203 protein-coding genes, 3 tRNA genes and 3 pseudogenes (1 of these 209 cut by a window edge) are annotated in these 230,686 nt (G+C 72.2%); 70 read left to right on the top strand and 139 right to left on the bottom strand.

Going from position 1 to position 230,686, the window contains the following annotated elements; genetic code table 11:
* The 17 genes from ACX27O_RS13530 to rimP form a co-directional block, all read right to left on the bottom strand.
* Nucleotides 1–163: the 5' portion of a GNAT family N-acetyltransferase gene (locus tag ACX27O_RS13530; protein WP_357633909.1), read on the bottom strand. Its footprint begins 308 nt before the window's first position; the window shows 163 of its 471 coding nt (coding positions 1–163); its start codon is at nt 161–163; its stop codon lies beyond the left edge, outside the window.
* Between the two features lie 81 nt (nt 164–244).
* Entirely contained in the window at nt 245–997 is a 753-nt protein-coding gene (dapB, locus tag ACX27O_RS13525) for a 4-hydroxy-tetrahydrodipicolinate reductase (RefSeq protein ID WP_279516985.1), read from the bottom strand.
* A gap of 95 nt (nt 998–1,092) precedes the next feature.
* Nucleotides 1,093–2,490 carry a M16 family metallopeptidase gene (locus ACX27O_RS13520; protein WP_030337592.1) on the bottom strand — a complete coding sequence of 466 codons (1,398 nt, stop codon included), beginning with the start codon at nt 2,488–2,490 and terminating at the stop codon, nt 1,093–1,095.
* 47 nt (nt 2,491–2,537) lie between these two features.
* Entirely contained in the window at nt 2,538–4,922 is a 2,385-nt protein-coding gene (locus ACX27O_RS13515; protein ID WP_030337593.1) for a polyribonucleotide nucleotidyltransferase, read from the bottom strand.
* A 226-nt stretch (nt 4,923–5,148) separates the two neighbouring features.
* Nucleotides 5,149–5,418 carry a 30S ribosomal protein S15 gene (rpsO, locus tag ACX27O_RS13510; protein WP_030337594.1) on the bottom strand — a complete coding sequence of 90 codons (270 nt, stop codon included), beginning with the start codon at nt 5,416–5,418 and terminating at the stop codon, nt 5,149–5,151.
* A gap of 199 nt (nt 5,419–5,617) precedes the next feature.
* Nucleotides 5,618–6,547: a bifunctional riboflavin kinase/FAD synthetase gene (locus tag ACX27O_RS13505; protein WP_030337595.1), complete on the bottom strand. Its 930-nt coding sequence runs from the start codon at nt 6,545–6,547 to the stop codon at nt 5,618–5,620.
* Between the two features lie 74 nt (nt 6,548–6,621).
* The gene (gene truB / locus ACX27O_RS13500; RefSeq protein ID WP_458939664.1) at nt 6,622–7,524 is read right to left on the bottom strand and encodes a tRNA pseudouridine(55) synthase TruB; all 903 of its coding nucleotides are present in this window, start codon (nt 7,522–7,524) and stop codon (nt 6,622–6,624) included.
* Between the two features lie 62 nt (nt 7,525–7,586).
* Nucleotides 7,587–8,912: an MATE family efflux transporter gene (locus tag ACX27O_RS13495; RefSeq protein ID WP_458939515.1), complete on the bottom strand. Its 1,326-nt coding sequence runs from the start codon at nt 8,910–8,912 to the stop codon at nt 7,587–7,589.
* A 730-nt stretch (nt 8,913–9,642) separates the two neighbouring features.
* Nucleotides 9,643–9,852, bottom strand: coding sequence for a DUF6186 family protein (locus ACX27O_RS13490; RefSeq protein WP_030337599.1), 210 nt, complete (start codon nt 9,850–9,852; stop codon nt 9,643–9,645).
* Nucleotides 9,852–10,259: a hypothetical protein gene (locus ACX27O_RS13485; RefSeq protein ID WP_030337600.1), complete on the bottom strand. Its 408-nt coding sequence runs from the start codon at nt 10,257–10,259 to the stop codon at nt 9,852–9,854. Before ACX27O_RS13485 ends, ACX27O_RS13490 begins: the two co-directional genes overlap by 1 nt.
* A gap of 99 nt (nt 10,260–10,358) precedes the next feature.
* Complete coding sequence (locus ACX27O_RS13480) at nt 10,359–11,408, bottom strand: DHH family phosphoesterase (RefSeq protein WP_030337601.1); 1,050 nt, start codon at nt 11,406–11,408, stop codon at nt 10,359–10,361.
* A complete protein-coding gene (gene rbfA, locus ACX27O_RS13475; protein ID WP_279516978.1) occupies nt 11,405–11,905 on the bottom strand; it encodes a 30S ribosome-binding factor RbfA in 501 nt (166 codons plus the stop codon). The genes ACX27O_RS13480 and rbfA overlap by 4 nt, the downstream gene beginning before the upstream one ends.
* Nucleotides 11,906–12,031: 126 nt before the next feature.
* Nucleotides 12,032–12,328 carry a DUF503 domain-containing protein gene (locus tag ACX27O_RS13470; RefSeq protein ID WP_030337604.1) on the bottom strand — a complete coding sequence of 99 codons (297 nt, stop codon included), beginning with the start codon at nt 12,326–12,328 and terminating at the stop codon, nt 12,032–12,034.
* 90 nt (nt 12,329–12,418) lie between these two features.
* Nucleotides 12,419–15,442 (bottom strand): translation initiation factor IF-2, encoded by a 3,024-nt coding sequence (infB, locus tag ACX27O_RS13465; RefSeq protein WP_030337605.1) that lies wholly within the window; start codon nt 15,440–15,442, stop codon nt 12,419–12,421.
* A gap of 93 nt (nt 15,443–15,535) precedes the next feature.
* Complete coding sequence (locus ACX27O_RS13460; RefSeq protein WP_081884157.1) at nt 15,536–15,868, bottom strand: YlxR family protein; 333 nt, start codon at nt 15,866–15,868, stop codon at nt 15,536–15,538.
* A gap of 16 nt (nt 15,869–15,884) precedes the next feature.
* Complete coding sequence (gene nusA / locus ACX27O_RS13455; protein ID WP_030337606.1) at nt 15,885–16,928, bottom strand: transcription termination factor NusA; 1,044 nt, start codon at nt 16,926–16,928, stop codon at nt 15,885–15,887.
* Nucleotides 16,925–17,614: a ribosome maturation factor RimP gene (gene rimP / locus ACX27O_RS13450; protein WP_458939514.1), complete on the bottom strand. Its 690-nt coding sequence runs from the start codon at nt 17,612–17,614 to the stop codon at nt 16,925–16,927. The genes nusA and rimP overlap by 4 nt, the downstream gene beginning before the upstream one ends.
* A gap of 154 nt (nt 17,615–17,768) precedes the next feature.
* Here rimP and ACX27O_RS13445 point away from each other — a divergent pair, with 154 nt between their 5' ends.
* The 7 genes from ACX27O_RS13445 to ACX27O_RS13415 all read left to right on the top strand — a co-directional run bounded on the left by ACX27O_RS13445 (nt 17,769) and on the right by ACX27O_RS13415 (nt 24,239).
* Nucleotides 17,769–18,296: a hypothetical protein gene (locus tag ACX27O_RS13445; RefSeq protein WP_458939513.1), complete on the top strand. Its 528-nt coding sequence runs from the start codon at nt 17,769–17,771 to the stop codon at nt 18,294–18,296.
* Nucleotides 18,293–18,730, top strand: a complete 438-nt coding sequence (locus tag ACX27O_RS13440; protein ID WP_030337610.1) for a ferritin-like domain-containing protein — start codon at nt 18,293–18,295, stop codon at nt 18,728–18,730. Before ACX27O_RS13445 ends, ACX27O_RS13440 begins: the two co-directional genes overlap by 4 nt.
* Before the next feature lie 52 nt (nt 18,731–18,782).
* A complete protein-coding gene (locus ACX27O_RS13435; protein WP_030337611.1) occupies nt 18,783–19,385 on the top strand; it encodes a PadR family transcriptional regulator in 603 nt (200 codons plus the stop codon).
* Nucleotides 19,386–19,398: 13 nt separating this feature from the next.
* Nucleotides 19,399–20,133, top strand: a complete 735-nt coding sequence (locus ACX27O_RS13430; RefSeq protein ID WP_030337612.1) for an ABC transporter ATP-binding protein — start codon at nt 19,399–19,401, stop codon at nt 20,131–20,133.
* Entirely contained in the window at nt 20,130–22,907 is a 2,778-nt protein-coding gene (locus ACX27O_RS13425; protein WP_458939512.1) for an FtsX-like permease family protein, read from the top strand. The genes ACX27O_RS13430 and ACX27O_RS13425 overlap by 4 nt, the downstream gene beginning before the upstream one ends.
* Nucleotides 22,908–22,980: 73 nt before the next feature.
* Entirely contained in the window at nt 22,981–23,481 is a 501-nt protein-coding gene (locus ACX27O_RS13420) for a nitroreductase/quinone reductase family protein (RefSeq protein WP_036412576.1), read from the top strand.
* Nucleotides 23,482–23,510: 29 nt separating this feature from the next.
* Nucleotides 23,511–24,239, top strand: coding sequence for a hypothetical protein (locus ACX27O_RS13415; protein ID WP_030337616.1), 729 nt, complete (start codon nt 23,511–23,513; stop codon nt 24,237–24,239).
* A 6-nt stretch (nt 24,240–24,245) separates the two neighbouring features.
* On the opposite strand, the gene ACX27O_RS13410 is transcribed toward ACX27O_RS13415, so the two are convergent.
* Together ACX27O_RS13410 and map are read right to left on the bottom strand one after the other, a co-directional pair.
* Nucleotides 24,246–24,959, bottom strand: a complete 714-nt coding sequence (locus ACX27O_RS13410; protein ID WP_030337617.1) for a VIT1/CCC1 transporter family protein — start codon at nt 24,957–24,959, stop codon at nt 24,246–24,248.
* A gap of 283 nt (nt 24,960–25,242) precedes the next feature.
* Complete coding sequence (gene map, locus ACX27O_RS13405; RefSeq protein WP_030337618.1) at nt 25,243–26,100, bottom strand: type I methionyl aminopeptidase; 858 nt, start codon at nt 26,098–26,100, stop codon at nt 25,243–25,245.
* Nucleotides 26,101–26,195: 95 nt separating this feature from the next.
* On the opposite strand from map, the gene ACX27O_RS13400 reads away from it, so the two are divergent.
* Nucleotides 26,196–26,510 (top strand): STAS domain-containing protein, encoded by a 315-nt coding sequence (locus ACX27O_RS13400; protein WP_030337619.1) that lies wholly within the window; start codon nt 26,196–26,198, stop codon nt 26,508–26,510.
* A 57-nt stretch (nt 26,511–26,567) separates the two neighbouring features.
* Here the strand turns inward: ACX27O_RS13400 and ACX27O_RS13395 are convergent, their stop codons facing one another.
* The 12 genes from ACX27O_RS13395 to pcaF all read right to left on the bottom strand — a co-directional run bounded on the left by ACX27O_RS13395 (nt 26,568) and on the right by pcaF (nt 42,494).
* The gene (locus ACX27O_RS13395) at nt 26,568–30,224 is read right to left on the bottom strand and encodes a SpoIIE family protein phosphatase (protein ID WP_458939511.1); all 3,657 of its coding nucleotides are present in this window, start codon (nt 30,222–30,224) and stop codon (nt 26,568–26,570) included.
* Between the two features lie 194 nt (nt 30,225–30,418).
* Nucleotides 30,419–30,970 (bottom strand): pyridoxamine 5'-phosphate oxidase family protein, encoded by a 552-nt coding sequence (locus ACX27O_RS13390; protein WP_030337621.1) that lies wholly within the window; start codon nt 30,968–30,970, stop codon nt 30,419–30,421.
* Between the two features lie 47 nt (nt 30,971–31,017).
* Nucleotides 31,018–31,398, bottom strand: coding sequence for a gamma-glutamyl-gamma-aminobutyrate hydrolase family protein (locus ACX27O_RS13385; protein WP_458939510.1), 381 nt, complete (start codon nt 31,396–31,398; stop codon nt 31,018–31,020).
* Between the two features lie 9 nt (nt 31,399–31,407).
* Complete coding sequence (locus tag ACX27O_RS13380; protein ID WP_458939509.1) at nt 31,408–32,175, bottom strand: 3-oxoacyl-ACP reductase; 768 nt, start codon at nt 32,173–32,175, stop codon at nt 31,408–31,410.
* 5 nt (nt 32,176–32,180) lie between these two features.
* On the bottom strand, nt 32,181–33,536 hold the full coding sequence (locus ACX27O_RS13375) for an aldehyde dehydrogenase family protein (protein WP_030337624.1): 1,356 nt from the start codon (nt 33,534–33,536) through the stop codon (nt 32,181–32,183).
* A gap of 110 nt (nt 33,537–33,646) precedes the next feature.
* Nucleotides 33,647–35,011 (bottom strand): glutamine synthetase family protein, encoded by a 1,365-nt coding sequence (locus ACX27O_RS13370; protein WP_030337625.1) that lies wholly within the window; start codon nt 35,009–35,011, stop codon nt 33,647–33,649.
* 223 nt (nt 35,012–35,234) lie between these two features.
* On the bottom strand, nt 35,235–35,648 hold the full coding sequence (locus ACX27O_RS13365) for a hypothetical protein (protein WP_030337626.1): 414 nt from the start codon (nt 35,646–35,648) through the stop codon (nt 35,235–35,237).
* A gap of 72 nt (nt 35,649–35,720) precedes the next feature.
* Nucleotides 35,721–37,274, bottom strand: coding sequence for an amino acid permease (locus tag ACX27O_RS13360; RefSeq protein WP_030337627.1), 1,554 nt, complete (start codon nt 37,272–37,274; stop codon nt 35,721–35,723).
* 293 nt (nt 37,275–37,567) lie between these two features.
* A complete protein-coding gene (locus ACX27O_RS13355; RefSeq protein WP_030337628.1) occupies nt 37,568–38,068 on the bottom strand; it encodes a DUF456 domain-containing protein in 501 nt (166 codons plus the stop codon).
* Nucleotides 38,069–38,114: 46 nt separating this feature from the next.
* A complete protein-coding gene (locus tag ACX27O_RS13350) occupies nt 38,115–40,229 on the bottom strand; it encodes a putative bifunctional diguanylate cyclase/phosphodiesterase (RefSeq protein ID WP_358130974.1) in 2,115 nt (704 codons plus the stop codon).
* A 136-nt stretch (nt 40,230–40,365) separates the two neighbouring features.
* Nucleotides 40,366–41,178 (bottom strand): SAM-dependent methyltransferase, encoded by an 813-nt coding sequence (locus ACX27O_RS13345; protein WP_030337630.1) that lies wholly within the window; start codon nt 41,176–41,178, stop codon nt 40,366–40,368.
* A 110-nt stretch (nt 41,179–41,288) separates the two neighbouring features.
* Nucleotides 41,289–42,494 (bottom strand): 3-oxoadipyl-CoA thiolase, encoded by a 1,206-nt coding sequence (pcaF, locus tag ACX27O_RS13340; RefSeq protein WP_210865783.1) that lies wholly within the window; start codon nt 42,492–42,494, stop codon nt 41,289–41,291.
* A gap of 106 nt (nt 42,495–42,600) precedes the next feature.
* Between pcaF and ACX27O_RS13335 the strand changes: the two genes are divergently transcribed.
* The 4 genes from ACX27O_RS13335 (at nt 42,601) to ACX27O_RS13320 (ending at nt 46,838) form a co-directional block, all read left to right on the top strand.
* Nucleotides 42,601–43,566 carry a glutathione S-transferase family protein gene (locus ACX27O_RS13335; RefSeq protein ID WP_458939508.1) on the top strand — a complete coding sequence of 322 codons (966 nt, stop codon included), beginning with the start codon at nt 42,601–42,603 and terminating at the stop codon, nt 43,564–43,566.
* Complete coding sequence (locus ACX27O_RS13330; RefSeq protein ID WP_051708861.1) at nt 43,559–44,242, top strand: DUF998 domain-containing protein; 684 nt, start codon at nt 43,559–43,561, stop codon at nt 44,240–44,242. Before ACX27O_RS13335 ends, ACX27O_RS13330 begins: the two co-directional genes overlap by 8 nt.
* Nucleotides 44,243–44,408: 166 nt before the next feature.
* Entirely contained in the window at nt 44,409–45,701 is a 1,293-nt protein-coding gene (locus ACX27O_RS13325) for a dicarboxylate/amino acid:cation symporter (RefSeq protein WP_030337634.1), read from the top strand.
* A gap of 69 nt (nt 45,702–45,770) precedes the next feature.
* A complete protein-coding gene (locus ACX27O_RS13320) occupies nt 45,771–46,838 on the top strand; it encodes an NADH:flavin oxidoreductase/NADH oxidase (protein ID WP_030337635.1) in 1,068 nt (355 codons plus the stop codon).
* 49 nt (nt 46,839–46,887) lie between these two features.
* Here the strand turns inward: ACX27O_RS13320 and ACX27O_RS13315 are convergent, their stop codons facing one another.
* Nucleotides 46,888–50,400: an ATP-binding cassette domain-containing protein gene (locus ACX27O_RS13315; RefSeq protein WP_210865781.1), complete on the bottom strand. Its 3,513-nt coding sequence runs from the start codon at nt 50,398–50,400 to the stop codon at nt 46,888–46,890.
* 925 nt (nt 50,401–51,325) lie between these two features.
* Here ACX27O_RS13315 and ACX27O_RS13310 point away from each other — a divergent pair.
* Nucleotides 51,326–51,889, top strand: coding sequence for a hypothetical protein (locus ACX27O_RS13310; protein WP_458939507.1), 564 nt, complete (start codon nt 51,326–51,328; stop codon nt 51,887–51,889).
* Nucleotides 51,890–52,386: 497 nt separating this feature from the next.
* On the opposite strand, the gene ACX27O_RS13305 is transcribed toward ACX27O_RS13310, so the two are convergent.
* Both ACX27O_RS13305 and ACX27O_RS13300 read right to left on the bottom strand, forming a co-directional pair.
* Nucleotides 52,387–53,226 (bottom strand): GNAT family N-acetyltransferase, encoded by an 840-nt coding sequence (locus ACX27O_RS13305; RefSeq protein WP_030335160.1) that lies wholly within the window; start codon nt 53,224–53,226, stop codon nt 52,387–52,389.
* Between the two features lie 5 nt (nt 53,227–53,231).
* Nucleotides 53,232–54,485 carry an MFS transporter gene (locus ACX27O_RS13300; RefSeq protein WP_030335161.1) on the bottom strand — a complete coding sequence of 418 codons (1,254 nt, stop codon included), beginning with the start codon at nt 54,483–54,485 and terminating at the stop codon, nt 53,232–53,234.
* Nucleotides 54,486–54,597: 112 nt separating this feature from the next.
* Between ACX27O_RS13300 and ACX27O_RS13295 the strand changes: the two genes are divergently transcribed.
* Entirely contained in the window at nt 54,598–55,194 is a 597-nt protein-coding gene (locus ACX27O_RS13295) for a PadR family transcriptional regulator (protein WP_030335162.1), read from the top strand.
* A 165-nt stretch (nt 55,195–55,359) separates the two neighbouring features.
* Here the strand turns inward: ACX27O_RS13295 and ispG are convergent, their stop codons facing one another.
* The 7 genes from ispG to ACX27O_RS13260 all read right to left on the bottom strand — a co-directional run bounded on the left by ispG (nt 55,360) and on the right by ACX27O_RS13260 (nt 65,141).
* Nucleotides 55,360–56,532 (bottom strand): flavodoxin-dependent (E)-4-hydroxy-3-methylbut-2-enyl-diphosphate synthase, encoded by a 1,173-nt coding sequence (ispG, locus tag ACX27O_RS13290; RefSeq protein ID WP_030335165.1) that lies wholly within the window; start codon nt 56,530–56,532, stop codon nt 55,360–55,362.
* A gap of 9 nt (nt 56,533–56,541) precedes the next feature.
* Nucleotides 56,542–57,792, bottom strand: coding sequence for a M50 family metallopeptidase (locus ACX27O_RS13285; RefSeq protein ID WP_458939506.1), 1,251 nt, complete (start codon nt 57,790–57,792; stop codon nt 56,542–56,544).
* On the bottom strand, nt 57,792–59,003 hold the full coding sequence (gene dxr / locus ACX27O_RS13280) for a 1-deoxy-D-xylulose-5-phosphate reductoisomerase (protein WP_030335169.1): 1,212 nt from the start codon (nt 59,001–59,003) through the stop codon (nt 57,792–57,794). The genes ACX27O_RS13285 and dxr overlap by 1 nt, the downstream gene beginning before the upstream one ends.
* A 43-nt stretch (nt 59,004–59,046) precedes the next feature.
* Nucleotides 59,047–59,694: a Uma2 family endonuclease gene (locus tag ACX27O_RS13275; RefSeq protein ID WP_051708722.1), complete on the bottom strand. Its 648-nt coding sequence runs from the start codon at nt 59,692–59,694 to the stop codon at nt 59,047–59,049.
* Between the two features lie 154 nt (nt 59,695–59,848).
* Nucleotides 59,849–60,307 carry a hypothetical protein gene (locus ACX27O_RS13270; protein ID WP_051708723.1) on the bottom strand — a complete coding sequence of 153 codons (459 nt, stop codon included), beginning with the start codon at nt 60,305–60,307 and terminating at the stop codon, nt 59,849–59,851.
* A 151-nt stretch (nt 60,308–60,458) separates the two neighbouring features.
* A complete protein-coding gene (locus ACX27O_RS13265; protein ID WP_458939505.1) occupies nt 60,459–64,142 on the bottom strand; it encodes a CARDB domain-containing protein in 3,684 nt (1,227 codons plus the stop codon).
* A gap of 447 nt (nt 64,143–64,589) precedes the next feature.
* On the bottom strand, nt 64,590–65,141 hold the full coding sequence (locus ACX27O_RS13260; protein ID WP_030335177.1) for a GNAT family N-acetyltransferase: 552 nt from the start codon (nt 65,139–65,141) through the stop codon (nt 64,590–64,592).
* A 51-nt stretch (nt 65,142–65,192) separates the two neighbouring features.
* On the opposite strand from ACX27O_RS13260, the gene ACX27O_RS13255 reads away from it, so the two are divergent.
* On the top strand, nt 65,193–66,023 hold the full coding sequence (locus ACX27O_RS13255) for a YhjD/YihY/BrkB family envelope integrity protein (RefSeq protein WP_030335179.1): 831 nt from the start codon (nt 65,193–65,195) through the stop codon (nt 66,021–66,023).
* Nucleotides 66,024–66,106: 83 nt separating this feature from the next.
* A complete protein-coding gene (locus tag ACX27O_RS13250; protein WP_458939504.1) occupies nt 66,107–67,702 on the top strand; it encodes a phytoene desaturase family protein in 1,596 nt (531 codons plus the stop codon).
* A gap of 106 nt (nt 67,703–67,808) precedes the next feature.
* Here the strand turns inward: ACX27O_RS13250 and ACX27O_RS13245 are convergent, their stop codons facing one another.
* Nucleotides 67,809–69,389, bottom strand: coding sequence for a Rieske 2Fe-2S domain-containing protein (locus ACX27O_RS13245; protein ID WP_210857591.1), 1,581 nt, complete (start codon nt 69,387–69,389; stop codon nt 67,809–67,811).
* Nucleotides 69,390–69,659: 270 nt separating this feature from the next.
* Here ACX27O_RS13245 and ACX27O_RS13240 point away from each other — a divergent pair, with 270 nt between their 5' ends.
* Complete coding sequence (locus tag ACX27O_RS13240) at nt 69,660–69,881, top strand: DUF2631 domain-containing protein (RefSeq protein WP_036412111.1); 222 nt, start codon at nt 69,660–69,662, stop codon at nt 69,879–69,881.
* Nucleotides 69,882–69,965: 84 nt separating this feature from the next.
* Here the strand turns inward: ACX27O_RS13240 and ACX27O_RS13235 are convergent, their stop codons facing one another.
* The 3 genes from ACX27O_RS13235 to ACX27O_RS13225 form a co-directional block, all read right to left on the bottom strand.
* Complete coding sequence (locus tag ACX27O_RS13235) at nt 69,966–71,114, bottom strand: DivIVA domain-containing protein (protein ID WP_458939503.1); 1,149 nt, start codon at nt 71,112–71,114, stop codon at nt 69,966–69,968.
* A gap of 31 nt (nt 71,115–71,145) precedes the next feature.
* Nucleotides 71,146–72,303: a dual-specificity RNA methyltransferase RlmN gene (rlmN, locus tag ACX27O_RS13230; protein ID WP_030335187.1), complete on the bottom strand. Its 1,158-nt coding sequence runs from the start codon at nt 72,301–72,303 to the stop codon at nt 71,146–71,148.
* A gap of 104 nt (nt 72,304–72,407) precedes the next feature.
* Nucleotides 72,408–73,778 (bottom strand): phosphatidate cytidylyltransferase, encoded by a 1,371-nt coding sequence (locus tag ACX27O_RS13225; RefSeq protein WP_458939502.1) that lies wholly within the window; start codon nt 73,776–73,778, stop codon nt 72,408–72,410.
* Between the two features lie 381 nt (nt 73,779–74,159).
* Here ACX27O_RS13225 and ACX27O_RS13220 point away from each other — a divergent pair, with 381 nt between their 5' ends.
* The gene (locus tag ACX27O_RS13220) at nt 74,160–74,603 is read left to right on the top strand and encodes a hypothetical protein (RefSeq protein ID WP_030335190.1); all 444 of its coding nucleotides are present in this window, start codon (nt 74,160–74,162) and stop codon (nt 74,601–74,603) included.
* 52 nt (nt 74,604–74,655) lie between these two features.
* On the opposite strand, the gene frr is transcribed toward ACX27O_RS13220, so the two are convergent.
* The 5 genes and pseudogenes from frr to ACX27O_RS13195 form a co-directional block, all read right to left on the bottom strand.
* Entirely contained in the window at nt 74,656–75,213 is a 558-nt protein-coding gene (gene frr / locus ACX27O_RS13215) for a ribosome recycling factor (protein ID WP_030335193.1), read from the bottom strand.
* Between the two features lie 79 nt (nt 75,214–75,292).
* Nucleotides 75,293–76,060 carry a UMP kinase gene (pyrH, locus tag ACX27O_RS13210; RefSeq protein WP_030335195.1) on the bottom strand — a complete coding sequence of 256 codons (768 nt, stop codon included), beginning with the start codon at nt 76,058–76,060 and terminating at the stop codon, nt 75,293–75,295.
* A 161-nt stretch (nt 76,061–76,221) separates the two neighbouring features.
* Nucleotides 76,222–77,049, bottom strand: coding sequence for a translation elongation factor Ts (gene tsf, locus ACX27O_RS13205; protein ID WP_030335198.1), 828 nt, complete (start codon nt 77,047–77,049; stop codon nt 76,222–76,224).
* A gap of 134 nt (nt 77,050–77,183) precedes the next feature.
* Nucleotides 77,184–78,086, bottom strand: a complete 903-nt coding sequence (gene rpsB / locus ACX27O_RS13200; protein ID WP_030335200.1) for a 30S ribosomal protein S2 — start codon at nt 78,084–78,086, stop codon at nt 77,184–77,186.
* Between the two features lie 407 nt (nt 78,087–78,493).
* A pseudogene (locus tag ACX27O_RS13195) lies at nt 78,494–79,592 on the bottom strand (hypothetical protein).
* Between the two features lie 194 nt (nt 79,593–79,786).
* Between ACX27O_RS13195 and ACX27O_RS13190 the strand changes: the two are divergent.
* The 6 genes and pseudogenes from ACX27O_RS13190 to ACX27O_RS13165 all read left to right on the top strand — a co-directional run bounded on the left by ACX27O_RS13190 (nt 79,787) and on the right by ACX27O_RS13165 (nt 85,588).
* Nucleotides 79,787–80,146 (top strand): YraN family protein, encoded by a 360-nt coding sequence (locus ACX27O_RS13190; RefSeq protein ID WP_030335202.1) that lies wholly within the window; start codon nt 79,787–79,789, stop codon nt 80,144–80,146.
* A gap of 30 nt (nt 80,147–80,176) precedes the next feature.
* Entirely contained in the window at nt 80,177–81,697 is a 1,521-nt protein-coding gene (locus ACX27O_RS13185) for a YifB family Mg chelatase-like AAA ATPase (RefSeq protein ID WP_030335204.1), read from the top strand.
* Nucleotides 81,607–82,908, top strand: coding sequence for a DNA-processing protein DprA (gene dprA / locus ACX27O_RS13180; RefSeq protein ID WP_374224299.1), 1,302 nt, complete (start codon nt 81,607–81,609; stop codon nt 82,906–82,908). Before ACX27O_RS13185 ends, dprA begins: the two co-directional genes overlap by 91 nt.
* Before the next feature lie 342 nt (nt 82,909–83,250).
* Nucleotides 83,251–83,722, top strand: a pseudogene (locus ACX27O_RS13175) (site-specific integrase); the annotation flags it as partial.
* 140 nt (nt 83,723–83,862) lie between these two features.
* A pseudogene (locus tag ACX27O_RS13170) lies at nt 83,863–84,363 on the top strand (tyrosine-type recombinase/integrase); the annotation flags it as partial.
* 43 nt (nt 84,364–84,406) lie between these two features.
* A complete protein-coding gene (locus ACX27O_RS13165) occupies nt 84,407–85,588 on the top strand; it encodes an aminotransferase class V-fold PLP-dependent enzyme (RefSeq protein WP_030335208.1) in 1,182 nt (393 codons plus the stop codon).
* On the opposite strand, the gene ACX27O_RS13160 is transcribed toward ACX27O_RS13165, so the two are convergent.
* Complete coding sequence (locus ACX27O_RS13160) at nt 85,509–86,183, bottom strand: murein hydrolase activator EnvC family protein (protein WP_030335210.1); 675 nt, start codon at nt 86,181–86,183, stop codon at nt 85,509–85,511. The genes ACX27O_RS13165 and ACX27O_RS13160 overlap by 80 nt on opposite strands.
* A 232-nt stretch (nt 86,184–86,415) precedes the next feature.
* On the opposite strand from ACX27O_RS13160, the gene ACX27O_RS13155 reads away from it, so the two are divergent.
* Nucleotides 86,416–87,558, top strand: coding sequence for a sulfite oxidase (locus ACX27O_RS13155; protein ID WP_051708728.1), 1,143 nt, complete (start codon nt 86,416–86,418; stop codon nt 87,556–87,558).
* A 60-nt stretch (nt 87,559–87,618) separates the two neighbouring features.
* Here ACX27O_RS13155 and ACX27O_RS13150 read toward each other — a convergent pair whose 3' ends face one another.
* The 12 genes from ACX27O_RS13150 to proS form a co-directional block, all read right to left on the bottom strand.
* Nucleotides 87,619–87,942, bottom strand: a complete 324-nt coding sequence (locus ACX27O_RS13150) for a DUF2469 domain-containing protein (RefSeq protein ID WP_007075222.1) — start codon at nt 87,940–87,942, stop codon at nt 87,619–87,621.
* Nucleotides 87,939–88,751, bottom strand: a complete 813-nt coding sequence (locus tag ACX27O_RS13145; protein WP_030335217.1) for a ribonuclease HII — start codon at nt 88,749–88,751, stop codon at nt 87,939–87,941. The genes ACX27O_RS13150 and ACX27O_RS13145 overlap by 4 nt, the downstream gene beginning before the upstream one ends.
* Nucleotides 88,745–89,287 (bottom strand): NUDIX hydrolase, encoded by a 543-nt coding sequence (locus tag ACX27O_RS13140; protein ID WP_280940612.1) that lies wholly within the window; start codon nt 89,285–89,287, stop codon nt 88,745–88,747. Before ACX27O_RS13140 ends, ACX27O_RS13145 begins: the two co-directional genes overlap by 7 nt.
* Nucleotides 89,288–89,334: 47 nt before the next feature.
* Nucleotides 89,335–89,970 (bottom strand): signal peptidase I, encoded by a 636-nt coding sequence (lepB, locus tag ACX27O_RS13135; protein WP_030335221.1) that lies wholly within the window; start codon nt 89,968–89,970, stop codon nt 89,335–89,337.
* 10 nt (nt 89,971–89,980) lie between these two features.
* Nucleotides 89,981–90,850 (bottom strand): signal peptidase I, encoded by an 870-nt coding sequence (lepB, locus tag ACX27O_RS13130; protein WP_030335222.1) that lies wholly within the window; start codon nt 90,848–90,850, stop codon nt 89,981–89,983.
* 181 nt (nt 90,851–91,031) lie between these two features.
* The gene (rplS, locus tag ACX27O_RS13125) at nt 91,032–91,388 is read right to left on the bottom strand and encodes a 50S ribosomal protein L19 (protein WP_030335223.1); all 357 of its coding nucleotides are present in this window, start codon (nt 91,386–91,388) and stop codon (nt 91,032–91,034) included.
* Nucleotides 91,389–91,531: 143 nt separating this feature from the next.
* Nucleotides 91,532–92,305: a tRNA (guanosine(37)-N1)-methyltransferase TrmD gene (gene trmD / locus ACX27O_RS13120; protein WP_030335224.1), complete on the bottom strand. Its 774-nt coding sequence runs from the start codon at nt 92,303–92,305 to the stop codon at nt 91,532–91,534.
* Between the two features lie 11 nt (nt 92,306–92,316).
* Nucleotides 92,317–92,871, bottom strand: a complete 555-nt coding sequence (rimM, locus tag ACX27O_RS13115; RefSeq protein ID WP_030335226.1) for a ribosome maturation factor RimM — start codon at nt 92,869–92,871, stop codon at nt 92,317–92,319.
* Nucleotides 92,871–93,131, bottom strand: coding sequence for an RNA-binding protein (locus ACX27O_RS13110; RefSeq protein WP_172862164.1), 261 nt, complete (start codon nt 93,129–93,131; stop codon nt 92,871–92,873). The genes rimM and ACX27O_RS13110 overlap by 1 nt, the downstream gene beginning before the upstream one ends.
* The gene (rpsP, locus tag ACX27O_RS13105; RefSeq protein WP_210859599.1) at nt 93,106–93,594 is read right to left on the bottom strand and encodes a 30S ribosomal protein S16; all 489 of its coding nucleotides are present in this window, start codon (nt 93,592–93,594) and stop codon (nt 93,106–93,108) included. The genes ACX27O_RS13110 and rpsP overlap by 26 nt, the downstream gene beginning before the upstream one ends.
* A gap of 230 nt (nt 93,595–93,824) precedes the next feature.
* Nucleotides 93,825–94,445, bottom strand: a complete 621-nt coding sequence (locus tag ACX27O_RS13100) for a DUF402 domain-containing protein (protein ID WP_458939663.1) — start codon at nt 94,443–94,445, stop codon at nt 93,825–93,827.
* Nucleotides 94,446–94,482: 37 nt separating this feature from the next.
* A complete protein-coding gene (gene proS, locus ACX27O_RS13095) occupies nt 94,483–95,889 on the bottom strand; it encodes a proline--tRNA ligase (RefSeq protein WP_030335232.1) in 1,407 nt (468 codons plus the stop codon).
* A 131-nt stretch (nt 95,890–96,020) separates the two neighbouring features.
* Between proS and ACX27O_RS13090 the strand changes: the two genes are divergently transcribed.
* The gene (locus ACX27O_RS13090) at nt 96,021–96,623 is read left to right on the top strand and encodes a TetR/AcrR family transcriptional regulator (RefSeq protein ID WP_030335234.1); all 603 of its coding nucleotides are present in this window, start codon (nt 96,021–96,023) and stop codon (nt 96,621–96,623) included.
* A gap of 57 nt (nt 96,624–96,680) precedes the next feature.
* Here the strand turns inward: ACX27O_RS13090 and ACX27O_RS13085 are convergent, their stop codons facing one another.
* The 10 genes from ACX27O_RS13085 to ftsY all read right to left on the bottom strand — a co-directional run bounded on the left by ACX27O_RS13085 (nt 96,681) and on the right by ftsY (nt 108,527).
* On the bottom strand, nt 96,681–97,760 hold the full coding sequence (locus tag ACX27O_RS13085; RefSeq protein ID WP_458939500.1) for an amidohydrolase family protein: 1,080 nt from the start codon (nt 97,758–97,760) through the stop codon (nt 96,681–96,683).
* A gap of 59 nt (nt 97,761–97,819) precedes the next feature.
* A complete protein-coding gene (locus ACX27O_RS13080; protein ID WP_458939499.1) occupies nt 97,820–98,356 on the bottom strand; it encodes a Uma2 family endonuclease in 537 nt (178 codons plus the stop codon).
* Nucleotides 98,357–98,424: 68 nt separating this feature from the next.
* Nucleotides 98,425–99,978 carry a signal recognition particle protein gene (gene ffh / locus ACX27O_RS13075; RefSeq protein WP_358133633.1) on the bottom strand — a complete coding sequence of 518 codons (1,554 nt, stop codon included), beginning with the start codon at nt 99,976–99,978 and terminating at the stop codon, nt 98,425–98,427.
* Between the two features lie 109 nt (nt 99,979–100,087).
* On the bottom strand, nt 100,088–100,744 hold the full coding sequence (locus ACX27O_RS13070) for a response regulator transcription factor (protein WP_030335241.1): 657 nt from the start codon (nt 100,742–100,744) through the stop codon (nt 100,088–100,090).
* The gene (locus tag ACX27O_RS13065; RefSeq protein ID WP_358129328.1) at nt 100,741–101,904 is read right to left on the bottom strand and encodes a sensor histidine kinase; all 1,164 of its coding nucleotides are present in this window, start codon (nt 101,902–101,904) and stop codon (nt 100,741–100,743) included. The genes ACX27O_RS13070 and ACX27O_RS13065 overlap by 4 nt, the downstream gene beginning before the upstream one ends.
* Nucleotides 101,905–102,128: 224 nt before the next feature.
* Nucleotides 102,129–104,405, bottom strand: coding sequence for a [protein-PII] uridylyltransferase (locus ACX27O_RS13060; protein ID WP_358129325.1), 2,277 nt, complete (start codon nt 104,403–104,405; stop codon nt 102,129–102,131).
* Between the two features lie 17 nt (nt 104,406–104,422).
* Complete coding sequence (locus ACX27O_RS13055) at nt 104,423–104,761, bottom strand: P-II family nitrogen regulator (RefSeq protein WP_172862163.1); 339 nt, start codon at nt 104,759–104,761, stop codon at nt 104,423–104,425.
* Nucleotides 104,762–104,786: 25 nt separating this feature from the next.
* Nucleotides 104,787–106,199 carry an ammonium transporter gene (locus tag ACX27O_RS13050; RefSeq protein ID WP_030335249.1) on the bottom strand — a complete coding sequence of 471 codons (1,413 nt, stop codon included), beginning with the start codon at nt 106,197–106,199 and terminating at the stop codon, nt 104,787–104,789.
* A 276-nt stretch (nt 106,200–106,475) separates the two neighbouring features.
* The gene (locus tag ACX27O_RS13045) at nt 106,476–107,339 is read right to left on the bottom strand and encodes a phosphotransferase (RefSeq protein ID WP_181539524.1); all 864 of its coding nucleotides are present in this window, start codon (nt 107,337–107,339) and stop codon (nt 106,476–106,478) included.
* 6 nt (nt 107,340–107,345) lie between these two features.
* On the bottom strand, nt 107,346–108,527 hold the full coding sequence (ftsY, locus tag ACX27O_RS13040) for a signal recognition particle-docking protein FtsY (RefSeq protein WP_458939498.1): 1,182 nt from the start codon (nt 108,525–108,527) through the stop codon (nt 107,346–107,348).
* Nucleotides 108,528–108,743: 216 nt separating this feature from the next.
* Between ftsY and ACX27O_RS13035 the strand changes: the two genes are divergently transcribed.
* The 5 genes from ACX27O_RS13035 (at nt 108,744) to ACX27O_RS13015 (ending at nt 113,756) form a co-directional block, all read left to right on the top strand.
* A complete protein-coding gene (locus ACX27O_RS13035; RefSeq protein ID WP_458939497.1) occupies nt 108,744–110,471 on the top strand; it encodes an alkaline phosphatase D family protein in 1,728 nt (575 codons plus the stop codon).
* Nucleotides 110,472–110,481: 10 nt separating this feature from the next.
* On the top strand, nt 110,482–110,922 hold the full coding sequence (locus ACX27O_RS13030; RefSeq protein ID WP_245233712.1) for a MarR family winged helix-turn-helix transcriptional regulator: 441 nt from the start codon (nt 110,482–110,484) through the stop codon (nt 110,920–110,922).
* Between the two features lie 187 nt (nt 110,923–111,109).
* A complete protein-coding gene (locus ACX27O_RS13025) occupies nt 111,110–112,687 on the top strand; it encodes an MDR family MFS transporter (RefSeq protein ID WP_458939662.1) in 1,578 nt (525 codons plus the stop codon).
* A gap of 9 nt (nt 112,688–112,696) precedes the next feature.
* Nucleotides 112,697–113,191, top strand: a complete 495-nt coding sequence (locus ACX27O_RS13020) for a universal stress protein (protein WP_030335260.1) — start codon at nt 112,697–112,699, stop codon at nt 113,189–113,191.
* Nucleotides 113,192–113,234: 43 nt separating this feature from the next.
* Nucleotides 113,235–113,756, top strand: coding sequence for a DinB family protein (locus ACX27O_RS13015; protein WP_030335262.1), 522 nt, complete (start codon nt 113,235–113,237; stop codon nt 113,754–113,756).
* An 11-nt stretch (nt 113,757–113,767) separates the two neighbouring features.
* On the opposite strand, the gene ACX27O_RS13010 is transcribed toward ACX27O_RS13015, so the two are convergent.
* Nucleotides 113,768–114,742 (bottom strand): ArsR/SmtB family transcription factor, encoded by a 975-nt coding sequence (locus ACX27O_RS13010; protein ID WP_210858525.1) that lies wholly within the window; start codon nt 114,740–114,742, stop codon nt 113,768–113,770.
* A gap of 76 nt (nt 114,743–114,818) precedes the next feature.
* Between ACX27O_RS13010 and ACX27O_RS13005 the strand changes: the two genes are divergently transcribed.
* Entirely contained in the window at nt 114,819–115,769 is a 951-nt protein-coding gene (locus ACX27O_RS13005) for an SMP-30/gluconolactonase/LRE family protein (RefSeq protein WP_387219092.1), read from the top strand.
* A 72-nt stretch (nt 115,770–115,841) separates the two neighbouring features.
* Here ACX27O_RS13005 and ACX27O_RS13000 read toward each other — a convergent pair whose 3' ends face one another.
* The 3 genes from ACX27O_RS13000 to ACX27O_RS12990 all read right to left on the bottom strand — a co-directional run bounded on the left by ACX27O_RS13000 (nt 115,842) and on the right by ACX27O_RS12990 (nt 120,616).
* Entirely contained in the window at nt 115,842–116,462 is a 621-nt protein-coding gene (locus ACX27O_RS13000) for an HAD family hydrolase (protein WP_030335267.1), read from the bottom strand.
* A complete protein-coding gene (smc, locus tag ACX27O_RS12995) occupies nt 116,462–120,076 on the bottom strand; it encodes a chromosome segregation protein SMC (RefSeq protein WP_458939496.1) in 3,615 nt (1,204 codons plus the stop codon). The genes ACX27O_RS13000 and smc overlap by 1 nt, the downstream gene beginning before the upstream one ends.
* 345 nt (nt 120,077–120,421) lie before the next feature.
* On the bottom strand, nt 120,422–120,616 hold the full coding sequence (locus tag ACX27O_RS12990) for a hypothetical protein (protein WP_007456482.1): 195 nt from the start codon (nt 120,614–120,616) through the stop codon (nt 120,422–120,424).
* 371 nt (nt 120,617–120,987) lie between these two features.
* On the opposite strand from ACX27O_RS12990, the gene ACX27O_RS12985 reads away from it, so the two are divergent.
* Together ACX27O_RS12985 and ACX27O_RS12980 are read left to right on the top strand one after the other, a co-directional pair.
* Nucleotides 120,988–122,148: a CAP domain-containing protein gene (locus ACX27O_RS12985; RefSeq protein ID WP_458939495.1), complete on the top strand. Its 1,161-nt coding sequence runs from the start codon at nt 120,988–120,990 to the stop codon at nt 122,146–122,148.
* A gap of 117 nt (nt 122,149–122,265) precedes the next feature.
* Nucleotides 122,266–123,108, top strand: a complete 843-nt coding sequence (locus tag ACX27O_RS12980) for an endo alpha-1,4 polygalactosaminidase (RefSeq protein WP_285793515.1) — start codon at nt 122,266–122,268, stop codon at nt 123,106–123,108.
* A gap of 143 nt (nt 123,109–123,251) precedes the next feature.
* Here the strand turns inward: ACX27O_RS12980 and ACX27O_RS12975 are convergent, their stop codons facing one another.
* From ACX27O_RS12975 to rsmD, 9 genes are all read right to left on the bottom strand, one after another.
* Nucleotides 123,252–125,471, bottom strand: coding sequence for an MMPL family transporter (locus ACX27O_RS12975; protein ID WP_458939494.1), 2,220 nt, complete (start codon nt 125,469–125,471; stop codon nt 123,252–123,254).
* A gap of 218 nt (nt 125,472–125,689) precedes the next feature.
* On the bottom strand, nt 125,690–126,547 hold the full coding sequence (gene mutM, locus ACX27O_RS12970) for a bifunctional DNA-formamidopyrimidine glycosylase/DNA-(apurinic or apyrimidinic site) lyase (RefSeq protein ID WP_357643705.1): 858 nt from the start codon (nt 126,545–126,547) through the stop codon (nt 125,690–125,692).
* Complete coding sequence (gene rnc / locus ACX27O_RS12965; protein ID WP_387219082.1) at nt 126,540–127,463, bottom strand: ribonuclease III; 924 nt, start codon at nt 127,461–127,463, stop codon at nt 126,540–126,542. The genes mutM and rnc overlap by 8 nt, the downstream gene beginning before the upstream one ends.
* Nucleotides 127,460–128,443, bottom strand: a complete 984-nt coding sequence (locus tag ACX27O_RS12960; protein WP_030335282.1) for a fatty acid synthesis plsX protein — start codon at nt 128,441–128,443, stop codon at nt 127,460–127,462. The genes rnc and ACX27O_RS12960 overlap by 4 nt, the downstream gene beginning before the upstream one ends.
* Before the next feature lie 114 nt (nt 128,444–128,557).
* Nucleotides 128,558–128,731 carry a 50S ribosomal protein L32 gene (rpmF, locus tag ACX27O_RS12955; RefSeq protein WP_030335284.1) on the bottom strand — a complete coding sequence of 58 codons (174 nt, stop codon included), beginning with the start codon at nt 128,729–128,731 and terminating at the stop codon, nt 128,558–128,560.
* Nucleotides 128,732–128,736: 5 nt separating this feature from the next.
* Nucleotides 128,737–129,300: a YceD family protein gene (locus tag ACX27O_RS12950; protein ID WP_030335285.1), complete on the bottom strand. Its 564-nt coding sequence runs from the start codon at nt 129,298–129,300 to the stop codon at nt 128,737–128,739.
* Between the two features lie 109 nt (nt 129,301–129,409).
* A complete protein-coding gene (locus ACX27O_RS12945) occupies nt 129,410–129,907 on the bottom strand; it encodes an SPFH domain-containing protein (RefSeq protein ID WP_030335287.1) in 498 nt (165 codons plus the stop codon).
* 275 nt (nt 129,908–130,182) lie between these two features.
* Nucleotides 130,183–130,665: a pantetheine-phosphate adenylyltransferase gene (gene coaD / locus ACX27O_RS12940; RefSeq protein ID WP_030335289.1), complete on the bottom strand. Its 483-nt coding sequence runs from the start codon at nt 130,663–130,665 to the stop codon at nt 130,183–130,185.
* Nucleotides 130,662–131,225 carry a 16S rRNA (guanine(966)-N(2))-methyltransferase RsmD gene (gene rsmD, locus ACX27O_RS12935; RefSeq protein ID WP_030335291.1) on the bottom strand — a complete coding sequence of 188 codons (564 nt, stop codon included), beginning with the start codon at nt 131,223–131,225 and terminating at the stop codon, nt 130,662–130,664. Before rsmD ends, coaD begins: the two co-directional genes overlap by 4 nt.
* Nucleotides 131,226–131,620: 395 nt before the next feature.
* Between rsmD and ACX27O_RS12930 the strand changes: the two genes are divergently transcribed.
* Nucleotides 131,621–132,586, top strand: coding sequence for an LPXTG cell wall anchor domain-containing protein (locus ACX27O_RS12930; RefSeq protein ID WP_030335292.1), 966 nt, complete (start codon nt 131,621–131,623; stop codon nt 132,584–132,586).
* Between the two features lie 163 nt (nt 132,587–132,749).
* Here ACX27O_RS12930 and recG read toward each other — a convergent pair whose 3' ends face one another.
* Both recG and ACX27O_RS12920 read right to left on the bottom strand, forming a co-directional pair.
* Nucleotides 132,750–134,948: an ATP-dependent DNA helicase RecG gene (recG, locus tag ACX27O_RS12925; RefSeq protein WP_358129298.1), complete on the bottom strand. Its 2,199-nt coding sequence runs from the start codon at nt 134,946–134,948 to the stop codon at nt 132,750–132,752.
* Nucleotides 134,945–136,558 (bottom strand): DAK2 domain-containing protein, encoded by a 1,614-nt coding sequence (locus ACX27O_RS12920; protein ID WP_458939493.1) that lies wholly within the window; start codon nt 136,556–136,558, stop codon nt 134,945–134,947. Before ACX27O_RS12920 ends, recG begins: the two co-directional genes overlap by 4 nt.
* A gap of 287 nt (nt 136,559–136,845) precedes the next feature.
* Here ACX27O_RS12920 and rpmB point away from each other — a divergent pair, with 287 nt between their 5' ends.
* Nucleotides 136,846–137,037: a 50S ribosomal protein L28 gene (gene rpmB, locus ACX27O_RS12915; RefSeq protein ID WP_007456456.1), complete on the top strand. Its 192-nt coding sequence runs from the start codon at nt 136,846–136,848 to the stop codon at nt 137,035–137,037.
* A 129-nt stretch (nt 137,038–137,166) separates the two neighbouring features.
* Here the strand turns inward: rpmB and ACX27O_RS12910 are convergent, their stop codons facing one another.
* On the bottom strand, nt 137,167–137,628 hold the full coding sequence (locus ACX27O_RS12910; protein WP_210862029.1) for a GNAT family N-acetyltransferase: 462 nt from the start codon (nt 137,626–137,628) through the stop codon (nt 137,167–137,169).
* 29 nt (nt 137,629–137,657) lie between these two features.
* Nucleotides 137,658–138,647 carry a thiamine-phosphate kinase gene (locus ACX27O_RS12905; RefSeq protein ID WP_458939491.1) on the bottom strand — a complete coding sequence of 330 codons (990 nt, stop codon included), beginning with the start codon at nt 138,645–138,647 and terminating at the stop codon, nt 137,658–137,660.
* A gap of 96 nt (nt 138,648–138,743) precedes the next feature.
* Between ACX27O_RS12905 and ACX27O_RS12900 the strand changes: the two genes are divergently transcribed.
* Together ACX27O_RS12900 and ACX27O_RS12895 are read left to right on the top strand one after the other, a co-directional pair.
* A complete protein-coding gene (locus ACX27O_RS12900; RefSeq protein WP_030335303.1) occupies nt 138,744–138,977 on the top strand; it encodes an Lrp/AsnC ligand binding domain-containing protein in 234 nt (77 codons plus the stop codon).
* A 30-nt stretch (nt 138,978–139,007) separates the two neighbouring features.
* Entirely contained in the window at nt 139,008–139,670 is a 663-nt protein-coding gene (locus ACX27O_RS12895; RefSeq protein ID WP_307857823.1) for a DUF3515 family protein, read from the top strand.
* Between the two features lie 54 nt (nt 139,671–139,724).
* Here the strand turns inward: ACX27O_RS12895 and ACX27O_RS12890 are convergent, their stop codons facing one another.
* Nucleotides 139,725–140,825 (bottom strand): D-alanine--D-alanine ligase family protein, encoded by a 1,101-nt coding sequence (locus ACX27O_RS12890; RefSeq protein WP_358129290.1) that lies wholly within the window; start codon nt 140,823–140,825, stop codon nt 139,725–139,727.
* 197 nt (nt 140,826–141,022) lie between these two features.
* Nucleotides 141,023–141,241: a hypothetical protein gene (locus tag ACX27O_RS12885; RefSeq protein WP_030335309.1), complete on the bottom strand. Its 219-nt coding sequence runs from the start codon at nt 141,239–141,241 to the stop codon at nt 141,023–141,025.
* A 278-nt stretch (nt 141,242–141,519) separates the two neighbouring features.
* Here ACX27O_RS12885 and ACX27O_RS12880 point away from each other — a divergent pair, with 278 nt between their 5' ends.
* A complete protein-coding gene (locus tag ACX27O_RS12880; RefSeq protein WP_030335311.1) occupies nt 141,520–142,365 on the top strand; it encodes a helix-turn-helix domain-containing protein in 846 nt (281 codons plus the stop codon).
* A 5-nt stretch (nt 142,366–142,370) separates the two neighbouring features.
* On the top strand, nt 142,371–142,571 hold the full coding sequence (locus ACX27O_RS12875; RefSeq protein ID WP_030335312.1) for a DUF397 domain-containing protein: 201 nt from the start codon (nt 142,371–142,373) through the stop codon (nt 142,569–142,571).
* A 44-nt stretch (nt 142,572–142,615) separates the two neighbouring features.
* On the opposite strand, the gene ACX27O_RS12870 is transcribed toward ACX27O_RS12875, so the two are convergent.
* The 5 genes from ACX27O_RS12870 to ACX27O_RS12850 all read right to left on the bottom strand — a co-directional run bounded on the left by ACX27O_RS12870 (nt 142,616) and on the right by ACX27O_RS12850 (nt 147,638).
* Nucleotides 142,616–143,665 carry an ROK family protein gene (locus ACX27O_RS12870; RefSeq protein ID WP_210865759.1) on the bottom strand — a complete coding sequence of 350 codons (1,050 nt, stop codon included), beginning with the start codon at nt 143,663–143,665 and terminating at the stop codon, nt 142,616–142,618.
* Between the two features lie 174 nt (nt 143,666–143,839).
* Nucleotides 143,840–144,625 carry a putative protein N(5)-glutamine methyltransferase gene (locus ACX27O_RS12865; protein WP_458939490.1) on the bottom strand — a complete coding sequence of 262 codons (786 nt, stop codon included), beginning with the start codon at nt 144,623–144,625 and terminating at the stop codon, nt 143,840–143,842.
* Between the two features lie 144 nt (nt 144,626–144,769).
* Complete coding sequence (locus ACX27O_RS12860) at nt 144,770–145,888, bottom strand: cystathionine gamma-lyase (protein ID WP_030335318.1); 1,119 nt, start codon at nt 145,886–145,888, stop codon at nt 144,770–144,772.
* A gap of 8 nt (nt 145,889–145,896) precedes the next feature.
* Complete coding sequence (locus ACX27O_RS12855) at nt 145,897–146,904, bottom strand: NAD(P)H-dependent glycerol-3-phosphate dehydrogenase (protein ID WP_458939489.1); 1,008 nt, start codon at nt 146,902–146,904, stop codon at nt 145,897–145,899.
* Nucleotides 146,901–147,638, bottom strand: a complete 738-nt coding sequence (locus tag ACX27O_RS12850) for a lysophospholipid acyltransferase family protein (protein ID WP_210860952.1) — start codon at nt 147,636–147,638, stop codon at nt 146,901–146,903. Before ACX27O_RS12850 ends, ACX27O_RS12855 begins: the two co-directional genes overlap by 4 nt.
* 128 nt (nt 147,639–147,766) lie before the next feature.
* On the opposite strand from ACX27O_RS12850, the gene cofC reads away from it, so the two are divergent.
* From cofC to ACX27O_RS12825, 5 genes are all read left to right on the top strand, one after another.
* Nucleotides 147,767–148,411 carry a 2-phospho-L-lactate guanylyltransferase gene (gene cofC / locus ACX27O_RS12845; RefSeq protein ID WP_358129281.1) on the top strand — a complete coding sequence of 215 codons (645 nt, stop codon included), beginning with the start codon at nt 147,767–147,769 and terminating at the stop codon, nt 148,409–148,411.
* Nucleotides 148,412–148,493: 82 nt separating this feature from the next.
* Nucleotides 148,494–148,691 carry a cold-shock protein gene (locus tag ACX27O_RS12840; RefSeq protein WP_030335323.1) on the top strand — a complete coding sequence of 66 codons (198 nt, stop codon included), beginning with the start codon at nt 148,494–148,496 and terminating at the stop codon, nt 148,689–148,691.
* A 54-nt stretch (nt 148,692–148,745) separates the two neighbouring features.
* Nucleotides 148,746–151,094, top strand: a complete 2,349-nt coding sequence (locus tag ACX27O_RS12835) for an RNA degradosome polyphosphate kinase (RefSeq protein WP_458939488.1) — start codon at nt 148,746–148,748, stop codon at nt 151,092–151,094.
* A 24-nt stretch (nt 151,095–151,118) separates the two neighbouring features.
* A complete protein-coding gene (locus ACX27O_RS12830; RefSeq protein WP_458939487.1) occupies nt 151,119–152,639 on the top strand; it encodes a CYTH and CHAD domain-containing protein in 1,521 nt (506 codons plus the stop codon).
* A complete protein-coding gene (locus ACX27O_RS12825) occupies nt 152,627–153,505 on the top strand; it encodes an NUDIX hydrolase (RefSeq protein ID WP_210865752.1) in 879 nt (292 codons plus the stop codon). Before ACX27O_RS12830 ends, ACX27O_RS12825 begins: the two co-directional genes overlap by 13 nt.
* Before the next feature lie 29 nt (nt 153,506–153,534).
* Here the strand turns inward: ACX27O_RS12825 and ACX27O_RS12820 are convergent, their stop codons facing one another.
* From ACX27O_RS12820 to leuC, 4 genes are all read right to left on the bottom strand, one after another.
* Nucleotides 153,535–155,478 (bottom strand): endonuclease/exonuclease/phosphatase family protein, encoded by a 1,944-nt coding sequence (locus ACX27O_RS12820; RefSeq protein ID WP_458939486.1) that lies wholly within the window; start codon nt 155,476–155,478, stop codon nt 153,535–153,537.
* 181 nt (nt 155,479–155,659) lie between these two features.
* Nucleotides 155,660–156,328 (bottom strand): HU family DNA-binding protein, encoded by a 669-nt coding sequence (locus ACX27O_RS12815; protein WP_347815103.1) that lies wholly within the window; start codon nt 156,326–156,328, stop codon nt 155,660–155,662.
* 172 nt (nt 156,329–156,500) lie between these two features.
* On the bottom strand, nt 156,501–157,088 hold the full coding sequence (gene leuD, locus ACX27O_RS12810) for a 3-isopropylmalate dehydratase small subunit (protein ID WP_030335334.1): 588 nt from the start codon (nt 157,086–157,088) through the stop codon (nt 156,501–156,503).
* A gap of 14 nt (nt 157,089–157,102) precedes the next feature.
* Nucleotides 157,103–158,548 carry a 3-isopropylmalate dehydratase large subunit gene (gene leuC / locus ACX27O_RS12805; RefSeq protein WP_030335336.1) on the bottom strand — a complete coding sequence of 482 codons (1,446 nt, stop codon included), beginning with the start codon at nt 158,546–158,548 and terminating at the stop codon, nt 157,103–157,105.
* 49 nt (nt 158,549–158,597) lie between these two features.
* On the opposite strand from leuC, the gene ACX27O_RS12800 reads away from it, so the two are divergent.
* The gene (locus ACX27O_RS12800; protein ID WP_007456408.1) at nt 158,598–159,284 is read left to right on the top strand and encodes an IclR family transcriptional regulator; all 687 of its coding nucleotides are present in this window, start codon (nt 158,598–158,600) and stop codon (nt 159,282–159,284) included.
* Nucleotides 159,285–159,509: 225 nt separating this feature from the next.
* Here the strand turns inward: ACX27O_RS12800 and ACX27O_RS12795 are convergent.
* The 4 genes from ACX27O_RS12795 to ACX27O_RS12780 form a co-directional block, all read right to left on the bottom strand.
* A tRNA-Glu gene (locus ACX27O_RS12795) sits at nt 159,510–159,582 on the bottom strand.
* A gap of 163 nt (nt 159,583–159,745) precedes the next feature.
* A tRNA-Glu gene (locus ACX27O_RS12790) sits at nt 159,746–159,818 on the bottom strand.
* Between the two features lie 134 nt (nt 159,819–159,952).
* Nucleotides 159,953–160,024 (bottom strand) — tRNA-Gln (locus ACX27O_RS12785).
* A gap of 108 nt (nt 160,025–160,132) precedes the next feature.
* Nucleotides 160,133–160,936: a fumarylacetoacetate hydrolase family protein gene (locus tag ACX27O_RS12780; protein ID WP_081883971.1), complete on the bottom strand. Its 804-nt coding sequence runs from the start codon at nt 160,934–160,936 to the stop codon at nt 160,133–160,135.
* Nucleotides 160,937–161,110: 174 nt separating this feature from the next.
* On the opposite strand from ACX27O_RS12780, the gene ACX27O_RS12775 reads away from it, so the two are divergent.
* Nucleotides 161,111–162,595: a hypothetical protein gene (locus tag ACX27O_RS12775; RefSeq protein ID WP_156057816.1), complete on the top strand. Its 1,485-nt coding sequence runs from the start codon at nt 161,111–161,113 to the stop codon at nt 162,593–162,595.
* Nucleotides 162,596–162,629: 34 nt separating this feature from the next.
* Nucleotides 162,630–163,496, top strand: a complete 867-nt coding sequence (locus ACX27O_RS12770) for a 3-methyladenine DNA glycosylase (protein WP_458939485.1) — start codon at nt 162,630–162,632, stop codon at nt 163,494–163,496.
* Nucleotides 163,497–163,512: 16 nt separating this feature from the next.
* Here ACX27O_RS12770 and ACX27O_RS12765 read toward each other — a convergent pair whose 3' ends face one another.
* The 9 genes from ACX27O_RS12765 to ACX27O_RS12725 all read right to left on the bottom strand — a co-directional run bounded on the left by ACX27O_RS12765 (nt 163,513) and on the right by ACX27O_RS12725 (nt 171,029).
* Nucleotides 163,513–164,109: a TetR family transcriptional regulator gene (locus ACX27O_RS12765; protein ID WP_030335344.1), complete on the bottom strand. Its 597-nt coding sequence runs from the start codon at nt 164,107–164,109 to the stop codon at nt 163,513–163,515.
* 73 nt (nt 164,110–164,182) lie between these two features.
* Nucleotides 164,183–165,181, bottom strand: coding sequence for an aldo/keto reductase (locus ACX27O_RS12760; RefSeq protein ID WP_030335346.1), 999 nt, complete (start codon nt 165,179–165,181; stop codon nt 164,183–164,185).
* A gap of 119 nt (nt 165,182–165,300) precedes the next feature.
* Nucleotides 165,301–165,726 (bottom strand): alternative ribosome rescue aminoacyl-tRNA hydrolase ArfB, encoded by a 426-nt coding sequence (gene arfB / locus ACX27O_RS12755; protein WP_030335348.1) that lies wholly within the window; start codon nt 165,724–165,726, stop codon nt 165,301–165,303.
* A gap of 34 nt (nt 165,727–165,760) precedes the next feature.
* On the bottom strand, nt 165,761–166,057 hold the full coding sequence (locus ACX27O_RS12750; RefSeq protein WP_030335350.1) for a hypothetical protein: 297 nt from the start codon (nt 166,055–166,057) through the stop codon (nt 165,761–165,763).
* A gap of 99 nt (nt 166,058–166,156) precedes the next feature.
* Complete coding sequence (locus ACX27O_RS12745) at nt 166,157–167,011, bottom strand: S1C family serine protease (protein WP_030335352.1); 855 nt, start codon at nt 167,009–167,011, stop codon at nt 166,157–166,159.
* A gap of 38 nt (nt 167,012–167,049) precedes the next feature.
* Nucleotides 167,050–168,009, bottom strand: a complete 960-nt coding sequence (locus ACX27O_RS12740) for a VWA domain-containing protein (protein ID WP_030335353.1) — start codon at nt 168,007–168,009, stop codon at nt 167,050–167,052.
* Nucleotides 168,006–169,019 carry a DUF58 domain-containing protein gene (locus tag ACX27O_RS12735; protein WP_458939484.1) on the bottom strand — a complete coding sequence of 338 codons (1,014 nt, stop codon included), beginning with the start codon at nt 169,017–169,019 and terminating at the stop codon, nt 168,006–168,008. The genes ACX27O_RS12740 and ACX27O_RS12735 overlap by 4 nt, the downstream gene beginning before the upstream one ends.
* Complete coding sequence (locus ACX27O_RS12730; protein ID WP_030335357.1) at nt 169,016–170,065, bottom strand: AAA family ATPase; 1,050 nt, start codon at nt 170,063–170,065, stop codon at nt 169,016–169,018. Before ACX27O_RS12730 ends, ACX27O_RS12735 begins: the two co-directional genes overlap by 4 nt.
* A 454-nt stretch (nt 170,066–170,519) precedes the next feature.
* Nucleotides 170,520–171,029 (bottom strand): hypothetical protein, encoded by a 510-nt coding sequence (locus ACX27O_RS12725; protein WP_030335359.1) that lies wholly within the window; start codon nt 171,027–171,029, stop codon nt 170,520–170,522.
* A gap of 385 nt (nt 171,030–171,414) precedes the next feature.
* Between ACX27O_RS12725 and ACX27O_RS12720 the strand changes: the two genes are divergently transcribed.
* Nucleotides 171,415–172,353, top strand: a complete 939-nt coding sequence (locus tag ACX27O_RS12720) for an endonuclease/exonuclease/phosphatase family protein (RefSeq protein ID WP_030335360.1) — start codon at nt 171,415–171,417, stop codon at nt 172,351–172,353.
* 151 nt (nt 172,354–172,504) lie between these two features.
* Here the strand turns inward: ACX27O_RS12720 and cimA are convergent, their stop codons facing one another.
* The gene (cimA, locus tag ACX27O_RS12715) at nt 172,505–174,088 is read right to left on the bottom strand and encodes a citramalate synthase (protein WP_030337249.1); all 1,584 of its coding nucleotides are present in this window, start codon (nt 174,086–174,088) and stop codon (nt 172,505–172,507) included.
* 304 nt (nt 174,089–174,392) lie between these two features.
* Between cimA and ACX27O_RS12710 the strand changes: the two genes are divergently transcribed.
* From ACX27O_RS12710 to ACX27O_RS12695, 4 genes are all read left to right on the top strand, one after another.
* Nucleotides 174,393–174,569: a hypothetical protein gene (locus ACX27O_RS12710; protein WP_458939483.1), complete on the top strand. Its 177-nt coding sequence runs from the start codon at nt 174,393–174,395 to the stop codon at nt 174,567–174,569.
* Nucleotides 174,570–174,571: 2 nt separating this feature from the next.
* Nucleotides 174,572–175,102 carry a carboxymuconolactone decarboxylase family protein gene (locus tag ACX27O_RS12705; protein ID WP_458939482.1) on the top strand — a complete coding sequence of 177 codons (531 nt, stop codon included), beginning with the start codon at nt 174,572–174,574 and terminating at the stop codon, nt 175,100–175,102.
* Nucleotides 175,103–175,186: 84 nt separating this feature from the next.
* Nucleotides 175,187–175,645 (top strand): hypothetical protein, encoded by a 459-nt coding sequence (locus ACX27O_RS12700; protein WP_030337245.1) that lies wholly within the window; start codon nt 175,187–175,189, stop codon nt 175,643–175,645.
* A gap of 55 nt (nt 175,646–175,700) precedes the next feature.
* Complete coding sequence (locus ACX27O_RS12695) at nt 175,701–176,495, top strand: tyrosine-protein phosphatase (protein ID WP_051708838.1); 795 nt, start codon at nt 175,701–175,703, stop codon at nt 176,493–176,495.
* A 46-nt stretch (nt 176,496–176,541) separates the two neighbouring features.
* On the opposite strand, the gene ACX27O_RS12690 is transcribed toward ACX27O_RS12695, so the two are convergent.
* Both ACX27O_RS12690 and ACX27O_RS12685 read right to left on the bottom strand, forming a co-directional pair.
* Nucleotides 176,542–177,639, bottom strand: coding sequence for a branched-chain amino acid aminotransferase (locus tag ACX27O_RS12690; RefSeq protein ID WP_458939481.1), 1,098 nt, complete (start codon nt 177,637–177,639; stop codon nt 176,542–176,544).
* A gap of 163 nt (nt 177,640–177,802) precedes the next feature.
* Nucleotides 177,803–178,834 (bottom strand): 3-isopropylmalate dehydrogenase, encoded by a 1,032-nt coding sequence (locus tag ACX27O_RS12685; protein WP_358138033.1) that lies wholly within the window; start codon nt 178,832–178,834, stop codon nt 177,803–177,805.
* Nucleotides 178,835–179,062: 228 nt separating this feature from the next.
* On the opposite strand from ACX27O_RS12685, the gene ACX27O_RS12680 reads away from it, so the two are divergent.
* Together ACX27O_RS12680 and ACX27O_RS12675 are read left to right on the top strand one after the other, a co-directional pair.
* Nucleotides 179,063–179,905, top strand: a complete 843-nt coding sequence (locus ACX27O_RS12680) for an FAD:protein FMN transferase (protein WP_030337239.1) — start codon at nt 179,063–179,065, stop codon at nt 179,903–179,905.
* Between the two features lie 309 nt (nt 179,906–180,214).
* Nucleotides 180,215–180,571, top strand: coding sequence for a hypothetical protein (locus ACX27O_RS12675; RefSeq protein WP_030337238.1), 357 nt, complete (start codon nt 180,215–180,217; stop codon nt 180,569–180,571).
* A gap of 76 nt (nt 180,572–180,647) precedes the next feature.
* Here ACX27O_RS12675 and serA read toward each other — a convergent pair whose 3' ends face one another.
* The 5 genes from serA to ACX27O_RS12650 form a co-directional block, all read right to left on the bottom strand.
* A complete protein-coding gene (gene serA / locus ACX27O_RS12670; RefSeq protein WP_030337236.1) occupies nt 180,648–182,246 on the bottom strand; it encodes a phosphoglycerate dehydrogenase in 1,599 nt (532 codons plus the stop codon).
* Between the two features lie 399 nt (nt 182,247–182,645).
* Nucleotides 182,646–183,659, bottom strand: a complete 1,014-nt coding sequence (gene ilvC / locus ACX27O_RS12665; protein WP_030337234.1) for a ketol-acid reductoisomerase — start codon at nt 183,657–183,659, stop codon at nt 182,646–182,648.
* Between the two features lie 94 nt (nt 183,660–183,753).
* Nucleotides 183,754–184,269: an acetolactate synthase small subunit gene (gene ilvN, locus ACX27O_RS12660; protein ID WP_030337232.1), complete on the bottom strand. Its 516-nt coding sequence runs from the start codon at nt 184,267–184,269 to the stop codon at nt 183,754–183,756.
* 2 nt (nt 184,270–184,271) lie between these two features.
* Entirely contained in the window at nt 184,272–186,152 is a 1,881-nt protein-coding gene (locus ACX27O_RS12655) for an acetolactate synthase large subunit (protein ID WP_210858358.1), read from the bottom strand.
* Nucleotides 186,153–186,340: 188 nt separating this feature from the next.
* Nucleotides 186,341–188,695, bottom strand: coding sequence for a putative bifunctional diguanylate cyclase/phosphodiesterase (locus ACX27O_RS12650; RefSeq protein WP_458939661.1), 2,355 nt, complete (start codon nt 188,693–188,695; stop codon nt 186,341–186,343).
* A gap of 129 nt (nt 188,696–188,824) precedes the next feature.
* On the opposite strand from ACX27O_RS12650, the gene ilvD reads away from it, so the two are divergent.
* Complete coding sequence (ilvD, locus tag ACX27O_RS12645) at nt 188,825–190,672, top strand: dihydroxy-acid dehydratase (protein WP_030337227.1); 1,848 nt, start codon at nt 188,825–188,827, stop codon at nt 190,670–190,672.
* Nucleotides 190,673–190,961: 289 nt separating this feature from the next.
* Entirely contained in the window at nt 190,962–191,795 is an 834-nt protein-coding gene (locus ACX27O_RS12640) for a LolA-like protein (protein WP_030337225.1), read from the top strand.
* Nucleotides 191,796–191,929: 134 nt separating this feature from the next.
* Here the strand turns inward: ACX27O_RS12640 and ACX27O_RS12635 are convergent, their stop codons facing one another.
* Nucleotides 191,930–192,745: a DUF3152 domain-containing protein gene (locus ACX27O_RS12635; RefSeq protein ID WP_156057945.1), complete on the bottom strand. Its 816-nt coding sequence runs from the start codon at nt 192,743–192,745 to the stop codon at nt 191,930–191,932.
* Between the two features lie 125 nt (nt 192,746–192,870).
* A complete protein-coding gene (locus tag ACX27O_RS12630; protein WP_210858355.1) occupies nt 192,871–194,076 on the bottom strand; it encodes an ROK family transcriptional regulator in 1,206 nt (401 codons plus the stop codon).
* 163 nt (nt 194,077–194,239) lie between these two features.
* Between ACX27O_RS12630 and ACX27O_RS12625 the strand changes: the two genes are divergently transcribed.
* The 6 genes from ACX27O_RS12625 to ACX27O_RS12600 are packed head-to-tail and all read left to right on the top strand — an operon-like array spanning nt 194,240 to nt 199,239.
* Nucleotides 194,240–194,968 carry an amino acid ABC transporter ATP-binding protein gene (locus ACX27O_RS12625; RefSeq protein WP_030337219.1) on the top strand — a complete coding sequence of 243 codons (729 nt, stop codon included), beginning with the start codon at nt 194,240–194,242 and terminating at the stop codon, nt 194,966–194,968.
* A gap of 19 nt (nt 194,969–194,987) precedes the next feature.
* Complete coding sequence (locus ACX27O_RS12620) at nt 194,988–195,956, top strand: glutamate ABC transporter substrate-binding protein (RefSeq protein ID WP_030337218.1); 969 nt, start codon at nt 194,988–194,990, stop codon at nt 195,954–195,956.
* 16 nt (nt 195,957–195,972) lie between these two features.
* Nucleotides 195,973–196,617 (top strand): amino acid ABC transporter permease, encoded by a 645-nt coding sequence (locus ACX27O_RS12615; RefSeq protein WP_030337216.1) that lies wholly within the window; start codon nt 195,973–195,975, stop codon nt 196,615–196,617.
* A complete protein-coding gene (locus tag ACX27O_RS12610; protein WP_458939480.1) occupies nt 196,614–197,483 on the top strand; it encodes an amino acid ABC transporter permease in 870 nt (289 codons plus the stop codon). The genes ACX27O_RS12615 and ACX27O_RS12610 overlap by 4 nt, the downstream gene beginning before the upstream one ends.
* On the top strand, nt 197,480–198,499 hold the full coding sequence (locus tag ACX27O_RS12605) for an asparaginase (protein WP_358125847.1): 1,020 nt from the start codon (nt 197,480–197,482) through the stop codon (nt 198,497–198,499). Before ACX27O_RS12610 ends, ACX27O_RS12605 begins: the two co-directional genes overlap by 4 nt.
* The gene (locus ACX27O_RS12600; protein ID WP_210860093.1) at nt 198,496–199,239 is read left to right on the top strand and encodes a copper homeostasis protein CutC; all 744 of its coding nucleotides are present in this window, start codon (nt 198,496–198,498) and stop codon (nt 199,237–199,239) included. The genes ACX27O_RS12605 and ACX27O_RS12600 overlap by 4 nt, the downstream gene beginning before the upstream one ends.
* 101 nt (nt 199,240–199,340) lie before the next feature.
* Here the strand turns inward: ACX27O_RS12600 and ACX27O_RS12595 are convergent, their stop codons facing one another.
* The 3 genes from ACX27O_RS12595 to ACX27O_RS12585 all read right to left on the bottom strand — a co-directional run bounded on the left by ACX27O_RS12595 (nt 199,341) and on the right by ACX27O_RS12585 (nt 201,692).
* Nucleotides 199,341–199,883 carry a hypothetical protein gene (locus tag ACX27O_RS12595; protein ID WP_210860092.1) on the bottom strand — a complete coding sequence of 181 codons (543 nt, stop codon included), beginning with the start codon at nt 199,881–199,883 and terminating at the stop codon, nt 199,341–199,343.
* Between the two features lie 131 nt (nt 199,884–200,014).
* Nucleotides 200,015–200,551, bottom strand: a complete 537-nt coding sequence (locus ACX27O_RS12590) for a hypothetical protein (RefSeq protein WP_030337206.1) — start codon at nt 200,549–200,551, stop codon at nt 200,015–200,017.
* A 202-nt stretch (nt 200,552–200,753) separates the two neighbouring features.
* Nucleotides 200,754–201,692: an AraC family transcriptional regulator gene (locus tag ACX27O_RS12585; RefSeq protein WP_030337204.1), complete on the bottom strand. Its 939-nt coding sequence runs from the start codon at nt 201,690–201,692 to the stop codon at nt 200,754–200,756.
* 72 nt (nt 201,693–201,764) lie between these two features.
* Between ACX27O_RS12585 and ACX27O_RS12580 the strand changes: the two genes are divergently transcribed.
* Nucleotides 201,765–202,604 (top strand): NAD(P)H-binding protein, encoded by an 840-nt coding sequence (locus ACX27O_RS12580; RefSeq protein WP_030337202.1) that lies wholly within the window; start codon nt 201,765–201,767, stop codon nt 202,602–202,604.
* Nucleotides 202,605–202,688: 84 nt separating this feature from the next.
* Here the strand turns inward: ACX27O_RS12580 and ACX27O_RS12575 are convergent, their stop codons facing one another.
* From ACX27O_RS12575 to ACX27O_RS12565, 3 genes are all read right to left on the bottom strand, one after another.
* Nucleotides 202,689–204,440 (bottom strand): SulP family inorganic anion transporter, encoded by a 1,752-nt coding sequence (locus ACX27O_RS12575; protein WP_081884120.1) that lies wholly within the window; start codon nt 204,438–204,440, stop codon nt 202,689–202,691.
* Nucleotides 204,437–204,775 carry an ArsR/SmtB family transcription factor gene (locus ACX27O_RS12570; protein WP_030337198.1) on the bottom strand — a complete coding sequence of 113 codons (339 nt, stop codon included), beginning with the start codon at nt 204,773–204,775 and terminating at the stop codon, nt 204,437–204,439. The genes ACX27O_RS12575 and ACX27O_RS12570 overlap by 4 nt, the downstream gene beginning before the upstream one ends.
* 95 nt (nt 204,776–204,870) lie before the next feature.
* Nucleotides 204,871–207,324: a glycoside hydrolase family 2 protein gene (locus ACX27O_RS12565; RefSeq protein WP_458939479.1), complete on the bottom strand. Its 2,454-nt coding sequence runs from the start codon at nt 207,322–207,324 to the stop codon at nt 204,871–204,873.
* A gap of 149 nt (nt 207,325–207,473) precedes the next feature.
* On the opposite strand from ACX27O_RS12565, the gene ACX27O_RS12560 reads away from it, so the two are divergent.
* Complete coding sequence (locus ACX27O_RS12560; RefSeq protein ID WP_030337195.1) at nt 207,474–208,493, top strand: LacI family DNA-binding transcriptional regulator; 1,020 nt, start codon at nt 207,474–207,476, stop codon at nt 208,491–208,493.
* A gap of 6 nt (nt 208,494–208,499) precedes the next feature.
* On the opposite strand, the gene ACX27O_RS12555 is transcribed toward ACX27O_RS12560, so the two are convergent.
* Complete coding sequence (locus ACX27O_RS12555; RefSeq protein ID WP_458939478.1) at nt 208,500–210,875, bottom strand: EAL domain-containing protein; 2,376 nt, start codon at nt 210,873–210,875, stop codon at nt 208,500–208,502.
* 217 nt (nt 210,876–211,092) lie between these two features.
* On the opposite strand from ACX27O_RS12555, the gene ACX27O_RS12550 reads away from it, so the two are divergent.
* Nucleotides 211,093–211,485 (top strand): PH domain-containing protein, encoded by a 393-nt coding sequence (locus ACX27O_RS12550; protein WP_030337191.1) that lies wholly within the window; start codon nt 211,093–211,095, stop codon nt 211,483–211,485.
* Here ACX27O_RS12550 and ACX27O_RS12545 read toward each other — a convergent pair.
* Entirely contained in the window at nt 211,479–212,405 is a 927-nt protein-coding gene (locus ACX27O_RS12545; RefSeq protein WP_030337189.1) for a 2-hydroxyacid dehydrogenase, read from the bottom strand. The two genes, ACX27O_RS12550 and ACX27O_RS12545, sit on opposite strands and share 7 nt — an antisense overlap.
* Nucleotides 212,406–212,588: 183 nt before the next feature.
* Between ACX27O_RS12545 and ACX27O_RS12540 the strand changes: the two genes are divergently transcribed.
* From ACX27O_RS12540 to ACX27O_RS12530, 3 genes are all read left to right on the top strand, one after another.
* On the top strand, nt 212,589–214,406 hold the full coding sequence (locus tag ACX27O_RS12540) for a SpoIIE family protein phosphatase (RefSeq protein WP_051708835.1): 1,818 nt from the start codon (nt 212,589–212,591) through the stop codon (nt 214,404–214,406).
* A gap of 81 nt (nt 214,407–214,487) precedes the next feature.
* Nucleotides 214,488–215,660: a PQQ-dependent sugar dehydrogenase gene (locus tag ACX27O_RS12535; protein WP_358125823.1), complete on the top strand. Its 1,173-nt coding sequence runs from the start codon at nt 214,488–214,490 to the stop codon at nt 215,658–215,660.
* Nucleotides 215,661–215,720: 60 nt separating this feature from the next.
* Nucleotides 215,721–217,334, top strand: a complete 1,614-nt coding sequence (locus ACX27O_RS12530; protein ID WP_210865197.1) for a metallophosphoesterase — start codon at nt 215,721–215,723, stop codon at nt 217,332–217,334.
* 25 nt (nt 217,335–217,359) lie between these two features.
* Here ACX27O_RS12530 and ACX27O_RS12525 read toward each other — a convergent pair whose 3' ends face one another.
* The 7 genes from ACX27O_RS12525 to ligA all read right to left on the bottom strand — a co-directional run bounded on the left by ACX27O_RS12525 (nt 217,360) and on the right by ligA (nt 229,712).
* On the bottom strand, nt 217,360–219,717 hold the full coding sequence (locus tag ACX27O_RS12525) for a transketolase-like TK C-terminal-containing protein (protein ID WP_458939477.1): 2,358 nt from the start codon (nt 219,715–219,717) through the stop codon (nt 217,360–217,362).
* A gap of 122 nt (nt 219,718–219,839) precedes the next feature.
* The gene (gene gatB, locus ACX27O_RS12520) at nt 219,840–221,339 is read right to left on the bottom strand and encodes an Asp-tRNA(Asn)/Glu-tRNA(Gln) amidotransferase subunit GatB (RefSeq protein WP_210865196.1); all 1,500 of its coding nucleotides are present in this window, start codon (nt 221,337–221,339) and stop codon (nt 219,840–219,842) included.
* A 73-nt stretch (nt 221,340–221,412) separates the two neighbouring features.
* Complete coding sequence (locus tag ACX27O_RS12515; RefSeq protein WP_030337179.1) at nt 221,413–222,549, bottom strand: Ig domain-containing protein; 1,137 nt, start codon at nt 222,547–222,549, stop codon at nt 221,413–221,415.
* A 231-nt stretch (nt 222,550–222,780) separates the two neighbouring features.
* Nucleotides 222,781–224,256, bottom strand: a complete 1,476-nt coding sequence (gene gatA / locus ACX27O_RS12510) for an Asp-tRNA(Asn)/Glu-tRNA(Gln) amidotransferase subunit GatA (RefSeq protein WP_030337177.1) — start codon at nt 224,254–224,256, stop codon at nt 222,781–222,783.
* A gap of 94 nt (nt 224,257–224,350) precedes the next feature.
* The gene (gene gatC, locus ACX27O_RS12505; RefSeq protein ID WP_030337175.1) at nt 224,351–224,656 is read right to left on the bottom strand and encodes an Asp-tRNA(Asn)/Glu-tRNA(Gln) amidotransferase subunit GatC; all 306 of its coding nucleotides are present in this window, start codon (nt 224,654–224,656) and stop codon (nt 224,351–224,353) included.
* Nucleotides 224,657–224,800: 144 nt separating this feature from the next.
* Entirely contained in the window at nt 224,801–227,419 is a 2,619-nt protein-coding gene (locus ACX27O_RS12500; RefSeq protein WP_358125812.1) for a putative bifunctional diguanylate cyclase/phosphodiesterase, read from the bottom strand.
* Between the two features lie 157 nt (nt 227,420–227,576).
* Complete coding sequence (gene ligA / locus ACX27O_RS12495) at nt 227,577–229,712, bottom strand: NAD-dependent DNA ligase LigA (protein ID WP_030337172.1); 2,136 nt, start codon at nt 229,710–229,712, stop codon at nt 227,577–227,579.
* Between the two features lie 283 nt (nt 229,713–229,995).
* Between ligA and ACX27O_RS12490 the strand changes: the two genes are divergently transcribed.
* Complete coding sequence (locus ACX27O_RS12490) at nt 229,996–230,532, top strand: type II toxin-antitoxin system PemK/MazF family toxin (RefSeq protein ID WP_210859963.1); 537 nt, start codon at nt 229,996–229,998, stop codon at nt 230,530–230,532.
* Nucleotides 230,533–230,686: the final 154 nt, after the last annotated feature.

Raw genomic sequence — 230,686 nt, 5'->3', positions numbered from 1 at the left:
CGGAGCGCATGCTGAGCAGCAGGTAGCGGGCACCCAGCGCGGCCACGAACCGGCGCTGGTCGTCGCGCGGGGCGACGTCGGCCACCGCCCGCCAGTTGTCGTCGTCGACCGGCCGGAGTGTGACCCGCCGACCGAGCCGATCCAGGTGTGCGTTATCGATCATCGGCGGATGCTACCCGGCCCGGACAGAGAGATCTTGGACAGTTTCCGTCACGGGAGAACGGAAACTGTCCAAGATCTGCGGTCAGTCGAGCAGGGCGTCCAGGCCGACGGTGAGGCCGGGGCGGTTACGCACCGCGCGGACGGCCAGCAGCACGCCCGGCATGAACGACACCCGGTCGTACGAGTCGTGTCGGATGGTCAGCGTCTCGCCGGTGCCGCCGAACAGCACCTCCTGGTGGGCGACCAGGCCGGTGGCGCGCACCGCGTGGACGCGTACCCCGTCGATCTCGGCGCCGCGCGCACCCGGCACCTCGTCCTTGGTGGCGTCCGGCACCGGGCCGAGGCCGGCCTCGGCGCGGGCCCGGGCGATCTGCCGGGCGGTGTGGGTGGCGGTGCCGCTCGGGGCGTCCAGCTTGCGCGGGTGGTGCTGCTCGATGATCTCGACGGACTCGAAGTGTCGGGCGGCGCGGGCGGCGAACTGCATCATCAGCACCGCGCCGATGCCGAAGTTCGGGGCGATGACCACACCCACCTCGGGCCGGTCGGCCAGCCAGCCGCGCACCTGCTCCAACCGCTGCTCGGTGAAGCCGGTCGTGCCGACCACCGCGCTGATGCCCTGCTCGACGCACCACCGGAGGTTGTCCATCACGACGTCCGGCGTGGTGAAGTCGACGACCACCTCGGCGGCGGAGACGGCCGAACGACTGTCGCCCTGGTCGATCGACGCCGTCAGGGTGAGGTCGTCGGCGGCGTCGACGGCCTTGCAGACCTCGATGCCCATCCGGCCGCGCGCGCCGAACACGCCGACCCGAATCTTCTCCTGCTCGTCAGTCACGGGGCACAACCTATCCCAATCGGGACGTGCCCCAGTCGTCGGATCCGGGCGGCTCCACCGACCGGGACGCGCCCCGGACCGGGCCGCGACAGCCCTCAGACCGCGAAGTCGCCGGCGCCGAACGGGCCCACCACTGCCAACGACATCGGGCGGCTGAGCAACTCGGCGGCGAGGACGTTGACGTCCTCCACGCTGACCTCGTCGACCCGGCGGAGCAGCTCGTCGACGGGCATCAGGTCGCCGTAGAGCAGCTCACCCTTCGCCAGCCGGCTCATCCGGGAACCGGTGTCCTCCAGGCCGAGCACGAACGAGCCCTTGCTCATCCCCTTGCCCCGGGCCACCTCGGCCTCGGTCAACCCGTCGGCGGCCACCCGGGCCAACTCGGCGCGGGTCAGGGCCAGCACCTCGTCCACCTTGCCCGGCGCGCAGCCGGCGTAGACGGCGAACAGGCCGCTGTCGGCGTACTGGCTGGCGTAGGAGTAGACCGAGTAGGCCAGGCCGCGCTGCTCGCGGATCTCCTGGAACAGGCGGCTCGACATGCCGCCACCGAGCACGTTGTTGAGCACCCCGAGGGCGAACCGGCGATCGTCGAGCCGGTCGATGCCGGGGCAGCCGAGGATGACGTGCGCCTGCTCGGTCTCCTTCGGCTCCACCACCGTGGTCACCGGCCTGGTGCGTACCGCCGGGGTCGCCGCGCGGTGCGGTGCCGGGCTGGCCGGGTCGCTGTCCAGCGGGGTGCCGCGCACCGCCTGACGGACCAGCTTGACCACCGCCGCGTGGTCGAGATTGCCGGCGGCGGCGATGACGATCTGCGGCGCTGTGTAACGCCCCCGGTAGAAGTTCTGGATCTGCCGGCGGGTCATCGGGGTGACGGTCTCCGCGGTGCCGGAGATGAGCCGGCCCAGCGGGTGGTCGCCGTAGACGGCCTGGACGAAGAGGTCGTGCACCTCGTCGCCCGGCTCGTCGTCGTGCATGGCGATCTCTTCCAGGATCACGCCGCGCTCGGTCTCGACGTCGGCCGGCTCCAACAACGAGTCGGCGACCAGGTCGCACATCACGTCGATCGCCAGCGGCAGGTCCTCGTCCAGCACCCGCGCGTAGTAGCAGGTGTATTCCTTCGTGGTGAAGGCGTTGGTCTCACCGCCCACCGCTTCGATCTGCGAGGAGATCTCCAGTGCGGTGCGCTTGTGGGTGCCCTTGAAGAGCAGGTGCTCCAGGAAGTGCGCGGCACCCGCCTGCGGGCCGGTCTCGTCGCGCGAGCCGACCGCCACCCAGATGCCGAACGAGACGCTGCGCATCGCCGGAATCGCCTCGGTGAGGACGCGCAGGCCGCTGGGCAGCACGGTACGTCGTACCGTGCCGCCCAGCGGGTCGTCGCTGAGCGTCCGGGTCACCGCGCGGGCGGTGCCGCCGGAACGGCCCGCCCCGGTGCCCCGAGACGCAGCCACCCCCCGTCGATCCGGTGGAAACGGCGCGCTGAAGGCCCGACTCACGTGGTGCTCCCGGTTCGACGAGGGGTGGGTGATGCGAGGTACGACGATCAGCTGTGCCGGGTCCGGCGGCGCGGACGCTCGCCGCCCTCGCCACCCTCGCCGCCGTTACCGCCCTCGCCGCCGCGCTCCGGGCCACGCCCGCCACGGTCGCCGCCGCGTTCACGGTCACCGCGGTCACGCGGAGCCCGGTCGCCGCGGTCCCGACCAGCCGGCCGGTCGCCAGCGGCGGCCTCACCGGCGGCCGGAGCCTCGGTGCCCTCCGGGCGGACCTTGTCCAGGTAGATCTTGCCGCGGGCGTCGATGTCCGCGATCTCGACCTCGACCCGGTCACCGACGTTGAGGAAGTCCTCGACCCGCTCGACCCGCTTGCCGTCGCCCACCTTGGAGATGTGCAGCAGGCCGTCGCGGCCCGGCAGGAGCGAGATGAACGCGCCGAACGCGGCGGTCTTGACCACCGTGCCGAGGAACCGCTCGCCCTGCTTCGGGAGCGTCGGGTTGGCGATGCCGTTGATCCGGTCGACGGCCGCCTGGGCCGACGGGCCGTTGGTGGCGCCGACGTAGATCGTGCCGTCGTCCTCGATGGAGATCTCGGCGCCGGTCTCGTCCTGGATCGCGTTGATGGTCTGCCCCTTCGGGCCGATCACCATGCCGATCTTGTCGACCGGGATCTTGACGGTGGTGACCCGCGGCGCGTAGTCAGACATCTCGGCCGGAGCCTCGATCGCCGCCTTCATGACCCCGAGGATGACCTGCCGGGCCTCGTTCGCCTGCTGAAGCGCGGCGGCGAGCACGTCCGACGGGATGCCGTTGAGCTTGGTGTCGAGCTGCAGCGCGGTGACGAACTCCGGGGTGCCGGCGACCTTGAAGTCCATGTCACCGAACGCGTCCTCGGCACCGAGGATGTCGGTCAGCGTCACGTACTGGGTCTTGCCGTCCACCTCGTCGGAGATGAGGCCCATCGCGATGCCGGCGACCGGCGCCTTCAACGGGACACCGGCGGAGAGCAGACCCAGCGTCGAGGCGCAGACCGAACCCATCGAGGTGGAGCCGTTGGAGCCGAGCGCCTCGGAGACCTGCCGGATGGCGTACGGGAACTCCTCGCGCGACGGCAGCACCGGGATCAGCGCCCGCTCGGCGAGGGCGCCGTGGCCGATCTCCCGACGCTTCGGCGAGCCGACCCGGCCGGTCTCACCGGTCGAGTACGGCGGGAAGTTGTAGTTGTGCATGTAGCGCTTGCGGTTCTCCGGGGAGAGCGTGTCCACCATCTGCTCCATCCGGAGCATGTTCAGCGTGGTGACACCCAGGATCTGGGTCTCGCCCCGCTCGAACAGCGCCGAACCGTGCACCCGGGGCAGCACCCCGACCTCGGCGGTCAGCGCCCGGATGTCGCGCGGGCCACGCCCGTCCATGCGGACCTGCTCGCGCAGCACGCGGTTGCGCACCTCGGACTTGGTCAGCGAGCGGAAGGCGGCGCTGAGCTCCTTCTCCCGACCCTCGAACCGAGCGCCCAGCTCCTCGGCGACGCGGGCCTTGACCCGGTCCAGGGCTTCCTCACGGTCGGCCTTGCCGGCGATGGTGATCGCCTCGGCCACGTCGGCGCGGGCCAGCTCGGCCACGGCGTCGTACACGTCGTCCTGGTAGTCCAGGAAGACCGGGAACTCGGTGACCGGCTTGGCGGCGACCTCGGCCAGCTCGCTCTGCGCGCGGCACAGCTCACGGATCGCCGGCTTGGCGGCCTCCAGGCCGCTGGCGACGATCTCCTCGGTCGGGGCGGTGGCACCGGCCGAGATGAGGGCGACGGCGTTCGGGGTGGCCTCGGCCTCGACCATCATGATCGCGACGTCGCCGTCGTCGAGCGTGCGGCCGGCCACGACCATGTCGAAGGTGGCGCGGGCCAGCTCCTCCAGGGTCGGGAAGGCGACCCACTGGCCGTCGATGTGGGCGACGCGGGTCGCCCCGATCGGGCCGGAGAACGGCAGGCCGGAGAGCTTGGTCGACATCGAGGCGGCGTTGATCGCCACGACGTCGTACGGGTGCTGCGGGTCGAGCGCGAGGACGGTCTCGACGACCTGGACCTCGTTGCGCAGGCCCTTGACGAAGGACGGGCGCAGCGGCCGGTCGATCAGCCGGCAGGTGAGGATGGCGTCCTCGCTGGGCCGACCCTCACGGCGGAAGAACGAGCCGGGGATGCGGCCCGCGGCGTACATCCGCTCCTCGACGTCGACGGTCAGCGGGAAGAAGTCGAACTGCTCCTTCGGGTGCTTACCGGCGGTCGTGGCGGAGAGAACCACCGTCTCGCCCAGCTGGGCGATGACGGAACCGGCGGCCTGGCGAGCCAGCCGACCGGTGGAGAAGGTGATCTCACGGGTGCCGAAGGACCCGTTGTCGATCACGGCGGTGCGGGATTCGGTGCCGAGTTTGGTCTCGGTCATGTGCTGTCGTGCTCCTTCGCGTCGTGGGCCCACGACATCGGGGAGCTGCTCAGCCGGCCGGTCTTCGATCGAAGCGCCCGGGTGGTCGGCATGATGCCGGGTTCCCGGGGGCCACTACCGGAGACCGGTACGCTGACCGGCTCCCTCTCGGGTGGTCGCGCGGCCCGTGTTTCTTCAGGTGGGACGCGGCACGGGGGAGCGGCCGTCCGGCCACTCCCCCGTCACGTCACCGGCGCAGACCGAGCCGCTCGATGAGCGACCGGTAGCGGGCAATGTCCTTCTTCTGGACGTAGTTGAGCAACCGACGGCGCCGGCCGACCAGCAGCAGCAGCCCACGGCGGCTGTGGTGGTCGTGCTTGTGCACCTTCAGGTGCTCGGTCAGCTCCGCGATCCGCTTGGTGAGGACCGCGACCTGAACCTCCGGCGAACCGGTGTCGCCCTCGGCGGTCGCGTACTCCGCGCGGATGCTGGCCTTGGCTTCCTGATCGAGCGCCATGTTCTCCCTGTTTCGATGGGTTGATCAAGTGGGTGTCCGTCGTCCCGATGGACCGGGAACGGACCGGTACCTCGCACCCGCGGCGTCGAGCAGGCACGCGAGGCCCCACGCCGGTCACCCGACGTCCCGGCAAGACTACCAGCACTCGCCGGTAACACCCGGCGAAGGGCCTCGGTGGCGGCCCGTCACGCCACGACGGTCAGGCCAACGCGCGCCTGGTGCGCTCGACGTCCTGGTTCATCTGGGCGATCAACGGCTCGATCGAGTCGTACCGGACCTGACCACGCAGGTGCGCCACGAAGTCCAGGGCCAGCCGCTCGCCGTACAGGTCGCCGGAGAAGTCCAGCGCGTACGCCTCCACCCGCCGCTCCCGGCCGGAGAAGGTGGGGTTGGTGCCCACCGAGACCGCCGCGAGCAGCGGTTCACGCTGACCGCGCCGGATCAGCCGGGCCGCGTACACCCCGTCGGCGGGCACCGCCGCGTACCGGTGGCAGAGCAGGTTGGCGGTGGGGAAGCCCAGCTCCCGGCCCCGCTGGTCGCCGCGGACCACGACCCCCTCCAGGCGGTGTGGGCGGCCCAGCGCGGCGGCCGCCGCGCCCACGTCGCCAGCGTCGACGCAGGACCGGATGTACGTGGAGGAGAAGACGGTGCCGTCCTCGGCGACCAGCGGGCCGCCCTCCACGCCGAAGCCGAACGTCCGACCCAACTGCTCCAGCAACGCGACGTCGCCGGCCGCCCGGTGCCCGAAGCGGAAGTTGCTGCCGACCACCACCAGCGCCGCGTGCAGGTGCTCGACCAGGACGTCGTGCACGAACTGTTCGGCCGGCACCCGGGAGAACTCCGGGGTGAACGGCACCACGCAGAGCACGTCCACGCCGAGCGCCTCGATCAGCTCGGCCTTGCGGGCCGGCTCGGTGAGCACCGCCGGGTGCGAACCGGGGCGGACCACCTCGGCCGGGTGCGGGTCGAAGGTGACCACCACCGACTGCACGCCCAGCTCGCGGGCCCGGGCCACGGTGTGCCCGATGGTCGCCTGGTGCCCCTTGTGCACGCCGTCGAAGACGCCGATGGTGACCACCGAGCGTCCCCACCCGCCGGGCGCCGCGTCGTAGCCCCGCCACCGCTGCATGCCGTTCCTCTCTGCTGTCCCGCCGCCGGCGGGTCGACACCGCCGGCTGCCGGCCGACGGACCTGCGCCCACGGTCAGGCCGGGGCGAGCACGATCTCCGCCCGAGCCCGGCCGTCCCGCTCGCTGACGATAGCGATCAAGCCGCCGGCCGGCCCGAACACGGCGTACGGCCCGGTGAGGCCGGCCGGGTCCAGTGGCCCACCGTGGGCGAGCACCCGGGCCTCGTCGGGCGTGGCCTCCCGGCGCGCGAAGAACCGGTCGGCCGCCGCGTCCAGGGGCAGGTTCACCACGTCCGGGGCGCGCTGCTCCAACTCGTCGAGGGTGGCCGCCTCGGCGAGGGTGAAGCCACCCACCGCGGTGCGCCGCAACGCCGTGAGGTGCCCACCGACGCCGAGCGTCAGGCCCGCGTCCCGGGCGATGGCCCGGATGTACGTGCCGGAGGAACAGGTCACGTCCACGTCCACGTCCACCACGTCCGACTCGGTGCGGCGGATCGCCAGCACCGCCAGCCGGGAGATGGTGACCCGCCGCGCCGGCAGCTCGACGCTCTCCCCGTCGCGGACCCGCTTGTACGCCCGCTGCCCGTCGATCTTGATGGCGCTGACCGCGCTCGGCACCTGGTCCACCTCACCGCTGAGCCCGGCCAGCGCCGAGCGGATCGCGTCGTCGGTGACGTGGCCGGCCGGCACGGTGGCGGTCACGTCGCCCTCGGCGTCGTCGGTGACGGTGGTCTGGCCGAGCCGGATGGTGCCGGTGTAGCTCTTGCCCGCGCCGATCACGTACGTCAGCAACCGGGTGGCCCGGCCGACACCGATCACCAGCACCCCGGTGGCCGTCGGGTCGAGGGTGCCGCCGTGCCCGACCCGTCGGGTCCTGGCCAGTCGGCGGATCCGCGCCACCACGTCGTGCGACGTCATGCCGCCGGGCTTGTCGACCACGATCAGACCATCGGTGCTCACGTCGGCCAAGCCTGCCAGATGACCGCTGTCGGAGAGTGCGTGGGCGGGCCCCCGGGTGACCCGGACGACCGGCGGGGTGCTCAGCGGACCGCGCCGGTCACCGCCCAGCCGCCGTTGCGCAGCCGCAGCAGCAGGGCGACCAGCCGGATCACCACGAACACCGTGAGCCCGGCCCAGATGCCGCCCAGCCCGAGATCGAGCGCGTACGCCAGCCAGATGGCCGGCAGGAAGCCGCCGAGCGCCGCCACGATGGTGAGATTGCGCAGGTAACGCACGTCGCCCGCGCCGATCAGCACGCCGTCGAGGGCGAACACCACCCCGGCCAGCGGCAGCATGACGACGAACCACGGCCAGGCGACGGCGGCCTGCTCGCGTACCCCCGGATCGGAGCTGAACCACGACGGCACGATGCCGGCGCCGGCGGCGATGAGCAGCGCGAAGCCCACGCCGCAGACGCCGCCGAGCAGCCCGATCCGGCGGGCGAGCGCCCGCGCCCCCGCGTCGTCGCCGGCGCCGAGCGCGGCGCCGACCAGGGACTGTGCGGCGATGGCGAGGGCGTCGAGCACCAGCGCGGTGAAGAACCAGAGTTGCAGGGCGATCTGGTGGGCGCCGACGGCGGCGGCGCCGAACCGGGCGGCGACGGCGGTCGCGGACAGGAAGCTGGCCTGGAACGCCAGCCCACGGATCAGCAGGTCGCGGCTGAGCACCAGCTGCTGGCGGATCACCCGGGGCCGGGGTCGCAGCGACACCCGCTCAGCGACCAGGGCGGCGGCGAAGAGCACCCCGCAGAGCGTCTGCGCGACGACGTTGGCCACCGCCGAGCCGACCAGGCCCAGCCCGCCGGGGTAGACCAGCAGCGGGCAGAGCAACGCGGAGAGCAGGTTGGGGCCGAGCACGAAGACCAACGGGCGGCGAGTGTCCTGCACGCCGCGCAGCCAGCCGTTGCCGGCGGCGGCGAGCAGCAGGCCGGGGGCGCCGAGGGCCGCGATCCGCAGCCACTGCGCGGCGGCGTCGGCCACCTCGCCACCACCACCGACGAGGGTACGCGCGAGCGCGCCACCGCCGAACTGCATGCCGACCGCGATCAGCAGACCGACACCGAACGCCAGCCAGGACGACTGGATGCCTTCGGAGACGGCGGCCGCCCGGTCACCCGCGCCGAACCGGCGGGCCGCGCGCCCGGTGGTGCCGTACGCGACCACGGTGCCGACCCAGGCGGTCAGCGTCATGACCGTGCCACCGACGGCGAGCGCGGCGAGCGGCACCCGGCCGAGGTGACCGACCACTGCCGTGTCGACCAGCACGTACAACGGCTCGGCGGCGAGCACCACGAGGGCCGGCAGGGCCAGCGCGGCGATCCGGCGCGGCGAGGCGGGTCGGTGGGCGGTGGGGGCGGTCTGACTCATCGCCGCCGATCCTGGCACGACGACAGTAAGGATCGCAATCCCGCCCAGGGCTTACCCGGTCGCCGGGCGGCCGGTTTGCGGTCGGGCCGGCCGGGTGCGGTCGGGCCGGCCGGGTGCGGTCGGGTGCGGTCGGGCCGGCCGGGGCGAGTAACTGGGGTCAGAGGCTTTGGAGCTGATGTCGCAGACGAATCACGTCGTGACGTCGCAGACAAAGCGGGTGGTCACGTCGCAGACAACTCAGGCCGTGACGTCGCAGACAGGGCAGGTCCTGCGATGTCGTAGACGATTCAGCTCCAAAGGCGCACCAAGAGGCGTCGGATCCTCCCCGGCCGTGTCGGCAGAGGGGATCACCACTGGTGCGGTCGACTCACTGACGGGTGTCCATCGACGTCTGCAGCGCGCGGCGGGCCTGCTCGCGGGCGTCGTCGGTGGTGGTCTCGGGCTTGGGCTTGTTCGGCATGGTGGCGCTCCTCTTCCAGGGCGGGAGCCGCCGGCACGCGGCGGTCCTCACGGGCGATCGTGCTGAGCGCCCCACGGCGGTCCGGGGTTACCGGAGCAGCCGGCTGGGCAACGTGAGCCCGGGTCGGTCGACCCTGGAGGGAGGCGGCACAGGGTGTGGCACCACCGCCCGTGACCTGCACCGCCAGGCGGCGCAGGCCCTCTCCCAAGTTATCGTTCAGGTCCACATACTGCTTACGGTTCCCGCCATCTGGACACCCGACAACCCAGCTCAGCGGGCCAGAAAGTGCCAGCCCAGCCACCACCAGAACCCGAACAGACCGATCCGGCCCACCGGCACCGAGCCGACCTCGTACCGCATCACGTACGCGCAGACCTCGCCCAACGTGGGGATGCGGGACCCCTCCCGGCGGGCCATCCACTCCACCACCGCGAAGAGGACCAGCGCGGTGAGGAACCCGCCGATCGCGATCGCCCGCATCATCGCCGCACCAGCCCCCAGAAGGCGGCCAACCAGGCGAACCAGGCTGCCGACCGGGTCAGATGATCTTCCAGGAGAGGGTCGGCCAGCCGGGAGAAGGTGGGAAAGTCATCGCCGGCAGCCATCACGAAGGTCACACCCTCGAAGACCCCGAAGACCACCACCGGCACCGCCCACCAGACGGCCCCCGCGCCCAGCTGGCGCGGTGCCGGCCGGCGCGGCACCCGGTTGCTCAGACCGAGCCAGATCAGCACCCCACCCGTGCCGAGGGTGAACAGATTCGCCTCGGTGGAGAAGGACGCGAACCGGCCACCGACGAGCGACAGGCAGACGAGAACGGGAACGGAGACGGCGGGCCGGTCCCAGGCGCGGGGGGCCTCCACGGTGAGGTCGTGCGGCTGCTCCATCCCGCAATTCTTCCCGGTCACATGGAGGGCGGGAAGACCGACACTCCCCGAGCTGACCCTGATCTTCCGGATCCGATCGACGACGGTCGAAGTTCGGCCTCAGCCGATCAGTGCCGCGTCCAGCTGAGCACGGATCGACTCGACCACCTGCTCGACGCTGCCCCGACCGGTGAACCCGGCCGCGAACGTGTGCCCACCACCGCCCAGGGCGACCGCGACCCGGCTGACGTCCACCGCGCCCTTGCTGCGCATCGACACCGCCCACTCGGCGGGCCGGGTCTGCTTCACCACGCAGCTCACATCCGCCTCGGCGGTGCACCGCACCGAGTCGATCAACGCCTCCAGCACGTACGGCCGCTGGTCGTGCCGGGCCAGGTCGTCCAGCGTGGCGAAGGTCCAGACCAACCCCCGGCCGGCAGCGGCGGCCGGCTCCAGCCGGGCCCGACCGAGCACCTCGCCGAAGAGGCGAACCGCGCCGAAGGGCCGGGTGTCGAAGACCCGGCGGGAGATGTCACCGGGCGAGATGCCGGTCGCCAGCAACCGGGCAGCCATCTGATGCACCGCCGGCGTGGTCGCCTCGAACCGGAACGAGCCGGTGTCAGTGGTCAGCGCCGTGTAGAGGCACTCGGCGATGGCCGGATCGACCACCACCCCGAGCCGGGCCAGCAGCTGCTCGGCCACGACCGACGTGGCCGCCGCACTCGGATCGACCAGGTTGACCGTGCCGAAACCGGGGTTCGAGGCATGGTGGTCGAGCACCAGCGCCGCACCCGCCGTCGACAACCGCCCGGCCAGGTCGCCGAGGCGCGACACGCTCGCCGCGTCGAAGCAGATCACCAGATCGGGCGCCGGGTCGGCGGCGTCCGCCGGGACCAGCAGATCCAGACCGGGCAGCCCACGGAACGGCTCCGGCACCTCCGGCGGCCCGGGGAAGGTCGCCTGGACGTCGCGTACGCCGAACTGCCGCAGGCCCAGACCGAAGCCGAGCATGCTGCCCAGCGCGTCGCCGTCCGGGTTGACGTGGCAGATCAGCAGCGTACGGCCGGTCGGCGGGAGAGCCCGCAGCAACGCCTCGGCCGCGGCCCAGTCCGCCTCGGCGGGGCCGAGCCCGGTAGCCCCGGCGAGCGGGGCGTCGGCGGTGCTGGTCACCGCGTTTCCCCACCCCGCGGGGAATCCTTGACGTCGGTGGCCTCGTCGGCCTCGTCCGTCTCGTCGGCCTCGTCCGTGTCGTCGTCCACCCGGTACGGCTGGGCTTCGCCCGCGTACTTCGCCTGGGCGGCGAGCCGCTGCACCTCGGCATCGGCGTTACGGGCGGCGGCGAGCAGGTCGTCGATGTGCTTGACCTGGTCCTGCACGTCGTCGAGGACGAAGGTGAGGGTCGGCGAGTGGCGCAGCCCGAGCGCCTTGCCGACAGTGCTGCGCAGCATCCCCTTGGCGCTCTCCAGCGCCGCGGCGGTGTCCGCCTGGGCCACCGAGTCACCGAGCACGGTGTAGAAGACCGTCGCGTCGCGCAGGTCAGCGGTAATCCGGGCGTCGGTGATGGTGATCATCCCGAGCCGCGGGTCCTTGATCTGGCTCCGCACCACCGACGCGACCAGCTCACGCACCCGTTCCGCGTGCCGGCGTACCTTGGCCGGATCAGACATCTCGCCACCTCCACGGCGTCCTGCTCCCGGTCGACCCGGCGGCCCGGAGGCCGCCGGCCGACCGGCCAACATCTCGAACACTACCTTCGCGGCCGCGCCGGTCGCCCGGCACAGCCGGCACCATGGTCAGTCGTCGTCCGCCCCGTAGAGCCGGCGACGGACCGACAGCAACTCGACCTCGGGGCGCGCGGCCACCAGGCGCTCACAGGAGTCCAGCACCTCACGGACGTGCGTCGTCTCGGCGGCCACCACGGCCACCGCGAGCTGCGCTCGACCATGCAGGTCCAGCGCGCCCACCTCGGCGGCCGACACCTCGAAACGGCGCAGCGCCGCCACGATCGGCCGTACATATGATCTCTTGGCTTTGAGCGACCTGGAGTCGCCTGGCAGCAGCAGGTCGAAGACCGCGGTTCCGGTGAACATCGCCCCGGACGATACCGCCAACCCGCCCCGCATGATCAAGGGGTTTACGCCGGTCGGCGTAAACCCCTTGATCAGCGTGTCACTGCCGGATCAGGCGCGAACCTTCTCCCGCATCTCGAAGGTCTCGATGACGTCGCCGACCTGGACGTTGTTGTAACCACCCAGGGTCAGACCGCACTCGAAGCCCTCGCGGACCTCGGTGGCGTCGTCCTTGAACCGCTTGAGCGAGGTGATCGTGAGGTTGTCCGCCACGACCGTCCCGTCCCGAAGCAGTCGAGCCTTCGCGTTGCGTCGGATGACGCCCGACCGGACGATGCAACCGGAGATATTGCCGATCTTGGACGAGCGGAAGACATCGCGGATCTCCGCGGTGCCCAGCTCGGCCTCCTCGTACTCCGGCTTGAGCAGGCCCTTGAGCGCTGCCTCGATCTCCTCGATGGCCTGGTAGATGACGGTGTAGTACCGGATCTCCACGCCCTCGCGGTCGGCCATCTCACGGACCTTGTTCGAGGCCCGCACGTTGAAGCCGATGATCGTGACTGGCTCGGACGAGGCGCTCGCGAGCATGACGTTGCTCTCGGTGATCGCGCCGACGCCCCGGTCGAGGACCTTGAGCTGGACCTCCTCGGGGATGTCGAGGTTGAACAGCGCGTCCTCCAGGGCCTCCACCGAACCGGAGACATCGCCCTTGAGGATGAGGTTGAGCGAGGTCTTCTCGCCCTCCTTGAGCTGCTCCATGAGCGTCTCGAGGGTGGCCCGACCACGGGAGTTGGCGAATGCCGCCGCCCGCCGCCGTGCCTGTCGCTGCTCGGCGATCTGCCGCACCGTGCGGTCGTCCGCTGCGGCGAGGAACGTGTCACCCGCACCGGGCGGCGCGGTCAGACCCAGCACCATGACCGGACGCGCCGGCCCAGCCTCGGAGAGCTGGTTGCCGTTCTCGTCGAGCATGGCCCGGACCCGGCCGTGCGCCCCACCGGCGACGATCGAGTCGCCCGCCCGCAGGGTGCCCTTCTGCACCAGCACCGTCGCCACCGCACCGCGGCCCTTGTCCAGGTGCGCCTCGATGGCCACACCCTGCGCCGGCCCGTCGATCGGAGCGGTCAGCTCCAGCGACGCGTCGGCGGTCAGCAGGACGGCCTCGAGCAGCTCCTCGATGCCGATGCCGGGCTTGGCGGCCACGTTGACGAACATGGTCTCGCCGCCGTACTCCTCGGCGACCAGGCCGTACTCGGTCAGCTGCTGGCGGACCTTGTCCGGGTTGGCCTCCGGCTTGTCGACCTTGTTGACCGCGACCACGATCGGCACGTCGGCCGCCTTGGCGTGGTTCAACGCCTCGATGGTCTGCGGCATCACGCCGTCGTCGGCCGCGACGACCAGGATCACGATGTCCGTCACCTGGGCACCACGGGCACGCATGGCGGTGAACGCCTCGTGACCCGGGGTGTCGATGAAGGTCACCGCGCGGTCCACACCATCGTGCGGAACGTGCACCTGGTAGGCACCGATGTGCTGGGTGATGCCACCCGCCTCACCGGCCACGACGTTCGCCTTGCGGATGGCGTCGAGCAGCTTGGTCTTACCGTGGTCGACGTGACCCATGACGGTCACCACCGGCGCACGGCTGACCAGACGCTCCTCGGCCACCTCCGCGTCGAGGTCGATGTTGAACTGCGCGAGCAGCTCGCGGTCCTCGTCCTCCGGGCTGACGATCTGGATGTCGAAGCCCAGGTGCTCACCCAGCAGCTGCAGGGTGTCGTCAGAACAGGACTGGGTCGCGGTGACCATCTCGCCCAGGTTGAACATCTCCTGGACCAGCGAACCCGGGTTGGCGTTGATCTTGTCGGCGAAGTCCGACAGCGAGGCGCCACGGGAGAGCCGGACGACCTGACCCTGACCCCGGGGAGCACCCGAGCTCATGGTCGGAGCCGACAGGTTGTCGAACTCCTGTCTGCGCTGCTTCTTGGACTTGCGACCGCGCGTCGGCCGGCCACCCGGACGCCCGAAGGCACCCGCGGCACCGCCGCCACGGCCACGACCACCGGCACCCGGACGACCGCCGCCGCCAGCCGGAGCACCCGGACGGAAACCGCCACCGGGAGCACCGCCGCCGCCACCGGGACCGCCACGGTAGCCACCGCCACCGCCGGCACCCGCGCCGCCACCAGGGCCGCCGCGGTAACCGCCACCGCCACCGGCGCCACCGCCGGGACCACCACGGAAGCCGCCGCCACCGCCACCGGGACGGCCTGCACCGCCGCCGGGACGACCAGCCCCACCGGGACCGGGGCGACCGGCAGCCGGACGCTGGCTCGGCATGGACGCCGGGCTGGGCCGCGGCGGCATGGAGTTCGGGCTCGGCCGCGGCGGCATGCCCGCCGGGCTGTTGGGCCGAGGGCCACCCGCACCGGCGGCCGGGGGCCGCTGCTGCTGGCCACCCTGGATGCCGAACGGGTTGTTACCGGCACCGCGCGCCGGCGGGCGACCGCCCGGCCGGGCACCCGGACCGGGAGCCGGCGCGCTCGGACGAGCTGCCGGCGAACCGGGACGGGGCGGCATCGCCGCGGGACCCGGCCGAGGGCCGGGACGGTTACCGCTGCCACCGTCCGCCGGGGGCTCCCGGCGAACCGGGTTCTCCCGCTGCTGCTGGCGGGCGGCCTGCGCGGCCTTGACCGCGGCCTCCTGCTCAGCCTTCAGCGCGGCGGCACGCGCCTCCGCGGCCGCCACCTCGATGTCGTGGGCACTCGCCGGCTTGGCGACCGGGGTCGCCGACTGCGGCGCACCGGGCACCGGACCCTTGGGCTTCGGACCGGGTGCCGGCGCGGCCGGCCGCCGAGGCGGCATCGGCTTGGCCGAGACCCGGGGCGCGCCCGGGGTCGGGGTTGGCGTCGGGGTCGGGGCTGAAGCCGGCGTCGACGCGGGCGCCGACGGGGCGGCCGGTGCCGGGGCACCGGCGGACGCGACGAATGCGTTACGCAGCCGCCGGGCGACGGGCGCCTCGACGGTGCTGGACGCGGACTTCACGAACTCGCCCATTTCCTTCAACTTGGCGAGAACGGTCTTACTCTCGACCCCGAGCTCTTTTGCAAGCTCGTGTACGCGGGCCTTGCCTGCCACTGCACTCCTCACTCCGAGGTCGTGCGGGCAGCACCCGCAGCGACCTCACTCGTGCACTTGAAGCCTGGTCATTTCAGGGACTTCATCGTGTGCTCATGTCGGTCGTCCTACCCTGCTAGCGACCCTCGCCCGGTCGGGCTGACCGGACGTAGTGGTTGGCGCATCGACGTGCTCTGCCAGCACACCGTGGTCAAGGACCTCGGTGCTGCGCAGCGCACGCCCGAAGGCGCGGCGCCGCACCGCCAGCGCGAAGCAGGCCGGATCCGGGTGCATGTTCGCTCCCCGACCCGGCAGCCTGCGGAGCGGATCAGGCCGGAGGCTGTGACCAGCCTCGTCCCTGACCGCGACGATCCGCAGCAATTCGCTGGCCGGCGCACGTTGCCGGCAACCCACACAGGTGCGCTCCGGCTGCGCGCGTCGTACCACTGGAGGAAGTCTACCCCTAGCTACCCGAGATCGCGCCGCCCGGCTCCCGCACGTGATCAGTTACCCCACGCGCGGCGGGCGGGGACTGCTCCGCATCGGAGCGGATGTCGATCCGCCAACCGGTCAATCGGGCCGCGAGTCGGGCATTCTGCCCCTCCCGACCGATCGCGAGCGAGAGCTGGAAGTCGGGAACTGTCACCCGGGCGGCCCGACCGGCCAGGTCGACCACCTCGACCCGCAACGCCTTGGCCGGCGACAGCGCGTTGCCGACGAAGGTGGCCGGGTCGTCCGACCAGTCGATAATGTCGATCTTTTCGCCGTGCAGCTCACTCATCACGGCCCGCACCCGCTGACCCATCGGGCCGATACAGGCGCCCTTGGCGTTCACGCCAGGGGTGGTGGAGCGGACGGCGATCTTCGTGCGATGGCCCGCCTCACGGGCGATCGCGCCGATCTCCACGGTGCCGTCGGCGATCTCCGGGACCTCCAGGGCGAACAGCTTCTTGACCAGCGCCGGGTGCGACCGGGACAAGGTGATCTGCGGCCCGCGCATGCCCTTGGCGACGTGCACCACGACGCAGCGGACCCGCTCGCCGTGCGCGTACCGCTCACCGGGCACCTGCTCGGACTGCGGCAGCACGCCCTCCAGCTTGCCGAGGTCGACGCTGACGATGCCCTTCTCGGTACGCGTCTCGTGCGCCTGCACCACGCCGGTCACCAGGTCACCCTCGCGGCCCACGTACTCACCGAAGTGCACCTCGTCGGTGGCCTCCCGCAACCGCTGCAGGATCACCTGCTTGGCGGTCATGGCGGCGATCCGGCCGAAGTCGTGCGGGGTGTCGTCCCACTCGCGTACCAGGCTGCCGTCGGAGTCCATCTCCTGCGCGTACACCAGGGCGGCGCCCGACTTGCGGTCGATCTCCACCCGGGCGTGCGGTTCGGCCCCGTCGGTGTGCCGGTAGGCGGTCAGCAACGCGGTCTCGATCGCCGCGAGAATCGTGTCGAACGGGATCTCCCGCTCGCGCTCGAGTGCGCGCAGCGCCGCGAGGTCGATGTTCACCTCTCCTCGTCCTCCACATCATCTTCGTCGTCGATGTCGTCTGAATCGTCGATCTCGTCGGAATCGTCCGCGTCGTCGATCTCGTCGTCCGGCTCGCCGAGTTCGGCGAGCCGGGTGAACTCGACCTGCACGCGGCCGGGGCCCAGCTGGGCGTACGCCCAGGCGGCACGGCCGCCGTCGGTCTCCAGGTACACGCCCTCGTCGTCGGCAGCGACCACCCGGCCGGTCAGCTGACGGTCACCGGCGGGCTGTTCGCCACGCTGGCCGGGCAGCGTGGCCGCGTCCCGGACGGTGACCTTGACCAGTCGGCCCACGTTGCGCCGCCAGTGGCGGGGCAGGGTGAGCGGCCGGTCCACACCGGGCGAGCTGACTTCCAGCTGGTACTCGCCGGAGACGATGTCGCCACCGGTCTCCTCGGCGGCGTCCAGCGCGGCCGAGACCGCGCGGGAGACGTCCGCGACGGCGTCCAGGTCGATCCCGCCGTCGGTGTCCACCAGCACCCGCACCACATGTCGGCGGCCGGCCCGGGAGACCGACAGGTCCTCAAGGTCGTAGCCGGCGTCGTTGACCACCGGTTCGATCACGGCCCGCAGTCGGGTCCGCCGCGCGGCGAGGTCACCGCCGCGGGGACCCGCGGTGTCGCGGGGTCGACCCGTCGGCCTGGTGGCACGGCCACGCTGCGTCATCTCCGCACCTCTCCCTGGTCGACGGGGACCGGAAGTCCCGCCATGCCGGCACGCCACCGGAGTGGACACGCCGGTGGTTGCGCAGAGCGTAACGCGCCCGCCCGGCGGCGGACCGGGCGGCGCACCGACGCCGGTGCCCCCTGGACGGGCACGCATGGTGTTGACTTGGCCGGTGGGGATCGGCAGAACGACACAGCGCGACCAAACATCCGGACATTCCCGGCGAAAGCTCCTGAGCGCCGGGGTGCTGCTGGTGCTCGGTGGCACCGTGACGCCGCTGACCGGCTGTGATCTTTTCGACCGTGACGATGAGCCGACGCCACCACCCGACCCGCTGCGGCCGATGGTGGACGAGTCACTCGCGCTGGCCGCCGCGTACCGGGCGAGCGCGACAGCGCATCCCGAGCTGGCCGACCGGCTCAACCCGATCGCCGAGACGCACACCGCGCACGCCACCGAGCTGGCCCGGGTGATCGGCGTGACGCTGCCGTCGGCGTCCTCCGCCGCCCCGAGCACCGCCCCGGCGGCCGACCCGAACGGCGCGCGGGCCGCCCTGCGGGCGCTGGAGAAGACCGCCCAGCAGTCCGCCACCGCGGCCTGCGCGGCGGCGCCCGCGGAACGGGCCGCACTGCTCGGGTCGATCGTCGCCGCCCGGGCCACCCACCAGGAGGCACTGAAGTGAGGCAGCCGTCCGCCGGGGAGGCGCTCGCCTCCGCGCTGTCCGCCGAGTACGCGGCCATCTACGCCTACGGACGGATCGGCGTCCGGCTCAGCGGAGCGGCGCGGGACGCGGCACGCCAGGCGGAGGCGGCGCACCGCCGCCGACGCGACGCGCTGGTAGTGCAGCTCACCACGGCCGGTGGCGTCGTCCCGCCGGACCGCGCCGGTTACGCGCTGCCGTTCCCCGTCACCGACCGGGCCAGCGCCCTGCGGCTCGCCGCCGAGGTGGAGGAGCGCACCGCCGCGCACTGGCGGGCCGCCCTGGCGTCCACCACCGGCGCCGATCGGGACCAGGCACTGGCCGCCCTGGTCGAGTACGCCGTGCGGGCCACCCGGTGGCGGAAGACGGCCGGGCTGACCCCGCTGACTGTCCCGTTTCCCGGACGACCGACCTGAACCGGTCCGCTCCGGTTGCAGTACGCATACCAGGTATGCATACTCCGTTGCCATGTCCATCCGTCACGGGTTGCTCGCCCTGCTCGAACGCGGCCAGATGTACGGCTACCAGCTGCGCGCCGCGTTCGAGGAGTCGACCGGCTCGACCTGGCCGCTGAACATCGGGCAGGTCTACACCACGCTGTCCCGGCTGGAGCGGGACGGTCTGGTACGCCCGCTGCCGGAGAGCGAGGCCGGGCAGCGCCCGTACGAGATCACCGACGCCGGCCGCGCGGACCTGGCGCTGTGGTTCGCCACCCCGATCAGCCGCACCGACCGACCCCGCGACGAGCTGGCGATCAAGCTGGCGTTGGCGCTGACCACGCCCGGGGTCGACGTCCGCTCGGTGGTGCAGGCCCAGCGCAGCGCGACGATGCGGGCCCTGCAGGAGTTGACCCGGTTGAAGTACGGCAGCAACCGGCCGGAGGACCTCCCCTGGCGCCTCGTACTGGACTCGATGGTGTTCCAGGCCGAGGCCGAGGTGCGCTGGCTGGACCACTGCGAGACCAGTCTGGTCCGGCACCAGCCCAGCGGCCCGGCGCCTCCCGCTCCCCCGCCCGGTGACGCCGACGCGCGGGACGCTGCTCGATGGGCCGGCGAGGAGGCACGACGGTGACCGGGGCACGACGGTGAGCGGGGCGGACGACGCGGTGCTGGAGCTACGCGCCGTCCACCGCACCCACGGCACCGGGCCGGCGGCGGTGCACGCGCTGCGCGGCGTCAGCCTTGTCGTTCGGCCCGGCGAGCTGGTCGCCGTGATGGGCCCCTCCGGCTCCGGCAAGTCGACCCTGCTGGCTCTCGCCGGTGGGTTGGACCGCCCGACCGGCGGCGAGGTCCGGGTGGAGGGGCAACCGCTGGGGGCACTGGACCGCCGCGGGCTGGCCCAGCTGCGTCGCCGCCGGATCGGCTACATCTTCCAGCAGCTCAACCTGCTGGGCAGCCTCAGCGCGCTGGAGAACGTGGCGCTCCCGCTGGAACTCGACGGAACCAGCGGGCGTCGGGCCCGCGCACTGGCCATGACTGCGCTCACCGAGGTGGGCCTGCCCGCGTTGGGCGACCGCTTCCCGGACCAACTCTCCGGCGGGCAGCAGCAGCGGGTGGCGATCGCCCGCGCGCTGGTGGGCGAACGCCGGCTGGTCCTCGCCGACGAGCCCACCGGGGCGTTGGACTCGCAGACCGGTGAGGCGGTGCTGCACCTGCTGCGCCGCCGGATCGACGCGGGTGCCGCCGGAGTGCTGGTCACCCACGAGGCGCGGCACGCCGGCTGGGCCGACCGGGTGGTGTTCCTCCGCGACGGCGTCCTCGTCGACACCACGGCGCCGCTGGGCAGCGTCGAGCAGTTGCTGTCCGGCAGCGAACGGTGACCATCCGCCGCCTGCCACGGGCCCCCGGTCGGGCCGACAGCGCGTCACGGCAGCCGGTCGCGCCGCCCGCCCCGGTCGGCCGACGGCGGTTCGCCGAGCTGACCGGCTCCTGGCGGGCGGCGCTGCGGATCGCCCGGCGGGAGTCACGCCGGTCCCGACGGCGGACCATCCTGGTGCTCGCGATGATCGCCATGCCGGTCGCGGCGCTGGCCTTCCTGGCCGCCAGTTACGACATGGCCGAGCTGACTCCACAGGAACGCGTCGACCGCCGCCTCGGCGTGGCCGACGCGCAGCTGCAGTGGATCGCCAACGCCCCGGTGGGGCAGGACGAGTGGGGTGAGGGCTGGTACACCCGCGACGGCGAGCTCCCCGCCAAGGTGACCGCGGCCCAGCTGACCGAGCTGCTCGGGCCGGGCAGCCGGGTCACCGAGGTTCGTCAGCGCGTTCCGCTGACACTGCGCGGCCCGCACCGCGACGAGGTCGTGAACGGTCGGGTGCTGGACCTCGCCGATCCGCTAGCCCGTGGGCTGGTGCGGTTCCGGGCCGGCCGGGCGCCGCAGCAGGCCGGTGAGGTCGCTGTCAGTCCGGTGGCGCTGCGCCGGCTGGACCTGCGCCTCGGCCGCGCCGTGGCCGCCGCCGACGGGAGCAGGGCGTACACAGTGGTGGGGGTGGTCGAGTTCCCCGACGACCTCGGGCCGGTGGTGGCGCTGCATCCGGGGGCCGTGCCGTCGACCGGTCCGGAGCCGGACGGTGTCTGGTTGGCGGACGTGCCGGGCACCGTCGACGCGGCGCTGGTGTCCCGGCTCAACGACCGTGGGGTGGTGGTCACCGCGCGACACTGGATCGCCCCGACGACCGGAGCGGACCGGACCTGGTTCGGGTCGATCGTGGGAAGCGACCCCAACGACCTGAGCACCGGCGTCCTGATCGCCGGCCTCGGGCTGCTGGAGGTCGTCCTGCTGGTCGGGCCGGCCTTCGCCGTCGGCGTCCGTCGCCGCCGGCGGGATCTGGCGCTGGTCGCGGTGGCGGGTGGGGACGCCGCCCAACTCCGCCGGGTCGTCCTGGCCGACGGTGTGGTGCTGGGCGTGCTGGGGGCCGCTGCCGGCCTGCTGGTCGGCGTCGGCGCGGCGTTCGCCGGTCGCCCGCTGATGGAGCAGTACGTCTTCAGCGCCCGTTTCGGTGGCTACCGCTGCTGGCCGAGCGCGCTGGTCCTGCTCGGTGGTGTCGCGGTGCTGGCCGGGGTGCTCGCCGCGCTGGCGCCGGCCTGGACCGCCGCCCGGCAGGACGTCAGCGCCGGGCTCGCCGGGCGACGCACCCCGGCGAAATCCCAGGGCCGGTGGTTGGTTCTCGGACTGACGCTGGTGGTCGGCGGGGCGGGGCTGGCGGCGTTCGGGGCCACCCAGACGTCCCCGGCGGTGGTTCTCACCGGGCTGATTCTCGGCGAGTTGGGCCTGGTCTGCTGCACGCCCACGCTGCTCGGGGCGCTCGCCCGCCTGGGCCGGGTGTTGCCGCTGGCACCACGGATCGCGCTGCGCGACGCCAGCCGCAACCGGGCCGCCGCGGCACCTGCCATCTGCGCCGTGATGGCCGCCGTCGCCAGCAGCGTCGCCCTCGGCGGATACCTCGCCAGCGACGTCGCCCGCGACGCGCGCGCCTACCGGCCGGCGCTGCCGACCGGCCACGTGATGGTCAACCCGATCGGATCGGCCGGGCAGCCCACGCTGGCCCAGATCACCGACGCGGCCCGCACCCAGTTCGGCGTCGGCGCGGTCGCCCAGGTGCAGACACCGGCCTGCGGGGCAGGGCCCACCGGCTACTGCGATGTCACACCAGTGCTTCCGCTGACCCGGGCCTGCCCCTGGCAGCCCGGCGTCCAACTCCCCGCGGCGCAGCGCCAGCAGGCCCGCGCCGACCCCCGCTGCCAGATCCGCGAGGCGGACTACTTCGGCGGCTACGTGGAAACCGGAGTCGACGACGGGACCGCGCTCCCCCTGCTCACCGGCGTGGACCCGGCGACGACCGCCGCCGCCACGGCCGTCCTGCGCGCCGGTGGCGTGGTGGTGACCGACCCGCGCTACCTGCACGACGGACTGGTGACCGTCCGGGTCGGCGACGTGGGGGGCGAGCCAAACCGTCCGATCACGGTCCGCGACCTTCCGGGGTACGCGCTGCCCCGGGCGACCGGCCAGCCCCGTCTGCTGCTCTCCGCCGCCGCCGCCCGGCAACTCGACCTGACCTGGTCTCCGACCGGCTGGGTGATCGGCACCACGACCCCGCCCGACGAGGAGCAACAGGCACGGTTCACCGCCGCCATACGGCCCTTCGGGACGTTCTCGCTGATGGTGGAGTACGGCGGCGCGCCACGCGACGTCTCACCGTTGCTTCTCCTGCTCGCGGCCGCGGCCGGGTTGATCACCGTGGGGGCGGCGGGGATCGCCACCGCGCTCGCCGCCGCCGAGGGGCGCGCCGAGCTGACCACCCTCGCGGCCGTCGGCGCGGCCCCGGCGGTACGCCGGCTGCTGGCGATCTGCCAGGCCGGGGTCATCGCCGGTCTCGGGTCGGTGCTCGGCATCGTGGCCGGCCTCGGCACCGCCGCTATCGTGCTGGTCTCGGTGAACCGGCAGTACGCCACCGACTGGCCGGTGTCCGACCCGTACCCCTTCCTGGTGCCGTGGCCCGCGCTCGGGATCCTGGTGCTGGTGCCGGTGGTGGCGATGCTCGGGGCGGGCCTGTTCACCAGGGCCCGACTGCCGATCGAGCGGCGGCTGGACTGACTGATCCGCCGGCGATCGAAAGGGGACCGCTCAGGGGTGCCGTCGGGGCCGGGCAGCCGGCAGACTGATCGGCGTGTCAGTGCTGGGAAGAGTCACCCGTCGGCTCGGTCATCATCGTTGGTTCGGCGCGGCCGCACGGCTGTTGGTCCCCGCCGATCGGGTGGTCGGTCGCCTCACCCGGGGCCGGGTGGTAGCGCTCGGCCTGATCCCGTCCCTGGTGATCACCACGACCGGCCGCCGCTCCGGCAAGCCGCGCAGCAATCCGCTCGTCTACGTGCCCGACGGCGACGCGTACGTCGTGATCGGCTCCAACTGGGGGCAGACGCACCACCCCGGTTGGGCGATGAACCTGCTCGCCGATCCCGCCGCCGAGGTGGACGTGAAGGGCCGGCGGGTCGCGGTGCGGGCCGAGCGGGCGACCGGCGCCGAACGGGACCGGTTGTGGCAGCTGCTGGTCACCGAGTGGCCCGCGTACCGGACGTACGTGCAGCGGGCCGGCGACCGGGAGATCCACATCTTCCGGCTGGCCCCGACCGGGCGCGGCGCGCCCGACGGTCCGCCGTCGGCTGGCTAGGCTGACGTTCGGTAGCGAAAGGCGGACCCGTGAGTGAACAGGCCAGTGTCGACCGGGGCCTCGACGACCGACGGTGGACGGTCGCGGAGCGGGTCGCCGAGGCCGTCCAGCGGCGGTTCCCGGCCGACGTGCTCGCGATCGCGGTGCACGGGCCACTGGCGCACGGTGACGACGACGGCGGTGGGGACCGCGAGGCGGGCATGCTGGTGGTCACCTACCGACCTGGGACCGGCCCGCCACCGGCGACCCGGCGGGTGGACGGGGTGCTCGTCGACCTGACCGTGGCCGCCGCCGACGACTACCTGGCCCAGGCCCGGGTGCTCACCCCGCTGTGGCCGCTGACCGCCGACCGGTACGTCACCACGCAGGCGTTGCACGATCCGACGGGTTGGTTGCGGACGCTGCGCGACGAACATCTGGGCCGGCTGGCCCGGGCCCGTCCGGCGGAGTTCAGCTCCGCGGCCCGGCAGGCGTGGTACCGGGGCAGCGCGGCGCACTCCCGGGCGGCCCGGCTCGCCGAGTGGTACGAGACCGATCAGGCTCTGCTGATGCTCGGTGAAGCCCGGTTGGCGGCGGCCACGGTGACCGGCCTGCTGAGTCGCACCTACTTCCGTGATCCGGGGGACGCGGTACGCCGCACCGGTCTGGCCGGCGCGGACATGACCGAGGTGGGTGTGGTGCTGGCCCGGCAGGCCGAGGAGCTGGCCGCCCGGGGCCGCGCCGTCGACGGCACCATCGACGAGCTGCTCAGCACCTGACGCGCGTCACAGCCCGCCCGACACACCGATCAGCGCGCCGATCAGATAGGTGGCGCCGGCCGCTGCGGCGCCCAGCAGCAGCTGACGCAGCCCACTGGTCCACCACGGACGGTTGGTGAAGCGGGCCACCACGGCACCGGCGACGAACAACCCCAGCCCGCCGACGGCGAGGGTCAGCCAGAGTTCGGTGGCGCCGAGCAGGTACGGCAACAGCGGAACCAGCGCGCCGATCGAGAAGAACAGGAACGACGAGATCGCCGCGGCCCACGGGCTGGGCTGGTCGTCGGGGTCGACGCCCAACTCCTCGCGGACGTGCACCCGCAGCGCCTCCTCCGGGTCGCGCCGCACCGCCTCGGCGACCTGGGTGGCGAGGTCCCGGGGCAGACCCCGGGCCACCCACGCGTCGGCCAGCTCCCGGGCCTCCGCCTCGGGGTGCCGTTCCAACTCCCGGCGCTCCTTCGCCACCTCGGCGGCGACCTGCTCGTTGGCGGAGCGCACGCTGGTGTACTCGCCGAGCCCCATCGAGATCGCGCCGGCCACCAGGCCGGCGGTGCCGGTGAGCACGATGCTGCGGGGCGACACCCCGCCGCCGCCGACGCCGGCGATCAGGGCGATGTTGGTGACCAGGCCGTCCATCGCGCCGAAGACGGCCGGGCGCAACCAGCCGCCGGAGACGTCCGCGTGGTGCGCCTCACGCAGCGCCGCCGGGGTGTCGGTCACGGCGCCTGCCCTTCGATCGCGACTGCGGGACTCCGCTGCGCTGCGTTCCTCGCGCTCACCGCGCTGGCCCTGTTCGCGACTGCGGGACTCCGCTGCGCTGCGTTCCTCGCGCTCACCGCGCTGGCCCTGTTCGCGACTGCGGGACTCCGCTGCGCTGCGTTCCTCGCGCTCACCGCGCTGGCCCTGTTCGCGACTGCGGGACTCCGCTGCGCTGCGTTCCTCGCGCTCACCGCGCTGGCCCTGTTCGCGACTGCGGGACTCCGCTGCGCTGCGTTCCTCGCGCTCACGGAAGCGTCAGGATCTCGTGGCCGTCGTCGGTCACCACGATGGTGTGCTCGAACTGTGCCGTCCACTTCCGGTCCTTGGTGACCACGGTCCATCCGTCGTCCCACATGTCGTACTGGTAGGTGCCCAGGGTGATCATCGGCTCGATGGTGAACGTCATGCCCGGCTCCATGATGTCCGTGGGACGCGGGCTGTCGTAGTGCGGCACATAGAGGCCGCTGTGGAATGCCTCGCCGATGCCGTGGCCGGTGAAGTCGCGGACCACGCCGTAGCCGAACCGCTTGGCGTACGACTCGATGACCCGGCCCACGACGTTGATCTGGCGGCCCGGGGCGACCGCGCGGATGCCGCGCATCATCGCCTCGTGGGTCCGCTCGACCAGCAGCCGGGCCTCTTCGCTGACCTCTCCGACGCAGAAGGTGGCGTCGGTGTCACCGTGCACCCCACCGATGTACGCGGTCACGTCGACGTTGATGATGTCGCCGTCCTGCAGGACCGTGGAGTCCGGAATGCCGTGGCAGATGACCTCGTTCAGGCTGGTGCAGCAGGACTTCGGGAAGCCCTTGTAGCCCAACGTCGACGGGTACGCGCCGTGGTCGCAGAGGAACTCGTGCACCACCTTGTCGATCTCGTCGGTGGTCACACCGGGCTTGCAGTGCTCGCCGGCGAGCTGGGTGGCCTGGGCGGCGAGCCGGCTGGCGACCCGCATCTTCTCGATGGTCTCCGGCGTCTGCACGTGCGAGCCACGCCACTGTTGCGGGCGCGTCTTGCCCACGTACTCCGGTCGGGCGATCTGGGACGGCACCGGTCGCATCGGGGAGAGCGTGCCTGGTGTCAGCGGCGGGCGGACGGTCATGTCGCAAGCCTATCGCCGGGACCGCCGGTGAGCCGCGCCACGGCCGCCCGGTGGGGGTTGTTGCCCTGTCTGGACGGCTGTGTCAAGGTGTCTGCGTGGATCAAGGGGAAGCACCGCCTGTCTTCTCCGCCAGCGCCGAACTCGACGATGGCCACCTCTACGTGGTGGTAGCCGGTGAGGTCGACATGGCGACCGCGGACACGATGCTCCAGACAGCCCTGCGCGAGCCCGCCGGGAAGATCACTCTCGACCTGAGCGCTGTCACCTTCTTCGACTCGGCCGCCATCCACGCCCTGGTCCGGCTCGCCCAGCAGGTTCCGGGCGCGCTCACCGTTCGTCCGTCCCGGCAGGTCCGTCGCGTGCTGGAGATCTCCGGCCTCGGCGAGCAGAGCTGGCTCGACCCGGCCTAGGGTCGGCGTCACAGTCTCCCGCCGGCCCACTGTGCCCGGCCGCCGCCGGGCGCGCGGTCAGTCCTGCAGCTGCCGGCGCAGCGTCACCTCGGTGCCCTCATCGGTACGCTGCACCGACAGGTCGCCGAGCGCTCTGATCAGGGCAAGGCCGCGGCCCCGGAAGCCGGAGCCGGTCGACTCCCGCCACTGCCCGCTGTCGCGCACCGTGGCCGTCACCGTCCGACCCTCGATGGCCACCTCCACACTGATCATGGCCTCGGCGGGGTGGATCGGGTGCTCGATGGCGTTGGCGGCGGCCTCGGACACGGCGACGGTCAGGTCGAACAGGTCGGTCTCGCCGACGGAGTGCGCGACCAGGAAGTCCTCCAACCGCTTGCGCAGCACGCTGAGCCGGGTCGGGTCCGCCGGCAGCCGCAGCGCGAAACGGTTCAGCTCCGCCGCCTCCAGGGCGAGGACGGCGACGTCGTCGCGGCGCGGCCGCCCGGTGACCCGCTCGACCACCGCGTCGATCAGGTCCACCACGTGCTCACTCGGGGCGGCCGCGTCGACGCGGAGCTGGGCCAGTGAGGCGTCGATGCCGATCTGACGGTCCTCGATCAGCCCGTCGGTGTAGAGCAGCAGCCGACTGCCGGCCGGCAACTCGGCCTCGACCGACTCGTACGTGGCACCGGGAAGGGCGCCGACCGGTGGACCGAGCGCCCGGTCGTGCAGGAACGCCACGTCGCCTCCGGTAATCAGCAGTGGGGACGGATGACCGGCGCTCGCGTACCGCAGTCGACCGGTGCGGGGGTTGAACATCAGACAGACCACCGTCGCGAAGGATCGGCCCTCGGTGGAGCCGACCAGCCGGTTGAGCCGGGTCAGCGACTCACCCGGATCGAAGCCCTCCAGCACGTACGCCCGCAGCGCGTTACGCAGCTGGCCCATCGCCGCGGCGGCCGGAACGCCCTTACCGACCACGTCCCCGATGACCAGCACCAGTTCGTCGCCGTTCAACGCGACAGCGTCGTACCAGTCGCCGCCGACCTCGACGTCGGCGCTGCCGGGCAGGTAGCGGCTGGCCACGACCGCGCCGGGCAGTTGGGGCAGCGATCGGGGCAGCAGGCTGTGCTGCAGGGTGGTGGCGATCCGGTGTTCGGCTTCGTAGAGCTGGGCGTTCTCCAGTCGCACCCCGACGAGCCGGGCCAGCTGGGTCAGCGCCGCGTCGTCGGCCTGCGCCTCATCGCCGTCCGCCCGCCAGACCTGCAGCTCACCGAGCCTCCTTCCGGCGGTGCCGGTCAGCTCGGCCACGAAGGACGGGTCGGCGGCGGTGATGCCGCCGCCGTCCGCCTCGAAACGGGCCTCGGCCGCGGTGACCACCACCCGGGCGGCCTCGGCGAGGCTCAACGCGTGCCGGGCGGCGACCTGGAGCACGTCGGCGGTGGATCGGGCGGTGTTCACCGCCACCGCCGCGTCGGCCAACGCCCGGAGCCGGCGGATGATCTGCCCGCGCAGCTGGCCCAGTTCCACGTTGGCCCGCACCCGGGCGATCAGCTCCTGGGCGGAGAACGGCTTGGTGAGGTAGTCGTCGGCGCCGACGGCGAGGCCGGCGACGGCCTCCGCGGAGCCGGCTCGGGCGGAGAGCAGCACGATCGGCACATACCGGGTACGCGGGTCCGCGCGCAGCGCGCTCACCAGCCCGAACCCGTCCAGCCGAGGCATCATCACGTCGGTGAGCACCAGGTCGAACCCGCCCTCGCGGGCCATCGGCAGGGCGTCGAGCCCGTCGTTGGCGGTGACCACCTCCCAGGTCGGGGAGAGCAGCCGGCTGACGTGCTCCTGAAGGTCGGCGTTGTCGTCGACGACCAGGATCCGGCCGGCCGGCAGGGCCGTCGCCGGCTGACGGTCGACCTCGGGTGCCGGCGCGACACCGGCCCACAGCGCGGTCTCCGCCACGAAGAGTCGGGCCTGCTCGGGCTCACCGACGGGCAGCGGGTCGAACGCCACCACCCGCTCCGCCGGCAGGTGCGCCGAGCCGAACGGAACGGTCACCGTGAAGGTGCTGCCCACGTCGACCTGACTGGTCAGTCCGACCTCACCGCCGTGCATCTCGACCAGCTCCCGGACCAGCGCGAGGCCGATGCCGGTGCCCTCGTGGGTGCGTGCCCACACCCCCGGCACCCGGTGGAACCGTTCGAAGACGTGCGGCAGCTCCTCCGGCACGATGCCGATGCCGGTGTCCGTCACCTCCAGCCGGGCCGCGCCCTGCACGGCCCGGATCCGCACCCGGATCTCGCCGTCGAAGGTGAACTTGACAGCGTTCGACACCAGGTTGAGGACGATCTTCTCCCACATGTCCCGGTCGACGAAGACCGCAGTGGGCAGCGGCGGACAGTCCACCACCAGTCGCAACCCGGCCCGGTCGGTGGCCGAGCGGAAGGTGCTGGCCAGCCTGGCGGTGTAACCGGCGAGATCGGTGGGCTGGTAGCGGGCGGCGAGCCGACCCGACTCCAGCCGGGAGAAGTCCAGCACGGTGTTGACCAGCTTGAGCAGGCGCAGCGCGTTGCGGTGCATCATGGTGAGCCGGTCGGTCTCGGCAGCGGGCAGCTCCGGGTCGGCCAGCATGTCCTCCAGCGGGCCGAGCACCAGGGTCAGTGGGGTGCGGAACTCATGGCTGACGTTGGCGAAGAAGTTGGTCTTCGCCCGGTCCAACGCGGCCAGCTCGGCTGCCCGGGCCCGCTCCTCCTCGTACGCCCGCTGGGTGCCGAGCGCCTTGGAGATCTGGGCGGCGACCAGGCCGAAGAAGTTGCGGTAGTCGTCGCTGAGCGGCAGCTGGCGGGCCACACCGACGATCAGCGCGCCGACCGTCTGGTTGGTCGCCGTGAGCGGCAGCACGAGGGCTTGGTCGGCGGCGTCGACCGGCGACGCGTCGAGCAGACCGGCCACCTCGACAGTGGCGGGCGAACCATCGGCGATCAACCGGGTCAGCACCTGGGTGACATCAGCGGCGGGCGGGGTGGTGCCGGTGCTGCCGGCCAGGATGACCTGGTCGCTCTCGTCAACCAGATAGATCAGGGCGAACGGCACGTCGGCCCGGTACCGGCCGAGCACCCCGGCGGCGGTCCGGCCCAGCTCCACGGCGCTGCCGATGTCGCTCAGCTCGGCACCCAGCTCGGAGAGCGCCCGCAGCCGGCGCTCACCGAGCACCCGCCCGGTGGTCTCGCTGACGATGCAGTAGACGCCGCTGACCGAACCGTCGTCACCCCGGATCGGGTCGTACGAGACGTTGAAGTACGTCTGCTCGACGAAGCCGTGCCGGTCCAGCAGAAAGGGATGGTCCTCGCCCCGGTAGGAGCGCCCGGTGCGCCGTACCCCGTCGAGCAGCGGACCGAGCACCGCCCACGTCTCCGACCAGTACGCGCGGGCCGGCTGGCCGATCACGTCCGGATGCTTGGCGCCGATGGTCGGCCGGTACGCGTCGTTGTAGAAGGCCAACTGCTCGTCGCCCCAGAACATCACGATCGGGGAACTGGAGGCGAGCATCATCCCGACCGCGGTGGTGAGCGCCGGGGGCCACTGACCGGGCTCACCCAGCGGGCCGGAGGACCAGTCGAAGCGGGCCAACCGGTCGCCCATCTCGCCACCGGCCGAGAAGGCGGCAGCCAGCATCGGGGAGATCTCGTGACCGGACACGCCGGGATGCCCGATGTCCGCGCCCCCCTGGGCCGAGCTCATGCAGCCTCCCGCTCCGGCCGTACCCCTCAGCCGTTGATCTTCACCCCGCCGTGCTCCGACTTGTACCCAAGCGAACCGGCAACGTAACGCATCACGGGCGCGCGACGCTGGTTAGCTACGCCTGAACCGTCGGGCACCGGACAGTACGGACGACCACGGCGTCGAACGGCGGTGATCCCCAGTGCGCTGACGGGTCAGAAGACGGGCAGGCCGTCGATGCTCGCCGCGTTCTTGGTGGCCCGGTAGACGACCAGGTCGTCGGTGCTGCGGCGGGAGTGTGAGGTGAGCAACAGATCACGTTCGGCCCGGAAGTCCATCAGTGGCACCGCGTACCCGCAGGAGTCACTGACCCGCTCCACCTCGACACTGATGACAGCCCGGACGGCGTGCACGTCCGGCGGTGCCGGAAACTCGGCGAGCCGATCGGCGAACCCGTCCTCGGTCACCGCGACGCTGCTGCCCCGACCGTGCAACCGGACGATCTTCGGCGGGCCGTCGAAGGCACAGAACATCAGCGTGATCCGGCCGTTGTCCCGCAGGTGGGCGATGGTCTCCGCGCCGCTGCCGTGATAGTCGAGGTAGGCCACCCGGTGCGGGCCGAGGATCACGAACGTGCCCCGCATGCCCTTCGGCGACACGTTGACGTGCCCCTCGGCACCCGACGGCGCGGTGGCCACGAAGAAGAGCGGCTGGGCCGCGATGAACTCACGCAGACGACCGTCGATCTCCGGGTAGACCTTGCCCATCCGTCGATCCTCCCATCCGCGCCATCGGCCGGCGGGGGCGATCTCAGTCACACCCGCTGGTCAGCCGCCCGCACCAACGCCGTGATCGGACGGGGATCCCGCTCGTTCTCCGGATGCCACTGCACCCCGAGCACGAACGGCCGGGCCGGATCCTCCACCGCCTCGACCACCCCGTCCCCCGCCCACCCGGTCACCGTGAGCCGGCCCGGATCGGCCACTGCCTGGTGGTGGTACGAGTTGACCTGGTCGACCCCCGCCAGCACCGACGCGGCCAGGCTCCCCGGCGCGATCCGCACCGGGTGCGCCCCGTACACGCCGGGCGCCGGACGGTGCGCCTCGTGACCCACCACGTCGGGCAGGTGCTGGTGCAGGGCGCCACAGCGGCCTCCGCTGAGTTGGCACCGTTCGCGACTGCGGGGCTCGCACACCCGCGCTCCTCACAGGGGGGTCACGTAGGCGCCGGTGATGCCACCGTCGACCACGAACTGCGCGGCGGTCATGAACGAGGCGTCGTCACTGGCCAGGAACGCCACCGCGGCGGAGATCTCCTCCGGTTGCCCGAAGCGGCCCATCGGCACGTGCACCAGCCGGCGGGCGGCCCGTTCCGGGTCGGCGGCGAAGAGCTCCAGCAGCAACGGGGTGGCGACCGGGCCGGGGCAGAGCGCGTTCACCCGGATGCCCTCCCGGGCGAACTGGACCCCCAGCTCCCGGGTCATCGCCAGCACCCCGCCCTTGCTGGCGGTGTACGCGATCTGCGACGTCGCCGCGCCCATCAACGCCACGAACGACGCGGTGTTGATGATCGAGCCCTTGCCCTGCCGCCGCATGTGCGGAATGGCGTACTTGCAGCACAGGTAGACGCTCGTGGTGTTGACCCGCAGCACCCGCTCCCAGGCGTCCAGGCCGGTGTCCAGGATGGAGTCGTCGTCCGGCGGTGAGATGCCGGCGTTGTTGAACGCGATGTCCACCCGGCCGTGCCGGTCGGCCACCCCGTCGAACAGGTCGCGTACCGCCGACTCGTCGGCCACGTCGGTGGCCACGAACTCGCCGCCGCACTCCTGCGCGGCCTTCGCGCCGGCGTCCGTATCGATGTCCACGCAGACCACCCGGGCCCCCTCGGCGGCGAACCGTCGCACGGTGGCCAACCCGATGCCGCTGCCCGCTCCGGTGACCACTGCCACCCGGTCCTGCAACCGACCCTGCACTGGCCTCACTCCTCTGTCGCGATGAAGACGTTCTTGACGTCGGTGAAGGAGTGCAGCGCGTCCGGGCCCAGCTCACGGCCGAGCCCGGACCGCTTCATCCCGCCGAACGGGGTCCAGTAGCGCACCGAGGAGTGCGAATTGACGCTGAGGTTGCCCGAGTCGACGGCACGGGCCAGGCGCAGGGCCCGACCGACGTCCCGGGTCCAGATCGAGCCGGAGAGGCCGTACTCGGTGTCGTTGGCGAGCCGGATCGCGTCCGCCTCGTCGTCGAACGGCAGCACCGAGACCACCGGGCCGAAGATCTCCTCCCGCCAGTGCCGGTCGGCTGGCGAGTCGGCCAGCAGCACCGTGGGCGCGTGCCAGAAACCGCCGCCGTCGGGGCAGGAGCCGGTGAAGGCGACTGTCGCACCGGTGAGGTAACCGGCGACCCGGTCCCGCTGGGCGGCGGAGATCAGCGGGCCCATCTCGGCGGTGTCGCGGGACGGGTCCTCGACGCGTACCGCGCGTACCGCTGGTTCGAGCAGTTCCAGGAACCGGTCGTACACCGGACGTTGGACCAGGATCCGCGACCGTGCGCAGCAGTCCTGGCCGGCGTTGTCGAAGACCGCGCCCGGCGCGGTGGCGGCGGCGCGTTCCAGGTCGGCGTCGGCGAACACGATGTTCGCGCTCTTGCCGCCCAACTCCAGGGTGAGTCGCTTCACCTGGGCGGCGCAGCCGGCCATGATCCGGGTGCCGACCTCGGTGGAGCCGGTGAAGCAGATCTTGCGGACCGCCGGGTGGCTGACGAACCGTTCCCCCACCACGTCACCGGCTCCCGGGATCACTGTGAAGACGTCGTCGGGCAGGCCCGCCTCACGGGCCAGCTCGGCCAGGCGCAGCGCGGTGAGCGGAGTCAACTCGGCGGGTTTGAGCACCACTGTGTTGCCGGCGGCGAGCGCCGGGGCGAACCCCCAGGCGGCGATCGGCATGGGGAAGTTCCAGGGCACGATCACGCCGACCACACCGAGTGGCTCGTGGAAGGTGACGTCCAGCCCACCGGGCACGGGGATCTGCCGGCCGGTCAGCCGCTCCGGGGCTCCGGCGTAGTAGTCGAGCACGTCACGGACGTTGCCGGCCTCCCAGCGGGCGTTGCCGATGGTGTGCCCGGAGTTGCGCACCTCCAGCCCGGCCAGCTCGTCCACGTGCGCGTCCACAACGGCGGCGAACCGCCGCAGCAACCGCGCCCGGTCCCCCGGCGCGACGCCCCGCCACGCCTCGAACGCGGCCGCCGCCCGCGAGATCGCGGCGTCGACGTCCCCCACCGTGGCCCCAGGAACCTCCCGAAACCCCTGCCCCGAGGCCGGGTCAACAACAACTGTCACGCCCCACCCACCCCTCCCCTACGCGATCTTGCAGTTTCTGCCCGGGCAAAAGCCTTATCTGTACGCAGACCGGCGACACAAAGTGCAAGATCGCGGCGGGTTTCGGGGGGTCAGAGGCGTTCGAAGCCACGGGTCAGCTCCCAGTCCGTCACCGCGGCGTCGAAGGCCGCCAGCTCGACCCTCGCCTGGTTGGCGTAGTGGGCCACGACCTCGTCGCCGAACGCCTCGCGGGCCACCGTCGAGCCCTCCCACAGGGCCAGGGCGTCGCGCAACGTGGTGGGGACACGCTCCGCCTCCGGGTCGTCGTACGCGTTGCCGGTGCACTCCTGCCCCAACTCCAACTCACCGTCGATGCCGTGCAACGCGCCGGCGACCAGCCCGGCGATCGCCAGGTACGGGTTGACGTCGGCGCCGGGCACCCGGTTCTCCACCCGCATGCCCTGCCCGTGCCCGACCACCCGCAACGCGCAGGTGCGGTTGTCGACGCCCCAGCGCAGCGCGGTCGGGGCGAACGAGCCCGGCTGATACCGCTTGTAGGAGTTGATGTTCGGGGCGAAGAGCAGGCTGAACTCCCGCATGGTGGCCAACAGCCCGGCGAGCACCCGCTGCCCGGTCGCCGACAGGTGCGCCGGCCCGTCGCCGAGCATCGCCGACGAACCCGACGAGTCCCGCAGCGAGAAGTGGATGTGGCAGGAGTTGCCCTCCCGCTCGTTCGGCTTGGCCATGAAGGTGATCGCCATGCCCTCCTGGGCGGCGATCTCCTTGGCCCCGTTCTTGTAGATGACGTGGTGGTCGGCGCAGGCCACCGCCTCGTCGTACCGGAAGGCGATCTCGTGCTGGCCCAGGTTGCACTCGCCCTTGGCGCTCTCCGGGGTGAGCCCGGCGCCGGCCATCTCGGTGCGGATGCGGCGCAGCAGCGGCTCCACCCGGGCGGTGCCGAGCAGGGAATAGTCCACGTTGTACTGGTTCGCCGGGGTCAGGTCGCGGTAGCCGCGCCGCCAGGCGTCCTCGTACGAGTCGCGGAACAGCACGAACTCCAGCTCGGTGCCGGCGTACGCGGTCAGCCCGTGCTCGGCCAGCCGGTCCAGTTGCCGGCGCAGGATCTGCCGGGGCGAGGCGACCACGTCACCCGAGCCGTCCAGCCAGGTCAGGTCGGCCAGCAGCAGGGCGGAGCCGGGCTGCCAGGGCATCCGGCGCAGGGTCGCGAAGTCGGGCACCATCGCGAAGTCGCCGTAGCCGCGGTCCCAGCTCGACATCGCGTACCCGTCGACGGTGTTCATGTCCACGTCGACGGCGAGCAGGTAGTTGCACCCCTCGCTGCCGTGCTCGGCGACCTGATCGAGGAAGAACGGCGCGTGAAACCGTTTCCCCTGGAGGCGACCCTGCATGTCGACGAGGGCCAGCACCACGGTGTCGATCTCACCCTCGGCGACGGCGACCCGCAGTTGTTCCAGCGTGAGCGGTGCTTTCCTCATTCGCGGGCCTCCATCACCAAGGTCTACTGGCAAACCGGATCACCGTCAATGCCCCGTGCCGCCTGGGAACGAAACCGCGAGTTCGTCCGCGTCGTCCGATCGTTCGTCGCCGCGCCCGGGCTTGGTGCGATGCACATCCGGGCAGACCGGGAGCCGTCGGTCGCCGCCGAGGTGACACGGCGAGGCCGGTGTCCGAACTCCGAACGCCGGCCCCACCCTCACGTCACTTCACAGTCCCCATCGACACCACGATGTCCTCCTTGCCGGTGTACGACCAGAACACCGGCTCGGCCGAGTAGCTCAGTTTCGCCTCGGCCCACAGAGGGCTCGACGAAACCACGAACCAGTCGTGGCTGCGGGACAGCAGATAGACGCCCCACCCGGGTTCGACCGCCAGTTCGTGCAGCCCCGTCAGACGGCGCGTCTGCTCGGGATGCGCCCTGCGCAGCGACAGGCCGCGCAGCACGAACGGCGTGCACAGGTACGTCACGTCCTGGAACAGCACCTCAAGCCGGTACTCGTGGGTGGAGCTGGCATCTGCCTGGAGCCACAGCTGGGTGTGCGTCCGACTGACGTGCGTGATCTGGAACAGCCGGTCCGGCGCCTCAAGCTCAGCGGTGATTTCGTTGCGGATCATGCGCTCACATCCCTTGAACTCTCGCCCGCCGGAAGTTGGACGAGTTCAGAGCCGCTCCTCGACGGTCACCGATCACTCACGACGTTCGTCGACAGTGCGGACCGGGCCGGTGAACCACTTGCGGGCCGAGGCGTACCACCAGACGGCAACGACCAGCAGCACCCCGCCCACGGCCAACGGCGCGTAGTTCACCGCCGACCAGGTGAACCCGTCGTTGCCGGGCACCCCGGCGGGCACGATCGGCAGCACGAAGTACACGGCGATGATCGCGATCTCGATCACCGCGATCCAGCCGAGCAGCTTGTACCTGCGGCCCAGCGTCCACGGCCCGGGGACGAACCGGTCGCCCATCCGCAGCCGCAGCGCGATCGGGATGAGGAACGACAGGTAGAGCCCGAGCACCGCGACGGAGACCACCGCGTAGAAGGCGATCGGGATGCCGGCGGAGCTCTCGTAGAGCGCCGGCAGGGTCAGCACCAGACCGGCCAGCGTGGCGCCGATGATGGCGTTGACCGGGGTGCCGTTGCGGTCGACGGTCGACCAGAGCCGCCATCCGGGCACCGCCCGGTCCCGACTGAACGCGTACGCCATGCGGCTCATCGAGGTCACGCAGCTCATGCCGCAGAAGAACTGGCCGATGGTGGAGATGATGATGACGATCTTGAAGAAGACCGGGGTCAACGCGGACTCGAAGATGGCGCCGGAGAAGCCGCCCGCGGCGTTGACCGCCTCGACGTCGGTGGCCGCGAAGAGGAACGCCAGCAGCAGGATCCAGCCACCGACCGCCGAGTAGAAGATCGACTGCCAGAGGCCACGGGCCGCGGCCTGCGAGGCGCCCCGGGTCTCCTCGGAGACGTGCGCGCAGGCGTCGAAGCCGGTGATCGTGTACTGGGTGAGCAGGAAACCCAGCGGCAGCACGTAGAACCAGAACGTCAGCCCGCCGATGTCGCCGTCACCGAAGCCGGAGTTGTTGAACCGCTCGGTGAACACGAACTGGAAGCTCTGGTGGTTGTCGGGAACGAAGACCAGGATGGCCACCACGACGGCCGCGCCGGCCACGTGCCACCAGACCGAGACGTTCTGGAGTACGTCGATGATCCGGTGCCCGAAGATGTTGATCAGCCCGTGCAGCACCAGGATGATCACGAAGAGCATGAACGCCTGCCGCAGCGTCCCGGCCCAGCCGTCGAAGAGCGCCGACAGGGTGAGGTTGAGAAACGTCGCGCAGCCGTAGTCGACCGAGGCGGTGACCGCCACCAGACCGATCAGGTTCAGCCAGCCGGTGAACCAGCCGTGCACGGGACGACCCATGGTGGCCGCCCACCAGTAGATCCCGCCCGCTGTCGGGTACGCCGACACCAGTTCCGCCATGCAGAAGCCGATGATCAGGATGAACAGCGAGATCAGCGGCCAGCCCCAGGAGATGGCGACCGGCCCGCCGTTGTTCCACGCCTGACCGAAGGTGGTGAAGCAACCGGCCAGGATCGAGATGATCGAGAAGGAGATGGCGAAGTTGGAGAAGCCACTCCACTTGCGGCGTAGTTCCTGTTTGTAGCCGAGTTCAGCGAGCCGTCGGGCGTCGTCGTCCATCGGTTGCTCGGCGGTCGGCACGGGCGTCGTGGCCACTGCACACCTCCCTGAGGTGGTTCCGCGTGCGAGTGGGCAAAGTGTCGACCCGGCCGATCAAGGCGGTCAATACGTAGTCGGTGGGAATCTCACTCCCGGTGGGCTAATTGCGTTGCCGTCCAGCCACCCCGGCCCGCATCCTGGACCAGTGACCAGGCCCGATCAGGGCCCCACCCCGGGCGCTCGGACCGCCCGACACCGGTGGCGCGGGGCACGCCTCTCTCTCACGCACGGGCACGCCGCCCGTACCCAAAAGTGCCCCGCGCCCCCCAACCTCCGGGTTGGGGGGCAGGTCAGGTCAGGAGGAGGCCGGCCACCCAGAGGGCGGCGATGAGCAGGCCGGCCAGGAACTCCACAAGGATCGACAGGCCGGCGGCCTTGAGGGCCTGCACGGTGGACGGCCAGGCGAGCTGGTTGCTGCCCAGCCGCAGCCGCTCCGCCGCCCACACCCCCGCCACGAAGCCGAGCACCAACCCGACGAACGGCACCACGAAGAACCCGATGATGCCGAGCACCCCGCCGGCGAGCAGCGTGGACGTCGGCACACCGGTGCGCTTCAGGTTCCGGCCAGGCCACGCGTACTTGATCACGGCGCCGGTCGCGGCGACGAGTGTGGCGGCGGCGAACACCGCCCAGCCACCCAGCCCGGCACCGCCGAACACGGCCCAGACCAGCACGCCACCCCAGCACAGCGGCAGCGCCGGCAGACCAGGCACCACCACGCCGGCCAACCCGGCCAGGATGGCCAGCCCGGCCACCACGGTCACCACCGTCTGCGAGTCCGTCAGGTCCACGCCGCCACCCTCCGTCGCCGCCGACCAGACCGCAACGGTCCCCCGCTCACGGCAGTGCTCCGTCGCCACGCAGCCGGGCGGTGATCGCGTCAGCCGGGGCCGGGGCACCGAAGAAGCGGCCCTGCCCGGTGTCGCAGCGCAGCGCCCGCAGCCGTTCCGCCTGCACGCCGGTCTCCACCGCCTCGGCCGTGACCCACAGCTCCAGGGCGTGCGCCAACCGGACCAACGCGTCGACGATCCGTTCGTCGCGGTGGTCGGCGGCCTCGTCGGTCCCGTCCGCGCGGATGCCCTCGACGAACGGGCCGGCGAGCTTCAGGCAGTGGATCGGCAACCGGCGCAGGTACGCCAGGTTGGAGTAACCGGTGCCGAAGTCGTCCACTGCCAGCCGGACACCGAGCGCGGCGAGCCGGTGCAGGCTGCGCAGCGGCTCTCCGGCGCTGCCCATCACGGCGCTCTCGGTCAACTCCAGCTGGAGCAGCTCGGCGGGCAGCCCACTGGTCCGCAACGCGTCGGCCACAGTGTCCACGATGGCGGGTTCGTCGGCCTGCCGCGCGGCGAGGTTGACGCTGACCACCAGCCGGGCGTCCGGGAACTCCCGCCACCACCGCTCGGCGTCCGCGCAGGCCCGCCGCAGCACCCACTCGCCGAGCCGGACGATCAGGCCGGTCTCCTCGGCCAGCCCGATGAACCGGTCCGGCCCGATCAGGCCCAGCTCCGGGTGCTCCCAACGGACCAGCGCCTCCACCGCGAGCATGCTGCCCTCCAGCAGCGACACGATCGGCTGGTAGTGCAACACGAACTCGCCCCGGTCGAGTGCGGCGGGCAACCCGGCGACCAGCGCCGACCGGGCGATGTCCCGGGCGCCGCGCTCGGGGTCGTAGACCGCCCACCGGCCCCGGCCCGCCGCCTTGGCCCAGTAGAGCGTGGTGTCCGCGGCCTTCATCAGCTCCGACGCGGTGGTTTCCGAGGCGGGGCACTGCACGATGCCCACACTGGCCGAGACGGCCAACTGGTGCTCACCGACGTGGACCGGGGCCGCGACGGCGGCCAGCGCGGCCTCGGCGACGGCGACCGGGTCGTCGGCGTCGTCGCCGCCCGCGACGAGGATCACGAACTCGTCGCCCCCCATCCGGGCAACCAGGTGACCGTGGTCGGCCACGCACGCGGCCAGCCTGCGACCGATCATCACCAGCAGCCGGTCACCGAGGTCGTGACCGAGGCTGTCGTTGATCGCCTTGAAGCCGTCCAGGTCGAGGAAGCACACCCCGACCCGCTGCCCGACACCCGCGGTGTCCAGCACCCGTCCCAACGTCTCGAAGAACAACGTCCGGTTGGGCAGCCCGGTCAGCGGGTCGTGCAGCGCCTGGAAACGCAGGCGCTGCTGGAGTTGGTACCGCTCGGTGATGTCCTCCATCATCGCGACGGTGAATCGTGGCCGTCCCTCGTGTCGGATCAGTGAGACGGCCAGATCCGTCCAGACCACGCTGCCGTCCTTGCGGTAGTAGCGCTTCTCCACCCGGACCGCGTCGTGCTTGCCCTCGATCAGTTCCTGGTAGAGCTCCCACATCCCGGCGGCGTCGTCGGCGTGGAACAGCCCCGCCACGTTGATCTCGCGCAACTCCTCGATCGAGTAGCCGAGCATGTCGGCGAACGCCTGGTTGACGTCGATGATCCGGCCGTCCACGCCGGCGATGCCGATCCCGATCGCGGCTCCGGTGAACACCGCCCGGAACCGCGCCTCACTGGCGCGCAGCGCCTGCTCCACCTCGTCACGCGCCTGCCACGCCGACCGGGCGATGCGCTCCTGCTGGCTGAAGGTGCGGTCGCGCAGCGCGCGGGCGAACCCGGCGGCCAGGCCGCCCTGCATCGCGGCGATCCGGTCGGCGAGGTCGGCCGGCCGGTCACCGTCGCTGAGAACTCGCCGCCCGAAGGTCGCGCCGAGCGCGTGCAGCGTCCACTCCAGCGCCTGCGGCTCGGTGAGGTGCGCCTCCACCAGGGCCCGCCCGACCTCCTCGGCGGGGCCGACGCTGAACGGCTCCGCCCGTATCGCCTGGGCCAGCCGGACCGTGTGCGCCAGCAGCAGCCGCTCGGTCTCGGCCAGGCTCAGTGGCACGAAACCGAGACGGCGCACCGCGCGGGCCCAGTCGGCGGCGTACCCCACGGCATCGGCCCAGCCGGCAACGACCCCGGCGGGGTCCCGGCCGGCGTCGACCCCGGCGGGGTCCCGGCCGGCGTCGACCCCGGCGGGGTCCCGGCCGGCGTCGACCCCGGCGGGGTCCGGGACGGCGGCCACGGGGTCAGCCGGCGGGCTGGTCGTACCGGGCGACGCCTCCGAAGGCGCCGAACCGCTCCGGGTGCTCGTCCACGTCGGACGGTGAGTCGGGACGCCAGAGCGGCATGTGCACGACACCCGGTTCCAGGACGGTCCAGTCGCCGAAGAAACCGGTGACCTGTGCGCGGGAGCGCAGGGTGATCTCGGTGGCGGTACGGGCGGAGAGCCGCTGGGCGTCCAGCATCTCCTGCGGCTGGTCCTCGAAGGTGGAGTGCGAGATGACCAGGAAGCTGCCCGGCGCGGCGGCCTCCCGCAGGGTGGCCAGGATCGCCTCGGGACGGTCGGCGTCCGGGATGAAGTGCACCACCCCGGCCAGCAGGATGCCCACCGGGCGACTGAAGTCGATCAGCCCGAGCTGTCGGGTCTCGGCGAGGATCCGCTCCGGCTCCCGCAGGTCGGCGTGGATCACCCCGGTCAGCTCGTTGCCGGCGAGCAGCTCCCGGCTGTGCGCGACGGCCACCGGGTCGATGTCGACGTACACCACGCGGGCCTTGGGGTTCACTCCCTGCGCCACCTCGTGCACGTTGCCCACGGTGGGGATCCCGGAGCCGATGTCGAGAAACTGGTCGATGCCGGCGTCGAGCAGCACCCGGACGGCCCGGCGGAGGAACTCCCGACCGGACCGCATGGTGGCGGCGAGATTCGGGGTCATGCTGGCGATCTGTTCGGCCAGCTGCCGGTCGATCTCGAAGTTGTGCGCCCCACCCAGAAAGTAGTCATACACCCGGGCCGCGCTCGGCCTGGTCAGATCGATCTCGGTCGGCAGTCCGTCCGGCATCAGTGTGCTCCCCAGTTCATCGCCGCGGCGCGGGACGGCACCGGCGGACGGGCGTGCCACGGGCACGCGCGAGCGCCGGCCGACCCGCGGGTCGTGTGGTGTGGACCACTCTAGGCGGCTGACTCCAGCAACAGCGAGATGCCTTGACCAACGCCGATGCACATGGTGGCCAGCGCCCGTCGGCCGCCGCGACGGCGCAGCTCCAGGGCGGCGGTCAGCGCCAGCCGTGCCCCGCTGGCACCGAGCGGGTGCCCCAGCGCGATGGCCCCACCGTTCGGGTTGACGTGGTCGGCGTCCACCGGCAGCCCCAGTTCACGCAGCACCGCCACGGACTGCGCGGCGAACGCCTCGTTCAGCTCCACCACGTCCACGGCGTCCAACCCGACGCCGACGCGGTCGAGCAGCTTGCGGGTGGCCGGCACCGGGCCGATCCCCATGATCCGCGGCGGCACACCGGCCACCGCGGCACCGACGATCCGGGCCAGCGGGGTCAGGCCGTACCGGGAAACCGCCGCCTCGCTGGCCACCAGCAGCGCGACCGCGCCGTCGTTGACGCCCGAGGAGTTGCCGGCGGTGACCGTGCCACCGTCGCGGAACGGGGTGGGCAGCGCGGCCAGCTTCGCGAGCGTGGTCTCCCGGGGGTGCTCGTCGACCTCGACAAGCCGGGTCTCCCGACGACCGGCCGGCACGGACACCGCCACGATCTCCTCGGCGAAGCGGCCGTCGGCCTGTGCCTTGGCCGCGCGCTGCTGCGAGCGGTACGCGAAGGCGTCCTGCTCGGCCCGGCTGACGCCGTACTCGGCGGCCACGTTCTCCGCCGTCTCCGGCATCGAGTCGACACCCCAGCCGTCACGCATCAACGGGTTCACCAACCGCCAGCCCAGCGTGGTGTCGTACACCTCCGCCGAGCGGGAGTACGCCGACGTCGCCTTCGGCATGACGAACGGCGCCCGGCTCATGCTCTCCACCCCGCCGGCGATCACCAGCTCCGCGTCCCCGGCGACGATGGATCGGGCGGCGGTGGCGAGCGCGTCCAGCCCCGAGCCGCAGAGCCGGTTGACGGTGCCGCCCGGCACCTCCTCGGGCAGGCCGGCCAGCAGCGCCGCCATCCGGGCCACGTTGCGGTTGTCCTCGCCGGCCTGGTTGGCGCAGCCGAGCACGACGTCGTCGACCCGCGCCCAGTCCACCGAGGGGTGGCGGGCGACCAGTTCACGGATCACGTGCGCGGCCAGGTCGTCGGGGCGGACGCCGGCCAGCGCGCCCGCGTACCGGCCGATCGGGGTACGGACACCGGCCACCAGGTATGCCACGGTCATCGCGAGTCCTTAGGGGGTGCAGACGGCGGGGGTGGGGCACGCCCACCGGGTCGCGAGGGCTGCCGGCCGCCAGGATATCCGCGCCGGCAGCGGATAGGTTGACGGCATGGCCCGGGCCCAGTTCAGCGCAGAGACCAGCGGCGGTGGCGCGTTCGTCCGCCAGCCGAACCGGTTCACCGGTCGGGTCACCGCCGACTCGACAGCCCCACCCGGCGGCGGCCCGGACGAGGAGGACCGTTGGCCACTGGAGGCCGGCCGTTACCGGCTGATCTGGTGCCGCGCCTGCCCCTGGGCACACCGGGCGAGGATCGTGCGCGGCCTGCTCGGGCTGGACGACGCGATCTCGCTGGGCACCGTCGACCCGATCCGGGACGAGCGGGGCTGGGCGTTCGCCCTCGACCCGGACGGCTTCGACCCGGTCCTCGGGGTGAGCTTCCTCTCCGAGGCGTACCTGGCCACCGACCCCGACTACACCGGCCGGGTGACGGTGCCGGCCCTGGTGGACACCCTGACCGGTCGGGTGGTCACCAACGACTACCCGCAGCTCACCCTCGACTTCTCCACCGAGTGGCGGCGGCTGCACCGGCCCGACGCACCGGATCTGTACCCGGTCGACCTGCGCCCCGAGATGGACGCGCTGATGGTCGAGATCCACGCCGACGTCAACAACGGCGTCTACCGGTGCGGGTTCGCCACCTCGCAGGAGGCGTACGACGAGGCGTTCCGGGCGCTCTTCGCCCGGCTGGATGCGCTCTCCGAGCGGCTGGCCGGGCAGCGTTACCTGATGGGCGACGCGATCACCGAGGCGGACGTGCGGCTGTTCACCACGCTGGTCCGCTTCGACGCGGCGTACCACGGGCACTTCAAGTGCAACCGCGACAAGCTGACCGAGATGCCGGTGCTCTGGGCGTACGCCCGGGACCTGTTCCAGACGCCGGGCTTCGGCGAGACGGTGGACTTCGACCACATCAAGCGGCACTACTACGGCACGCACCGGGAGATCAATCCCAGCGGCATCGTGCCACTCGGGCCGGACGAGTCGGGCTGGCGCACGCCGCACGGGCGTGGCTGAGCCGGGTCGGTCCGCCGCCCCGAGCGCGCCCACGACGGGCGGGGACATCGCCCGCCGGGCCGCCGGGTCCGCCGCGGCCGGCTGCACCCTGGCCGGCGCGGTGGCGGTGACGCTCGCCGTGGTCGCCGGTCCCGGTCCAGGGCTCACGGGGTACGTCAGCGAGGCGGGCATCGCCGGCAGCGCCCACGCCGCTACGTACCGGATCGGGATCCTGGCCCTCGCCGCCGCGTTGCTGCTGATCGGCGCGGCGCTGCCCCCGGGGGTGTGGGCGGCGGCTCCGGCGCTGCTCGCCACCGGGGCCGTGTTCACCGCCGTGTCCGGGGCGGTGACCTGCTCCGACGGATGCCCGCTGCCACCGTTCGAGCGGGCGACGACGGCGGACCTGGTGCACGGCGGCGCGAGCATCGCGGCGACCGCGGCGGTGGTCTTCGCCATGATCACGCTTGCCGTCTCCGGGTCGGTCGGCAGCATGGTGCGCCGACTGGCGGGCGGGGCCGCCGTGCTGGCCCTGCCGCTCTGCGCCACTGTGGGGTTGGCGATGCTCGTCATCGGCCGGGGCACACTGGTGGGGGTGCTGGAACGACTGATCCTCGCCCTCGCGGTGCTGTGGGGCCTGTGCACCGCCACCGCACTGGCCCTCTGTAAGGAGCCTCACCCCGACCGGTCCTTCCAATAAGCGGGAATCGGCGTAACGTCGGCGAGCGATGACCAATGTCTGGGGCCTCACTGTCCGCCTGTATGTCGATCTCCGACTGCAGGCCAGTGGCATCTGTCCGGGCTAGCCGTTTCTACGCCTGCCCCGATCGGACCGGACAATTGGATAGATCTTCATGCCCTTCAGCCTGCGCAAAATTCCCTTCTCCGTGCAGATCCTGCTCGGCCTCGTGCTCGGCGTGGCGCTGGGCTTCCTGGCCCGCACCAACGACCTGAGCTGGCTGACCAGCACCCTGCACACCGTCGGCAGCCTCTTCATCCAGCTGCTCAAGCTGGCCGTGCCGCCGCTGGTCTTCACCGCCATCGTGGTCAGCGTGGTCAGCCTGCGTGGCGTCGCCAACGCCGCCCGGCTCGCTCTCAAGACCCTGATGTGGTTCGGCATCACCGCGCTGATCGCGGTGAGCATCGGCATCGGCCTCGGCCTGCTCACCAACCCCGGCAAGGGGGTGACCCTCGACCTGGGTGGCGCCACGGCGCCGAAGAAGACCGGTTCGTGGACCGACTTCCTCACCGGCATCGTGCCCACCAACCCGGTCGGCGCGTTCGTCGAGGGCAACGTCCTGCAGATCGTCTTCCTGGCCGTCGTCATCGGTGCCGCGGCCCTGCTGGTCGGCGAGGCCGCCGAACCGTTCGTGGCGCTGAACCGCTCCCTGCTGGAGATCGTCCAGAAGGCGCTCTGGTGGGTCATCCGGCTCGCCCCGATCGGCACCCTCGGGCTGATCGGCAACGCCGTCGCCTCGTACGGCTGGGACCTGCTGGCGCCCCTCGCGAAGTTCACCACCGCCGTCTACGTCGGCTGCGCCATCGTGCTGTTCGTGGTCTACCCGCTGGTCCTGATCCTTGCCGGCCGGCTCAACCCGCTGCGCTTCTTCGCCGGTGCCTGGCCGGCGATCGAGCTGGCCTTCGTGTCCCGCTCCTCGGTCGGCACCATGCCGGTCACCCAGCGCTCCGTCGAGCGGCTCGGTGTGCCCCGCGAGTACGCCTCGTTCGCGGTGCCCTTCGGCGCCACCACGAAGATGGACGGCTGCGCCGCCATCTACCCGGCCCTCGCCGCGATCTTCGTGGCCCAGGTGTTCGGCGTGCAGCTCGGCATCGGCGACTACCTGCTGATCGCCTTCGTCTCGGTGGTCGGCTCGGCGGCCACCGCCGGTCTGACCGGCGCGATCGTGATGCTCACCCTCACCCTCAGCACGCTGGGCCTGCCGCTGGCCGGCGCCGGCCTGCTGCTGGCCATCGACCCGATCCTGGACATGATCCGCACCGCCACCAACGTCGCGGGGCAGGCACTGGTGCCGACGGTGGTCGCCGCCCGCGAGGGCACCCTCGACCGCACCGCGTACGAGTCCGCCGGCCGGCGTGACCTGACCGAGCCGGAGCCGGCAGCCGACACCCGACCCGAGCTCAGCCCCGTTCCTGCCTGATCGGTTCACCCAGACGACGACGGGCCCCTCTCCCCGGGGGCCCGTCGTCGTGTCGGAGAGGATGACCCCATGAGTTCCCTGTTCACTCCCCTGGCCCTGCGCGCTGTCACACTGCCCAACCGGATCGCCATGGCACCCATGTGCCAGTACTCCGCCGGCCCCGACGGTCTGCCCACCGACTGGCACCTGATCCACCTCGGCAGTCGTGCTGTCGGCGGCGCCGGCCTGGTCCTGACCGAGGCGACCGCCGTGCTTCCCGAGGGCCGGATCAGCCCGCAGGACACCGGCCTCTGGTCAGGTGCGCACGTCGACGCCTGGCGGCCGGTGACCGCGTTCGTCGCCGCCCACGGCGCGGTGCCGGCCGTACAGCTCGCCCACGCCGGCTTCAAGGCCTCCACCTACCGGCCGTGGGCGCCGGAGCGCGGCGGCGTGCCGGACGCCGAGGGCGGCTGGACGCCCGTCGCCCCCGGCTCGGAGCCGTTCACCGCCGGTTACCGGACGCCGACCAGCCTGGACGAGGCCGGCATCGCCGGTGTGGTCGAGGCGTTCGCGGCCGGAGCCGAACGCGCAGTGGACGCCGGCTTCGCCGCCGTGGAGATCCACGCCGCGCACGGCTACCTGCTCAACGAGTTCCTCTCGCCGTTGACCAACCACCGCACCGACGGCTACGGCGGCGACCGTGCCGCCCGGATGCGACTGACCCTGGAGGTGGCCCGCGCGGTGCGCGCCGCGGTCGGCGAGGACGTGCCGGTGCTGACCCGGATCTCCGCCACCGACTGGGTCGAGGGTGGCTGGACGATCGACGACAGCGTGGTGCTCGCCGGTGAGCTGGCCGGCGTCGGCGTCGACCTGGTCGACGCGTCCTCCGGCGGGGTGAGCGTGGACCAGCGCGTCCCGCTCGGCCCCGGCTACCAGGTGCCGCTGGCCGCCCAGATCCGCCGCGACGCCGGCGTGCCGACCGGCGCGGTGGGCCTGATCGTGGAGCCTGAGCACGCCGAGCAGATCGTCGCCGGCGGCGAGGCCGACCTGGTGCTGCTGGGCCGGGAGTTGCTGCGCGACCCCTACTGGCCGCGCCGGGCCGCCGCGAAGCTCGGCGTCGCCTACTCCGGGCCCGCCCAGTACGCCCGCGCCGCCTGAACCCCGACCGGTCGGGCGGCCGCCCACACGGCGGCCGCCCGACCGTCGGTCAACCGGCCAGGTGCGACCAGTCGCCCTCCAGGTCCTGCCAGGTGCCCTGGGCCGCCACCGTGCCGCCGAGCAGCACCACCACGTGGTCGGCCCGGACCAACGCGGCCCGCTTCGCCGTCGAACCGACAACCGTCACGCCATGGCCGCGCAACGCCTCCCACAGCGCCAGCTCGGTAGTGACGTCCAGCGCCGACGACACATCGTCGGCGACCAGCAGTTCGGTACGCGGGGCCAGCGCTCGGGCCAGCGCCAGCCGCTGCAACTGCCCCCCGGAGAGCCGGGTGCCCTTGTGCCCGATGAGCAGGCCCAGCCCTCCACCGGCGGCGGCCAGGTCATGGTCGAGCTGGGCGGTGCTGACCGCCCCAGCCGCGTCCACCTGGTGCCCGAGGGCGATGTTGTCGGCCACCGTGCCGGACAGCACCCGGGGCAACTGGGCGACGTAGCCGACCTGGTTGGGACGCAGGAACAGCTCCGGCTCGGTGACCGGGTCACCGTTCCAGGCCAGCTCGCCGGTGTGGTGCACGATCCCGGCCAGCCCGCGCAGCAACGACGACTTGCCCGACCCCACCGGCCCGACGACCAGCACCAACTGGCCCCGCTGCACGGTCAGGTCCACGTCGCGGACGGCCACCGTACCGTCGGAGTGCACCACCCCGAAGCCGCGCAACTCCAGCCGACGCAGCGGGTGGCGGGGCGGCATGGTCGGCGCGGGCGCCGTCCCGGCGGTCAGGTCGACCTCCGGCACCCCCGCCGAGTACGCGCTCACCCCGGTCATCGCCGCGGTTCGCCGGGTCCAGACCCGCGCCGAGGGCAGCTGCGAGATCAACGACGCCGTGGTCCAGGCGAACCAGCGGGCCGCACCCAGCGTGGAGACGGCCACCAGGACCGCCCCGGCGGAGAGCGAACCGTTCAGGTACAACGCCCAGGCGCCGATCGGCAGCAGCCCGCTGGCCATCGACGGGGTGGAACGCGCCCACACCTGCACCGCGATCTCCCGCCGCTGCCGGTCGCTGCGCAGCACGTCCAGGCCCGCCAGGTGACGCAGCACCGCAGTGGTCGCGCCGGCGAGCTTCACCGTCCGCGCCGCGGAGAGCGCGGAGACCAGCGCGGTGGCGAACGCGGCCCGCGCCGCCACCGTCGCCCGGGCCGCGCGCTCCAGTTTCGGCCCGAACAACGTCGCGGCCAGCCCGGAGACGACCATCGTGCCGAGGAAGAACAGCCCGGGTACGACACTGCCGGTGACCGCCGTCATGGCGACCACGAGCACCAGCGCGACGGTCTGGTCCAGCACGTTGTCGGCGAGCTGGACCACCCGCTCGGTGTCCCCACCCTGCGCCACCACCTCGGCCGGGGTGTGTGAGCTGACCCGACGCGGCCCGGTCTGGCCGTGCACCAGGCGAAGGCCGATGCGCAGCATCTGCCGCACCCACCATTGCGGGAACCAGACATGGGTGTAGAACGGCAGCGGCAGGGTGATCAACAACCCGGCGACGATCCCCACCGCCGGCAGGTACGGGCTGCCCGTCCCGTCGACCAGGTCCGCCCAGAGCCAGGGCAGCACCGGGCCGTCCAGCCCGAGCAGGCTGAGGCCGAGGAACAGCACGATCGCCGCCGCACCGTACCGGGGATCGTTGGTGCACAGCCGGAAGATCTCCCGCAGCGTCCTGGCCGGCGGCACGGGCGGCAGTGGCGGCGGATCGGCCCGGGTCGGCGCGACCGGCTCGGTCGGCCCGACCAGGGCGGGCACCGGCGCGACCGGCTCGCTGGGCCAGGCGTTGGCCGGGTCGGGGCCGACCAGCAGGTCGGTGCCGGCGCTGGTGCGACCCGACGGCGTCACCGTGGCGTACGCGGCGGCGTGGCTGGTCGCCAACAGTTCGGCGAAGCGGGTCGACGTCTCCAGCGGACCGGCCTCGACCACCGCGCCGTCGGCCAGGACGACCACCTCGTCACAGCGGCGTACCGAGGAGAGCCGGTGCGCGATGACGATGCCGATCCGGTCGCGCAGCAGCCGTTCGGTGGCGCGCTGCACCCGCGCCTCGGTGACCGGGTCCAGGCGCGCGGTGGCCTCGTCGAGGATCACCACGTGCGGCTCCCGCACCAGGATCCGGGCGAACGCCACCAACTGCTCCTGACCGGCGGAGAGCACATGCCCGCCCTCCCCCAGCCGGGTCGCCAACCCGTCCGGCAACTCGGCGATCCAACCGGCCAGGCCCAACTCGTCGAGCGCCCGGGCCGCCGCGTCGAGCAGCTCCGGGTCGAAGAGCGCGACGTTCTCGGCGAGCGTGCCGGCCAGGATCTCGGTACGCTGCGGCACCAGCGCCACCCAGCGGCGCAACTGCTCGACGTCGAGGTCACACAGGTCGGTGCCGCCGAGGAAGACAGTGCCCGGCGGCACGTCGACCGCCCGGGTGAGCACCTTCGCCAACGTCGACTTGCCCGAACCGGTCCGTCCGATCAGCGCGTACGACCGACCACGGGCGAAGGTGAGGCTGAGCCCGCGTAGCGCGGCCCCCCGGTCACTCTCCCCGTACCCGAATGTCAGGTCCCGAATGCGCAGGTCGCCCTCGCTCGGGCTGGCCCCGCCGACCGGTTCCTGCCGGGCCTTGTAGAGCAACTGCACCCGGGCCCACGCGCCGAGAGCCTCCTGGATCTCCGGCACCATCCGGCTGACATGTTCCGCGGTGGCCCCGAACGCCAGGGCGAGCAGCCAGATGGCGGTGAGCCGGGCGGCGTCGATCCGGTCGGTGGCCAACGCCCACGCACCGCCGAGCACCACCGCGCCGATGCCAGCCCGGATCGTCGCGGTGGCCACCGTCGCCACCCGGGCGGACAACACCCAGACCACACTGCCCCGCGACAGCACGGCAGCGGCCCGCCGGGCGTACAACCGCAGCACGTACGGCCGCGCCAAACTGGTGCGTACGTCATCCTGGCCGTGCACCGCCTCCTCCATCACGGCGGCCAGGTCGGACCACGCCTCCTCCTCGGCCATCCGGGCCGGGCCGATCCGTGCCGTGGGCCGACGCAGTCCGATTGCGAGCACCACCGTGAGCAGCAGCATCGCGATCCCCGCCGGCCACCAGACGACAAGCGCGACCACCATCGACAACAGACCGACGCAGAGGCCCTGGGCCAGCCGGGTGCCCTGGTTACGAACCGCCGACGCCACCTGATAGACATCCCCGTCGATGCGGTCCAGCAGCTCACCCACCGGGGTGGTCTCCAGGGTGGGCAGGTCCTGCCCGAGAGCGACGCGACAGAGCCGGCGACGCACGTCGGCGGACCAGTCGGCGGTCAGGCCGGCCATCAACAGGCTCACCGCGAGGTCGCTGAGGACCACAGCGACCAGAGCCCCGGCCAACACGGCGAAGAAGCCAGCAGAACGATGCACCAGCACCGCGCCGGCCAGCGCCGACGCGCCCGCCTGCCCAGCGGCGCCCACCACGATCAGAACGGCCACTATCGTCATACGGCGGGTCGAGGTGCCCCACAGATCACGGAGCAGGCGCATGGAAAGTCCTCCGGGACGTGGGTGGCGGAGACCTCAGCCTGCCGGCGCCAACCCGTCAACTCAACCGATTTTCCGGTCCTGAGCAGGGCCTCCGCCGGTTCAGCCAGGAGCAGCGGCGGACCGGCCCAGGCCCCGTCCGCCGTCACCCATCGGCCCCGTCCGCCGTCGACCGTCGGCCCCGTCCGCCATCGACCATCCGTCCCGGGCCCGCCCCTACCGCACGGCACGGCCCGGACGACCCGTACGCCCGGCCGAACACCCGACGGGGCGTCTTCGGGGTTCTTGATCGACTCGGGTTTCATGAAGTCGGGGTGGCCCGGCGTCCCGGATGCCCCGGTTTCCGTGAACCCGAGTGGATCACGGGCGTGCGGGCCGCTTCGGCGCCGTGGGGCCGTGGTCGTGTGGGTGGTGTGTCGGGTTGTGGGGTGTGTGTGGGTGGTGACCGGGCGCACCCGCAGGCGGGAATCGTGGCCGGGCCGGGGTCGTTACACACCCTGACGATCGCAGCAGCACCTCCCGCCGCCCGGTCTTCACGGGCGCGGGATCCGAGGTCCGGCAGGGTGGAATGCCCGCCGCCACCCGGTCGTTATGGTCCCCACGATCGACCGCAGGCACCGCCGTGATGGGGGTGCCGACAGGTTGGGCCACCGGGGAATGACCCCGGCCCCCCGGTCGTTATGGTCCCCACGATCGACCGCAGGCATCGCCTCCCCGTGGGTGCCGACGGGATGGGCCACCCCCGGAATGACCCCGGCCCCCCGGTCGTTACACCTGGACCCCGGCGCCACGAGCCCCCCGCTCGCAGGCCGCCGACCCCTCAGACTTTCCCGGTTTGTTTGTGCAGCGCCGGACGAGGTGCTCACACCCCGCCGCCGTTCCCCCCTTTGGCGGTTCGGGTGTTCCTACCCCCGAAGGAGCTACCCCCATGAACACGATCTTCCGTAAGAGCATGCTGTCCGTTGCTGGTCTCGCGTTCGCCGGTGGTGTCTTCGCCGGCCCGATCGCCGCCCACGCCAACCCGGCCGTGGACGCCAAGCCCACCGCCGCAGCGGTGGCCGTGCAGGCGCCGAAGCCGCAGGGCGAGCAGTCGCACATCACCCTCAACGACGAGCAGAGCGCCAACGTCAAGGCGATCATCGCCGCGACGAAGAAGGCCGGCCTGCCCGAGCGCGCCGCGGTCATCTCGATCGCGACGAGCCTGCAGGAGTCCAAGCTGGAAAACCTGGGCCACCTCGGCGACGCCAACGATCACGACTCGCTGGGCCTGTTCCAGCAGCGCCCGTCCAGTGGTTGGGGTACCCCGGAGCAGATCACCGATCCTGAGTACTCGACGACCGCGTTCCTCAAGGGCCTCAAGCAGGTCGACGGGTGGCAGGACATGCCGCTGACCGTGGCCGCGCAGACCGTGCAGGTCTCGGCCTACCCGGACGCCTACGCCCAGTGGGAGCAGCAGGCCACCGACCTCGTCGCCCAGCACTGGAACAGCTGACCACCAGCACACCCGCACCACCGCACGGTAAGACCCAAGACCACCGACCGCTGGCCGGCACCCGCAACCCGGGGTGCCGGCCAGCGGCGTTTGCATTGCCATCGACCGCCCGGCACCCGCACCATTGACCACCTGACGCCAGACGCCCGGCCACCGGAACACCGGACGCCGGAACGACAGACGCCGGACCCGGAACGCCAGACGCCAGACGCCGGACGCCGGAACGACAGACGCCGGACCCGGAACGCCAGACGCCAGACGCCAGACGCCGGACCCGGAACGCCAGACACCGGACCCCGCAATGCCAGACGCCGGGACGCCGGGACGCCGGGACGCCGGCCGTGATGGTGGGGGTGGGCCATGCAGGGGGTCACCGGGCGGCTCGGATGGCCTCATCAAGCAGCGTTCGTTTACAGATCTTGGACACTTTCCGTTCCGCCCTAACGGAAACTGTCCAAGATCTGCAGGGATACCCCACCGCGGCCCACCCGCAGCGGTCAGAAGAGGACGGTGGCCAGGGTGCCGATCGGCTGGAAGCCGCAGCGCTCGTAGACGCGGCGGGCCGGGAGGTTGAAGTCGTTGACGTACAGGCTGACGGTGGGGGCGACCCGCAGCAGCGCGTCGCGCACCACGGCTGCCATGGCGGCGGTGGCGATCCCCCGGCCCCGCCACTCCGGTGCCACCCAGACGCCCTGGATCTGCGCCGTCCGCTTGGTGACAACGGCGAGTTCGGCCTTGAACACCACTTTGCCGTCGATGATGCGGGCGTACGCGCGACCGGTCCGGACCAGGTCGTTGACCCGCCGGCGGTAGCTGCGTCCGCCGTCCTCGGCGAGTGGGGAGACGCCGACCTCTTCGGTGTACATGGCCACCGCCGCCGGGAAGAGCCGGTCGACCTCGCCGGAGCGGACCTGGCGTACCTCCGGGTCGGCCGGTACGGGTGGCAGCGTGTCGGTGACCAGCAGCGGCTGATTGGGGCGGACGTCTCGCGCTGGCCCCCAGGTGTCGGAGAGGCGGTCCCACAGCCCGAGGACGGCGTCGGCGCGGCCGACGATGGAGGAGCAGAGCCGTTCCTCGCCGGCGAGCAGGTCGGCGAAGGCGCCCACCGCGGCATCGCTGGCCAGCACCGGGGTCAGGTTGCCGCCGAGCCAGCAGAGTGATTCGAGGTTGCGGCGGGCTCCGTACCCCAGGATTCTGCCTTCGGCCCGCCACCAGGAGAGCCCGCGCGCGGCGATCCGCTCGGCGACCTGCGCGCCCGCGAACGGGTCATGGTCGAGCAGTCGCTCGACCGCGCGCCGCTCCGATTCCCCCAGTTGGCGTACCGGCACCGTCAGCACGACTATCAGCCTGCCAGATTGACCCCCCGCTCCGCCGGTCGAGTGACAAGGCCGGCACCGGCTTCACGGGGCGGCGTCCGCCCGGCCCATCGGACGACCGGGGGCACCAGGGCTCCGAGCAGGAGGAACAGGGCACCGAGCACAAGCCAGCCGGGTACGCCCCAGCCGAGCGCAAGGGAGGTCACCACCACCGGCGCGAGCATCTTGCCCAGTTCGTAGCCCATGCCGTACGCGCCCTGGTACTGCCCCTGGGCGTCCGCCGGTGCCAGCCCGAAGGAGATGCCCCAGCCGGCGGCGGAGTGCCACAGCTCACCGGTGACGTGGGCGACCGCCCCGAGGCCGAGCAGGCTCACCGCGCCGGCCGTGGGCAGCGCACCGCTGGCGGCGAAGAGTACGCAGGCCAGGGCGATGGCGACGCCGGCTCGACGGGCGGCGCGGGCGGCTCCGGGCACTGTGGCGGCGGTACGCGCGGCGCGGACCTGAAGGAGCACCACCAGCACGGTGTTGACAAGCGTCAACGCGGAGATCATCCAGGCGGGGGCCCGGGTGTGGCCGGCGATCCACAGCGGCAGGGCGATGGTGAGCAGGCTGAAGTGCATCGACATCAGCCCGTCGACCAGTGTGAAGGCGAGGAACGGGCGATCGCGTAGGGCGACCAGTCGAGGGCCGTGCGCCGGGGCGGCGACCGGGGCGACGGTCGGCAGTCGGAGGAAGATCACCGCCGCGGCCAGTGACGTCGCCGCCGAGGCCAGGATCAGCGCGACGTAAGCGGTGCGGGTGTCGGCGGCGATGGCGAAGCCGCCGAGGACGGCACCGACGGAGATCCCGACGTTGGTGGTGGCTCGCAGGTAGGCGCGGGTGCGGACCCGCTCGCCGGCCGGGATCGCTCCGGCGATCAGCGCGCCGCGGGCGCCGCGTTCGATCGCGTCGGCGAGCGCGGTGGCGGCTCCCACCAGTACGAGCGTGGGCAGCGACCGGACGGCGATCAGGCCGATGGTGAGGGTGCCGGCGGCGAACAGCGCACCGACCTGCACTCCACGTGGGCCGACGCGGTCGGCCAGGTAGCCGCTCGGGGTGCTGGCCAGCACCCCGACCAGAGCCGAGATGGTCAGCCCGATGCCCACCTGGGTTGCCGAGAGGCCGACCGACCGGGTGAGGAAGAGCGCGCTGGCGACGAGCCAGAGGCCCCGCCCGACGGTCTTGACCAGGGTGCCGAGGGTGAGGACCCGGGACGGACCCGGCGGGGGTAGCAGGCGCATGACCGAGACTTTAGCAAGACGTACGTACGGTTTGGGAACCCCTGCTTGCCGACGATGCATTGCCGATATATCGTTGATGCATCAGCGATAGTCCTCCGAAGGGAAGAGCCCGATGAGGTTCCACCGACAGCACCACCCGATGCACGAAGCCCGGATGCGGGGATTCGGCTTCCCGCCGGTCCCGCCCGGCCCGCACGGTCATGGCCACGAGCACGGACCCGGCGGCGGCCCCTGGGGCGGCCGGGGCCGTGGACGGGGTCGGGGCCGACGCCCCAACGTCCGCGCCTCCGTCCTGGCCCTGCTCACCGAGCGGCCGATGCACGGCTACGAGATGATCCAGGAGATCGACTCCCGCACCGGCGGTGCGTGGCGGCCGAGCCCGGGCTCGATCTACCCCACCCTCCAGCTACTGGAGGACGAGGGCGTGATCGTCGCCAGCACCGAGGAGTCCGGTGGTGGGCGGAAGCGGTTCACCGTCAGCGAGGCCGGTCAGGCCGAGGCCACCGAGGCCGCGCAGACCCCGCCGTGGGCGGACGTCGCCCAGGGCACGGTGAGCAGCTGGCACGACATCCGCGACTCCGGCGCACAGGCGATGAACGCCCTGCGTCAGGTGATGATGCACGGCACCGACGACCAGCGCGAGCGGGCCGCTCAGGTGCTCGACGAGACCCGACGCAAGCTGTACGCGATCCTCGCCGAATCCGAGTGACGCCAGCACCGCGCCACGACGCCCGAGCGCCACGACACACGAACGCACCAGGAGGCGCGAACATCATCACGAGCACGAGCGCCACAACCCACGAAAACCACAGCAGCACTGACGCGAAGCGGCCGTTCCCCGAATGGGGAACGGCCGCTTCGTCCAGATGGAAAATCAGTGCACGGTGACGGTCGGGCCGGTGACCAGCCCGCGCAGCTCCTCGGGGAGTTCGGCGCCCATCTCGTCGGCGATCCGCAGCGCCTCCTCGATCAGCGTCTCGACGATCTGCGCCTCAGGCACCGTCTTGACGACCTGCCCCTTCACGAAGATCTGGCCCTTGCCGTTGCCGGAGGCGACGCCGAGGTCGGCTTCCCGGGCCTCACCCGGACCGTTGACGACGCAGCCCATGACGGCGACCCGCAGCGGCACCGGCAGCCCTTCCAGACCGGCGGTGACCTCCTCGGCGAGCTTGTAGACATCCACCTGGGCCCGCCCACAGGACGGGCACGAGACGATCTCCAGGCCGCGCTCGCGCAGACCGAGGGACTCCAGGATCTGGTTGCCGACCTTGATCTCTTCCACCGGCGGGGCGGAGAGCGACACCCGGATCGTGTCGCCGATCCCCTCGGCCAGCAGCGCGCCGAAGGCGACCGCCGACTTGATGGTGCCCTGGAACGCCGGCCCGGCCTCGGTGACGCCGAGGTGCAGCGGGTAGTCGCACTGCTCGGCGAGCTGCCGGTACGCCCGGATCATCACGACCGGGTCGTTGTGCTTCACCGAGATCTTGATGTCGCGGAAGCCGTGCTCCTCGAAGAGCGAGCACTCCCACAGCGCCGACTCGACAAGCGCCTCGGCGGTGGCCTTGCCGTACTTGCTCAGCAGGCGCTTGTCCAGCGACCCGGCGTTGACGCCGATCCGGATCGGCACCCCCGCGTCCCCGGCGGCCCGGGCGATCTCCTTGACCTTGTCGTCGAACTGGCGGATGTTGCCCGGGTTGACCCGGACCGCCGCGCAGCCGGCGTCGATCGCGGCGAAGACGTACTTGGGCTGGAAGTGGATGTCGGCGATCACCGGGATCTGCGACTTCTTGGCGATCGCGGGCAGCGCCTCCACGTCGTCCTGGGACGGCACCGCCACCCGGACGATCTGGCAGCCGGACGCGGTCAGCTCGGCGATCTGCTGAAGGGTCGCGTTGACGTCGGAGGTGAGGGTCGTGGTCATCGACTGCACCGACACCGGCGCACCACCACCGACCGGAACCGAACCGACCATGATCTGGCGGCTGGCCCGGCGGGGTGCGAGCGACGGGGGCGGCACGGCGGGCATACCGAGACTGATAGCTGTCACTTCAGGCACTCACCTTGAAAAGAGCGTGATCGGGTTGACGACGTCCGCGGCGATGGTCAGCAGCGTGAACGCGCCACCGATCAGGATCACCACGTACGTGAAGGGCATCAGTTTGAGGTAGTCCACCCGGCCGGGGTCGGCCCGACCGATCCGCGCGTAGACCCAGGAGCGGGCCCGTTCGAACCAGGCGATGGCGATGTGGCCGCCGTCCACCGGGAGCAGCGGCAGCAGGTTGAACACGCCGATGAAGAAGTTCAGCGACACGAAGAGCATGAAGAAGACCAGCCAGGCGTTGTTCTCCACCGCCTCGCCGCCGAGCCGGCTGGCGCCGACCACGCTGATCGGGGTGTCGACGTCCCGTTCGCCGCCGGTGAGGGCGGTCCACAGGGCGGGGACCTTCTGCGGGAGGCGCTGGAGCGCCTGGGCGGTGCCGACGGCCAGGTCACCGGTGAAGTCGGCGGTGGCGCCGAAGGCGCCGACCGGGCCGTACGTCACGCGGGTGGGCGTGCTCGGAACGAGCCCGACGCCGAGCGCGGCCACCGGCGCGGCGGTGCCGTTGGGGTCGTCCAGCGGCGGGCGCTGGGTCTGCGCGAGCACCGTGCTGGTGGTGGCGGGCTGCCCGTCGCGGACGTACGCGATCTGCGCGGTTTCGCCCGGCTTGAGGCTGCGCAGCGTGGTGAGCAGGTCGCCGTAGTTGCCGATCGGGGTGCCGTTGATCGAGGTGATCCGGTCACCGTTCTTCAACTGCGCCTGGGCGGCCGGGCTGGCCGCGTCGGCGGGGGTGCACGCCCGCACCGCGTTCTCCGGGACCACGCAATCGCTGAGCTGGATGACGGCGGGCTCCTGGCGGGCCTGCGCGTCGGTGGTCGGGAAGTCGGGGTTGGGCAGGCCGGCGGAGACGGCGAGGATCCAGATGGTGACCAGGGCGAGCGCGAAGTGCGTGATCGACCCGGCGGCCATCACGATCGTCCGTTTCCAGACCGGGTAGCGCCACATCACCCGCGACTCGTCGCCCGGCTCGACGTCGTCGTCCTGCGGCGTCATCCCGACGATCTTGCAGAAGCCGCCGAGAGGGATGCCCTTGAGTCCGTACTCCGTCTCACCCCGGCGGAACGACCAGATGGTGGGGCCGAAACCCACGAAGTACTTGGTGACCTTCATCCCGAACGCCTTGGCGGTCAGCAGGTGACCGGCCTCGTGCAGGCTCACCGAGATGAGAATGGCCAGGGCGAAGAGGACCACCCCGAGCAGGTACGACATCAAGCTCCTTCCACCGAACCCGCGATGATCTCCTGCGCGTGCGCGCGCGCCCACGACTCGGCCGCGAGCACGTCCTCGACGGTACCTGGTTCGTCGAAGTCCGGAGCCTCCTCCAACACGCGTTCGAGTGTGTCGACGATGCCGAGGAACGGCAGCCGGCCCGCCACGAACGCGGCCACGCACTCCTCGTTCGCCGCGTTGTAGATCGCCGGGCGGCAGCGCCCGGCCTCCCCGGCGGCCTTGGCCAGGGCGACGGCCGGGAACGCCTCGTCGTCGAGCGGCGCGAACTCCCAGGTGTGCGCGGCCGTCCAGTCGACGGCGGTGGCGGCCTCGGGAACCCGGTCCGGCCAGCCCATGCCGAGCGCGATCGGCAGCCGCATGTCCGGTGGGCTGGCCTGGGCGATCGTCGAGCCGTCGACGAACTCGACCATCGAGTGGATCACCGACTGCGGGTGCACCATCACGGTGATGTCGGCGTAGGGCACGTCGAACAGCTCGTGCGCCTCGATCACCTCCAGCGCCTTGTTGACCATGGTCGCGGAGTTGATCGTGACGACCGGCCCCATGTTCCAGGTCGGGTGCGCGAGCGCCTGCTCCGGCGTGACCTGCGTCAACTCGTCGCGCCGCCGACCCCGGAACGGGCCGCCGCTGGCCGTGACGATCAGCCGCCGCACCTCACCGCGCGCCCCGGAGCGCAGGCACTGGGCCAGCGCCGAGTGCTCCGAGTCGACCGGCACGATCTGCCCCGGCCGCGTCACCGCGGCCTTGACCAGCGGGCCGCCGGCCACCAGCGACTCCTTGTTGGCAAGCGCGAGGGTACGACCACCGCGCAGCGCGGCCAGCGTAGGAGCGAGGCCCAGCGAGCCGACCACCCCGTTGAGCACGATGTCGCACGGCCACTGGGCCAGCTCGGTCATCGCGTCCGGGCCGGCCACGATCTTGGGAAGCTTGAAGTCGCCGGTGGCCCAGCCGCGCCGGCTCGCCTCGGCGTAGAACGCGAGTTGCAGGTCCTGCGCGGCGGACGCCTTGGCCACCCCGACCGCCTCGACGCCCAGTTCGAGGGCCTGCGTGGCGAGCAGTTCGACATTGCCGCCGCCGGCACCGACGGCGACGACCCGGAACCGGTCCGGGTTGCGCCGGACGATGTCGATGGCCTGAGTGCCGATCGAGCCGGTGGACCCGAGCAGAACGAGGTCGCGGGGGGAAGTCACGAAGCCATTCTTCCCCACCCGGGCTGCACGCCCGCTGGGAGCCTCAGGCCTCGCCGTCCGCCGACTCTTCCGGGGGCGCTTCCTCGCCGAGCAGGTCGTCCGGGTCGATGGTGAACTCGAACGGCTCGCGCATCACGAAGGGTGTCCCGGCCGCGGCGGCGGCCACCGGCCGGTACTCCCCCTCGGTCAGCTCGTACAGCGCGATGGTGGGCACCCGATTGCGCAGGTCGACCCGGAGGAAGAACGGCACACCGGCGGCGGCGTACTCGCGCGGACGGTCGATGATGTCCTTGCGCCGGTTTCCGGGCGAGACGATCTCCCCGAGAAGCACGGCGTGCCTGATGTCCATCGTCGTTCGGCCGCCGCCAGGAGCGTCGAGAATGACGATGTCCGGGATGAAGAGATCTTCGCCAGAGACGATGTTCGTCTCGAGATAGAGCCACAGCTTCGCCCGACGGGCCGCCTGCTTGAGGAGATAGGCGAGACCCAGCTCCGCGTCCTGATGGTCATACCCGGCATGTGGTGTCACGATCACGCTTCCGCTCAGGACCTCAACCTTGGGGCCGTTGGTCTCCGGCAACAGGTCGAGGGCGAGCTGCGCGGTCCACGGCTCGTCGTGCCACCGCAGCACGTCGAACGACGGCTCGGTGTGCTGCGGCGCCGGCTCCGGCGCGAACGCTGCCTGGGCCATCCGGGCTCACCCCCTCAGCGGACCATCCTGCTCAGGTCAGCCTAGTCACCGCAGCCCCAGAAGCGCGGCATCGCACACCCGGTCCGTTGATCCGAGATGACGACATCGAGGCACGCGGCCTCACGTGGCGCGTGCAGATCTTGGACACTTTCCGTCATCGCCGAACGGAAAGTGTCCAAGATCTGCGGGCCGGCACCCGATCGGCCTCGGTCCGGCGTCGTGCGACGGCCAGCCACACCGCTGCGCCGACGCAGAGGACGGCCAGCAGGGACAGCAGCACCAGGGCCGGATTGATCCAGGCGGGCACCAGGTCGTGGGTGGCGTTGCACCGATCGTGCAGCGGGAACCATCGCGACGACTCACGCCAGTGGGCGGCGCGGTAGGCACTGTCGTAGTTGACGCCGGCCTGTCGGCAGGACTCCGCCGAACTCATGGAGGAACCCGCGAACGCCCCGACGAACCAGGTGACAGCGGTGGCGACGATCGAGAGGCCGGCCGTCGCGACGAACCAGCCTGGAGTCTTCCACCGGCCGGTGAGCAGGGGTCGGCCCCAGAACCAGAGCAGGAACAGAGCGGGTACGGCGAGGCAGAGCCCGGTCGTGACGACACCCATCCCGTCTGTCCGCCTTCCCCCCAGCGAGCTGGTCTTGATCATTGCACGGGCTGGCTCGCCGCCGTGAGGCGTCCGCATCGTCACCCCCACAGCACGGAAGTCGGGGTGCCCGCGCGCTGCGGACACCCCGACGTCACCTAGCGCGTGCCGATCAGGGGGTGATGACGAACTGGGAGCCCGGCTGGATGACGATGTTGCCGTCGGCCGAGTTGGTGATTGTCACGTTGGTGAGGTTGGCGTTGCCGCGCGCGCCGCCCATCGCGAGGATGCCGGCACCGTTGTTCGACTTGTCGATCCGCACGTTGGTGATGGCGACGTTCGGCATGTTGCCGCCGCCATTCTTGAACTGGATGCCGTCGTACGTCGAGTCGATGATGTCGGTGTCGCGGATGGTGACCCCGACGATGTCCCGGGTGGCGGGGAACAGGGTGATCGCACCGAACTCCTGGTCCTCGTTCCAGAAGGCGCCGCCGGTGCGGTAGAGCCCGTTGTTGGCGATCAACGTCGTCCCGGAGAACGGCAGCGGGTCGTGGTCGGTCGCCAGCATGATGCCCGGGTAGTTGGCGGTGTCGTAGATCAGGTTGTTCTCGATCGAGTTGTCGTAGCCGCCGTAGATGGCGATGCCGTTGGCCCGCCAGGGCAACTGGATGGTGTTGTTGACGAAGTGGTTGTCGTGGGCGATGTCGACGTTGCGGTCCTTGACGTACGGGTTGGCCCAGACGGCCAGGGCGTCGTCGCCGGTGGTGCGGAACGACGAGTTGAACACCCGCGAGTTGCGCGTGCCGTTGCTGAAGTTGATGCCGTCGGCGTACGTGTTGCGGATCCGCATGCCGGTGAACTCCAGCCCGTCGGCCGGCCCCCACAGGTCGGGGATGTTGTCGTAGTCGCGACCCACCCAGACGCCCACGTTGGCGTGCTCGATCCAGACGTTGCTGATCCGGGTGCCGGTGCCGAAGCGACCGTTCAGGCCGACACCGCCCTCGGCGTTGCCGTCGCCGCCGCGGATCCGGCCGGAGCCGAAGATGGCGATGTCGGAGATCTGGGTGTTCTTGTCGATGTCGAAGCCGAAGTTGCCCTCGTGCGGGTGGTTGATGCCACCGGCGTTCTGCGGCTCGGTGAGCGTGTAGAGCTGCGAGTGCCACATGCCGGCGCCCCGAATGGTGACGTTGCTGATGCCGACCTGGTTGTGCGTACCCCGGTTCAGTGGGTCGTCGGTCAGGATCTTCTGCTCCTGCCGCCACTGCCCGGCGGGGATCCAGACGCAGCTGATGACGCCGTTCTGGTCGTCGGTCACCGCCCGCTGGATGGCGGCGGTGTCGTCGAGCCCGTCGTTCGGGACCGCGCCGTACTGGGTGATCGAGGTGCAGCCGGCCGGTTGGCTCGCCGCCGGCGCCACCTGCTCCAGGTCGATCATGTCGATGACGTAGAAGGCGGCGGTGTCACCCGAGTCGCGCTGCAACTTGAACCGGGTGCCGGCCGGGTACGACTGCGCCAGCAGCGCGTTCGACTCGTCGAAGAGCCGTCGGGCGTCGGCCTGCGGGGTGTTGGTGAGCGCCTCCGGCCCGTCGGTGTTGCCGTAGAGCCAGCTGTGCTTCGACGACAGGGTCAACTTCCGGGAGAAGACGTCGTTGACGTAGAGGCTGATGGTCGCCTCGATACCGCCACCACCGGGGGCGTCCGGGATGGAGTTGCGCACCACTATGGAGTTGGCCTGGTTGGTCGAGGTGAACTCGACGAACTGGCCGGTGCCGGTGAGCCGGACCGACTTGCGGCCCGAGGACTCGCTGGCGAAGTTGGTGTGCCCGAAGGTGCGCAGCGGGTCGGCCTCCAACAGCGTGCCCTGGTAACGACCGGCCTCCGCCTCGTACGAGACGTACGGGACGGCGGCCCCGCGCCCGACCACTATCGACTGGCTCAACGAGTTGTTCGTCTCGTTGGTCTCGGTGACCACGTTCGTGGCGTCGGCGGTGGCGGTGAGGGTGGCGCCGCCGCTGGTGGCGGTCCAACTACCGCTGACGGCCACGGTGGCCGTCGCGCCGGCCGCGATCGAGGCGGTGGTCGTGTTGAGCGTGGTGCCGCCCGCCACCAGCCGGGTGACGGTGGTGGTGCCGGTCGCCGCGGTGCCCCGGTTGCGCACCGCCACGGTGAAGGTGACGGACGCTCCGACGGCCGGGTTCGGCGGGTTCGAGGCGATGCTGAGCACCTGGAGGTCGGGGCCCGGGGCCTGCGTCACGACCAGCGGCGACGCGGCGGTGAGGCTGTTGTTGCCGTTGTTCTGCTCGACGATCGTGTTCGCCGGGTCGACCACCGCCGCGACGGCGTAGCTGCCCATCGGCCGGGTACCGGCGTTGAACGTCACGGTGGTCGAGGCGCCCGCGGCGAGGGTGCCCACCGAGGCGCTGCCGACGACGGCGCCGGCCAGGCTGAAGTTCACACTGGTCGCACCGGCGGACGCCGACCCGATGTTCTGCACCACGGCCGAGAGGGTGACCGGCGAGACCTCGCTGGGCGACGCCGGCGACCAGGTCACCGAGCTGACCACCAGGTCCGGGTTGGGCGCCGGGGTGCCGCACACCTCTAGTTCGGCGACCTGGCCGGACGGGGCACCGGTGTTGCCGGTGAACCGCAACTGCACGTCAGCGGTGGTGGCGGTGACCGGGATGGTCACCACGTTGGTGCCCTGGACGAACTGGTAGGCCGCCGCCGACACGAGGCTGGTGTACGCCGACGACGCCTGGTCGCGACCGAGGACCTGGATGGTCTGGGTACGGGTGCCCCAGGCCGGGTCGGGGTTGAGCTTCACAGTGACACCGGAGATGGCGTGGTTCGCGCCCAACGCCACTGTCAGGTTCTGCGGGTAACTCGCCGCACCCTCCCAGTAGGTGCCGAGCTGCCCGTCGTTCGCCTTGTCCGGGGTGAAGCTGAAGGTGGAGCCGCTCGCCGTCATGCTCTTGCCCTGCGCCACGTTGGTGCAGGGGGGCGGGTTGCTGCCGGTCCGGGTGACGGTGTTGCTGTTGCCGGAGAGGTTGCCGGCGGCGTCGCGGGCCCGGACGTAGTAGGACACCGTCGCCGTGGCCGGCTGGGTGTCCTGATAGGTCAGGACGGTGCCCAGCGTCGCGATCAGGCTGCCGCCCCGGTAGACGTTGTAGCCGGCCAGCCCGCTACCACCGGAGTCGGTGGAGGCACCCCAGTTCAGCGTGATCGTGCTGCCCGACGTGCTCTGCGACAGCGTGCCCGGGACGCTCGGCGCGGTGGTGTCCGGGCTGGTGCCGCCGCTGCCGTACACCTCCAGCTCGGAGAGCTGCCCGGCGGGCCAGCCGCTGTTGGCGGTGACGGTGATCCGGACGTAGCGGGTGGACGTCGAGCTGAAGTTGATCGTGACGGTGCTGCCGCTCGCCGGGTTGAAGGTGTACGTCTGCGACCCCACCAGGTCGGTGAAGGACGAGCCGTTGGCGCTGCCTCGCACGCTCAGCGTCTGCGTCCGGGTCCCCCAACCGGCGGTCGGCAGTTTCAGCACCACCTGGTTGACGCTCTGCGACGAGCCGAGATCGACCTGCACCCACTGCGGGAACGCGTTGTTGACGCTCTCCCAGTAGCTGCCCGCGTTGCCGTCGACGACCTTCGACGAGTCGTAGACGTCGGCGTGGCCGCTCTCCTGGGTGGGACGGCCCTGCGCGAGGTTGGTGGCCGCCGGGGCGAAGCTACTGGTCGCTGCTGCTGCGGTGTCGGCGGGACGGGCGGCGGCCGGGGTCGCGACGGCGGTCGCCCCGGCCGTGGCGATCAGCGCGGCGACGGCCGTGGCCGCCACCATCCTGAACAGATTCGTTCGTCTCATGACTGTCCTGTCGTCGGGGGCGGTTGCCGCGGTGGCGTGACCACGGGGGTGGGGGTGCGGCGGTGCAGCGCCGGCCGACGCGGGTGGGCCGGTGCCGAGAGAGACGGGATGGCACGGGCGGCGCGGGGGCGCCGCTCGTCCTGGGAACACCAGATGGGTACGACCATCAACGGGCCCCCGAGGAGGCCCGTTGAATCTTCCGAGGCTGTGCGCAGAACCGTGCATGTCTTTGTCGAAATCTTGCGCTACTTTGGCCCAAAGGTTACTGACGTGCTACGGGAGCGTCAACACTTCGACACCCGTGATTATTGACGGAGTTGTCTGCCCTGATGGCCGTCGTCCCTGCTGACCTGCCCACGATTTCGGGGAAGGTGCGACCTCCCGACGACTGGAGGCCACACCTTCCCCGAAGTTGCGCGGATCTTGCGTCAGGTCGTACGGGAACGATCAGTCATCTGGTGCCGTCAGGACGAACGTCTCCAACAGCTCTCCGCCGTACCAGTCGGTGCGCTGACCGACGTGCGCCATGCCCAGCCGCCGAGCCACCGCCATCGACGGCTCGTTGCCCGGCGACACCACCGCGTAGATCTCCCGGGTTCCGGCGGCGAACTCCCGCGCGACGAGCGCACGAGCGGCCTCGGTGGCGTACCCGTGACCCCACGAGTCCGGGTGCAGGTGCCAGCCCGTCTCGATGTCCTCGGTCAGCACCGCCTCGTCCCGTCCCGGCATCGGCTTGAGCAGCACCGTGCCCACCACCGTGCCGGTCTCGCGCACCTCGATCGCCCAGGTGCCGTACCGGCCCCCGTCCGCCGCGTGCCGGTGCTGCCAGATGCGCAGCCGCTCGACGGCCTGGGCCGGGTCGGTCATCGGCAGGCCCGGCGACACCGCCAACCAGCGGGTGATCTCCGGACGGGAGTAGATGTCGTAGATCCGGGCCAGATCGGCCGGATCGTCGGTCCAGTCACGCAGGATCAGGCGTTCGGTGGTGAGAACAGTCATGACCGGCGATCTTAAGGAGTGACGGCCCCAACGATGGGGAAGGAGGACCCGATGGGCAACGGATGGCAGCGCACGAAACGGATCACCAGTGCCGCGTTCCGTCCGGTGCGCGGACGGGACCTGTCGCTGCACGCCGCCGCGATCACCTTCTACGGGGCGATCGCCGTGGTGCCGGTCGCCCTGCTGGCGATCTGGCTCACCTCGCTGGTGGCCGGGGCCGACCGGGTACGCCGGCTCACCTCGTACGCCGTGGAGGCCCTGCCCACCGCGATCGGCGCGCCCCGGGCGGTGGACGCGCTCGTCAACGCCGGGGTGGAGCTGACCCCGCTGCTCGCGCTGGCCTCCCTGCTGCCCGCCTCGCTGTACGGCGAGGGTCTGCGCCGGGCGTTCGTTTCGGTGGCCGCGCCCCGCTCCGACGAGCACCTGGTCGGTTGGCGGGGCCGGCTCCTGCTGCTGCCACTGCTCGCGCCGGCCCCCGCACTGCTGCTGTCGATCCTGCTGGCGCTCCCGCTCACCACCCGCCTCGTACGCCAGGGCGGTTGGCTCGGTGTGCTGGGCGTGGTGCTGTCGTTCCTGGGGGTCTGGCTGGTGCTCACGCCGGTGCTGGTGTGGGTGTTCCGGGTCGTCGGGCCGGCCTCACCGGACTGGCTCTCCACCCTCGGGATCGGGTCGTTCACGGCGGCGAACCTCTCCGGCTTCATGCACGGCTTCGTCCTCTTCGCCTCGCTCCCGCTGGATCTGGGGGTGCCGTTCGGCGGCTTCGACGAGATCGGCGCGGGGGTGGCCGTACTCCTCTGGCTCTACCTGTTCCACGTGATCGTCCTGGCCGGCTACTCCGCCACCCTGGCCCTCTCCCACTGGCGCACCAAACCCACCCGCTGACCCCTCTTGATCACCCGCGCTGCTCCCCGCGCTGCCCCGGCTGCGAGGACGGGGGTGGGGGGTGCGGACTAGGGTGCGGTGGCATGAGCAGTGAGATTCCGGCTCGGGCCGACGTCGTGATCGTCGGTGCCGGGCACAACGGTCTGGTCTCCGCGGTCCTGCTGGCCCGTGCCGGCCTGGACGTCCTCGTGTTGGAGGCCGCCGACGTGATCGGCGGCGCGACCCGCACCGAGAACCCGTTCCCGAAGGTGCCGGGGCTGCGCCACTCCACCGGCTCGTACCTGCTCGGGCTGATGCCCCCGGAGCTGCTCGCCACGCTCGACGTGCGGATTCCGGTGCTGCGCCGCGACCCGCACTACTTCCTCCCCACCCCGGGCGGCCTCGGCTCGCCGTACCTGCTCTTCGGCACTGACACCGCCGCCACCCGGGCACAGCTCGCCGAGTTCTTCTCCCCCGCCGACGTGGCCGCCGACGACGCCATGCAGGCCGAGCTGGCCGCGCTGCGGGAGGACCTCGCGCCGGCCTGGCTGGCCGAGCCGCTGACCGTCGAGGAAACCGCCGAGAGGTACGTCCGCCCGGCGCTGCGCGCGGTCTTCGTCGATCTTGTGCGGGGCTCGGTCGCCGACTACCTGGCCCGGTTCGAGTTCCGCTCCGAGCTGCTGGTCAGCATGTACGCGGTCACCGACGGCCTGTCCGGGCTCAACGCCGGCCCGGACGACCCCGGCACCGGCCACAACTTCCTCGTGCACAACATGTGCCGGCTGCCCGGATCCGGCGGTACCTGGATGATCGCCGAAGGTGGGATGGGCACCGTCTCGCGGACGTTCGCCGAGGCCGCGCGCGCCGCCGGCGCGACGATCCGGACCGGTACGCCGGTACGCGCGGTCACCCTGGACGGCGGCGCGGCGAGCGGAGTGGTGCTGGCCGACGGTCGGGAGGTCGCCGCCCGGGTGGTGCTCGGCGCGTGTGACCCGTACCGGCTGATGGAGCTGTTGCCCGACGGCGCGCTCCCGGCGCGGCTCGGCGAACGGATGGCGGCGGTCCGCCGGCCCGGCACCACGCTCAAGCTCAACCTGGCGCTCACCGGGCTGCCCCGGTTCTCCTGCCTGCCGGACGGTACGCCGAGCCCGTTCGGTTCGACCATCCACCTGCTGCCCGGTTCGGCGTCACTGGTCGGCGGGGCGGACGCGTCGCCGATGACCGCGCTGCGCGCGATGTGGGCGGACGTGCAGGCCGGGCGGCTGCCGGCGGAGCCCACCATCGAGTGGTACCTGCACACCACAGTCGACCCGTCGCTCTCCGACGCGGCCGGGCACCACTCGTCGGCGCTCTTCGTCCAGTCGGTCCCGTACGAGCTGGCCGGCACCACCTGGGACGCGGCGCTGCCCGGTTACGTCGACCGGCTGATCGGGATCGTCGAGCGGTACGCCCCCGGCACCGCCGACCTGATCGCCGACGCGGTGCCGTTGCCGCCGCCCGGCATCGAGGAGCACTTCGGCATCACCGGCGGGCACATCCACCACGTCGACAACACGGTCTCGTTCACCGACCGGATGCCCTACGCCACCGGCATCGACGGCGTGTACGCCGGCAGCGCCGGCTGCCACCCGGCCGGCAGCGTCATCGGCGCAGCCGGCCACAACGCCGCCCGCCGCATCCTCAAAGACCTATCGACCTAGCTCCCCCAGCCCGTCGCGCCGTTGATCATGAAGTTACCGCCACCACACCCCGCCGTGGCAGGCAACAACTTCACGATCAACCAGGCCGTGGGGTGAGGGCCGGGGGTCAGATCACTGCTTCGCCGGCGGGGGCGGGGGTTTCGGCGTCCACGCGGTGGGCGCGCACCTTGTGGCCGACGCTCGTCAGGCAACGGCCGCTGGGCAGGTCGAAGCGCCAGCCGTGCAGCTGGCAGGTGAGCTGGTCACCCTCGACGATGCCGAAGCGGGTCAGGTCCGCCTTCAGGTGCGGGCAGCGGCGCTGCACCACCCAGTCGCCCAACGTGATGTCCTCGGCGTCGGTGGTGCGCTCGTGCTCGTCGTACCAGCCCTCGGCGTACTGCAGCCGCTCCTCGGAGAGGCACTTGAAGAACGCGTAGACGAACTCGTTGTACTGGCCGATGCGGGCCGCCGAGAACCGGCAGGACAGGAAGAGCGAGTTGACCCAGTCCACCTCGTCGATGAAGAGCAGGTGCTCGATCAGCGACCGGTCGGTACGGAACCGGTAGCGGACCTTCTCCTCGGCGTACGGCCGGACCTCCTTGCCCGGGAAGTCCACCACGATCGACTCGACGCTCTCGCCGTCGTAGCCGACCAGGTCGAAGCGGACCGGGCCGCCGACCCCCTTGGCCAGGTAGATCGACTCGTCCAGCAGCGGCTCGATCCGACGCTTCATCTCCCCGAGCACGTCCACCTCGGGGTGCCGCCAGGACGCCTTCTCCGCCTCGATGATCGGGCGCTTGCGCTCCCGCATCTCCTCCAGGTGGGCGACCTTGTTCGCGAAGAACTCCTGCACCGGCACCGGGTGGGTGGTGCTCGCACCCTCGGTGGTGACCTCGGCGATGCTGCCCGGCAGCAGCACGATCCCGTTGGTGCCGCCGACCTTGGCGTACTCCGACAGGAAGACGGACTGGTCGGGGAAGATGTTGCCCTCGTCGCCGTGGATGTCGTTGAACTGCCACAGGGCGTCGTCGAGGAAGCACGGCGGGCCGGCGATCGGGAAGACGTGCGACGCCTTCAGGTCGTCGATGTAGCGCCAGGTCCGGTCGAACTGCCGGTCCCGCTTCTGCTTGCCGAACGCGGTCTTCGCCGCCTGCGGCAGCTCGTAGACCATCGGGTACCAGATCGCGCCGGAGAACTGGAGCAGGTGCGCGTGCACGTGCCCCAACTCGGCGAAGACGCTCAGGTCGGTGGGACGGGCGTCGTTCTGGTTGAGCAGCCGCACCCCGTCGTACTCCACCCAGAGCGACGAGTCGCCGATCGGCCCGTCGGTCGGGCTGGTCAACGCCTGAATCATGATCTTCAGGCCGCCGGGCAGCTCCACCACCTGCTCGTTGGGCGCCTTCAGGAACTTGGTGAAGCCCAGCGCCCGGAACTCGTCCTCCATCTCCGAGGTGGGGAACTCGGGGAGCAGGACGGTGGCGTCCTTGGAGACGAAGTCCCGCAGGTGCTTCGCGTCGAAGTGGTCCCGGTGCAGGTGGGAGACGTACAGGTAGTCGACCTGACCCAGGCTCTCCCAGTCCAGCAGCGAGTTGTCCGGGAAAGGGAACCACGAGGCGAAGTAGGCCGGGTTGACCCACGGGTCGCACAGGATGCTGCCCGCAGCCGTGTCGATCCGCATGCTGGCGTGCCCGGTTCCGGTCACTCGCACCGCACAGTCCCCCTCAAACAGACAATCAGGTGTACGCCAAACGCTACCGGAGCGAGTCTGACCACCGCCCCGCGACGCCGGTAGTGCCGTTCGGCCCGCCCGCAACAGGCCGTCCGCCCCCTCGCCGCCCACGCCCCGTGGGCGGCCTTCGACAGCTCCCGGCTCTCCCCGCGAGTCATGCCGTTCCCTCAACTGGCCGGACCCTGCGCCGGGCCTGACGCAAGGCGTGCCAGACTAACGAAAGATCCGATCGCGAGGGAAGGACCGACAGTGGCAGGAAGCGAGCCGGTAACGTCGCCAGACCAGCACAAGCCTGGGCACCGCAAGGCCGGGCAGATCGGCGCCGTGCTGTCCGCACTGGCGCTGCTGGCGATGATCTGCGGCAACCACGAGGGCAGGGTCGAGGACATCTGGCTGATCGGCCTGGCCGCGCTGCTGCTGATCATCGTGATCGGCGACATCGTGCTGCGGCGCAGCGGTCTGCGCTCCTGACCCGACCCACCGCCGGACGCCGGCCGAGAACGCCGAGGGCCCGCCCCCACCCGGGGGACGGGCCCTCGTCCGTACGCGTCGGGGTCAGCGCCCGAAGAGGATGTCCTGCACGTCCTTGAGCGCGGCGTCGACCTCGGCCTCGAAGTAGCCACCCGGCACCAGGCCGAACCGGAGAGTGTCCAGGTCCTTCGGGTCGACCGGCATCGGGTTGCGCCGCTGCATGCCACCGAGCAGCGTCTCGAAGAACCGGTCCACCTGGTCGGGGTCGTACCCGCTGCCGAACCGGCGCACCTGGAAACTACGGCGGATCTGGTCGACCCGGTACAGGTCGCTGCCGGGCGGACCAGCCATCGGGGGGCCACCCATGGGCGGGCCACCCATCGGCGGACCGGCGACCGCTGGCGGGCCGGCCATCGGCGGGCCACCCATGCCCTGCTGCGGCAGCGGAGGCGGACCGGCCGGACCACGGCGCATGTCGCGCAGGTCCCGCTCCGGCATCCGGATCTCGGCGGTCATGTCGGCGCGACCGTGCCGCCCGGCCTCGAAGCCGTCGAAGCGCGGCTCCTCCGGCGGCGGCGGATAACCGCCGGGCGCGCGCTGGTCGTCGGGGCCGTACCCGCCACGCTGGTCGTCCGAGCCGTACCCACCGGGCCCACGCTGGTCGTCCGGGCCGTACCCACTGGGGCCGGCGGGCAGGCCGCGCTGCGGCATGCCGTGGCCGCCCATCGGACCGGGGCCCATCGGGCCACCAGGACCCATCGGAGGGCCGGCCGGGCCACGTGGCGCGTCGTAACCACCGCCGCGAGGGGCATCGTACCCACCGGCGAAGGCACCGGTCGGCTCGTCGTAGCGACCGTAGGGCGGGCCGGCCTGCGCGGGCATCGGCCGGGGCGGCATCGGCTGCGGAACCATGCCCCGGTCATCCCGCATCGGCGGCCCCATCCGGTCCGGTGGGCCCATCCGGGGGTCGGCACCGCGCCCGGCGCTGTTGCGCTCCTCCAGCTCGGCCAGCTGCCGCTCGACCCGATCCAGGTGCAGGTCGACCTGCCACTCGTCATAGCCGTTGAAGCGGACCCGGAAGACGACGTCGTGAACCTCCTGGGAGGCCACCGGGGCGCCGACCTGTCGGCCGTCGAGCGTCGCCTCGACCCGGTCGAGGAAGGCATCCACCTCGTCGACCTTGTATCCCCGGCGGAGCGCCTTGCGCCGGAAACGCTGACCCTGACTCGCCACTATGTCTCCTGGTCTCGTTCGCCACGCCCGGTCACGCCGGTGCCTCTCCGGCGCGGTCGGTGAAGGTGTCGTTGTCCTCGGCGGCGGCGAGCTGGCCACACGCGCCGTCGATCTCGCGGCCCCGGGTGTCCCGAACTGTGGTGGACACCCCGGCCTCGCGCAACCGCCGGACGAACTCCCGCTCGACCGGCTTCGGGCTCGCGTCCCAGCGGCTGCCCGGCGTCGGATTGAGCGGAATGAGGTTCACATGGGCCAACTTGCCGGCCAGCAGCCGACCGAGCAGGTCGGCTCGCCACGGCTGGTCGTTCACGTCCTTGATCATCGCGTACTCGATCGACACGCGGCGGCCCGTCCGGGCGGCGTAGTCCCACGCTGCGTCCAGCACCTCGGCTACCTTCCAGCGCTGGTTTACCGGCACGAGTTCGTCGCGCAGATCATCATCGGGCGCGTGCAACGACAACGCAAGGGTCACTGAGAGGTCTTCGCTGGCCAGTCGGCGGATGGCAGGAACCAGGCCGACCGTGGAAACGGTGATGTGCCGCTGGGACAGACCGAGCCCCTCCGGAGCCGGGCTGACCAGCCGACGGATCGCCGCGATCACCCGGTTGTAGTTGGCCAGCGGCTCGCCCATGCCCATGAAGACGACGCGCGACAGCCTCGGCGGGGAGCCGGCCACCACGCCGGAGGCGGCCACCCCGGCCATGTACACCGCCTGGTCGACGATCTCCGCCGTCGACAGGTTGCGGGTCAGCCCCGCCTGGCCGGTCGCGCAGAACGGACAGGCCATGCCACACCCCGCCTGGCTGGAGATGCAGACGGTCACCCGGTCCGGGTAGCCCATCAGCACGCTCTCCACCAGCGCACCGTCGTGCAGCCGCCAGAGTGCCTTGCGGGTGGCGCCGTCGTCGCAGGCCAACTCGCGCACCGGGGTGAGCAACGGCGGCAGCAACTGGTCGGCCAGCCGTTCCCGGGTCGCCGCGGGCAGATCGGTCATCGCCTGCGGGTCGCGGACCAGCCGCCCGAAGTAGTGGTTGGAGACCTGCTTGGCGCGGAAGGCCGGCTCCCCCAACCCGGTAACCAGCGCCTGGCGGCCGGCCAGGTCCAGGTCAGCGAGGTGCTGAGGGGGCATGGAGGCCCGGCGCGCGGCGGGGGCGACCGAGGTGGCGGGGATCAAAGGCAGGCTCGTCATGGCTGGTCCAGTGTGTCACGCCGTCGGCGGCGGGCGCCGGTCCGGAGGTGTCGAACGGGGCGCGACCACCGGAGCCGGAGGACCGGGTAGCCGTGATTCATACCTCAGCCCACCACCGGCACGAGGACCGCCAACAGCAGGTAGGCCGTCGGCACCGCGAACAGGATCGAGTCCAGTCGGTCCATCAGACCGCCGTGGCCGGGCAGCAGGTTGCTCATGTCCTTCACGCCGAGATCCCGCTTGATCATCGACTCGGCCAGGTCGCCGAGGACCGCCGCGCAGGACACGGCCACCCCGAACAGCGCACCCCACCAGGGGGCCACCTCGAACATCAGCCACAGCAGCAACGCGCTGCCCACCGCCGCCGCGGTGACCGAGCCGGCGAAGCCCTCCCAGGACTTCTTCGGGCTGATCGACGGGGCCATCGGGTGCTTGCCGAAGGAGACCCCGGCCGCGTACCCACCGGTGTCCGAGAGGACCACCCCGATCAGGGTGGCCAGGATGCGCAGCGGGCCATCGTCGGGGGCCGCCGCCAGCAACGCCGCGAACCCGGCCAGGAACGGCACGTAGACGGCGATCAGGGTGGCCGCAGTGAGATCCCGCTGGAAGCCGGCCGGCCCGTCACCCAACCGCCAGATCATGGTGCCCAGCACCGTGACCAGCAGCCCCAGGCTGAGCGCGTCCGGGCCGGCGAACCAGGCCAGCCCCACCGTCAACACGCCACCGGCGATCAACGGCACCAGCGGCGGGTGCGCGCCGCTGCGCCGGACCGCCCGGGCCATCTCCCAGATGCCGACCGCGACCGCGGCGGCGATCACCGGCAGGAACGCCAGCGGGTAGACGACCAGCGGCACCACGATCAGCGCGCCGAGGCCGAGCCCCACCCCGATCGCCGCGGGAAGGTTGCGCCCGGCCCGCCCGGTGCCCACCTGCTGGGTGGCCGGTCGGTCGAGGCTGGCCCGACGTCGCCCCTTCGGCCGCCGACCGGTCGTCGGCGCCTCGTCCGGCACCACCTCGGCCCGCACGGGCTCGAGCAGCTCGGTCGGGTACCCCGGGTCGTCGACAGCGGCGGGAGGGCCATCGACACGGCCCGGCTCGTCGAAGCGCCCACGGTCCGGGCCGTCGTACCGGGGCGGCCCGTCGCCAGCGGCGGGGAGACGATCGAGGTACCGGTCGCCACGACCCCGGTCGTCGTACCGGTCGGGCTGGTTCCGGTCGTCGAACCGAACATGCCGGTCGCGGTCGTCGAAGCGGTCGTCCGGACGGACCGGGCGGCCACGCTCGTCGTACGGGTCAGCGGGGCGCGGGTCGGCGTACGGCCGGGCGTGCGGCTCGGCGTACAGCTCGGGGCCGGCGGCCGGACGGCGGCTCCATTGGCCGGCCTCCAGCTCCTGGTCCGGCCACGGCAGCGCCACGGGGCGCTCCGGCCGGTCCCAGCCGCGAGGCTCACTGCCGTAGGGGTCGGGGTGGGACATCACGCACCGCGACGCGGCACGAGAACCACCACATGACGCAAGACCACAAGCATCCCCTACACGTGCGATGTTCCTCCGATTGACCGCCCCGACGGTCGGTCGATCCCCGGTGTTCACCACCCGGTGGCCGGGAATCCTGCCGAGCCTACTGCACACACCGGACCGGCACGGCGGACGAGGCACGCCGACCGACCCCATCCCTCGCCGCCGGGCCGTGCCCGGCGACGCACAGCCGTCCGGTACGACAGGCCACAGGCGATCCGCAGCCGTCGATCCGACTCGTCCGGTGCTCGATCGACTACTGAGCCGTCACCGCGGGCGTGGTCCGCTGGTGGGGCGCCGACACCCGTCGGCGCGTCCGCACGGGGGAAGGGCACTCACATGTACAAGTTCGGTCTCGCGGTGCTGACCGTGGCCGCCATGGTCCTGGCAGCGGCGTCACCGGCAGCCGCCAGCACGACACAGACCCGGATCACCATCGACCGCCACGCCAGCGAGCTGTTCCCGTTCGAGCCGCCCGCCGCCGAGCCGGGCGTGACGTACCCGGCAACGTCGGTCACCGCCACCGCCCGCAACTGCCCGGCCGGCTTCGTCCTCATGTCGGCGTCGCTGGTGCAGGACGGCCTGCCGACCCTCTGGGCCACCGGGGGACGCGGCGCCGGCGAGGTCGTCTGTGACGGCGGCACCGTCGAACTCTCGATGGCGTTCGCCCGCGTCACTCCGGCGCTGCACCCCGGCCGGGCAACCGCCCGCTTCTCGCTGCGGGACGCCGACACCGGCGAGCAGTTCGCCGAGCGCACCAGGACCGTCTGGATTCCCTGCTGACCGACAACACGAGGCCCGTTCCCGACGTCGGGAACGGGCCTCGAAGCATGCGTCACACCTCGAGCAGCTCGGTTTCCTTGTGCTTCACCAGGTCGTCGATGGTGGCCACGTAGCGCTGGGTCAGGTCGTCGAGTTCCTTCTCGGCGCGGCGGCCGTCGTCCTCGCCGGCCTCGCCGTCCTTGACGATCCGGTCCAGCTCCTCCTTGCCACGGCGGCGGACGTTGCGGATCGCCACCTTGGCCTCTTCGCCCTTGTGCCGAGCCACCTTGATCATGTCGCGGCGGCGTTCCTCGGTCATCTGCGGGAGCAGGATGCGCAGCTGGGTGCCCTCGTTGTTCGGGTTCACCCCGAGGTCCGAGTCGCGGATCGCCTTCTCCATCGCGTTGATCTGCGAGTTGTCGTACGGCTTGATGACGGCCATCCGCGGCTCGGGGACCGCGATGGACGCCATCTGCGTCAGCGGCGTGGGCGTGCCGTAGTAGTCGATGATGACCTTGGAGAACATGGCGGCGTTGGCGCGACCGGTACGGATGGCGCCGAACTCCTCCTTGGCGTGCTCAACCGCACGGTCCATCTTTTCCTCGGCCTCGAGGAGGGTGTCGTCGATCACCGGTCTCCTCGCCTCCTTCTGTGCTCGTCGTGGGCTCTGCTGAAAGTCGTCAGACCGCTGCCGTCGCCGTCTGCGGGACTCAGGCGGTGATCAGGGTGCCGATCTTGTCGCCACCCACCGCGCGGATGATGGTGTCGTCACCCTGCGCGCCGAAGACCAGCATCGGCAGGCCGTTCTCCATGCAGAGGCTGAACGCCGCCGCGTCGGCCACCCGCAGGTTGCGGCGCAGCACCTCGGAGAAGGTGATCGAGTCGAGCTTGCTGGCGGTGGGGTCGATCCGTGGGTCGGCGGTGTAGACGCCGTCCACGCCGTTCTTGCTCATCAGCACCACGTCGGCCCGGATCTCCAGCGCCCGCTGGGCGGCCACCGTGTCGGTGGAGAAGTACGGCATCCCGGCGCCGGCGCCGAAGATGACCACGCGGCCCTTCTCCAGGTGCCGGATGGCCCGCAGCGGGATGTACGGCTCGGCGACCTGGGCCATCGTGATGGCGCTCTGCACCCGGGTCTCGATGCCTTCCTTCTCCAGGAAGTCCTGGAGGGCCAGGCAGTTCATCACGGTGCCGAGCATGCCCATGTAGTCGGCGCGGGCCCGGTCCATCCCACGCTTCTGCAGCTCCGCGCCGCGGAAGAAGTTGCCCCCGCCGACCACCACGGAGACCTGCACGCCGCGGCGGACCACTGTGGCGATCTGCCGGGCGATGGCCTGGACGACGTCCGGGTCGACGCCGATCGCGCCGCCACCGAAGACCTCACCGGAGAGCTTCAGCACCACCCGGCGGGCACGCCCCGGCGGCGGTGCCGTCGGATCGTCCAGCTCCAGCGTCCGGTCACTCACAACCTGCGTCATCCGCCCCGCCCTTCCCCACGCGCACACCCCGTGCGGCGCGTACCGCGAACCTGCCGCTGCCGACCCTATGTGACGAGGAGGCCGCGGTGCCTGTCACGTACACCGGCGGCCTCCTCGTTGACGTCTTCTGCCCACGGGCGCGCGCGGCGCCCGGTGGCGGCTCAGGCCTGGCCGACCTCGAACCGCACGAAGCGGGTGACCTCGATGCCGGCCTCGGCCAGCAGCTGCTTCACCGACTTCTTGTTGTCGGCCACCGACGCCTGCTCGACCAGGACGAAGTCCTTGAAGAAGGAGTTCACCCGACCCTCGACGATCTTCGGCAGGGCCGCCTCGGGCTTGTTCTCCTCGCGGGCGGTCTGCTCGGCGATGCGCCGCTCGGACTCGACGACCTCCGCCGGAACCTCGTCCCGGGTGAGGTACTTCGGCCGCATCGCGGCGATCTGCATGGCCACACCACGGGCGTCGGCGTCGCCGGCCTCGTCGCTCTTGCCGGTGTACGACACCAGCACGCCGACGGCCGGCGGCAGGTCCTGGGCCTTGCGGTGCAGGTAGATGGCGATGGTGCCCTCGACCCGGGCGAACCGGTTGAGCACCAGCTTCTCGCCGATCTTGGCGGACTGCTCCTGGATCAGGTCCGCGACGACCTTGCCGTCGAGCTCGGTGGCGAGCAGCTCCTCGGCGGAGTTCACGCCGGAGCGGTCACCGTGCTCGACCAGCTGCTGGGCCAGCGCGATGAACGAGTCGGTCTTGGCGACGAAGTCGGTCTCGCAGTTGAGCTCGAGCAGCGACTTGCCGGAGTGGGCGACCAGGCCGTTCGCGGCCGTACGGCCGGCCCGCTTGCCGACGTCCTTGGCGCCCTTGACGCGCAGGATCTCGACGGCCTTGTCGAAGTCGCCCTCGGCCTCGGTCAGCGCCTTCTTGCTGTCCATCATGCCGGCGCCGGTGAGGTCGCGGAGCTTCTTGACGTCCGCGGCGGTGATTTGGGACATGGCTCTCTCTTCGGTGTTGAGACGGCGTGTGGATGGTCAGAGGTGCCGGTTACCCGGATCCGGGCGGATCGTGCCCGGCGTACCGTCGCTGCCCGCCGTCCGCGAAAACGGACGGCCGGGCAGCGACGGTGCGATCACTCCGCGGTGGCGGTCGCCGGCTGCTCGGTGGCGGCCTGCGCCGGCTGCTCCGGGGTGGCGGGCTGCTCGGCGGCGGCAGCGGCGGGCTGCTCGGCCGGAGCGGCCGACTCGTCGGCCTTCTTCGGCTCGAGCAGCTCGCGCTCCCACTCGGTCAGCGGCTCGTCGCTCGCGACGCCCTCGGGCTTCTCGTCGTTGCCCCGGCGACGGCCGGAACGCGCGATCAGACCATCCGCGACGGCGGCGGCGACGACCTTGGTCAGCAGCTCGGCCGAGCGGATCGCGTCGTCGTTACCCGGGATCGGGAAGTCGACCTCGTCCGGGTCGCAGTTGGTGTCCAGCACCGCGATGACCGGGATGCCCAGCTTGCGGGCCTCGTCGACGGCGATGTGCTCCTTCTTGGTGTCGACGATCCACACCGCGGCGGGAAGCTTCTGCATGTCCCGCAGGCCACCGAGGGTGCGGGTCAGCTTGATCTTCTCGCGGGAGAGCTGCAGGGTCTCCTTCTTGGTGTAACCGGCGGCGGTGCCGCTCAGGTCACCCAGACCCTCCAGCTCCTTCATCCGCTGCAGCCGCTTGTACACGGTCTGGAAGTTGGTCAGCATGCCACCGAGCCAGCGGTGGTTGACGTACGGCTGGCCGACCCGGGTCGCCTGCTCGGCGATCGCCTCCTGGGCCTGCTTCTTGGTGCCGACGAACAGGATGCTGCCACCCTCGGCGACGGTCCCACGCACGAACTCGTACGCCTTCTCGATGTACTCGAGGGTCTGGCGCAGGTCGATGATGTAGATGCCGTTGCGCTCGGTCATGATGAAGCGCTTCATCTTCGGGTTCCAGCGCCGGGTCTGGTGCCCGAAGTGGACACCGCTCTCCAGCAGCTGACGCATGGTCACGACGGCCATGGTTGGGGTACTCCTCAAGGTCCCTGGTTGTCACGCCCGACCGGTGGCCGGGCGTCCTGGCGCCTGGTCGCCGACCCATGGTGGGCCCGATCAAGATCGGGACCAGGGAGGCCGTCGCTCCACGACGATTCGTGAAGAGGGCGCGCGAGGTCGACCGCACGAGGCGGTCGCCAGTTGGCCAGTGTACGCCCTTCACCCGTTCAGCCGCCCCGGGGTGCGCGCGGGGCGCCGCCCCGGGCTCCCGCCCCATCGCCCGAGTTGCGGGAAGATCGCGCTGGTTCCTGGAAATAGTGGCCTCCGCGTCGCCAGAGGCCACTATTTCCAGGTTGTTGTGCGTCTCTGGCCGCACGCGAGCCGCCAGCCGGCGGCGAGCGCGGCCGGTCAGCCGGCGGCGAGGCAGGGCCGGGTCAGCCGGCGGCGAGCGCGGCGGCCACGAAGAGCACCAGACCGACGGTCAGGTAGGCCGTCGGCGGGCGGAGCCAGCCGCGACCGTTGTCGGAGAGCGCCAGACCTCCGGTTCGGAGCCCGTACAGCCCGGTCGCGAAGATCGGCAGGCCGGCGACCAGGGCGATGCCCACCACGACGTTCCCGGCGTCCACCGGGTCGCCGGTCACGCCCGCGAGCAGCACCCGCAGCGCGGGGACCTCGAAGATCAACACCAGCAGGGCGAAGAGTACGGCCAGCACCGGTCGGCGGGTCCGGTAGACGCCGTCGGCGGCCGGCGGGTACAGCGGCGGCTCGGCAGCGGGCAGGTCGGGTCGGGGGCCGATCCCCGGCATCGGGCCGGTCGGCATCTCCAGCGGGTGCGGCGGCTCGCCGCCACCCCGGGTCGGCTCGATGATCGGGTACGCAGTGAGCGGGGCGGGACGAGCCTGGTCAGCGAGCACGCTGGCCGGCGACGTGGTGTCGCGGGCGGTCTCCGACGTGACGTTCGCCAGCGGGGTCTCGACGGCGGCCGGTTCCCGGGCGGCCCGACGACCGGGCAGCTCACCCGAGACCTCCGAGGGGTCCCGGTCCGCCCTGCGCGAACGGGTCGCCCGGTATCCGTCGGCCTCGGGCCGGGCGTCACCGAGGGGGTCCACCGCACCGAAGCGTCCGGAGTCGTTCTCCACCGCCCCGAACCGCCCGGACTGGGCGTCGACCGCCGGGAAGCGGCCGGAGTCCCGCTCCGGGGTGGCGAAACGGCCCTGGTCCACGGCGCCCAGGCGACCCGGGTCCGGCTCCGGCGTACCGCCGAAACGGCTCGCGTCCACCGCGCCGAAACGCCCCGAGTCCGACTCTCGGCGGCGGCCGACACCGGTGTCCTCGACGGATCGGATGTCCTCCGCGCCACGCTGCTCGGGAATCTCGCCGTCCCGGTACCGCGGTTCGCCCGCGCCGCGCCACTCCGACTCGCCGTAACCGCGACCCCGCTCGTCGGGGTACCAGCGCGACTCCTGATCTTCCGGAAAACTCCGTCGTCCGTCCACGTCAGGCACCGTATGCGACCGGCCACGCCCGCGCCATTTCAGCCCAGCCGTCCGCGCCGCCGATCAGCCGTGCCCCGGGGTACGAATGGTGACCGGCTGGTGAAAACAGGTCGGCGACGCCGCTAGCACAGCGTGGGCATGATCGTTTGACTGTCCACAGCACACCCGTTGTCCACAGCGGGGCCGCCGCCGGGTCGCGGCGATCGTCCTCCGGCGGGCACCGTGCCGGCCATGACGAAGCGGAACCAGGCGGTTGGCGCGTACGGCGAGCGGTGCGCGGCTCGGCACCTGACCGAGGCGGGGTTGCGCCCGATCGCCCACAACTGGCGCTGCCCGGCCGGGGAGATCGACATCATCGCGTGGGACGGGCCGGTGCTCGCCTTCTGCGAGGTGAAGACCCGCCGGGGTGACGGCTTCGGCAGCCCGGCCGAGGCGGTCGTGCCGGCCAAGGCCCGCCGGCTGCGTGGGCTCGCCGCGCGGTGGCTGACCGAAACCGGTACGACCGCCGAGGAGGTGCGTTTCGACGTGCTGTCCGTGCTGCTGCCCGACGCCGGGCCGGCGCAGGTCGACCACCTCAAGGGCGCGTTCTGACATGCGCGCCCGGAGGATCGGTGACGCACCGTGAGCTACGCGAAGGTGCTCTGCGTGGGGCTGGTCGGGGTGACCGGCCACCTCGTCGAGGTGGAGGCCGACCTGGCCGCCGGCCTGCCGGCGGTGGTGATCTCGGGTCTGCCGGACACCGCCCTGCACGAGGCCCGTGACCGGGTCCGCGCCGCCGTGGTCAACTCCGGCCAGCGCTGGCCCAACCGGCGGATCACCCTCAACCTGCTCCCCGCCACGCTGCCCAAGTTCGGCTCGGCCTTCGATCTGGCCATCGCCGCCGCGCTGCTGGGCGGCTCGGGTGAGCTGCCGCTGCTTCCCCTGGAGGGGGTGGTGGTCCTCGGTGAGCTGGGGCTCGACGGGACGGTCCGGCCCGTACGCGGCGTCCTCCCGATGGTCGCCGCCGCGGCCCGGGCCGGCGTCACGCGGGTGATCGTCCCGGTCGGCAACGCGGCCGAGGCCGCCGTCATCCCCGGCGTACGGGTGCGCGCGGTGGACACCCTGCACCGGCTCGTCGCCTTCGTTCGCGACGGGACCCCACTGATCGAGCCACCGGCGGACATCCCCGCACCCGCGGCCGACGGACCGGATCTCGCCGAGGTCGCCGGGCAGCAGCTGGGTCGGCGGGCCCTGGAGGTCGCCGCTGCCGGCGGACACCACGTGGCGCTGCTCGGCCCGCCAGGCGCCGGCAAGACGATGCTCGCCGAACGGTTGCCGTCCATCCTGCCGGAGCTGGACGACGACGCGGCGCTGGAGGTCACCGCGTTGCACTCGGTCGCCGGGCTGCTGCCGCCCGGCGGTCGCCTGCTGCGGCGCCCGCCGTTCCAGGCGCCGCACCACACCGCGACCGTACCGTCGCTGGTCGGTGGCGGCTCGGGGCTGGCCCGGCCCGGCGCGGTGTCGCTGGCGCATCGCGGGGTGCTGTTCCTGGATGAGGCTCCCGAATTCAGCAAGGGCGCGCTGGAGGCGCTGCGCCAGCCGCTGGAGCACGGCCGGATCCAGTTGAGCCGCAGCGGGGGCGGCACCGTGTATCCGGCGCGCACCCAGTTGGTGCTGGCGGCCAACCCGTGTCCGTGCGCGAAGCCGGCCGGTGACGCGCACTGCGAGTGCTCGCCGCTGGTCCGCCGCCGCTACCTGGGTAAACTGTCCGGTCCGCTGCTCGACCGGATCGATGTCCAGGTGCGACTGATGCCGGTACGGGCGGCCGAGCTGATGGCGACCGACGGTGGCGTCGAGCCGTCGGCGACGGTCGCCACCCGGGTGGCGGCGGCCCGGCAGGCGGCGGCCGATCGCTGGGCCGACCTCGGCCGGCGGCTCAACGCCGAGGTGGACGGCCCGTACCTGCGCAGACCGCCGTGGCGACTGCCGGCCCGGGTCACCGTCGAGCTGCGTGGCCGGCTCGACTCCGGCTCGCTGTCGGCGCGCGGCTTCGACCGGGTGATCCGGATGGCCTGGACCATCGCCGATCTGGACGGCCGCGACCGACCGGACCAGGACGACGTCCGGGAAGCCCTGCAACTACGGACGGGGGAGGCGGCGTGAACGCCGAGGATGAACGCAGGTTGGCCCGGGTCGCCCTGACCTGGTTGGCGGAGCCGGGCACGCGCGCCGTGCACCGGCTGGTCGAACGCCACGGCCCGGTGGCGACCCTGGATCTGCTGCTCGACGGCGGCAGCCCGGACGGCTGGCTGCACACCACCGTCGCCGCACGCTCGGCGGCCGGCGACGCGCGGGCGGTGGCGGCCGAGGCTCTGGAACGGGCGGACCGACTGGGCGCCCGGCTGGTCACCCCGGACGACGAGGAGTGGCCGACCCCGGTCGCCGGCCTGACCACGTTGCGGCTGCCGGACGTCAGCCGCCGGGTGGACGCCGAGACCGCCCCGCCGCTGTGCTTCTGGGTACGCGGAAGCTGGCCACTCTCCGAAGCCCTGGACCGCTCGGTGGCGGTGGTGGGGGCCCGGGCCGCCACCGGCTACGGGCAGCACGTCGCGACCGAGCTGGGGTACGGGTTGGCGGAGCGGGACTGGACTGTCGTGTCCGGTGGCGCGTTCGGCATCGACGCCGCCGCCCACCGGGGCGCCCTCACCGCTGGCGGTCTGACCGTCGCGGTGCTCGCCTGCGGGCTCGACCGCCCGTACCCGATGGGCAACGCCGCGCTCTTCGACCGGATCGCCGAGACGGGTCTGCTGGTCAGCGAGTGGCCCCCGGGTGCCGAGCCGCTGCGACCCCGGTTCCTGATCCGCAACCGGGTGATCGCCGTCGGCACCCGGGGCACCGTCGTGGTGGAGGCCTCGGCGCGCAGCGGCGCGACGCAGACCGCGCGGCGAGCCCTCCACGCCAATCGGGTGACCATGGTGGTGCCGGGGCCGGTGACCTCGGCGATGTCCGTCGGCGCACACGAGTTCCTGCGCGAGTTCCCCGGCAAGGCCCGGCTGGTCGCCGGGGTGGCGCACGTGCTGGAGGAGGTGGGCCGGATCGGCGCGGACCTGGCCCCGTTGGCACGCGGGCCGCAGCGGGCCGCCGACACGCTCGACGACGACGCGCGTTCGCTACTGGAGGCGCTGCCCCGCCGGAGCGCGATGGGCGTGGACCGGCTCTCCGCCCGCGCCGGTGTCGACGTACGGACCGCGCTGCGCAAGCTGTCACTGCTGGAGGAGCTGTCCATGGTGGTCCGTCGCGAGGACGGCTACGCCCTCGCCCCGCCCGCGAAGTCCAAGCGGGCGGCGACATCGGAGACGTCAGGCCCGCCGTGAGGCTGAGCGGGTGCGACGCGGCTCGTCCGGTGCGGTGGTCGCCGGATGCCCGCACACCCTCCTGCTCGGGACCCCGGCCAGCTGCCATTGCCGGTACGGTGCCCGGTCATGGGTGCAATCAAGCCGTGGCACATCAGCGTGCTCTGCTGCCTCGCCACGACCGCCGTGCTGGTTGTCGGCGTGGTCGTCTTCCTGATCAAGAAGAACAACCGCCACCGGTAGGCGAAAGGCGGCACCGTCGGGTCCCGTGACGTGGGCGGACCGGCCGTAGGCTGTGGCGGTGTCAGCTGTCGGTGAGGGTGCCTGTCCCGGTGGACCGGCCGGCACCCTGGCGCGGCCCCGATGAGCCGCCCCGACCGGGGCACCCGGGCCATGCACCAGGCGCTGCCGCCGGCGCTGCGCGACGCTGTCGACGACTTCGCCGAGCACCTGTCCCGGGTCCGTAACCGGTCGGCGCACACCGTCCGCGCGTACGTCACCGATCTGGTGTCGCTGCTCGACCACGCCGTCCGGATGGGCTGCGTGGACCTGGCCGAGCTGGACCTGTCGGTGCTGCGCAGTTGGCTGGCGCGGCAGCGCACCACCGGCGCGGCCCGCACCTCGTTGGCCCGGCGGGCCGCGTCGGCGCGGGCGTTCAGCGGCTGGGCACACCGGGCCGGGCTGCTCCCCGCCGACGTGGGCGCCGCGCTGGCCAGCCCACGCGCGCACCGGGAGCTGCCCAGCGTGCTGCGCGCCGACCAGGCCGCCGCCCTGGTCGAGGCACCGTCCCGGCAGACCCCGCCCACCAACCCGCCGCCGACAAACCGAGCGCGCACGAACCCGGCCGGCCCGAACCAAGCCGGCCCGAACCAAGCCGGCCCGAACCAAGCGGGCACAGACCAGGAGCACACGAGCGTGGCCCGCGCGGACGCAGCGGCCGGATCGGCGCAGGGCGCAGCGGAGGAGGCCGAGGCGGTGTCGCTGCGCGACCGGGTGCTGCTGGAGCTGCTCTACGCCACCGGCGTACGGGTCAGCGAGGCGTGCGGGTTGGACGTCGGCGACGTCGATCACGGCCGGCGGGTGCTCCGGGTGTTCGGCAAGGGCGGAAAGGAACGCGCGGTGCCGTACGGGGTACCCGCCCAGCGGGCGTTGGACGACTGGCTGCGCCGGGGCCGCCCGGCGATGGTGGCCGCCCACTCCGGCGACGCGCTGCTGTTGGGTGCCCGGGGCGGTCGGCTCAACCCGACGACCGCGCGTCAGATCGTCGGTGCGTACGCCGAGACCGCCGGGCTGCCCCGGACCAGCCCGCACGGCCTCCGCCACTCCGCCGCCACCCACCTCCTGGAGGGCGGCGCCGACCTGCGCGCCGTGCAGGAGCTGCTCGGTCACTCGTCGCTGGCGAGCACCCAGATCTACACCCATGTCTCGGTCGAGCGGCTGCGTGCCGCGTACCGGCAGGCGCACCCGCGGGCCTGAGCAAGCGCCGGAGGGCGCCGAGCCCCGCGGTTACGATCATCGAGTGAGCGTCCCGCAGCCCCCTGAGCCGATCCCGGGCGCCCGCCTGCTCTTCTCCCTGGACCCGGCGGTCAGCCACCTCAACCACGGTTCGTTCGGCGCGGTGCCGATCGGCGTGCAGCGCGCCCAGCAGCGGCTGCGTGACGAGATGGAGGCGAACCCGCTGCGCTTCTTCACCCAGGGGCTGGTCGACCGGATCGCGCACACCCGTCGGCACCTCGCCAGCTTCCTGGGCGCCGACCCGGACGGCAGCGCCCTGGTCGGCAACACCACCACCGGCGTCGCCGTGGTGCTCCAGTCGGTGGGCCTGCAACCCGGCGACGAGGTGCTGAGCACCGACCACGGGTACGGGGCGGTGAGCCTGGCCATCCAGCGCGAGTGCCGGCGCACCGGCGCGGTCAGCCGGGTCCTGCCGATCCCGCTGTCGGCCACCGACGAGCAGATCGTGCAGACCATCCGGGCCGGCCTGCGCCCCGGGCGGACCCGGCTGCTCGTCGTCGACCAGCTCACCTCGGCCACCGCCAAACTCTTCCCGGTCACCGCCATCGCCCGGGTGGCCCGGGAACACGGCGTGCCAGTCCTGGTGGACGCCGCGCACGCCCCGGGCATGCTGTCCACCCCGGTGGCGAGCATCGGCGCGGACTTCTGGGTGGGCAACCTGCACAAGTGGGCGTACGCCCCGCGCGGGACCGCCCTGCTGACGGTGGCACCGCAGTGGCGGGACCGGATCGAGCCGCTGGTGGTGTCCTGGGAGCAGGAGTCGGACTTCCCGGCCCCGCTCGAGTGGCAGGCGACTCTCGACTACACGTCCTGGTTGGCCGCCCCGGCGGGCCTGTTCACGATGCGCAGTCTGGGTGTCGACCTGGTGCGCGCGCACAACGCCGCGCTCGCCGGGTACGGCCAGCGGGTGGTGGGAGACGCCCTGGGGGTGGCTCCGGCCGATCTGCCCAGCCCTGGCGGGCCGGAGGTGGCTCTGCGTCTCATCCCGCTGCCGCCCGGCACGGGCACCACGATCGACGCCGCGCGGGCGTTGCAGACCCGGATCGGTGAGCGGCTCGCCGCCGAGGTGGCGGTGATGAGCTGGAACGGCCGGGGGTGGCTGCGGCTCACCGGGCAGGTCTACAACGCCGCCGACGAATACGACCGGCTGGCCGCACGGCTGCCGGCACTGCTCGCCCAGCGCTGACCGGACCGACCGGGAGCAGCCGCACCGGTCCGAGGCCGAGCAGGGCCAGCGGGTCGAGATAGTCATCGCCCCGGCGCAGACCCCAGTGCAGGCACGCCTCGACCGGGCAACCCGGATGCCCGGGCAGCAGCTCGCCGAGCGGCGCGCCGGCACCAACCGGCTGGCCGGGGTGTACGGCGGGTTGGACCGGCTCGTAGGTGGTCCGCAGCCCGTCCGGGTGGCCCACGGTGACCACCGGTCGGCCGGCCACCGGGCCGGCGAAGAGCACCGTGCCCGCCCCGGCGCTGCGGATCACCGCTGCGGCCGGGGCGGCCAGGTCGACGCCACGATGGCCGGGCAGCCACGGGCGGGGCGGCGGGTCGAAGCGGCGCACCAGCCGTGGCGGCCCGTCGACCGGCCAGCGGAACCGCCCGGTGGGCGCCGGGTCGGCGACCGGCACCGTCAGGGCCGCGACCGGCACTGTCGGCGTCGGTGGTTGGCCGGGGACCGCCGCGCCCAGCACCGCCAGCCCGCAGAGCTGGACGGTCAGCGCGAGCGGGAGCGCGGCGCTGAGCAGCACGGTGCGTCGGATCGAACGGAGGGCTGGCGGTCGCATGACGGCAGCCTCCGACCCTGGCGGGGTCGTCCGCCAGCCCGGCCGGCGGGCCTGTGGACAACCGGCGGCGCTGTGGACGAGCACCCGACGGCTTCGATGATCTGTTATGCGCTGTCCCCCGGCCCGACGCGGGTGCGCCGCCGTACCTCCGGTGCCCGTTTTCGGACCGCCAGGAAGGGCCTAGGCTGTGCCGCGTACGGCGGGTGCCGCCGTCTGCACCGGGGAGGCCCACATGACCACTCACGCTGACCGGACGTCGCCGCTCACCGGGCCGACGGTGGCCGACGTGAGCGGCCCGTCGAGGCTCGCCGAGCCGGACGAGACGATCAGCGCGGAGGAGTTGCAGCTCGCGGCCCGCAACCACGGCATCCCGTTGGAGGCGCTGCGCTACGACGTCACCCCGGCCGGGCTGCACTACCTGCTGATCCACTACGACATTCCGGCGCTCGACCCGGCGACGCACACGCTGAGCATCGGCGGGGCGGTGGACCGGCCGTTGACGGTGACCCTCGCCGACCTGCGCGAGCGCCAGCGGGTCACCCAGCAGGTGACGTTGGAGTGCGCCGGCAACGGCCGGGCCCTGCTGCACCCCCGGCCGGTCAGCCAGCCGTGGCTGGTCGAGGCGGTCGGCAACGCCGAGTGGACCGGCACCCCCCTCGCTCCGCTGCTGCGGGAGGCGGGCATCGACCCGGAGGCGGTGGACGTGGTCTTCACCGGCGCCGATCACGGCGTGGAGCGCGGGGTCGAGCAGGACTACCAGCGGGCGCTTCCGGTCGCCGACGCGCTGCGTGAGGAGGTGCTGCTGGCGTACGAGATGAACGGCGCTCCCCTGCTGCCGCAGCACGGCGCGCCGCTGCGGCTGATCGTGCCGGGCTGGTACGGCATGGCGCACGTGAAGTGGGTCCACTCGATCGAGCTGCGGACCGAGCCGTTCGCGGGGTACCAGAACGCGGTGGCCTACCGGGTACGCCGCGACGCCGACGACCCGGGGGTGCCGGTCACCCGGATCGAGCCGCGTGCGCTGGTCCGCCCGCCCGGCTTCCCCGATTTCATGTCCCGCCGTCGGGTGCTGCGCCCCGGCCCGTGCACCCTGGATGGTCGGGCCTGGTCGGGGCACGCGCCGGTGGTGGCAGTGGAGGTGACCACCGACGGCGGGGAGAGCTGGGCGCCGGCCGAACTGGACCCGACGGACGCCGGAGATTTCGCGTGGCGGCGCTGGCGGCACGAGTGGGTCGCCACGCCCGGCCGGTACGTGCTCGGCGCGCGGGCGACCGACGCGTCCGGGCGGACCCAGCCGGTCGAGCAACAGTGGAACCGTGGCGGCTTCGCCAACAACATGGCGCAGCGGGTCGAGGTCGTGGTGCCCGCCGAGTGACCGGCTGGTGTCAGGCCACGGGTGGGGGGCCCGTGGCGCGGCACCGCGGCTGGGGTGCGCTCAGCCGCCGAAGCCGGAGTCGGCGGGCAGCGAGATGTCGGGCTTCTCCAGCTCCTCGACGTTGACGTCCTTGAAGGTCATCACCCGGACATTCTTCACGAAGCGGGCGGGACGGTACATGTCCCACACCCAGGCGTCGTGCATCTCGACCTCGAAGTAGACCTCGCCGTCGGAGTTGCGCACGTGCAGGTCGACCTGGTTCGCCAGGTAGAACCGCCGCTCCGTCTCCACCACATAGGAGAATTGGCGGACAATGTCGCGGTACTCCCGGTAGAGCTGCAGCTCCATCTCGGTCTCGTACTTCTCGAGATCTTCCGCGCTCATCGCACTCCGCCTTCCATGGCCACATCTTCCCCCACCGGCGCCGGAGGCCGAGGCTGCTCGCCCAACGCCACGCCGACGGTACCCCCTGACGCCCGTGAGCGCTCCATCGGCTCATCCGGACCCTGGCCGCCGGGCCGCCGGGCGCGCGGTGGCCGGCCGTCGCGGCCGGAGACCGCTGCCACATTGACGTACGAGAACCGGTGCTCCCGGCACGGTCCGTGCTCCCGCAGCGCCGCCGAGTGCTCCGGGGTGATGTACCCCTTGTGCTCGGCGAAGCCGTACGCCGGGAACACCCCGTCCAGCTCCACCATGAGCCGGTCCCGGGTGACCTTGGCGAGCACACTGGCCGCCGCCACGCACGCGGCCACCCGGTCGCCCTTCCACACCGCCAGCCCGGGCACGCCCAGGCCGTCCACGCCGAAGCCGTCGGTCAGCACGTACTCCGGGCGGGTCGTGAGCGAGGCGAGCGCCCGGCGCATCGCGGCCAGGTTGCACACGTGCAGACCCCGGGCGTCGACCTCCTCGGCCGGGATGACCACCACGGCGTACGCGAGGGCGCGGTCCACGACCTCCGCGTACACCCGTTCCCGGCTGGCCGGGGTGAGCAGCTTCGAGTCGGCCAGCCCCTCGATCTCGCCGCGCCGTCCCTCGGGCAACACCGCCGCGGCGGCGACCAGTGGACCGGCGCACGCCCCCCGACCAGCCTCGTCCGCACCGGCGACGTGCCGGAAGCCACGCCGCTGCAACGCCCGCTCCAGGGCGTACAGGCCGGCCTCACGGCGCACCACGGTACGCGGCGGGGTCAGCATGACGTCTCCTCTTCCTGGCCTGTGGTGGCGGGCTGCCCCAGCCGGGTCAGCAGGGCGGGCAGTTCCGGTGGGTAGAACCGGTCGCCGCTGGCCGCCAACTCGTCGGGAAGCCACCAGCGGTGGCCGGCGATGCTGCGCCGCTCGATGTCGTTGAAGCCGGTGGTGTCCACCCGCCAGGAGTCCACCCGGAAGAGGAAGAAATCCTGCTCCTGGCGGTACCAGACGCCGTCGAAGGAGAACTCGGTCGCGTCGGACCAGACCGGCTCGCCCAGCGCGGCCGGGTCGAGCAGCAGGCCGGTCTCCTCGGCCAACTCCCGGGCCGCGCCCGCCGCCGGGGACTCCAGCGGGTCGAGCCCGCCGCCGGGCGTGAACCAGTAGCGGTGCCCGGGTCGGGCCGGGTCGAAGCCCTCGAACAGCAGGACCCGGCCGGCCGCGTCGACGAGCAGCACGCGGGCCGCGCGTCGAGGGGTGTGGACACGGTCGTCGCTGTTCGCGACTGCGGGGCTCGGACGTTCACTCCTCGCGCTCACGGTCACCGCACCAGCCTGCCAGACCGACGACGGATCGCCCACGCCCCGTCGGCCTACGGCTTGGGAATGCCGTCGAACCCGTCGGGCACTGTCAGCCAGGTGGCCCGGCTGACCGGCCAGAAGACGGTGAACGCCCGCCCGACGACGTCGTTCTCCGGGATCGTGGCCTCGGTGATGTTCTGCCCGGACTGCTGCCAGTGCTCCAGTGAGTCGCCGGAGGCCGACCGGTGGTCGCCCATCACCCACAGCCGACCCTCCGGCACGGTGATGTCGAACTCCTGGTCGGCGGGCTTGTCGCGAACCCCGTCCATGGAGAAGATGTACGGCTCGTCCAGCGACTTGCCGTTGATCATCAACCGTTCCTGCGGGTCACAGCAGACCACGTGGTCGCCGGGGACGCCGATCACCCGCTTGATGAAGTCCTCACCGTCGGGGTTACCGCTCCACGAGGTCGGAGCCTTGAACACGATCACCTCGCCGCGGTGCGGTGATCGGAAGTCGTAGACCAGCTTGTTGACCAGCACCCGGTCATCGATCTTGAGGGTGTTCTCCATGGACGGGGAGGGGATGAAGAAGGTCTGCAGCACAAAGGCGCGGACCAGCACCGCGACCAGGATCGCCACACCCAGCAGGATCGGCAGCTCCTTCCAGAAGGAACTGCGCGGCTTGTCGGTCTGCTCGTCAATCACGCCAAGGAGCCTACGTTGCCCGGCTGGACGACACCGCCCGGAACGCGCGGGAACCACGCAGCGCGGCTGCCAACGGCAGCATCAGCAGCACACCGCCCTGCGGGGTCGGTCGCACCGGGGGCGTGCCGGGGGATGCCGTGGCGGGCCCGGTGACGTCCTCGAACGTCGACGGCACCGACAGCGCACTCCACCGCGACGAGGGCCAGACCACCATGAAGGCCCGGCCGACCACGTTGTCGATCGGCACCGGCCCCTGGCAACGCGCGTCCTGGGAGACCTCGCGGTGATCGCCCATCACGAAGAGCTGACCGGGTGGCACGACGACCTCGTCGAATCGCCGGGAGCGACACTCCGCCGGGTTGGGCGGCAGGTCCAGCGGTGAGTCCCGCAGGACGTACGTCTCGTTGAGCGGGGTGCCGTTGACGGTCACCCGCCCCTGACTGTCGCAGCACTGGACCCGGTCGCCGGGCAGACCGATCACCCGCTTGATGAAGTCCTTCTCACCGGGCCGGCTCACCCCGACCAGGTCGCCGACGGTGCGGGCGAGCCGGCCGGCGACGCCCGGCTTCGGCTGATCGTCGACCTGCGGCGCCCAGCGGTCGGTGCCCCGGAAGACCACCACCTCGCCGCGCAGCGGGTCCCGAACGTCGTAGACGACCTTGTTGACCAGCACCCGGTCACCGACGAGGAGGGTGTCCTCCATCGAGCCGGACGGGATGAAGAACGCCTGGAGCAGGAAGGTACGGATCAGCACCGCGAGGCAGAACGCGACCACCAGCAGCAGCGGCAGCTCCTGCCAGAGGGGCATCTGTCGGCGGGTGCGGCGGGCCCGTCGACGCCACGGATCGACGGTGCCGTCATCGTCAAGCGTCTGCACCACGCCACTCCCCGGTCCGCAGAAACACCACCGCCCGGGAGCCTCGTCGAGGCTCCACGGGCGGTAGTGGACAACTGCCCGCCGCGAGGGCGGGGTCGCCGCCTCGCTGCGCCCGTACGACCAGGGTAGTGCGCTCTGGTCGGTACGGCATACGCGCAGCTCGGGCGGCGTGGCGAGCGGGAAGTCAGCTGGGCTGCTTCTCCCGCTTCTCCTTGATCTTGGCCTTCTTGCCGCGCAGCTCGCGCAGGTAGTAGAGCTTGGCGCGACGCACGTCACCGCGGGTCACGACCTCGATCCGGTCGATGCCCGGGCCGTTGAGCGGGTAGGTCCGCTCGACGCCGACGCCGAAGCTGACCTTGCGGACCGAGAAGGTCTCGCGCAGACCGTCACCCTGGCGGCGGATCACGACGCCCTGGAAGATCTGGACACGGGACCGGTTGCCCTCGACGACGCGGGCGTGCACCTTGACGGTGTCACCGGCCCGGAAGTCGGGGAGGTCGGTCCGCTTCGACTGGGCGTCAAGGGCGTCCAGGATGTTCATCGCTGCGTCCTCGTAAGGCTCACGGCGCACCGTCACTCGGTGCGCGGGTGGGTGATTCTGATTCCCGGGTGGTGATCGGCGGACCGACCCCGGTCGGGGATCCTCGCAGCCGACCGCGGGCGCGGACGGATGCGGCAACCCCCCTACTTTGCCACATCCCCCGGCGGAGGTTGAAATCCGGCCTGGTCCAGGGCCGCGATGTCCCGTTTGTCGAGCCGGTCGGCGGGCAGCGCGGCCAGCAGGTCGGGACGGCGGGCAGCCGTCCGCAGCAGGCCCTCCTCGCGCCGCCAGCGGGCGATCTTGCCGTGGTCGCCGGAGCGGAGCACCTCCGGCACGTCGTGCCCACGCCAACTCGGCGGCTTGGTGTAGATCGGCGCCTCCAGCAGCCCGTGCGCGTGCGACTCCTCGTCGAGCGAACCCGCGTTGCCCAGCACCCCCGGCAGCAGCCGGGTGACCGCCTCCATCATCACCAGGACCGCGACCTCGCCACCGAAGAGCACGTAGTCACCGAGCGACACCTCGGTGACCGGCATCCGGGTGGCGGCGTGCGCGAGAACCCGTTGGTCGATCCCCTCGTAGCGACCGCAGGCGAAGAGCAGATGCGGCTCGGCGGCCAACTCGTACGCCATGGCCTGGGTGAACGGGGCGCCGGCCGGCGACGGCACCAGCAGCCGGGGCGGCGGGGCGTCCACCGGCGCGAGGGCGTCCAGCGCCTCGCCCCACGGCTCCGGGCGCATCACCATCCCCGGACCGCCGCCGTACGGGGTGTCGTCGACCGTGCGGTGCACGTCGTGGGTCCAGGTCCGCAGGTCGTGCACGGCGAGCTGGAGTACGCCGTTGGCCCGCGCCCGTCCGATCAGCGACAGGTCCAGCGGGGCGAAGTACTCCGGAAAGATCGACACGACGTCGACGCGCATGCGGGCTGGTCCTAAAGGTCGAGCAGTCCGGCTGGCGGGTCGACGATCACACGTCCGCCGGCCAGGTCGACCTCCGGGACGATCGCCCGGACGAACGGGATCAACGCGGTACGCCCCTCGGGGCGCCGCAGCACCAGCAGGTCGGACGAGGGTGCGTGGTCGATGCGGGCGACCTCACCGAGGCGTTCGCCGGCCGGGGTCACCACGGCCAACCCGACCAACTGATGGTCGTGGAACTCCTCCGGGTCGTCCGGTGGGGCCACGTCGGCGCTGTCCACCACGAGCAGCGTGCCGCGCAGCGCCTCGGCGGTGTTGCGGTCCAGGATGCCGTCGAACGCGATCAGCACCCGACCCTGGTGGAAGCGGGCTTCCTCGATGGTCAGCTCCGCCGGAATCCGGAACGGCACGCCGGGGCCGTCGGAGGACGGCGGGGGTGTCGCCCCCGGCTCAGTGCGCAGCACTGTGCCGGGGGCGAACCGTGCCTCGGGCTCGTCGGTCCGCACTTCCACGGTGACCTCACCGCGGACACCGTGCGGCTTGCCGATCCTGCCGACGACGAGCTGCATCAGTACGAGTCGACGATGTCGACGCGAACCCCGCGCCCGCCGATGGAGCCGATCACCTGGCGCAGCGCCTTGGCGGTCCGGCCGGACCGCCCGATCACAGTGCCGAGGTCCTCGGGGTGCACGCGGACTTCGAGCCGCTTGCCCCGACGGGAATCGACCATCCGCACCCGGACGTCATCCGGGTGGTCGACGATGCCCTTGACCAGGTGCTCCAACGCCGGACGCAGTGGCATGTCAGGCCTGCTCACCGGCGTCGGCAGCGGCCGGGGCCTCGGCCGGAGCCTCGGTCTTCGGAGCCTCGGCGGCCGGCGCCTCGGTCTTCGGAGCCTCAGCAGCCTTGGCTGCCTTCTTGGCCGGCTTGGCCGGGGTCTCCGGGGCGAGCCCGGCGGCGGCCTTCGACTCAGCCTCGTACGCCGCCTTGCGGTCGGCCTTCTCGGGGGCGACCAGGAGCGGCGGCGGGGCCGGCAGGCCCTTGTACTTCTGCCAGTCACCGGTCAGCTCCAGCAGCCGCTGCACCGCCTCGCTCGGCTGAGCGCCGACGGACAGCCAGTACTGGACCCGCTCCGACTTGACCTCGATGATCGAGGGGTCTTCCTTGGGCTGGTAAACCCCGACGAACTCGATCGCCCGGCCGTCGCGCTTGGTGCGCGAGTCGGCGACGACGATGCGGTACTGCGGGTTGCGGATCTTGCCCATCCGCAGGAGCCGGATCTTTACGGCCACAGTTGTTTCGCTCCTGTTGCGATCTCACCGGCCCAAGACGGGCGGTGTGCATGGGTGAGCGCCGACCGGCACAGTGGGGTTGGGCCGGAGACAACTCGGTGGACTGGCGACGTGCCCGGGTTAGAGGGCGCCGGACGCGCGCCGGATACCAGCGACCTATTCTGCCAGATCCCCTGCCGATCTTCCGCATCGGACCCGGACACCACGTCGCCGGTGACCTGGAACACCGCTCAGCGCACTGGCGGACGGTCCCACCCTGCCGGAAGTTTGTCCGGTACGCCCCATTCTGGCGGAGGTGCGAAGACGGTCCAGGTGCCGTCGAACGGGAACTCGCCCGCCTCGGCGAGCGCGATCACCCGCTCCCCTTCGGCACGGACCGCCTTCTCGTCGGTCACCCAGTAGTGCTCCGGAAAGGCGAGACGCTCGACGAACTCGTCCTCGTCCTTCCACTCCCAGCTCAGGTCCGGGCGTACCACCACGTCGAGATCCTGGTCCACCACGTCGACGCCGGCCACCGGGCCGTCGTCCCAGCGGACACCGGGCTCCTCGAGGTTGACGTACCAGTGCGAGAACCGGCCGTGCGCGTCCCGGAACCACCAGACGGAGTGCGCCGCGCCGGCGGGCAGGAACTTCAGCAGCGGCGGGCCATTCCAGCGGCCCTGCGCCAACCGGTACGTCGGGGTGACCCAGTCGGCGAACGGCACCGCGCGCATGGTCACGCCCGCCTGGTTCACCTCGTGGGCCACCGGCGAATCCTGGGCGATCCACACCAGCAGCCCGCGATCGTCGTCGCTGACCACGCGGGCCGGCCGGACCCATCCGATCCGGCCGTGCCGCACGTTCCGGTGCATGATCAGCCGACCCGGCTCGAACCGGTCGACGAGCACCTCAGTAGGCGCGGGCGAGGATGGCGACCAGATCCGGCTCGTCCTCCGAGTCGGGAACCGAACCGTCGGCGCGCAGCAGGCAGCGCACCGTGACGCCCTGACCGTTCGCCTCCGCCTCGCCGGCCACGCCGACCGCCGACCACGGCACCCGCGCCCAGCCGGTCGCGGCGGCCTCGATCGCCTCGGCCAGGGTCGCCACGTCCACCGTGCGCGCCTCGCGGTTGGCCAACGCCTGATCGTGCAGCACCTGCTGATCGGTCTCCAGCGCCGCCAGCACCGCGGCGACCACGTCCGCCACCGGCGTCGGGGTCTTCGAGCCGTCGGTCCGGCGCACCACTGTCGCGTTGCCCACGGCCAGGTCACGGGGGCCAACCTCGACGCGTACCGGATAGCCACGCAGCTCGGCGTCGACGGCCCGGCGGCCGAACGGGGTGTCGGTCCGGTCGTCGAGCGCGACCCGGACACCGGCGTCGCGCAGGCCGTCGCGCAGCTTGGCCGCCGCCTCGCCGACGCCGTCACCGTCCTTGACGATCATGACGTACGCCTGGATCGGCGCCAGCTTCGGCGGCACGCGCAGGCCGTTATCGTCGCCGTGCGCCATGATCAGGCCACCCAGCATCCGGGTGGACGTGCCCCAGGAGGTCGTCCAGGCGTGTTCCCGGCCCCCCTCCTTGGAGGAGTAGCTGATGTCGAACGCCTTGGCGAAGTTCTGACCCAACTCGTGGCTGGTGCCCAGCTGCAACGCCTTGCCGTCACCCATCATGCCTTCGCAGGTGTACGTGGCCGTCGCGCCGGCGAAGCGCTCGCGCGCCGTCTTCAGGCCGACCACCACCGGGATGCCGATCACGTTGACCATCAGGTCCTCGTACGCCTCGTGCAGGATCCGCCGCGCGTACGCGCGGGCGTCCTCGCGGGTGGCGTGCGCGGTGTGCCCCTCCTGCCAGAGGAACTCGCTGGTCCGCAGGAAGATCCGCGGACGCAGCTCCCACCGGACCACGTTCGCCCACTGGTTGAGCAGCAGCGGCAGGTCCCGGTACGAGTCGATCCACTTGGCCATGAACTCGCCGATGACCGTCTCACTGGTCGGACGCACCACCACCGGCTCGGCCAGCGGCTTGCCGCCACCGTGCGTGACGACCGCCAGCTCCGGCGAGAAGCCCTCGACGTGCTGCGCCTCACGCTTGAGGTAGCTCTCGGGGATGAACAACGGGAAGTACGCGTTCTCCGCACCCGCCGCCTTGATCCGAGCGTCCATCTCAGCCTGCATACGCTCCCAGATGGCGTAGCCGGCCGGTCGGATGACCATGGTGCCGCGAACCGGGCCGTTGTCGGCCAGCTTCGCCTTGGCGATCAGGTCCTGGTACCAGCGGGGGAAATCCTCCGCACGGGGAGTGAGCACGCGTGCCATGACCGCACATCCTATGCGCCGCGCGGGCGGACACCGCGTCCGGGAGTCGCCACGCCGCGCCGTCCCGCTGTGCTGACGGGCCGTGACGGCGCTGGGCCGGGCAGCGGGAGCGCCCGTAGAATTCGACCACCATGACTACCTCGACGGACTCCCCCCGCCAGCGGCTGCGGGACACGATCGTGGACGCCGCCCGCGCCCGGACCATCGCCGCCGGGTGGGACGCGGTCCGGATGGGCGGAGTGGCCACCACGGCCGGGGTGAGCCGGCAGACGGTCTACAACGAGTTCGGCAGCAAGGCGGGCCTCGCCGAGGCGCTCGCCCGCGCCGAGGTGGACCGGTTCGTTGGCGATGTGCGCGACGCGCTGCTCGCCCACGGCTCCGACGTGCGGGCCGGCGCGTACGCCGCCATCGCGCGCACCCTCTCCACGGCGGCGGACAACCCGCTGGTCAAGGCGATCCTGACCAGCGCCCGGGGCGGGTCGGACGAGCTGCTGCCGTACCTCACCACCCGGGCCGAGGTGGTGCTCACCGAGGCGTCCGGTGCGCTGATCGACTGGGCCGGCGACCATCTGCCCGGGGCGGACCAGGCCGCGCTGGCCTTCGCCGCCGACACGGTCGTCCGTCTGGTGGTCAGCCACATCGTGCTCCCCCGCGAACCGATCGAGGAGACCGCGACGGCCCTCGCCGACCTCGCCGTACGCCTCTTCAGCGCCGCCGCCCGCCCCACCCTCTAACCCCCACACCCGCCCCGCGACACGCGCCTCGCGCCGCACAGCGCGGCGCGGCGCGGGTCAGCGGATGACGTGGCCGCGGAGGATCGTGCGGGACGGGGCGCGGACGACGCGCAGGTCGGCACGGGGGTCTTCGGGGTAGACGGTCAGGTCGGCGAGCCCGCCCTCGACCAGGCCGGGGAAGCCGAGCCATTCGCGGGCGCCCCAGGAGGCGGCGGCGAGCACCTCGAGCGGGGCCATTCCGGCCCGTTCGTGCAGGAGCAGCATCTCCTCGGCGGCCAGCCCGTGGTCGATGCCGCCACCGGCGTCGGTGCCCACGTAGATCGGCACGCCCGCCTCGTGCGCGGCGCGCACCACGTCGGGGAAGCCGTCGCGCAGCGCGAGCATGTGCTCGGCGTACCCGGGGAACTTGCCCCGCGCCTGCTCGGCGATGCCACCGAAGGTGGCAATGTTGATCATTGTGGGGACCAGTGCGGTGCCCTGGCGGGCCATCTCGTCGATCAGGTCGAGGCTGAGCCCGGTGCCGTGCTCCACCGAGTCGACGCCGGCCCGCACCATGATCTCGACGGCCGACTCGGAGAAGGTGTGCACCGCGGCGCGTACCCCGGCGTCATGCGCGGCCCGCACGGCGGCGGTGAGGGTGTCCGCGTCCCAGGCCGGCGCCAGGTCACCGACGCCCCGGTCGATCCAGTCGCCGACCAGCTTCACCCAGCCGTTGCCGGCCCGCGCCTGCGCGGCCACCGTGGCGGCCACCTCGGTCGCGTCGACCTCCACGCCGATGTCGCGCAGGTAGCGCTTCGGCGGGGCGACATGCTGGCCCGCGCGGGCCAGTCGCGGCAGGCCCGGCTCGTCGTCGAGTTCGGGGTACGGGTACGGCGACCCGGCGTCCCGGATCGCCAGCACCCCGGCGTCCCGGTCGACGTGGGCCAGCGCGCGGGCCTGGTCGAGTGAGGTGATCGGGGCGCCACCTCGGGCGATGCCGATGTGGCAGTGCGCGTCGACAAGCCCTGGCAGCACGTAGCCGCCGTCGACGACGGTCTCCGCACCGGGCACCGGGGTGAAGGTCACCCGGTCGCCGATCAGCCAGAGATCCCGGACCTCGTCGTCGGGGAGCAGCACGCCGCGCACATGAAGAGCCATGCGCACAGTCCTACCCGATCAGCCCTCCTCGGGAGCGAGCAGGTCGTTCTTCCGCGCGGTCAGGGCCGGCAGGTCCACGGAGACCTTCCACGGCCGCTCCGTGACGAACAGATCCTCGGTGTGCGTGACCTGCTCGTACTCCCGGTTGGCCCGAGGGAGTACTCGGTGAGCGTGACACGTTCCTGGGTCGGGTCGAGCACCCAGTAGGACCGGATGCCGGCGTGCGCGTAGACCTTCGCCTTGTCGTACATGTCGCGGAAGGTGGAGGTCGGCGATACGACCTCCACCGCGAGCAGGGCGTCCTCGACCGGCACGGGCGACCGGCCGGCGTGCGTGCGGCGGATGACCACCACGTCGGAACGTGGCTCGTTGCGCCGGTCGACCCGCATCGACAGGTCGATGCTGACCAGGTATTCCGGCGGGCAGTTGACGCGAAGCGTGAGCAGCAACTCGACGCACAACTCTTGGTGCACGGCAGTGGGCGACGGCACGATCAACATTCCGTTGATCAGTTCGTACGGAAGGTCCTTCGGCAGGTCACCGAGGTCGTCGACCGTCCACTCGTGCCGTTCGGGCAGGATCGGGGCCGCGGTCATGACATCTCCTTCCAGGGGGCGACGTCACCCTAAGCGCCGGATCAGTCGCCCGCTGTCACCGACACGCGTCAGCGCGGGCCCTTGTCGCCACCCTTGCCGAGCTTGTTGAAGTCGATCTTCGGGAGCTTGAAACCGGGCGGCAGGCCCTGGCCGGCGGCGAGATCGTTCGGGTCCATGCCCGGCGGGAGCTGCGGCATGCCACCCGGGAAGCTGGCTGGCATGCCGGCGCCGGTACGCGGGCGACCGCCGCCCTTGGTGCCCTTGCGCTTGTTCTTCGGCGACTTGGTCGCCTTGCGGCGGCCACCGCCGGGCAGGCCCATCATGCCGCCCATCTGCTTCATCATCTTCTGCGCGTCGGCGAAGCGGTTGAGCAGCTGGTTGACGTCCATCACGGTGACCCCGGAACCGTTGGCGATGCGCGCCCGGCGGGAGCCGTTGATGATCTTCGGGTTGGTCCGCTCGCCCGGGGTCATCGACCGGATGATCGCGGTGACCCGGTCGAAGTGGCTGTCGTCCAGCTCGGAGAGCTGGTCCTTCATCTGCCCCATGCCGGGCATCATGGCCAGCACGTTGGCGATCGGGCCCATCCGCCGCACCGCGATGAGCTGGTCGAGGAAGTCGTCCAGGGTGAACTGCTCACCGCCCATCAGCTTGGCGGTCATCTTCTCCTTCTGATCGGAGTCGAAGGCCTGCTCGGCCTGCTCGATCAGAGTGAGGACGTCGCCCATGCCGAGGATCCGGCTGGCCATCCGGTCGGGGTGGAAGACGTCGAAGTCCTCCAGCTTCTCACCGGTGGAGGCGAACAGGATCGGCTGCCCGGTGACCTCGCGGACCGACAGCGCGGCACCACCACGGGCGTCGCCGTCGAGCTTGGAGAGCACCACACCGGTGATGCCGACGCCGTCGCGGAACGCCTCGGCGGTGCGGACGGCGTCCTGACCGACCATGGCGTCGATGACGAAGATGACCTCGTCCGGCGAGACGGCGTCGCGGATGTCGGCGGCCTGCTGCATCATCTCGGCGTCGATGCCGAGTCGGCCGGCGGTGTCGACGATGACGATGTCGCGGGCGGCGCGCTTGGCGTGCTCGATCGACGCGCGGGCCACCTGCACCGGGTCACCGGTGCCGTTGCCGGGCTCCGGGGCGTACACCTCGACGCCGGCGCGGCCACCGAGCACCTGGAGCTGCCCGACGGCGTTGGGGCGCTGGAGGTCGGCGGCGACGAGCAGCGGCTGGTGCCCCTGGCCCTTGAGCCAGCGGGCGAGCTTGCCGGCGAGGGTGGTCTTACCGGAACCCTGGAGGCCGGCCAGCATGATCACCGTGGGCGGCTGCTTGGCGAACTGGAGCCGTCGCCCCTCACCGCCGAGCACGTTGATCAGCTCTTCGTTGACGATCTTGATGATCTGCTGGGCCGGGTTCAGCGCCTGCGAGACCTCCGCGCTGCGGGCGCGCTCCTTGACGGCCGCGATGAAGCCCTTGACCACCGGCAGCGCGACGTCCGCCTCCAGCAGCGCGAGGCGGATCTCGCGCGCGGTGGCGTCGATGTCGGCGTCGGTGAGCCGCCCCTTGCCGCGGAGCTTGGTGAAGATCCCGGACAGGCGGTCACTCAAGGTGTCAAACACGCGAACATCCCGTTTGTCAGTGTTCCGGCGGGCACAACACGGCCGGCACTGCGGAGTCCGACCACCGCTAGGGTAGCCGCCCGGCCGCAAGGCCGCTGGCGGCCCGGCCTCACCCCGAGACCAAGCCCGATTGGTACGCGAAGACGACGAGCTGGGCCCGGTCCCGGGCTCCCAGCTTGCCCATCGCCCGGCTGACGTGGGTCCGCGCGGTCGCCGGGCTGACCACCAACCGTGCCGCGATCTCCTCGTTGTTCAGGCCCTCACCGACCAGGCCGACGACCTGACGCTCCCGATCGGTCAGCGTGTCCAGCCGGGGGTGCGGACGGAGGACCCGGGACGGCCGGGTGGCGAACTCCCGTACCACCCGACGGGTCACCGACGGCGACAGCAGCGCTTCCCCCTCGGCGACCAGCCGGATCGCCCGCAGCAGCTCGGCCGGCCTGGTGTCCTTGGTGAGGAACCCGCTGGCACCGTGGCGCAGCGCGTCGAAGACGTACTCGTCCAGCTCGAACGTGGTGAGCACCACCACCCGCGTACCGGTCAGGTCGCTGTCGGCGACGATCCGGCGGGTCGCCTCGATGCCGTCGATGCCGGGCATCCGGATGTCCATCAGCACCACGTCCGGCCGTTCCCGGCGGGCCAACTCGACCGCCCGCAGCCCGTCGGACGCCTCGCCGGCCAACGCCAGGTCGTCCTCGCTCTCCACCAGCGCACGCAGTCCGAGCCGGACCAGGTCCTGGTCGTCGGCGATCAGCACCCGGATCACGTCGCCGGCCCCACGGGCAGCCCGGCGTACACCCGGAACCCGCCACCGGGGCGCGGCCCGGTGCTCAACCGCCCACCCAACGCCGCGACCCGCTCCCGCATCCCGGCCAGACCGTGACCGTCGTCGGCCGGCACGGTCCCGGCCCGGCCCGGCCCCACCCCCCGGTCGGTGACCTCGACGGTCACCTCGTCCGCGCGGTAGTCCACCGTCACCTGCGCGCTCGACACCCCCGCGTGCCGCAGCACGTTGGTCAACGCCTCCTGCACCACCCGGTACGCGGCCAGGTCCACAGCTGCCAGCAACTCCCGGGGGTCACCCACCACGCGCACCTCGACGGCGAGCCCCGCCCCGGCGAGCCGGTCGCGCAGCGCGGGGAGTCGGGCCAGGCCGGGTACCGGCTCGCGCTCGGCACCCCGCCGCACCGCGCCCAGGGTGACCCGCAGCTCGTCCAGCGCCTCGCGGCTGGTCCGGCTGATCGCGGTGAGGGCCACCTCCGCCTGCTCCGGCCGCTTCGGCAGCAGGTGCAGGGCGATCTCCGCCTGCATGCTGATCGCGGCCAGCCCGTGCCCCACCACGTCGTGCACCTCCTGCGCGATGCGCAGCCGCTCCTCGTCGGCCTGCCGTCGCGCCTGCTCGGCACGGTCGCGGGCCTCTTCGGCACGGGTACGCGCGGTCGCCTCACGGCTCACCCGCACCACCACCCCCACCGCGAACGGTACGACCACCCAGGCCGACGCGGGCAGCACTCCCGTCCAACCCGGCGCGGGCCCCCGCCCGAAGAAGACGTGCGCCAACAACAGGACGAACGCGCCGCCGGTGGCGAGCGCCGCTGGTCGCACCGGCAGCCGCACCGCCACGCTGTACACCGCGATCAGGAACGTCAGCAGAATCGGCCCGTACGGGTAGCCGATCAGCAGGTACGTCGAGGTGGCCACGGTGACCACGGCGAGGGTGGCGACCGGAGCGCGCCGCCGGACCAGCAGGGCCAGCGCCGCGACGGCGATCAGCGCCCGACAGACGGCGTCCACCGGCCTCGACCCCGGCTGGTTGTTCCCGGCCAGACCGGTGGCGAGCAGCCCGAAGCCGAGCAGGACCAGGGCGAGCACGGCGTCTGCCGCCTGCTCGCGCCACCGCCACTGCCACTGCCCTCCTGGTCGCATGGCCGTCATTCTGCCCGCGCCGACGCCCCTCGACGTGCGTCCACGAGCGGCACCGCCGCTACGCCCCCGGACGTACCCGCCACAGGGACAGAACTCCCGATCGCAGCACGCTGCCGGCAGACACCCTCACGAGCGTGATGCCTCACAGGCATCACGATGACTGTGAGGCATCACGCTCGTGGGAGTGACCGGGCTGGCACAACGACCGACGGTGCCGTCGTGGGTCACACAGCGGCGAGGACCGCGGCCTCCAGGCGGGCCCGGGTGGCGTCGTCCGGCCAACCGCCGACCAGGTAGAACGCGTCGACCACGTCGGCGCCGAGGGTGGAGATGCGGGCCGCCCGAACCAGGGCGCCGGCCTCGTCGAGGGCACCAGCGACCCGGTAGAGCAGGCCGGCGGCGTCGGCGGCGCGCAGTTCCAGGAGTACGGCCCCGGTGGCGGCCTCGCGGTGCCAGACCACTCGTGGAGCCGCGCCGCCGCCCCGGCTGGCGAGCGCCCGGCCGCGCAGCCGTTGGGTGACCGACACGTCGCCGGCGACCGCCCGGCGCAGGTCGGCGCGGAGCGGTACCGGGTCCGGCGGAAGGCCGTAGCGGGGCTGCACCCGGCACTCGACCAGAGCGCGGCCATCGACGGCGGAGGCGTCTGCGGAGATCACCTCCAGCCGGTGCAGCGCCAGGCAGCCGGCCACCGTGGCGAGCAGACCACGCCGGTCGGCCGCCGCCACCGACACCCGGTCGCCGGTCAGGTGGATGACCGGCAGCGGCCCGGCCAGCAGCTCCGGGTCCGGGGCGGGTGGTTCGGGGAGTACGCCGGTGTCCAGCGCGGTGCGAACCCTGGCGACCAGCTCGGCGACGAGCCGGCCCTTCCAGTCGGACCAGGCCGCCGGCCCGGTCGCCGCCGCGTCGGCGCGGACCAACGCGTGCAACAGGTCGAGGGTGCCGGTGTCACCGACCGCCTCGGCCACCGAGGCGATGGTGACCGGGTCGGCCAGGTCCCGGCGGGTCGCCACGTCGGGCAGCAGCAGGTGCAGCTGGACCAGCCGGCCGATCAGCTCGATCTCCGGGGCGGGCAGGCCGACCCGGGTGGCCACCGCCTGGGCGACCGGCACGCCGACGGTGCTGTGATCACCGGGGAGGCCCTTGCCGATGTCGTGCAGGAGGGCGCCGAGGAGCAGCAGGTCGGGGCGTTCCACCTCGCGGGCGTGCCGGCTGGCCTCGTGCGCGGTCTGCACGAGGTGCCGATCGAGGGTGAAGCGGTGCACGGGGTTGTGCTGGGGCAGGCTGCGCAGCCGGGTCCACTCGGGCAGCCAGCCGTCGACAAGCCCGTACCGGTCGCAGGTCTCCCAGGCCGGCACCAGCCCGGCACCGGCGCCGAGCAGGGTGATCAGCGCGGCCCGGGCCTCGGCGGGCCACGGGGCGGGCAGCGGCGGGCAGTACGCCGCCAGCCATTCGCAGGTGGCCCGCGCGATGGGGATTCGGGTGGTGGCCGACGCGGCGGCCACCCGCAGCGAGAGGCTCGGGTCCGGGCGTGCCCCGATCGCCGTGCGGGCGAGCACCAACTCGCCGTCGTGTTCCACCACGTCGCGGGCGACCGGGCGGCGGGCCGGGCGGCCGTTCCCGCCCCGGGAGCGGCCGGAGCGCAACCGGTCGGCGGCCCGGAAGGCATCGTCGAGGGCGTGGCTGACCGTGCGGGCGTCACCGGCGACCCGTCGCAGCAACGCGTCGCGGTCTTCCAGCCCGAGCAGGGCGGCCACCCCGTCGCCCTCCTGGGCGACCAGCCGGTCGACCCGCCGACCCACCTGCTGGTGCAGGGCGTCGCGGGTGTCCAGCAGGCGCAGGTGGGCGGCGCGCACGGCGGGACGCAGCGCGTCGGTGATCCCGGCGGCGGAGATCGCCCGCAGCAGCCCCACGTCGCGCAGACCACCGGCGGCCTCCTTGAGGTCGCCCTCCAGCAGGAATGCCAGCTCACCGTGGGTCTGCCAGCGGCTGGTGGTGACCTCGCGCAGGCCGGGCAGGTGCCGGACGGCGGTGCGCCGCCAGTGATCGGCGGCGGTGCTGATCAGCGCGTCGGCCAGCGCCTGGTCCCCCACGACCAGCCGGGCGTCGAGCAGCCCGAGCGCGACCTTGACGTCGTCCTGGGCCACCGACAGCGCCTCGGCGACGGTGCGGACGGAATGATCGAGCCGCAGACCCGCGTCCCAGATCGGGTACCAGACCGAGGCGGCCAACTCGTCCGTGCCGGGCACCCCGGCGTGCACCAGCACCAGGTCGAGGTCGCTGTACGGGGCGCACTGCCGCCGCCCCAACCCCCCGACGGCCAGCAGCGCCACCCCGTCGCGCGCCGGCAGCAGCCCGCGCAGGAAGGTGTCGTACGCGGCAGCCCGCCGCTGCCGAGCCGACTCCCCGATCCCTCCGGGTACGCCGACGACCTCGTTGATCAAGAGGTTCGCGTCGCCATCGGCGGCGTGCCCCGACGCGTTCTTCCTGATCAACGAGGTCATCTCAGTCGTGGCCGAGGTCAGAGTGCGTCGAGGCCGCGTTCGCCGGTACGTACCCGGACGACCTCTTCGACACCGGTGACCCAGACCTTGCCGTCACCGATCTTGCCGGTGCGGGCCGCCCCGACGATGGCGTCCACGACCTTGTCCACGTCGATCTCGTCGGTGAGCACCTCGACCCGGATCTTGGGCAGGAACTCGACCGTGTACTCGGCACCCCGGTAGACCTCGGTGTGCCCCTTCTGCCGCCCGTACCCCTGAACCTCGCTGACGGTCAGCCCGGCCACCCCGAGGGCGTGCAGGGCCTCCTTCACCGCGTCCAGCTGGTACGGCTTGATGACTGCGGTCACCAGCTTCATGTCCAACCCCTCCATCCCAGGAACGTTAACCGGCGACCTTTTCGCTGACCGGCTCGGCGGGCTCCGCCTCCGGCTTGGCCCCACTCGTCGTACCGCCACCGGGGGTGCCGATGCCGGCCATCGCGAACGCGCTTCCCGTGCCGCCGCCGGCCGGGGACAGGTCGTAGCTGCTCTCAGCGTGCTCGGCGATGTCGATGCCCTCGACCTCCGCCTCGCCCTTGACCCGGAAGCCGATCGTCTTCTCGATGACGAAGGCGAGCACCCAGGCGATGCCGAACGACCAGGCGGTGACGATCAGGCCGGCGAGGGCCTGCCGCCCGAGTTGGGTCGCGCCGCCGCCGTAGAAGAGGCCGTCGGAGGCGCCGACCACGTCGCTGATCGCGGCGTTGACCGAGTTGGTGGCGAACAGGCCGAGCCAGAGCGAGCCGATCCAACCACCGACGAAGTGCACACCGACCACGTCGAGCGAGTCGTCGTAGCCGAGCTTGTACTTGAGGCTGACGGCGAGCGCGCAGACGGCGCCGGCGACGATGCCGAGCAGGACGGCGGCCCACGGTGCGATGAAGCCACAGGCCGGGGTGATGGCGACCAGGCCGGCGACGGCGCCGGACGAGGCGCCGACCATCGTCGGCTTACGGGTCTTGACCCACTCGACGGCGATCCAGCCGAGCACCGCCGCCGCCGTGGCGAGCTGGGTGTTGATGAAGGCGAGGCCGGCGACCGAGTCGACGGTCAGCTCCGATCCGGCGTTGAACCCGAACCAGCCGAACCACAGCAGACCCGCACCGAGCGCGACCAACGGGATGTTGTGCGGCTTCATGCCCTCCCGCGGCCAACCGAGCCGCTTACCGAGGACCAGGGCCACGGCCAGGGCCGCCGCACCGGCGTTGATGTGCACAGCGGTGCCACCGGCGAAGTCCAGCGCGTGGATGTCGGCGCCGATGATGCCGCCGCCCCACACCCAGTGCGCGACCGGGAAGTAGACCAGGGTGGCCCAACCGAACGCGAACAGCAGCCAGCCGGCGAACTTGGCCCGGTCGGCGATGGCACCGCTGATCAGCGCGACGGTGATCACCGCGAAGACCATCTGGAAGGCCATGAACACGTAGAGCGGGACCCCGATGCCGCTGGGGTTCTCCGCCGTGGCACCCCACAGGTCGGTCTCGGCGAGGAAGGTCTTGGTGCCGAGGTACGCGCCCGGGTCGCCCCAGAAGCCGTTCACGTCGGTCCCGAAGGCGACGCTGAAACCGTAGAACCACCACAGAATAGAGATGAGCCCGATAGCGGAGAAGCTCATCATCATCATGTTGAGTACGCCCTTGGCCCGGTTGAGGCCGCCGTAGAACAGCGCCAGTCCGGGGGTCATGAGCAGCACGAGCGCGGTCGAAACCAGCAGCCACGTGGTATTGGCGCCGTCGATCGTCGGTGCTTCAGGCACGCTGGCCTCCTAAAAGGTGAAGTCCTCCTTCGCGGCTTTCCGGGGCAGCGTCGCCCGTAGGCCGGTTGCGCGGAAGCTTCGCGGCCGGCTGTTTCACTTTGGGTCCCGTGCGGGTTTCCGTTTCGTGACGGGTTGTTTCGGACGTGTCACGAACTCCGCACACTCATCAGCATGGACGATTGTGGATCGACCGGACGGCGACCGTCGATGACTGACCGGCCAGACGCATCGACCGGTCCGCTTGACGGGACCGGCCGAGCATCGACGGGGCGGCGCTCAGCGCAGGGCGTTCTCCAGGGCGTGCCGCTCGTAGTCGAGCAGCCGCAGATCGCGCATCGGTCGGCGCAGGTGGCCCTTGTGCACGATCCGCACGAACGCCGGCTCACCGGCGGCGGCCATCCGGCGGATCCCCTCGACGTGGTCCACGATCCGTTTGCGGATGGTCCGGATCAGCCGGTGCCGGTCCCTCGGGATCAGCCCGTACGCGTCGGCGAAGAGCCGGAGTCGGCGCGGCCGGTCCGGGTGCTTCCAACCGAGCGTGATCGAGTCACGGTCCGCGAAGATCGGCACCCAGGTCCAGGCCGCGTACGCCACGTCATAGATTCGCGCTCCGGGTGAGGCGAGGTCGAAGTCGATCAGCCCGAGGGTGCCGTCCGGACGCCAGATCACGTTGTGCGGCGCGGCGTCGTGGTGGCAGATCACCTCGGTGTCCGGCGGCGGGGGCCCGAACGAGCGCCAGACCGCCGCCTGCGGAGGGGTGAACCCGTACTGCGCGTCGTGGAACATCCGCAGCATGGTGGCGACGGTGACCAGGGCCTCGTCGGTCACCCAGTGCGGGGCGAGCGGATATTCTCCGCACTCCCCCTCCAGGTACGACAGCACCTCACGGTTGCGCTCGTCCATCCCGAGCGCCCGGGGGGCGCCGGTGAACCCCACGTACTCCAGGTGGCGCAGCAGCGCGTGCACGGACGGGGTCCACGGCCCGGCGTTACGCCGCACCGTGTCACCCACGCGGACAACGGTGCTCACGTTGCCGCCGTGCAGCGGGATCTCCTGCGAAGTCACGTACGGTCTCCCGAGGCGCTGCGAAGGATGGCCGGGGTCACGCCAACCCGCGTACGCGCGATCGTCAGTGGTCACTCGAGACTACGCGTCCCGGCCGGTGGCCTCGGTCCCCAGCAACGCGTCGACGAACTGCGCCGGGTCGAACGGGGCCAGGTCGTCCTTGCCTTCGCCGAGGCCGACCAGCTTCACGGGGATGCCGAGCTTGCGCTGCACGGCGATCACGATGCCACCCTTGGCGGTGCCGTCGAGCTTGGTCAGCACCACACCTGTCACGTTGACCACCTCGGTGAAGACCCGGGCCTGCTCCAGCCCGTTCTGCCCGGTGGTGGCGTCGAGGATGAGCAGTGTCTCGTCGATCGGGCCCTGCTTCTCCACCACCCGCTTGACCTTGCCCAGCTCGTCCATCAGGCCGACCTTGTTCTGCAGGCGGCCGGCGGTGTCGATGAGCACGGTGTCCACGCCGGTGTCGATGCCGCGCTTGACGGCGTCGAAGGCGACGCTCGCCGGGTCGGCGGCCTCGGGCCCCCGGACGGTCTCCGCGCCGACCCGTGAGCCCCAGGTCTCCAGCTGGTCGGCCGCGGCGGCCCGGAAGGTGTCGGCCGCGCCGAGCAGCACGCTGCGACCGTCGGCCACCAGCACCCGGGCGATCTTGCCGCAGGTGGTGGTCTTGCCGGCGCCGTTGACGCCGACGACCAGGACCACCGCCGGCACGCCGTCCTTGGGGGCAGTCCGCAGCGAGCGGTCCAGGCTCGGGTCGAGCGCGTTGACCAGCTCGGCGGCGAGCAGTGCCCGCAGCTCGGAGGCCGAGCGGGTGCCGAGCACCCTGGTGTGCTCCCGGAGCCGGTCGACGATGTCGCGGGTGGCGTCGACGCCGACGTCGGCGGTGATCAGGCTGTCCTCGATCTCCTCCCAGACGTCCTCGTCGAGGTGGTCCCGGGCGAGCAGGCCGAGCAGACCCTTGCCGAACACGTTCTGTGAGCGGGACAACCGCGAGCGGAGCCGGACCAGCCGCCCGGCGGTCGGCTCGGGGACCTCCACCTGCGGTTCGAGCACCGGAGGCGGCTCGACCAGGACGCCGGTGGACGGATCGGACTCCGGTGCCTCGACCGGCGGGCCGGCGAGATCCTCCTCAGCCCTGGTGTCGACCTCGGTGCGCGGCAGCGGGGGCTCGGGCCGCCGCCGCAATCGCGGCACGACCAGCCCGACTGTGCCGGCGATCAGCACACCGAGCAGGACCAGAGCGAGGACGAGATATTCGGCCATGCCGGAATCCTGTCAGATGCCGGCGGCGGCGTCCCAGCCACCGCACCCGCAAGCGGTGCCCGGCGTCCCAGCCACCGCGCCCCGAGCGGTGCCCGGCGTCCCAGCCACCGCACCCCGAGCGGTGCCCGGCATCTCAGCCACCGCACCCCGAGCGGTGCCCGGCGTCTCAGCCACCGCACCCGGCCGGGGCCGCTGACCGGCGGTAGGCTCGGCCGCATGCCCGCCGCACACCTCCTCATCGGCCCACTGCTGCGGCGCGTGGTGGACACCCGGGCGACGATCTGGGTCGAGACGGCGGCGCCCGCCGTGGTCACGGTCCGCACCGCAGGCGGCGCCACCGGCACCGCGCCCACCTTCTCGGCGTACGACCACCACTACGCCCTCGTGGTGGTGGAGGGGCTCACTCCGGACAGCGAGACCACCTACGAGGTCCTGGTCGACGACGAAATGGTCTGGCCGGTGCCGAGCAGCGGGTTCCCGCCGAGCGTGATCCGCACCCGGGCCACCGACGACCGGGACCAGCCGGTCAACATGATCTTCGGCTCGTGCCGGGAGACCACCCAGCACGCCACCACCCGCAAGCTGCCGCCGGACGCGCTGGACGCGTACGCCCGGCGGTTGATGGCCGACCCGGAGTCGAACCCGCTGCCCGACCTGCTGGTGCTGCTCGGTGACCAGGTCTACGCCGACGTCACCTCGCCGACCGTGCGTCGGCTGCTGCGTCGACGGCGGCGGCGGCCGAAGGGCGCTCCGGCCGACCAGGTGGTGAGCTTCGACGAGTACACCAAGCTCTACCTGGAGTCCTGGCGTGATCCGGAGATCCGCTGGCTGCTCTCCACCGTGCCGAGCGTGATGATCTTTGACGATCACGAGATCATCGACGACTGGAACACCTCGGCGGCGTGGCGTGCCGAGGTGCGCGAGCAGCCGTGGTGGCAGGAGCGGATCGGCAGCGGGCTCGCCTCGTACTGGGTCTACCAGCACCTTGGCAACCTCTCCCCCGACGAGATCGTCGCCGATCCGGTCTTCGCGAAGGTCGTCGCCGCCGAGGACGCCACCAGCGTGCTGCGCGAGTTCGGCCACCGGGTCGACCAGGAGTCCGACCTGGCGCACGACACCGAGCGTTGGCGCACGGTGCAGTACCAGTGGAGCTACGCGCTGGATCTGGGCCGGACCCGGCTGGTGATGCTGGACAACAGGTGCAGCCGGGTGCTCGAGTCCAACAACCGGGCGATGCTGCCGCCCGGCGAGTGGGCCTGGTTCCTCGACCAGGCGCACGGGGTCTACGACCACCTGGTGGTGGGTGCCTCGCTGCCCTGGCTGCTGCCGCAGGGCATTCACCACATCGAGGCGTGGAACGAGAAACTGGCGGACTCGCGCCGACCGTGGGTGGCGCGCGGGGCGGAGAAGCTGCGCCGCGCTCTGGACCTGGAGCACTGGGCGGCGTTCCGGCGTTCCTTCGAGGCGCTGGCGGAGACGTTCGCGCGCATCGGCACCGGCACGCCTCGACAGTCCGGGGCGCGGGTCGGGGCCGGTCCGGCGTACGCCCCACCGGCGTCGATCAGCGTGCTCTCCGGTGACGTGCACCACTCGTACGTGGCGCGGGCCCGGTTCGCCGATCCGGCGGTGGTGACTCCGGTGCACCAGCTCACCTGTTCGCCGATCCACAACCAGGTGCCGGCGGGCATCCGTCCGCTGATGCGGCTGGGCTGGTCACCCGGTCCGGCCGGGGCGACCCGGGCGTTGGCGCGTTCGGCGGGCGTACGCCGGCCGGGGGTGCGCTGGCGCAAGCTGGCCGGCCCGTACTTCGGTAACGCGGTCGCCACCCTGACCCATCGGGGGCGCGACGCCGACGTGGTGATCGAGGGCACCACGAGTGACGGGCACCTACGCCCGGTGATGCGGCGTCGACTCTCCGGGAGCAGCGGCGCGGGCGCGCCGTAGTCTCTACGCCGTGGATGAGCACCTGCCGGAGCCGATCCGGGCGGTTGAGCACGAGTTGACCGCTCTGCTGCGCCGTGGCCGGGCGGTCTCCTGGGAGATCGCCCGGGAGGTGCACCCGAATCTGGAGCCGAACACCTACGGGTTGCTGCTCTGGTTGCGGCGGAGCGGGTCGATCCGGTTGACCGAGTTGGCGGCGCGGCTGGGCGTGGGCAAGGGGACGCTGAGCCGGCAGATCAACGCGTTGGAGGTGCTCGGTCTGGTCCACCGCGACCCCGATCCGAGTGACCGGCGGGCCGCGCAGATCAGCCTGACCGAGCAGGGGCAGCGCCGGTTCGACGTGGCCCGCGCGGCCCGGCTGGGCGAGTTCGTGCGTGCCCTGGACGGCTGGTCGGAGCGCGACATCGAGGATTTCGCCCGGCTGCTCGGCCGGTTCAACGACTCCTGGCAGTAGCGCCCGGTGACCGGGAATAGGGTGCCGGTCGGACAAGTTGTTGCTTCAGGCAACTAAGGCATACCGTTGCTTCAGGCAACTCTCAGGCGGCCGCGCGCCCCGCCCTCCGCCGTTCCACCCCGACTCCGCTCGGAGGCAACAAACGATGAGCCAGGCGACAGTGCCTCCCCAGGCAACCGCCGTGACCATGACCCACCGGCAGATCCTGGAAGCACTCTCCGGCCTCCTTCTGGGCCTGTTCGTCGCGATCCTCTCATCCACGGTCATCTCGAACGCGCTGCCACGGATCATCACCGAACTGCACGGCGGCCAGTCCGCGTACACCTGGGTGGTGACCTCGGCCCTCCTCGCGACCACCGCGACGACCCCCATCTGGGGCAAGCTGGCCGATCTGACCAGCAAGAAGACCCTCGTTCAAGTGGCCCTGGGGATCTACGTGCTGGGCTCGGTGCTGGCCGGCCTCGCCCAGGGCACCGGAGAGCTGATCGCGTGCCGGGTGCTCCAGGGCATCGGCGCCGGTGGCCTCACCGCGCTGGCCCAGGTGATCATGGCCACGATGATCGCGCCCCGCGAGCGGGGCCGCTACAGCGGCTACCTCGGCGCGGTGATGGCCGTCGGCACCATCGGCGGACCGCTGATCGGCGGCGTGATCGTGGACACCTCCTGGCTCGGCTGGCGCTGGTGCTTCTACGTCGGCGTGCCGTTCGCCATCGTCGCGCTGATCGTGCTCCAGAAGACCCTGCACCTGCCGGTCGTCAAGCGGAAGGCCGAGATCGACTGGTGGGGCGCCACCCTGATCACCGCAGCCGTGTCGCTGCTGCTGATCTGGGTCTCGCTCGCCGGCGACCAGTTCGCCTGGGCTTCCTGGCAGACCGCCGCCATGGTCGTCGGCGCGCTGATCCTCGGCGCCCTGGCGATCCGGGTCGAGACCCGGGCCGCCGAGCCCATGATCCCGCCGCGGCTGTTCCGCAACCGCACCATCACCCTCGCCGTCGTCGCCAGCATCGCGGTCGGTGTGGGCATGTTCGGCGCGTCGATCTTCCTGGGCCAGTACTTCCAGATCAGCCGCGGTCAGAGCCCGACCATGTCCGGCCTGATGACCCTGCCGATGATCCTCGGCCTGCTGGTCTCCTCCACTGTCATCGGGCGGGTCATCACCAGGACCGGCCGTTGGAAGCGGTACCTGGTGATCGGCTCGGCGCTGCTCACCATCGGCTTCGCGCTGATGGGCACCCTCCGCGCCGACACCAACTTCACACTGCTCAGCGTCTACATGCTGGTGATCGGCGTCGGCCTCGGCATGACCATGCAGAACCTGGTCCTCGCCGTGCAGAACACCGTCGGCCCGCACGAACTCGGCGCGGCCAGCTCGGTGGTGGCGTTCTTCCGCAGCCTCGGCGGCGCCATCGGTGTGTCCGCCCTCGGCGCGGTGCTCGCCCACAAGGTCAAGGACTACACCGCCGACGGGCTGGCCCAGCTCGGCATCCCGGCATCCAGCTCGGGCGGCGGCGGCACCCTGCCCGACGTGCACACCCTGCCCGGCCCGCTGCGGGCCGTGGTGGAGAGCGCGTACGGCCACGGCGCCGGCGACATCTTCCTGACCGCCGCCCCGTTCGCGCTGATCGCGCTGATCGCGGTGGCCTTCATCAAGGAGGTGCCGCTGCGCCAGCACAACGGCAACCCGGTTTCCGGCGAGGTCGAGCGGGAATCGACACTCGCCGCCGGCGCTGGCGCAGCCGTGATCCGTACCGGCGAGCAGAGGTGAGGTAGAACCATGGGCGTGGGAGCACCGGACCGCGAGGAGTACGGTCCCCGGGCCCGGCCGCTGCCTTTCGAGCGCGGCACGGACGGGCCACGGGTGATCATGGTGGGCGTCGACGGCACCCGCACCTCCGAGCGGGCCGGCTTCTACGCCGCAGGGCTCGCCCGTCGGCAGGGCGCCGCGCTGGTGGTGGTCTTCGTCAGCTCGCCGAGCGGGTTGACCGCGCTGGTGCCCGGGATGGATGCCGGCGCGGTCCAGCGCACCCACGACGAGCTGGCTGACGAGCTGCGTCGGGAGTGCCGGCGCGGGGCCGAGCAGTGGAGCATTCCGGTGACCCTGGTGGTGCGGCGCGGCGACGCGTACGGCGAGCTGCGCGCCGCGGCCGACGAGTTCCAGGCCGACATGGTGGTGGTCGGGGCCTCCGAGCAGGCCGGGCACCGGCTGGTCGGCTCGGTCGCCACCCGGCTGGTCCGGGCCGGCCGCTGGCCCGTCGTCGTGGTGCCCTGATAACGGGTCGCGGCTGTCGGAGGGGCCGGGCAGGATGCGCGGCATGACCTGGATCGCACCGGAGATCACCCGGACCCCCGAACCGTACGTCGGCGACGAGCGCACCATGCTCGACGGCTGGCTCGACTACCACCGGCAGACCCTGCTGCTCAAGTGCGCCGGCCTCACCGAGGAGCAGTTGCGCACACCGAGCGTGGAGCCGTCCGGGCTGACACTGCTCGGCCTGGTCCGGCACCTGGCCGAGGTCGAGGCCTGGTGGTTCCGGGAGAACTTCGCCGGCGCGCAGGTCGACTACCCGTACTTCACCCCGGAGACACCGGACGCCGACCACGACGTCAGCGCCGCCAACGCCGAAGCCGACTTCGCCATCTTCCACCGCGAGGTGGCGCTGGCCCGCGAGGCCGCCGCCGGCCACTCGCTCGACGAGACGTTCACCGAGGTCGGCCCGAAGAAGCGCACGTTCAACCTGCGCTGGGTGTACGTGCACATGATCGAGGAGTACGCCCGGCACAACGGGCACGCCGATCTGATCCGCGAACGCATCGACGGCGTCACCGGCGAGTGACCGGGTAGCCGTCAGTCCGGCCGCCCGGCCCGCAGCATGTGCTCGCCCAGCGGGGTCAGCGTGTGCACCACTGACGAACCGGCCCGGTGGGTGGCGATCAGTCCGGCCCGGCGCAGGGTGCTGGTGTGCTCGCTGGCGGAGGCGATCGAGATGCCCACCGCTCGGGCCACCTGTGAGGTGCTGAGGCCGTCGGCGACCACTTGCAGCACGGCGGCCCGGCTCCGGCCGAGCAGGTGGGCGAGGGGCTGGCCGGTGGCCAGTTCCCGCCGGGCCGGCCGGATCGGGTAGGTCAGCACCAGTGGGCCGGCCGGGTCGTCGAGCACAGCGGGCTGCGGCACGAAGTACGAGGGCACCAGGGTGACGCCCCGGCCGCCCGGCGACAGACCGACGTCCCCGCCGAAGGCGCACCGGTACGACAGCTCGTACGTGTCCCCCGTCGGCGTGAAGTGCAGGTAAGGGCTGAGGCCACGGAGCACGCGGTCGAGCCCTGCGTCCACGATGGCTCGACCGCGTACCGTCCGGTCGGCGTGCACCGCCGCGACGATCGTCTCCCAGTACGCGCCCACCGCGACGGCGTGGAAAGCCTCCATCGCATCGAGTAGGCGGCGTACCGCGGCTGGTTTCCCGTCGGCGAGCGGACCGACCCGGGGTGGCAGCTCGCCGGCCTCGATCCGCGGTCGTAGCTCCGCGGCGAGGGTCGCCGCCGGGGTGGCCGCGACCTCCGCCAACGCGGGGCCAAGCTCCCCACCGAAGCGGGGCGGGGTGAGGAAGTCCGGGAACCACCTCTCGCGACGGCACAGGTCCAGGTAGGGCCACATGACCGGGCGCAGTGCGGCACGGGTACGGGCCCGCCACGCGACCAGGTGTTCCGGCACGGTGGTCTGGAACACCCGTTGCCCGGCAGCCCCCAGCTCCAACAACACCGACGGCTCGGCACGCAACACGGTACGGCTGAGGTCCGCCGCGCTCAGGTGCAGAGTCACCACGGCATCGACGCTGCCACCTTTCGGGCGGGTGCGAAAGGGGCTGGAGACGACCCGGCGGTGCGGTGACCCTCGGGCCATGAAAAAGCTGCTCGCATCGGCCACCGCCGGCCTGGCCGTGCTGACCGTCGCCGTACCCGCCCCGGCGCTCGCCGAACGCCCGCGCCCCGACACGTACGTGGTCTCCCGGGCGTCCGGGGTGCTGCCCGAGGGGATCGCGGTGACCCGGGACGGCACCCTCTACGTCACCAGTCTCGGCACCGGTGCCGTCTACCGTGGTCACGTCCGCGACCGGGAGCTGCGACAGTTCCTGCCGCCGGGGGCGGACGGGCGTACCCGGGCGGCCGGGTTGCACGTCGACCGGCGGGGTCGGATCTTCGTCGCCGGCTGGGACACCGGCGCGCTCTTCGTGTACGCCCCGGACGGTGAGCTGCTGGCCCGCCGGACGGGGCCGGGCGCCGCCCTCAACGACCTGGCGCTGACCGCCGACGCGGTCTACGTCACCGACTCGGCCACCGGCACGCTGTGGCGGGCGGCGCTGGACGGCCCGACGGTCGGGAACCTCGTACGGTGGCTCGCCCCCGCTGACTTCCCGGTCGCGCCGGGATTCCTCAACGGCATCGTCGTCACCGACGGCGGGCGGATCGCGCTCGTCGGCGACCAGGGCAACGGTCAGCCCGGCACCGAGCGGCTGTGGCGGGTCGACCTGGTCGGGCGGACGGCCAGGGCCGTCGAGGTGATCCACGGCCAGCTGGGCGCCGACGGGCTGCTGGTGGAGGGCGACCGGCTCTACGGGGTGGTGAACTTTCCCGACGGCGCCGGCGGCTGGGATTTCGCGGTGAACCTGGCGATCGTGGACGCCGACCGGAGAACCGCTCGGGTGGTACGGCAGTCCCGTCCGGCCGGCCTGGCGCAGTCGCCGACCACGATCGTCCGGGACGCCGGCCGGCTGCTCTGGGTGAACAGCCAGCTCAACGCGTCCGCCCCGGCGCCGCCCTTCACCGTCACCCAGGTCCCCGGGCTGCGCTGACCCGGCCCGACGCCCCGAGCGTTGGCGGGCCGGGTCACCGCGATGCCGACGAACGCGCCGCTGTCGCCTCGCTCAGTACGCCAGGGCGGCGCGCAGGTAACGGAGGTCGGCGTGGCCGCCCCAGCGGTGCGCCGACAGCCCGGCGGACCGGGCACCCCGCACGGCCCAGTCCTCGTCGTCGACGAACAGGACCCGGGCCGGCGGGGTGGCCAGGGCCACGCAGGCGGCCTGGAAGTATTCCGGGGCGGGCTTGTGCACGCCGACCACCGAGGAGTTGACCACCACGTCCAGCTCGCCGACCAGGCCGAGCGCGGCCAGGTCGGCGTCGAGCAGGTCGGTGGCGTTGGTGCCCAGCCCGACCCGGACGCCCGCCGCGCGGACCTCCCGGACGAACGCCAGCACCTCCTGGTCGACCTCTCCCCGGTAGCTCTGCCACTGCTCCACCGCAGCGCGGGCCCGTTCCGGGCTGCCCACCGATTCGGTCAGGGCGTCCGCCACACTGCTCATCCACTCGGCGTGATTGACCTGGCCGGTGAGCACCGGCTGGAGCCGCCCCCACTGCATGGCGATCTCGCCGAGCACCCCCTCGGAGAGGCCGTACTCCCGCTCCACAACGGCGGCCACCGCCGGGTCCCACCGGCGCAGTACGCCGTCGAAGTCCAGCAGGAGCGCCGTCGCGCGTTCCCGAGCCACTACCCGTTCTCCTCGCCGCGGCCGTGCCGCTGGTCGTCCTCGTCGGCCCGGTTGAGCCGTTGGCTGATCACCTGGGTGACCCCGCTGCGCATGGTCACGCCGTAGAGCGCGTCGGCGATCTCCATCGTCCGCTTCTGGTGCGTGATGACGATCAGCTGACTCTTCTCCCGCAACTGTGCCAGCAGTGTGATCAGCCGGCCCAGGTTGACGTCGTCCAGGGCCGCCTCCACCTCGTCCATGATGTAGAACGGGCTGGGTCGGGCGCGGAAGATCGCCACCAGCATGGCCACCGCGGTCAGCGACCGCTCGCCACCGGAGAGCAGCGACAAACGCTTGATCTTCTTGCCCGGCGGGCGGGCCTCCACCTCGACGCCGGTGGTGAGCAGGTCGTCCGGTTCGGTGAGGATCAGCCGTCCCTCGCCGCCGGGGAAGAGCACTGTGAACACCTGCTCGAACTCACGGGCGGTGTCCTCGAAGGCGCTGGCGAACACCTCCAGGATCCGCTCGTCCACGTCCTTGACCACGGTGAGCAGGTCCCGGCGGGTGGCCTTGAGGTCCTCCAACTGCTCGGAGAGGAACTTGAAACGCTCCTCCAGCGCGGCGAACTCCTCCAGCGCGAGCGGGTTGACCTTGCCCAGCAGGGCGAGTTCGCGTTCCGCCTTCGCGGCCCGCTTCTCCTGCACCGGCCGCTCGTAGCGCACCGGCTCGGGCACCGGCAGACCGTCCCGTTCGGCCGCCGCGACGTCGACCTGGGTCGGCGGCACGGGCTGGGTGGGGCCGTACTCGGCGACGAGCGTCTCCACGTCCAGCCCGAAGTCCTCGGCGGCCTTCGCCTCCAACTGCTCGATACGCAGCCGCTGCTCCGCCCGGGCCACCTCGTCGCGGTGCACCTGGCTGGTCAGCCGCTCCAGCTCCGCGCCGAGCCGCTTCGCGGCGCCGCGTACCTCCTGAAGCTCCGCCTCGCGCGCGGCCCGTTCCAGGGCGACCGCGTCGCGGTGCTCCTCGGCCGTCGCGATCGAGGTGGTCAGCCGGGTCAGCGCCTCCCGGGCGCCACCGGCGACGGACCGGGCGATGCTCGCGCCCCGGGCGCGGGCGGCCCGCCGGGCCGCCGCGCGTTCCCGGGCGGCCCGTTCCGCGGTGGCCTGCCGGGCGAGGGAGTCGGCCCGGCCGGCGATCGAGGAGACCCGCTCCTCGGCGGTACGGACGGCGAGCCGGACCTCCATCTCGTTCTGCCGGGCCTGCGGCACCATGGCCGCCAGTTGGTCGCGTTCCTCGGTGGAGGGCTCGGCGTCGACCGGGGTCTCCTCGGCCAGCCGCAGCCGCTCCTCCAGTTCGGCGAGGGCGGTGAGGTCCCGTTGCCGGGCGGCCTCGGCGCGGGAGCGGGAGTCCCCGAGCCGGTCCGTCTCGGCTTTCGCGGACCGGGCTGCCGCGCCCAGCTCGGCCAGGCGGCGGGCGGCGGCGTTGCGGTGGCTCTCCGCCTCGCGCTTCTCGGCGGCGGCGTGCTGCACTGCCTCTTTGGCGGCGGCCACCTCGGCGCGCGCCTCGACCAACTGGTCACGCAGCTCCGAGGCGGCGCGTTCGGCGGTGAGCCGATTGGCGCGAGCCTCCTCCACGGCGGCCTGCACCTCGATGTAGCTGGGGGCCTTGGCCGACCCACCCGCGGCCGCGTACGCCCCGACCACGTCACCGTCCGGGGTGACCGCCCGCAGCTCGGGGTTGGTGGCGACCAGCTCCGCCGCGGCGGCGAGATCATCGACGAGCGCCACGTCGCGCAGGGCCCGGTGCACCGCCGGCCGCAGCTCGTCGCCGCACTCCACCAGGTCGGGCGCCCACCGGGCACCGTCCGGCAGCTTCGGGCGCAGCGCGTCCGCGGAGCCGGTCATGCCGGGCCCCGCCGGGCTGCCGACCAGCAGGCCGGCCCGGCCGGCGTCGGAGATCTTCAGCAGCCGCATCGCCTCGACGGCCTCGTCCACCCCACTGACGGCGACCGCGTCGGCGAGGCCGCCGAGCGCGGCGGCCAGCGCGGCCTCGTGGCCCGGGGCGACGGTGAGCAGCCCGGCGAGGCTGCCGAGCAGGCCGGGCACGTCCCCGGCGCGGGCGAGCAGGGCCCCCGCACCGTCCTTGCGCCGCAGTCCCAGGGCGAGCGCCTCCTCCCTGGCCTTCCAGGTGGCGGCGTCCTTCTCCGCCGCCCGCTCGGCGTCGGTCAGTGATCGGACGCTGGCCTGTGCCCGCTCCTGCACGGCGACCGCCTCGGCGTGCCGGGCATCCAGGTCCGCGTTGTCCCGGTCGGCCTCGGTGGACTGGGCGGCGACCGCGTCGAGGTCGGCCTGCGCCTGCTCGGCGCGGCCCAGCGCGTCGGCGTGCGCGATGGCGAGGCGTTCGATCTCCTCGCCGGCGCTGGTGGTCCGAGCCCGGGCGGAGTTGACCTGGCCGGTGAGCCTCGCCATTCCCTCCCGCCGGTCGGCGATGGCCTTGGCGGCGGCGACCAGCTCCCGTTCGGCGGCGGCGAGCTGCCGTTCCAGCTCCTGGCGGTGCTCGACCGCCTCGGCCAGTCGGATCTGGTCGTCGGTGAGCGCGCCGCGCAGCTCCTCCTCCTGCTCGCGGACCCGCTCGGCCTCGGCCTCCAGCTGGTCCGGGTCGCGGCCGGGTCGCTCGTCGTCGCCGGTGGCGCTCAGGTGCCGCAGCCGTTCCCGGGCCAGTTGCTCGATCGAGCGGAAGCGTTCCTGCAGAGCGGACAGCTTGTACCAGGTGTCCTGGGCGGCGGCGAGCAGCGGCGCGTCCTCCGCGAGGGCGGCCTCCAACTCGCCGAGCCGGCCATGCACCTCGGCGTGCTCACCCTCGATCTGCTCACGCCGCTCGCGCAGCGCGGTCTCGTCGGCGATCTCCCGGTCCAGCGTGGTCCGCAGGGTGGCCAGGTCGTCGGCGAGCAGGCGCAACCGGGCGTCGCGCAGGTTGGCCTGGATGGCGGCGGCGCGTCGGGCCACCTCGGCCTGCCGGCCCAGCGGCTTGAGCTGACGACGCAGCTCGGCGGTGAGGTCGGTGAGGCGGTTGAGGTTGGTCTGCATCGCGTCGAGCTTGCGCAGCGCCTTTTCCTTGCGCTTGCGGTGCTTGAGGACGCCGGCCGCCTCCTCGATGAACGCGCGGCGGTCCTCCGGCTTGGCGTGCAGCATGCCGTCGAGGCGGCCCTGCCCGACGATGATGTGCATCTCCCGGCCGATGCCGGAGTCGGAGAGCAGTTCCTGGATGTCGAGCAGCCGGCAGGAGTTGCCGTTGATCTCGTACTCGCTCTCGCCGGAGCGGAACATCCGGCGGGTGATGGAGACCTCGGTGTACTCGATCGGCAGCGCGCCGTCGGTGTTGTCGATGGTCAGGGTGACCTCGGCGCGGCCCAGCGGCGCCCGACCGGCGGTGCCGGCGAAGATGACGTCCTCCATCTTGCCGCCACGCAGCGCCTTGGCGCCCTGCTCGCCGAGCACCCAGGCGATGGCGTCGACGACGTTGGACTTGCCCGAGCCGTTCGGGCCCACCACACAGGTGATCCCGGGTTCCAGCTTCAGCGTCGTGGCGGAGGCGAAGGACTTGAACCCCTTCACCGTCAGGCTCTTGAGATACACCTACTCGATCCTCGTCCGGTGGCCGCCGTACCGTCGCCGGCTGTGGGGACCTGGGTGAACTCGCAGACTAACCCGGCGGTGGGAGCGGGCCGGCACGCGACCCGCCCCGCGTCGCGTCGACCGTGGGGGCGCTGCCGTTCTGTCGCCCGCAAAGAAAGACAAGCACCTTTCATGATCGCTTATCCATCGACGCGCTTTTCGGTAACTGCGAGGTGCGCTTCCCCGACCCATCGCAAGATCATGAATGGTCGGTGTCGAAAAGGTGCCGGACAGTGTTGCGCGCCGGCACAGAGGTGTCGGCGCGCATTTTTGCGGTGGTGCGATTCAGTTTTGAGGACCTGAAGATCAGGTCAGCGCCGGCTCGGCCAGACGGAGCAGATCGTCCGCCTCCGCCGCAGCCGCCGCGAGCCGATCATTGTCGGCACGCAGACGCGTGATCTCGAACTCCAGTGCCTGGACCCTGGCACGCAGTCGGGTGACCTCGTCGAGCAGACGCCGGTCGGGCGCTGCACCTACGTGGCCGTAGAGGGCCTTCGCCATGCTGACTCCTTGATATGCGCTGCCGGAAAGGCCGGCCAACGCGCGCCCATTTGTACGCGGCTGTCATTCCAGGCTGTATCTGGGCATGACCGGGCGCGACTGGCGACACCTATATATTGAGCCGCAAACCCCTCCTTCGTCAAGTTCTCGCAGGCCGTAGATCATCTCCACGTCGACCTGACCACTTGTCGGGGGGCTGCCGCAAGGCACGGACACTCTCTGTCCGGACGCCTTTACTGTACGCCCGGATCCGCCGAAGTCCGCACCCTGGCGTCCGACTTCGCCTTAACTCTTTCTTAGCCACGTTGCCGCAGGTCGTAGGCGCGCCGTAGCGTCACCCCGGCCCGCAACCGACCCCTGGAGGCATAGGCGTGTACGGCTGGACCGATCCGATGGACCCGAACGGCGCCCCCCGGCGCACCGGAGGGCCGACCGACGAGCCGGCCTGGCTGCACGACCGCCCGGAGCCCCGCTCGGCCTATCTGTTCGGTGACGAGCCCGGTCAGCCGGGCGACGAGTGGCACCGGGAGCAGCCCACCAGCGGCCGACAGCCGGAGCCGGCGAGGCCCGCGGAGGCGCACACGGCGCCATGGCCGGCCCACCAGCCGGACAGTGCCAACAGCCGCTGGGGCGACAACCGCCCGGGGGCGCAGGACACCGGCGGCTGGCACGCCGAGAATGAGGCGCCCGGCGGCTGGCAGCCCGACAGCGACCCGGAGACCAGCAACGGCTGGCGCGCCGCCGCCGAGACCGGGCGGACCGCAGAGGGACGGCACCGCTCCCCACGCCGCTGGCGCAAGCCGCTGATGATCGGGGGCGCCGCCGCGGCCGCCACCCTCGTGGTGAGCTTCGGCGTCGGCGCGCTCGCGCTTCCCGGCGGTGACGACGGGGCCGCGCAACCGACGGCCGTCGACGACTCCTACGCCGCGTCGGCCGTACCGACCGAGGAGCCGGTGCTGGACACCCTCGCCGCGCCCTCCCCGTCCGCCACACCCAGCCCGACGTCGCCGAGCCCGACGCCGAGCAAGGTCGTCAAGCCCACGCCGACATCGCCGCGGAGCACCGCGGCGTCACGGCGCAGCGTCGCGCGCACCAGCGCGCCGAGCAGCACCGGCGGCTCCACCAACACCGGCGGCTCCAGCGGCTCGGTCAGCGCCCAGGCCCGCGAGGTGGTGGACCTGGTCAACGCCGAACGAGCCAAGGCCGGCTGCAAGGCGCTCAGCATCGACGACAAGCTGATGACTGCCGCCCAGCGGCACAGCCAGGATCAGGCCGACCACCAGAACATGTCGCACACCGGCAGCGACGGCAGCAACGCCGGCACCCGGCTGGACCGGGTCGGCTACACCTGGCGCACGTACGGCGAGAACGTGGCCTGGAACCAGAAGACCCCGGCCGCGGTCATGGACGCCTGGATGAACAGCTCCGGCCACCGGGCAAACATCCTGAACTGCGCGTTCACCGAGATCGGCGTCGGCATCGCCAGCAGCAACGGACCGTACTGGACGCAGGTCTTCGCGGCGCCGCGCTGATCGCGCGTCGTTCCCGCCCCCGCGCTCGTTTGACCCGGTGAGGTACGTCGGGCCGGAGCGTGGGGGCCGCGTACCGGTGCGGGCGGCGACCGGCCGTCCGGGACCCGGGAGCTGCCGATGCGGATCCGGCCGCGGCGACGCGTCGCCGTACGCCCACTGCGCCGCGCCCTGTCGGCCAGCGTCGTGCTCGTGCTGGTGCTGCCGGCGTACGGGTGCCGTCCCGCGCTGACCCCACCCGGCGCGCCCACCGCGTGGCCGACGGAACAGGCCCGGCACTGGCAGTGGCAGTGGCAGCTCAGCGGCCCGCTCGATCCGGCGGTGGACGCCGACGTCTTCCTGCTCGACCCGGTGACCACCACCGCCGCGCAGACCGCCGAGCTGCGCTCTCGGGACCGCCGGTTGATCTGCCAGGTGAACGTGGGGTCGGTCGGCTCCGACGACCCGGACGCCAACCGGTTCCCGGAGATCGTCCGGGGCGCGGCCGGGCGTCGACCCGACAGCCGGTGGCTGGACGTCCGGAGTTGGGACGCGCTTCGGCCGGTGCTGGCCGACCGGTTCCGACTCTGCCGGGGCAAAGGCTTCGGCGCGGTGGCGCTCTTCGACGCCGACGGGTACGCGGCCCGCACCGGCTTTCCGCTCGACTTCGACGACCAACTGCTGTTCAACCGCCGGCTGGCCGAGCTGGCCCGCTCGCTGAGCCTCTCCCCCGGGCTGGCCAACGATGTGCCGCAGCTCGCCGCGCTCGCCCCGGACTTCGACTTCGCGGTCAACGAGGAGTGCGTCCGGCTGGCCCAGTGCGCCAAACTGCTGCCGTTCAGCGACGCCGGCAAGCCGGTCTTCCACGTGGAGTACACCGGCTCCACCGACGACTTCTGTGTCACCACTGTCGGCTACGGCTTCGCGTCGATCCGCAAGGACCGCACCCTCGACGCCTCCCGCGACCCCTGCCCCCTGCCCTGATCCCGGTCCGCACCCCGCACCCCGCGATCTTGCATCCCGCGATCTTGCACTTTCGGTGGTCGACATGCCAGGTTCATTCGGCTTTGTCGCCACCGAAAGTGCAAGATCGGCGGATTGAGGGGGCGCGCGGGGACGGGCGGGGGTTAGGGGATGGGGAGGAGTTCTGGGGTTGGGGCTGGGGGGTCTGTGGGTGCGGGTGCCGGGGTGGGGCGCAGGAAGCGCGGAGCCCACCAGTTGGCGTCGCCGAGCATGGTCATCAATGCCGGCAGTACCACGCCCCGGATGATGGTGGCGTCCAGCAGGATCGCCGCCGCCAGACCGATGCCCAGCTGCTTCATGTCGATGGTGCTCAGCGTGGCGAAGATCGAGAACACTCCGACCATCACGATCGCCGCGCTGGTCACCACCCCGGCCGACGAGGTGATCCCGTACGACACGGCGTCACGGTTGGCCAGGCCGGAACGGACGCCCTCGCGGATCCGACTGACCACGAAGACGTGGTAGTCCATCGAGAGGCCGAACAGCACCACGAAGAGGAACAGCGGCAGCCAGGACACGATCGCGCCCATCGACGTGAAGCCCAGCAGTCCCTGCGCCCACTCGCCCTGGAAGACCAGCACCAGCAGGCCGTACGCGGCGCCGGCGGAGAGCAGGTTCAGCGCGATCGAGCTGGCCGCGATGACCACCGACCGGAAGGTGAACGCCATGACCAGGAAGGTCAGCACCAGCACGAAGCCCATGACCAGCGGCAACTTGTCCCGCACGTGCTGTGCGTAGTCCTCGCTGTCGGCCACGCCCCCGCCCACCGCGTACTCGATGCCGGGGATGCCCCGCAGCTCGGCCGGGACCAGGTCGCCGCGCAGCTTCTCCAGCGACTGCACGGACCGGTCGTCGCGACTGGCGTACGGGGTCGGCACGTCCAGCACCGTGACCCGTCGGTCGGCCGACACCTCGATCTTCGGGCCACCCGCCTCGGCCGGGGCGAACAGCGGATCGCCGGCCGCCCGGGCGGACAGGTCGGTGAGGGCGGCGTGTACCCGGTCGGCCTGGTCGGCGGGCGCCCGGACGGCCACCACGTGATTGGTCCCGGCGCTCGGGAAGGCCGCGGTGAGCCGGTCGTACGCCTGCATGGCCGGGGTCGTGCGGGGCAGGTCCTCCATGCCGGGGAACTTCAGTTTCATTCCGAGCGCCGGCGCGGCCAGCGCGAGCAGCAGCCCGACCGAGATGACAAGCGTCGCGACCGGCGCGCGCAGCGCGGGCCGGAGCACCGCGGGCCACAGCCGGGGCGCGCGGGGTTCACCGTGCCGGCCGGTGCGCGGCGCGGTGAGTCGCCAGAGCAGCGGCACCCGGGGCCGGTCCACCCAGCGGCCGAGTCGGGCCAGCAGCGCGGGCAGGACGGTCAGCGAACCGGTCACCGCGACGGCCACCACGAGGATCGAGCCGATGGCGAGGGACGAGAAGACCACGTCGCCGGCGAGCAGCAACCCGGCCATCGAGATGATCACCGCGAAGCCGGAGACCACCACGGCGTGCCCGGAGGTCTCCGCGGCGATCTCCACCGCGTCCAGCCCGGACCGGCCCTTGGCGCGTTCCTCCCGCTCCCGACGGATGTAGAACAGCGAGTAGTCGACACCGACCGCCATGCCGATCAGCAGGATCACCGGTGCCGTGGTGTCGGTGGCCGGCACCAAATGCGAGGCGAGGGTGGACAGACCCATCGCGGCGGCCACCGAGGAGAGCGCCAGCAGCACCGGCACGCTCGCCGCGATCAGCGCGCCGAACGCGATGATCAGGATCGCCAGGGTGACCGGCAGACTGAGCAGCTCGGCGCGCTTGAAGTCCTTGCCCAGGGTGTCGTCGAGGGCCTGACCGATCGACGGCCCGCCGACCTGCTCGACGCGCAGTTCGGGGTGCGCCGCCTGCACGGCTGCGGTGGCGTCCCGCAGCGGCTGCACCCGCTCCGAGGCGGTCTCCGGGTCGCCCGACATGGTGATCGGCAGCAACAGCGCCGAGCCGTCCCGCGCGGTGACCGGCTGGCCCACCCCGGCAACCCCGGCGACGGTACGCAGCCGGGCCGCCGCGTCGTCGGCCGCCGCCTTCGCCGCCGCCTGGTCCAGTGCACCACCGGTGGAGGTGATCAGGACGTTGTCCACGGCCGGGTCGGCGAAGTCACCGGCGTCCACGATCAGGCTGGCCCGTCCCGCCTCGCCGATCGCCTGGTCGCTGTTGGTGGCCTCGTTGAGTCCGGCGGCGTTGCCGCCGACGAAGCACACCGCCACGAACACGGCCCACAGTGCGATCGCCCGCCACGGGTGCTCGGCGCTCCACCGCGCCAGCCGCACCGTCACCGGTCTTCTGCCCATCGGATCCCCCTGTCACGTCAGCCCCCGGTCAACTGTGCTGACGCTAGGTGCGCGACGAGGCGGTCACATCGGGGATCGACCCCGGCCCACCCTGGAACCATCGGACCGGGAGCGGGGGTGCGTTCCGCGGGCGTCAGCCCGCGATCCGGGCGTACCCCGGGGTCCAGCCCGGAGCGACCCGCCGCGACCCGCCGGCGGCGCCCCGAGCGGGCTCCGGGTCATCCCCGAAGGGACCCCCGGGGCCGTGGCTGACAGCGCGGGCAGCTGTACGACGACCGGTTCATGAACGCTTCCCGGCGGATCGGCGCGCCGCACCGGCGGCACGGCTCGCCCTCGCGGCCGTAGGCGTTGAGCGCCCTGTCGAAGTAGCCGCTCTCGCCGTTGACGTTGACGTAGAGGGCATCGAAGCTGGTGCCGCCCTCCTTGATCGCCTCGGCCAGCACGTCGCGGACGTGACCGAGCAGGCGCTGCGCGGCCGGAGCGGTCAGCGCGTCGGTGGGTCGGGTGCCGTGCAGCCGGGCGCGCCAGAGCGCCTCGTCGGCGTAGATGTTGCCCACCCCGGAGATCAGGGTCTGGTCGAGCAGGGCCCGCTTCACCTCGGTGTGCCGGCGGCGCAGCGCCGCGACGAACTCCGCGTCGGAGAACTCCGGGTCCATCGGGTCGCGGGCGATGTGTGCGATCTCGTCGGGCAACTCGGCGCCGCCCTCGCTCACCGAGAGCCCACCGAACGTGCGCTGGTCGACGAAGCGCAGCTCCGGGCCGTCGTCGCTGAACCGGAACCGGACCCGCAGGTGGGTCTCGTCCACTGTGCCGGGTGGCTGGAGCAGCAGCTGACCCGACATGCCGAGGTGCCCGACGATCGCGTCACCGCTGTCCAGTGGCAGCCACAGGTACTTACCGCGACGGCGGGCGTCCAGCACCGTCCGGCCGGCGAGCACGTCGGCGAAGTGCACGTCGCCGGGAGCGTGCCGGCGGACCGCACGCGGATGACGGACCTCGACCGAGGCGATCCGCCGGCCGACGACCCACTGGGCCACCCCCTGCCGGACGGTCTCCACCTCGGGCAGCTCAGGCACGCGCCGGCCCCGTCTCGTGGCCGTCGGCGCCTCCGGCCGGCAGCGCCTGCGCCAGGTGGTCGGCCTGCTCGGCCGAAGCGGCCCGCTCGGCACGCTCCAGCGGCCCGAACGGCTCACCCCGGTCGGCCGCGTCGTCCCGGTCGGTCGGCTGGTTCTGGCGGTCGTCGCCGGCCCGACCATCCTGGCCATCGTCGCCGTTCTGGTCGTTCTGCTCGGCGAGCGTGCGCCAGGCGGCCTCGGCGGCCCGCTGCTCGGCCTCCTTCTTGCTGCGCCCCTCCGCGCCGCCGTACCGGTTGCCGGCCACCACCACCCAGGCGGTGAACGTCTTGAGGTGATCCGGGCCGGTGCCCTCGATGCGGTACTCCGGCACGCCCAGCCCGAGCGCCGCCGTCAACTCCTGGAGACTGGTCTTCCAGTCCAGGGCGGCGCCGCGACCGGCCGACTCGGCCATCAGCGGGTCGAAGAGCCGGTGGATGACGATCCCCGTGGTGTCCAGGCCGTACTGCAGGTAGATCGCGCCGAGCAGCGCCTCCAGCGTGTCGGCGAGGATGCTCGCCTTGTCCCGGCCACCGGTCGTCTCCTCACCCTTGCCGAGCAGCAGGTACGCGCCGAGCCCCTCCGGGCCCAGACCGCGGGCCACGTCGGCGAGCGCCCGCATGTTGACCACGCTGGCCCGCAGCTTGGCGAGTTGCCCCTCGGGCAGATCCGGGTGGTTGTGGAAGAGCGCCGTGGTGATCACCACGCCGAGCACCGAGTCGCCGAGGAACTCCAGCCGCTCGTTGGTGGGCAGCCCGCCGTTCTCGTACGCGTACGACCGGTGGGTCAACGCGCGCTGGAGCAGCTCGGGTTCCAGGCTCACGCCGAAGGCGGCTTCCAGGTGACCGACGGACGCCCGCCGCCGCTTGTCGTTGCTCATGTGCGTACCTCGGTGTCGGTGGAGCGATCGGTGCGATTCGTCGCGGCGTTGCCGTCGAGCAACGCGGAGACCAGATCGGTGGCGCGCCGCCGCCACAGGTGGGCGGCGAGAGCTATGCCGGAGGCGACGTCGTCGGCGCGGGCGGACCCGTGGCAGACGACCACCGTCCCGACGACACCCAACAGGGCCGCCGCGCGGGGGGCGCCGCCCTGCGCGGGTGGGCCGCCGGCCATCGCGTACGCGCCCTCAATGGCCTTCAGCAGCACGTTACCGGTGAACCCGTCGGTGACGACGACATCGGCGCGCGCGCCGAGGGCCACGTCGAACCCCTCGACCAGACCGACGTAGCGCGCCCCACCGGGCAGCGGTTCGACGGCGAGCAGCGGGTCGGTGGCGCGGCGAACCCGGTCGCCCTTGCCGGCCTCGGTGCCGACCGAGAGCAGCCCGACCCGGGGCGCGGCGATCGAGTGGGCCACCGCCGCGTAGGCGGCGCCGAGCACGGCGTGCCGGGCGAGGGTGGCCGGGCGGGGTTCCAGGGAGCCGCCGACATCGAGCAACACGACCGGCCCCGCCACGGCGGGCAGGGTGGCCGCAAGCGCAGGTTGGCGGATCTCCGGTGACCGGCCGAGGCCGAGCACGGCCGCGGTGACGGTGGCACCGGTGGCGCCGGCGGAGACCAGGGCGTCGGCGGTCCCGTCCCGGACGGCGGTGACCGCGGCCCGGACGGTGCTCTCGGCGCGGGCGGCGCTGGGATGATCGGCCATGCCGACGACATCGCGGACAGGCCGCACGGTGATCCGGGCGCGTTGCGCCGGATCGAGGGCGGCAATCAGCTCGTCGGCGACCTCGGTCGGACCGACGAGAAGCAGATGCAGGTCAGGGTCGGCGCGCATGGCCCGCAGAGCGCCGTCAACCACGACGGCGGGAGCGTCGTCCCCGCCGAGGAGGTCAACGGCGATCCGCGCGGCGCCCGGCTCCACCGGAACGCCGGCCGGGTTAGGCCGGCCGGCGTCGGAGGGAGCCGGAGCACCGGGCGAATGCCAGGATGCGCGCGCCGCCCGACCTGGGGTCGGGGGCGTCACTCGGCGTCCAGGTCAGACCTCGAGAACCTGGCGGCCGTTGTAGGTGCCGCAGACGGAGCAGGCGGCGTGCGGCAGCTTCGGGGACTTGCACTGCGGGCACGCAACGGTCGCGACCACGGTCGCCTTCCAGTTCGCCCGGCGGGACCGGGTGTTGCTGCGCGACATCTTGCGCTTCGGGACGGCCACGGTTCTTACTCCTCTGTAACGGTCAGTTGCGACAGGCCCGCCCAACGCGGGTCGATCTGCTGGTGACTGTGGTCGGCCGGCAGATCGTCCCAGTGCGCCCCACATTCGGGGCACAGTCCTGGGCAGTCCTCCCGGCAGAGCGGGTTGGTCGGCAGCGTGAGCACCAACGCGTCCCGCAGCGCCGGCTCCAGGTCGATCAGATCGCCCTGCATCCGGCCCACCTCGTCCTCGTCGGTCGTGGCGTCCGTGGTGCTGTCCTCGTACGCGTACAGCTCCTGGATCGTCACGGCCATCGAGTCGTTGATCTCGCGCAGACAACGGCCGCACTCGCCCCGGACGGGACCGGTGATGGTCCCGGAGACGAGCACGCCCTCGGACACCGACTGCAACCTCAGATCGAGGTCGAGGTCCGCGCCCTCCGGCACGCCGATCAACTCCACACCGAGGTCCGCCGGTGCCGGCACGACCCGCTGGACCTCACGCAACGCGCCAGGGCGACGCGGCAGGTCCCTCGTGTCGAGGACCAGCGGCGACCTGGGGTTGAGTGTCGATGGCGAGTGCTTGGGCATAGTTAGACTCCGGCCGGTGAGAGGCCGACAAAAAAGGTTACCTGGACGACCGCCGGACCGTCGAACCGGGGGCGACGCCCGCCTGAGAAGTCGGCTGGTGAGGTGCCGCTCAGAAGGGTAGCGGGCGTTCCGCCTCATCCCCAGCGAAGGTGCCGATCTCCCGCAGCGCGTGCATCTTGTCCCGGCCGCGCTCTATCGAGGCCAGCGCCCGGGTGAGGAACTGCTCGAAGTTGGCCAACGCGGTGTCGACGTAGTCGTCGACCTCCTCCCGCAGGCGCTGCGCCTCGGCGCGGGCCTCACCGATGATCCGGGCACCCTCGTGCTCGGCGGACACGGTGATCTCGTTCACCGAGACCAGGCGGGCGTGTTCTGCCTCACCCTCGCTGATGATCCGGTCCGCCTCGCGCTTGCCGGCTTCCATGATCTTGTCGCGCTCCTCCAGGAGGGCGGCGGCACGACGCAGGTCGGCGGGGAGATCGGCGCGCATCTCGTCGAGGGCAGCGATCATCTCACCCCGGTCGACCATGCAGTTGTTGCGCGACATCGGGACGGAGCGGGCCTGCTCCAGGATGGCGATCAGTTCGTCGATGCGATCGAGCGGGTCCACCGGCTACCTCACTCCTGTCGTTCGTCGGCCGACCTCCATGATGCGGGCTACGGCCGTTCCCCGCGCCACCAATCATGTCGTGCCCGCCCCACCGCCGCCCCACTCACCCCATCCCGGCGAGTCGCGACATAGTCACCCCCCGCTTCCCCACCCTCGGCGTCGATCTTGCACTTCCTGTTGCGTCAAATCGCCTCAGAAGGAGCGATCCGGGAACCATAAGTGCAAGATCGCGGGAAGTGAGGGGGTCGGACAGGGCCGCGTGGTGCGGGATCGGCTCAGCGGCGGGGGCCCAGACGGGCCTGGAGCGCTTCGCGGACCGGGTCGGGGACGTGGGCGGAGATGTCGCCACCCCACTTGGCCACGTCCTTGACCAGGCTCGACGACAGGAACGAGTAGAGCGGATTGGTCGGCATGAAGAGCGTCTCCACGCCAGCCAGACCGATGTTCATCTGGGCCATCTGCAACTCGTAGTCGAAGTCGCTGACCGCCCGCAGACCCTTGATCAGCACGCTCGCCTGCTGGGCCCGGCAGAAGTCCACCAGCAGCCCGCGGAACGACTCGACCCGCACGTTGCCGTACGACGAGGTCACCTCGCGGAGCATCTCGATGCGCTCCTCGACGGTGAACAGGCCACTCTTCGACTGATTCACCAGCACACCGACGATGACCTCATCGAAGAGCCGACTGGCCCGCCCGATGATGTCGAGGTGTCCGTTGGTGACCGGGTCGAACGAACCGGGACACACCGCACGTCTCATGATCGGCGACCGTACCAAAGGGTGGTCTCGCCGTAACGGCGGCTGCGCTCGGCGGTGATCCCCTCCACCCAGTCGAACTCCCTGGTGCGGCGGGACCGCTCGACCACCACCAACGCGTCGGGCGCCAGCCAGCCGCCGTCAACGAGCGCGGCCAACATCGCGGTGATCTCCTCGTCCGGCACCGCGTACGGCGGGTCGGCGAAGACCACGTCGTACGGCTCCCCGTCCGGCCCGGCGGCCAGCACCGTCGCCACCTTGCCGGTGACCAGACGGGCCGCCGGGCCGGCGCGCAGGGCCGCCACGTTCTCCCGGATCACCCGGGCCGCCCGCGGGTCGGACTCGACGAGCAGCACGTGCCGGGCGCCCCGGGAGAGCGCCTCCAGCCCGACCGCGCCGGAGCCGGCGTACAGGTCGGCGAAGCGGGCGCCGTCGAGATCGACGTCGGCCTGGACGGCGCTGAACAGCGCCTCCCGGACCCGGTCCGAGGTGGGTCGGGTGCCGGCGCCGGGGGGCGCGGCAATCCGCCGGCCACCGAGCGTCCCGGCCACGATCCGGGTCACCGTTTCCTCCTGCTCATGCCCGCGACGCTACGCGATGCGACGCGGGCCCGGTCAGCACGGCGCGGATCCGGGGAGCCGGCCAGCCGGCGACGACGCGGCGCGACTGAGCAGCCACGCAAGCCCGGAATCCACAGTGCAGCAGCGGCGCGAGGACGGTCCCCAGTGATCGGACGGACACCTTCGGTTCATCAAAGATCACGAATCGACTACATTGCCGGATGGCAATGATCTGAACTCCCCTCATTAACCACCCATCAGTACAGTCTCCCCCTGTCCCCGCTTTCGCCGCGGGAACACCACCGCGTCGCGACGCCCCGGTGAGCAGGTGACTCCCCGGTCACCACGTCTCCCGGCCTCCCGCCACGCGATCCGTACCCCCCTCACCAGGAGCAGGCGTGAACCCTCCCAAGTCTCCGTTCCGGCGCGTCGCGGCCATCGCCGCGGGTGCGCTGATCGGCCTCGCCGGCGTCGGCACCCTCGCGAGCCCCGCGAGCGCCCACCACCCCGAGCCCTCCGGCACCTACTGCCTGACCTCCGACGGCCAGGTCAAGGTGACCTGGACGGTCGGCAACAGCGAGAACATCGACGCGACCATCACCAAGCTCGAGTCGACCGTCCCGGGTGACTTCACCGGCGACCTGGCGAAGGACGCCACCCTGCCGGCGAAGGGCCAAGGTTTCCTCACCGGCACCCAGGCGCACACCTTCGACACGAAGCGGCCGACGGTCGAGCTGACCGTCGAGGCGCGATGGGTGCGTACCGACCGGATCGTGACCGAGTCGCGGACCGTCGCCGCCGAGCCGAAGGGCACCTGCGCGGCAGAGACCACGCCGCCGGCGAGCACCCCGACCCCCAGCGCACCGGCGACCCCCACGCCGACCCCCACCACCGCCTCTCCGTCGCCGAGCCAGCCGCCGGCCCAGAGCCCGACCCCGACCCCGCCGGCCACCCCGGCTCCGGCGGAGCCGGTCGGCTCGGTCGAGTCGACCTGCGACAAGCTCACCTTCACGATCGAGAACCCCGCCGACGGTGAGACCGTCACGCTCACCCTGACCCCGAACAAGGGCGAGGTGAAGACGCTCGTCGTGAAGCCGGGCGAGACCGGTTCCGTCTCCTTCGACGCGACCGAGGGTCTCGTCGTGACGCCGGCCGCCGAGGGCCTGGACGACACCGCGCCGATCGCGTGGGAGAAGCCGGCCGACTGCACCCCGGGTCAGGGTGGCGGCGACAAGGACGAGCCGGCTCTGCCGCTGACCGGTGCCGCGACCGGCGGCATCATCGCCGGCGCCGTGGTGCTGCTCGCCGCCGGTGCCGCCCTGTTCGTGGTGGCCCGCCGTCGTCGGGTTCGCTTCACCGCCTGAGACAACCCGCTCTGACACCTGAGGGCGCGTCGACCACCCGGTCGGCGCGCCCTCAGCCATGTAGTGGCCTGCCTGATCGACTCGACATCATGGAAACCGGGGTATCCCTGTCGACGGGATACCCCGGTTTCATGAAACTGGAGTGGATCACGGCGGCGCGTGATCAGCCCTTTTCCAGGTACTCCGCGCGGTCCTCGTCGACAAGTGCGGCCACCGAGGCGGCCAGCGCCGGATTGCGGGTCAGCTCCGGGTCGTCCTCGATCAGGGTGATCGCCTCGGCGCGGGCCTCGCGGATCAGGTCGGCGTCGCGGCGCAGCGACAGCAACCGCAGGTGCGAGCGGTGCCCGGACTGGGTGGCACCCAACACGTCGCCCTCGCGGCGCTGCTCCAGATCAAGCTCGGCGAGCTTGAAACCGTCGCTCGTGGACGCCACCGCGTCCAGTCGCTCCCGCGCCGACGAGCCCTCCGGCGCCTCGCTGACCAGCAGGCAGAGCCCGGCGGCGGAACCACGGCCGACCCGGCCCCGCAACTGGTGCAACTGGGAGACACCGAACCGGTCGGCGTCCAGCACGATCATCACCGTCGCGTTCGGCACGTCCACGCCGACCTCGATCACTGTGGTCGCCACCAGCACGTCCAGGTCGCCGGCCGCGAAGGACCGCATCACCGCGTCCTTCTCGTCGGCCGGCAGCCGGCCGTGCAGCACCCCGATCCGCAGGCCGTGCAGTGGACCCTCGGCCAGCAGCGGGGCCACCTCGGTCACCGCCAGCGGCGCCCGCCGGCCGTTGTCGTCCTCGGGTGGCGGTTCCTCCTCGGCGCCAGGGCCGTCCCCGATGCGCGGACACACCACGTACGCCTGGTGCCCGGCGGTCACCTCCTCGCGCAGCCGCCGCCAGGCCCGGTCCAGATAGGCCGGTTTCTCGGCGGCCGGCACCACATGCGAGGCGATTGGCGACCGCCCCCGGGGCAGCTGAGAGAGCGTGGAGACCTCCAGGTCGCCGTAGACCGTCATCGCCACGGTGCGCGGGATCGGGGTCGCCGTCATCACCAGCACGTGCGGCGGCTGGTCGGCCTTGGCCCGCAGCGCGTCGCGCTGCTCCACGCCGAAGCGGTGCTGCTCGTCGACGACCACCAGGCCCAGGTCGGCGAAGTCGACCCCCTCGTAGAGCAGGGCGTGGGTGCCGAGCACGATGCCGGCCGCGCCGCTGGCCACCTCGCCGAGCGCCCGACGACGGGCCGCCGCGCCCAGCGAGCCGGTGACCAGCTCGACCCGGGTGGCGTGCTCGGCGGCGCCCAACTCGCCGGCCCGACCGAGCGGCCCGAGCAGGTCGAGCATGCCGCGGTGGTGCTGGGCGGCCAGCACCTCGGTGGGCGCCAGAAGCGCGGCCTGTCCGCCCGCGTCGACCACCTGGAGCATCGCCCGCAGCGCCACCACCGTCTTGCCCGAGCCCACCTCGCCCTGCAACAGGCGGTGCATGGGGTGCCCGGCGGCCAGGTCCGCCGCGATCTCCACGCCCACCTCGCGCTGGCCCGCCGTCAGCTCGTACGGGAGTCGGGCGTCGAAGGCTTCCAGCAGCCCGCCCGGGCGTGCCGGGCGGGGCCGGGCCGGCCAGTCGGCCGCCCGGTGCTTGCGCTGCACCAGGGTCACCTGGACGGCGAAGGCCTCGTCCCACTTGAGTCGCCGCCGCGCCTGGTGCAGCGCCTCCTTGCTGGACGGCCGGTGGATCTCGCTCAACGCGGCGCCCAACCCGACCAGCTTGCGACCGGCCCGCACAGCGTTCGGCAGTGGGTCGTCCGGCGGGGTGAACGTGTCCAGCACGACGCGCACGCAGCGCGCGATCACCCAGGTCGGCACGGCAGCGGCGGCCGGGTAGACGGGGATGAGCGCCCCGGCGAACTCCTCGATGTCGTCGTTGGCCGCCGCCTCGCCGTCGCCACCCTCGCCGAGCAGGACGTACTCCGGGCCGTTGAGCTGCCGTTTGCCCCGGAACTCGGTGACCTTGCCGGCGAACAGCCCCCACCGGCCGGGGCGCAGCTCCCGCTCGCGCCACGCCTGGTTGCCGAAGAAGGTCAACGTCAGCACCCCGCCGGAGCCGTCGCCGACGGTCACCTCCAGCAGGTTGCCCCGCCGCTGACGCATCGGGCGCACCGCGGTGCGCTGCACCTGAGCCAGCACGGTGACCTGCTCACCGACGTCCAGCGAGCGGATGTCGGTGTGCTCACCACGCTCGTCGTAGCGACGCGGGAAGTGGTAGACCAGGTCACCCGCGGTGTGCAGGTCGAGGTGTGCGGCCAGCGCCTTGGCTGTCTTCTCCCCGACCAGCTTCTTCAGCGGAGTGTCCACAGTGGCTGGTTCGCTCATTCGATCCCTACCAGGAGCGGATAAAACGGCTGGCCGCCCGGGTACGCGTGCACCTCGACGAACGGCCAGCGTCGCGCGACGTGCGCGCGGACGGCATCGGTGAGCCCGGCCGGCGCGTCCGCCCCGGCCAGCAGGGTGACCATCTCGCCACCACCGCCGAGCATCCGGTCGACCACCGCCGCGCAGGTGTCGGTGAGGTCGGTGCCGATCAGGTGCACCTCCCCCTCCACCAGCGCCAGCACGTCACCGGGACGGCACGGGCCGGCCACTGTCAGCGCCTCCCGGCTGGCGTGGCAGACCTCGGCGTAGCGGCAGGCGCCCGCCGCCTCGGCCATCGCGATCACGTCGTCCTCGAAGCGGCGGTCGCCGTCGCGGACCGCGAGGGCGGCCAACGCCTGCACGGGCGAGCGGGTCGGCACCACGCTCACCTTGATGCCGTACCGGTGGGCCTCGCGGGCCGCCGCGCTCGCCACCGCCTCGGTGTTGGCGTCGTTGGGCAGCACCACCACCCGGGCCGCGCCGGTGCTGCGCACGGCGTCGAGCAGCTCACCGGTGGACGGGTTGCCCGGCACCACTGTGGCCCCCTCAGCGGCGAACAGCTCGGCGATGCCGCCACCGGTGGCCACCACCACCGCGGCCCGGCCGGTCACCGCCGGGCCGGCGGGCGGCTCCGGCTGGTCGGCGAAACGGGTCACCGAGATCCGGTACGGACGGCCGGCGGCGACCCCGGCCTCGACCGCCGCGCCCACGTCGTTGACGTGCACGTGGACGTTCCAGGTGCCCTCCGGCTCACGCCCGTCGCCGACGACGACGAGCGAATCCCCCAACGCGTCCAGGGCCCGGCGCAACCCGGCGACCGCCTCGGCTCGGGCATCGAGCAGGAACTGCACCTCGTACGCGTACTCGTCGGAACCGGTCTCGCGGGCGACGGTGGCCGCCGGGCGGGCGGCGCGCGGCGGCGGCGCGGGCCGGGCCGTGCTCTCCCCGGTCAGCACCTCGACCAGGGCGTCGAGCAGCACGCAGAAGCCTCGGCCACCGGCGTCGACAACGCCCGCGCGGGCCAGCGCCGGCAGCTGCTCCGGGGTCCGGGCGAGCGCCTCGGCCGCCGCCCGGGCCGCGACGCCGGCCACCGCCGGCAGGTCGTCGCTGTCCGCGCCCTCGGCCGCCGCGGCGGCGGCCGCGACAACGGTGAGCAGTGTGCCCTCGACCGGCCGGGAGACCGCCGTGTACGCGGCGGCGGTGCCGGAGCGCAACGCGGCGGCCAACTCCCGGCCGCGCACCGCCGGCATCCCGGCGACCTGGTCGGCGAAACCCCGCAGGATCTGCGAGAGGATCACCCCGGAGTTGCCCCGCGCGCCCAGCAGCGCGCCCTGGGCCATCAGCCGCAGCGCGTGCCCGTGCGCGGTCGGCCCGCTGTCGGGCAGGGTGTCCAGATCCATGGCGAGGGCCTGCTGTGCCGAGGTGAGGGTGAGCACCAGGTTGGTGCCAGTGTCGCCGTCGGGCACCGGATAGACGTTGAGCTGGTCGATCTCGCCCTGGTGACGCTTCAGTGCGGCCAACCCGCCCGCACACCAGCGGCGGACCGCGGCGGCGTCGAGGGTGTCCAGCACGGGCAGAAGCCTACTGGCGCACACCGACACCCGTCGGACTCGTCCGGCGTGTCCGCCGTGCCCCGGGTCGGCACTGGCCACGGCGGGGACGGACCGCTCCGGTAGCCTTGCCGCCGGGCCGGCCCACCGTCGGGCGGACGGGCCCACGACCAGGCGTGAGCCGGGGCACGGGCGAGCGCCGGACCGGGCCGGTTGGCCGGGTCGGCGAGTCATCGGGTAACCTGACCAGGTTGCCCGGGCAGCACCTGCCGGCGACCTCATGAACGTATCAATCCCAGGAGTATCCCGTGGCTAGCGTGTGCGACGTCTGTGGCAAGGGACCGGGCTTCGGCCACAACGTGTCCCACTCGCACCGGCGGACCAACCGCCGCTGGAACCCGAACATCCAGTCGGTGCGTACCCCGGCCGGTGGCGGCAACACCAAGAAGTTGCAGGTCTGCACCTCGTGCATCAAGGCCGGCAAGGTCACCCGCGCCTGACGCGGTAGCACCCACCTTCTCGTTCGGCTCAGCCGGCGGATCCCGAGGGTCCGCCGGCTGAGTCGTGTGCGCGGCAGCCACCGCGCACCGCGCCGGCCCGGCCAGGCGCGCCGAGGCCCGGCCCGCGGGTCAGAGGGTGCGGCCGAAGGAGATGCAGCCCTCCGCGTCCTTGTAGAAGCCGAAGTTCGGGATCCGCTCGTACCCGGCGGAGCCGTACATGGCGATCGCCTCGGGCTGCTTGTCGCCGCACTCCAGGACCACCCGCTTGCGGCAGTGCTCGCGGGCGGAGCGCTCGACGGCCGCCAACACCGCGCGGGCCACCCCCCGCCCCCGCGCCGCCGGCACCGTGTACATCCGCTTCAGCTCCGCGGTGTCCTCGCCGTGGCTACGCCAGCCACCGCAGCCGACCGGCTCACCGGCGAGGTAGGCGACGAGGAACGCGCCATCGGGCGGCTCGAACTCGGCCGCGTCCACCGGGGTGTCGTCGCCGGTGCCGCCGTAGCGGGCACCGAGGTCGGCCAGGGCGGCCTGGATCAGGTGCTGTGCCACCGGTGCGTCGAACCGCACCACCCGGATCTCGATCTCACTCACGGTGTCCAGCGTACGGCGGCGCCCGGGTCTCAGCGGAAGTGGTCCCAGCCGGCCGGGCCGTCGTAGCCGACCCCGTCGACGGTCACGCCGGCACCGTCCGTGACCAGGCCGATCGGCCGCCAGCCCGGCGGCAGCGGCACCGCCGGGGGGAAGGTAGCGGCCAGCGCGTGGTCGTCGCCACCGGCGAGGATCCAGGTGTACGGGTCGACGCCGAGTGCCTGCGCCGCGTCGGCCATCTGCCGGGGCACCTCGAACCCGTCCCGGCGTACGTCGATGGCCACCCCGCTGGCCGCCGCGATGTGCCCAAGGTCGGCGAGGAGCCCGTCCGAGATGTCGATCATGGAGGTGGCGCCGGACCGAGCGGCCTGCGGGCCGGCCTGGTAGGGCACCTGTGGCCGCCGGTACGCCTCGACCAGCAACCGCGGGGTGCGGAACCCCCGGGTCAGCACTGTCAACCCGGCTGCCGCGTACCCGGTGCGCCCGGCCAGGGCGAGCACGTCCCCGGGTCGGGCGCCGGAGCGCAGCACGGGTGGGTGGCCCGCCAGGTCGCCCAGCGCGGTGACCGCGATGGTCAGGGTGGGGCTGGCCGACATGTCGCCGCCGACCACGCTCGCGCCGACCGTCGCCGCCTCCGCCGCCAGCCCGTCGGCCAGCTCCTCCGCCCAGCCGGTGTCCAGGTCCGCCGGCATGCAGAGCGCGACCAGCAGGGCGGTCGGCGTGGCACCCATCGCCGCGATGTCGGCCAGGTTGGCCGCCGCCGCCCGGTGCCCGACGTCGCGGGCCGAGGACCAGTCCCGCCGGAAGTGCCGCCCGTCGACCAGCACGTCCGTGGACGCCGCCACCCGGCCGTCCGGCGCGGCCACCACCGCCGCGTCGTCGCCCGGGCCGAGCAGGGTCGTCGGCCCGTACGACAGCCGGGCGGTGATCTTCCCGATCAGCCCGAACTCCCCGATCCCGGACACGCCGACGCCACTGCGGGCGTCGCGCCCGTGCTGCCCGGCTCCGCCGTGCTCGCTCACCGCTGCTCCTTGACCACCGATAGGGATCAGACCTGGTCCGTAAGGTAGTTTCACCCTTCGGGCCGCTCCCGGGCGGCGACGGACGGAGGTCGAGTCGTGGTACAGGCGTACATCCTCATCCAGACCGAGGTCGGCCGCGCACGTGACGTGGCGGGTCTCATCGCGGACATCTCCGGCGTGGTTCGCGTCGACGCCGTCACCGGGCCGTACGACGTGGTCGTCCTCACCGAGGCGAACACCGTCGACGAGCTCGGCAAACTCATCGTCAGCAAGGTGCAGATGGTGCCCGGCATCACCCGCACCCTCACGTGTTCGGTGGTGCGGCTGTAAGTGGACGAGTTGACATCATCCTCCTCCGCGGTGGACGACGACGGTGCGCGCGACGCGACCGACGGCACGTCCGGGCCGGCTGACGGTAACGGTGAGCCGACCGATCCCGCCGCCGCCGCGCCGGCCGGCCGCGATCGGACCATGCGGGGCGCTGCCCTGCTGGCCACGGTGATAGCCCTGCCGATCACGCTGCTGGTGGCCGTGTTGGCCTTCAACAAGCTCAGCCCGGACACTCCGGCCGCCGCGCCGAGCCCCTCGGCGACCACCGCCCGGGTGCAGTCCACCGCCCCGGTGGAGATGGCCGCCCCGGCGCTGGCCGCCCGCCCGGCCACGGTCTGCCGGGCGCTGCTGTCCCAGCTCCCGGCGAGCATCCGCGACCTGGCCCAGCGGCCGGTCACCGCCGGCCCGGAGCAGAACGCCGCGTACGGCGACCCCGCGCTCACCGTGGCCTGCGGCGGCACCGAGCCGACCTTCCCCAGCACCGACGAGGTCTGGACGGTCAACGGGGTCTGCTGGCACCTTGCCGAACAGGCCGACGACGCGGTGCTCTCCACTGTCGACCGGGAGACGCTGATCACGGTGCGCGTCCCGGGCGCGTACGAGCAGCCGTTGCAGTGGTTGCCGGCGATCTCCAGCACGATCGTGGCGAGTGTGCCCTCCGGCGGGGCCATCCCGTCCGGCTGCCAGCGCTGAGCACGAACCGACCCCGCCCGCACCGGCTGAGCCGCGCGGGCGGGGTCGGACGGCTCAGTGCAGGCCGACGCCGCGCCGCTGGGCGGTACGGATCAGGCGGTTGACCAGCTTCGGGTACTCCAGGCCGGAGGCCGCCCACATCCGCGGGAACATCGACGTCGGGGTGAAACCGGGCATCGTGTTGATCTCGTTGAGGTAGACGTCGAGGTCGGGAGTGACGAAGAAGTCGGCGCGGGCCAGACCGGCGCAGTCCAGTGCGGTGAACGCGCGGATCGCGTACTCCTGCACCTGACGGGTCACCTTGTCCGGCAGGTTGGCCGGAATGTCGTACTCGCAGGAGTCGTCGAGGTACTTCGCCTCGAAGTCGTAGAAGTCGTGGTCGGCGACGACCCGCACCTCGGCCAGCACTGACGCCTCGGGCGCACCACCGGCCTCGCCCTCCAGCACCCCGCACTCGATCTCGCGGCCGACGATCGCGGCCTCGATGATGACCTTCGGGTCGAACTGCCGGGCGGCGGCGACCGCCGCGTCCAGCTGCGCCCAGTCGGTGACCTTGTTGACGCCGAACGACGACCCGGCCCGGGACGGCTTGACGAAGACCGGCAGGCCGAGCCGCTCCTTGTCCTGCTCGCTGAGGGTCATCCCGTTGCGCAGCACGGCGTACGAGCCGACCGGGATGCCCTCGACGGCGCAGAGCTTCTTGGTGAACTCCTTGTCCATGGCGGCGGCGGAGGCGAACACGTTCGCCCCGACGTAGGGGATGCCGGCCATCTCCAGCATTCCCTGGATGGTGCCGTCCTCGCCGTACGTGCCGTGCAGCACCGGGAAGACCACGTCCACGTCGGCCAGCGCCCGGGGACCCTCGGTCGGGTCGAGCACCATCAGGCCGTTGCCGGTGGGGTCGGCGCGCAGCACGATGTCGTCGCCGGAGTCGGCGGTGATCTCGGGGAGCTGACGGGCGTTGATCGCGAGCTGGGCGGGATCGCCGTTGGTCAGCACCCACTGGCCGGCCCGGGTGATGCCCACCGGCACCACCTCGAACTCGTCCGGGTCGAGTGCGCCGAACACGCTGCCGGCGCTGACACAGGAGATGCCGTGCTCCGGGCTGCGGCCGCCGAAGACGATCGCCACGCGGGTCTTGCCTGGGGTGGTCACTCCGGTCACCTCTTCGTACGCGACTGCGGCTGGTCGTGCTCGCCGGTGGCGCTCACCCGGTTGACCTTACTGTGCGTGGCGGAAGGGCGAGGCGATACCCGGCGAGCCACGGCACGACACGGCAGCTGGTCATCAGAGGATATACGGTGCGTAACCGGGAGGTAGCGCTGTCGCAGGCCGCTGACCTGGGTCGGCGCTCAGTCCCGGGAGTGCCGGCGACCGACCGCTATCACCTTCACCCGCTGCCGGCCGGCCCGCACCATGCCCAGCGCCATGAACGCGCCGGCGATGCGGTCGGCGGCCTCCCGGCTGCTGGCCCCGACGACCTGCCGGCGCCGCTCCGGCGCAACCCGCTCGTTGCGGTTGACGCCCTCGACCGGGCGCACGTCGGTGAGCACCACGAGGAAACGGGTCATCGCGCGCCGACCGAGGGTACGGCGGGGGGCTCCGGGCGGGTTCGCACGTCGTCTCCTTCCGGCAGGCCGGGATGGCGGGGCGGCACGCGACGATCGGGTACGGGGGAGAAACCCGATCGCCGCGCGCCCCATCCCCTCCGGTCGCTCACCACCACCGTCGCCACGACAACCGGCGGTGAGGACGCCATAACAGATTGACACGTGTACAGCCGTGAATGCAACTCTCATCGACGTTGTCTCATGCAGACGTTCCCGCAAATGTGTGCGACCATCGATGCATGGCCCCGAAGACCGCCCGCGCCCGCCGGCTCGGCATCGCCCTGCGCCACCACCGGGAAGCCGCCGGGCTGACGCTGGAGACCGCGGCGGATGAGATCAACAGCACCCGCAGCACCCTCTCCCGGTACGAGAACGCCCAGACCCTGATCAGCCCGGCCACCGTGCGCGCCCTGCTCACGTCGTACGGGGTGAGCGCCGAGGAGGTGGCCGCGGCGGTGCAGCTGGCCAAGGACGCCCGCAAGCCGGGCTGGTGGGTGTCGTACTCGTACCTGCTGGACCCCCGCACCATCGACTTCATCGCGCTGGAGGCCGAGGCGACAGCCATCGCCAACTTCGAGCCCTCGGTGGTGCCCGGCCTGTTGCAGACCGCTGACTACATCCGTGGCGTGATGCGCGGCGGGCCGCACACCCTCGGCGACGACCTGGTCGAGCAACGGGTCAAGATCCGGCTCGACCGGCAACAGCGGCTCACCGCCGACCAGCCGCCCATCCTCGACGCGATCATCGACGAGGGCGCGCTGCTGCGCCCGGTCGGTGAGCAGTCGGTGATGAACGGGCAACTACGGCACCTGGTCAAGATGGCCGAGTTGCCGAACATCACCGTCCAGGTGATCCCGCTCTCCGCCGGCTACCACCGGGGCACCCGGGGTTCCCTGCACATCCTGGAGTTCGCCGACCCGGAGGACCCGATCATCGCGTCGGTGGAAACCGTCGCAGGTCAGATGATCCTCGACCGCGCCGGTGAGACGCGTACCTGCACCAAGATCATGGAGCATCTCCGTAGCGTGGCGCTCAGCCCGGCGGACAGCCGCGAGATGCTCCTGTCAGTCCTGAAGGGACGGTAGGACCGATGACACCGATGATCACAGCGGCGTTGGCCGCGGCGGCCTGGCGCAAGAGCAGCCGCAGCGGCGACGAGGGCGCCTGCGTGGAGGTTGCCGCGATACCGAGGCTGGTGGCCGTCCGCGACTCCAAGGACCCGGCCGGCCCGGCGCTGCTGTTCCCCACGGCGGCCTGGGCCGCCTTCGCCCAGGCGCCACCCCAGCGCTGACCAGACGTGCCTGAGCCGGCGTGGGTCGAGGGCCCGCGCCGGCTTCAGGCAACCAGCGGGCGGGGCTCCGGAGCGGCGCGCAGCGCCTCCAGCGCGGCGATCGCGACGCCCCGGGCGCCGGCCATGTCCCGGTCCGGCACCAACGCGAAAGTGGCCACCGCCGCCTGCTCCTCACGGAGCACCGTGTGCTCGCGGACCGTCGCCAGGAACCAGTCCCGGAACTCCGGCGCCGCCTCGACCACGCCACCGCCGACGAAGTACGCGTGCGGGTCGGTGAAGTTCGCCGCCACCGTGAACAGCCGTCCCAACGCCATCGCCTGTTGGGTGAACAGGTCCCGCGCGAGGGCGTCTCCCCGTTCGCCGTAACCGCGCACCAGCTTGGCCGCCCGGGCCACCGGCTCGGCGACGAGCGGATGGTCGGGGTACCGGGTCAGCCAGTACGGCAGCAGGTTGCGTTCGATGCCGGTCAACGAGGCGACGCTCTCCACGTCACCGGTGAAGCCGCAGGCGCAGGTGGGGTCCGGCTGGCCCGGGCCGAGCAGCCCGGTCAGCGGGATGTGCACATGGCCCAGCTCCCCCGCCATGCCTGCCGCACCGGCGATCACCCGACCGCTCTCGACCACCCCGCCACCCAGGCCGGTGCCGACGATCGCGGACACCGACGAACGGCTCATCGCCTCGGCACCGAAGTAGACGTGGTGGGCGTAGAGCGCTGCCGCGTTGCCGTCGTTGTGGTAGATCACCGGCAGGCCGAGCCGTCGCTCCAACGCACCCCGCACGTCGAAGCCGCGCCAGGCCGGTTGGGAGAAGTTGGTGGAGCCCCGCGAGGAGATGACACCCTCGGCGCTGGCCGGGCCCGGAGTGTCCAGCCCGACCGCCCGGACCAGGTCACGCGGCACGCCGGTCTGCGCCAGGGCGCCGTCCAGCGCCCGGGCCAACGCCTCGATCGCCGCCTCCGGCCCGGCCCCCACCTCGCTGGGGATCTCCAACAGCCCGTCCACCAGGAAGCGACCGTCCACCGTCAGCACGGTGGCGTTGTTGCTGGTGCCGCCGTTGTCCAACCCGACGACCACCGGCACCCCTGCGCTGCCCACCGAAACCGCCTCCCGCCGTCATGAGTGTGAGCCGAGGCTAGTGCCAACCCCTCTCCCCCGCCACGCCCCGCCCCGCCCTCCCCGCGATCTTGCACTTACTGTCCCGACATAAGGTCCATTCGGCTCGTAACGTCAACCGAAACTGCAAGATCGCCGGGGTATGGGGGTGGGGACTCAGGGGCGGCGGGCCGTTAGGGCGGTGGCGTCCCGGGTCTCGTCCTGGTGGACGGTGGGGATCAGGCCGGCTTTCTGGAATGACTCGCAGAGGGCGTCCACCTGGGTCGTACCGACCTCGACCACCAGGTGGCCGCCGGGGGCCAGCCAGTCGGCCGCGTCGCTGCCCACCCGACGCAGCACGGAGAGCCCGTCCGGGCCGCCGTCGAGCGCCACCGGGGCCTCGTGCAGTCGTGCCTCCGGCGGCATCAGCGCCACCGCGTCCGTCGGCACGTACGGGGCGTTGGCGACCACCAGGTCAAGCCGGCCCCGCCACCGCCGGGGCAGCGGATCGAACAGGTCGCCCTCGTACACCTCGGCGTTCAGCCCGACGACGTTGCGGCGGGCACAGGCCACGGCCGCCGGGTCGATGTCGGCGGCGGCCAGCCAGCGCGGCGCGAGCCGGTGCGCCAGCGCGACAGTGGTGGCCCCGGAGCCGCAGCAGAGGTCGACCGCGGCCGGCGCCGGACCGGTCACCTCGGCCGCCGCCTCGACCAGCAGGGCGGTGCGGGCACGCGGGACGAAGACGCCCTCGTCGACGGCGATCCGCAGGCCGCAGAACTCCGCCCAGCCGAGCAGATACTCCAACGGTTCGCCGGCCACCCGGCGGGCGGTCAGGTCGGCCAGCGCCGCCGGGGTGTCCGCCGCGGCCAGCAGCAGGTCTGCCTCGTCCTCGGCGTACACGCAGCCGGCGGTGCGCAGCCGGCGCACGAGGGCAGGACGGTCGGTGGGGAACGGTGGTGCCATGGGAATCCTCCGGGAAACGCTCGCCGGCGCTCCCGTGGCCGCTATCGCGGCAGGAACACGGGAGGAAGGGCCGGTCCGGTCTGTGCGCGGATCGGACTCACCTCCTCCGGTCGGGGCCGCCGGTGCGGCCGTCGACACCCTAGCTCAGACCGGCCCGGCCGCGTCCAACGCGGCGGCGATGTCGGCCACCAGGTCCGCGGTGTCCTCCGCGCCACAGGAGAGCCGGACGAAGCCGGGAGCGGTGTCGTCGCCCCACTGCGCCCGCCGGTCCGCCGTGGTGTGCAGGCCACCGAAGGAGGTCGCCGCCGCCACCAGCCGGGCGGCCTCGATGAATCGGCCCACCCGGTCGGCGTCGCCCAGGTCGAACGAGAGCACCCCCGGTATCCGGTGCATCTGCGCCGAGGCCACCGGGTACGCGGGGTCGTCCGGCCGCCCCGGCCACCGCAGGCCGGTCACGTCCGAGCGGCCGGCGAGCAGGTCGGCGACCGCTGCGGCGTTCGCGCTCTGCCGCGCCAGCCGCAGGTCGAGAGTGGCCAGTGACCGGTGGGCCAGCCAGGCGTCGAACGCGCCCGGTACCGCCCCGGTGGTGGTCCGCCAGGTCGTCACCGCGTCGATCAGCTCGGCGGATCGGCTGGCCAGATAGCCCAGCAGCAGGTCGGAGTGGCCGGTGAGCGCCTTCGTACCGGAGGCGACCACCAGGTCGGCGCCGAGGTCCAGCGGGCGCTGACCGAGCGGGGTGGCCGTGGTGTTGTCCACCGCGAGCAGCGCGCCGGCGGCGTGCGCCCGCTCGGCGAGGGCGGCCACGTCGACCACGTCCAGGCCCGGGTTGGCCGGCGTCTCCACCAGCACCAGCCGGACGCCCTCGAACGACGGGTACGGCCCGACGGTCGGCACGAACAGCACCCGGACGCCGATGGCTTCCAGCACATCGGTGGCGAACGCCCGGACCGGGAAGTATCCGTCGCTGGGCAGCACCACGGTGTCCCCCGGCCGCAGCAGGGTGAGCAGCAGGCCGGTGATGGCCGCCTGACCGGTCGCGAAGACCCGGCAGTCACCACCCTCCAACTCGCCCACCGCCGCCTCCAGCAGCCGCCGGGTCGGGTTGTCGGGGCGGCCGTAGCCGTTCGGCGACGTGCCCTGACCCTGGAACGGGTCGAGGTGGTACGGCGCGGCGAAGACCGGCCCGGGCAGGAACGAATCCCCCGGTGCCGGCTCGGGCAGTCCCGCGCGGACGCACCGGGTGCCGTCTCCCCACTCGCTCATCGGGTTCCTCACTCGTACGACTCGGGTTTGGCGGTGCGGCTCATCAGGGTCTCCACGGCGAGGCGCGGGTCCATCCCCTCGTGGCAGATCCGCTCGACGTGCTCGGTGATCGGCATCTCCACGCCGTGCGCCCGGGCCAGGTCGCGGATCGCCAGGCAGCTCTTCACACCCTCGGCGGTCTGCCGGGTGGCGGCCTGGGCCTGTTCCAGCGTCTCCCCCCGGCCGAGGTGCTCACCGAAGGTGCGGTTGCGGGCCAGCGGGGACGAGCAGGAGGCGACCAGGTCGCCCATGCCGGCGAGACCGGCGAAGGTGATCGGGTCCGCGCCGAGCGCCACGCCCAGCCGGGCCGTCTCGGCCAGCCCACGGGTCATCAGCATGGCCCGGGTGTTGTCGCCGAAGCCCATCGCGGTGGCGATGCCGTACGACAGGGCGATCACGTTCTTGACCGCCCCGCCCAGCTCACAGCCGATCACGTCGTCGTTGGTGTAGGGGCGCAGGTACGGCGTCCGGATCGACGACTGGACGAGCGTGGCACGGGCGCTGTTCGTCCCGGCGACCACTGTCGCGGCGGGCTGCTCGACGGCGATCTCCGGGGCCAGGTTCGGGCCGGACACGACGACCACCCGGTCCGCGGCGACCCCGGCGGTCTCCACGATGACCTCGCTCATCCGCTTGGTGGTGCCCAACTCGATGCCCTTCATCAGCGACACCAGGGTGGAGTCCGGGTGCAGGTGCCCGGCCCATTCGGCGAGGTTGCCGCGCAGCGTCTGCGACGGCACCGCCAGCACCACCACCTCGGCTCCGGTGATCGCCTCGGCGGCGTCGGTGGTGGCGGTGACGCGAGCGGGCAGCAGCAGGCCGGGCAGGTACTCCGGATTGCGGCGATCGGCCCGGATGCTCTCGGCGACCGGCGCGCGGCGGGCCCACACCGTCACGTCCCGCCCCGCGTCAGCGAGGATCTTGGCGAAGGCGGTGCCCCAGGAACCCGCACCGAGCACCGCGACGTGACCGCTCATGCCGCGTCGTCCCGCTGCTCACGGCCGACGGTGGACCGGGCCGGTCGCTCCCACAGTGGCGGCGGGGTACCGCCACGGATCTCGGCGAGCATGTCCCGCAGCCGCAACATGATGGTGTCCGTCATCTCCTCGAGGGTGGCCCGGGTCGGCTGGGCGTCCGCCCACCGGCTCAGGTCGATCGGTTCCCCGGCGGCAACGGTCACCGGGATCCGGGGGCGCAGGCTGACGCGGGTCGTCCTCGGGTCGAAGATCCGTTCCGGCCCCCACATCACCACCGGTACGACCGGGGCGCCGGTGGCCAGGGCCAGCCGGGCCGCACCGGTCTTGGCCTTCATCGGCCAGAGCTCCGGCTGTCGTGTGGTGGTGCCCTCAGGGTAGATCACCACCGCGCCGCCCTCGTTGAGCGCGGCGACCAGGGCGTCCAGCGAGCGGACGGCGTCCACGCTGCCCCGCTCGACCGGGATCTGCCGGCACCGGTGCAGGATCCAGCCGACCACCGGCACCCGGAACACGCTGGCCTTGCCCAGGTACTGCGGCCAGCGCCCGGAGTCGTAGATGAAGTGCGCGGAGACCAGCGGGTCGGCGTGGGAGATGTGGTTCGCCACGATGATCATGCCGCCGTCGCGGCGGAGATGCTCCTGACCACGCCAGGTACGCCGGGTCCAGACGATCATCACCGGCTTCACCAGCCCCACGGCGAACCGTTGCCAGAACCCCAGCCTCCGCCGTGCCACTGTGCCTCCTCGTCGCGCCGCAACCCCGCCGCGAAATCCCGCCCGCGACACCCGCAGCGGAAATCATGCCTGCTCGCCCCCGGTACGGCCAGCGAGGGTCCCGTCGTCCGGCTGGCAGGATTGCGGACGTGAGTCAGCCGAGGTGGGCAGTGGTGGTGCCGGTGAAGCCGCTGGCCGTGGCCAAGAGTCGGCTGCGCGGCGCGCTGCCCGGCGTACCGCACGAGGAGTTGGCGCTGGCCCTCGCGGCCGACACGCTCCGCGCGGTGCTGGCCTGCCCGGCGGTCGCCGAGGTCCTGGTGGTGACCGACGACGCCCGGGTGGCGGCGGCGGCACGGGCGGCCGGCGCGCGGGTGCTGCCGGACGAGCCGAACGCCGGCCTGAACGCCGCGTTGCGGCACGGGGCGGCCGGGGCCCGCGGGTGGGTGGCCGGGATCACCGCGGACGTGCCGGCGCTGCGCCCGACCGAACTGACCGGCGCGCTGCTCGCGGCGCGGAACAGCCGACCCACGGTCCGCCGGTTCCTGCCGGACACACCCGGCGAGGGAACGGTGCTGCTCACCGCTCCGCCGGGGAAACCGCTGGACCCTCGTTTCGGGGTGGGTTCGGCGCTCGCGCACGCGGCGAGCGGGGCGTTGCCGCTCGACGGCGACTGGCCCAGCCTGCGCCGGGACGTGGACACCGCCGCGGACCTGGCCGAAGCCGACCGGCTCGGGCTGGGGCCGCGCACGGCCGCGCTGGTGGCCGCCGGCCGCCCGGCCCGCGCCACCGGCTGAGCTTGCCCCGCCCGCTCCGCTCCGCCGGCTGACCCTGCCCGGGCCGCGCCACCGGCCGGACCCCCCGGTGTACGGTGCCAGCATGCAGGGCACTGTGGCCAGCTACGACGCGGCGACGCGCAGCGGTGTGCTGCTGCTCGACGACGGCACCGAGATGCGCTTCCCCGCGCGGGCCTTCGACGCCTCCGGGCTGCGGCTTCTCCGCCTCGGGCAGCGGGTTCGCATCGACACCGATCCCGACGGCGAGGTTGTCCGGGTGACATTGCCGACGATGATCTGACCCGGCGGGCCCAAGTTCATTTTGCGTTTACCGTAATCGGGTGATTATGAGCGGGTGAGCACCCCTCGCGAGCAACCGGCCCGCCCGCCCGCCACCAACCTCCGCAACGGCTCCACCGCGCGCGGTACCGATGGGCGTTTCCGTCCGTCCCGCGCCGAACGCGCCGGCGCCGCCCGCGCCGACACCCTCGCCGACGACCCCGGCGCCGCCTCCTCCGGCCTGGACGAGGTCATCGACCCGGTGCCGCAGACCGAGGCGGACGGTCCGGCCGCCGGTGCGGTCCAACCGGTCGGATCGACAGCCGCCCGGCTGGCGAACGACGACGAGCCCCCGGCCCCGCCGCTGCCGGAGGACCGGTTCCTCAACCGGGAGCTGTCCTGGCTCGACTTCAACGCCCGGGTGCTCACCCTGGCCGAGGACCAGCGCACCCCGCTGCTGGAGCGGGCCAAGTTCCTGGCCATCTTCGCCAGCAACCTCGACGAGTTCTACATGGTGCGCATCGCCGGGCTGAAGCGGCGGCTCTCCGCCGGCCTGCCGGTACGCGGCGGGGACCGGCTGCCGCTGCGTACCCAGTTGGAGCTGATCGCCGAGCGGACCGCCGCCCTGGTCGCCCGGCACGCCGCCTGTTTCGTCGACGACGTGCTGCCCAAACTCGCCGGCGAGAGCATCCGGATACTGCGCTGGGGCGAGTTGGGCGACGCCGAGCGGGAACGGCTGCGCACCTACTTCCGGGAGCACATCTTCCCGGTGCTGACCCCGCTCGCGGTGGACCCGGCGCACCCGTTCCCGTACATCTCGGGGCGGTCGCTGAACCTGGCGGTGGCGGTTCGTGACCCGGACGGCGGTTCGGAGCTGTTCGCCCGGGTCAAGGTGCCCAACAACGTGCCCCGTTTCGTCCGGGTGGACCGGGACCAGCCGGGCGTCCGGATGCTGCCCGTGGAGGACCTGATCTCGGTGCACCTGGGGCAGCTGTTCAGCGGCATGCAGGTGGTCGAGTGCCACCTGTTCCGGGTCACCCGCAACGCCGAGGTGGAGGTCGACGAGGACCGCGACGAGGATCTGCTCCAGGCCCTGGAGCGGGAGCTGGCCCGGCGGCGGTTCGGCCCGCCGGTCCGGCTGGAGGTCGCCGCGTCCATCTCCGACCACATGTTGGAGCTGCTCGTCCGCGAGCTGGACATGGACGACCAGGACGTGCTGCGGGTGCCCGGCCTGCTGGACCTCTCCGCGCTGTGGCAGGTCTACGGCGAGGCGGACCGGCCGGACCTGAAGGACCCGCCGTTCGTGCCGGCCACCCATCCCCGCCTCGCCGAGGGCGAGGTGCCGCGCAGCGTCTTCTCCACCCTGCGCGACGGCGACATCCTGGTGCACCACCCGTACCACTCGTTCGCCACCAGCGTGCAGCGCTTCATCGAGCAGGCCGCCGCCGACCCGAACGTGCTGGCCATCAAGCAGACCCTCTACCGCACCAGCGGCGACTCCCCGATCGTCGACGCGCTCGTCGACGCGGCCGCCGCCGGCAAGCAGGTGGTGGTGCTGGTGGAGGTGAAGGCCCGCTTCGACGAGGTGGCCAACATCGGCTGGGCCCGCACGCTGGAACGCGCCGGCTGCCACGTGGTGTACGGCCTGGTCGGCCTGAAGACGCACTGCAAGACCGCGTTGGTGGTCCGGCAGGAGGGCAACCAGATCCGCCGCTACTGCCACATCGGCACCGGCAACTACCACCCGAAGACGGCCCGACTGTACGAGGACTTCGGCATGCTCACCGCCGACCCGGAGATCGGCGCCGACCTCACCGACCTGTTCAACGTGCTGACCGGGTACAGCCGGCAGACCGCGTACCGGCGGCTGCTGGTCGCGCCGCAGGGCATCCGCAGCGGGCTGATCGAGCGGATCGAACGGGAGATCTCGCACGTCCGCCTGGGCATGCCCGGCCTGGTCCAGTTCAAGGTCAACTCGCTGGTCGACGAGGGGGTGACCGACGCGTTGTACCGCGCCTCCCAGGCCGGCGTCCACGTCGACCTGCTCATCCGGGGCATGTGCACGCTGCGCCCCGGGGTGCCGGGGTTGTCGGAGAACATCCGGGTCCGCTCGATCCTCGGCCGGTTTCTGGAACACTCCCGGGTCTTCCGGTTCGGCAACAACGGTGAGGCCGAGTTCTGGATGGGCTCGGCCGACCTCATGCACCGCAACCTGGACCGCCGGGTGGAGGCGCTGGTGCAGGTGAGCGACCCGATCGCCCGCGCCGAACTGGACCAGGTGCTCACCGCCGCGATGAGCCCCGAAGTGGACGCGTTCGAGCTGGCCGGGGACGGCACCTGGACCCGGCGTACCGGCGGTGACGACACCGCCCGGGAGCATCTGCAGGAACTGTTGCTGCGCCGCGTCGGTGGCACGGCCAGCTGACCGCGCAGCGCATAGGCTGAGCTGATGGTCGAGGAGGAGCAGAAGTACGAGGTGGACGACGCCTACGTGCTGCCGGACCTGGCCGGTGCCGCCCCGGCCGGAGGTCGGGTCCGGGCACTGCCACCGGTGACGCTTGTCGCCCGCTACCTCGACACCGTCGACCTGCGGCTGGCCCGGGCCGGTGCGTCGCTGCGCCACCGGCGGGGCGACGAGCTGCCCTGGACGGTGAAACTACCGACCGGGACGCCGGGCGTCCGGCACGAGATCTCCCGGCCCGGGCCGAAGCGGCAGCCGCCACCGGAGCTGGTGGAGTTGGTCACCGTCCTGCACCGGGGGGCGCCACTGGCACCGGTGGCGGTGGTCCGCACGGTGCGGCACGCGTACGAGGTGTGTGACCGGGCCGGCACGGTGCTCGCCGAGGTGGTGGACGACCGGGTGACGGTGCTCGACGACGCCGGCACCACCACCGACACGTTCCGCGAGGTGGAGGTGGAGCGCAAGGCCGGCGACCGGGAGCTGCTCGACCGGGTCGGTGAGGTGCTGCGCCAGGCTGGCGCCCGGGGCGGGTCGTTCACACCGAAGCACGTACGGGCGCTGGGCGCGGCAGCGCGGGCCGAGCCGGACCTGGTCGCGCCGGCCGGGCTGACCGCCGAGCCGAGCGCCGGTGAGGTGGTGACCGAGTCGGTCCGCAAGGAGGTCCGCCGGCTGTTGGCGCACGACCCGCTGGTCCGGCTGCGCGCCTCGGCCGCCGGTGACGACACCGCCGTGCACCAGATGCGGGTGGCCTGTCGACGCCTGCGCAGTGATCTGCGCACCTTCAAACCGTTGCTGCGCAAGACCTGGTCGCGCCCGCTGCGCGCCGAGCTGCGCTGGTTGGCCGGGGTGCTCGGGGCGGCCCGCGACGCCGAGGTGCTTCGCGCGCGGCTGCGTCGTACCGCCGACGCCGATCCGCTGAGCCCGCTCGACCCGGGTGCTGTGGACCGGCTCGACGAGGTGCTCGCCGAACGGCAGCGGCGGGCGTTCACCGCCATCGACGAGATGCTGCGCTCCGCGCGTTACCTGGCCCTGGTGGACTCCCTGGTGCTGGCCGCCCGCGCGCCCCGACTCACCCGCCGGGCGGCCGCGCCCGCCACCGAGGCGCTGCCCGCGCTGGTGGCGCGCCAGTGGCGGCGGTTGACCGGGCCGGACGGCGTCGACGGGCTGGACGCGCAGTCGCCGGACGACCGCTGGCACGCCGTCCGCAAGGAGGGCAAGCAGGCCCGGTACGCGGTCAACGCGGTGGCCCCGACGGTCGGCAAGGGCGCGCGCCGGTTGTCCCGCGCCCTCGCCCGGGTTCAGGACGTGCTCGGCGAGCACCAGGACGCGGCGGTGGCGGCGGACACCTGGCTGGCGATCGCCGCCGCGCGGCCGGACGACCACGAGCTGGCGGTCACCGCCGGGCGGCTGGCCGAACGGGAACGCGCCTCGGTGCGCCGGGCGCGGGATCGCCTGCCGGCTGCCTGGCACCGGGCCACCCGGCGACGGCGGACCAGTTGGCTGCCGTGACCGGCATCCGGGCCGCCGGCGGGGTGGCCTGGCGGCCGACCGACGACGGCGTACGCGTCTGCGTGGTGCACCGCCCCCGCTACGGCGACTGGACACTGCCGAAGGGCAAACTCGAACCCGGCGAGCACGCGCTGGCCGCGGCGGTCCGTGAGGTGGCCGAGGAGTCCGACGTGCGGGGTGTGCCGCAGGTGCGGCTGCCCTCGGTGCGCTACCGCAGCGAGGGGCAGCCCAAGCTGGTCGACTACTGGTCGATGCTCGCGGTGGCCAGCGGCGGTTTCCAACCGGACACCGAGGTGGACGACATCCGCTGGCTCGCTGTCGACGACGCGATCCGGTTGGTCAGCTACCCGCACGACGCCGAGGTGTTGGCGGCGTTCGCCGCGCTGCCGTCGGTGACGGCGACGATCGCTGTGGTCCGGCACGCGCACGCCGGTAAGCGGGCCACCTGGTCCGGCCCGGACGTCGGACGCCCCCTGGACGCCGAGGGGTGGGCCCAGGCGGCCGCACTGGCCGAGCTGATCGCCCTGATCCGACCGGCCCGGCTGGTGTCGGCGTCGCCGCGACGGTGCGTGCAGACCCTCGACCCGGCCGCCGCGTTGCTCGACCTGCCGATCGAGGTCTGCGGCGACCTGGACGAGCCGCAACCCGGCCAGCAGAGCGACGAGCAGATCCTGGCCACCGCCGCCCGGCTGCTGGAGTTGGCGGGCACCGGTGGGCAGGCGGTGGTGTGCAGTCAGGGCAAGGTCCTGCCCGGTGCCCTGGAGCGGCTGACCGGCCGTACCGATGAGGACTTCGCCACGCCGAAGGGCGGCGGCTGGCTGCTCGCCTTCGCCGGCGACCGGCTGCTGGCCACCGACCGCCTGTAGGGCCTGCGTTCGCCCGGGCCCGGCCCCGGTCAGCGGGGCGGCAGGGTCACCGTCACCGCGACCGGCAGGTGGTCGCTGGCCGTGCTGCGCGGCGCGACCGGATCAGCGGGGGTCAGCTGGGGCGAGACGAAGATGTGGTCGATCTGCTGGCGCGGGTCGTCCGCCGGGCTGGTCGCCATCGGTCGGGCGGTGGCCAACGCGTCGACCAGGCCCGCCCTGGTGAACTCCGTGAACGCCTCGTCGCCCGGTTCGGTGTTCAGGTCGCCTCCCACCACCAAGGGCCGACCGGCCGCGTACCGGATGGCGAAGTCGGCGACCGCGCGGGCCTGGACCACCGGTCCGGTGTCCGGCGGCGGTTGCAGGTGGGTGCTGACCACCGCGGTACGGACCCCGTCGCCGAGGTCCAACGTGACCGCGAGGGCCTGCGCTCCGGTGGGCGCGCCGACGGCGGCCAGCGGCAGGCTGCGCGGATCGCGCACCGGCCAACGGCTGAGCACCGCGTCACCCCAGACCGGGTCGGCGGCCGGCCCGAAGACGTACGGCATCCCGAGCCGGTCGGCCAGCAGGTCCAGGGTGTCGTGCCCGCCGTTGAGCAGCCACGCCCGGTCCACCTCGCTGAGCAGCACCACATCGGGCCGTTGCCGGTCGACGACCTCGGCGAGGCCGGTCAGGTCGAACCGGCCGTCGAGCCCGAAACCCATCCGGATGTTGTACGCCACCACCGTCAACCGTTGCGGCGGGCCGTCCCGGTTGCTGGCCACCGGCACCTCGTCGGCGAGCACGGGTGCCAGCAGTGCCAGCGAGGTGACAGCGGCGGTGGCCCGTAACGGCGGGAACGGGCCGGGAAGCCGGTGGGCGACGGGACGGGCGGTGAACGCCACGGCGGCGATCAGCACGGCCACCACCACTGGCACCGCCGCGTTGGGGTAGCCCAGGTCGTAGGCCGAGTAGTAGCCGACCGCCCCGAGCGCGAAGACGAGCATGCCGGCGGCTACCGCGTACCCCCGGCGGGAGGCGCTGGCGTCCGCGGCGTCGGTGGTGTCGTCGGTGCTGTCGTCGGTCAGGGCGAGGCACGCACCGAGACCGACCGCGGCGAGGAGGATGGCCGGCAGGAGCAGGTCACCCCGGTCGAGGGCGAACAGCACCGCGCCGGTGAGCAGCGTCGCCGGACCGTACGCCCGGCCCCACCCTCGTGGCGGGCGGGTCAACGCGGCGCCCAGGAACCCGGCGACCGCCACCGGCACCGGTGCCAGGCCGAACAACGGCGAACGGGCCACCCCGTCCCCGACCAGGTACGACATCCCGGTCCGGGCCAGCGCCGGGGAGAGCGCCACCATCGCGGCCAGTAGCAGCGCGGGCCCGGCCACCAGCCAGGCCCGGCCACCACCGGGGCCCCCACGGGCGTCAGCGGGACCGTCAGGGCCGTCAACGGTGCCGGTACGGGCGGCATCGGTGCCGCCGCGCTGGCCCGGTTGCGCCGTGCCGACCAGGAACACCGTCACCGCGACGACGCTGAGCAGCCAGGCCACCCAGTCGCCCCGCCAGACCAGGTCGACGGTGTCGAGCACCGCGTGCACCGCCGCGTTGACAGCGAACCCCAACGCCAGGCCCGGGACCGGTCGAACGGTGTCGGCGGCGACGGCGACCAGCCAGACCAGGCCGGCGAGCAACCCGGCGGTGGCCACCCAGAGCTGGGTACGCCCACCGGGGGCGGCGGTGAGGGTGAGCCGGGCGACGGCGAGTGCGACGGCGGCGACGACAGTGACCGGGCGGGCGCCGACTCGGCGGACCACCGCGGGTGCGCCCAGCGCGAGCACGAACCAGCCGAGGGCGAACGCCCCCATCAGCTCGGCGGGGGTGGACGCCGCCTGACCGAAGATGGTGATGATGCCGGGCAGCCAGACCCGCAGCACGTCGATGAGGAGGAGCACGCCCAGCGCGAGCGTTCCGGTGGTGAGCTGGCGGTAACGCACCGGCGCCCCACTTCCCGTCGTCGGGCCGGCGGAGGGGGGCCGGCACGGCGATTCTGCGCGAGCGGGCCAACCGGGTCAACGGTCCCCGTACGCGCGAAGCCGGCCCCGTACGCGCGAAGCCGGCCCCGGCACGCCGAAAGGGCGCCCACCCACTGGTGGACGCCCTTTCGGAGCGGGTCGGTCAGCGCTTGCTGGCCGCCTTCTTGGCCGGGGCCTTCTTCGCGGGGGCCTTCTTGGCCGCCGTGCTCTTGCTCGCCGCCGCGGTGGTCTTCTTCGCCGCGGTCGACCGGGTCGCCGCGGTGGTCTTCTTCGCCGCGGTGGTCTTCTTGCTGGCGGCCGTCTTGGTCGCCGTGGTGCTCTTGCTCGCCTTGGCCGGGGCGGTCTTCTTGCTGGCGGCCGTCTTGGTCGCCGTGGCGGTCTTGGTCGCCTTGGCCGCGGCGGTCTTCTTGCTGGCCGCCTTGGCCGCGGTCGCCTTGGTGCCCGTCGCCTTCGCGCCGGTCGCCTTCGCGCCGGCCGCCTTGGCCGTGGTGGTGCTGGTGGCGGCCTTCTTCGTCGCCACCGTGGCCTTCGGCACCTTGCCGCTGGCCACCATCTCCTTGAACCCGGCGCCGGGGCGGAAGGTCGGGACTGAGGTCTTCTTGACCTTCACCGCCTCGCCGGTACGCGGGTTGCGCGCTGTTCGTGCGCCACGCACACGCTTTTCAAATGCTCCGAATCCGGTGATCGCCACCTTCTCGCCCTTGGTGACCGCCGCCTGGACCTCGGTGAGGACCGCGTCGAGCGCGGCCGTCGCCATCTTCCGGTCCCCCAGGCGAACGGCGAGCGCCTCGATGAGCTCGGCCTTGTTCACGACTTCCTCCCGATTGTGCAACTGACTCGTCGCGAGCCATTCTGCGCGCACGGTATGCCCTGTGCTGCCGGGACACAAACATTCGGTAGAAAAAAGCCCTTGTGTCGTAACGGATTCACCCCCACCGGTTGGACCGATGGGGGTGAAATCCGCTGTGCGAGCGGCCTAACGGCTATGCCACGGAGGGCAGGAACGGCAGTCGGCGCGCCTCGTAGGAGTCGATGTCGGCGGCGTGCCGGAGGGTGAGTCCAATGTCGTCGAGGCCTTCCAGCAGGCGCCAACGGCTGAAGTCGTCCAGCGGGAACGACCAGCTCGCATCCCCCGCCCGGAGCTGGCGGGCGGTCAGGTCGACGGTCACCGGGGTGCTCGGATCCTCCTCGACCAGGTCCCACAACTCTTCGACGGCTTTCAATTCCAACTCGACCGGCAACAGACCTTCCTTGAGGGCGTTGCCGCGGAAGATGTCACCGAAGCGCGGGGCCACCACGGCGCGGAAGCCCCAGTCCCGTAGCGCCCAGACGGCGTGCTCCCGGGAGGACCCGGTGCCGAACTCCGGGCCGGCGATGAGGATCGACGCCCCGGAATAGTTTTCATCGTTGAGCACGAATGTCGGATCTTCCCGCCAGGCACTGAACAGCCCGTCGGCGAATCCGGTCCGGGTCACCCGCTTGAGGTACACGGCGGGGATGATCTGATCGGTGTCCACGTTGGACCGGCGCAGCGGCACGGCGGTGCCGGTGTGGGTGGTGAACTTGTCCATCTCGTCGGTCCCTTCTACAGGTCGGCGGGGGCGGCCAGCCGGCCGACCACGGCGGTGGCGGCGGCCACCGGCGGGGAGACCAGGTGGGTACGCCCACCCCGGCCCTGACGGCCCTCGAAGTTGCGGTTCGAGGTGGAGGCGGAACGCTCGCCCGGCTTCAGCGTGTCGGGGTTCATGCCGAGACACATGGAGCAGCCGGCGAACCGCCACTCGGCTCCGGCGTCGGCGAAGACCTTGTCCAGCCCCTCGGCCTCGGCTGCCTCGCGCACGGCGGCGGAGCCCGGCACCACGAGCATCCGGACGCCGTCGGCGACCCGGTGACCCCGCAGCACGTCGGCGGCGGCCCGCAGGTCCTCCAGGCGACCGTTGGTGCAGGACCCCACGAAGACCACGTCGATGGGCAGTTCCCGCAGCGGGGTGCCGGGGCGCAGGTCCATGTACTCCAGGGCCCGGCGGGCGGCGGCGCGCTCCGAGTCGGTGGTGAACTCCTCCGGGTCCGGCACCGGGGCGCTCAGCGGCGCACCCTGCCCGGGGTTGGTGCCCCAGGTGACGAACGGGGTGATCTGGCTGGCGTCCAGGGTCACCTCGGCGTCGAAGCGCGCCCCCTCGTCGGTGGGCAGCGTCCGCCACCACGCCACCGCCGCGTCCCAGTCCGCGCCCTGCGGCGCGTTCGGGCGACCCTTGAGGTACGCGAAGGTGGTCTCGTCGGGCGCGATCATGCCGGCCTTGGCGCCCCACTCGATGGACATGTTGGCGATGGTCATCCGCCCCTCCATGGAGAGGGCGCGGATCGCCTCGCCGCGGTACTCGACGATGTGCCCGCGACCCCCACCCGTGCCCACCTGCGTGATCAGCGCGAGCACCAGGTCCTTGGCGGTCACGCCGGGCGCGAGGCGACCGGTGACGTTCACGGCCATCGTCTTCGGCCGGCTCTGCGGCAGCGTCTGGGTGGCCAGGACGTGCTCCACCTCGCTGGTGCCGATGCCGAAGGCGAGCGCGCCGAAGGCGCCGTGGGTGGCGGTGTGCGAGTCGCCACAGACGATCGTCAGACCCGGCTGGGTGAGACCGAGCTGCGGGCCGATCACGTGCACGATGCCCTGGTTGTCGTCGCCGAGCGGGTGCAGCCGCACCCCGAACTCGGCGCAGTTGCGGCGCAACGTCTCGATCTGCGTACGCGACGTCGGGTCCGCGATGGTGAGCAGGTCACCACGGCGGAGGCGGAACGCCGGGTCGGCGTACCCGGTCGGGGTGTTGTGGTCCTCGGTCGCGAGGGTCAGGTCGGTACGACGCACCCGGCGCCCGGCGAGCCGCAGCCCGTCGAACGCCTGCGGGCTGGTCACCTCGTGCAGCAGGTGCAGGTCGATGAAGAGCAGGTCCGGCTCACCGGCGGCGGACCGTACGACGTGCGCGTCCCAGACCTTCTCGGCCAGGGTCCTCGGCTCAGGAGTGACTCCCACCATCTGGACATCCTAAATTCTGGGAGGTAAGTTTCGGCTTGTGGGACACAGTATGAGCGGTGTCGGCGTTCTCGACAAGGCGGTGGTCATCCTGGCCGCCTGCGTGGACGGCGCCAGCCTGGCCGAACTCGTTGAACGCACCAAGCTGCCCCGAGCCACCGCACATCGGCTGGCCCAGGCCTTGGAGATCCACCGGATGCTGGTGCGCGACACCCAGGGCAGATGGCGGCCCGGCCCCCGGCTGGGCGAGCTGGCCAACGCCGCACCGGACGTTCTGCTGACCGCCGCCGAGCCGTTGCTGGCCGCGCTGCGCGACGCCACCGGTGAGAGCGCGCAGCTCTACCTGCGCCGCGCCGACGAGCGGATCTGCGTGGCGGCGGCCGAGCGCGCCAGCGGCCTACGGGACACTGTCCCGGTCGGCTCGGTGCTGCCGATGACGGCCGGCTCAGCGGCCCAGATCCTGCTCGCCTGGGAGCCGCCGGAGGCGGTGATGCCACTGCTGCCGCGCAGCAAGTTCACCGGCCGCACCCTCGCCGAGGTACGCCGTCGCGGCTGGGCGCAGAGCGTCGCCGAGCGGGAGGCGGGTGTGGCGAGCGTCTCGGCCCCGATCCGCGACCGCACCGGGAGAGTGATCGCCTCGGTGAGCATCTCCGGCCCGATCGAACGCCTCGGCCGCCGCCCCGGCGAACGCCACGCCATGGCCGTGGTGAGAGCCGGCCAACGCCTATCCGGCCTCTAACCCCACCCCGAGCCCTCACACCCACACCCGCACCCGCACCCCGCGCAACATCCCCAATGTTGCTGCCTCCACCGGAGGCCCCCGCCTCGTCCGGTGATCAAGAGGTTTGCGTCACGACACGCCGAGAGCGCTGACGCAAACCTCTTGATCACCGAGGGCGGGGCTGGGAAGGCCGGAGGGGTACGGGAAAGGCTCATCTCGCACAGCGAGATGAGCCTTTGGTTGTAGCCCCGACCGGATTCGAACCGGCGCTACCGCCTTGAGAGGGCGGCGTCCTGGGCCACTAGACGACGGGGCCAGAACTTCTTCCGTTCACCACCCTCGCGGGCGGTGCGACTGTAGTCTAGCGGCACCGTCCGAGGGTTCGAGCGCGGGGTCCGGGCCTGCCCGGGTCGGCGAAACAGCCGCCCCCGGACAACGAAACAGCCCGCCTCACCAGGTGAGACGGGCTGTGCACGATGTAGCCCCGACCGGATTCGAACCGGCGCTACCGCCTTGAGAGGGCGGCGTCCTGGGCCACTAGACGACGGGGCCAGAACAACTTTCGCTCCCCCACCTCGGCGGTGGAGGAGCTGCACTCTACCGAAGACCACCCTCCGCCCCCGAAGGGGCGGAGTCGAACTCCGTCAGAATCCAGCGTCTGGAAATTCTCGCGAATTCCAGCAGCGCTGGGGTACCAGGACTCGAACCTAGACTAACTGAACCAGAATCAGTCGGGCTGCCAATTACCCCATACCCCATTGGCCCCTTGCGGCGCCGGGAGTGAACTTTACCCTCCCGGTGCCGACAGGCCAAATCCGATCCCCCCGAACCACCCGTGAGCTGCGGAAACAGGGGCATCAGACGGATCAGGCGACGGGAACCACCGGGTTGGTGAGCTCGCCGATGCCCTCGATCCGCACGGTGACCGTATCCCCCTCGACAAGCGGGCTAACCCCGGCCGGAGTGCCGGTGAGAACCACGTCGCCGGGCAGCAGAGTCATCACGTGCGAGATGTACGACACCAGGCCGGGAACGTCGAAGACCATGTCCTTCGTCCGGCCGAGCTGGCGTACCTCCATCTCCTCCGGGTTGCGACCCACCTCACACCGGATCTCCAGATCGGAGACGTCCAGCCCGGTGGTGATCCACGGGCCGATCGGGCAGAACGAGTCGAAGCCCTTGGCCCGGGTCCACTGCCCGTCGGAGCGCTGAAGGTCCCGGGCGGTGACGTCGTTGGCACAGGTGTAGCCGAAGATGGCGCGTTCGGCGGCGGCCCGGTCGGCGCGGCGCGCCCCGGGGGCCCCGATCACGACCGCGAGCTCCGCCTCGTGCTCGACCTGCTTGGAGAAGATCGGCAGTCGGATGGCGTCCCGGGGGCCGATCACCGAGGTGGACGGCTTGAGGAAGAGCAGTGGCTCCTTGGGCACGTCGTTGCCGAGCTCGGCGGCGTGGTCGGCGTAGTTACGACCGACGCACACGACCTTGCTGGGCAGGATCGGCGACAGCAGCCGAACGTCGGAAAGGGCCCACCGGGCCCCACTGAAGGAGAGTTTGCCGAACGGGTGGCCCTCGATCTCGGCGATGGTCAGGCCCTGCGGCCCGGCCCCCGGTTCGCCTTCGACGGCACCGAACGACATTCCCTTGGCATGGGCGAAACGAGCGATACGCACCCCGCCAATCTAGCCCCGTCGGCACCCCAACCGGCCACGACCGGCGCTCGGGTGTGCGCAACCCGTCAGCGCGCGGCAGCCTATCGGAGCAGGAGGTGACCGGGGCGGGCTTCCCGAATTCGTACCCGCACGGAAGCGACGCGCCCCTACCGTCGGCTCCGGAGGTTCGTTCGTATGCCTGCATCGACACGACACCACAGAGCCCTCGCAGTGTTCGTGCACTGCCTCGGCATCCTCGCCGCCGTGCCGGCCCTGCCGGCGGCGGCTCCGGAGGCGGCGGCCGCGCCACGACCACCGGCGGCCACGCCACAACCGACGGCCAGCGCGCCACGACCGCCGGCGGCCACGCCAGGACCACCGGCTGGCGCGCCACGTCCCACGGACGTCCCGCCACCACCACCGGCGACGGTCGGCCCAGCGGTCACTCGGCCGCCGGTGGCGATGGCCGCCCGGGTGACCGAACCCACGCCGCCCTCGGCGCCACCGGCGATGGCACCACCCACCCGGGCGCCGGCGTCCGCGCCCCCGCAACCGGTCACGGTGGCGGTCGCGACGGAGAGCAGCCCGGCGCCGAGGTACCGGATCCAGGTGCGCAACGTGAGCGGCTCGACGCTGGACACCACTGTGCGTCAGGAGTTGCCGCCCGGCTCGACGACGACTGCGATCAGCGGCGGCGGCCGGTCCACCCCGGCCAACGGGTCGGCCACCGAGGTGACGTGGCGGCTGCGGCTGCCCGCGCACAGCACCACCACGTTGGGCACCGCGCTCGCGGCGACCGCACCGGGTCAGCCGCTGACCGCGCCGACCTGCGCGTTCACCAGTGACGGCAGCCGACCGTACGACTGCGCCACTGCCACCTGGCAGGCCGCGGCGGCACCGGCGGCCGAGGTGACCGAGGCACCGGCCTGGCGCCGCTACCCGGTACTCCTCGCCGGCCTGGCGGTTCTGCTGCTGGTCAGCGCCGCGGTGTTCTGGGTGTGGCGACGGCGGCGGCGCGGGCGGCGGGTGACGGCTGCCGCGCTCGCCACCGGCGGTGGAGCTGGGGATGGTCGCGGGACGATCTACCCGCGACCGGCAGCCCCGAGTCCGGTGCGGCGTCGGCGTACCCCGCCGGTCTGGATGTTGGTGGGCGCCGCGGTCGTGGTGCTGGCCGGCGTCGTCGGCACCGCGGGTTGGACGGCGACCCGGCAGGTCGCGGCGATCGACACCCAGAAGCAGCCGACCAGCGGCGCGTGGATGGGCACCGGGGTCACCGGGTCGCTGGGTGTGCCGCTGCGCGAGTCGGCGTTCGAGTTCACCGTGTACCGGATGACCTGCGGCGCTCCCGGCACCGCCGGGAAGGCCGACGGTGGCCCTCCCGCGCTGGTGAACGGCCGACGCTGCGAGGCGACAGTGGGTGTGCGCAACGTCACCGCCGACCACCAGCTGTGGCACAGCGAGCTGCAACGGGCGTACCTGCCGGGCGGGCGTTGGGTGAGCACCGACGAGTCGGCCACCCGGATGGCGAACCTGGGTCGGGACGTCTTCGCCAACCCGATGGCGGCGGGTACCCGGATGGTGCTGCCGCTGGTCTTCACCGTCGACGGGCGGGACCCGCCGGAGCAGCTGGAGCTGCGCAGCGGGGTGTTCTCCGCCGGGGTCCGGGTGCACATGCCCTGACCGGTGTTCCGGGCGGCGGTCGTACCCTGGGTGCGTGACCGCCGCCCTCGCCCGCACCGTGCTCGACGCGGCGCAGTGGCAGGCCCGCCGGCGGGCCCACGAGCAGCGGGTGGACGTCTGGCTGACCCCGCACCTGGCCCGGCGACGACGCGGTGAGCGGCATCCGGTGGCCGACTTCCTGTTCACCTACTACTCGCACCGCCCGGCCCAGCTGCGGCGCTGGCATCCGGGGCCCGGGGTCGAGTTGCGCGACGCCGACCCGGCGGAGTTCGGCCGCGACTACCGCGCCAGCACCGCCGGGGTCACCCTCGACACCGACGGGGTACGCGCTCGGCGCGGCGAGTCGATCGCCTGGATCCGTTCCCTGTTGACGGCGACGCGTGGGCGGGCGCCGCACTTCGGCTGCTTCGGGATGCACGAGTGGGCGATGGTCTACCGGCAGACCCGGGAGGAGTTGCGGCACAACGCCTGGCCGCTGCGGTTGAGCGCGGAGCGCACCGCCGCGGTCGTCGAGGAGCGCGGGGTGCGGTGCAGCCACTTCGACGCGTTCCGGTTCTTCACACCGCCGGCCCGCCCGTTGAATGTGCTCTCCCCGACCCGGGAGACGCAGCACGCGCACGAGCAGCCGGGCTGCCTGCACGCCAACATGGATCTGTACAAGTGGGCGTACAAGTTGTCGCCGTTGGTGCCCTCGGAGTTGGTGGCCGACGCGTTCGACCTGGCTCGGGACATCCGCACGCTGGACATGCGGGCCAGCCCGTACGACCTGGCGGCGCTCGGCTACCCGCCGGTGCGGGTGGAGACCGCGGACGGTCGGGCGGAGTACGCGGCGGCGCAGCGCGCGTTCGCCGAGCGGGCCGCGGTGCTACGCGACCGGCTGCTCACCGCCGTCCCGGCCTGACCCGGCGTCGGCCCGCTCAGGTTGCCGGGCGGGTACGCAGGCCGTCGATGAGCAGCGCCACGACGGCTTCCATGTCGTCGTCGAGGCCGGGATCGTTCCAGTCGGCCCGGTGGGCTGGGTGGTGGAACCGGGCGGTGGCCTGCAACAGGGCCCGGCCGGCCACCGCCGGGTCGGGCACGGCGAATTCACCGGCGGTGACCCCGTCCGCGACGATCAGGCTGAGTTGACCGGCGAGGACCTCCAGGTGGGTGGCGACCGCGCCCTCGGAGAGGGTGGCGAGCTGGTGGAAGTTGTCGAACAGCTCGGGGTCCTCCCGCGCCATCCGGCGTTTGGTGCCGCTCAGCTCCGCCAGCCAGCGGCGCAGCCGTCGTGGGGCCGGGCCGGGCCCGGTGGCCACCTCGATCAGCGGGGTGGACACCCGGGCCAGCCACCGTTCGGCGACCGCGTCGCGCAGCGCCGCCTTGCTGGCGAAGTGCCGGTAGACGCTGCCGTGGCTCACGCCCAGCGCGCGGGCGACGTCCAGCACAGTGGCCTTGGCCGGCCCGTAGCGGCGCAGCACCTCCTCGGCGGTGTCGAGGATGCGGTCGGCCGTCAGGGCGGTGGCGTCGCTCATCGCTCAAGCCTTCCTGACGGCGCGACCGGCCGTGGCGCGACCCCCGGTCGGCGGACGCGCCACGACCGGGTGGTCACGCCCGCTCGCTGTCCAGGTGGGCCATCTGCGCCTCGTCGTAGCGGGCGCCGGCGACCGCGTCGGCCGGGACGGCGGCCTCGATGGCGGCCAGGTCCGCCCCGGTGAGCGTGATCGCCGCGGCTCCCAGTGCCTCGGTGAGGCGGTCGCGGCGGCGGGCGCCGATCAGGGGCACGATGTTCTCGCCCCGGGCGAGCACCCAGGCGATGGCGATCTGCGCCACGGTGACGCCCCGGGTCTCGGCGATGGCGCGCAGCGCCTCCACCAGGGCCAGGTTGCGGCCGAGGTTGTCGCCGGAGAACCGGGGCAGGTGGCTGCGGAAGTCGGTGCCGGCGGTCTCCCGCTGGGCCGTCCAGTGGCCGCTGATGAGCCCGCGGGACAGCACCCCGTAGGCGGTGATCCCGACGCCGAGCTCGCGGGCCGTCGGCAGGATGTCGGTCTCCGGGTTGCGAGAGATCAGCGAGTATTCGATCTGCAGGTCGGTGATCGGGTGCACGGCGTGCGCCCGGCGCAGGGTTTCCGCGCTCACCTCGGACAGACCGATGTGGCGGATGTGGCCGGCCTTGACCAGCTCGGCGAGGGTGCCGACCACGTCCTCCACCGGGACGTCCGGGGAAAGCCGGGCTGGGCGGTAGATGTCCACGTGGTCGGTGCCGAGACGGCGCAGGGTGTACGCCAGGAAGTTCTTGATCGCGGCGGGGCGGACGTCGACGCCGTTCCAACCGCCCTCGATGTCGCGCAGAGCGCCGAACTTCACGCTGATCAGGGCGTTGTCGCGGTTGCGGCCGCGCAACGCGTCGCGCAGCAGCAGCTCGTTGTGCCCCATGCCGTAGAAGTCGCCGGTGTCCAGCAGGGTGATGCCGGCGTCCAGTGCGGCGTGGATGGTGGCGATGCTCTCGGCCTCGTCGGTGGCGCCGTAGAGGTCCGACATGCCCATCAGGCCGAGCCCGAGCGCGGAGACGGTGGGGCCGGTGGTGCCGAGGGTGCGGGTGTTCATGGGGTGTTCCTCTCACCTGGGTGACGCGTTGAGCGTACACCTTTCGGATGACAGATTTCAGATTCTGTCACCAGAGATTCGCAGGAACCCCGACGACGGAGGACTTTTCTGATGGTTTGCTACTCGCCGTCTGTTCGGCGGTCACGCTTGCGCTGGGACTGGCGCTTCTTCTCGGCCAGCCGGCGCTCCTTCGCCCCACGGGACGGGCGGGTCGCTCGACGCGCCGGTGGTGGGGGTGCGGCGGCCTCCCGCAGCAGGGCGGTCATCCGTGCCCGGGCCGCCTCCCGGTTGGCCAGCTGGGCCCGGTGCTCGCTGGCGGCGATCGTCAGCACCCCGTCGACGAGGCGGTTGGCCAGCCGGGCCAGCGCCCGCGACCGCAGCCAGTCGGGCACGGTGGGCGAGTTGGCCAGGTCGTAGCTGAGCTCGACGCGGGAGTCAGCGGTGTTCACGCCCTGCCCGCCCGGCCCAGACGAGCGGGAGAACCGCTCCCGCAGCTCTGCGGCGGGGACGACCCACCGGTCGGTCACCCGCAGTCCGTCGTCCACGCCCCGAGGCTAACCCGCCACGGCCTGCCGGGGGCTATCGGTGCGGAGGCTCGCTCTGGGTCGGGGACTGGCTGGGCGCCGTCCCGGCGGTCTCCTCGTCGGAACCGACCGCCGCGTACGCCACCGCGCCGAAGAGCAGCAGCCCGATCACCGCCGCCTTCACGGCGACCCCACGGATCAGCGCCCAGGCGCCCCTGCGGGCGCCCGGCACCGATTTCTTGACGGTCTGGTAGTCGTTCCACCCGCGTCGTGCCCGGGCGTACGCCGACCCCACTGCACATCCGATGACCAGCCCCACCAGCAGGAGGACCGTGAGAAGAGGACGCTCCACCTCCGCCAGTATCCATACCGACCGTAATATTTCCATGGTCCGATGCCGTCGGGCCGGATATCTGACAGTGGCGGCCCCCGGCAGGGGCGTTCGGGCAGCTCAGCCACCCTTGCCGATGATCGTGTCCGCGGTCTGCTGCACCTGGTCGATCGGGATGGCGAAACCGATGCCGATCGAGCCGTTCCCGTCGATGGTGGCGATGGCGGTGTTCACCCCGACCACCTCACCACGGGCGTTGACCAGTGGCCCACCGGAGTTGCCCGGGTTGATGGACGCATCGGTCTGCACCGCGCTGTGCCGGTTGTTGCCGAGGCGTACCTCGCGGTCCAGGGCGCTGACGATGCCAGCGGTGACCGTCCCCGCCAGCCCGAGCGGCGAACCCACCGCGAGCACCGGCTCACCGACCCGGGTCGCGCCCGGCTTGGCCAGGGGCAACGGGGTGAGACCGGCCGACGCCGGCACCTTCAGCACCGCCAGGTCACTGCGCGGCTCCCGCCCGACCACCTCGGCGGCGAACCGACGCCCGTCGGGCAGCTCCACTGTCACCGGACCGCCACCACCCTTGGCCAGGATGTGGTCGTTGGTGATCAGGTGCTGCTGGTCGTCCACGGCGAAGCCGGAGCCGGTCGCGGACCCGCTGCTCGCGCCGCCGGCCAGCACCGACACCACCCCCGGCACGGTCCGCTCGGCCGCCGTGACCAGCTCGGCCGGCACCGGGGCGGCGGACGCGGCCGCCGGCCCACCAGCCCCGTCCCGGCTCGCCACCACGCCACCGGCGAGAGCACCGGAGACGGCCGAGACCGCCACCACGCCCAGCACGGCGAGCAGCCGCCCGGGCCGCCGTCCGCCCGGGTCGCGCTCGGGCGCGTCCCACCACCCGCGCCCGTCCGGGTCGAGTTCCGGCGAGATGAACCAGGGACCACGCGGTTCGCCCAGTCCGGTCTGCACTGCCATGCGTACTCCTCACTGACGACGTCGGTTGTGCGCAGCGGTCAGGGCAGCCGGGAGAACCAGCGCATCGAGCCGGCGGCGGCACCCATCGCGAACACCAGTCCGAGGCCGATGAACCGGGCCGAGACGTCCTGCCGCTCGGTGCGGTAGCCGACCGAACTGCCGATGTCGTCGTAGACGGCGCGCAGCTCGTCGGAGGTGCTGGCCTCGTGGAACATCCCGCCGGTCTCCTCGGCGACCGCCTTGAGGGTCTGCCCGTCCACCGGCACCTGGATGGGTCGGCCACCCCGGTCGACGAACCCGGACGGTGTGCCGAACGAGATCGAGTGCACCGGCACCTCCGCCGTCACCGCCTCCGCCGCCGCCTCCATCGGGTCCATCCCGGAGGTGTTGGCGCCGTCGGAGAGCAGGATGATCCGGGCCGGTGGCGGCTCCTTCGCGGCTTCGTTGTCCAGGCTCTTGACCGCGCCGAGGGAAGTGTTGATGGCCTCGCCGATCGCGGTGCCCTGCACGCCGGTGATCCCCTCGGCGAGCCGGTCGATCCCCTCTTCGAGGGCGTCCCGGTCGGTGCCCGGTGGCACCAGCACGGCGGCGCTCCCGGCGAACGCGACGAGCCCCACGTTGAACTCGTCGGGCAGGCCCTTGACGAAGCGCCGGGCGGCCTCCTTCGCCGCGGCCAGCCGGTCCGGCTCGACGTCGGTGGCGAGCATCGACGTCGAGACGTCCACCGCCACCATCACCGTGGCCCGTTCCCGGGGCACCCGGACCTCGGCGGTCGGGCGGGCGAAGCCGACCACGAGCAGCGCCAGCATGGCCAGGAAGAGCCCGGCCGGTACGTGCCGACGCCACGCGGGCCGCTGCGGCGCCACCCGGTCCAGCAGCCGCAGGTTGGTGAAGCGGACCGCGTACCGGCTGCGTCGGCGCTGCATCACCAGGTACGCGACGACCAGGGCGAGCACGCCGAGCAGCAGCCAGAGTCGCAGCGGCGACTGCCAGATCACGCGGCACCTCCCCGCGGCTGGCCGGACGGCGCGGCGGCCAGCCGACGCTGGGCGTGCACGTGCCGGACGATGTCGGCGCTCCAGTCCCCGTCGGTGCGCAGCGGCAGGTGGGTGGCACCGCTGCGACGCACCGCCTGACGGACCTGTTCGCGCTGGGCGGCGGCGGCTTCGGCGTACCGCTCGCGCAGCCGGCGGTCCGACGTGGACACCTCGCGGTGCCGGCCGGTCTCCGGGTCGACGAGCGTGATCAGGCCGACGTCCGGCAGTTCCAGCTCCCGCGGGTCGATCACCTCGATCGCCAGCACCTGGTGCCGGACGGCCAGCCGGCGCATGGTCCGCTCCCAGGGTGCCGCCTCGCCGGGATCGTCGGGCAGACCGTCGAGGAAGTCGGAGACCACCACCACCAGCCCGCGCCGGTTGGCGATCCGGTGCAGCGCGTCGATGCCGTCGGCCAGGTCAGGCGGTCGGGCCGTGGCGGCACGCCCCGGCCGGTCGGGGGGCGCGGTGACGCGGGGGGCGGCGAGCAACGCGCGGAGCAGCGCGAGCAGATGGGTACGACCGCTGCGGGCCGGAAACCGGCGTACCCCGTCGGCGCGCAGCACCTGGGCGCCGAGCCGGTTGCCGACGCCCGCGGTCAGGAAGCCGACCGCCGCGACGGCGGCCACCGCCAGTTCCCGTTTGTCCAGCTCGGCGGTGCCGAACTCCATGCTGGCGCTGCCGTCGACGAGCAGCCAGGTGGTCAGTTCCCGGTCGGCGTCGACCTGCCGGACGTGCGGCACAGCCGTGCGGGCCGTCACCGCCCAGTCCATCCGGCGGACCTCGTCCTCGCCCGGCCGGTACTCGCGACTGCCGGCGGGCTCACTGCCCGGACCGGGCAGCAGCCCGCGGTACTGACCGTGCAGCAGGCCGTTCAGCCGACGCGTGACGGTCAGTTCCAGCCGGCGCAGGCGCTGGTCGGGGGCCAGCTCGGCCAGGCCGGGGTCGGCGGGCGCGGCGACGGCGCGTCTCATGCCGCCGCCAGGTCCGGCGCCTGCTGCGGGTGCCCGCTGGCCAGCCGGGGCGGTGGCACCGCCTCGACGAGCCGTCGCACCACGCTTTCGGCCGACACCCCGTCGGCCACCGCGTCGAAGGAGAGCACCAGCCGGTGGGCGAGGACGTCGACGGCCAGCTCACGGATGTCCTCGGGCAGCACGTACTCCCGCCCCCGCAGCAGGGCCTGCGCACGGGCGGCCGCGACGAGGCCCAGGGTGGCTCGCGGACTGGCCCCGTACGCCAGCAGCGGGGCGATCTCCGGCAGCCCGAACCGGCCCGGGTCGCGGGTGGCGAGGATCAGCCGCACCACGTACTCGGCCAACGCGTGGTGGACGAAGACCCGCTCGGCGTGGGCCTGCAGGTCCCGCAGCCGTTGCGCGTCGAGCACCTGGCGCGGGCTCGGCCGGTCGGTGCTCATCCGGTAGAGGATGGCCAGCTCGTCGGCGTCGCTGGGGTAGTCGACCACCACCTTCATCAGGAACCGGTCGCGCTGCGCCTCGGGAAGCTGGTAGACCCCCTCGGACTCGATCGGGTTCTGGGTGGCCAGCACCAGGAACGGCTCCGGGACCGGCCAGCTGCGCCCGCCGATCGAGACCTGCCGTTCGGCCATCGCCTCCAGCAGCGCCGACTGGACCTTGGCGGGGGCCCGGTTGATCTCGTCGGCCAGCACCAGGTTGGCCATGATCGGGCCCAGCTCGATGTCGAAGGTTTCCTTGGACGCCCGGTAGATCCGGGTGCCCACGATGTCGGAGGGCACCAGGTCCGGGGTGAACTGGATCCGGGAGAAGGTGCCGCCGACCACTGTCGCGAGGGTCTGCGCGGCCAGTGTCTTGGCCACGCCGGGCACCCCCTCCAGGAGGCAGTGTCCGTTGGCGACCAGGGCGGTGAGCAGGCGTTCGACGAGGCGATCCTGCCCCACGATCACGCGTTTGACCTCGAAGAGGGTCTGTTCCAGCTCGATGCCGGTCGGCTCCGGATCGACCGGGCTGGGCATGCTGGCCAGGGTGTCCGAGATGTCCGTCACGGTGCTTGCTTCCCGGGCACACGGCCGGCAAACGTCGGATTGTGCGGGCCGGACCGGCCCGCAGTGGCCGGAATCGGGATGAGCCGCGCGGAAGGGTGACGACCATCGCGAGCCCGTCGAGGACGGCCTCAACCGGCCCGATCGGCGGCGGAGGCACCGAAGTCGGCAGGCGACCGGCCAGGGAGCGCCGATCGGCGCGAGCGAGGCCAAAGGACGCAGAGCCTCCAGCGCCCGGCCACGGAGAGTCCGACCAGCGAGCCGGTGAAGGACGCCTGCGTGATCCACTCGCGTTCCCGGAAATCGGGATATCCCAGATCGGCGGACACGCCGACTTCAGGAAACCCGAGTCGATCAATGCCCGGACCGGCTGGCCGAGGCGCATCCGGCGAATCCGCTGAGCGGACAGGGTCCGGCCCCCGACGCCACAGGCGACGGGGGCCGGGTGCCGGTTCGGTCAGGGTGTGTGGGTGAGCAGGGTGAAGCCCAGGTCAGCCGGGGTCCCGGCCGAGTTGCGGGTCTGCACGAAGACCGCGTTGGGCGTGCTCAGCCGCGGAGCCACCGAGATCTCGCCAGCCGGCGGAATGCAGCAGGCGTCGGACCGCGAGATGGTGGCCAGGAAGGCACCGGCCGTGACGGTGTAGCCGAACTGCACCTCGTACTGGCCGGGGCCGTACTTGATGACGGTGCCGGTGCCGCGCGCCTTGGTGCCGTTGGAGTTGACGACGGTGAAGACGTTGGTGGCCACCAGCGTGCTGGCCGCACCCGCCTTCAGCGCGGCCTTGGCCTTGCGGGCCGACTCGGCGGTGACCGGCGGTTGGGCGTTGCTGCCGCGCGCCGCCGGCTGGACGGCCTCCTGCGGCGCCTTCGCCGACGGCTGGGCGATGGCGATGCCCCCGCCGGCCAGGCTGAGGCCCAGGACGGCGAACGTGACCGCCGCCAACTTACGTCGGAAGGATGTACTCATGACAGGTCCCCCTTGTGTGACCGTGCGAATTCGGCCGACCCGCGGGGCGGGACGGATGACTGCCCATAAATAGGAGTACGACGACTGCTGGGCGAGGGAAAGCCAACTCACTGGCACCCTGGTAGATTGATTTCTCGGCAATCTACATCCCATCTGAGCTGCGGATACTACTCAGAGTTGCGTCGTTTGAGCCAGATGGAACGTAGCACCGGAAAAAGCAGACAGTCAATAGTTGATCTCGCTTTTCCGAGGTGTCAACCAGCCGTCAGATAATTGTGAAATGTGAGAGCGTCATCATTCATGAAATGGTTTCTGACGCTCGGCTACGATCATCAGCGTGACCGTCGAGGCTGCACCCGCGCACCGGTTCACCCGGCTTCGCACGGTGCTCTGGTGGCTTGCCGTCGCACCCACAGCGCTCTGGGCGGCCGCCCGGCTGCTCGGCGTGGACCGGGGGCCGTTGGTGCAGGCGCTCGCCTTCACCCCGTACGTCGCGGGCGTCAGCGTGCTGGTCCTGGCCCTCGCGCTCGCCCTACGGCGCTGGTGGCCGGCGGCGCTCGCGGCAGTGGCGGCGGTGGCGCTGCTCGGCACCGTCGCACCGCGGGCGCTGGCCAGCCCGCAGCCGGCGGCGGCCGGGCCGACCGTGCGGCTGCTCACCGCCAACCTGCTCGCCGGCACCGGTGACGCGCGGACGCTCGTGGAGCTGGTCCGGCGACACCAGGTCGACGTGCTCACCGTGCAGGAGTTCACCCCGGACGCGCAGGCCGCCCTGGACCAGCTCGGCCTCGACACGCTGCTGCCGCACCGGCAGCTCAACCCGGAGATCGGCACCGCCGGGTCGGGGCTCTACTCGCGGTGGCCGATCAGCGACGTCGGCGTCCGGCGCAACCTCGAAGGTTGGGGCTTCAGCCAGGCGTACGCGACGGTGTCCGTCCCCGGTGGGCCCCCGGTCCGCGTCGAGTCCGCCCACCCGTCGGCGCCGTACGCCCTGGACCAGGTGGGCGCCTGGCGGGCCGACCTGACCGCCCAACCACCGGCCACTCCGGACGGCGGCCTGCGGATCCTCGCCGGGGATTTCAACGCCACCCTCGACCACAGCCCACTGCGGGCCCTGCTGCGCACCGGTTACGTCGACGCCGCCGACGCCACCGGACAGGGCCTGACCGGCACCTGGGGCCCGTACGACGGCGACCTCATCCCACCCGTCGCCATCGACCACATCCTGGTCGACCACCGGATAGCGGTCCGCTCGGTGCGGGTGCTCGCCCTACCCGGCAGCGACCACCGCCCCGTCCAAGCCACCCTCACCCTCCCCACCCCCTAACCCCCGCGCCCGCGCCCGCCCCTCCCCCGCCCGCCCGCCCGCCCCGCCCGCGATCTTGCGCTTTCTGTCCCGTCATAACGAGCAAAAGCCTTGTATCGACGACACAAAGTGCAAGATCGCGGGCGGGGGTGGGGGTGGGGTGGGGGTGGGGTTAGACGGGGGTGGGGGCGAGGCCGTAGGTCAGGGCGTCGACCAGGGCGTGCCAGCTGGCCTCGACGACGTTCGGGTGGACGCCTACCGTGGTCCAGTCCCGGCCGCTGCTGTCGGAGGTCTCCAGCAGCACCCGGGTCACCGCGCCCGTGCCGTGGCTGCCCTCCAGGATGCGCACCTTGTAGTCGGCCAACTCGAAGTCGCGCAGCTGCGGGTAGTGCCGGGTCAGCCCCACCCGCAGCGCCTCGTCGAGGGCGTTGACCGGGCCGTTGCCCTCGGCGGTGGCGATCACCCGCTCACCGCGAACCCGGATCTTGACGGTGGCCTCGGAGACCACCCCGCCATCCTCGCGGTGCTCGACCAACACCCGGTACGACTCCAGGGTGAACGGTCGGGCCGGGCTTCCCTCGGGCAGCTCGGAGCGGACCAGCAACTCGAAGGACGCGTCGGCCGCCTCGAAGGACCAACCACCCGCTTCCAACTCCTTGACCCGCTTGGTGACCCGGGTCAGGGCGTCCGGGCTGCTGCCCAGGTCCAGGCCCAGCTCGCGGCTCTTCAGCTCGACGCTGGCCCGACCGGCCATCTCGGTGACCAGGATCCGCATGTCGTTGCCCACCACCGACGGGTCCACGTGGTTGTAGAGCAACGGGTCGACCTTGATCGCGCTCGCGTGCAGCCCCGCCTTGTGGGCGAAGGCGGCGGCCCCGGCGTACGCCTGGTGGGTGTCGGGGGCGATGTTGGCGATCTCGGCGATGGCGTGCGAGACCCGCACCATCTGTGCCAGGCAGCCCTCCGGTAGGACGGGCATGCCCAGCTTGAGTTCAAGGTTCGCGACGACCGCGAAGATGTCGGCGTTGCCCGGGCGTTCGCCGTACCCGTTGGCGGTGCCCTGCACGTGGCGGACGCCCGCCTCCACGGCGGCGATCGTGTTGGCCACGGCGCAGGCGGTGTCGTTCTGGGCGTGTATGCCGAACAGCGCGGGGTCGATTCCCAGCCGGTCGGTCAGGTCGCGGATCACGGCGGTCACCTGGGACGGCAGCATGCCGCCGTTGGTGTCGCAGAGCACCATCCGCTCGGCGCCGGCGGCGAGCGCGGTCTGCACCACCGCCGCACCGTACGCGGGGTCGTGCCGGTAGCCGTCGAAGAAGTGTTCGCCGTCGACGAAGACCCGGCGGCCCTCGCGGACGAGGTGGTCGACGGTGTCGTGGATCATCGCCAGGTTCTCCGCGCCGGTGGTCCGCAGCGCGCGCTCGACGTGCCGGGTGTCGGCCTTGGCGACCAGGGCCACCGCCGTCGTCTGCGCGTCCAGCAGGGCGCGCACCTGGGGGTCGTCGGCGACGGAGACGCCGGCCTTGCGGGTGGCGCCGAACGCGACGAGCACGGCGTGCCGCAGATCCAGTTCGGTGCGGGCGCGCCGGAAGAACTCGGTGTCCTTGGGTACCGCGCCCGGCCAGCCGCCCTCGATGAAGCCGACGCCGAACTCGTCGAGCAGCCGGGCCACGGCCAGCTTGTCGACCACCGAGTAGGTGAGCCCCTCGCGCTGGGCGCCGTCGCGCAACGTGGTGTCGAAGACCTGGAACGTCATCAGGATCCTTTCTCGGAGCAACAAAAAGACCTCCCGCGGATGCGGGAGGTCTGCGCGCTCGGCAGAGGGGAGAGCCGGCGCGCTAGGTCGCAATAATCAGGACGGTGCGTGTCACGATGGCTACTCTGCCACCCCGCCCATGGTTTTGGGAGGAACAATCCACATGGCGAGACGATTACTGAGCGTTCGTTCAGCTCGAGCCATCGCCCGTGATCGGCTTCACACGCCACCAGGGCGCCCACCGGCAGGAACAGCGGTGCGGAAGCATCTGGAACTGGCCACGTGCCAGTTGCAAGGAGGACCCGTGCTCACCGTCAGTGACCGCTTACCTGAGCACGGACTCACCGCCTGCGTATCGCTGGGCGCCACCAACGCGTCCAAGACGATCAACCACGCGTCCCACGAGGGCAAGTGGCGTCTGGTCTTCGTCGGGCTGATGGACGAGACCTCCATCAGCCCGGCGGAGATCGCCGGGGTGTGACCATGGGCCTGGACGCGCTCACCGCGGCCCTGCCGGCGTACGCCACGGACACCAGGCTCAACCTGGGCTCCACCCTCGGCGCGTCGACGTTGACCCCGACGCAGACCTGGGGCACCGCGCTGGCCTCTGCGGTGGCCGCCCGCAACCCGGTGGTGCTGCGGGAGATCGCGGCCGAGGCGCTCGGACACCTCGGGCCGGAGGGGGTCGAGGCCGCCAAGGGCGCCGCGGCGATCATGGCGATGACCAACATCTACTACCGGGCCAAGCACCTCCTCGACGACGCGCGGTACGCCTCGATGCCGGCCCGACTGCGGATGCAGATCGTCGCGCGGCCGGGGGTGGACAAGGGCGACTTCAAGCTCTGGTGCCTCGCCGTGTCGACCATCAACGACTGCGACGTGTGCGTGCGTTCGCACGAGAAGACGCTGCGCGACAAGGGCTTCACCCCGGAACAGGTGCACGAGGCCCTGCGGATCGCCGCCGTGGTGCACGCCGCTGCGGTCACCCTGGACGCCGAGGCCGCGCTGGCCTGAGCTGGTACGCCGTTTCCGGCCCCCGACGGCCGGGTAGCTCCGACGGAGACATGAGTTGCTCGGTGACAGTCAGGAGTGAACGGCATGGACAGGATCGATCCGCACGCCACCCACGCCGGGCCGGACCCGCTACGCGGGGGTGACCAGGGCACGGTGCCCGGCGGCGCGCCGGCCGGCACGTTCGACCCCTGGCGCTACCGCGACCAGGCCGGCGTGGCCGACGTCGACCTGGTCGGCTACAAGGTCGAGGCTACCGACGGTGGAATCGGCAAAATCGACAGCGCCAGTCACGAGGTGGGCGGCAGCTACCTGGTAGTGGACACCGGGCCGTGGATCTTCGGCAAGAAGGTGATGCTTCCGGCCGGCACCGTCAACCAGGTCGACCACGACCAGCGCACCGTCTCCGTCGACCGGACCCGGGACCAGATCAAGGCCGCCCCGGAGTACGACGAGAGCAGCCACAGCGACCCGAGCTACCGGGACCAGCTGGGTGGCTACTACGACGAGACGTACGGCGCGCTGCCGCCCGGCACGGCCCGGTGACTGTCCGACCCGACGGCCGGTGGGGCGATGTCCCACCGGCCGTTACCGTGTGACAGTGGACACCACCGAGGACGACCCCCAGCTCTCGCTCCCCGCCACCTTCAACTTCCGCGACGTCGGTGGCTACGTCGGCCACGACGACCGGACCGTGCGCCGGGGCCGGCTCTACCGCTCCGACTCGCTGCACCGCCTCACCGAGCAGGACCAGGACGCGTTCGCCGCGATCGGAATCCGCACCGTCATCGACCTGCGCCGCCCCACCGAGGTGGAGCGGGACGGTCGGGTGCCGGCGTACCAGGGCCTGACCTACCGGCACATCCACCCGGAGCATGCCGACTGGGCGGGCACGCCGCACGAGGAGGGCGCGAGCCTGGCGCGCTACCTCGCGGACCGGTACGCCGACCTGGCCCAGACCGGCACCGCCGGGCTGGCCGAGGCGGTCGGGTTGATCGCCGACTCCGCCAACGCCCCGGTGGTGGTGCACTGCGTCGCCGGCAAGGACCGCACCGGGATCGTCTGCGCGTTGACCCTGGCCGTGCTCGGCGTCGACGACGCGGACATCAGCGCGGACTACGCGTTGAGCAGCGCGGCGTCGGCCCGCTACAGCGCCTGGCTGGCCTCCGTCACCCCGGACGGTGTTGACGTGCCGGCACCGTTCCTGAGCTCACCCGCCGAGGCCATGCAGATCTTCCTCAACGAGCTGCGCGAGGGGCACGGCTCGGTCGAGGCGTACCTGCGCCACGCCGGGGTGACCGACGAGCAGCTCGCCGCGCTGCGCGACCACCTGCTCGACGAACCCGCCCAGGCCTGGGCCGACGACGACGCGCCGGGCGGCGTCGGGCACGGCTGACTGCGCCGGCCCGTCCGGGTGGGCGGGCCGGCCACAGCGACGGAGGTCAGAAGACCCGCTGCACCCAGCCGTACGGGTCGGCCGCCGTGCCCCGCTGGATGTCGACCAGCTGCTGGCGCAGGGCCATGGTGACCTGGCCGGGCTCGCCACCACCGATCAGGAACTCACCGTCCGGGAAGCGGACCCCACCGATCGGGGTGATGACCGCGGCGGTGCCGCAGGCGAACACCTCCCGTAGGCGACCGCTGGCGGCGTCGGCCTGCCAGTCGGCGAAGCTGACCGGCAGCTCCTCGACCCGGTGCCCGGCCGCGCCGGCCAGCGCGAGGACGGCGTCGCGGGTGATGCCCGGCAGGATCGTGCCGGTCAACGGTGGGGTGACCACAGTGCCGTCGTCGTAGACGAAGAAGACGTTCATGCCGCCCAGTTCGTCGACGAACCGGCGCTCCACCGCGTCCAGGAAGACGACCTGGTCGCAGCCGGCCTCGATGGCCTCCGCCTGCGCCGCCAACGACGCGGCATAGTTGCCGCCGCACTTGGCCGCGCCGGTGCCACCGGGCGCGGCCCGGGTGTAGTCCGGAGAGACCCAGACGGTGACCGGCTTCACGCCACCGCTGAAGTACGCCCCGACCGGTGAGGCGATCACCATGTAGAGGTACTCGTTGGCCGGGCGGACGCCGAGGAAGACCTCGCTGGCGAACATGAACGGCCGCAGGTAGAGGCTGCCGTCCTCGCCGGTGGGGATCCACTCACGGTCGATCTCGATCAGCTTGTGCAACGAGTCGACGAACACCTCCGGCGGCAGCACCGGCATCGCCATCCGCTGCGCGGAGGTGGCGAAACGGGCGGCGTTGGCGTCCGGCCGGAACATCGTCACACCACCGTCGGCCGTGCGGTACGCCTTGAGCCCTTCGAAGATCTCCTGCGCGTAGTGCAGCACCGCGCTGGCCGGGTCCATCGGGATCGGGCCCCGCGCCTCCACCCGGGCGTCGTACCAGCCCTTGCCGTCGGCGTAGCGGACGGTGACCATGTGGTCGGTGAAGACCCGGCCGAACCCGGGGTTGACCAGGAGGGCGGCCCGATCGGCGGCGGATACCGGCGCGGCATTCGGACGGATCTCGAAGTCGAGCTTGTCACCACCGCTCATCGCGCTGACCTCCCTGCGGAACAACGGCATGCGGGACCGCACACCGAGATGGTTGTGCCAGAAACCTACCCCGAACGGTCGTTCAGCGGGTAGCGCCGGTCGGGCCGGCCGGACGGCACCGGGCGGACCGGCGCCGGGCCGGTCGCCGGGCGGGCCGGGACGGTCAGGCTACGGCGTGGGCCGCGAGCCGGTCGCCGACCTCTTCGGTACGCAGCGGTACGCCCGGAACCCGACTGGCCAGCTCGGCGGCGACCGCCGCGTTGACCCGGGCGGCGGACTCGGCGTGCCCGAGCTGATCCAGCAGCAACGCGGCGGAGAGCACGGCGGCGACCGGGTCGGCGATGCCCTGACCGGCGATGTCCGGCGCCGAGCCGTGCACCGGCTCGAACATCGAGGGGTACGCCCCCTCGGGGTTGATGCAGCCGCTGGCGGCCAGCCCGATGCCGCCGGTGACGGCCGCGGCGATGTCGGTGAGGATGTCGCCGAAGAGGTTGTCGGTGACCACCACGTCGTAGCGCTGCGGCTGGGTGACGAGGAACATGGCCGCCGCGTCGACGTGCTGGTATTCGGTGGCGACATCCGGGTGCTCGGCGGCGACGGCGTCGAACGTGCGCGCCCAGAGCGACCCGGCGTGGGTGAGCACGTTGGTCTTGTGCACGAGGGTGACCTTGCGCCGCTCCCGGCGGCCGGCGCGGGCGAACGCGTCGCGGATCACCCGCTCCACGCCGTGGCGGGTGTTCAGGCTCTCCTCGGTGGCGATTTCGGCCGGAGTGTCCCGGTGCAGGGAGCCACCGGCACCGGCGTAGAGCCCCTCGGTGCCCTCGCGCACCACCACGAGGTCGACCTCGCCCGGCTTCACGTTGCCCAGCGGACCGGTGACCCCGGGCCAGAGCCGGGACGGGCGCAGGTTGACGTACTGGTCGAAGGCGAAACGGAGCTTGAGCAGCAGCCCCCGCTCCAGCACCCCCGGCGGGACCGTCGGGTCACCGACCGCGCCGAGCAGGATCGCGTCGTGCCCGGCCAGCTCGGCCAGCACCGAGTCGGGCAGCACCTCACCGGTACGGTGCCAGCGGGCGGCACCGAGGTCGTACTCGGTGGCCTGCACGTCGGGCAGCACCGCGTCGAGAACCTTGCGGGCCTGCGCGACCACCTCAGGCCCGATGCCGTCCCCGGCCACCACCGCGATCCGCGCCACGACCGCACTCCTCTGCTCAACGGTTCCGTCTGCGCAACGGTACGTCGCCGTCCCGCCTCCCGGTACGCAGCGTCCATGATTTGGGACGCGGGAATGCACAGCACCCTCTCAGCTGAGACTCATGGAGCGATCATCTCCGCTGCGTACGGTAGTGCTCAGTGGGTCGCGGGGGCCCGCTGACCAACGGGGTCGCGATGATGCGGCACCACGTGCGAGGGGGCAGATGCGATGCGCATCGACGAACAGCCACGGACCCGCTGGCCGGACCCGTCCGCGTTCCGCCACCGCCGGCCGGACCTCCGACTCGGCAGCCGCCGGCACCGGATCGACCCGGCCGGCGCCACCGAGGGCCGGATCGCGGTGCAGCACACCGTCCGCACCGCGACCGCCGAGTACACCCTGCTGCTCAACGCGCCCGAGTGGCTCGGCCGCCGGGGCGTGGGCGAGGCGCTGCGGGACAGCGTCGCCGAACTGCGCGCCATCGACCTCACCTACGGCCCCAACCGACCGGAGAGCCTGGTCTCCCGGCTGCGTCGGGGCGAGATCAGCCCCGAGTCGTACCCGCCGCTGGCCGACCTGGTGGACCGCTGCGCCGCGATGCGCGCCGCCACCGACGGGTGGTTCGACGCCTGGGCGGTGCCCGGCGGCTTCGACCCGGGCGGCCTGCTCGGCGGTTGGGCGGTGGAACGCGCCGCGGAGCGGCTGCGCGCCGCCGGCATCCACGACTACGCCGTCCTCGCCGGCGCCGACCTCGTCGTCCGGGGCCGCGCGCCGCACGGAGGGCCCTGGCGGGTCGCCGTGCACCACCCGACCGCACCCGAGCGCGCGCCGCTGGTGCTGGAGATGACCGCTGGCGCCATCGGCACCTCCGGCGTGACCGGACGGCAGGGGCACGTGGTGGACCCGCACACCGGCGAGCCGGCCGAGAACCTCGCCGCCGCCACCGTCGTGGGCCCCGACCTGGCGGTCGCCGACGCCTATGCCACGGCGCTCTACGCCGCCGGCCCCACCGGCCTGGCCTGGTTCCGGGGAAACTCCGACTATCGCGCGCTCTTCGCCCACCGTCGCTGAGCTGGTCGGGCACGCGATCGGCCCCCACGGTCTCGGCAACGACCATGGGGGCCGGTCAGCGACGAGTGCGCGTGGCTCGCACAACCGAGGGGTGCGGACCGGTCGGGCCGGACGTCGACCGCGCCACCCGAAGACGGGCCGGCGCCTCGAACTCGGCCAGTGACCGCAGTGCGTACGCTAGCGAATCGACGCAACTCGACGCAAGAGTCTCCACACCGGACCGTCGGCACCGGAGACTGCGACAATCGGTGGTTGACCGGCGGCGAGGCAATTTCGACATGGTGAACGGCGGATGGCACGCTGTCCGCCGTGAGTTTCGATCTGAGCGTGTGGGCCCTGGAGGACGGGGCGACGCCCGAGGACGTGCGGACAGCGGTCGACGGTTGCCGACAGGGACGGCACGTGGACCGCTACCCCGACCCACGGGTGGTCAGCTTCTACCGGGCGATCACGGCGTCCTATCCGGACCGTCACCCCGGCCCGGACAGCCCCTGGGCGGTGGCGCCGCTGCACGCGGCCCACGACCACGTCGAGTTGAACCTGCACCCGACCTGCGCGGACCAGGTGCTCCTGGACATCGAGCGGTTGGCCGGCGAACACGGGCTGATGCTCTTCGACCCGCAGGACGGCTCTGTCTACCCGCCCCCGGCACGACTGCCCGGCTGACCCGACCAGCGGCAGTAGACGGGAAATGACGAGGGGCCCGGCGAATCGCCAGGCCCCCCACAGTGCTTGTCGGCTGTTACTCGTCGCGCAGGTCGGCGGCGCTGGCCGCGGTGGCACCGATCGACTCGGCGGCCGAGGTGAGCAGGTCGGCGCCGAGCGCCTGGTCGACGGTGAGCGTCATCAGCGTCTCGCCGCCCGCCTCCCGACGCGCCACCTGCATGGCCGCGATGTTGATGCCCGACTCGCCGAGCAGGGTACCGACGGTGCCGACCACACCGGGCCGGTCGGCGTAGCGCAGGAAGAGCAGGATGCCCTCCGCGCCGATCTCCACGTCGAAGCCGTCCACCTCGGTCAGCTTCAGCACGTCGCGAGCGCCGGACTGGGTGACGGTGCCGGAGACACTCACCGTCCGGCCGTCCGGCAGCGCGCCGCGCACCGTGACCAGGGTCGGCTGATCGGCCGTCTCGGCCAGGGTGGCCAGGGTGACCTCGACGCCACGCTCGGCGGCCAGGTGCGGGGCGTTGACGTAGGTGACCTGCTCCTCGACCACGGAGCTGAACAGGCCCTTCGTGGCGGCGAGCTTGAGCACCGACACCTCGTGGCTGACGATCTCACCGCGAACCTCGACAGTGACGCTGGCGGCGACCCCGCCGGCGACAGCGGTGAACGCCCGGCCGAGCTTCTCCGCCAGCGGCAGCAGCGGCCGAACGTCCTCGGCGACCACCCCGCCGGCCTGCACGTTGACCGCGTCCGGGACGAACTCGCCCTGCAACGCCAGCTTCACGCTCTTGGCCACCGCGAGACCGGCCTTGTCCTGCGCCTCGTGGGTGGAGGCGCCCAGGTGCGGGGTGGCCACCACGTTGTCGAAGGCGAACAGCGGCGACGAGGTGCACGGCTCCTTGCTGTACACGTCGACACCGGCGCCGGCGACCCGACCCTCGGCGATCGCGTCCGCGAGCGCCTGCTCGTCGACCAGCCCACCACGGGCGGCGTTGACGATGCGGACGCCGGGCTTGACGATCGCCAGCTCCTTCTCACCGATCAGGCCCACCGTCTCCGGCGTCTTCGGCAGGTGGATGGAGATGAAGTCGCTCTCCCGCAGCAGCTCCTCCAGCCCCACCAGACGAACGCCGAGCTGCGCCGCGCGGGCCGGCTGGATGTACGGGTCGTACGCGATCAGCCGGGTGCCGAACGCGGCGATGCGCTGGGCGAAGAGCACGCCGATGCGGCCGAGCCCGACCACGCCGACGGTCTTGCCCTGCACCTCGACGCCCGTGTACTTGGACCGCTTCCACTCCCCCGCCTTGAGCGCGGCGCTGGCGCTCGCGGTGTTACGCGCCACGGCGAGCAGCAGCGCGACGGCCTGCTCGGCGGCGGAGACGATGTTCGAGGTGGGCGCGTTGACGACCATGACGCCCCGGGCGGTGGCGGCCGGCACCTCGACGTTGTCCAGACCGACGCCCGCGCGGGCGACCACCTTGAGGCGCGGCGCCGCGGCGATGGCCTCGGCGTCGATCTGGGTCGCGCTGCGCACGATGACGGCGTCGGCCTCGGAGAGCGCCGAGAGCAGGGCCGGACGGTCGGTGCCGTCGACGTGACGGACGTCGAAGTCGTGGGCGAGCACCTCGATGGCGGCGGGGGCGAGTTCTTCGGCGATCAGTACGACAGGATTCATCGGTCCTCGTAGAGGTCGTGTTTGCGATCGGCCCGGGCGGCCGGGCGCCGCACTGCGCCCTGCGCTGATCCGTGCCGTGGCCGTCAGGTGCCGGCTGCTGCACCTACAGGCGATCGTAGGGGCCTCGCTGGTCGGCGTGTTCCGGTCTTCGGGGTGAGTGCCCTCACACGCCCGGTCGGGCGACGGACATCGGCCGTTCACCGCGTCGACACGGTCGCTCAGGCCGCGCCGGACCCCGGTGGTGTCGGTCACCCGGTCACCGTGGGCGAGCGGTGGCCCACGAACACCGCCGCCCGACGCATCGACGGGCGGCAGCATGCCGAGCAGCCCCGGGGCGGCGCTGGGGAGAGCGCCAGCCCAGGGGCTGCCGGTGGATCGTCGTCCGGCCGGGCCGGACGGTCAGGCGGTCTCGGTGATCGGGCGGTCAACCCAGCTCATCATGCCGCGCAGCTTCTTGCCGGTCTCCTCGATCGGGTGCGCCGCACCCTCGGCCTGCCACTTGGTGAAGTTGGGCCGGCCGGCCTCGTCCTCGGCGACCCACTCGCGGGCGAACTCGCCGGACTGGATCTCACCCAGGATCTTGCGCATCTCGTCCTTGACCCGGGAGTCGATGATGCGCGAGCCACGCGACAGGTCGCCGTACTCGGCGGTGTCGGAGATGCTGTAGCGCATCTTCGCGATGCCGCCCTCGTACATGAGGTCGACGATCAGCTTCAGCTCGTGCAGGCACTCGAAGTAGGCGACCTCCGGGGCGTAGCCGGCCTCGGTGAGCACCTCGAAGCCGGTCTGCACCAGCGCCGAGGCACCGCCGCAGAGCACCGCCTGCTCGCCGAAGAGGTCGGTCTCGGTCTCCTCGGTGAAGGTGGTCTTGATCGCGCCGGCCCGGGTGCCGCCGATCCCCTTGGCGTAGGCGAGCGCGAGCGCGAGCGCGTTGCCGCTGGCGTCCTGCTCGACGGCGACGAGACAGGGCACGCCCTTGCCGTCGCTGTACTGGCGGCGGACCAGGTGGCCGGGGCCCTTGGGCGCGACCATCGCCACGTCCACCTCGGCCGGCGGCTTGATCAGGCCGTACCGGATGTTGAAGCCGTGGCCGAAGAAGATCGCCTTGCCGGGGGTGAGGTGCGGGGCGATCGACTCCGCGTAGATCCCGCGCTGGGCGGTGTCCGGTGCGAGCACCATGATCACGTCGGCCTCGGCGGCGGCCTGCGCCGGCGTGACGACCCGCAGGCCCTGCTCCTCAGCCTTGGGACGGCTCTTCGAGCCCTCCGGCAGACCGATCACCACGTCGACGCCGGAGTCACGCAGCGAGAGCGCGTGGGCGTGGCCCTGGCTGCCGTAACCGATGACCGCGACCTTCTTGGCCTGGATCAGGCCGAGGTCGGCATCGTCGTCGTAGTACACCTCAACGCTCATGAGAACTTCCCTTTCGTACGACGGCCGGGGCGGCCCGTCGTGGTCTGTGCGGATGAATTTCCGGGGCGGCCCGCCGGGGCCGACCGGCGGCCGGTCAGGCGGCCCGCAGCGCGGGACCGGCGGTGATCGAACGCGAGCCGCGCCCGATGGCCACCAGCCCGGACTGGACCATTTCCTTGATGCCGAAGGACTCGAGGTCGCGCAGGAGCGCGTCGAGCTTGTCCGGGGTGCCGGTGGCCTCGATGGTCAGCGTGTCCGGTGCGACGTCGACCACCCGGGCCCGGAACAGGTTGACGGTCTCCAGCACCTGCGAGCGCGCGGCCCGGTCGGCGCGAACCTTTACCAGCAGCAACTCCCGGGCAACCGAGACCTGCGGATCCAGCTCAACGATCTTGAGCACGTTGACCAGCTTGTTCAGCTGCTTGGTGACCTGCTCCAGCGGGGACGACTCCGCGTTGACCACGATGGTGATCCGGGAGACGTCCGGGTTCTCGGTCTCGCCGACGGCGAGACTGTCGATGTTGAACCCCCGCCGGGAGAACAGGCCCGAGACCCGGGCGAGCACGCCGGGCTTGTTCTCCACCAGCACCGAAAGCGTATGCATAGTCATGATCAGATGTCATCCTCGTCGAAGACCGGGCGGACGCCACGGGCGAACATGATCTCGTCATTGCTGGTGCCGGCGGCGACCATCGGCCAGACCATCGCGTCCTTGCCGACCACAAAGTCGATCACCACGGGCGCGTCGTTGATCTCCATGGCGGCGGCGATGGTCTTGTCCACGTCAGCGGCGTTCTCGCAGCGCAGCCCGACGCAGCCCAGCGCCTCGGCGAGCTTGACGAAGTCGGGGATGCGGTGCTTGTGGGTGCCGAGCTCGGTGTTGGAGTAACGCTCGTTGTAGAAGAGCGTCTGCCACTGCCGGACCATCCCCAGATTGCCGTTGTTGATCACGGCGATCTTGACCGGGATGCCCTCCAGCGCGCAGGTGGCCAACTCCTGGTTGGTCATCTGGAAGCAGCCGTCACCGTCCACCGCCCAGACCACCGTGTCCGGCTTGCCGACCTTGGCGCCCATCGCCGCCGGCACCGCATAACCCATCGTGCCGAGACCGCCGGAGTTCAACCAGGTGTGCGGCTTCTCGTACGAGATGAACTGCGACGCCCACATCTGGTGCTGACCCACCCCGGCCACGAAGATCGCGTCCGGGCCGACGATCTCGCCCAGTCGCTTGATCACGTACTGCGGGGACAGCGTGCCGTCGGACGGCTCGTCGTAGCCCAGCGGGTAACGGTCGCGCAGGTCGTTCAGCTGCGTCCACCAGTCACCGAGGTCGGCGGTACGCCCCGCCGACCGCTCGGCGCTGACCGCGACGATCAACTCGTCGATGACGTGCTTGGCGTCGCCGACGATCGGCACGTCCACGTGCCGGTTCTTGCCGATCTCCGCCGGGTCGATGTCCGCGTGGACCACAGCCGCGTCCGGGGCGAACGAGTCCAGCTTGCCGGTGACGCGATCGTCGAAACGCGCGCCCAGCGCGACGATCAGATCCGCCTTCTGCAGGCCGTAGACCGCGGCGACGGTGCCGTGCATGCCGGGCATCCCCAGGTGCTGCTGATGCGAGTCGGGGAACGCCCCGAGCGCCATCAACGTGGTGACGACCGGGATGCCGGTCAGCTCGGCCAGCCGATGCAGCCCGTCGGTGGCACCGGCCTTGAGCACGCCGCCGCCGACATAGAGCACCGGCCGTCGGGCGCCAGCCATCAGCCGCGCCGCCTCCCGGATCTGCTTGCCGTGCGGGTGCAGGGTCGGCCGGTAGCCGGGCAGGTCCAGCGTGGGCGGCCAGGAGAAGGTGGTCGGCGCCTGGAGCACGTCCTTGGGGATGTCGACCAGGACCGGGCCGGGTCGCCCGCTGCTGGCCAGGTGGAACGCCTCGGCCAGCACCCGGGGGATCTCCTCGGCGTTCTGCACGAGGAAGTTGTGCTTGGTGATCGGCAGGGTGATGCCCTGGATGTCCGCCTCCTGGAAGGCGTCGGTGCCGATCGACGGGCGGGCCACCTGACCGGTGATCGCGACCATCGCCACCGAGTCCATGTACGCGTCGGCGATCGGGGTGACCAGGTTCGTCGCACCCGGGCCGGAGGTGGCGATGCAGACGCCGACCTTGCCGGTGGCCTGCGCGTAACCGGTCGCCGCGTGCCCCGCGCCCTGCTCGTGCCGCACCAGGATGTGCCGGACCGTCGAGTCGTAGAGCGGGTCGTACGCCGGCAGGATCGCGCCGCCCGGAATGCCGAAGACGACGTCGACGTCGAGCGCCTCAAGGGACCGCACGAGCGAGCCGGCCCCGGAAACCTGGGTCGCGGCGGCGGGCCGTACCGCCGGGGTGGCCGGGGTGGCCGTGCGCGTGCCGGCCTGGTCGACGTCGAGGGTCGGGTCGGCGGCCGCGCGGGCCCGGCGGGCGGTGTGGGCGAGGGTCTCGGGCGTGGGTCTCGTCATGGCGGTTCTGGCCTTCGGCTGGAGTGGCTGGTGGCTAGTCAAGCGATGCGACGCGGGCGCGGCCCGCTTCGCCAGGTTCCGATGGCAATAAAAACGGCCCTCGTGCAGATGCACGGGGCCAGCGCACTCTCGGTGAGGGAGAGTGCGCTCAGGTAAGTACTCGCAGCGACCGGTACGACGACATGCGGCTAAGCCTGACGCATCTCACGCGATGAGTCAACTGATCCCACATGTTGGTTAACGGAGGTCGGCGCGTCGGCCGGCGACGCGCCATCGGCAGACGGGTTGAGCTGCCCGGACCCGCCCGGAGCGCGACGTGGCGCCGGCACCGCGGTGGGACGCGCACCCGGAGACGTGGCCGCCTCCAGCATCGCCTCCAGGTGCTCGGCCGGCACCCCCCAGCCGAAGAGCGCGCCCTGGCCGAACCGGCAGCCGGCGGCCACCACGGCGGCCAGCTCGGTCGGGGTGGTCACCCCCTCGGCGATCACCTCCAGCCCCAGCTGATGGCCCAGTCGCATGACGATGTCGACCATCGGGGCGAAGGCCGGGCCGTCCTGGTCGACCGGGCGGACCGGTTCGTGCTCGGCGACCAGACTGTGGTCGATCTTGAGGATGTCGATTGGCAGTCGCCGCAGCTGCCCCAGCGACGAGTAGCCGGCCCCGAAGTCGTCCAGCGCGATCCGGACACCGGTCAACCGCAGCGCGGTCAGCCGCCGGATCAGCTCGTCCAGGTCGGTGGCGACCGCGTGCTCGGTGACCTCCAGCACCAGCCGCTGCGGCGGCACGTGGTGGGCGCGCAACGCCTCGGCGACCTGGACCACGTACTCCGGGGCGTGCAGCTCGCGGGGGGAGACGTTGACCGACACCCAGACGTCGTGCCCGTCCGCCAGCCACCGGGAGAGCTGGTAGCAGGCCTGGTGCAGCACCCAGGCGCCGAGCGGAGCGATCATGCCGCACTCCTCGGCGAGCGGGATGAACTCGTCCGGACGGACGTTGCCCAGCTCACTGTGGTGCCAGCGGAGCAACGCCTCGGCGCCGACCGGCCGCACCGACGGCAGCGACGCCACCGGCTGGAAGGCCAACCGCAGCTCGTCGCGCTCGATGGCCCCGCGCAGCTCGTGCTCCACCGTCGTCCGCCGGCGCAGCAGCTTGTCGTACGCGGCGTCGTACCGCTCGATCCGGTTCTTGCCCCGCTGCTTGGCGTAGCGCAACGCCAGGTCGGCGTGCCGCAGCAGCAACTCCACGTCCGGCTCGTCGGCCCAGTCGGCCACCCCGATGCTCACCGACAGGAAGACCGGCCCCTCCGGCTGGTCGTACGGCCGGTTGAGCACCCCGAGGAGCCGCTCGGCGACCCGGTCCGCCTCGACCGACCGGCCCTGCATGAGCACGGCGAACTCGTCGCCACCCAGCCGGGCGGCCACGTCACCGGGGCGCAGGTTGCCGCGCAGCCGCCGGCCCACCTCGGCCAGCACGGCGTCGCCCACGTCGTGGCCCCGCATGTCGTTGACGTTCTTGAAGCCGTCCAGGTCGAGGCCGAGCAGCACGCACGGGTTGCGGTCCGCGGCGTTGTGGTGCAGCGCCCGCAGCAGCCCACGCCGGTTAGCCAACGACGTCAGCGGATCGGTGTGCGCCAACTCCCGGAAGTGCGCCTCCCGCTCGGCCAGGCGGCCCGCGTACCCCCGGACGTCGCGAAGGGTGAGGTACTGCCGCGCCACCAGGGCGAAACCCTCGACGCTGCCGGCCACGATGCCGGCCGCGGTGAACCGGCCGTCCTGGGCGAGGTGGTACATCGCCGAGGCGGCCATCGCCAGCATCGGGGCGATGGCGTACTCGCCGTCGCGACCGACCAGGTCCAGGTCGACCTGCCCCGGCCGGTCCGCCCGGTACAGGGCGAGCGCGACGGTCAGCAGGCCGGCGGCGAGCAGCGACGCGCCGGTCAGCGCCATGGTCGGCCCGGCCTGGCAGAGCCCGGCGCTGAGCCCCAGCCCGCCGCAGCTCACCGCGGTGATGCCGGCGCACAGCGCGGCGAGCCGTCGCCGTGGGGCGGCGGCCCGGAAGACGACGATCACGGCGAGGCCGGCGCCGAGCGCCGCGCTCACCGTGGCCACCAGGATCGCCGGGCAGGCCATCGGGGTGGCGGCACCGAGCAACCGGGTGGGCTCGGAGAAGAGCACCCAACCGACGAACCACAGCGCCGCCGCAATGACCAACCCGTCCAGGGCGAGCCGGGCCGTTCCCGCCGCGGTGGCGGCCACCCCGGGCAGTCGGAGCAGACCGGCGGCGAAGGCCAGCCCGCTCACCGCCGTGCCGATCGCCACCAGCGTCGCCCAACCCGTGCGCTGCCCCTGCTCGTGGGCCCAGTGGTCGTTCGCGCTGAGCGCGGCGACCACCCCGGCCAGGAGGCTGATCAGGGCACCGCCGGCGGCTGCCGCGAGCAGCACGTGCGCCGGTCGACGCGGCCCCGTCCGCCGCCGGGCGACGACGGTCAGCAGCACGACGGCCACCGCGGCGACGAGCCCGCTGAGCGCCGCGACAGCGGCCATGCCCGGTGGAAAATGCACGCCTCCAAGAGTGCCGGATGGGCGCACGTCGTGGGGGGCTGAGTGTGCATCTGTTGGGACACGGCAGATACCCGGGTGGGGCCGCGCGCCGGCGGTGTCATGCTGGTATGCATGCCTGAGCTGCGGTCGAGGACTTCCACACACGGTCGGACGATGGCCGGCGCCCGGGCCCTCTGGCGGGCCACCGGGATGACCGACGACGATTTCGGCAAGCCGATCGTCGCCATCGCCAACAGTTTCACCCAGTTCGTGCCTGGTCACGTACACCTCAAGGACATGGGGGGCCTGGTCGCCGACGCGGTCGCCGAGGCCGGCGGGGTGGGCCGGGAGTTCAACACCATCGCTGTCGACGACGGCATCGCGATGGGCCACGGCGGCATGCTCTACTCGCTGCCCAGCCGCGAGCTGATCGCCGACGCGGTCGAGTACATGGTCAACGCGCACTGCGCGGACGCCCTGGTCTGCATCTCCAACTGCGACAAGATCACCCCCGGGATGCTGCTGGCCGCGTTGCGGCTCAACATCCCCACCGTCTTCGTCTCCGGCGGCCCGATGGAGGCCGGCAAGACGATGGCGATCGAGGGCGTCGTGCACAGCAAGATCGACCTGATCGACGCGATGATCGCCTCCTCGAACGAGGCGGTCACCGACGAGCAGCTCGGTGAGATCGAACGCTCCGCCTGCCCGACCTGCGGCTCCTGCTCCGGCATGTTCACCGCCAACTCGATGAACTGCCTCACCGAGGCGATCGGGCTCGCGCTGCCCGGCAACGGTTCGACGCTGGCCACCCACGCCGCCCGCCGGTCACTCTTCGTCGAGGCCGGCCGGACCGTCGTGGAGATCGCCAAGCGGTGGTACGACGGCGACGACGAGTCGGTGCTGCCGCGCACTGTCGCCTCCAAGGCCGCCTTCGAGAACGCGGTCGCCCTGGACGTGGCGATGGGCGGCTCCACCAACACGGTGCTGCACCTGCTCGCCGCCGCCCGCGAGGCGGAGCTGGACTTCGGCGTCGCCGACATCGACGCGATCTCCCGACGGGTGCCGTGCCTGGCCAAGGTCGCGCCCAACTCCCCGCAGTACCACATGGAGGACGTGCACCGGGCCGGTGGCATCCCGGCGATCCTCGGCGAACTCGACCGGGCCGGGCAGCTCAACCGGGACGTGCACGCTGTGCACTCCCCCTCGCTGGCGCAGTGGCTGACCGACTGGGACGTGCGCGGCGGCTCCCCCACCCCGACCGCTGTCGAGCTGTTCCACGCCGCCCCGGGCGGGGTGCGTACCGTCGAGCCGTTCTCCACCACCAACCGCTGGTCGTCGCTGGACACCGACGCGGCCGGCGGCTGCATCCGGGACCGCGAGCACGCGTACTCCGCCGACGGCGGGCTGGCGATCCTGCACGGCAACCTGGCGCCCGAGGGCAGCGTGGTGAAGACGGCCGGCGTGCCGGACGACTGCCTGACCTTCCGGGGCCCGGCGAAGGTCTACGAGTCGCAGGACGACGCGGTGACAGCGATCCTCGCCAAGCAGGTGGTCGCCGGGGACGTGGTGGTGATCCGGTACGAGGGGCCCAAGGGCGGCCCCGGCATGCAGGAGATGCTCTACCCCACCTCGTTCCTCAAGGGCCGCGGCCTGGGTCGCTCCTGCGCGCTGCTCACCGACGGCCGTTTCTCCGGTGGCACCTCCGGGCTCTCCATCGGGCACGTCTCCCCCGAGGCGGCCTCCGGCGGGATGATCGCCCTGGTCCGCGACGGCGACGAGATCGTCATCGACATCCCGAGCCGGTCGATCTCCCTCAACGTGCCGGAGGACGAGTTGGAGGCACGCCGGGTGGCCGAGGAGAAGCGCGACAGGCCGTACACCCCGACCGACCGGCAGCGCCCGGTGTCGGCGGCACTGCGCGCGTACGCCTCGATGGCCACCTCGGCCAGCGACGGCGCCTACCGCCGCGTCCCGGAGTAACCGACCGCCAGCCCGACAACCCTCAGTCCATCGGGGCGTCGCGCGGGTCGGGACCATCGTCGAGGAGGCGTACGCCGTCGTCGTCGTGGCGGTGCACGCGTCGGTGCGGCCAACCGCCTCCGGCAGTCGCCACTGCCGGTCCAGCCACAGCGACGGCAGGTCGGCCTCGTCCACCACCGCGGCGACGGTGGTCGGTCGACAAAGGCGGTGCCTCGAATAGACGGGGTGGGCTAGCGTGTCGACGGTCTACTGGGGATCTCCCCAGATTCCTACGGGGGAAGGTCGGTACGTGTCAGTTTGGAAGAAGCCCACGCTGGTGGCGGTCTCGGCGCTCAGCGCGTTCGCGATCTCCGCCTGCGGCGTGACGTCCGGCGAGTCCGAGGCGCCGAAGCAGCCCACCGTCCTGCAACTGCTGGCCAGTGATCTCAAGGGATCCCTGCAGAAGGCCGTCGACACCACCAACAAGACCGACTCGGTGACCGTGACGATGACGGGCACGATGGGCGGCGAGAAGATCTCGATGCGGGGTGTCCTGGACCTGGGTGACCCGCTCAAGGCCGACATGACGATGACCGACGCGAAGGGAACCACGACCACCGTCCGGATGATCGGTGCCGTGGTCTTCACCGAGATTCCGGAGGAGGGCCGCGCGCGTACGGGTGGGAAGCGCTGGATGAAGATGGACCTGTCGGGTCTGGGCGAGCTGACGGGCACGGGCTTCACCAAGCAGTTCGAGAACGCCGACCCGGTCAAGCAGGTCAAGACGCTGCTCGCCATCGAGGGCACGACGGTCGTGGGGCAGGAGACGGTGAGCGGGGTGCCAACTGTGCACTACACCGTCACCACTCCGGTGGCGACCTACCTCGCCCAGATCGACGCCGCGCGTCGGGACGTCACCGAGCAGGCGCTGGCCGCGCAGGGCGTCAAGGAACTGAAGATCGACCTGTGGGTCGACGAGCAGTACCGGCCGCGCCGGGCCGGCCTGGCGATGGGCGCGATGGGCGACATGGTGATCGACTACACCGACTACGACAAGGCGGTGACCATCGAGTCGCCGCCGCCAGCGGAGACCGCCGACTTCGCCGAGATGCTCAAGGGTCTGCAGGACCTGACCACGACCTGATCGGATCTTGGAGCACTGCCTGACTGGCATGACCGACACGGGATCAGTGATATCGGGGTAACGCGTGGACGCGGATACCGCGTGTTCAAGGATCCCGTGTCGATCATGGCTGGGGTCAGTCAGGAATCACCAGGTCAGGACGGCGCCCACGGTCCGCTGACGAACCGGCCGTCGCCGACGAACGGACTGACGTTGGGCAGGCACCCGCCCAGGTCGATGGTCTGGGTCATCATGACCGGGCCCGGCTCGCCCAGAGCGCCGCACTTCATGTGGGCGAAGCCCAGGAAGTGGCCGAACTCGTGATTGATCACGCCCGCGTGGTACTCCTCGATGGTGACCGGGTACCCCGGCGAACCCTGGAGCCAGCGCCGCAGATTGATCATGATCGTCTTGCCGTACTTGCAGGAGTAGACCCCCTCGGTGTCGACGCCGCTGGCGCCGCAGAGTCGGTCCACCGTCCGGGGTGTCGCGAGCCGCACGTCGACGTCGGCCTTCGAGGTGCCGACCCGCTGGAAGGACCACGATGCCCGGCTCAGGTTCACGGCTTTGTTGGTGACCGGGTGCTGCGCCGAGGTGGCCCACCCGTTCGGTGCCGCCAACACCTGCTCGATGCTCTCGGCGAACCGGTCCGGTTTCCAGGCGGGGATGTCACCCCAGGCGATGCCCTTCTCCACCGAGACGCTGTAGCGCACCCGCTTCTTGCCGCTGCCGATCACGCGACCGGTGCCGGCGGCCCTGGTGAAGGTGCCGGCGGCTCTGGTGGGAATCTCCTCGTCGGTTGGGATCTCCGGGGTCGGGCTGGAGACGGGACTCTGCTCCGCGCTGCCGGCAGCCGGGCCGGAACGTGGGACTTCGGCCTGCCCGGAAGCCCGCGCCGACAGGCCACACGCGGCGGTCGCCAGCACCATCGCCAACGAGATCGGTACGAGCATCCGTCCGCTGATCCGCACGGTGAGAACCTCCAGAGTCGATCACGGTCAGGTGAGGAACGCTGGAAGGCTAGGTGACCAGGAGTAAGGAAAACGTCAGGACGATCGGCGTCGACAGCCCGCGGTGCGGTGGCGGACGAGCGAGGTCAGTTGGCCGCCACGACGTGGTCGATCACCAGGTGGGCGGCGCCGGTGATGCCGACGTCCTGGCTGGTGGCGACCCGCTCGATGAGCAGGGTCTGGGTGGCCAACGGCAGGCACCGCTCGTAGAGGGTGGCCCGCATGCTGGCCAGCAGCGGTTCGCAGTCGGCGAGTCGACCGCCGATGGCGACCACCTGCGGGTTGAAGAAGTTGACCACGACGGCCAGGATCTCGCCGATGGCCCGGCCGGCCTGCCGGGCGAGCGCTGTCGCGTGCCGGTCGCCGTCGTCGATCAGGCGGATCACACCGGTCAGGTCGGAGACCGTCACGCCCTGCTCGCGTAGCGCGGTGACCAGGGCCGCGCCGCTGGCCACGGCCTCCAGGCAACCGGCGTTGCCGCAGCTGCACAGCGGCGCGGGATCGGCCACCACCCGGCAGTGGCTGATGTCGCCGGCCGACCCCTGCGCGCCCCGGTGCAGCCGTCCACTGGAGATGACACCGGAGCCGATCCCGGTGCCGGCCTTGATGTAGACGGCATGGTCCAGTTCGGAGTGTGCGGTGCGGTGCGCGCCGAGCGCCATCAGATTGGCGTCGTTGTCCACGATGATCGGCACGTCGACCCGGCCGGCGCAGAACGCGGCGACGTCGAAGCCGTTCCAGCCGGGCATCCGGGACGGGCTGACGATCCGGCCGGTGGCGTGCTGCACCGGGCCGGGAATGCCGATGCCGAGACCTCGCAGCGCGCCCGGGTCGCCGTCCGCCGTCGAGGCTGACGACACGGGACCGGCGGACGTCGGGTCACCGGGCGTGGCGGCCAACGCCGCGACCTCGGCCAGCAGCGAACCGAGCACCTGCTCCGGGCCCTCCTCGATGCGGACCGGCAGGGTGCGTGCCTGGACCACCCGCCCGGAGAGGTCCAGCGTGCCGACGCGCGCGTGGTGCGCGCCGAGGTCGATGGCGCCGACCACGGCGCCGCCGGTGGGCACGGCGAGCTGGCGCGGCCGGCGTCCGCCTCGGGACCGCCCGGCGCCGGTCTCCTCCAGCAACCCCTGGTTGATCAATGCCTCGACCCGCTGGGAGACCGTCGACGGAGACAGCCCGGAGAGCCGGGACAGGTCGGCACGACTGACTGCCGCTCCGGTGGCCACCCAGCGCAGCAGCTCCCGAGGGCCGCCCCGGAGGGCTTCGCGTGGCGCGTCGTCAATCGTCACGTCAGGTTCTTAGCATCCACAGTTTGTTCAAGCAACTGGTTGACTTAGTTTCCTGGCTACCTTTAGATGGCGCTGTTGGTTCGATATGAAGCCGACTTGATTCGGTAGTCGAAGAAAGTGGGGCCGTCTGGTGGCACCGGGGACGACGGGTGCGGACCGACCGATGGTGTCGGTACGCGGCCTGCACAAGTGGTTCGGCCCGCTGCACGTGCTCAAGGACATCGACCTCACGGTGGCCGCCGGCGAGGTGGTCGTCGTGGTGGGGCCGTCCGGCTCCGGCAAGTCGACCCTGTGCCGCTGCCTCAACCGGCTGGAGACGGCCGGGCAGGGCAGCATCGAGATCGACGGTGAACCGCTGCCGGCCGAGGGTCGGGCGCTGGCCCGGTTGCGCGCCGACGTCGGCATGGTCTTCCAGTCCTTCAACCTCTTCGGGCACAAGACGGTGCTGGACAACGTCACCCTCGGCCCCACCCGGGTCCGCAGGATCGCCCGTCCCGAGGCGCGGCAGCAGGCCATGGCCCTGCTGGAACGCGTCGGGATCGCCGACAAGGCGAACCACCACCCGGCCCAACTCTCCGGTGGGCAGCAGCAGCGGGCCGCGATCGCCCGGGCGCTGGCCATGCAACCGAAGGTGCTGCTCTTCGACGAGCCGACCTCGGCCCTGGACCCGGAGATGGTCAACGAGGTGCTCGACGTGATGGTCTCCCTCGCCAAGGAGGGGATGACCATGATCGTGGTCACCCACGAGATGGGCTTCGCCCGTCGCGCCGCCGACCGGGTCGTCTTCATGGACGACGGCCGCATCGTCGAATCCGGCGCCCCCGACGAATTCTTCGCAGCTCCGCGCACCGAGCGGGCCCGCGACTTCCTTTCCAAGATCCTCCAGCACTAGCCCCCAACGGGAGGGTGTCATGTCAATCCTCAAGAAGAGCTTCACCCGGCGGCGCTCGCTCGCCCTCACCGCGACCGCCGTGGCGGTGGCCCTCGTCGCCACCGGCTGCGGCGGTGACGGCGACAGCAGCGCCCCGAAGCTGCCCGGCGACGCCGGCCTCGGTGGCGACGGCGTGGTCGCCCAGTCGGTGTACGACGCCGCCCCGGTCGCCAGCGACGCGGACATCCCGGCCGGCTCGACAATGGACGCGATCCGCAAGCGCGGCTACCTGAACATCGGCGGTTCCCTGGACGCGCCGCTGCTCGCCCAGCAGAACCCGGTCAGCGGCACCATCGAGGGCTTCGACGCCGACATGGCGAAGCTGCTGGCGAAGTACATCATCGGCAAGCCCGAGGTGAAGACGACGACCATCGGCACTCAGACCCGCGAGGCCATGCTTCAGGCCAAGTCGGTCGACGCCGTCTTCCAGACGTACACGATCACCCCGCAACGGGCCACCCAGGTCGCCTTCGCCGGGCCGTACCTCACCTCCGGCCTCGCCGTCGGGGTTCGCAAGGACGACACCTCCATCAAGAGCGTCAAGGACCTCGCCGGCAAGACCGTGATCGTCGGGGCGAACACCCCCGCCGTCACCGCGCTGCCCTCCGCCGCGCCCGGCTCGAAGCAGATCGCCTTCGGCACCGACCCGCAGGCGCTGCAGGCCCTGCTGCAGAAGCGCGGCGACGCGTACGTGCAGGACTTCACGCTGCTCGCATCGGGTGCCAAGGCCAACCCGGGGATGAAGGTGGTGGGCGAGCCCTTCACCACCGAGGCGTACGGCATCGGCCTCAACCGGGAGGACACGCAGTTCAAGGAGTTCGTCAACAACTGGCTGAAGAAGATCCAGGCCGACGGCACGTGGGCGAAGGTCTGGGAGGGCACCCTCGGCTCGGTGGTCGAGGGCGGGGCACCCACCCCGCCGGCCCTCGGTTCCGTCGACGGCTCCTGAGCAGTCTCTCGTACCGATGGAAGCCCTCACCGCCCACCTGAGCCAGCTGGGCCACGGCTTGGTCACGACGGTCGAACTGACCGTCGTGACCACCGTCGGCGCGATGCTGCTGGGCATCGTCGTGGCCACCCTGCGGATCGCCCCCGTGCCGCTGCTGCGCGCCATCGGCACCGCGTACGTCGAGGTGTTCCAGAACCTGCCGCTGCTGGCGCTGCTGGTGCTCTTCGTGTTCGCGCTGCCGACCATCGGCATCACGTTCCCGCTGTTCACCTCCGCCGCGATCGTCATCGCGGTGTACGAGGGGGCGTACCTGGCCGAGGCGATCCGCGCCGGGATCAACACCGTCGGTGTGGGCCAGGCCGAGGCGGCCCGTGCCATCGGGCTCACCTTCGGCCAGTCCCTGCGGCACGTCATCCTGCCGCAGGGACTCCGGGCGGTGATCCAGCCGATCGGCAACATCTGCATCGCGCTGCTCATGAACACCTCGCTGGCCGCCGCCGTCGGCGTGGTCGAGCTGACCCAGGCGGCCAACAACGTGAACCTGGTCGAGGCCCAACCGATCGCCGTCTTCACCGGCGCCGGCCTCGCCTACATGCTGCTGGCGCTGATCATCGGTCAGGTCACCGGCCTGCTCGAACGAAGGCTGGCGATCGTCCGATGAACAAGACCCAACAGATCCTCTTCGACGAACCCGGCCCCCGCGCCCAACGGCGGATCCGGATCGCCACCGTGCTGGGCGCCGTCGGGCTGGCCGGTGCCCTGGCCGCGGCCGTCTACCAGTTCGCCAGCCACGGCGAACTGGCCGCCGACCGGTGGGAGCCGTTCACCACCTGGCCGATCTGGCGGTACCTGCTCAACGGCCTGTGGGCGACGCTGCGCGCCGCCGCCGCGACCGCGGTGCTCAGCGCCGCGCTCGGGCTGATCCTGGCGCTCGGCCGGCTGTCGACGCACCGACCGCTGCGCTGGCTGGCCGGGGCGTACGTGGAGATCTTCCGGACCGTACCCACCCTGCTGCTGATCTACGTGACGCTGTTCGCGCTGCCGCAGTACGGCCTGAACTTCCCGCTGTTCTGGAAGCTCGTGGTGCCGCTGGTGGTATCCAACTCGGCGGCGTTCGCCGAGATCTTCCGGTCCGGCATCCTGGCGCTGGACCGGGGACAGACCGAGGCCGGCCTCGCGGTCGGGCTACGCCGCGGGCAGGTGATGGCGCTGGTCGTCCTGCCACAGGCGTTGCTCCAGCTCGCCCCGTCCCTGGTCAGCCAGCTGGTCGGGCTGCTCAAGGACACCTCGCTCGGCTTCGTGGTCAGCTACACCGAGCTGCTCTACAGCGGGCAGGTGCTCGCCTCGTACACCCATTTGCTGATCCAGACGTTCCTGATGGTGGCGCTGATCTACCTCGTGGTCAACGCCTCGCTGTCGAAGTTCGCCCGCGTACTCCAGGCCCGCAACGGCCGCTTCGGCGGCCGACGCGGACGGCGGACCGCTGAGCTGCCCCCGCCACTTCTCGAAGGGAACACTCCCCGGTGACCATCTTCCGCTACGCCGAACTGGCCCGGGTCGTGCGCAACGGCTTCGTCGAGAGCCGGCACTACGGCAGCGTCGTCGTGCTCGCCCCGGACGGGACAGTCGCCCTCGCCGCCGGCGTACCCGACGAGCCGGTCCTCCCCCGCTCCACCCTCAAGCCGGTGCAGGCGCTGGCCTGCCGGGTCGCGGCGGGCGACGAGCTGACCGGCCCGGCGCTGGCGCTCGCCGCCGGCAGCCACACCGGCGACGACCGGCACGTCGAGGTGGTCCGGGCGATGCTGGCCGGGGCCGGCCTGACCGAGGACGCGCTCGGCTGCCCGCAGGACTGGCCGGAGGACGAACCAACCCGGGACCGGCTGATCCGCGCCGGCGGGCAGCGCGAGCGGATCCGGATGAACTGCTCCGGCAAGCACGCCGCGATGCTCGTCGCCGCCGTCGCACGGTCCTGGAGCACCCACGACTACCTCGACCCGGACCACCCGATCCAGCGGGAGACCGCCGCCGCCGTCGCCCGGCTCGCTGGCACGCCGATCGCGCACCACGCTGTCGACGGCTGCGGCGCACCGCTGTTCGGGCTGCCGCTGACCGGCCTGGCCCGCACCTTCCAGGCCCTGGTCACCGCGCCCACCGGCAGTGACGAGGCACTGGTCGCGCAGGCCATGCGCCAACACCCGGAGTACGTCGGCGGCTGGCACGGCCACCCCAACACCGACCTGATGCGGGCGCTGCCCGGCGTCCTCGCCAAGGGCGGAGCCGAGGGTGTGCTCGGGGTGGCCGCACCGGACGGTCACGCCGTCGCGGTGAAGGTGGTCGACGGATCACCCCGCGCCACCACCGCGATCGCCCTCGCCGCCCTCGACGCCGTTGGCGTACCGGTGGGCGGGGCCGACGCGCTGCGCCAGGTGCCGGTGCTCGGCGGCGGCGCACCGGTCGGCGCCGTCACGGCCGTCATCGACTGGACCACCGCACCGTCTCGGACCGAAGCGGCACCGCCACGCACGGAAAAGGAAGAATCATGAGCACATTCGAGATCTGCATCGACAGCGTCGAGGGGGCGGTCGCCGCTGAGGAGGCCGGCGCCGACCGGGTGGAGCTGTGCTCCGCGCTCTTCGACGGCGGGCTGACCCCCAGCCTGGGCACCATCGAGACGACACTGCGCGCCGTCAACCGGATCCGGGTACACGTGATCGTCCGGCCGCGGGCCGGCGACTTCATCTACTCGCCGTTCGAGATCGAGGCGATGGAGCGGGACGTGCGGGCCGCGGTGGCGGCCGGCGCGCACGGCATCGTGATCGGTGCGTTGACCGCCGAGGGTGACGTCGACGTGCCGACCACCCGCCGGCTGATCGCCGCCGCGGGCGACGTCAGCATCACCTTCCACCGGGCGTTCGACATGACCCGCGACCCGCACGCGGCGCTGGAGCAGCTGATCGAGCTGGGCGTTCACCGGGTGCTCACCTCGGGCCAGGAAGTCAGCGTGCTGGAGGGTGCCCCGCTCATCGCCGACCTGGTGCGCCGCGCCGCCGGCCGGATCGTCGTCATGCCGGGCGGTGGCATCACCCCGCGCAACATCGCCCGGATCGTCGAGGCGACCGGCGCTGACGAGTACCACTTCGCGGCACTGGTCAGCTCGGACAGCCCGGCCGTGCACCGCAACCCGGCCCCGCTGATGGGCGGCAGCCTGAACCGGCCCGAGTACGAGCGCTCGGGCACCTCCGGCGCGCTGGTCGGCCAGGTGCTCGCCGCAGCCCGCGCCTGACCGCCTACTGCTACTGACGAGCGGTGGTCCCGGGGGACGTTCAAGTCCCTCCGTGACCACCGCTCGCGCCGTGGTGGAGCCGGTCATTCGGGCTACACCGGTCACCCGGTGGCGAGGTTGATGGCGACGCCGACCGGAATGGACGCCGCCAGCCCTGCGACCAGCCACCACAGCTGCTCCCGCCTGGCCTTTCGCTGTGCCGACTGGAGCCCGCCCTGGATCTGGCTCAGGGTGTTCGCCACCATCGTCAGGTCCTTGGCACGACCGGCCTGCTCGCTGGTGAGGGAACGCCGCAGCACGGAGCGGCGAACCCGGCTCGTCGTCGACAACGTCAGCTGATGCCGACGAACCCGACGCGACGCGAAGACCGTCGACCCCGGGTCCCCGAAGTCGTCGCCGGTGCCGCCATCGTCCGGATCCTCCTCGGCCTCGGGCCCGCGGAAGTAGCCGATCGGGAACAGGCGTGACCACAGCCGCGTCCAGCGGTCCTTCCACCAGAGACCACCGCCAGCGCCGAGCAGAACGAGGTTCACGACGATCGCGCCGATCGCCCACCTGTCGGTGACGAAGAAGCCGACGGCACCGACGGGGACAGCCGCCAGGATGAGTGCCTTCGCCGCCGCGGTGCCGCTGATCCCCTGCATGCCCGCCATTGAACCGGCCCCGCCCGGCCGACAGGGGCCCTGTTATCCGGAAGGCGACAGCAATGTCCTCGCGGGACAGTTCATCGTCCGACCGGAAAGTGCGCCAGGCACAGAGCGGACGGCGACCTGCCTCAGTAGCCCAACAGGGCGATGAGCAGCGAGGACACCGCGGCGACCAGGAGCACCCCACCGGTGCCGAGGCCGACGACCGCGCTCACCGCCACGGCGCGAGCCCGGGCCACCGGCACCGCCGCGACCGCCACCACGGTGACGAGCGCGGCGACCAGATGAATCAACGGGTAGTCGATCAACGCCGCAACCGGGAAGAGGTGCACGCCCACGACGAGGGCGATCCATGGGGCGACCAGCTCATTACGCCGCAGCAGAGCGAGCAGCCCGGCACCGACCGCAGCGACGCCGAACTCGATGCCGACGACGATGCCGAAGGTTGGGCTGGTGTCGGCGTCGAATGCCGTACCGTCCGACCAGTGACGCCAGGCGAACAGAGCCCCGGCGGCCGCCGTGAGCAGGGAAAGAACCGACCCGGCGATGAGCACCCGCCGCCACCGCTTCGGGGGCGCCTCCTGCGCCCAACCGAACCAGCTGGTGGCGAAAAAGGCGAAGACGAACGCCGTCGCCGCCGCGTCCCGGACATGTTCAGTGATCATTGGCTCCCCGCGATACCGCTGGTTCGACGTCGGACTTCGCCGTTGACAGCGGCGCTGTCACCGCCGGGCCACGACGCGGTAATCCTGTCCTGACCGGTGTGCTCGATGACAGGGCGGGGTTGCAGTCGCTCACGCTCGGCCCTCTATCCGTGTAGCTCGCGGCCGTGTCGTCGGGCGCCGCCGCCTCGGTGCCGATGCCCCGCTACGTCCGGGCAGCCCGGCGGTGTTCCCGTGGGCTGACGCCGCGGATGCGTTTGAAGGCCGTGCTCAGGGCGAAGGAACTGCCGTAGCCGACGTGGCGGGCGACGGCGCCGACGGTGGCGCCGGGCTCGCGGAGCAGGTCGGCTGCCAGGGCCAGCCGCCACTCGGTGAGGTAGGACATGGGCGATTCGCCGACGAGCGCGGTGAATCGGCGGGCCAGCGCCGCCCGGGAGACCCCGGTCTCGGCTGCCAGCGACGCGACGGTCCAGGGTTGGGCCGGCTTGTTGTGGAGCATTTGCAGGGCCCGGCCAACGATGGGATCGCTGTGCGCTTTGTACCAGCCGGGGGCATTGGCCGCCGGTCGCGCGAACCATTCACGTAGCGCGGCGATGAGCAGCAGGTCGAGCAGCCGGTCGAGGACCGCTTCCTGGCCGGGATCGTCCTTGACGATCTCGGTGGCCAGTAGCGGTACCAACGGGGAGTCCCAGGAGTCGCCCGGGACGACCAGTAGCGGCGGCAGTGCGCTCAGGAGCCGCTGACTGACCTCGCCCCGCATCGTGTAGGTGCCGGTGAGCAGCGTTGTCGGGCCGTCCGGGTTGTTGCCCCAGGTGCGTACGCCCAGCTCCATCATCCCGGGCAGTTCCTGCCCGTCGGGGGTGGTGCAGATCTGGCCTGGGTGAATGACGACCTGCGGCGCCGTGGCCGGCTCGTCGGCGACGGCGTACGGGTCGGGGCCACGAATGATCGCCAGGTCGCCTGGACTGAGCTGTACGGACGCACCCTCGTCGGGAACGACCCAGGCGTCCCCCTGGACCATGGCCACCAGGGTGAGCGGCGCCTGGTCTTCGATCCGTATCGACCAGGGCGGGGTCAGGACCGAGCGGAGGAGGAACGCTCCCCGGGCTCTGGGTCCGTCGAGGAGACTGACGACTGCGTCCATGTAGACGATTACACACAGAATCGCGCGCCTTGGCTATCCACAGTCTCACACCGCTGCGTTTCAATTATCGCTATGACGAACGAACAAGAGCGGAACACGATCCTGGTACTCGGCGGGACCGGCAAGACTGGCCGCCGCATCGTGAAGCGGCTCCAGGAGAGCGCAGTGCCCGTTCGGGCGGGTTCCCGCTCCGCTGCGCAGCCCTTCGACTGGGCTGACCAGGCGACCTGGACGCCGGTGCTGCAGGGCGTCGGAACGGTGTTTGTGTCCTACTACCCGGACCTGGCGGTGCCGGGCGCACCCGAGACGGTCGGCGCGTTCACTGAACTGGCGGTGGCGTCCGGGGTCTCCCGGCTGGTGCTGCTGTCCGGCCGGGGTGAAAAGGAAGCACAAGCCAGCGAAAGGCTCATCCAGTCCGCCGGGGTCGAGTGGACGATCCTGCGATCCAGTTGGTTCAGCCAGAATTTCAGCGAGGACTATCTGCTGGAGCCGGTGCTGGGCGGCGAGATCGTCCTCCCGGTCGGGAACGTGCCCGAGCCGTTCGTGGACGCCGACGACATCGCCGAGGTGGCTGTGGCCGCCCTGACCGAGGACGGGCACGCGGGGCAGATCTACGAGCTGACCGGCCCCCGGCTGCTCACCTTCGCCGAGGCGATCGCCGGGATTTCCACAGCGACGGGCCGGCGGATCGAATTCGTTCAGGTGTCTCCCGACGACTATGCCGAGGCGCTCACCGCGGAGGGCACGCCTTCCGGGGTCGTGGAGCTGCTGCTGTACCTGTTCACGACCGTGCTGGACGGGCGCAACGCCCATCTGGACGACGGGGTTCAGCGCGCCCTGGGCCGGCCGCCCCGCGACTTCGCCGACTACGCCACCGCCACCGCCGCCACCGGCATCTGGGACAGAGGGTAGGACACCAGTTGGGTCACCTGGAACATCGTCCGCTCGCTGGCCAACACGAACGCCGTCACGGCCGCGTCTCGGACACGTCGGTAATCATTGGCTTTCCGGGATACCGCTGGTTCGACGTCGGACTTCGCCGTTGACGGCGGCGCTGTCACCACCGGCTACGACCTTCGGTCGGCCCCCAGCGGAAAGCGCGACCGCGCGGGCGTACCGGATGGCGGCAGGGGTGTCCGGGAAGAGCAGTTCCTCGCGGCGCAGGTCGTCAGCGACTCCGAGGGTGGCGAGGACCTGGTCGTGGGCGGGGGTGATGCCGGAGAGCAGGACGGTGATCCCGCGTCCGCGTAGCCGCCGGATCGCATCGCCGAGGACGTGCGCGCCGGTGGCGTCCATCGTGGTCACCCGGGACATTCGCAGGATGACGACGCGGACGTCGGTGACCTCCGAGAGTTCGAGCAGGAAGGTGTGGGCGGCGGCGAAGAAGAGCGGCCCGTCCAGCCGGTACGCGACGATGTGTTCGCTGAGCAGCGCGTGCTCCTCGGCGCTGTGTTCCCCCGGGTCGAGGGGCACCTGTTCCAGCCGGGCGCTGCGGGCGACCGCGCGCAGGGCGAGCACCACGGCGACGCCGACGCCGACCGCGACGGCGGTGACGAGGTCCCAGATCACGGTGACGGCGAAGGTGAGCACCAGCACGACCGCGTCGCCCCGGGTGGCCCGGGCCAGCGCCCACAGCGAGCCGGCCTCCACCATGCGGACGGTGGTGGCGAGCAGCACCCCGGCCAGGGCGGCGAGCGGGATCCGGCCGACCAGCGGCGCGGCGGCCAGCACGATCGCCGCGAGGGCGACGGCGTGGGTGAGGGCCGCCAACTTCGAGGCCGCCCCGGCGCGGACGTTGACCGCTGTCCGGGCGATGGCGGCGGTCGCGGGAATGCCGCCGAAGACGGGGGCGGCGAGGTTGGCCAGCCCCTGACCGAACAGCTCCCGGTCCGGGTCATGCCGCTCACCGACGGTCATGCCGTCAGCGACGGTGGCGGAGAGCAGGCTCTCCAGGGCGGCGAGCGCGGCGACGGCGAGGGCGCTGGGCAGCAGCACACCGAGCGCGGCGAGGTCGAGGAAGCCGAGCGAAGGCGCTGGGAGGCCCTGCGGCAGCGCGCCGATCCGGGCCAGGTCGACCGGGAGGACCTCGGCGAGGACGGTGGCGGCCCCCACGCCGAGCAGGGAGAACGGCAGGCCGGGTCGCCACCGCGCTCCGAGCAGCATCAGCGCCGCGACGGCGAGGGCCACCGCGAGCGCGGCCGGCCGCGGATGGACGACGAACCGGGCGACCGCGTCGAAGGCGACGGCCCAGACCTTCTCCCCGTGCGCGTCGCTGACGCCGAGTGCGGCAGGAACCTGTTGCAGCGCGATGACCACGGCGATGCCGGCGGTGAAACCCTCCAGCACGGGGGTGGGCAGGTAGCGGACGTAGCGGCCCAGACGGGCCACGGCGAGCGCGATCAGCACCAGGCCGGCCATCGCCCCGACCATCAGCACGCCGGTGGCTCCGAACTGCTGCACCACTGGCACCAGCACCACTGTCATCGCCCCGGTCGGCCCGGAGACCTGGAGGTTGGAGCCGCCGAAGACGGCGGCCACCGCGCCGGCGACCACGGCGGTGATCAACCCGGCCTGGGCGCCCAGCCCGGAGGTGACGCCGAACGCCAGGGCCAGCGGCAGTGCCACCACCGCCACGGTGAGGCCGGCCAGCAGGTCCCGGCGTGGTGAGCGGTGGACCGCCGCCCAGTCGGCCCGGTCGGGTAGCAGCCCGAGGAGCCGCGCTCGGGCCACCGGGATGACGCGGCTCACCGGTCCGCGCCGGTGGCGCGCAGCTCCCCGAGGAGGCCGTCCCGGTCGGTGAGGACCGCGCCGAGGATCCGGCGCCCGGCGGCCAGCAGGTCGGCCACGTCCGGGGTGCTGAGCGCGTACACGACGAGGGGACCGTCGCGGTGTGAGGTGACCATCCCGGCGCGGCGAAGGACGGCGAGTTGTTGGGAGAGGTTGGAGGCCTCGACCTCGATCACGGCGAGCAGGTCACGGACCGGCTTCGGGCCGTCCTGGAGCAGTTCGAGGACCCGGATGCGCACCGGGTGCCCGAGGGTGCGGAAGAGTTCCGCCTTCGCCTGGTACAGCGGGACCGACATGAGCACCTCTCCCGATCGATGCGAAGACTTTAGCACTTGAAGAAGTCTTCAATCGTTCGGTGTGCGGTGACGAGCGTCCCTCCGCGTCGTCGGCGTCAGGCAGTCCGTCCGATGTCGTTGACGCAGCGCAGCACTGGTCGGGTGGTCAGCGCCCGGTCGTCCAGCAGGGCCCCGGCGCGCACGGTGAAGGTGGCCGACTCGCCCGGCAGCAGGGTGACCAGGGCCTTGTCCACGGTGGCGGTGCTGTCCAGCCGGTCCGGGAAGAGGGTCAGGTCGCGCAGCACCGTGCGGGCGGTGACCCGGACCCGCTGCCCGCCGCCGATCGGCTCGACCGTCGCGTCCCAGGCCGCCGCCGGCCAGTCCACGTCCCGGTCCTCGGCGAAGAACCACAGCGCGCGCTCCGCGGTGCCACCGGCCTCCGCGACCAGCAACTCCCGACGGCCCTCGTCCGGCCGCGCCAGCTCCGCCGGCAGCGCCAGCGCCACCGAGGAGTACGCCGGGACGTCGAGGTCGACCGAGGTCTTCGCCCTCGGCTCCCCGGTGAGCGTGCACCGGGTGACCGCGGCGGATGCCGTCCAGGCCTCGGCGGTTTCGTTGACGGCGACCACTGCCAGGCCGCCGTCCCGGGGCTGCACGGTGAGGAGCCGGTCGGCGTACGCGTGTCGCAGCGCGTACCACAGGGGTTTGCGACGGCCGTCGCCGTCGACGGCCGACCAGGAGGTGACCGGCCAGCAGTCGTTGAGCTGCCAGACGATGGTGCCGGCGCAGACGTTCCGGTGGGAGCGGAAGTGCTCCACGCCGAGCTGGATGGCTCGGGCCTGGTTGAGCTGCGTCAGGTAGTGCCAGTCGTCGAAGTCCGCCGGGGCGGGCAGGTGCGCGTCGAGGCCCCGCTGGAGTTTGGCGTCACCGTCGGCCGCCTTCTGATGGTGCGCCATGCCCGGTGAGTCGTGCGCCAGGGGTTCGTCGCTCAGCGCCCGGCGCAGCGTGGCGTACGCCGGTGGGGCCTGGTAGCCGAACTCGGCGACGAAGCGCGGCACGTACTCCCGGTACCTGGTGTAGTCGTCGGTGTTCCACACGTCCCAGATGTGGGTGGTGCCGTGCGCCGGGTCGTTGGGGTGGATCGCCTCGGTGCCCGACCAGGGGCTGCCCGGCCAGTACGGGCGGGTCGGGTCCAGCTCGCCGACGATCCGGGGCAGCACGTCGAGGTAGTAGCCACGCCCCCAGGTGCGCCCGGCGAGGTCCTGCTGCCAGTCCCAGTCGTGCCAGCCCCAGATGTTCTCGTTGTTGCCGGTCCAGAGCACCAGCGACGGGTACGGCGCGAGCCGGGTCACCTGCTCGGCGGCCTCGGCGGCCACCTCGCTGCCGAACGGTTCCTCCTCCGGGTACGCGGCGCAGGCGAACAGGAAGTCCTGCTGGACGAGGAGGCCGCGCTCGTCGGCGAGGTCGTAGAAGTCGGCGGACTCGTACCGGCCGCCGCCCCAGACCCGCAGCAGGTTGACGTTGGCGGCGACCGCCTGGTCGAACCGCTCGGCGAGCCGGGCCCGGGTGATCCGGGTGGGGAACGCGTCGTCCGGGATCCAGTTGACCCCGCGCACGAAGACCGGGACGTCGTTCACCGACAACGAGAACGGGGTGCCGTGCTCGTCGGGTGTGGTGTCCAGGCGGACCGAGCGGAAGCCGATCCGGTGCGACCAGCTGTCCAGCAGGTCGCCGTCCGGCGCGTGCAGTGTCACATCGATCGGGTGACGCGCCTGCTCGCCGTACCCCCGGGGCCACCACAGCGCGGGCTCGCGAACGGTGAGGGTCAGCACGGCCGTGCGCTGCCCGGCCGGGACGACCACCTCGGCGTGTGCGCCGGCCACGGCGGCGCGGACGGTCAGCGGGACGTCCGCGACCCGCTCGACCTCGACGTGCACCTCGACGCGGCCGTCGCGACTGTCCATGGTGACGAGGGGACGGACGGTGGCCAGCCGGGCGGTCGACCAGGCGTGCAGGCTGATCTCCTGCCAGATGCCGGCGGTGACCAGTGTCGGCCCCCAGTCCCAGCCGAAGTTGCAGGCCATCTTGCGGATGAAGTGGAACGGCTCCGGGTAGGCGTTCGGGCGTTCGCCGAGCCGTTCCTGGTGTGCCTCGGCATAGCGGTACGCGGAGTCGAACGTGACGACCAGGTCGTTGTCACCGTCGCGCAGCAGCGGTCGGACGTCGAACCGGTAGCCGCGGTGCATGTTCGCGGTGCGGCCGACCTCGACGCCGTTGAGGGTGAGCGTGGCGACGGTGTCCAGGCCGGCGCAGACCAGGTCGACGCGGTCGTCGTCGCCCGCCCGGTGGACGATCGTGGACTGGTAGACCCAGTCGGTGCGCCCGATCCAGGCCAGCGTCCGCTCGTTGTCGTCGAGGTAGGGGTCTTCGATCAGCCCGGCGGCGAGCAGGTCGGTGTGCACGCAGCCCGGCACGGTCGCCGGCACGGACCGGTCGGCGACCTCCTCGGGCACCTGTGCTCCGGGGGCCGCTCGCACTGTCCAACCGTCGTAGAGTGCCTGTCGGCGCAAGACCTCACCGCACCTTCCGCATCGAAAGACGTTTACTGAACCGGATAAGCTAGGCAACCGTACGTTTCGGCCCCGCACGTGTCAACGGCCGTTGACGCCCGCGACAGCACGTCGCGGCAGCACTCTCGCAGCAGCAAAGGAGCACGCCGGTGAAGCGGCCGACCATTGCCGACGTCGCCCAACGCGCCGGGGTGTCCAAGGGTGCCGTGTCGTACGCGCTGAACGGGCAGCCCGGCGTCTCCGAGGCCACCCGGCAGCGCATCCTGGCCATCGCCACGGAGATCGGGTTCAGCCGGAGCAGCGCGGCCCGCGCCCTCTCGGCCGCCACCGCCGGCGCGATCGGCCTGGCCCTGTGCCGACCGGCCCGGACACTCGGTGTCGAGCCGTTCTTCATGGCGCTGATCAGCGGCGTCGAAGCCGAACTCTCCGCCCGCTCGTACGCGCTGACCCTGCAGGTGGTGGCCGACCACGACGCCGAGATCGCGGTCTACCGCCGCTGGTGGGGCGAACGACGGGTGGACGGGGTGCTCGTCTGCGACCTGCGCACCGACGACCGTCGCATCCCCGCACTCGAACAGCTGCACCTGCCGGCGGTGGTGATCGGCGGCCCCGGCGGCACCGGCGAGCTGGCGAGTGTCTGGTCCGACGACGCCGCCGCGCTGACCGAGACGGTGGAGTACCTGGTCGCGCTCGGGCACCGCCGGATCGCCCGGGTCGCCGGCCTGCCCGACCTGCGGCACACCGAGATCCGCACCGACGCCTTCGCGGCGGTCCGCCAGCGGCTCAACCTGGACGACGCGGTCACCGTGTGGTCCGACTACACCGGCGAGGAGGGCGGGCGGGCCACCCGCCGGCTGCTCAGCTCCGCCCACCGGCCCACTGCGGTCATCTACGACAACGACGTGATGGCCGTCGCCGGGCTCTCCGTCGCCCAGGAGATGGGCCTGACCGTGCCCGGCGACCTGTCCATCGTGGCCTGGGACGACTCACCGCTGTGCCGCCTGGTGCACCCGCCGCTGACCGCGCTGGGCCGGGACATCCCGGCGTACGGGGCCCACGCCGCCCGGCAGTTGCTCGCCGTCGTCGCCGGGCAGCCGGCCGGCCGGGTGCAGGACGAGACACCCCACCTCACCCCACGTGGCAGCACCGCACCACCCCGAGCCAGATGAACCGGTTCAGCGCGATGCTGACGGAAACTCCTCGAAGTACGCCTCGACCCGTTCCGCCGTCGCCGGGCGGGCCAGCGCGAACCCCTGCCCGTACCGGCAACCGCCCCGGCGTGCCCCCTCGACCTGGGTCGACGACTCCAACTCCTCGGCGACGATCTCGACGCCCAGCCGCTCGCCCACGTTGACCACCACGTCGATCAGCGGTGGTTGCCCGTCCGGCCGTGCGCCCACCAGCTCCGGGCCCACCTTGAGCAGGTCGATCGGCAGTCGGCGAAGCTGCGCCAGGGAGGCGTGCTCGGCCCGGAAATCGTCCAACGCGGTGCGCACGCCCAGCGACCGGAGCCCGGCCAACCGGGCCACCACTGTCGACAGGTCACCGGCCACCCTCGGCTCGCTCACCTCCACCACCAGCCGCTCCGGCGGCACCCCGTGCGCGGCCAGCACGGCCGCGAGCCGCTGCACGAAGTCGGGAGTGGTCAGCTCCCGGGTCGTCACGTTGACCGCCATCCACAGCTCCCGGGCGCCCACCGACCAGTCGGACAATCGCCGGCAGGCCCGATCCAGCACCCACCACTCCAACTCGCCGACCAGGTCAAGGTCCTCGGCGACCGGCAGCAGCTCGGCCGGCAGCACCGTGCCGAGCACCGGGCTGCGCCACCGCAGCAGCGCCTCCGCGCCCACCGGCTGCCCGTCGGCCAGGTCGACCACCGGCTGGTAGACGAGATCCAGTTCGCCGCGCGCCACCGCACCGGGCAGCTCGCGCTCCAGGTCGAGCCGGCGGACCAGTTGTTCCTCAAGGAACGCGTCGTACCACTCCACCCGGTCCCGGCCCAGTTGCACGGCCCGTCGCCGGGCCAGTTCGGCCTGCCGGAGCACGTCCGCCGGCCCCACCCCGCTCACCTCGGCCAGGCCGATGCTCGTCTGCACCCGCAGCATCGCGCCGGCCAGTTGGTAGGGCGGACTGAGTGCGCTCAGCAGTCGGGTGCCCAGCGCGTACGCCAGCACCGGGCCGGCGGCGGTGACCACCGCGAAGCCGGTACCCGCGCACCCGGTGACCAGATCGCCGGGGGCGATGACCGCGCGAGCCCGGTGCACCGCCTCGGCGAGCACGTCCTCCCGGGCGGTCGGGCCGATCCCCTCGGTGCCGTGCAGGTCGACCAGGAGCAGCGCGCCGGCCGGCACCGGCACGTCGCCGATCGCGGCCAGGGCGTCCAGCAGGGCGGCCCGGTCACCGGGGGTGCTGCTCGCGGCCGCGAACTGTCGCCGGTCGAGCCCCGACCACGCGGGGCTGTGCTCAGGCGACCAGATCGAGTCCGCGCCGGTTCCGGGGGCCGCGACCGCCGGGGCGTCGGGGCCGCGTTCCGGCGGCGGCTCCGGCGTGCCCGGCCCGCGTGCCGGACCCGAGCGGCGGTGCCGCAGCGACCGACCGGCCGGCCGGCGATGGGCGGCCCGCCGAACGGACGTGGCCGCGTCACCGGCGCGCAGCAGCTCGCGCAGCACCAGGGGCGGCACCGCCGCCAGGGCCAACAGCACGCTGGTCCGGTCCGGCGCGCGGCCGGCGGCCAGGTGCAGACCCGTCGCCAGCAGCAGCACCGCCGCCGGGAGCACCGACCGAGGCCAGGCCGCGGCGACCGGCTCCGCCGGCTGCGCGTCGTCCGTCGCATCGGCGGCACCGACCGCGACCAGCAACATCCCGAACACCAACGGGGGTACGGCCAGCAGGGCCACCCGCCCGGCCGGTGCGGACGGCGACACGGCCAGCAGCACCAACCCGCAGAGGGTGAGCAGGACGCCGCCTCGACAGATCGCCGCACCCGAGCGCCGCCACGGCCCCGCGAACACGTTCAACGCGGCCATCCCCAACCCGCCGAGCGTCAACGCGCAACCCAGCCGAACCGGGACCGACAGACCGTCCCACGGCAACAGCAGCCAGCCGGCGAGGGCCATACCGACGGCCGGGCCGGTCGACTCGACCAGCCCGCGCAACCGGACCGCGGCCGTCGGCCGCGAGCGCCCGGGGAGCCGGTACAGACCGCTCGCCGAGAGGGCCGCCACGACCAGCGACCCGATCAGCACGGCGCGGGTGTGCCCGATGTCCGCCAGGGGCAGCACGACGGCGGTGAGACCGGCCGCCACCACCGCCGCGTCGAGCAGCACGCCCGCCGTGCGCGGTGGCGGGTCGGTGCCACGCCGGCTGGCCAGCCGGGACAGTCGCAGCCCGGCGAGTGTGGCGCCGGCGCCGGCGCCCAACGCGATCACCACCGAGGTCGGGACCAGGCCGGCGGCACCGGCGAGGAGGAGCAGCGCCACCGCCACGGACGTGGCGGCCTCGGGTGCCGCACGACGGGGGACGAGAACGCGGAACGGGTACGCGAGGAGCACGGCGGACGCCTTCGTGAGGGGGCACGGGGGCGGTGCGGCGGTGCGGGGCACCGGACGTTGCGAGTCCGCTACCCACGATTGACAACGATGGACAGCCGAAGTGGTTACTTGCCGGTTACTCAGGGAAAACAACGACCGGTGTCACTGTACGGCGTACTCCCGGCCGGTGGCACCGCCCGCCGCGAGCCGAAACGGCAGGAAGTGGGATCATCGGAGGGTGAGTAAGCCCGACACGGTCCGTTTCCGGTACAACCAAGCCATCCTGGTGGCCGCGATCATCGCCTTCGTCGGCGCCCTGCCGCTGGCCAACGCCCGGGCCTACCTGCTGCCGGTGCTGCTCGTCCCGCTCGCCGTCGCGGTCTGGGCCTGGCGGGCCGGCACCGACGCCGACGCGCGGGAGCTGCGCCTGCGGGCGTTGGTCGGGCAACGCCGGATCGGCTGGGAGCAGGTCCTGGAGCTGGCCACCGACCAGCGGGGGCGCGCGGTGGCCCGGCTCGACGACGGCCAGCAGGTCACCCTGCCGGCCGTCCGTGGGGCGGACCTGCCCCGGCTGGTCGCGGCAACCGGCCAGCCACTGCCGGGTGCCCCGGCGGACGCGCCGGGTCAGTAGCCGTCGACCACTGTGTTGATCAGCGGTTGCCCGGCGGCGAAGCGGCGCACCTGATCGCCCACCAGCCGGTAGGCACGCGGTAGCAACCCCCGCACCGACCCGCCCACGTGCGGGGTGAGCAGCACGTTCGGCATGGTCCAGAGCGGGGAGTCGGCGGGCAGCGGTTCCGGGTCGGTGACGTCCAGCGCCGCCGAGATCCGACCGGTGCCCAGCTCGGCGACGAGCGCATCGGTGTGCGCCACCGGCCCGCGGGCGGCGTTGACCAACAGCGACCCGTCCGGCATCGCGGCCAGGAACGTCTTGTCGATCAGGCCACGGGTCTGGTCGGTGAGCGGCACCAGCACCACCACCACGTCCGCGTCGGGCAGCAGCCGGGGCAGCTCCTCGACGGCGTGCACCCCCTGCTCCGGGCGGGCCGTCCTGGCGACCAGGGTGAAGCTCACGTCGAAGGGGGCGAGCCGGTCGCGCACCGCGGTGCCGATCGAGCCGGCCCCGATGATCAGCACCCGCTTGCCGGTCAGCTCGTCGGTAGGGGTGTGCTCCGCGTACGCCCAACGCCGCTCGGCCTGCGCGCGGACGAACGCCGGAAACGCCCGCAGCTGGGCGAGGATCGCGGTGACGACCCACTCGGCGGTGGCGGGGTCGTGCACGCCCCGGGCGTCGCAGAGCGTGACAGTCGGCGGGGTCCGGCCGGCCCAGGCGTCCGCCCCGGCGGAGAGCAGTTGCACCACCGCCAGGTCGGGCAGCTCACCCAGCACCGTCGTCCCGTCCGAGCCACCCAGGAACGGCGGCACCCAGAAGCGAACGCCGGCCGCCTCGGACGGCATCCGGTCGGTGTGCTCGAAGACCTCCACCGTCACGTCCGGGGGCAGCGCGCCCAGGAGGTTCAGGCCGGCCTGGTGCGGAATCCATACCTTCACGTCCGCCGACGATAGTCCCCGGCGGCGCGGACGGTGCGGGCACGGCGGTGAACCGGCGTCCGGGCGGTGGCGCACGGGGCCACGGCGGGCGAGACTCAGCACAGCGAGGTTCGAGCCGGGCCTTCGCGAGGTATAAGGAAGGGTCGGAGGGCCGTCCTCCTCCGCCCGGCAGACAGGTGCACGATGACCGACGGCTCCCCCGCCTCCCCCCGGCGACCGATCGCGCCCCCCTCGGCGCTCGGCGACCCAGCGCGGTTGCGCGCGCTCGCCGACACCGGGCTGGACGCCGCTCCGGACGAAGCGTTCGACCGGTTCGCCCGGTTGGTCAGCGACCTGTTGGACGTGCCGGTGGCGCTGGTCTCGCTGGTCTCCGCCGACCGGCAGTTCTTCCCCGGCGCGGTCGGTCTGCCCGAGCCCTGGTCGCAGCGCCGGCAGACTCCGCTGAGTCACTCGTTCTGTCAGCACGTGGTGGACATCGAGGTGCCGATGGTGCTGCCGGACGCCCGGCTCTACCCGCGCGTCCGGAACAACCTGGCCATCGACGACCTCGGCGTGGTCGCCTACGCCGGGATGCCGCTGACCGACCTATCCGGCCGGGTGCTCGGCTCGCTCTGCGCCATCGACAGCAAACCGCGCGCCTGGACCGCCGCCCAACTGCGGACCCTGGCCGACCTGGCCGCCGCCTGCTCGTCGGAGCTGCGCCTGCGGATCGCGCTCGACGGCGCGCAGGAGGCGCGGCGGCGGGTCGTGCAGGCGCACGAACGGCTGGAGTTGCTGGCCGGGGTGAGCGAGACGTTGGCCGGCACCCTGGACGTGGGCGTCGCCCTGCGCCGGCTCGCCGCCACCATGGTGCCGCTGCTCGCCGACTGGTGCCTGCTCACCCTGATCGGGCCGACCGGCCTGCCCCGTGAGGTGGTCTCGGTGCACCGGGACCCGGCCCGCGCCGCGGACGTCGACCGCTTCGGTGAGCTGCTGCGCACCGGGCTGGGCCCCGATTCGATAGTCCGGGCGGTGCTGCGCACCGGCCAGCCCCGGCTCGGCAGCGTGGCGTCCCTGACCGACGTGGAGCGGGGCACCATCCACCCGGAAATGGTCTCCATCGCCGGCCGGTTGGGCATCGCCTCCTACCTGAGCGTGCCGGTGCGGGGCGTCGGCGGCACGGTGCTGGGGGCGATCACCCTCGTGAACGACGGGCACCGTCAGCAGTTCGACGACCGGGACCTGCTCACCGCGGTCGACATCGGCCGCCGGGCCGGCCAGGCCGTCGGCAACAGCTCGATGTACGGCGAGCAGCGGCACGTCGCGGAGGTGCTGCAACACAGCATGCTGCCCCGGCTGCCGGTGGTGGCGGAGCTGGAGCTGGCGGCCCGATACCAGCCGGCGGCCGACCGGGTGGAGGTCGGTGGCGACTGGTACGACGCCTTCGTGCAGCCCGACGGCGACGTGATCGCGGCGATCGGGGACGTGGCCGGGCACGACATCGAGGCCGCGGCGACCATGGGCCAGCTGCGCAACCTGGTGCGGGGCAACGCCTTCGGCCGGCCGGACGCGGTCGGGTCCCTGATGAGCGACCTGGACGGCGCCATCCGTGGCCTTCGGCTGCCGATCGCCGCCACCGCGACGCTGGTGCGGATCTGTCCGCAGCGCGCCGGTGCGCACGAGGTGACCTGGTCCAACGCCGGGCATCCGCCGGCCCTGGTGGTCCGCGTCGGCGGGGCGGTCGAGGTCCTGGCCGCGACGCCGGAGCCGCTGCTCGGCCTGGCCCGCCCGACGCGGCGGAGCAGCCACTCGACCAGCCTGGCCACCGGTGACACCCTGCTGCTCTACACCGACGGGCTGATCGAACGGCGGGACCGGTCCATCGACGACGGGTTGGCCGAGCTGATGAGCCGCCTGGCCGGCACTCACACGCTGCCCCTCGGCGACCTCTGCGACCTGCTGCTCGCCTCGATCCGGCACCGCGAGGACGACACCGCGCTGCTGGCCGTACGGGCCCGCTGAGGCCGGTCCACCGGAGACCATCGGTACCCGTTGGATCTCGACGGGCCCGGTCGGGCCGCGCGGCGGGCTACCCTGGGCCGGGTGAGCGCCCGTCCCCCGTACCCTCGCATCCGCCGCCTCCGGGCGGCTCTCGCGGCGTCCTGCGCGGCGTTGCTGTTCGCCGCCGGTTGCAGCTTCGGTGAGCCGGAGCCCGACCCGGCCGGCGAACCGCCCAACCTGCCGACCCCGTCCGCGTCGGCGAACCCCGGCGGCAGCGGTCAGCAGGCGGTGGCGACAGTGCTCGCCAAGGGCCTGCGGGTGCCGTGGGCCATCGCCTTCCTCCCGGACGGCGGCGCGCTGGTCACCGAACGGGACAACGGCCGGATCCTCCAGGTCGGGCCCGAGTCCGGGCCGGACGGGCTGCGGGTCCGACCGGTGCAGACCATCCCCGACGTGGCGGCGGCGGGCGAGGGTGGCCTGCTCGGCATCGCCGTCTCCCCCGACTACGCCCGGGACCGGACGGTGTTCGTCTACTACACCGCCGAACGGGACAACCGGGTCGCCCGGCTGCAACTCGGCGGGCAGCCCACTCCGATCCTCACCGGCATCCCCAAGGCCAACGTGCACAACGGCGGTGGGCTGGGCTTCGGCCCGGACAAGCAGCTCTACGTCAGCACGGGTGACGCCGGTCAGCGCCCGCTCTCGCAGGACGTGAAGAGCCTCGGCGGCAAGATCCTCCGGGTCACAGCGGACGGCAAGCCCGCCGCCGGCAACCCGTACCCCAACTCCCCGGTCTGGTCCATGGGGCACCGCAACGTGCAGGGTTTCACCTGGGACGCCGCGAAGCGGATGTACGCCGTCGAGTTCGGCCAGAACACCTGGGACGAGGTCAACCAGATCACCAAGGGCGGCAACTACGGCTGGCCCGAGGTCGAGGGTAAGGCCGGCGACAAGCGGTTCACCGACCCGATCGCGCAGTGGCCGACCTCGGACGCGTCCTGCTCCGGGCTGGCCGCCACCGAGCAGTTGCTGGTCACCGGCTGCCTGCGCGGCAAGCGCCTCTGGGTGATGGAGCTGACCGACACCGGGACGCTGCTCGGTCAGCCCAGTGAGCTGCTCACCAACCGCTACGGCCGGCTGCGCGCGGTGGCCGCGGCACCGGACGGGTCGCTCTGGGTGAGCACCTCCAACCACGACGGGCGGGGCGACCCGGCGGGCGACGACGACCGGCTGCTGCGGGTGGTCTTCGCGGGCGGCGACGGCGGGCGCAGCTGATTCCGTCACCATCCGTTCAGGTTTACCAAGATCTTCCGACGGGCAGGCCAGACTTTCAGCATGGACGGGCAACGCGACGAGCGGCACGACGACGCCGATGACCGGGACGACCCGGTGACCGGCGACGATCGGACGCGCCCGGGTTGGTGGGCCGGTGCCGCCGGCCCGCTGCGCCGCCTCGGGCTGGTCGTCGCCGTCCTCGCCGTGGCCCTGGCCGGGGCGGTTCTCGGGGTGCTGGCCGGTGGTCAGGTGAGCACCGACATCGGCCCGTTCCGGGCCAACCTCAGCATCTCCCCCGCCCGCGACGGCGGCACCACCGTCGACATCCCGCCGCTGGGCGCGCTGCTGCTCGACAGCCACAGCGGGCCGACCCACCTCACCGTTCGGCTGGGCGCGCTCGACCAGGGGCGCACCGAGGCGCTGATCGACGACCCGGCCAGCATCAGCCGGGCCAGCCAGAGCGCCGTGGAGGACGTCCGCTCCGGGGTGATGCGCCTCGGCCTGCGTACCCTCGGCGCGTCGGTGCTGGTCACGTTGATCCTGGCCGGGCTGATCTTCCGCAACGTCCGGCGCACCGCCTGGGCGGGTGGGCTGGCGCTGCTGGTCACCGCCAGCAGCCTCGGCACGGCGGCGGCGACCCTCCGGCCGCAGGCCATCGAGGAGCCACGCTACGAGGGGCTGCTGGTGAACGCGCCGGCCATCGTCGGTGACGCCCGCCGGATCGCCAACGACTACACGAAGTACGCGGAGCAGTTGCAGCGCCTCGTCGGCAACGTCAGCCAGCTCTACACCACCGTCTCCGCGCTGCCGCTGTTGGAGCCGACCCCCGGCACCACGCGGGTGCTGCACGTCTCCGACATGCACCTCAACCCGACCGGCTGGCAGCTGATCCGGACGGTCGTGGAGCAGTTCGGCATCGACGTGGTGATCGACACCGGGGACATCACCGACTGGGGCAGCGAACCGGAGGCCTCCTTCGTCGGCTCGATCGGCGTGCTGAAGAAGCCGTACGTCTTCATCCGGGGCAACCACGACTCCGGCAAGACCGCCGCCGCGGTGGCCCGCCAGCCGAACGCGATAGTCCTGAACAACACCACCACGACCGTCGCCGGGCTGACCATCGCCGGCATCGGCGACCCGCGTTTCACCCCGGACAAGAACACCTCCCCGGCCGGCAGCGGACTGACCCAGCAGGTGGCCGACCAGGTGATCGGGGCCGGCAACCAGCTCGCCGTGACGATCCGCAACTCACCGCGACCGGTCAACATCGCTCTCGTGCACGACCCGGCGTCGGCCGGGCCGCTCGCCGGCACCTGCCCGCTGGTGCTGGCCGGGCACACCCACGCCCGGCAGGTGTCCAAACTGCCGGAAACACCCGGGCAGCAGCCCACCACGCTGATGGTGGAGGGCTCCACCGGCGGTGCCGGGCTGCGCGGCCTGGAGGGCGAGAAGCCCACCCCGCTGTCGATGAGCGTGCTCTACTTCGACCAGCAGAAGATGCTCCAGGCGTACGACACGATCACCGTCGGCGGCACCGGCCAGGCCCAGGTCAACCTGGAACGACGCCTGGTGGAGAACCCGAACGCCGGTGTCTCCGCCACGCCCACGCCCACCCCGAGCGGGGGTGTGCCCGCCACACAGGCACCCACACCCACGCCCACCCCGACCGGCTGAGCCCACGCCGGCCGGCGCGGACGGGTCAGCGCAGGGCGATCGCGGCCAGCGCGGCGTTGACGATGCTGCCGGGCAGCAGGTCGTGCAGCTCGTACAGGTCGGCGACGCTGCCGGACTGGCCGAACTCGTCCACGCCGAGCGGCACCGCCGGTGCGCCAACGGCCGAGCCGAGCCAGGCCATCGCGTGCGACGCGGCGTCGTGCACCGTCACCACCGGCACCCGATCGGCGAACGCGGAGCGCAGCGCGCCCGGCACGCTGGGCACCGTGGCCGTCCGTACGCCCTGTCGCAGGGTGCGCTGCCAGGCCCGGTAGAGCCGGTCCAGCGAGGTCACGTCCACCACGTGCGCGGCGATGCCCTCGTCGGCCAGCTCCGCGGCGGCGGCCAGCACCTCGGGCAGCACCGCGCCGGAGGCGGCCAGTTGCACCACCGGGGCGTCGACCAGGTGCGGGTACGCCTGGTGCGCGTCGACCAGCCGGTACGCCCCGGCGACGACCTGCCGGCGCAGCACCGCGTCGCCGAGCCGCGCCCGGGCCGCCTCGAACGGCGCCTGGTCCAGCGGTCGGGTGCTCAACCGGAAGTAGTACGCGCCGTCCTCGGCGGGCGCGGCGGTCGCGGCCGGGGCCGACCCACCGGCGATCTGTCCGAGCGCGTCGCAGAGCAGCCAGTCGAGGGTGGCCGCGTACGCCGGCTCGACGAAGGTCACACCGGGCAGTTCCAGGCCGACCGACGCGGTGATGGTGGACTGGTGGGCACCGCCCTCGGGGGCGAGGGTGATGCCGGACGGGGTGCCGGCCACCACGAACCGGGATCCGGAGTAGGTGCCGTAGAGGAATGCGTCGAGGCCGCGCAGCACGAACGGGTCGTAGACGGTGCCCACCGGCAGCAGCGGCTGCCCGGACAGGTCCCAGGAGAGCCCGAGCTGGCCGAGCAGCAGGAACAGGTTCATCTCCGAGATGCCCAGCTCGATGTGCTGCCCGGCGGGGCTCTCGGTCCAGCGCAGCATCCGGTCCTCGGTCCAGGATCGCTGCTCGGTGGGGGCGAACACCCCGGTCTTGTTGATGAACCCGGCCAGGTTGGTGGAGGTGGCCACGTCCGGTGCGGTGGTCACCAGGTAGCGGCCCACCTCCCGGTCCCGGGCCAGGTCCACCAGCACCCGACCGAAGACCTCCTGGGTGGAGATCGGCTTGGTTGCGCGTACTCCCGTGCTCTCCGGGACGGTGACCCCCAGCGCGCGCTCGCGGGGCGCGCGGGACAACGCCTCCCGGCGGGCGCCGGCCCGGATCCCGGCCGGTGAGGCCGGGTCGAGGCGGTCCCACTCCGTCTCGGAGGTCAGCCCCTGCGCCGCGCGCAACGCGTCGATCTGCTCGGTGCTGAGCAGCGCCGAGTGGTTGCGCGGGTTGCCGGCGATGGGCAGACCCCAACCCTTCACCGTGTACGCGAAGACGACGCTGGGCCGGTCGGTGACCGCGTCGCACTGGGCGTACGCGTCCAGCATCGCCTGCAGGTCGTGCCCGCCCAGGTCGGTGACGAGCGGGCCGAGGTCCTCGTCGGCGACGCCTTCCACGAAGGCGCCCACCTCGGCCGGCGCGCCGTCCAGGAACTGCTTGCGCAGCGCCGGCCCGGTCAGCCCGAACAGCGACTGGTACTGCTCGTTGGGCATCGCGTCGATCCAGTCCCGCAACGCCTCCCCACCCGGGCGGGCGTACGCCTCGGCGAGCCGGCGGCCGTACTTGACCTCGACGACGTGCCAGCCGGCCGCCTCGAACTGGCCCCGCCACTGGTTGATCCGGATGCCGGGGACGACCCGGTCCAGCGACTGCCGGTTGAAGTCGACGAGCCACATGACGTTGCCCAGCCCGGTGGTGGCCGGGTCGGCGACCGCCTCCCAGATGTTGCCCTCGTCCAACTCGGCGTCGCCGATCAGGGCCACGAACCGGGAGTGCGGCCGGGCGCCGAAGTGCGCGTCGACGTAGCGGCGGGTCGCGGCGGCGAACAGCGGCGCCGCCGCGCCCAGGCCGACGGAACCGGTGGAGAAGTCCACGTCGTCCGGGTCCTTGGTGCGCGACGGGTACGACTGGAGGCCGCCCCGGGCCCGCAGTCGGGGCAGGTAGGAGCGGTCCAGGTTGCCGAGCAGGTACTGGATGGCGTGGAACACCGGGGAGGCGTGCGGCTTCACCGCGACCCGGTCCTCGGCGTCCAGGTGCGCGAACCACAGCGCGGTCATCGCCGTGACCAGGGAGGCGCTGGACGCCTGGTGGCCGCCGACCTTCACACCGTCGCCGGTGGCCCGGTCATGGTTGGCGGCGTCCACGATCCGGGTGGCGAGCCAGAGCACCCGCCGCTGGATCTCGTCGAGGACATCGAGGTCGTGCTGGGTCACGGTGGCTCCATCCAGGCGTCGCCGTTGACGCCCTCGCGAGGGGTGCGGGGTGGCCGCGTGGTCGACAGGGTGTGGCGGAAGGCCGCCGCCGGATCGCGGCGGCGGCCTTCTCCGGGTGGGTCTCAGCCCTGGACGCCGAGGCGCTCCAGGATCAGCTCCCGCAGGGTCTTCGCGTCGGCCTGCCCGCGGGTGGTCTTCATGACCGCGCCGACCAGCGCGCCGACCGCCGCGACCTTGCCACTGCGGATCTTGTCGGCGATGGCGGGGTTAGCGGCGATCGCCTCGTCCACGGCGGCGGTGAGCGCGCCGGTGTCCGAGACGACTTCCAGGCCACGGCTGGTCATGATCTCGGTGGGCGAGCCCTCACCGTCGACCACACCCTCCAACACCGTGCGGGCCATCTTGTCGTTGAGCTTGCCGGCGTCGACCAGCCCCTGCAGCTCGGCGACCTGGGCGGGGGTGGCACCGATCTCGGCCAGCTCCACGCCGCTCTCGTTGGCCCGACGCGACAGCTCACCCAGCCACCACTTGCGGGCCGCCGCCGGGGTGGTGCCGGCGGCCACGGTGGCCTCGATCAGCTCGACGGCGCCGGCGTTCAACACCGACTGCATGTCCAGGTCCGACAGACCCCACTGCTCCTGGAGCCGACGCCGGTGCACCCGGGGCAGCTCCGGCAGGGCGGCCTTCAGCTCGGCCACCCAGGCCGGGTCCGGTGCGATCGGCACCAGATCCGGCTCCGGGAAGTACCGGTAGTCGGTCGCCGTCTCCTTCGAGCGACCCGGGGTGGTGTCACCGGTGTCCTCGTGGAAGTGGCGCGTCTCCTGGGTGATCCGGCCGCCCGCGTCCAGCACCGACGCCTGCCGCAGCATCTCCGAGCGGACCGCCCGCTCCACCGACCGCAGCGAGTTGACGTTCTTCGTCTCGGTACGGGTGCCCCACTCCGCGCCCGGCAGGTTCAGCGAGGTGTTCACGTCACAGCGCAGCGAACCCTCCTCCATCCGCACGTCGGAGACGCCGAGGGTGCGGATCACGTCGCGCAGCTCGGCGACGTACGCCTTGGCCACCTCGGGGGCGAGCGCACCGGTGCCGGTGATCGGCTTGGTGACGATCTCGACGAGCGGGATGCCGGCCCGGTTGTAGTCGACAAGCGACTCCGTCGCGCCGTGGATGCGGCCGGTGGCACCGCCGACGTGCAGCGTCTTGCCGGTGTCCTCCTCGAGGTGCACCCGCTCGATCTCGATCCGCACCGTCTCGCCGCCCACCTCGACGTCCAGGTAACCGTCGACACAGATCGGCTCGTCGTACTGGCTGATCTGGAAGTTCTTCGGCATGTCCGGGTAGAAGTAGTTCTTCCGGGCGAACCGGCACCACTCGGCGATCGAGCAGTTCAGCGCGAGACCGATCCGGATGATCGCCTCGATGGCCGCCTTGTTGGCCACCGGCAGCGAGCCGGGCAGCCCCAGGCAAACCGGGCAGACCCGGGTGTTGGGCTCGCCACCGAAGTCGGTCGGGCACCCACAGAACATCTTGGTGTTCGTGCCCAGCTCGACATGGGTCTCCAGGCCGATCACCGGTTCGAAGCGCGCAACGACCTCGTCGTACGCGGGCAGTGTCGTCGTCATCTGAGCTCCAGGAGCGATCCGGACAGAACCGTTCCAGCCTAATCGGCTGGTCCGGCCACCCCGCTGCCGGGCGTCACTCGGGTGTGGTGAAGCGCCGACGCTGGTAGGCCAGCACGAGCAGAATGCCACCGACGGAGAACGCCAGGACGCCCATCAGCAGCAGCACGAGGGGCGAGCCCGCTCCGGTGAGCGGCAACCAGCCACCCTTCGACCTCGACGGCGCGGGCGACGGCTGGGACGTCGCCGGGTCGCTCTCCGATGGCGAGGCGGCCGGATCGGTCGATGCCGTCGGGGTCGGGGTGGCCGTCGGGCCGGTCGGGGTCGCCGTGGGGGTGCCCGGGGACGCCGGGGCGACGACCAGTGACACGTCCCTCGTGGCACTGGTGCTGCGACCCGTCGCCTGGACCGTGAAGGTGAACGTGCCGGCGCTGCCGGGAACGCCGCTCAGCCGACCCAACTTGTCGAGGGTGAGACCGCCCGGCAGGGCCCCAGCGGCCAGGGCGAACGCGATGTCCGAATCACCGTCGGCGGTGAACCGGAAGGAGTAGGACCGCCCCACGGTGCCGGCGGGCGGGTCGCCGGAGGTGAAGGTGGCAGCGGCCGTGGCGACGACGATGGTGGCGGCCTGCTCGTCGAAGAGCTTGTTCTTGTCGGTCATCCGCAGCGTGAACGGGTAGGTGCCCGGCGTGGTCGGCGCGCCTCCGAGCGACGTGCCCACCACCAGCATGCCCGGCGGCAGGCTGCCCGACACCACCGACAGCGCGTACGGCCCGGTGCCGCCGGTCGCCTCCACGGTGTGGATCGCGTACACCTGCCCGATGTACATGGGTGACCGGGGCTTGCCCGAGGTGATGACGACCTTCTGTTGGCGTACCTCGATCGTCGCCGCCTGCTCGCCGAAGAGACCGTTCTTGTCGGTCATCCGCAGCCGGAACGGGAAGGTGCCCGGCGTGGTCGGCGCGCCCCCCAGCGCCGTGCCCACCACCAACATCCCCGGCGGCAGGCTGCCCGACACCACCGACAGCGCGTACGGCCCGGTGCCGCCGGTCGCCTCCACGGTGTGGATCGCGTACACCTGCCCGAGGTACATGACCGACCGGGGCTTGCCCGAGGTGATGGTGACGGTGTCGGCGGCGGTGGCTGGTTGCGCGGCACCCAGCAGCATCGCGACAACCATCGTCAGGGCCATGACCGGGCGAAGCGTCCCCATCGCACATCCAGGTCTTGATCGGAGCCGCTCGCGGCCGCCAGCGGACCAGAGTTCGTCGATCCAACAGACTCGGAGCTTATTCGACCAGTGCCACTGAACGCGGTCCATCCCCTGATCGGAGATCGTCGTGTCGCCGCGACGACAGCCGCGCCCGGCGCGGTCGTGGTGACCGCACCGGGCGCGTGACGACTTCCGGTACGACGGCGGGCGACCCGCCCCCGTACCGGCGGGTCAGAGGGCCGGCGGGGTGAACGTGCCGACGGCGGACTCCAACGCGGCGGCGACCCGGTACATCCGGTCGTCGGCCATCGTCGGGGCCATCACCTGCAAACCGACCGGCAGCCCCTCGGAGAGCCCGCACGGCACCGAGATGCCCGGCCCGCCGTACAGGTTCGTCGGGATGGTGTACAGGTCGGCCAGGTACATCTGGTACGGGTCGGCGGTCCGCGCGCCCATCGGGAACGCCACCGACGGGGTGGTCGGCGAGATCAGCGCGTCGACCCGCTCGAACGCGGCGTTGAAGTCCCGGGTGATCAGCGTCCGGACCTTCTGCGCCTGCCCGTAGTACGCGTCGTAGTAACCCGACGACAGCGCGTACGTGCCGATCATGATGCGGCGCTTGACCTCCGGGCCGAAGCCGGCCTCCCGGGTCAGCGACATGACCTCCTCCAGCGACCGGTTGCCGTCGTCGCCGACCCGCAGGCCGAACCGGACACCGTCGAACCGGGCCAGGTTGGAGGAGCACTCGCTCGGGGCGATCAGGTAGTACGCCGGCAGCGCGTACGCGAACGTCGGGCAGGACACCTCGACGACATCGGCGCCCATCTTGGTCAGCGCGTCCACCGACTCGCGGAACGCCGCCATCACACCCGGCTCGGCGCCCTCGCCGACGAACTCGCTCACGATGCCGAGCCGCACACCGGTCAGGTCACCGGTCGCGCCGAGCCTCGCCGCCGCCACCACGTCCGGCACGGGCTGCGGGATCGACGTCGAGTCCATCGGGTCGTGCCCACCGATCACCTGGTGCAGCAGGGCCGCGTCGAGCACGTTGCGGGCACACGGGCCGGGGGTGTCCAGCGACGACGAGAAGGCCACCAACCCGTAGCGGGAGGTGCCGCCGTAGGTGGGCTTGGCACCCACCGTGCCGGTGACCGCGCCGGGCTGACGGATCGAGCCGCCGGTGTCCGAGCCGATCGCCAGCGGCGCCTCGTACGCGGCCAGCGCGGCGGCGCTACCACCACCCGAGCCACCCGGGATCCGGCTCAGGTCCCACGGGTTGTGCGTCGGGCCGTACGCCGAGTACTCGGTGGAGGAACCCATCGCGAACTCGTCCATGTTGGTCTTGCCGAGCATCACCGTGCCGGCCTCGCGCAGCCGCTGCACGATCGTCGCGTCGTACGGCGGGCGCCAGCCCTCCAGGATCTTCGACCCCACGGTGGTCGGCACGCCCCGGGTGGCGAGCACGTCCTTGACCGCGACCGGCACACCCGCGAGCGGGCCCAACACCTCGCCGGCGGCCCGACGCTCGTCCACCGCGCGGGCCGCGGCGAGCGCACCCTCGGTGTCCACGTGCAGGAAGGCGTGCACCCGGTCGTCGACCGCGGCGATCCGGTCCAGGTGCGCCTGGGTCACCTCGACAGCGGAGGTCTCGCCCCCGGCGACCAGGCTCGCGATCTCCGTCGCGGTCATTCTGGTGAAGTCGCTCATGCCGGTCATCTCGCTCATGCCGTCACTCCGCTCCGCTCCGCGACGCCATGAGGCACCACGGCGCTGCACCGACTATTCGCTCGCTGCCGCTCGCTCATGAGGCCACGTCCTCGCTCAGGATCCGCGGTACGCGGAACCGCTGGTCCTCGGCGTCGGGCGCGCCCGACAGCGCTTCCTCCGGGGTCAGACACGGCGTGACGACGTCCTCGCGGAAGATGTTGGTCAGCGGCACCGAGTGCGAGGTCGGCGGGATGTCCGCGGCGGCGACCTCGCCGACCTGGGCGACCGCCTGGAGGATCACGTCGAGCTGGCCGGCGAACATGTCCAGCTCCTCCTCGGTGACGGCGAGCCGCGACAGGCGCGCCAGGTGCGCGACCTCCTCGCGGGAGATGGCGGCCATCCGTGCCCCCTTCTGAATTCCTGCTGGTCGGGCGGTGTGCCGGCCGCGCGACAGGTGGAGCGTGACACGCGGTGACCGCAGCGAGTCTATTGTTCCGCTCCGGTGACGCGTCCCCGACTCCCCCTCCCCCGGCCTCGTGCCGGGTCAGCGGGTGGGGCGGCGGGCGACGTCGGGCTGCGGGTGCCCGCCGGTCGGGCGGACCGGCCGGTACCGGGCCAGCCAGGTGACCAACTCCTCGGCCGGCATCGGCCGGGCGTAGAACCAGCCCTGGGCGGCGTCGCAGCCGGCGGTGTGCAGCATCCGCCAGGTCCGCTCGTCCTCGACACCCTCGGCGACCACCCGCAACCCCAGCGCGCCGGCCAGCTCGATCATCGACCGGACGATCGCCGCGTCGTCGGCGTCGTCGGCCATGCCGAGGACGAACGACCGGTCCACCTTCACCTCGGACAGCGGCAGGCGGCGCAGATGCTGCAGCGAGGAGTAGCCGGTGCCGAAGTCGTCCAGCGAGATGGCCACCCCGATCCGGTGCAGCTGGGAGATGGTGGCCAGCACCCGGCGCGGGTCGGCCATCAACGCGCCCTCGGTGATCTCGACCTGCAACCGCTCGGCCGGCACCCCGTAGCGGGCCAGCCGGTCGGCGATCTGATCGGCGATCTCGCCGGTGTGCAGGTCGCGCACGCTCACGTTCAGCGCCGCACGCAGGCCGATGCCGGCCGCCGACCACTTGGCGAGCTGCTCCACCACGTCGTCGACGACCCGACGGGTCAGCAGTCGCATCACGGCGCTCTGCTCGGCGACCCGGATGAGTTCCTCCGGGTCGACCATGCCCCGTCGGGGGTGTCGCCACCGCAGCAGGGCCTCGACCCCGACCACCTCACCTGTCGCGATGGCGATCTGCGGCTGGTAGTACATGGTGATTTCCCCGGCGTCGTCGGCCGGTTCGTCGTCGGCGTGCGCCCACCCGGTCGGTTCGAGCGGCTGACCGGGCGTACCCGGCCCGGCGTCCCGGCGCGCCCCGCCACGTCCCCTGCCCACCGCGCTCCCGTTCGGGGACCGACGGCCGTTCCCACCCCCGGCGCGCCGCTCCCGGACCGAGCCCGAACGGGTGCCGTCGACGGTGGCCCGGGCGTTGCGGCCCCGGATCGGGTCGGCACCGGTGGCGATCTGGTTGATCAGCTCGTCGGAGTGCAGCGGCTCGGCGTCGGCGCGTCGACGGCGTACCCACCACCGACCACCGTGCCGCGTTGCCGTGGCGACCGCCGGGTCCGCGGCTGACGCGGGCCGGGTCGCCGCCGCGCTGGGCAGCGCCGCCCCGTCACCGCCGCGCACCTCCGCCGTCGCGACAACTGGTACGTCGACAGCCGGCTCGGCGTCGACCGGCGGCTCGGCGACCGGCGGCTCGGCGACCGGCGGCTCGGCGACCGGCGGCTCGGTGTCGACCGGCGTCTCGGCCGACGGGCTGACCTCCAGCACGCGGCGCAGGTCGGCGAGGAGGCCGAGTCGCTCGGCGGAGTTGTGGTCGGACTCCGGGGCGTACACGGCCACCGTGTCGTTGCGGTGTTTGGCGTCGTACATCGCCACGTCGGCGTGGCGCATCAGGGTGGCGAAGTCCTCGCCGTGCTCGGGGAAGAGGGCGATCCCGATCGACCCGCCCACGTCCAACGGCAGTCCGTCGAGCGGCACCGGCTCGGCCAGCGCCTGGACGACCCGGTCGGCCAACTCCCGCGCCTGACCGACGTCGCTCAGCCCGGTCATCACGATGGCGAACTCGTCACCGCCGAGCCGGGCGATCATCTGCGGCCGGGGCTGCACGTCGGTGAGCCGGGCGCTGACCTCGACCAGCAGCCGGTCACCCACGGCGTGCCCGAGGGCGTCGTTGACGTTCTTGAAGCGGTCCAGGTCGAGCAGCAGCAGCGCCAACTGCCCGTCGGGTTCACCGCGGGCGGTCCGCTCGGCGTGCACGTGCACCTGCTCCGCCACCTCGGCGAGCAGGGCCTTGCGGTTGGGCAGCCCGGTCAGCGGGTCGGCGGCGGCGAGGTGCTGCTGCTCGTTGGTCAGCCGCGCCATCCGGTAAACGGCGAAGAGCGGCACCAGCACCAGCGGAATCAGCGCGGCACTGACCCGCGCCGCGGCGACCAGCACCGGGGCGAGCAGCAGCAGCGAGCCGGTGGAGAGCAGCTCGAAGCCGAGGCCCTGACGGACGGTGGGCCACCAGCGATCGCCGAAACGCAGCCGCACCGCCCAGCTGACCAACCCGTAGTTGACGACGAACCAGACCAGCGCGGCGCCGCCGACAACGGCCACGTCGGTCCAGTGCAACCGCCCCCCGGAAAAGATCGTGCCCGACCCGAGTTGGATCACCCCGTACGCGGCGGCGAGGGCGCAGGCGTACTGGCCGACGTTGAACGCCGTACGCCACGCGGCGTGCCGCATCCGCCAACCCGAGACGACCACCCCCACCGCCTGCACCACCACCGCCGGGCCGAGACCCCAGCCGAGCAGGATCGCGAAGGTGAAGCAGGTGGACGGGAACACCGCCGACGTCTGCCGGCGCCCCGGTGGCACGAACGGGCGCGCGTCGCAGACCACGGCGAGCGCGGCCATCGTCCAGAACGCCACCGGCAGCCGGGGCAGGTCGTCGGGGAGCGTCGCGAGTGGAACGGCGGCGGTCAGCGCGGCGACCGCCAGGATGCTGGCGACGAAGGCGGCGAACGGTGCGACCCGTCCCGCAGGAAGCGAGTTGCGTGGGTCGGCGACCTCCACCACACCTCCCGACCGACCATTGGCGTGCCGGTGCGCACGCCGTGACCCAATGAAACGCCCTCGGCCCCCAGTTTCCCGGTATGACAGTCACGAATCGGTCGTAGTCGTAATTAAGTTGGTATACGCGGCCAGTCGCCGTCGCCAGCCGTCGGCGGGGTCAACCGCCCAGCTGAGCGACGTCCCGCGCGGCGTCCGGGCCCGCGTCCAGCAGGAGCCGGAACCCGTCCTCGTCGAGCACCGGCACCTTGAGGCTGGCGGCCTTGTCGGCCTTCGAGCCGGGGTTGTCCCCCACCACCACGAAGCTCGTCTTCTTGGAGACGGACCCGCTGACCTTGCCGCCCCGGCTCTGCACGGCCTCGGCGGCCTGATCGCGCGAGAACCCGGCGAGGGTGCCGGTCACCACCACCGTCAGCCCTTCCAGCGGGCGCGGACCCTCGTCGACCGCCTCCTCGGCCATCCGTACGCCGGCCTCGGCCCACTTGCGGACCACCTCGCGGTGCCAGTCCACCGCGAACCACTCCCGGATGCTGGCCGCGATGGTCGGACCGACCCCGTCGACGGAGGACAACTCCTCCTCCGAGGCCGCGTCGATGGCGTCCATGGAACGGAAGTGCCGGGCGAGCGCCTGGGCCGCCGTCGGGCCGACGTGCCGGATCGAGAGCGCCACCAGCACCCGCCAGAGGTCCCGTTCCCGGGCGACCGCGAGATTGTCCAACAGCTTGGTGGCGTTGCTGCCCAGGCTGCCGTCCTTGTTGACGAAGAACGGCGACCGGGACAGCTGCTCGGCGTCGAGCTGGAACAGGTCGCCCTCGTCGCTGATGATCTCCGCGTCGAGGAGGGCTGCCGCACCCTTGTAGCCGAGCACCTCGATGTCGAACGCGCCCCGGCCGGCGAGGTGGAACACCCGCTCCCGCAACTGCGCCGGGCAGCTGCGGGTGTTGGGGCAGCGGATGTCGACGTCGCCCTCCTTCGACGGCGCGAGCGGGGTGCCGCAGGCGGGGCAACTGGTCGGCATGACGAACGGCCGGGCGTCGACGGGCCGCAGGTCGACCACCGGGCCGAGCACCTCGGGAATCACGTCGCCGGCCTTGCGCAGCACCACCGTGTCGCCGATCAGCACACCCTTGCGCTCCACCTCACGGGCGTTGTGCAGGGTGGCGAGCGCGACTGTGGAACCGGCCACGCGCACCGGCTCGAGCACGGCGAACGGAGTGACCCGGCCGGTGCGCCCCACGTTCACGTCGATGTCGAGCAGCTTGGTGGTGACCTCCTCCGGCGGGTACTTGAAGGCGATCGCCCACCGTGGCGCGCGACTGGTCGAGCCGAGCCGGCCCTGGATGGAGACCGGGTCGACCTTGACCACCACCCCGTCGATCTCGTGCTCGACATCGTGCCGGTGCTCGGCGTAGTAGGCGATGAACTCGGCGACACCGGCCAGGTCGGGGACGACCCGCCACCGGTCGCTGGTGGGCAACCCCCAGGACTTGAGCGCGGCGTACGACTCGGACTGCGCCGTGGGCTGGAAGCCCCGGCGGGCGCCGATGCCGTGCACCACCAGGCGCAGTGGCCGGGTGGCGGTGATCCGTGGATCCTTCTGCCGGAGGCTGCCGGCGGCGGCGTTGCGCGGGTTGGCGAAGGGTGCCTTGCCCTGTTCCACCAGACCCGCGTTGAGATCGGCGAACGCGGCGATCGGGAAGTAGATCTCGCCCCGGACCTCCACCAGCTCGGGAACGTCCGGGAATTCGGCGGACGGGGTGAGCTGGCTGGGCACGTCCCGGATGCTGCGCACGTTGGCGGTGACGTCCTCACCGGTGCGCCCGTCGCCGCGGGTGGCGGCCCGGACCAGTCGACCCTTCTCGTAGGTCAGGTTGATCGCCAACCCGTCGACCTTCAGCTCGCACAGGTAGGGCACCGGGCCGCCCGCGTCCCGTTCGACCCGCTCGGCCCAGGCCGCCAACTCCTCGTCGGCGAAGGCGTTGTCGAGCGACAGCATCCGTTCGGCGTGGGTGACCGGGGTGAAGTCGGTGGAGAACGTGCCGCCCACCCGTTGGGTCGGCGAGTCGGGCGTCCGCAGCGCCGGGAACTGGGCCTCCAGCGCCTCCAGCTCGCGCAACTGCCTGTCGAAGTCGGCGTCGGGGATGGTCGGCGCGTCCAGGACGTAGTAGCGGTACTGGTGCTCGGTCAGCTCCTGGCTGAGGGCGGCATGCCGTTCCCGGGCCTGCGGCGTCGGCTCGGCCCCGGCCGCTGCCTCCTGCGCCGCGCTGACCTGCTGACCGATCTGCTCCTCGGACACACCGCCACCTTCGGACACGCCTGCGACCTCCCTGATCACGCTACTCCGGCACGGTATCGGGCCGGTGAGACAATCCGTCGCCCGCCCGCGCCGGGAGCGACGTCGCCCTCAGCCGGGATGCCCGGTGGGTGTCGACGAACCGCCCGACCACCCACCACCAGATGATCAGGTGAGGCGCGGGGTGATCGGGCAGCCGCGGTGTGGTTGGCGGGCGGCACGGGCCACGACGTGCAAGGATCGCCGGACGGTGCGACCGGCGGGTCGCCGGGAGGCGGAGGTACGGATGCCCGAGGCACTGCTCTGGGCGGTGGCGATCCTGCTGGCGGTGGCCGCCGGCTGGGCGTGGAACAGTTGGCGGCACCGGGTGACCAACCGACGTCCGGGCACCCGGCCGGGTCGGGCCAGCACCGGCGGGCGTCGTCCCAGCCCGCCACGCCCCCGGGGCGGCGAGCGCCCGTCCACCCCGTCCCGCCGCCGCGACGCCGACCGGCACGACGACACCCCCGCGCCCGGTGAGATCTGGTGGGCCGACGTGCCGTACGCCGACGGCAGCGGGTCGAAGGTACGCCCGTGCCTGGTGCTGCGCGCGGACTCCAAGGGCGCCGACGTCCTGAAGATCACCAGCCAGGACAAGAGCGACCGGGACGACCACGTCCGGATTCCCACCCGGGACTGGGACCCCGGCGCGGAGCACGACAGCTACCTCAGCCTCACCGAGCCGATCCGACTCAACGCGGCCGCCTTCGCCGACCACGCCGGCCGCTGCGACGCCGACCTCTGGCGGAAGGTGCGCAGCCTGCGCCACCTGCCCACCACCTGACGCCTCTCGACCGCCCCTGCGGCGCGGCCGCCGGCCATGATCGACTCGGGTTCCTGAAAGTCGCGGTGTCCCGAGGCCTTGGGCTCAAGTGGTTGTTGCAACGGGGTGGATTCTCGTCAGGATGAGGGGTCATGCCGGGGCAGAGGTTGTCGTC

The organism is Micromonospora sp. SD19 (assembly GCF_054462275.1).
This window is presented reverse-complemented; position numbering and strand designations above follow the sequence as displayed.

Excerpts from the sequence above, each read along its gene's own strand:
- ACX27O_RS13515 (WP_030337593.1), bottom strand. The coding sequence starts at position 4,922 with ATGACCGAGACCAAACTCGGCACCGAATCCCGCACCGCCGTGATCGAC.
- rpsO (WP_030337594.1), bottom strand. The coding sequence starts at position 5,418 with ATGGCGCTCGATCAGGAAGCCAAGGCCAGCATCCGCGCGGAGTACGCG.
- ACX27O_RS13505 (WP_030337595.1), bottom strand. The coding sequence starts at position 6,547 with ATGCAGCGGTGGCGGGGCTACGACGCGGCGCCCGGCGGGTGGGGACGC.
- ACX27O_RS13495 (WP_458939515.1), bottom strand. The coding sequence starts at position 8,912 with ATGAGTCAGACCGCCCCCACCGCCCACCGACCCGCCTCGCCGCGCCGG.
- ACX27O_RS13490 (WP_030337599.1), bottom strand. The coding sequence starts at position 9,852 with ATGCGGGCGATCGCGATCGGCGGGTTCCTCACCGCGCTGGTCCTCTTC.
- ACX27O_RS13485 (WP_030337600.1), bottom strand. The coding sequence starts at position 10,259 with ATGGAGCAGCCGCACGACCTCACCGTGGAGGCCCCCCGCGCCTGGGAC.
- rbfA (WP_279516978.1), bottom strand. The coding sequence starts at position 11,905 with ATGTCTGATCCGGCCAAGGTACGCCGGCACGCGGAACGGGTGCGTGAG.
- ACX27O_RS13470 (WP_030337604.1), bottom strand. The coding sequence starts at position 12,328 with ATGTTCACCGGAACCGCGGTCTTCGACCTGCTGCTGCCAGGCGACTCC.
- rimP (WP_458939514.1), bottom strand. The coding sequence starts at position 17,614 with ATGACGCAGCGTGGCCGTGCCACCAGGCCGACGGGTCGACCCCGCGAC.
- ACX27O_RS13445 (WP_458939513.1), top strand. The coding sequence starts at position 17,769 with ATGGTGTTGACTTGGCCGGTGGGGATCGGCAGAACGACACAGCGCGAC.
- ACX27O_RS13435 (WP_030337611.1), top strand. The coding sequence starts at position 18,783 with ATGTCCATCCGTCACGGGTTGCTCGCCCTGCTCGAACGCGGCCAGATG.
- map (WP_030337618.1), bottom strand. The coding sequence starts at position 26,100 with ATGACCGTCCGCCCGCCGCTGACACCAGGCACGCTCTCCCCGATGCGA.
- ACX27O_RS13395 (WP_458939511.1), bottom strand. The coding sequence starts at position 30,224 with ATGAGCTCGGCCCAGGGGGGCGCGGACATCGGGCATCCCGGCGTGTCC.
- ACX27O_RS13390 (WP_030337621.1), bottom strand. The coding sequence starts at position 30,970 with ATGGGCAAGGTCTACCCGGAGATCGACGGTCGTCTGCGTGAGTTCATC.
- ACX27O_RS13370 (WP_030337625.1), bottom strand. The coding sequence starts at position 35,011 with ATGAGGAAAGCACCGCTCACGCTGGAACAACTGCGGGTCGCCGTCGCC.
- ACX27O_RS13365 (WP_030337626.1), bottom strand. The coding sequence starts at position 35,648 with ATGATCCGCAACGAAATCACCGCTGAGCTTGAGGCGCCGGACCGGCTG.
- ACX27O_RS13345 (WP_030337630.1), bottom strand. The coding sequence starts at position 41,178 with ATGCCGGACGGACTGCCGACCGAGATCGATCTGACCAGGCCGAGCGCG.
- pcaF (WP_210865783.1), bottom strand. The coding sequence starts at position 42,494 with ATGACCGTGGCATACCTGGTGGCCGGTGTCCGTACCCCGATCGGCCGG.
- ACX27O_RS13335 (WP_458939508.1), top strand. The coding sequence starts at position 42,601 with ATGGCCCGGGCCCAGTTCAGCGCAGAGACCAGCGGCGGTGGCGCGTTC.
- ACX27O_RS13320 (WP_030337635.1), top strand. The coding sequence starts at position 45,771 with ATGAGTTCCCTGTTCACTCCCCTGGCCCTGCGCGCTGTCACACTGCCC.
- ACX27O_RS13315 (WP_210865781.1), bottom strand. The coding sequence starts at position 50,400 with ATGCGCCTGCTCCGTGATCTGTGGGGCACCTCGACCCGCCGTATGACG.
- ACX27O_RS13310 (WP_458939507.1), top strand. The coding sequence starts at position 51,326 with ATGAACACGATCTTCCGTAAGAGCATGCTGTCCGTTGCTGGTCTCGCG.
- ACX27O_RS13300 (WP_030335161.1), bottom strand. The coding sequence starts at position 54,485 with ATGCGCCTGCTACCCCCGCCGGGTCCGTCCCGGGTCCTCACCCTCGGC.
- ACX27O_RS13295 (WP_030335162.1), top strand. The coding sequence starts at position 54,598 with ATGAGGTTCCACCGACAGCACCACCCGATGCACGAAGCCCGGATGCGG.
- ACX27O_RS13285 (WP_458939506.1), bottom strand. The coding sequence starts at position 57,792 with ATGTCGTACCTGCTCGGGGTGGTCCTCTTCGCCCTGGCCATTCTCATC.
- ACX27O_RS13275 (WP_051708722.1), bottom strand. The coding sequence starts at position 59,694 with ATGGCCCAGGCAGCGTTCGCGCCGGAGCCGGCGCCGCAGCACACCGAG.
- ACX27O_RS13270 (WP_051708723.1), bottom strand. The coding sequence starts at position 60,307 with ATGGGTGTCGTCACGACCGGGCTCTGCCTCGCCGTACCCGCTCTGTTC.
- ACX27O_RS13265 (WP_458939505.1), bottom strand. The coding sequence starts at position 64,142 with ATGAGACGAACGAATCTGTTCAGGATGGTGGCGGCCACGGCCGTCGCC.
- ACX27O_RS13260 (WP_030335177.1), bottom strand. The coding sequence starts at position 65,141 with ATGACTGTTCTCACCACCGAACGCCTGATCCTGCGTGACTGGACCGAC.
- ACX27O_RS13255 (WP_030335179.1), top strand. The coding sequence starts at position 65,193 with ATGGGCAACGGATGGCAGCGCACGAAACGGATCACCAGTGCCGCGTTC.
- ACX27O_RS13250 (WP_458939504.1), top strand. The coding sequence starts at position 66,107 with ATGAGCAGTGAGATTCCGGCTCGGGCCGACGTCGTGATCGTCGGTGCC.
- rlmN (WP_030335187.1), bottom strand. The coding sequence starts at position 72,303 with ATGACGAGCCTGCCTTTGATCCCCGCCACCTCGGTCGCCCCCGCCGCG.
- ACX27O_RS13225 (WP_458939502.1), bottom strand. The coding sequence starts at position 73,778 with ATGTCCCACCCCGACCCCTACGGCAGTGAGCCTCGCGGCTGGGACCGG.
- ACX27O_RS13220 (WP_030335190.1), top strand. The coding sequence starts at position 74,160 with ATGTACAAGTTCGGTCTCGCGGTGCTGACCGTGGCCGCCATGGTCCTG.
- pyrH (WP_030335195.1), bottom strand. The coding sequence starts at position 76,060 with ATGACGCAGGTTGTGAGTGACCGGACGCTGGAGCTGGACGATCCGACG.
- tsf (WP_030335198.1), bottom strand. The coding sequence starts at position 77,049 with ATGTCCCAAATCACCGCCGCGGACGTCAAGAAGCTCCGCGACCTCACC.
- rpsB (WP_030335200.1), bottom strand. The coding sequence starts at position 78,086 with ATGGCCGTCGTGACCATGCGTCAGCTGCTGGAGAGCGGTGTCCACTTC.
- ACX27O_RS13190 (WP_030335202.1), top strand. The coding sequence starts at position 79,787 with ATGACGAAGCGGAACCAGGCGGTTGGCGCGTACGGCGAGCGGTGCGCG.
- ACX27O_RS13160 (WP_030335210.1), bottom strand. The coding sequence starts at position 86,183 with ATGCGACCGCCAGCCCTCCGTTCGATCCGACGCACCGTGCTGCTCAGC.
- ACX27O_RS13155 (WP_051708728.1), top strand. The coding sequence starts at position 86,416 with ATGACCACTCACGCTGACCGGACGTCGCCGCTCACCGGGCCGACGGTG.
- ACX27O_RS13150 (WP_007075222.1), bottom strand. The coding sequence starts at position 87,942 with ATGAGCGCGGAAGATCTCGAGAAGTACGAGACCGAGATGGAGCTGCAG.
- ACX27O_RS13145 (WP_030335217.1), bottom strand. The coding sequence starts at position 88,751 with ATGCTGACCCCGCCGCGTACCGTGGTGCGCCGTGAGGCCGGCCTGTAC.
- rplS (WP_030335223.1), bottom strand. The coding sequence starts at position 91,388 with ATGAACATCCTGGACGCCCTTGACGCCCAGTCGAAGCGGACCGACCTC.
- trmD (WP_030335224.1), bottom strand. The coding sequence starts at position 92,305 with ATGCGCGTCGACGTCGTGTCGATCTTTCCGGAGTACTTCGCCCCGCTG.
- rimM (WP_030335226.1), bottom strand. The coding sequence starts at position 92,871 with ATGCAGCTCGTCGTCGGCAGGATCGGCAAGCCGCACGGTGTCCGCGGT.
- ACX27O_RS13100 (WP_458939663.1), bottom strand. The coding sequence starts at position 94,445 with ATGCACCGGAACGTGCGGCACGGCCGGATCGGATGGGTCCGGCCGGCC.
- proS (WP_030335232.1), bottom strand. The coding sequence starts at position 95,889 with ATGGCACGCGTGCTCACTCCCCGTGCGGAGGATTTCCCCCGCTGGTAC.
- ACX27O_RS13090 (WP_030335234.1), top strand. The coding sequence starts at position 96,021 with ATGACTACCTCGACGGACTCCCCCCGCCAGCGGCTGCGGGACACGATC.
- ACX27O_RS13085 (WP_458939500.1), bottom strand. The coding sequence starts at position 97,760 with ATGGCTCTTCATGTGCGCGGCGTGCTGCTCCCCGACGACGAGGTCCGG.
- ACX27O_RS13080 (WP_458939499.1), bottom strand. The coding sequence starts at position 98,356 with ATGACCGCGGCCCCGATCCTGCCCGAACGGCACGAGTGGACGGTCGAC.
- ACX27O_RS13065 (WP_358129328.1), bottom strand. The coding sequence starts at position 101,904 with ATGCGACCAGGAGGGCAGTGGCAGTGGCGGTGGCGCGAGCAGGCGGCA.
- ACX27O_RS13060 (WP_358129325.1), bottom strand. The coding sequence starts at position 104,405 with ATGACCTCGTTGATCAGGAAGAACGCGTCGGGGCACGCCGCCGATGGC.
- ACX27O_RS13055 (WP_172862163.1), bottom strand. The coding sequence starts at position 104,761 with ATGAAGCTGGTGACCGCAGTCATCAAGCCGTACCAGCTGGACGCGGTG.
- ftsY (WP_458939498.1), bottom strand. The coding sequence starts at position 108,527 with ATGGCCGAATATCTCGTCCTCGCTCTGGTCCTGCTCGGTGTGCTGATC.
- ACX27O_RS13035 (WP_458939497.1), top strand. The coding sequence starts at position 108,744 with ATGCCCGCCGCACACCTCCTCATCGGCCCACTGCTGCGGCGCGTGGTG.
- ACX27O_RS13025 (WP_458939662.1), top strand. The coding sequence starts at position 111,110 with ATGACCCACCGGCAGATCCTGGAAGCACTCTCCGGCCTCCTTCTGGGC.
- ACX27O_RS13020 (WP_030335260.1), top strand. The coding sequence starts at position 112,697 with ATGGGCGTGGGAGCACCGGACCGCGAGGAGTACGGTCCCCGGGCCCGG.
- ACX27O_RS13015 (WP_030335262.1), top strand. The coding sequence starts at position 113,235 with ATGACCTGGATCGCACCGGAGATCACCCGGACCCCCGAACCGTACGTC.
- ACX27O_RS13005 (WP_387219092.1), top strand. The coding sequence starts at position 114,819 with ATGAAAAAGCTGCTCGCATCGGCCACCGCCGGCCTGGCCGTGCTGACC.
- ACX27O_RS12990 (WP_007456482.1), bottom strand. The coding sequence starts at position 120,616 with ATGGCGAAGGCCCTCTACGGCCACGTAGGTGCAGCGCCCGACCGGCGT.
- ACX27O_RS12980 (WP_285793515.1), top strand. The coding sequence starts at position 122,266 with ATGCGGATCCGGCCGCGGCGACGCGTCGCCGTACGCCCACTGCGCCGC.
- ACX27O_RS12975 (WP_458939494.1), bottom strand. The coding sequence starts at position 125,471 with ATGGGCAGAAGACCGGTGACGGTGCGGCTGGCGCGGTGGAGCGCCGAG.
- rnc (WP_387219082.1), bottom strand. The coding sequence starts at position 127,463 with ATGAGCAACGACAAGCGGCGGCGGGCGTCCGTCGGTCACCTGGAAGCC.
- ACX27O_RS12950 (WP_030335285.1), bottom strand. The coding sequence starts at position 129,300 with ATGCCCAAGCACTCGCCATCGACACTCAACCCCAGGTCGCCGCTGGTC.
- coaD (WP_030335289.1), bottom strand. The coding sequence starts at position 130,665 with ATGAGACGTGCGGTGTGTCCCGGTTCGTTCGACCCGGTCACCAACGGA.
- recG (WP_358129298.1), bottom strand. The coding sequence starts at position 134,948 with ATGAGCGAACCAGCCACTGTGGACACTCCGCTGAAGAAGCTGGTCGGG.
- ACX27O_RS12885 (WP_030335309.1), bottom strand. The coding sequence starts at position 141,241 with ATGACCCGTTTCCTCGTGGTGCTCACCGACGTGCGCCCGGTCGAGGGC.
- ACX27O_RS12880 (WP_030335311.1), top strand. The coding sequence starts at position 141,520 with ATGGCCCCGAAGACCGCCCGCGCCCGCCGGCTCGGCATCGCCCTGCGC.
- ACX27O_RS12875 (WP_030335312.1), top strand. The coding sequence starts at position 142,371 with ATGACACCGATGATCACAGCGGCGTTGGCCGCGGCGGCCTGGCGCAAG.
- ACX27O_RS12865 (WP_458939490.1), bottom strand. The coding sequence starts at position 144,625 with ATGGCACCACCGTTCCCCACCGACCGTCCTGCCCTCGTGCGCCGGCTG.
- ACX27O_RS12860 (WP_030335318.1), bottom strand. The coding sequence starts at position 145,888 with ATGAGCGAGTGGGGAGACGGCACCCGGTGCGTCCGCGCGGGACTGCCC.
- ACX27O_RS12855 (WP_458939489.1), bottom strand. The coding sequence starts at position 146,904 with ATGAGCGGTCACGTCGCGGTGCTCGGTGCGGGTTCCTGGGGCACCGCC.
- ACX27O_RS12840 (WP_030335323.1), top strand. The coding sequence starts at position 148,494 with ATGCAGGGCACTGTGGCCAGCTACGACGCGGCGACGCGCAGCGGTGTG.
- ACX27O_RS12830 (WP_458939487.1), top strand. The coding sequence starts at position 151,119 with ATGGTCGAGGAGGAGCAGAAGTACGAGGTGGACGACGCCTACGTGCTG.
- leuD (WP_030335334.1), bottom strand. The coding sequence starts at position 157,088 with ATGGACAAGTTCACCACCCACACCGGCACCGCCGTGCCGCTGCGCCGG.
- leuC (WP_030335336.1), bottom strand. The coding sequence starts at position 158,548 with ATGGTGGGAGTCACTCCTGAGCCGAGGACCCTGGCCGAGAAGGTCTGG.
- ACX27O_RS12800 (WP_007456408.1), top strand. The coding sequence starts at position 158,598 with ATGAGCGGTGTCGGCGTTCTCGACAAGGCGGTGGTCATCCTGGCCGCC.
- ACX27O_RS12775 (WP_156057816.1), top strand. The coding sequence starts at position 161,111 with ATGCCTGCATCGACACGACACCACAGAGCCCTCGCAGTGTTCGTGCAC.
- ACX27O_RS12765 (WP_030335344.1), bottom strand. The coding sequence starts at position 164,109 with ATGAGCGACGCCACCGCCCTGACGGCCGACCGCATCCTCGACACCGCC.
- ACX27O_RS12760 (WP_030335346.1), bottom strand. The coding sequence starts at position 165,181 with ATGAACACCCGCACCCTCGGCACCACCGGCCCCACCGTCTCCGCGCTC.
- ACX27O_RS12745 (WP_030335352.1), bottom strand. The coding sequence starts at position 167,011 with ATGGCAGTGCAGACCGGACTGGGCGAACCGCGTGGTCCCTGGTTCATC.
- ACX27O_RS12735 (WP_458939484.1), bottom strand. The coding sequence starts at position 169,019 with ATGAGACGCGCCGTCGCCGCGCCCGCCGACCCCGGCCTGGCCGAGCTG.
- ACX27O_RS12725 (WP_030335359.1), bottom strand. The coding sequence starts at position 171,029 with ATGAGTACATCCTTCCGACGTAAGTTGGCGGCGGTCACGTTCGCCGTC.
- cimA (WP_030337249.1), bottom strand. The coding sequence starts at position 174,088 with ATGACGTTCCAGGTCTTCGACACCACGTTGCGCGACGGCGCCCAGCGC.
- ACX27O_RS12705 (WP_458939482.1), top strand. The coding sequence starts at position 174,572 with ATGGGCCTGGACGCGCTCACCGCGGCCCTGCCGGCGTACGCCACGGAC.
- ACX27O_RS12700 (WP_030337245.1), top strand. The coding sequence starts at position 175,187 with ATGGACAGGATCGATCCGCACGCCACCCACGCCGGGCCGGACCCGCTA.
- ACX27O_RS12690 (WP_458939481.1), bottom strand. The coding sequence starts at position 177,639 with ATGAGCGGTGGTGACAAGCTCGACTTCGAGATCCGTCCGAATGCCGCG.
- ACX27O_RS12680 (WP_030337239.1), top strand. The coding sequence starts at position 179,063 with ATGCGCATCGACGAACAGCCACGGACCCGCTGGCCGGACCCGTCCGCG.
- serA (WP_030337236.1), bottom strand. The coding sequence starts at position 182,246 with ATGAATCCTGTCGTACTGATCGCCGAAGAACTCGCCCCCGCCGCCATC.
- ilvC (WP_030337234.1), bottom strand. The coding sequence starts at position 183,659 with ATGAGCGTTGAGGTGTACTACGACGACGATGCCGACCTCGGCCTGATC.
- ilvN (WP_030337232.1), bottom strand. The coding sequence starts at position 184,269 with ATGACTATGCATACGCTTTCGGTGCTGGTGGAGAACAAGCCCGGCGTG.
- ACX27O_RS12655 (WP_210858358.1), bottom strand. The coding sequence starts at position 186,152 with ATGACGAGACCCACGCCCGAGACCCTCGCCCACACCGCCCGCCGGGCC.
- ACX27O_RS12650 (WP_458939661.1), bottom strand. The coding sequence starts at position 188,695 with ATGGCCGCTGTCGCGGCGCTCAGCGGGCTCGTCGCCGCGGTGGCCGTC.
- ilvD (WP_030337227.1), top strand. The coding sequence starts at position 188,825 with ATGCCTGAGCTGCGGTCGAGGACTTCCACACACGGTCGGACGATGGCC.
- ACX27O_RS12625 (WP_030337219.1), top strand. The coding sequence starts at position 194,240 with ATGGTGTCGGTACGCGGCCTGCACAAGTGGTTCGGCCCGCTGCACGTG.
- ACX27O_RS12620 (WP_030337218.1), top strand. The coding sequence starts at position 194,988 with ATGTCAATCCTCAAGAAGAGCTTCACCCGGCGGCGCTCGCTCGCCCTC.
- ACX27O_RS12615 (WP_030337216.1), top strand. The coding sequence starts at position 195,973 with ATGGAAGCCCTCACCGCCCACCTGAGCCAGCTGGGCCACGGCTTGGTC.
- ACX27O_RS12610 (WP_458939480.1), top strand. The coding sequence starts at position 196,614 with ATGAACAAGACCCAACAGATCCTCTTCGACGAACCCGGCCCCCGCGCC.
- ACX27O_RS12600 (WP_210860093.1), top strand. The coding sequence starts at position 198,496 with ATGAGCACATTCGAGATCTGCATCGACAGCGTCGAGGGGGCGGTCGCC.
- ACX27O_RS12595 (WP_210860092.1), bottom strand. The coding sequence starts at position 199,883 with ATGCAGGGGATCAGCGGCACCGCGGCGGCGAAGGCACTCATCCTGGCG.
- ACX27O_RS12590 (WP_030337206.1), bottom strand. The coding sequence starts at position 200,551 with ATGATCACTGAACATGTCCGGGACGCGGCGGCGACGGCGTTCGTCTTC.
- ACX27O_RS12585 (WP_030337204.1), bottom strand. The coding sequence starts at position 201,692 with ATGGACGCAGTCGTCAGTCTCCTCGACGGACCCAGAGCCCGGGGAGCG.
- ACX27O_RS12580 (WP_030337202.1), top strand. The coding sequence starts at position 201,765 with ATGACGAACGAACAAGAGCGGAACACGATCCTGGTACTCGGCGGGACC.
- ACX27O_RS12570 (WP_030337198.1), bottom strand. The coding sequence starts at position 204,775 with ATGTCGGTCCCGCTGTACCAGGCGAAGGCGGAACTCTTCCGCACCCTC.
- ACX27O_RS12540 (WP_051708835.1), top strand. The coding sequence starts at position 212,589 with ATGACCGACGGCTCCCCCGCCTCCCCCCGGCGACCGATCGCGCCCCCC.
- ACX27O_RS12530 (WP_210865197.1), top strand. The coding sequence starts at position 215,721 with ATGGACGGGCAACGCGACGAGCGGCACGACGACGCCGATGACCGGGAC.
- gatB (WP_210865196.1), bottom strand. The coding sequence starts at position 221,339 with ATGACGACGACACTGCCCGCGTACGACGAGGTCGTTGCGCGCTTCGAA.
- ACX27O_RS12515 (WP_030337179.1), bottom strand. The coding sequence starts at position 222,549 with ATGGGGACGCTTCGCCCGGTCATGGCCCTGACGATGGTTGTCGCGATG.
- gatA (WP_030337177.1), bottom strand. The coding sequence starts at position 224,256 with ATGAGCGACTTCACCAGAATGACCGCGACGGAGATCGCGAGCCTGGTC.
- gatC (WP_030337175.1), bottom strand. The coding sequence starts at position 224,656 with ATGGCCGCCATCTCCCGCGAGGAGGTCGCGCACCTGGCGCGCCTGTCG.
- ACX27O_RS12490 (WP_210859963.1), top strand. The coding sequence starts at position 229,996 with ATGCCCGAGGCACTGCTCTGGGCGGTGGCGATCCTGCTGGCGGTGGCC.